The organism is Solirubrum puertoriconensis, assembly GCF_001483135.1.
Taxonomy (GTDB): Bacteria; Bacteroidota; Bacteroidia; order Cytophagales; family Hymenobacteraceae; genus Solirubrum; species Solirubrum puertoriconensis.
On sequence record NZ_LNAL01000008.1, the window covers coordinates 342,613 to 573,298 of the forward strand.

205 protein-coding genes and 1 tRNA gene (2 of these 206 running past the window's edge) are annotated in these 230,686 nt (G+C 59.0%); 109 read left to right on the forward strand and 97 right to left on the reverse strand.

All coding sequences use genetic code 11. The features are described from left to right. Positions 1–739, forward strand: the 3' end of a protein-coding gene (locus tag ASU33_RS15645; RefSeq protein WP_059071778.1) for an OmpP1/FadL family transporter. 827 nt of this gene lie to the left of the window's left edge; the window shows 739 of its 1,566 coding nt (coding positions 828–1,566); its start codon lies beyond the left edge, outside the window; it ends in the stop codon at positions 737–739. A gap of 78 nt (positions 740–817) precedes the next feature. On the opposite strand, the gene ASU33_RS15650 is transcribed toward ASU33_RS15645, so the two are convergent. Beyond that, positions 818–1,720: a hypothetical protein gene (locus ASU33_RS15650; protein WP_160328213.1), complete on the reverse strand. Its 903-nt coding sequence runs from the start codon at positions 1,718–1,720 to the stop codon at positions 818–820. Between the two features lie 163 nt (positions 1,721–1,883). Between ASU33_RS15650 and ASU33_RS15655 the strand changes: the two genes are divergently transcribed. From ASU33_RS15655 to ASU33_RS15665, 3 genes are all read left to right on the forward strand, one after another. Next, positions 1,884–4,106, forward strand: coding sequence for a S9 family peptidase (locus ASU33_RS15655; protein WP_059071780.1), 2,223 nt, complete (start codon positions 1,884–1,886; stop codon positions 4,104–4,106). A 169-nt stretch (positions 4,107–4,275) separates the two neighbouring features. Further along, the gene (locus ASU33_RS15660) at positions 4,276–5,748 is read left to right on the forward strand and encodes an energy transducer TonB (RefSeq protein ID WP_149867257.1); all 1,473 of its coding nucleotides are present in this window, start codon (positions 4,276–4,278) and stop codon (positions 5,746–5,748) included. Between the two features lie 321 nt (positions 5,749–6,069). Next, positions 6,070–7,140, forward strand: coding sequence for a hypothetical protein (locus tag ASU33_RS15665; RefSeq protein ID WP_149867258.1), 1,071 nt, complete (start codon positions 6,070–6,072; stop codon positions 7,138–7,140). A gap of 8 nt (positions 7,141–7,148) precedes the next feature. Here the strand turns inward: ASU33_RS15665 and ASU33_RS15670 are convergent, their stop codons facing one another. The 6 genes from ASU33_RS15670 to ASU33_RS15695 all read right to left on the reverse strand — a co-directional run bounded on the left by ASU33_RS15670 (position 7,149) and on the right by ASU33_RS15695 (position 14,703). Next, positions 7,149–8,591 (reverse strand): aldehyde dehydrogenase, encoded by a 1,443-nt coding sequence (locus ASU33_RS15670; RefSeq protein WP_059071783.1) that lies wholly within the window; start codon positions 8,589–8,591, stop codon positions 7,149–7,151. A gap of 154 nt (positions 8,592–8,745) precedes the next feature. Then, entirely contained in the window at positions 8,746–9,711 is a 966-nt protein-coding gene (locus ASU33_RS15675; RefSeq protein ID WP_059071784.1) for a glycosyltransferase family 2 protein, read from the reverse strand. Positions 9,712–9,761: 50 nt separating this feature from the next. Further along, on the reverse strand, positions 9,762–10,532 hold the full coding sequence (locus ASU33_RS15680) for a class I SAM-dependent methyltransferase (RefSeq protein WP_059071785.1): 771 nt from the start codon (positions 10,530–10,532) through the stop codon (positions 9,762–9,764). Between the two features lie 125 nt (positions 10,533–10,657). Next, entirely contained in the window at positions 10,658–12,985 is a 2,328-nt protein-coding gene (locus ASU33_RS15685; RefSeq protein WP_149867259.1) for a DUF6311 domain-containing protein, read from the reverse strand. A 172-nt stretch (positions 12,986–13,157) separates the two neighbouring features. Further along, the gene (locus ASU33_RS15690; RefSeq protein WP_286130598.1) at positions 13,158–13,904 is read right to left on the reverse strand and encodes a glycosyltransferase family 2 protein; all 747 of its coding nucleotides are present in this window, start codon (positions 13,902–13,904) and stop codon (positions 13,158–13,160) included. A 7-nt stretch (positions 13,905–13,911) separates the two neighbouring features. Beyond that, the gene (locus tag ASU33_RS15695; RefSeq protein ID WP_059071788.1) at positions 13,912–14,703 is read right to left on the reverse strand and encodes an SDR family oxidoreductase; all 792 of its coding nucleotides are present in this window, start codon (positions 14,701–14,703) and stop codon (positions 13,912–13,914) included. Positions 14,704–14,899: 196 nt separating this feature from the next. On the opposite strand from ASU33_RS15695, the gene ASU33_RS15700 reads away from it, so the two are divergent. The 5 genes from ASU33_RS15700 (at position 14,900) to ASU33_RS15720 (ending at position 19,421) form a co-directional block, all read left to right on the forward strand. Then, complete coding sequence (locus ASU33_RS15700) at positions 14,900–15,427, forward strand: 3-hydroxyanthranilate 3,4-dioxygenase (RefSeq protein WP_059071789.1); 528 nt, start codon at positions 14,900–14,902, stop codon at positions 15,425–15,427. 41 nt (positions 15,428–15,468) lie between these two features. After that, positions 15,469–16,566 carry an amidohydrolase family protein gene (locus ASU33_RS15705; RefSeq protein ID WP_216818572.1) on the forward strand — a complete coding sequence of 366 codons (1,098 nt, stop codon included), beginning with the start codon at positions 15,469–15,471 and terminating at the stop codon, positions 16,564–16,566. A gap of 181 nt (positions 16,567–16,747) precedes the next feature. After that, entirely contained in the window at positions 16,748–18,034 is a 1,287-nt protein-coding gene (kynU, locus tag ASU33_RS15710; RefSeq protein ID WP_059071790.1) for a kynureninase, read from the forward strand. A 116-nt stretch (positions 18,035–18,150) separates the two neighbouring features. Further along, a complete protein-coding gene (locus ASU33_RS15715) occupies positions 18,151–18,810 on the forward strand; it encodes a hypothetical protein (protein ID WP_059071791.1) in 660 nt (219 codons plus the stop codon). A gap of 14 nt (positions 18,811–18,824) precedes the next feature. Then, complete coding sequence (locus tag ASU33_RS15720; RefSeq protein WP_059071792.1) at positions 18,825–19,421, forward strand: alpha-ketoglutarate-dependent dioxygenase AlkB family protein; 597 nt, start codon at positions 18,825–18,827, stop codon at positions 19,419–19,421. Between the two features lie 83 nt (positions 19,422–19,504). Here ASU33_RS15720 and ASU33_RS15725 read toward each other — a convergent pair whose 3' ends face one another. Both ASU33_RS15725 and ASU33_RS15730 read right to left on the reverse strand, forming a co-directional pair. Continuing rightward, positions 19,505–22,276: a TonB-dependent receptor gene (locus ASU33_RS15725; RefSeq protein WP_078063182.1), complete on the reverse strand. Its 2,772-nt coding sequence runs from the start codon at positions 22,274–22,276 to the stop codon at positions 19,505–19,507. 254 nt (positions 22,277–22,530) lie between these two features. Then, positions 22,531–25,209 carry a TonB-dependent receptor gene (locus tag ASU33_RS15730; RefSeq protein ID WP_078063183.1) on the reverse strand — a complete coding sequence of 893 codons (2,679 nt, stop codon included), beginning with the start codon at positions 25,207–25,209 and terminating at the stop codon, positions 22,531–22,533. 632 nt (positions 25,210–25,841) lie between these two features. Between ASU33_RS15730 and ASU33_RS15735 the strand changes: the two genes are divergently transcribed. After that, positions 25,842–27,239: an FAD-dependent oxidoreductase gene (locus ASU33_RS15735; RefSeq protein WP_059071795.1), complete on the forward strand. Its 1,398-nt coding sequence runs from the start codon at positions 25,842–25,844 to the stop codon at positions 27,237–27,239. A 12-nt stretch (positions 27,240–27,251) separates the two neighbouring features. Here the strand turns inward: ASU33_RS15735 and ASU33_RS15740 are convergent, their stop codons facing one another. Together ASU33_RS15740 and rpoN are read right to left on the reverse strand one after the other, a co-directional pair. After that, on the reverse strand, positions 27,252–27,878 hold the full coding sequence (locus tag ASU33_RS15740; RefSeq protein WP_149867260.1) for a hypothetical protein: 627 nt from the start codon (positions 27,876–27,878) through the stop codon (positions 27,252–27,254). Between the two features lie 94 nt (positions 27,879–27,972). Continuing rightward, positions 27,973–29,550: an RNA polymerase factor sigma-54 gene (gene rpoN / locus ASU33_RS15745; RefSeq protein ID WP_059071797.1), complete on the reverse strand. Its 1,578-nt coding sequence runs from the start codon at positions 29,548–29,550 to the stop codon at positions 27,973–27,975. 320 nt (positions 29,551–29,870) lie between these two features. Here rpoN and asnS point away from each other — a divergent pair, with 320 nt between their 5' ends. Next, positions 29,871–31,265 carry an asparagine--tRNA ligase gene (asnS, locus tag ASU33_RS15750; protein WP_059071798.1) on the forward strand — a complete coding sequence of 465 codons (1,395 nt, stop codon included), beginning with the start codon at positions 29,871–29,873 and terminating at the stop codon, positions 31,263–31,265. Between the two features lie 54 nt (positions 31,266–31,319). On the opposite strand, the gene ASU33_RS15755 is transcribed toward asnS, so the two are convergent. Then, positions 31,320–31,757 carry a hypothetical protein gene (locus ASU33_RS15755; RefSeq protein ID WP_059071799.1) on the reverse strand — a complete coding sequence of 146 codons (438 nt, stop codon included), beginning with the start codon at positions 31,755–31,757 and terminating at the stop codon, positions 31,320–31,322. Positions 31,758–31,822: 65 nt separating this feature from the next. Further along, a complete protein-coding gene (locus tag ASU33_RS15760) occupies positions 31,823–32,071 on the reverse strand; it encodes a hypothetical protein (protein ID WP_059071800.1) in 249 nt (82 codons plus the stop codon). A gap of 101 nt (positions 32,072–32,172) precedes the next feature. On the opposite strand from ASU33_RS15760, the gene ASU33_RS15765 reads away from it, so the two are divergent. Next, the gene (locus ASU33_RS15765) at positions 32,173–33,834 is read left to right on the forward strand and encodes an FAD-dependent oxidoreductase (protein ID WP_059071801.1); all 1,662 of its coding nucleotides are present in this window, start codon (positions 32,173–32,175) and stop codon (positions 33,832–33,834) included. A 63-nt stretch (positions 33,835–33,897) separates the two neighbouring features. Here ASU33_RS15765 and ASU33_RS15770 read toward each other — a convergent pair whose 3' ends face one another. Beyond that, positions 33,898–34,398, reverse strand: coding sequence for a hypothetical protein (locus ASU33_RS15770; RefSeq protein ID WP_059071802.1), 501 nt, complete (start codon positions 34,396–34,398; stop codon positions 33,898–33,900). A gap of 257 nt (positions 34,399–34,655) precedes the next feature. On the opposite strand from ASU33_RS15770, the gene uvrA reads away from it, so the two are divergent. Further along, the gene (uvrA, locus tag ASU33_RS15775) at positions 34,656–37,661 is read left to right on the forward strand and encodes an excinuclease ABC subunit UvrA (protein WP_078063184.1); all 3,006 of its coding nucleotides are present in this window, start codon (positions 34,656–34,658) and stop codon (positions 37,659–37,661) included. 148 nt (positions 37,662–37,809) lie between these two features. Further along, positions 37,810–38,244, forward strand: coding sequence for a hypothetical protein (locus tag ASU33_RS15780; RefSeq protein ID WP_149867261.1), 435 nt, complete (start codon positions 37,810–37,812; stop codon positions 38,242–38,244). A 7-nt stretch (positions 38,245–38,251) separates the two neighbouring features. On the opposite strand, the gene ASU33_RS15785 is transcribed toward ASU33_RS15780, so the two are convergent. The 4 genes from ASU33_RS15785 to ASU33_RS15800 form a co-directional block, all read right to left on the reverse strand. After that, entirely contained in the window at positions 38,252–38,701 is a 450-nt protein-coding gene (locus tag ASU33_RS15785; protein WP_059071804.1) for a RidA family protein, read from the reverse strand. A 179-nt stretch (positions 38,702–38,880) separates the two neighbouring features. Next, a complete protein-coding gene (locus ASU33_RS15790; protein ID WP_059071805.1) occupies positions 38,881–39,576 on the reverse strand; it encodes a DUF4142 domain-containing protein in 696 nt (231 codons plus the stop codon). Between the two features lie 38 nt (positions 39,577–39,614). Next, positions 39,615–39,878 (reverse strand): hypothetical protein, encoded by a 264-nt coding sequence (locus tag ASU33_RS15795; protein ID WP_059071806.1) that lies wholly within the window; start codon positions 39,876–39,878, stop codon positions 39,615–39,617. Positions 39,879–39,918: 40 nt separating this feature from the next. Continuing rightward, positions 39,919–40,491: a DUF4142 domain-containing protein gene (locus ASU33_RS15800; protein WP_059071807.1), complete on the reverse strand. Its 573-nt coding sequence runs from the start codon at positions 40,489–40,491 to the stop codon at positions 39,919–39,921. Between the two features lie 198 nt (positions 40,492–40,689). On the opposite strand from ASU33_RS15800, the gene ASU33_RS15805 reads away from it, so the two are divergent. Beyond that, positions 40,690–41,535: a hypothetical protein gene (locus tag ASU33_RS15805; protein WP_059071808.1), complete on the forward strand. Its 846-nt coding sequence runs from the start codon at positions 40,690–40,692 to the stop codon at positions 41,533–41,535. A 74-nt stretch (positions 41,536–41,609) separates the two neighbouring features. Here the strand turns inward: ASU33_RS15805 and ASU33_RS15810 are convergent, their stop codons facing one another. From ASU33_RS15810 to ASU33_RS15825, 4 genes are all read right to left on the reverse strand, one after another. Then, complete coding sequence (locus ASU33_RS15810) at positions 41,610–42,200, reverse strand: hypothetical protein (protein WP_149867262.1); 591 nt, start codon at positions 42,198–42,200, stop codon at positions 41,610–41,612. A gap of 169 nt (positions 42,201–42,369) precedes the next feature. Next, positions 42,370–43,071: a TapB family protein gene (locus ASU33_RS15815; RefSeq protein ID WP_059071810.1), complete on the reverse strand. Its 702-nt coding sequence runs from the start codon at positions 43,069–43,071 to the stop codon at positions 42,370–42,372. A 165-nt stretch (positions 43,072–43,236) separates the two neighbouring features. After that, a complete protein-coding gene (locus tag ASU33_RS15820; RefSeq protein WP_059071811.1) occupies positions 43,237–44,382 on the reverse strand; it encodes a S1 family peptidase in 1,146 nt (381 codons plus the stop codon). Between the two features lie 55 nt (positions 44,383–44,437). Further along, complete coding sequence (locus ASU33_RS15825) at positions 44,438–45,025, reverse strand: RNA polymerase sigma factor (RefSeq protein WP_059071812.1); 588 nt, start codon at positions 45,023–45,025, stop codon at positions 44,438–44,440. A 139-nt stretch (positions 45,026–45,164) separates the two neighbouring features. Here ASU33_RS15825 and ASU33_RS15830 point away from each other — a divergent pair, with 139 nt between their 5' ends. After that, on the forward strand, positions 45,165–45,431 hold the full coding sequence (locus tag ASU33_RS15830; protein WP_059071813.1) for a hypothetical protein: 267 nt from the start codon (positions 45,165–45,167) through the stop codon (positions 45,429–45,431). A gap of 242 nt (positions 45,432–45,673) precedes the next feature. Beyond that, positions 45,674–45,805, forward strand: a complete 132-nt coding sequence (locus ASU33_RS21845; RefSeq protein WP_286130601.1) for a hypothetical protein — start codon at positions 45,674–45,676, stop codon at positions 45,803–45,805. A 16-nt stretch (positions 45,806–45,821) separates the two neighbouring features. On the opposite strand, the gene ASU33_RS15835 is transcribed toward ASU33_RS21845, so the two are convergent. The 6 genes from ASU33_RS15835 to ASU33_RS15860 form a co-directional block, all read right to left on the reverse strand. Beyond that, positions 45,822–47,600: a hypothetical protein gene (locus ASU33_RS15835; RefSeq protein ID WP_149867263.1), complete on the reverse strand. Its 1,779-nt coding sequence runs from the start codon at positions 47,598–47,600 to the stop codon at positions 45,822–45,824. Positions 47,601–47,617: 17 nt separating this feature from the next. Then, positions 47,618–49,828: a hypothetical protein gene (locus ASU33_RS15840; RefSeq protein WP_059071815.1), complete on the reverse strand. Its 2,211-nt coding sequence runs from the start codon at positions 49,826–49,828 to the stop codon at positions 47,618–47,620. Beyond that, a complete protein-coding gene (locus ASU33_RS15845) occupies positions 49,825–51,372 on the reverse strand; it encodes a BatA domain-containing protein (RefSeq protein WP_160328214.1) in 1,548 nt (515 codons plus the stop codon). Before ASU33_RS15845 ends, ASU33_RS15840 begins: the two co-directional genes overlap by 4 nt. Before the next feature lie 61 nt (positions 51,373–51,433). Then, on the reverse strand, positions 51,434–52,315 hold the full coding sequence (locus ASU33_RS15850) for a DUF58 domain-containing protein (protein WP_059071817.1): 882 nt from the start codon (positions 52,313–52,315) through the stop codon (positions 51,434–51,436). Between the two features lie 11 nt (positions 52,316–52,326). Continuing rightward, positions 52,327–53,313, reverse strand: a complete 987-nt coding sequence (locus ASU33_RS15855) for an AAA family ATPase (protein WP_059071818.1) — start codon at positions 53,311–53,313, stop codon at positions 52,327–52,329. Between the two features lie 82 nt (positions 53,314–53,395). Continuing rightward, the gene (locus tag ASU33_RS15860; protein ID WP_059071819.1) at positions 53,396–54,019 is read right to left on the reverse strand and encodes a DUF4159 domain-containing protein; all 624 of its coding nucleotides are present in this window, start codon (positions 54,017–54,019) and stop codon (positions 53,396–53,398) included. Positions 54,020–54,157: 138 nt separating this feature from the next. On the opposite strand from ASU33_RS15860, the gene ASU33_RS15865 reads away from it, so the two are divergent. The 3 genes from ASU33_RS15865 (at position 54,158) to ASU33_RS15875 (ending at position 56,361) form a co-directional block, all read left to right on the forward strand. Next, complete coding sequence (locus tag ASU33_RS15865) at positions 54,158–54,832, forward strand: porin family protein (protein ID WP_059071820.1); 675 nt, start codon at positions 54,158–54,160, stop codon at positions 54,830–54,832. Positions 54,833–54,984: 152 nt separating this feature from the next. Then, positions 54,985–55,608, forward strand: coding sequence for a porin family protein (locus ASU33_RS15870; RefSeq protein ID WP_059071821.1), 624 nt, complete (start codon positions 54,985–54,987; stop codon positions 55,606–55,608). Between the two features lie 120 nt (positions 55,609–55,728). Continuing rightward, positions 55,729–56,361 (forward strand): porin family protein, encoded by a 633-nt coding sequence (locus ASU33_RS15875; RefSeq protein ID WP_059071822.1) that lies wholly within the window; start codon positions 55,729–55,731, stop codon positions 56,359–56,361. 57 nt (positions 56,362–56,418) lie between these two features. On the opposite strand, the gene ASU33_RS15880 is transcribed toward ASU33_RS15875, so the two are convergent. The 9 genes from ASU33_RS15880 to ASU33_RS15920 form a co-directional block, all read right to left on the reverse strand. Beyond that, on the reverse strand, positions 56,419–57,087 hold the full coding sequence (locus tag ASU33_RS15880) for a hypothetical protein (protein WP_059071823.1): 669 nt from the start codon (positions 57,085–57,087) through the stop codon (positions 56,419–56,421). A gap of 63 nt (positions 57,088–57,150) precedes the next feature. Continuing rightward, positions 57,151–58,476, reverse strand: coding sequence for a TldD/PmbA family protein (locus tag ASU33_RS15885; RefSeq protein WP_059071824.1), 1,326 nt, complete (start codon positions 58,474–58,476; stop codon positions 57,151–57,153). A 74-nt stretch (positions 58,477–58,550) separates the two neighbouring features. Further along, positions 58,551–60,200 (reverse strand): TldD/PmbA family protein, encoded by a 1,650-nt coding sequence (locus ASU33_RS15890; protein WP_059071825.1) that lies wholly within the window; start codon positions 60,198–60,200, stop codon positions 58,551–58,553. A 142-nt stretch (positions 60,201–60,342) separates the two neighbouring features. Next, the gene (locus ASU33_RS15895; RefSeq protein ID WP_059071826.1) at positions 60,343–61,674 is read right to left on the reverse strand and encodes a TldD/PmbA family protein; all 1,332 of its coding nucleotides are present in this window, start codon (positions 61,672–61,674) and stop codon (positions 60,343–60,345) included. Positions 61,675–61,746: 72 nt separating this feature from the next. Continuing rightward, the gene (locus ASU33_RS15900) at positions 61,747–63,393 is read right to left on the reverse strand and encodes a TldD/PmbA family protein (protein ID WP_059071827.1); all 1,647 of its coding nucleotides are present in this window, start codon (positions 63,391–63,393) and stop codon (positions 61,747–61,749) included. 175 nt (positions 63,394–63,568) lie between these two features. Beyond that, entirely contained in the window at positions 63,569–64,600 is a 1,032-nt protein-coding gene (locus ASU33_RS15905) for a 5-methylcytosine restriction system specificity protein McrC (RefSeq protein ID WP_059071828.1), read from the reverse strand. Beyond that, positions 64,597–65,934, reverse strand: a complete 1,338-nt coding sequence (locus ASU33_RS15910; protein ID WP_059071829.1) for an AAA family ATPase — start codon at positions 65,932–65,934, stop codon at positions 64,597–64,599. Before ASU33_RS15910 ends, ASU33_RS15905 begins: the two co-directional genes overlap by 4 nt. A gap of 130 nt (positions 65,935–66,064) precedes the next feature. Then, positions 66,065–66,250 (reverse strand): hypothetical protein, encoded by a 186-nt coding sequence (locus ASU33_RS15915; protein WP_059071830.1) that lies wholly within the window; start codon positions 66,248–66,250, stop codon positions 66,065–66,067. Positions 66,251–66,355: 105 nt separating this feature from the next. Further along, complete coding sequence (locus ASU33_RS15920) at positions 66,356–68,449, reverse strand: sigma 54-interacting transcriptional regulator (RefSeq protein ID WP_059071831.1); 2,094 nt, start codon at positions 68,447–68,449, stop codon at positions 66,356–66,358. A 212-nt stretch (positions 68,450–68,661) separates the two neighbouring features. On the opposite strand from ASU33_RS15920, the gene ASU33_RS15925 reads away from it, so the two are divergent. From ASU33_RS15925 to ASU33_RS15940, 4 genes are all read left to right on the forward strand, one after another. Next, the gene (locus ASU33_RS15925) at positions 68,662–69,987 is read left to right on the forward strand and encodes a TolC family protein (RefSeq protein ID WP_078063186.1); all 1,326 of its coding nucleotides are present in this window, start codon (positions 68,662–68,664) and stop codon (positions 69,985–69,987) included. 7 nt (positions 69,988–69,994) lie between these two features. Further along, the gene (locus ASU33_RS15930) at positions 69,995–70,429 is read left to right on the forward strand and encodes a universal stress protein (RefSeq protein WP_160328215.1); all 435 of its coding nucleotides are present in this window, start codon (positions 69,995–69,997) and stop codon (positions 70,427–70,429) included. Between the two features lie 46 nt (positions 70,430–70,475). After that, positions 70,476–71,594 carry an HlyD family secretion protein gene (locus ASU33_RS15935; protein ID WP_059071834.1) on the forward strand — a complete coding sequence of 373 codons (1,119 nt, stop codon included), beginning with the start codon at positions 70,476–70,478 and terminating at the stop codon, positions 71,592–71,594. A 124-nt stretch (positions 71,595–71,718) separates the two neighbouring features. Further along, positions 71,719–73,290, forward strand: coding sequence for a DHA2 family efflux MFS transporter permease subunit (locus tag ASU33_RS15940; protein WP_059071835.1), 1,572 nt, complete (start codon positions 71,719–71,721; stop codon positions 73,288–73,290). A gap of 132 nt (positions 73,291–73,422) precedes the next feature. Here the strand turns inward: ASU33_RS15940 and ASU33_RS15945 are convergent, their stop codons facing one another. The 4 genes from ASU33_RS15945 to ASU33_RS15960 form a co-directional block, all read right to left on the reverse strand. Next, positions 73,423–74,109, reverse strand: a complete 687-nt coding sequence (locus ASU33_RS15945) for a DUF3575 domain-containing protein (RefSeq protein ID WP_160328216.1) — start codon at positions 74,107–74,109, stop codon at positions 73,423–73,425. A gap of 169 nt (positions 74,110–74,278) precedes the next feature. Beyond that, on the reverse strand, positions 74,279–75,319 hold the full coding sequence (locus ASU33_RS15950; RefSeq protein WP_149867265.1) for a hypothetical protein: 1,041 nt from the start codon (positions 75,317–75,319) through the stop codon (positions 74,279–74,281). Positions 75,320–75,466: 147 nt separating this feature from the next. Next, entirely contained in the window at positions 75,467–76,792 is a 1,326-nt protein-coding gene (locus ASU33_RS15955) for a TonB family protein (RefSeq protein WP_160328217.1), read from the reverse strand. After that, a complete protein-coding gene (locus ASU33_RS15960) occupies positions 76,773–77,180 on the reverse strand; it encodes a BlaI/MecI/CopY family transcriptional regulator (protein WP_059072751.1) in 408 nt (135 codons plus the stop codon). The genes ASU33_RS15955 and ASU33_RS15960 overlap by 20 nt, the downstream gene beginning before the upstream one ends. Before the next feature lie 203 nt (positions 77,181–77,383). Between ASU33_RS15960 and ASU33_RS15965 the strand changes: the two genes are divergently transcribed. Then, positions 77,384–78,613 carry an alpha/beta hydrolase family protein gene (locus tag ASU33_RS15965; RefSeq protein ID WP_059071838.1) on the forward strand — a complete coding sequence of 410 codons (1,230 nt, stop codon included), beginning with the start codon at positions 77,384–77,386 and terminating at the stop codon, positions 78,611–78,613. A gap of 112 nt (positions 78,614–78,725) precedes the next feature. Here ASU33_RS15965 and ASU33_RS15970 read toward each other — a convergent pair whose 3' ends face one another. The 4 genes from ASU33_RS15970 to ASU33_RS15985 form a co-directional block, all read right to left on the reverse strand. Next, on the reverse strand, positions 78,726–79,091 hold the full coding sequence (locus ASU33_RS15970; protein WP_059071839.1) for a hypothetical protein: 366 nt from the start codon (positions 79,089–79,091) through the stop codon (positions 78,726–78,728). Between the two features lie 19 nt (positions 79,092–79,110). Next, entirely contained in the window at positions 79,111–81,552 is a 2,442-nt protein-coding gene (locus tag ASU33_RS15975; RefSeq protein WP_059071840.1) for a penicillin acylase family protein, read from the reverse strand. Positions 81,553–81,771: 219 nt separating this feature from the next. Further along, complete coding sequence (locus ASU33_RS15980; RefSeq protein ID WP_149867266.1) at positions 81,772–82,263, reverse strand: hypothetical protein; 492 nt, start codon at positions 82,261–82,263, stop codon at positions 81,772–81,774. Positions 82,264–82,432: 169 nt separating this feature from the next. After that, positions 82,433–83,185: a septal ring lytic transglycosylase RlpA family protein gene (locus tag ASU33_RS15985; protein ID WP_149867267.1), complete on the reverse strand. Its 753-nt coding sequence runs from the start codon at positions 83,183–83,185 to the stop codon at positions 82,433–82,435. 347 nt (positions 83,186–83,532) lie between these two features. Here ASU33_RS15985 and ASU33_RS15990 point away from each other — a divergent pair, with 347 nt between their 5' ends. Further along, a complete protein-coding gene (locus ASU33_RS15990) occupies positions 83,533–84,444 on the forward strand; it encodes a DUF72 domain-containing protein (RefSeq protein WP_059071843.1) in 912 nt (303 codons plus the stop codon). A 48-nt stretch (positions 84,445–84,492) separates the two neighbouring features. On the opposite strand, the gene ASU33_RS15995 is transcribed toward ASU33_RS15990, so the two are convergent. Then, positions 84,493–85,125 (reverse strand): hypothetical protein, encoded by a 633-nt coding sequence (locus ASU33_RS15995; protein WP_149867268.1) that lies wholly within the window; start codon positions 85,123–85,125, stop codon positions 84,493–84,495. Positions 85,126–85,261: 136 nt separating this feature from the next. Between ASU33_RS15995 and ASU33_RS16000 the strand changes: the two genes are divergently transcribed. The 3 genes from ASU33_RS16000 (at position 85,262) to ASU33_RS16010 (ending at position 88,641) form a co-directional block, all read left to right on the forward strand. Next, positions 85,262–87,388, forward strand: a complete 2,127-nt coding sequence (locus ASU33_RS16000; RefSeq protein ID WP_078063189.1) for an IPT/TIG domain-containing protein — start codon at positions 85,262–85,264, stop codon at positions 87,386–87,388. Positions 87,389–87,457: 69 nt separating this feature from the next. After that, positions 87,458–87,907 carry a hypothetical protein gene (locus tag ASU33_RS16005; RefSeq protein WP_059071846.1) on the forward strand — a complete coding sequence of 150 codons (450 nt, stop codon included), beginning with the start codon at positions 87,458–87,460 and terminating at the stop codon, positions 87,905–87,907. A 152-nt stretch (positions 87,908–88,059) separates the two neighbouring features. Continuing rightward, the gene (locus tag ASU33_RS16010) at positions 88,060–88,641 is read left to right on the forward strand and encodes a hypothetical protein (RefSeq protein ID WP_149867269.1); all 582 of its coding nucleotides are present in this window, start codon (positions 88,060–88,062) and stop codon (positions 88,639–88,641) included. 12 nt (positions 88,642–88,653) lie between these two features. On the opposite strand, the gene ASU33_RS16015 is transcribed toward ASU33_RS16010, so the two are convergent. The 3 genes from ASU33_RS16015 to ASU33_RS16025 form a co-directional block, all read right to left on the reverse strand. Beyond that, a complete protein-coding gene (locus tag ASU33_RS16015; protein ID WP_059071848.1) occupies positions 88,654–89,676 on the reverse strand; it encodes a DUF3667 domain-containing protein in 1,023 nt (340 codons plus the stop codon). 206 nt (positions 89,677–89,882) lie between these two features. After that, on the reverse strand, positions 89,883–90,626 hold the full coding sequence (locus ASU33_RS16020) for a head GIN domain-containing protein (protein WP_059071849.1): 744 nt from the start codon (positions 90,624–90,626) through the stop codon (positions 89,883–89,885). 127 nt (positions 90,627–90,753) lie between these two features. Continuing rightward, positions 90,754–91,143 (reverse strand): winged helix-turn-helix transcriptional regulator, encoded by a 390-nt coding sequence (locus tag ASU33_RS16025; protein WP_078063190.1) that lies wholly within the window; start codon positions 91,141–91,143, stop codon positions 90,754–90,756. A gap of 165 nt (positions 91,144–91,308) precedes the next feature. Here ASU33_RS16025 and ASU33_RS16030 point away from each other — a divergent pair, with 165 nt between their 5' ends. The 4 genes from ASU33_RS16030 to ASU33_RS16045 all read left to right on the forward strand — a co-directional run bounded on the left by ASU33_RS16030 (position 91,309) and on the right by ASU33_RS16045 (position 93,978). Then, positions 91,309–92,235 (forward strand): SDR family NAD(P)-dependent oxidoreductase, encoded by a 927-nt coding sequence (locus ASU33_RS16030; protein WP_059071850.1) that lies wholly within the window; start codon positions 91,309–91,311, stop codon positions 92,233–92,235. Positions 92,236–92,336: 101 nt separating this feature from the next. After that, on the forward strand, positions 92,337–92,786 hold the full coding sequence (locus ASU33_RS16035; RefSeq protein ID WP_059071851.1) for a hypothetical protein: 450 nt from the start codon (positions 92,337–92,339) through the stop codon (positions 92,784–92,786). A 24-nt stretch (positions 92,787–92,810) separates the two neighbouring features. After that, the gene (arfB, locus tag ASU33_RS16040; RefSeq protein WP_059071852.1) at positions 92,811–93,215 is read left to right on the forward strand and encodes an alternative ribosome rescue aminoacyl-tRNA hydrolase ArfB; all 405 of its coding nucleotides are present in this window, start codon (positions 92,811–92,813) and stop codon (positions 93,213–93,215) included. 145 nt (positions 93,216–93,360) lie between these two features. Continuing rightward, positions 93,361–93,978, forward strand: coding sequence for a GNAT family N-acetyltransferase (locus ASU33_RS16045; RefSeq protein WP_059071853.1), 618 nt, complete (start codon positions 93,361–93,363; stop codon positions 93,976–93,978). 21 nt (positions 93,979–93,999) lie between these two features. Here ASU33_RS16045 and ASU33_RS16050 read toward each other — a convergent pair whose 3' ends face one another. Next, positions 94,000–94,716 carry a hypothetical protein gene (locus tag ASU33_RS16050; RefSeq protein ID WP_059071854.1) on the reverse strand — a complete coding sequence of 239 codons (717 nt, stop codon included), beginning with the start codon at positions 94,714–94,716 and terminating at the stop codon, positions 94,000–94,002. Between the two features lie 18 nt (positions 94,717–94,734). Beyond that, the gene (gene mgtE, locus ASU33_RS16055; RefSeq protein ID WP_059071855.1) at positions 94,735–96,120 is read right to left on the reverse strand and encodes a magnesium transporter; all 1,386 of its coding nucleotides are present in this window, start codon (positions 96,118–96,120) and stop codon (positions 94,735–94,737) included. 415 nt (positions 96,121–96,535) lie between these two features. On the opposite strand from mgtE, the gene ASU33_RS16060 reads away from it, so the two are divergent. The 4 genes from ASU33_RS16060 (at position 96,536) to ASU33_RS16075 (ending at position 100,999) form a co-directional block, all read left to right on the forward strand. Then, entirely contained in the window at positions 96,536–97,369 is an 834-nt protein-coding gene (locus ASU33_RS16060) for a cyanophycinase (RefSeq protein WP_059071856.1), read from the forward strand. A 172-nt stretch (positions 97,370–97,541) separates the two neighbouring features. Then, positions 97,542–98,792: an OmpP1/FadL family transporter gene (locus ASU33_RS16065; RefSeq protein WP_059071857.1), complete on the forward strand. Its 1,251-nt coding sequence runs from the start codon at positions 97,542–97,544 to the stop codon at positions 98,790–98,792. Positions 98,793–98,816: 24 nt separating this feature from the next. Beyond that, positions 98,817–100,256 carry an SGNH/GDSL hydrolase family protein gene (locus ASU33_RS16070; RefSeq protein WP_059071858.1) on the forward strand — a complete coding sequence of 480 codons (1,440 nt, stop codon included), beginning with the start codon at positions 98,817–98,819 and terminating at the stop codon, positions 100,254–100,256. Positions 100,257–100,513: 257 nt separating this feature from the next. Continuing rightward, a complete protein-coding gene (locus tag ASU33_RS16075; protein ID WP_059071859.1) occupies positions 100,514–100,999 on the forward strand; it encodes a lipocalin-like domain-containing protein in 486 nt (161 codons plus the stop codon). A gap of 85 nt (positions 101,000–101,084) precedes the next feature. Here ASU33_RS16075 and ASU33_RS16080 read toward each other — a convergent pair whose 3' ends face one another. Beyond that, a complete protein-coding gene (locus ASU33_RS16080; RefSeq protein ID WP_059071860.1) occupies positions 101,085–102,089 on the reverse strand; it encodes a YpdA family putative bacillithiol disulfide reductase in 1,005 nt (334 codons plus the stop codon). A 163-nt stretch (positions 102,090–102,252) separates the two neighbouring features. Between ASU33_RS16080 and ASU33_RS16085 the strand changes: the two genes are divergently transcribed. Together ASU33_RS16085 and ASU33_RS16090 are read left to right on the forward strand one after the other, a co-directional pair. Continuing rightward, the gene (locus ASU33_RS16085) at positions 102,253–102,726 is read left to right on the forward strand and encodes a hypothetical protein (protein WP_059071861.1); all 474 of its coding nucleotides are present in this window, start codon (positions 102,253–102,255) and stop codon (positions 102,724–102,726) included. Positions 102,727–102,911: 185 nt separating this feature from the next. Further along, positions 102,912–103,328 carry a lipocalin family protein gene (locus tag ASU33_RS16090; protein WP_149867270.1) on the forward strand — a complete coding sequence of 139 codons (417 nt, stop codon included), beginning with the start codon at positions 102,912–102,914 and terminating at the stop codon, positions 103,326–103,328. Positions 103,329–103,459: 131 nt separating this feature from the next. On the opposite strand, the gene polA is transcribed toward ASU33_RS16090, so the two are convergent. After that, positions 103,460–106,333, reverse strand: coding sequence for a DNA polymerase I (gene polA, locus ASU33_RS16095; RefSeq protein WP_059071863.1), 2,874 nt, complete (start codon positions 106,331–106,333; stop codon positions 103,460–103,462). A gap of 302 nt (positions 106,334–106,635) precedes the next feature. Here polA and ASU33_RS16100 point away from each other — a divergent pair, with 302 nt between their 5' ends. Beyond that, complete coding sequence (locus ASU33_RS16100; protein ID WP_059071864.1) at positions 106,636–107,268, forward strand: 3'-5' exonuclease family protein; 633 nt, start codon at positions 106,636–106,638, stop codon at positions 107,266–107,268. Between the two features lie 49 nt (positions 107,269–107,317). Next, a complete protein-coding gene (locus ASU33_RS16105; protein ID WP_059071865.1) occupies positions 107,318–107,959 on the forward strand; it encodes a DUF1684 domain-containing protein in 642 nt (213 codons plus the stop codon). A 99-nt stretch (positions 107,960–108,058) separates the two neighbouring features. Here ASU33_RS16105 and ASU33_RS16110 read toward each other — a convergent pair whose 3' ends face one another. From ASU33_RS16110 to ASU33_RS16120, 3 genes are all read right to left on the reverse strand, one after another. After that, positions 108,059–108,877: a TPM domain-containing protein gene (locus ASU33_RS16110; RefSeq protein WP_059071866.1), complete on the reverse strand. Its 819-nt coding sequence runs from the start codon at positions 108,875–108,877 to the stop codon at positions 108,059–108,061. Continuing rightward, the gene (locus ASU33_RS16115; protein WP_059071867.1) at positions 108,874–109,332 is read right to left on the reverse strand and encodes a TPM domain-containing protein; all 459 of its coding nucleotides are present in this window, start codon (positions 109,330–109,332) and stop codon (positions 108,874–108,876) included. The genes ASU33_RS16110 and ASU33_RS16115 overlap by 4 nt, the downstream gene beginning before the upstream one ends. A 92-nt stretch (positions 109,333–109,424) precedes the next feature. Further along, positions 109,425–110,006: a LemA family protein gene (locus ASU33_RS16120; RefSeq protein WP_059071868.1), complete on the reverse strand. Its 582-nt coding sequence runs from the start codon at positions 110,004–110,006 to the stop codon at positions 109,425–109,427. A gap of 171 nt (positions 110,007–110,177) precedes the next feature. On the opposite strand from ASU33_RS16120, the gene ASU33_RS16125 reads away from it, so the two are divergent. Further along, positions 110,178–111,191 carry a sugar phosphate nucleotidyltransferase gene (locus tag ASU33_RS16125; RefSeq protein ID WP_059071869.1) on the forward strand — a complete coding sequence of 338 codons (1,014 nt, stop codon included), beginning with the start codon at positions 110,178–110,180 and terminating at the stop codon, positions 111,189–111,191. Between the two features lie 15 nt (positions 111,192–111,206). Here the strand turns inward: ASU33_RS16125 and ASU33_RS16130 are convergent, their stop codons facing one another. After that, positions 111,207–111,698: an STAS/SEC14 domain-containing protein gene (locus ASU33_RS16130; RefSeq protein ID WP_149867271.1), complete on the reverse strand. Its 492-nt coding sequence runs from the start codon at positions 111,696–111,698 to the stop codon at positions 111,207–111,209. Positions 111,699–112,028: 330 nt separating this feature from the next. Here ASU33_RS16130 and ASU33_RS16135 point away from each other — a divergent pair, with 330 nt between their 5' ends. From ASU33_RS16135 to ASU33_RS16165, 7 genes are all read left to right on the forward strand, one after another. Continuing rightward, positions 112,029–113,303 (forward strand): hypothetical protein, encoded by a 1,275-nt coding sequence (locus ASU33_RS16135; RefSeq protein ID WP_059071871.1) that lies wholly within the window; start codon positions 112,029–112,031, stop codon positions 113,301–113,303. Between the two features lie 105 nt (positions 113,304–113,408). Next, positions 113,409–113,801, forward strand: a complete 393-nt coding sequence (locus ASU33_RS16140) for a hypothetical protein (RefSeq protein WP_059071872.1) — start codon at positions 113,409–113,411, stop codon at positions 113,799–113,801. A 176-nt stretch (positions 113,802–113,977) separates the two neighbouring features. Next, a complete protein-coding gene (locus ASU33_RS16145; RefSeq protein ID WP_059071873.1) occupies positions 113,978–115,417 on the forward strand; it encodes an FtsZ/tubulin family protein in 1,440 nt (479 codons plus the stop codon). Between the two features lie 119 nt (positions 115,418–115,536). Next, entirely contained in the window at positions 115,537–115,920 is a 384-nt protein-coding gene (locus ASU33_RS16150; RefSeq protein WP_350308183.1) for an Imm50 family immunity protein, read from the forward strand. Between the two features lie 231 nt (positions 115,921–116,151). Further along, complete coding sequence (locus tag ASU33_RS16155; protein ID WP_059071875.1) at positions 116,152–119,619, forward strand: acetate and sugar kinases/Hsc70/actin family protein; 3,468 nt, start codon at positions 116,152–116,154, stop codon at positions 119,617–119,619. A gap of 179 nt (positions 119,620–119,798) precedes the next feature. Then, the gene (locus ASU33_RS21675; RefSeq protein ID WP_149867272.1) at positions 119,799–121,334 is read left to right on the forward strand and encodes a hypothetical protein; all 1,536 of its coding nucleotides are present in this window, start codon (positions 119,799–119,801) and stop codon (positions 121,332–121,334) included. A 184-nt stretch (positions 121,335–121,518) separates the two neighbouring features. Beyond that, positions 121,519–122,976: a hypothetical protein gene (locus ASU33_RS16165; protein WP_059071877.1), complete on the forward strand. Its 1,458-nt coding sequence runs from the start codon at positions 121,519–121,521 to the stop codon at positions 122,974–122,976. On the opposite strand, the gene ASU33_RS16170 is transcribed toward ASU33_RS16165, so the two are convergent. Further along, complete coding sequence (locus ASU33_RS16170) at positions 122,977–123,279, reverse strand: DUF2695 domain-containing protein (protein WP_059071878.1); 303 nt, start codon at positions 123,277–123,279, stop codon at positions 122,977–122,979. Positions 123,280–123,333: 54 nt separating this feature from the next. On the opposite strand from ASU33_RS16170, the gene ASU33_RS16175 reads away from it, so the two are divergent. The 5 genes from ASU33_RS16175 to ASU33_RS16195 all read left to right on the forward strand — a co-directional run bounded on the left by ASU33_RS16175 (position 123,334) and on the right by ASU33_RS16195 (position 128,017). Then, positions 123,334–124,023, forward strand: a complete 690-nt coding sequence (locus ASU33_RS16175; RefSeq protein ID WP_059071879.1) for a hypothetical protein — start codon at positions 123,334–123,336, stop codon at positions 124,021–124,023. A 289-nt stretch (positions 124,024–124,312) separates the two neighbouring features. Beyond that, positions 124,313–126,532, forward strand: a complete 2,220-nt coding sequence (locus tag ASU33_RS16180; RefSeq protein WP_059071880.1) for a prolyl oligopeptidase family serine peptidase — start codon at positions 124,313–124,315, stop codon at positions 126,530–126,532. 100 nt (positions 126,533–126,632) lie between these two features. After that, positions 126,633–127,061 (forward strand): hypothetical protein, encoded by a 429-nt coding sequence (locus ASU33_RS16185; RefSeq protein WP_059071881.1) that lies wholly within the window; start codon positions 126,633–126,635, stop codon positions 127,059–127,061. 112 nt (positions 127,062–127,173) lie between these two features. Then, the gene (locus ASU33_RS16190) at positions 127,174–127,401 is read left to right on the forward strand and encodes a hypothetical protein (protein ID WP_149867273.1); all 228 of its coding nucleotides are present in this window, start codon (positions 127,174–127,176) and stop codon (positions 127,399–127,401) included. A 94-nt stretch (positions 127,402–127,495) separates the two neighbouring features. Then, positions 127,496–128,017: a GNAT family N-acetyltransferase gene (locus ASU33_RS16195; RefSeq protein ID WP_059071883.1), complete on the forward strand. Its 522-nt coding sequence runs from the start codon at positions 127,496–127,498 to the stop codon at positions 128,015–128,017. Here ASU33_RS16195 and ASU33_RS16200 read toward each other — a convergent pair. The 12 genes from ASU33_RS16200 to ASU33_RS16255 form a co-directional block, all read right to left on the reverse strand. Continuing rightward, positions 127,972–128,796: a CPBP family intramembrane glutamic endopeptidase gene (locus tag ASU33_RS16200; RefSeq protein WP_059071884.1), complete on the reverse strand. Its 825-nt coding sequence runs from the start codon at positions 128,794–128,796 to the stop codon at positions 127,972–127,974. The two genes, ASU33_RS16195 and ASU33_RS16200, sit on opposite strands and share 46 nt — an antisense overlap. 61 nt (positions 128,797–128,857) lie before the next feature. Then, positions 128,858–130,153, reverse strand: a complete 1,296-nt coding sequence (locus tag ASU33_RS16205; RefSeq protein ID WP_286130607.1) for a sterol desaturase family protein — start codon at positions 130,151–130,153, stop codon at positions 128,858–128,860. A gap of 117 nt (positions 130,154–130,270) precedes the next feature. Then, the gene (locus ASU33_RS16210) at positions 130,271–130,573 is read right to left on the reverse strand and encodes a DUF4286 family protein (RefSeq protein WP_059071886.1); all 303 of its coding nucleotides are present in this window, start codon (positions 130,571–130,573) and stop codon (positions 130,271–130,273) included. Positions 130,574–130,651: 78 nt separating this feature from the next. Beyond that, entirely contained in the window at positions 130,652–131,095 is a 444-nt protein-coding gene (locus ASU33_RS16215; RefSeq protein ID WP_059071887.1) for a DUF6526 family protein, read from the reverse strand. A 36-nt stretch (positions 131,096–131,131) separates the two neighbouring features. Continuing rightward, positions 131,132–131,413: a hypothetical protein gene (locus ASU33_RS16220; protein ID WP_059071888.1), complete on the reverse strand. Its 282-nt coding sequence runs from the start codon at positions 131,411–131,413 to the stop codon at positions 131,132–131,134. Between the two features lie 66 nt (positions 131,414–131,479). Continuing rightward, positions 131,480–132,757, reverse strand: coding sequence for an MFS transporter (locus ASU33_RS16225; RefSeq protein ID WP_059071889.1), 1,278 nt, complete (start codon positions 132,755–132,757; stop codon positions 131,480–131,482). A 76-nt stretch (positions 132,758–132,833) separates the two neighbouring features. Next, positions 132,834–133,754 carry a cation diffusion facilitator family transporter gene (locus ASU33_RS16230; RefSeq protein ID WP_059071890.1) on the reverse strand — a complete coding sequence of 307 codons (921 nt, stop codon included), beginning with the start codon at positions 133,752–133,754 and terminating at the stop codon, positions 132,834–132,836. A gap of 66 nt (positions 133,755–133,820) precedes the next feature. Continuing rightward, positions 133,821–136,295 carry a TonB-dependent receptor gene (locus ASU33_RS16235; protein ID WP_059071891.1) on the reverse strand — a complete coding sequence of 825 codons (2,475 nt, stop codon included), beginning with the start codon at positions 136,293–136,295 and terminating at the stop codon, positions 133,821–133,823. 268 nt (positions 136,296–136,563) lie between these two features. Continuing rightward, the gene (locus tag ASU33_RS16240) at positions 136,564–137,763 is read right to left on the reverse strand and encodes a hypothetical protein (protein ID WP_059071892.1); all 1,200 of its coding nucleotides are present in this window, start codon (positions 137,761–137,763) and stop codon (positions 136,564–136,566) included. Positions 137,764–137,897: 134 nt separating this feature from the next. Continuing rightward, on the reverse strand, positions 137,898–138,449 hold the full coding sequence (locus ASU33_RS16245; protein WP_059071893.1) for a hypothetical protein: 552 nt from the start codon (positions 138,447–138,449) through the stop codon (positions 137,898–137,900). 38 nt (positions 138,450–138,487) lie between these two features. Continuing rightward, complete coding sequence (locus tag ASU33_RS16250; protein WP_059071894.1) at positions 138,488–140,890, reverse strand: TonB-dependent receptor; 2,403 nt, start codon at positions 140,888–140,890, stop codon at positions 138,488–138,490. A gap of 124 nt (positions 140,891–141,014) precedes the next feature. Beyond that, positions 141,015–141,350 (reverse strand): hypothetical protein, encoded by a 336-nt coding sequence (locus ASU33_RS16255; RefSeq protein WP_059071895.1) that lies wholly within the window; start codon positions 141,348–141,350, stop codon positions 141,015–141,017. A gap of 414 nt (positions 141,351–141,764) precedes the next feature. Between ASU33_RS16255 and ASU33_RS16260 the strand changes: the two genes are divergently transcribed. The 3 genes from ASU33_RS16260 (at position 141,765) to ASU33_RS16270 (ending at position 145,449) form a co-directional block, all read left to right on the forward strand. Beyond that, entirely contained in the window at positions 141,765–142,214 is a 450-nt protein-coding gene (locus ASU33_RS16260; protein ID WP_059071896.1) for a hypothetical protein, read from the forward strand. A 218-nt stretch (positions 142,215–142,432) separates the two neighbouring features. After that, positions 142,433–144,265 (forward strand): molecular chaperone HtpG, encoded by a 1,833-nt coding sequence (gene htpG, locus ASU33_RS16265; RefSeq protein WP_059071897.1) that lies wholly within the window; start codon positions 142,433–142,435, stop codon positions 144,263–144,265. Positions 144,266–144,459: 194 nt separating this feature from the next. Beyond that, complete coding sequence (locus ASU33_RS16270; protein ID WP_059071898.1) at positions 144,460–145,449, forward strand: toxin-antitoxin system YwqK family antitoxin; 990 nt, start codon at positions 144,460–144,462, stop codon at positions 145,447–145,449. A gap of 26 nt (positions 145,450–145,475) precedes the next feature. Here ASU33_RS16270 and ASU33_RS16275 read toward each other — a convergent pair whose 3' ends face one another. Further along, on the reverse strand, positions 145,476–145,826 hold the full coding sequence (locus ASU33_RS16275) for a YraN family protein (protein WP_059071899.1): 351 nt from the start codon (positions 145,824–145,826) through the stop codon (positions 145,476–145,478). A 223-nt stretch (positions 145,827–146,049) separates the two neighbouring features. Between ASU33_RS16275 and lipB the strand changes: the two genes are divergently transcribed. From lipB to porN, 10 genes are all read left to right on the forward strand, one after another. Further along, the gene (lipB, locus tag ASU33_RS16280) at positions 146,050–146,859 is read left to right on the forward strand and encodes a lipoyl(octanoyl) transferase LipB (protein WP_078063191.1); all 810 of its coding nucleotides are present in this window, start codon (positions 146,050–146,052) and stop codon (positions 146,857–146,859) included. Beyond that, complete coding sequence (locus ASU33_RS16285) at positions 146,856–147,272, forward strand: hypothetical protein (protein WP_059071900.1); 417 nt, start codon at positions 146,856–146,858, stop codon at positions 147,270–147,272. Before lipB ends, ASU33_RS16285 begins: the two co-directional genes overlap by 4 nt. Positions 147,273–147,422: 150 nt before the next feature. Further along, positions 147,423–148,388, forward strand: a complete 966-nt coding sequence (locus ASU33_RS16290) for an MraY family glycosyltransferase (RefSeq protein WP_286130609.1) — start codon at positions 147,423–147,425, stop codon at positions 148,386–148,388. After that, positions 148,333–149,556, forward strand: a complete 1,224-nt coding sequence (locus ASU33_RS16295) for a DUF4271 domain-containing protein (RefSeq protein ID WP_078063192.1) — start codon at positions 148,333–148,335, stop codon at positions 149,554–149,556. The genes ASU33_RS16290 and ASU33_RS16295 overlap by 56 nt, the downstream gene beginning before the upstream one ends. Before the next feature lie 70 nt (positions 149,557–149,626). Further along, the gene (locus ASU33_RS16300; protein ID WP_059071903.1) at positions 149,627–150,457 is read left to right on the forward strand and encodes a uroporphyrinogen-III synthase; all 831 of its coding nucleotides are present in this window, start codon (positions 149,627–149,629) and stop codon (positions 150,455–150,457) included. Positions 150,458–150,620: 163 nt separating this feature from the next. Then, positions 150,621–151,631, forward strand: coding sequence for a PorP/SprF family type IX secretion system membrane protein (locus tag ASU33_RS16305; RefSeq protein ID WP_059071904.1), 1,011 nt, complete (start codon positions 150,621–150,623; stop codon positions 151,629–151,631). Between the two features lie 234 nt (positions 151,632–151,865). Then, positions 151,866–152,882, forward strand: a complete 1,017-nt coding sequence (gene porK / locus ASU33_RS16310; RefSeq protein WP_059072754.1) for a T9SS ring complex lipoprotein PorK/GldK — start codon at positions 151,866–151,868, stop codon at positions 152,880–152,882. Positions 152,883–152,950: 68 nt separating this feature from the next. Then, positions 152,951–153,757 (forward strand): type IX secretion system motor protein PorL/GldL, encoded by an 807-nt coding sequence (gene porL / locus ASU33_RS16315; RefSeq protein ID WP_059071905.1) that lies wholly within the window; start codon positions 152,951–152,953, stop codon positions 153,755–153,757. A 66-nt stretch (positions 153,758–153,823) separates the two neighbouring features. Next, positions 153,824–155,410 (forward strand): type IX secretion system motor protein PorM/GldM, encoded by a 1,587-nt coding sequence (gene porM / locus ASU33_RS16320; protein ID WP_059071906.1) that lies wholly within the window; start codon positions 153,824–153,826, stop codon positions 155,408–155,410. Between the two features lie 46 nt (positions 155,411–155,456). Continuing rightward, positions 155,457–156,440, forward strand: a complete 984-nt coding sequence (gene porN, locus ASU33_RS16325; protein WP_059071907.1) for a type IX secretion system ring subunit PorN/GldN — start codon at positions 155,457–155,459, stop codon at positions 156,438–156,440. Between the two features lie 108 nt (positions 156,441–156,548). On the opposite strand, the gene uvrC is transcribed toward porN, so the two are convergent. The 3 genes from uvrC to porW form a co-directional block, all read right to left on the reverse strand. Further along, on the reverse strand, positions 156,549–158,372 hold the full coding sequence (uvrC, locus tag ASU33_RS16330; protein ID WP_059071908.1) for an excinuclease ABC subunit UvrC: 1,824 nt from the start codon (positions 158,370–158,372) through the stop codon (positions 156,549–156,551). Positions 158,373–158,566: 194 nt separating this feature from the next. Further along, entirely contained in the window at positions 158,567–160,906 is a 2,340-nt protein-coding gene (locus tag ASU33_RS16335; protein ID WP_078063193.1) for a penicillin-binding protein 1A, read from the reverse strand. Between the two features lie 110 nt (positions 160,907–161,016). Further along, positions 161,017–164,031, reverse strand: a complete 3,015-nt coding sequence (gene porW / locus ASU33_RS16340) for a type IX secretion system periplasmic lipoprotein PorW/SprE (RefSeq protein WP_149867274.1) — start codon at positions 164,029–164,031, stop codon at positions 161,017–161,019. A 214-nt stretch (positions 164,032–164,245) separates the two neighbouring features. Here porW and ASU33_RS16345 point away from each other — a divergent pair, with 214 nt between their 5' ends. The 8 genes from ASU33_RS16345 (at position 164,246) to atpG (ending at position 170,288) form a co-directional block, all read left to right on the forward strand. After that, positions 164,246–164,500, forward strand: a complete 255-nt coding sequence (locus ASU33_RS16345) for an AtpZ/AtpI family protein (RefSeq protein WP_216818573.1) — start codon at positions 164,246–164,248, stop codon at positions 164,498–164,500. A 56-nt stretch (positions 164,501–164,556) separates the two neighbouring features. After that, the gene (locus ASU33_RS16350; protein ID WP_059071912.1) at positions 164,557–164,967 is read left to right on the forward strand and encodes a hypothetical protein; all 411 of its coding nucleotides are present in this window, start codon (positions 164,557–164,559) and stop codon (positions 164,965–164,967) included. Between the two features lie 29 nt (positions 164,968–164,996). Then, positions 164,997–166,073 carry a F0F1 ATP synthase subunit A gene (gene atpB / locus ASU33_RS16355; RefSeq protein WP_059071913.1) on the forward strand — a complete coding sequence of 359 codons (1,077 nt, stop codon included), beginning with the start codon at positions 164,997–164,999 and terminating at the stop codon, positions 166,071–166,073. A gap of 65 nt (positions 166,074–166,138) precedes the next feature. Next, positions 166,139–166,399 carry an ATP synthase F0 subunit C gene (atpE, locus tag ASU33_RS16360; RefSeq protein ID WP_059071914.1) on the forward strand — a complete coding sequence of 87 codons (261 nt, stop codon included), beginning with the start codon at positions 166,139–166,141 and terminating at the stop codon, positions 166,397–166,399. A 153-nt stretch (positions 166,400–166,552) separates the two neighbouring features. After that, entirely contained in the window at positions 166,553–167,047 is a 495-nt protein-coding gene (locus ASU33_RS16365) for a F0F1 ATP synthase subunit B (RefSeq protein ID WP_059071915.1), read from the forward strand. Positions 167,048–167,135: 88 nt separating this feature from the next. Next, positions 167,136–167,693 (forward strand): ATP synthase F1 subunit delta, encoded by a 558-nt coding sequence (gene atpH, locus ASU33_RS16370; protein ID WP_059071916.1) that lies wholly within the window; start codon positions 167,136–167,138, stop codon positions 167,691–167,693. Positions 167,694–167,702: 9 nt separating this feature from the next. Beyond that, entirely contained in the window at positions 167,703–169,280 is a 1,578-nt protein-coding gene (atpA, locus tag ASU33_RS16375; protein ID WP_059071917.1) for a F0F1 ATP synthase subunit alpha, read from the forward strand. Positions 169,281–169,394: 114 nt separating this feature from the next. Next, a complete protein-coding gene (atpG, locus tag ASU33_RS16380; RefSeq protein WP_059071918.1) occupies positions 169,395–170,288 on the forward strand; it encodes an ATP synthase F1 subunit gamma in 894 nt (297 codons plus the stop codon). A gap of 93 nt (positions 170,289–170,381) precedes the next feature. On the opposite strand, the gene ASU33_RS16385 is transcribed toward atpG, so the two are convergent. Further along, positions 170,382–171,110 carry an HAD family hydrolase gene (locus ASU33_RS16385; RefSeq protein WP_160328219.1) on the reverse strand — a complete coding sequence of 243 codons (729 nt, stop codon included), beginning with the start codon at positions 171,108–171,110 and terminating at the stop codon, positions 170,382–170,384. 217 nt (positions 171,111–171,327) lie between these two features. Here ASU33_RS16385 and pafA point away from each other — a divergent pair, with 217 nt between their 5' ends. From pafA to ASU33_RS16405, 4 genes are all read left to right on the forward strand, one after another. After that, a complete protein-coding gene (pafA, locus tag ASU33_RS16390) occupies positions 171,328–172,995 on the forward strand; it encodes an alkaline phosphatase PafA (protein WP_286130612.1) in 1,668 nt (555 codons plus the stop codon). 91 nt (positions 172,996–173,086) lie between these two features. Continuing rightward, on the forward strand, positions 173,087–173,674 hold the full coding sequence (locus ASU33_RS16395) for an inorganic diphosphatase (RefSeq protein WP_059071920.1): 588 nt from the start codon (positions 173,087–173,089) through the stop codon (positions 173,672–173,674). Positions 173,675–173,821: 147 nt separating this feature from the next. Then, positions 173,822–174,526, forward strand: coding sequence for a DUF6766 family protein (locus ASU33_RS16400; RefSeq protein ID WP_286130613.1), 705 nt, complete (start codon positions 173,822–173,824; stop codon positions 174,524–174,526). Between the two features lie 74 nt (positions 174,527–174,600). Beyond that, positions 174,601–175,521, forward strand: a complete 921-nt coding sequence (locus ASU33_RS16405) for a UbiA family prenyltransferase (protein WP_078063195.1) — start codon at positions 174,601–174,603, stop codon at positions 175,519–175,521. A 9-nt stretch (positions 175,522–175,530) separates the two neighbouring features. Here the strand turns inward: ASU33_RS16405 and ASU33_RS16410 are convergent, their stop codons facing one another. Next, on the reverse strand, positions 175,531–177,048 hold the full coding sequence (locus ASU33_RS16410) for a bifunctional ADP-dependent NAD(P)H-hydrate dehydratase/NAD(P)H-hydrate epimerase (protein ID WP_059072757.1): 1,518 nt from the start codon (positions 177,046–177,048) through the stop codon (positions 175,531–175,533). A gap of 156 nt (positions 177,049–177,204) precedes the next feature. Between ASU33_RS16410 and ASU33_RS16415 the strand changes: the two genes are divergently transcribed. Further along, positions 177,205–177,999 (forward strand): M949_RS01915 family surface polysaccharide biosynthesis protein, encoded by a 795-nt coding sequence (locus tag ASU33_RS16415; RefSeq protein WP_059071922.1) that lies wholly within the window; start codon positions 177,205–177,207, stop codon positions 177,997–177,999. 128 nt (positions 178,000–178,127) lie between these two features. Beyond that, positions 178,128–178,586: a peptide-methionine (R)-S-oxide reductase MsrB gene (gene msrB / locus ASU33_RS16420; protein WP_059071923.1), complete on the forward strand. Its 459-nt coding sequence runs from the start codon at positions 178,128–178,130 to the stop codon at positions 178,584–178,586. 68 nt (positions 178,587–178,654) lie between these two features. Here the strand turns inward: msrB and ASU33_RS16425 are convergent, their stop codons facing one another. Further along, positions 178,655–179,095 (reverse strand): GNAT family N-acetyltransferase, encoded by a 441-nt coding sequence (locus ASU33_RS16425; protein WP_059071924.1) that lies wholly within the window; start codon positions 179,093–179,095, stop codon positions 178,655–178,657. Positions 179,096–179,303: 208 nt separating this feature from the next. On the opposite strand from ASU33_RS16425, the gene sdaAA reads away from it, so the two are divergent. Further along, a complete protein-coding gene (gene sdaAA, locus ASU33_RS16430; RefSeq protein ID WP_059071925.1) occupies positions 179,304–180,209 on the forward strand; it encodes an L-serine ammonia-lyase, iron-sulfur-dependent, subunit alpha in 906 nt (301 codons plus the stop codon). 75 nt (positions 180,210–180,284) lie between these two features. Here sdaAA and ASU33_RS16435 read toward each other — a convergent pair whose 3' ends face one another. The 5 genes from ASU33_RS16435 to ispF all read right to left on the reverse strand — a co-directional run bounded on the left by ASU33_RS16435 (position 180,285) and on the right by ispF (position 187,149). Continuing rightward, entirely contained in the window at positions 180,285–181,283 is a 999-nt protein-coding gene (locus ASU33_RS16435; protein ID WP_149867276.1) for a hypothetical protein, read from the reverse strand. Positions 181,284–181,429: 146 nt separating this feature from the next. Further along, entirely contained in the window at positions 181,430–182,809 is a 1,380-nt protein-coding gene (locus tag ASU33_RS16440; RefSeq protein ID WP_059071927.1) for a LutB/LldF family L-lactate oxidation iron-sulfur protein, read from the reverse strand. Between the two features lie 170 nt (positions 182,810–182,979). Continuing rightward, positions 182,980–184,641, reverse strand: a complete 1,662-nt coding sequence (locus ASU33_RS16445) for a M28 family peptidase (RefSeq protein WP_078063196.1) — start codon at positions 184,639–184,641, stop codon at positions 182,980–182,982. Between the two features lie 208 nt (positions 184,642–184,849). Then, the gene (locus tag ASU33_RS16450) at positions 184,850–186,547 is read right to left on the reverse strand and encodes a M28 family peptidase (protein ID WP_059071928.1); all 1,698 of its coding nucleotides are present in this window, start codon (positions 186,545–186,547) and stop codon (positions 184,850–184,852) included. Between the two features lie 122 nt (positions 186,548–186,669). Continuing rightward, positions 186,670–187,149, reverse strand: a complete 480-nt coding sequence (ispF, locus tag ASU33_RS16455; RefSeq protein ID WP_059071929.1) for a 2-C-methyl-D-erythritol 2,4-cyclodiphosphate synthase — start codon at positions 187,147–187,149, stop codon at positions 186,670–186,672. Positions 187,150–187,375: 226 nt separating this feature from the next. Between ispF and ASU33_RS16460 the strand changes: the two genes are divergently transcribed. The 5 genes from ASU33_RS16460 to ASU33_RS16480 all read left to right on the forward strand — a co-directional run bounded on the left by ASU33_RS16460 (position 187,376) and on the right by ASU33_RS16480 (position 194,853). Next, complete coding sequence (locus ASU33_RS16460; RefSeq protein ID WP_286130614.1) at positions 187,376–188,011, forward strand: TetR/AcrR family transcriptional regulator; 636 nt, start codon at positions 187,376–187,378, stop codon at positions 188,009–188,011. A 33-nt stretch (positions 188,012–188,044) separates the two neighbouring features. Beyond that, positions 188,045–189,589 (forward strand): TolC family protein, encoded by a 1,545-nt coding sequence (locus tag ASU33_RS16465; RefSeq protein ID WP_059071931.1) that lies wholly within the window; start codon positions 188,045–188,047, stop codon positions 189,587–189,589. Between the two features lie 51 nt (positions 189,590–189,640). Continuing rightward, complete coding sequence (locus ASU33_RS16470) at positions 189,641–190,843, forward strand: efflux RND transporter periplasmic adaptor subunit (RefSeq protein ID WP_286130615.1); 1,203 nt, start codon at positions 189,641–189,643, stop codon at positions 190,841–190,843. 100 nt (positions 190,844–190,943) lie between these two features. Then, on the forward strand, positions 190,944–194,459 hold the full coding sequence (locus ASU33_RS16475) for an efflux RND transporter permease subunit (RefSeq protein WP_059071932.1): 3,516 nt from the start codon (positions 190,944–190,946) through the stop codon (positions 194,457–194,459). A 121-nt stretch (positions 194,460–194,580) separates the two neighbouring features. Then, positions 194,581–194,853, forward strand: coding sequence for an acyl carrier protein (locus ASU33_RS16480; protein ID WP_059071933.1), 273 nt, complete (start codon positions 194,581–194,583; stop codon positions 194,851–194,853). A gap of 86 nt (positions 194,854–194,939) precedes the next feature. On the opposite strand, the gene ASU33_RS16485 is transcribed toward ASU33_RS16480, so the two are convergent. Beyond that, a complete protein-coding gene (locus ASU33_RS16485; RefSeq protein WP_059071934.1) occupies positions 194,940–195,725 on the reverse strand; it encodes a YkvA family protein in 786 nt (261 codons plus the stop codon). A gap of 174 nt (positions 195,726–195,899) precedes the next feature. Continuing rightward, positions 195,900–196,499 carry a C40 family peptidase gene (locus ASU33_RS16490; RefSeq protein ID WP_059071935.1) on the reverse strand — a complete coding sequence of 200 codons (600 nt, stop codon included), beginning with the start codon at positions 196,497–196,499 and terminating at the stop codon, positions 195,900–195,902. A gap of 299 nt (positions 196,500–196,798) precedes the next feature. Here ASU33_RS16490 and ASU33_RS16495 point away from each other — a divergent pair, with 299 nt between their 5' ends. Together ASU33_RS16495 and ASU33_RS16500 are read left to right on the forward strand one after the other, a co-directional pair. After that, entirely contained in the window at positions 196,799–197,206 is a 408-nt protein-coding gene (locus tag ASU33_RS16495; protein ID WP_216818574.1) for a hypothetical protein, read from the forward strand. 192 nt (positions 197,207–197,398) lie between these two features. Next, on the forward strand, positions 197,399–197,668 hold the full coding sequence (locus ASU33_RS16500) for a hypothetical protein (protein ID WP_059071936.1): 270 nt from the start codon (positions 197,399–197,401) through the stop codon (positions 197,666–197,668). A 64-nt stretch (positions 197,669–197,732) separates the two neighbouring features. Here ASU33_RS16500 and ASU33_RS16505 read toward each other — a convergent pair. Continuing rightward, positions 197,733–197,808 (reverse strand) — tRNA-Thr (locus tag ASU33_RS16505). Positions 197,809–197,963: 155 nt separating this feature from the next. Between ASU33_RS16505 and ASU33_RS16510 the strand changes: the two genes are divergently transcribed. The 7 genes from ASU33_RS16510 to ASU33_RS16540 all read left to right on the forward strand — a co-directional run bounded on the left by ASU33_RS16510 (position 197,964) and on the right by ASU33_RS16540 (position 204,599). Next, positions 197,964–198,425, forward strand: a complete 462-nt coding sequence (locus tag ASU33_RS16510; RefSeq protein WP_059071937.1) for a hypothetical protein — start codon at positions 197,964–197,966, stop codon at positions 198,423–198,425. A gap of 72 nt (positions 198,426–198,497) precedes the next feature. Then, positions 198,498–199,268 (forward strand): FkbM family methyltransferase, encoded by a 771-nt coding sequence (locus ASU33_RS16515; protein WP_059071938.1) that lies wholly within the window; start codon positions 198,498–198,500, stop codon positions 199,266–199,268. Further along, complete coding sequence (locus ASU33_RS16520; RefSeq protein ID WP_059071939.1) at positions 199,268–199,558, forward strand: DUF4834 family protein; 291 nt, start codon at positions 199,268–199,270, stop codon at positions 199,556–199,558. The genes ASU33_RS16515 and ASU33_RS16520 overlap by 1 nt, the downstream gene beginning before the upstream one ends. A 139-nt stretch (positions 199,559–199,697) precedes the next feature. Beyond that, a complete protein-coding gene (locus ASU33_RS16525; RefSeq protein ID WP_059071940.1) occupies positions 199,698–202,268 on the forward strand; it encodes a YfhO family protein in 2,571 nt (856 codons plus the stop codon). 71 nt (positions 202,269–202,339) lie between these two features. After that, positions 202,340–203,275 (forward strand): 1-aminocyclopropane-1-carboxylate deaminase/D-cysteine desulfhydrase, encoded by a 936-nt coding sequence (locus ASU33_RS16530; RefSeq protein ID WP_059071941.1) that lies wholly within the window; start codon positions 202,340–202,342, stop codon positions 203,273–203,275. A 32-nt stretch (positions 203,276–203,307) separates the two neighbouring features. After that, on the forward strand, positions 203,308–203,937 hold the full coding sequence (locus ASU33_RS16535; RefSeq protein ID WP_059071942.1) for a DUF4230 domain-containing protein: 630 nt from the start codon (positions 203,308–203,310) through the stop codon (positions 203,935–203,937). A 131-nt stretch (positions 203,938–204,068) separates the two neighbouring features. Next, positions 204,069–204,599 carry a cupin domain-containing protein gene (locus tag ASU33_RS16540; RefSeq protein ID WP_059071943.1) on the forward strand — a complete coding sequence of 177 codons (531 nt, stop codon included), beginning with the start codon at positions 204,069–204,071 and terminating at the stop codon, positions 204,597–204,599. Between the two features lie 89 nt (positions 204,600–204,688). Here ASU33_RS16540 and ASU33_RS21505 read toward each other — a convergent pair whose 3' ends face one another. Together ASU33_RS21505 and ASU33_RS16545 are read right to left on the reverse strand one after the other, a co-directional pair. Continuing rightward, positions 204,689–204,859, reverse strand: a complete 171-nt coding sequence (locus ASU33_RS21505; RefSeq protein WP_160328220.1) for a hypothetical protein — start codon at positions 204,857–204,859, stop codon at positions 204,689–204,691. 121 nt (positions 204,860–204,980) lie between these two features. Then, positions 204,981–205,472: a regulatory protein RecX gene (locus ASU33_RS16545; protein ID WP_059071944.1), complete on the reverse strand. Its 492-nt coding sequence runs from the start codon at positions 205,470–205,472 to the stop codon at positions 204,981–204,983. Positions 205,473–205,813: 341 nt separating this feature from the next. Between ASU33_RS16545 and ASU33_RS16550 the strand changes: the two genes are divergently transcribed. Further along, entirely contained in the window at positions 205,814–206,716 is a 903-nt protein-coding gene (locus tag ASU33_RS16550; protein ID WP_286130618.1) for a DMT family transporter, read from the forward strand. A gap of 130 nt (positions 206,717–206,846) precedes the next feature. Next, positions 206,847–209,456, forward strand: coding sequence for a DUF5686 and carboxypeptidase regulatory-like domain-containing protein (locus tag ASU33_RS16555; RefSeq protein WP_059071946.1), 2,610 nt, complete (start codon positions 206,847–206,849; stop codon positions 209,454–209,456). A 14-nt stretch (positions 209,457–209,470) separates the two neighbouring features. Here the strand turns inward: ASU33_RS16555 and ASU33_RS16560 are convergent, their stop codons facing one another. Continuing rightward, positions 209,471–210,409, reverse strand: coding sequence for an EamA family transporter (locus tag ASU33_RS16560; protein WP_160328221.1), 939 nt, complete (start codon positions 210,407–210,409; stop codon positions 209,471–209,473). A 162-nt stretch (positions 210,410–210,571) separates the two neighbouring features. Here ASU33_RS16560 and ASU33_RS16565 point away from each other — a divergent pair, with 162 nt between their 5' ends. Then, the gene (locus ASU33_RS16565) at positions 210,572–213,070 is read left to right on the forward strand and encodes a bifunctional UDP-N-acetylmuramoyl-tripeptide:D-alanyl-D-alanine ligase/alanine racemase (protein WP_059071948.1); all 2,499 of its coding nucleotides are present in this window, start codon (positions 210,572–210,574) and stop codon (positions 213,068–213,070) included. A gap of 119 nt (positions 213,071–213,189) precedes the next feature. Here ASU33_RS16565 and ASU33_RS16570 read toward each other — a convergent pair whose 3' ends face one another. After that, positions 213,190–214,089, reverse strand: a complete 900-nt coding sequence (locus tag ASU33_RS16570; RefSeq protein ID WP_059071949.1) for a carboxypeptidase-like regulatory domain-containing protein — start codon at positions 214,087–214,089, stop codon at positions 213,190–213,192. A 191-nt stretch (positions 214,090–214,280) separates the two neighbouring features. Here ASU33_RS16570 and ASU33_RS16575 point away from each other — a divergent pair, with 191 nt between their 5' ends. Beyond that, a complete protein-coding gene (locus ASU33_RS16575; RefSeq protein WP_078063199.1) occupies positions 214,281–214,538 on the forward strand; it encodes a FeoA family protein in 258 nt (85 codons plus the stop codon). An 11-nt stretch (positions 214,539–214,549) separates the two neighbouring features. Beyond that, the gene (gene feoB / locus ASU33_RS16580; protein WP_078063200.1) at positions 214,550–216,730 is read left to right on the forward strand and encodes a ferrous iron transport protein B; all 2,181 of its coding nucleotides are present in this window, start codon (positions 214,550–214,552) and stop codon (positions 216,728–216,730) included. A gap of 125 nt (positions 216,731–216,855) precedes the next feature. Here the strand turns inward: feoB and ASU33_RS16585 are convergent, their stop codons facing one another. The 8 genes from ASU33_RS16585 to ASU33_RS16620 all read right to left on the reverse strand — a co-directional run bounded on the left by ASU33_RS16585 (position 216,856) and on the right by ASU33_RS16620 (position 224,305). Further along, the gene (locus ASU33_RS16585; protein WP_059071950.1) at positions 216,856–217,566 is read right to left on the reverse strand and encodes an SAM-dependent methyltransferase; all 711 of its coding nucleotides are present in this window, start codon (positions 217,564–217,566) and stop codon (positions 216,856–216,858) included. Between the two features lie 11 nt (positions 217,567–217,577). Next, positions 217,578–218,354 (reverse strand): alpha/beta fold hydrolase, encoded by a 777-nt coding sequence (locus ASU33_RS16590; RefSeq protein WP_059072762.1) that lies wholly within the window; start codon positions 218,352–218,354, stop codon positions 217,578–217,580. Positions 218,355–218,392: 38 nt separating this feature from the next. Beyond that, positions 218,393–220,228, reverse strand: a complete 1,836-nt coding sequence (locus ASU33_RS16595; RefSeq protein ID WP_160328222.1) for an ATP-binding protein — start codon at positions 220,226–220,228, stop codon at positions 218,393–218,395. Between the two features lie 162 nt (positions 220,229–220,390). After that, on the reverse strand, positions 220,391–220,975 hold the full coding sequence (locus ASU33_RS16600) for a PH domain-containing protein (RefSeq protein WP_059071952.1): 585 nt from the start codon (positions 220,973–220,975) through the stop codon (positions 220,391–220,393). After that, the gene (selD, locus tag ASU33_RS16605; RefSeq protein ID WP_059071953.1) at positions 220,975–222,054 is read right to left on the reverse strand and encodes a selenide, water dikinase SelD; all 1,080 of its coding nucleotides are present in this window, start codon (positions 222,052–222,054) and stop codon (positions 220,975–220,977) included. Before selD ends, ASU33_RS16600 begins: the two co-directional genes overlap by 1 nt. Before the next feature lie 51 nt (positions 222,055–222,105). Further along, positions 222,106–222,495 (reverse strand): VOC family protein, encoded by a 390-nt coding sequence (locus ASU33_RS16610; RefSeq protein ID WP_059071954.1) that lies wholly within the window; start codon positions 222,493–222,495, stop codon positions 222,106–222,108. Further along, positions 222,485–223,549, reverse strand: a complete 1,065-nt coding sequence (mnmH, locus tag ASU33_RS16615) for a tRNA 2-selenouridine(34) synthase MnmH (RefSeq protein WP_059071955.1) — start codon at positions 223,547–223,549, stop codon at positions 222,485–222,487. Before mnmH ends, ASU33_RS16610 begins: the two co-directional genes overlap by 11 nt. Positions 223,550–223,591: 42 nt before the next feature. Next, the gene (locus ASU33_RS16620) at positions 223,592–224,305 is read right to left on the reverse strand and encodes a pyridoxine 5'-phosphate synthase (protein ID WP_059071956.1); all 714 of its coding nucleotides are present in this window, start codon (positions 224,303–224,305) and stop codon (positions 223,592–223,594) included. Positions 224,306–224,549: 244 nt separating this feature from the next. Here ASU33_RS16620 and ASU33_RS16625 point away from each other — a divergent pair, with 244 nt between their 5' ends. The 8 genes from ASU33_RS16625 to ASU33_RS16660 all read left to right on the forward strand — a co-directional run. Further along, positions 224,550–225,011 carry a GatB/YqeY domain-containing protein gene (locus tag ASU33_RS16625; RefSeq protein WP_059071957.1) on the forward strand — a complete coding sequence of 154 codons (462 nt, stop codon included), beginning with the start codon at positions 224,550–224,552 and terminating at the stop codon, positions 225,009–225,011. Positions 225,012–225,105: 94 nt separating this feature from the next. After that, positions 225,106–225,624, forward strand: a complete 519-nt coding sequence (locus ASU33_RS16630) for a CvpA family protein (RefSeq protein ID WP_059071958.1) — start codon at positions 225,106–225,108, stop codon at positions 225,622–225,624. A gap of 22 nt (positions 225,625–225,646) precedes the next feature. Beyond that, positions 225,647–226,288, forward strand: coding sequence for an anthranilate synthase component II (locus ASU33_RS16635; protein ID WP_059071959.1), 642 nt, complete (start codon positions 225,647–225,649; stop codon positions 226,286–226,288). Further along, a complete protein-coding gene (locus ASU33_RS16640) occupies positions 226,272–227,054 on the forward strand; it encodes an alpha/beta fold hydrolase (protein ID WP_059071960.1) in 783 nt (260 codons plus the stop codon). The genes ASU33_RS16635 and ASU33_RS16640 overlap by 17 nt, the downstream gene beginning before the upstream one ends. A 156-nt stretch (positions 227,055–227,210) precedes the next feature. Continuing rightward, positions 227,211–227,891: a CBS domain-containing protein gene (locus ASU33_RS16645; RefSeq protein WP_059071961.1), complete on the forward strand. Its 681-nt coding sequence runs from the start codon at positions 227,211–227,213 to the stop codon at positions 227,889–227,891. 99 nt (positions 227,892–227,990) lie between these two features. Next, positions 227,991–229,376: a POTRA domain-containing protein gene (locus tag ASU33_RS16650; protein WP_160328223.1), complete on the forward strand. Its 1,386-nt coding sequence runs from the start codon at positions 227,991–227,993 to the stop codon at positions 229,374–229,376. Between the two features lie 27 nt (positions 229,377–229,403). Then, positions 229,404–230,294: an NAD kinase gene (locus ASU33_RS16655; RefSeq protein WP_059071963.1), complete on the forward strand. Its 891-nt coding sequence runs from the start codon at positions 229,404–229,406 to the stop codon at positions 230,292–230,294. A gap of 131 nt (positions 230,295–230,425) precedes the next feature. Next, positions 230,426–230,686 carry the 5' portion of a DUF6089 family protein gene (locus tag ASU33_RS16660; protein ID WP_059071964.1) on the forward strand. Its footprint extends 630 nt past the window's final position, so the window shows 261 of its 891 coding nt (coding positions 1–261); its start codon is at positions 230,426–230,428; its stop codon lies beyond the right edge, outside the window.

Here is a 230,686-nt window from a genome sequence, read left to right on the forward strand (position 1 = left end):
CCGCTCGTTTGGTACGCTGCTTCTGCGTGATGAGGTGGAAACCCGTGGTAGCGGCTTCAACGTGCGCTTGGGAGTGATTTACCGCCCCCTCGATTGGCTGCGCCTAGGCGCTTCGGCACAGTCGCCTACAGCTTTTCAGCTCGACGACACGTATGAAACCTCGCTCGATGTTACGTTCAAAGAGCCGCTGCGGGTTGATGGGCAAAACATCGGCTCGGCCTCAGTTAGTACCGATCCTGATATAGGCCGCTACAGCTACCGCCTTACCACACCGTGGCGCTTGAATACCGGCGCCGCAGCGGTAATTGGCAAGTACGGTTTCATTTCAGCCGATGTGGAGCTGCTCGACTACAGCAGAGCCCGCCTGCGCGGCGACTCGAACCTGGAGTTTGGCAGCAACTACAACTTCTCAGCCGAGAACGATGCCATTGGCCGCCAGTACAGAAACGCGGTAAACGTGCGTGTGGGCGGCGAAGCCCGCCTCGACGCGTTTCGGTTGCGCTTGGGCTACGCCAACTACGGCGACCCATACCGCAGCAGCGACTTCGACCGCACGCAGCAGTTCTTCACGGGCGGCGTGGGCTTGCGCCAGAAAAACCTGAGCCTCGATTTAGCCGCCGTGTACGGCCTTAACGATCGGTACTACTCGCCCTACACCCTGGCCGATGGTTCGCAGCCCGTGGTGAAGGTAGAAGGCAACCGCCTCAACACCACGCTTACCCTAGGTCTGCAGTTCTAAAGGCACCTAGGGTTGTGCTACTAAAGCAAAGGGGCAGCGCCGTAGTGGTGCTGCCCCTTTCTATTTCAGGATGCCGGCTTAGCGAATCACCTTTACATCAACCACCAAAACAATTGGACTTACCGTCCCTACTTCGCGCACAAGCAGCAAGCCGTCTTTGTTATCTGCAGTACGAAAAGCCAATACTTGGTCTTTTTGCACGCGCAAGGCGCTTACCCGGTTGCCAGCCGCCGTTACTGCCGCGCTGATAGCCACATCGGAGTTGATCTGGTTGAAGCCGGTGGGCGTAAGGGCCGTAAGCTGCAAGCCGGTGTTGCGCCGCGTGCCCCAGCCGCGCACCTTTAAGTTAGGTGCCGTTTCGGCTACGGTAGCCGTGGGCGAGGCTAGCGTAGGGCCAGCCCCGTTGGGGACATATACTAGGTCAATCAGCTCCTGAAACCCGGCGGCATCGGCGGCGTGAGCCGGCAATGCCAGCCCGCGCGAGGTTGCTAGCGCGCTTATGCTGGTGCGCCGTACCGAGGGCTCGAGCTGGGCCGAGTAGCTAAGCCACGTCAGCAGCGAGTCGGACTGGCGTACGCTAAGCACATAGCGGCGCCTAGTGGTTTGTCCATCGGCATCTTCAACGCTGTACGTCCAGGTTTCGCGACCCGAAATGTCCACCGTTTTGAGGCGGTTGGTAAACAAAAAGGAGTTGCGGCGGCCGCTCACGAGTGTATCGAGGTACAGGCGCTCGGACTCTTCCACGCGCGCCGATTGGTTATCTAGGCGCAGGGAGTACTGCACGCCAATCGTAAAGCGTCGCAGTTTGGGACTGCGTGAAGTGTCCCGGGCTTCGGCAAACACCCGGGTGCGAAACGTGTCGCCAGGCGTGGTGGCGCGGGTGTTGGTAAGCAGCGAGCCTTCCGAAAGAAAATCGAGGTAAGGCGCCGGCGACGGATCGGCCCCGCAGCTGCCAAGCAGGGCAGGGGCGAGCAGAAGCAAAAGGTAAACGAGGCGTAAACGCATAGCTGAAACCAAAGGTCGGAGAAAGGCAGCATTTTGCCCACCTAGGGAGGCAAAGCGGCAGTCGGCAAGCCCAACGGTGGCACGCTGGGGCGGCGGGCGGTGTTTGTGTACCTTTAACGCCGCTACTGAGTTTTCTTACATGACCCACCGATTTAAGACCTTCGGCCTCGCGGCTGGCCTGCTATTGAGCAGCGCGCCCGTGGCCGTGCTGGTGCCCGTAGCACCAGCGGTGGCGCAGCAGCGCCAGTCCATCACCCTCGAGGATATCTGGGCCAAAGGCACCTTTGCCCCCAAGCAGGTGCAGGGCTTTAACTGGATGCGCGACGGCCGCTACTACTCCTCGCTCGACAAAGGCGAAGTAGTGCAGCACGACGTAACCACCGGCCAGGCCACGCAAACCCTCGTATCGGCCCAGCAACTGCGCCCGGCTGGCTCGCAGCAACCCATTGCCGTGGAGGGCTACGAGTTCAACGCCGACGAGCAGAAAATGCTCTTCAGCACCGATGTGGAGCCAATCTACCGCCGCTCCAGCAAGGCCAACTACTACGTGTACGACCGCGCCGGCCAAAAGCTGGTGCCGCTAAGTGCCGGGGGCAAGCAAAGCTACGCTACCTTCTCGCCCGACGGTCGCCGCGTGGCCTTTATGCGCAACAACAACCTGTTTGTGGTTGACTTGCAGACCATGCAGGAAACCCCCATCACCACCGATGGGCAAGTGAACAAGCTCATTCACGGCGGCGGTGACTGGGTGTACGAAGAAGAATTTGAGGTGTCGAAGGCCTTCCAATGGTCGCCCGACTCCAAGCAGGTGGCCTTTATCAGCTTCGATGAAAGCCGCGTGCCCGAGTACAACATGCAGGAGTGGGGCCCGCTCTACCCGAAGGACTACCGCTACAAGTACCCCAAAGCCGGCGAGCCGAACTCGGCAGTAACCGTATCGGTGTACGACGTAGCCGCTGGCCGCACGGCCAAAATGGACATCGGCCCGGAAACCGACCAGTACATTCCGCGCATCCTCTGGACGCAGACGCCCAACCTGCTGAGCATCCAGCGGATGAACCGCCTGCAGAACAAGCTTGAGATTCTGCACGCCGATGCCACCACGGGCAAAAGCTCGGTAGCTTGGACCGACACCGACAAGGCCTATGTGGAAGTAACCGACGATTTGCGCTACCTGAAAAACGGCAAGCAGTTCGTTATCAGCTCGGAGCGCAACGGCTACCGCCACCTCTACCTCTTCGACATGAAGGGCAAACTGGTGAAGCAGCTAACCCAAGGCAGCTGGGATGTATCGGAGTTTTTGGGCGTTGACGAAGCCAAAGGCGCAGCCTACTACCTCTCGGCCGAGGCCTCGCCGTTCGAGCGTCACCTCTACCGCGTCGATCTGAAAGGCAAGGGCAAGCAGCGCCTAGGCGAAGCCGGCGGCGGCACCGACGTGGTGAACATGAGCCCCGACTTCCGCTACTACCTCAACTACCACACCGCCGCCAACGAGCCCGTAACTGTGAGCCTGCGCACCGCCCAGGACGGCAAAGCCGTAAAGGTGCTCGAAGACAACGCCGCCCTCAAGCAGCGCATGAAGGACTACGGCTTTGTGCCGCAGGAGTTTTTCTCGTTCAAGACATCGGAGGGTGTGCAGCTGAACGGCACCACCATTAAGCCCGCCAACATGGAGGCCGGCAAAAAGTACCCGGTGCTGATGTTTCTGTACGGCGGCCCCGGCTCGCAAAAGGTGCTCGATAAGTGGAACAGCGTTGACTACTACACGTGGTTCCAGATGCTGGCGCAGCAAGGCTACGTGGTGGCCATCGTGGATAACCGCGGCACCGGTGGCCGCGGCGCGGCTTTCAAGAAGGCTACCTACGGCCAGTTGGGCAAGCTCGAAACCATCGACCAGGCCGAGGCAGCCAAGTACTTGGGCGCGCAGCCTTGGGCTGACAAAGCGCGCATCGGCATTTTTGGTTGGAGCTTCGGCGGCTACCTCTCGGCTTTGGCCGTTACCAAAAACGCCGATTTGTTTAAGGTGGGCATTTCGGTAGCGCCCGTAACCACCTGGCGTTACTACGACTCCATCTACACCGAGCGTTTCCTGAAAACGCCGCAGGAAAATCCCTCGGGCTACGACGATAATTCACCCGTACAGTTCGCTAATCAGTTGAAAGGCAAGTTGCTGCTGGTGCACGGCACCGGTGACGACAACGTGCATTTCCAGAACTCGGTGGCCTTCACCGACGCTCTGGTTAAGGCCAACAAAGACTTTCAGCAGCTGTACTACCCCAACCGCAACCACGGCATTTACGGGGGCAATACACGCCTGCATCTGTTCCGGCAGATGACAAATTTCCTGCAGCAGAACCTGTAAAAGGGTAATTTTTCCAATAAAAAGTCCTTCTTTTGAGCTGAGCCCTAGGTAGCCAGTGCCTCGTGCACAGCTGCCAACCCGCTCGGCCAAGAGAAGGATTTTTTGTTTTCAATAAGAAAAGCTGCTTCGGGCCGTTCCCCTTCAGGTGAATTTTGCGTACAACCCCGCCATGCGTAAGCTTACACTGAAAACGGCACTGATAGGAGTAACCCTTGGGGTTGGGGCATTAAGCAGCTGCCAGCGCGAGCCGGCCGCCATAGTTGAGGCCACAGCAGCGCAACACGCCGATGGTGTAGCTCTCGACGATACCCTAGGTGCCGAAGCTATTGCAGAGCAACCCACGCAAGTAACTTGGCACCAACTGCGGCAAGCCACTAGCCGCAAAGCGCCACTGATCCGTTACGCCGCCGTTCGCCGCCCCGCCGCGCTCGATACGGCTGCTCCGCCACCCAGCGAAGCACGCCTATTCGACCTTACCCTAAAGCCCAGCGAGTTTTTCCGCATCGACCCCACGCAGCCTGCCGAAGTGCGCGGGCGCGAAGGCACCGTGGTGCGCATACCGGCCAACGCCTTGGTGGATGCGCGCCAGCAAACCCCCAAGGGCTCAGTGTGGGTTGAACTGAAGGAATGCTATTCGCTTACCGATTTGCTGCTCTCGAACTGCGTGAGCATGAGCGTGAGCGGCGATGCGCTGCAAGCCAGCGGCATGCTGCTGGTGCGCGCCACCACCGCCCGTGGGCAGCAATTACGCCTTGCCGAAGGCCGTGCCTTGCAGTTGATAGTACCTAGCGAGCAGCGGCACCCCGGTCTGCAGCTATACCACAGCTCGGGCCGCACGCCTAAACGCTGGGCTGCGGCACCCATTCCGGCCGATGAGGAGCAGGTGCTTAGCGAAGCCCAAACCATGCCCAGCTACGGCAGCGGCCCCGAGGCCCTGAGCCGCCTGGTGCGCTACCCGGCCACCGCCACCGAGCGCAAAACCGAAGGCTTTGTGTTTGCCTCATTTGTGGTGGATGAAGCCGGCCGCGTGCTTACCCCCAAAGTGCTGCGCGGCCTTGGTGATGGCTGCGACGAAGAAGCCTTGCGCGTGCTGCAGCAGTCGTCGGGGCATTGGTTGCCGGGCCGGCAAGGTAGCCAGGCCGTGAAGGTGAAGATGGTGGTGCCCATTCGGTTCTCGCTGAACGATGCCGCTGTAGCCTCCGCCGAAAGCACCGCCGTGGCCGCGGCCCCAACTCCCAGCGAAACCCCAGTTGCATCTGCTGCGCCAGCCGAGCCCGCACCCGAACCCGGTTCGGCCTTTCGGAGTGGGCGCCTGGGTTGGCTTACCTGCCTGCGGCCCTGGCGCACCGCTACCCAAACCACCTCCTTCACGGTAGCGGCCGATGTAGATGAACACACCACAGTGCGCTTGGTGTACCCCGATTCGCCGGTCATTCTGGAGGGCGAGCCGCAAGCCGATGGATACTCGTTTGCGCAAGTGCCGGCCCAGCAGCGGGCTGTACTGGTTGGCCTGCGCTACTTCAACGGCAGCCCCTATGTGGCCATGCGCGAAGTAGTACCCGGCAGTGGGCCCGTTGCACCGCTCGAGTTCAAGGAGAGTACCCTCGGCGACTTGGAGCAGCTGCTGGAGCGCCTGCGCTAACCTAGGATTGCAAAGAAGGAGAGTAGCCGCAATCAGATAATTTGCAGGCTATTGTTCCTTTTCATGCCCGTACCTCCCGCTTATTCTGCCGCTGCACAGCGGTGGCTGCTTATCGTTGTTTGGCTAGCCTTTGTTGCTGAGGCGCTGCTATTCACCTTTGGGCGCAACGCCCTGGGGCCTTATTGGAGCCCGGTATTGCTTAGCGTCTGTGGTTTATTGATGGCCGGAGCCGGGGCTGCAGTTGCTGCCGGCAGGCAGTTGAGTTGGCCAACATCAGGGCAACAAATGGGCTGGACAAAGGCCTTTGCCCTAGGCGCCGTTGTGCTTAGCATACTCCTGACGGGGGGCGTGGTGGCCAAGCAAATTGCTTTATATCCGGTGACGGATTTGCTGCCGCATTCTGATATCGTGCCGGCTCTGCAGGTGTACACCTCGCGTTTTCTGACCGGGCAATCAGTGTACACAGAAATTACCTTGGCCGGGTACCGCTTCCTGCCCAATTACCCGCCCTTTCAATGGCTGCCATTTGTGCCGGCTGAGCTCCTGGGTATTGATTACCGCTGGTTTGCAATGGGTGCTTGGTGGGCAGGCTTGGCGTTGTACCAATGGCAGCTAGCGCGTTTGCGCCTGCGGTGGCCCGAGTGGTTGCTTAAAGCAGTACTGCCGTTGCTGGTGCTGCACTTTATGGTGCTTACCGAGCGTCAGGTAGTCGCCTTTACCGTCGAGAGCCTCATTTTCGGGTATTATGCGCTCTTGGCAGTAGCCCTATTGCAGCGTTCGGTGGCATTGCGGGCCTCCGCGTTGGTGCTCTGCGTTTTGTCGCGCTACTCCTTGGCGTTGTGGCTGCCGCTATACGCTTTGCTGCTGTGGCACGAGAATCCGCGGCAGGCTTGGCGCACGGTGCTGCTTGCGGTAGTGTTAGCGGTAGTAATCTTTGTGCCCTTCTTGTGGCACGACCCGACGATATTTTTCCGGGCACAGCTAGAGAACTACAACATAACTCTGGACGAGTGGCAGAACCATATTGAGGACACGCTGCACGGCTGGCCCCGACACGTGTTTACGGGCGTAGGATTAGCGCCGTGGTGGTACCGAGGGGCCGAAGCTGCACCTAACAGCATCAGCCAGCTACAAATCGTGCACTTTACTGTGTGCGCTGCTGTGCCCTTGTTATTTGGCCTTTGGTGGTGGCCCCGTCGTGAGCGGCTCGACTCGCGCATTGTGGCGGTCCTCAGCCTCAAGGCCTATTTGGTGGTGTTCTACGCCTTTCTGATTGTGCCATACGTGTATCTGGCAGTGCTTAGCCTCGTATGGTCGTGGTTTGTGGTATTGGCTTTAAGTGTACCCAAAGCAAACCATGCGCGCTCCAGCATGGCTGAGTCGATTGGCTAAACTCTGAGCTACAGCTTGATGGTGATGCTTTGGGGCTCGGTAAAGAAGCGCAACGCCTCCAAACCTCCTTCGCGCCCTACGCCCGAGTTCTTCATGCCGCCGAAGGGCGTGCGTAAGTCGCGGTGCAGCCAGGTGTTCACCCACACAATGCCCGACTCCAGCGCGTGCGCCACGCGGTGCGCCCGCTGCAAGTCGCGCGTCCAGAGGGTGGCGGCCAGGCCGTACTCGGTGCCGTTGGCCCAGCGTAGGACTTCTTCCTCAGTGTCGAAGGGCGTGAGGGTTACCACAGGGCCAAATACCTCCTCTCGGTTTACGCGGCACTCCGGATCCAGGCCCTCGAACACCGTAGGCTGCAAGAAGTAGCCCTCGGCGCAGCGGCCGCCTAGGTGCACGCGCTGGCCGCCGGCCAGCAGGGTGCCGCCCTCCTGATGAGCCAGCTCGATATAACTCAGGACTTTTTGCAGGTGCGGCTCGCTCACCAAGGCGCCTTGGCGGCTGCCCTCCTCCAGCGGGTCGCCGACGTTGAGCGTGGCTACTCGCTCCAGAAATGCTGCCTTAAACCGTTCGTAGATGGAGCGCTCTACAAAAACGCGCGAGCCGCATAGGCAAATCTGACCTTGGTTGGCAAAGCTCGACTGCACGCTGGTGTTCACGGCAGCTTCAAAGTCGCAGTCCGCGAAGATGATGTTGGGGTTTTTGCCGCCCAGCTCCAACGACAGTTTTTTGAACATCGGCGCCGCCGTGCGGGCAATATGCTCGCCCGTTTTAGTGCCCCCGGTAAAGCTGATGGCTTTAATGTGCGGGTGCTCCACAATGGCCTGCCCCGCGCCGGGGCCGCTGCCGTGCACAATGTTCAGCACGCCCGCCGGCAAGTCGGCCTCCTGGCACAACTCGCTCAGGAGGTACGCCGTCATGGGCGTTACTTCCGAGGGTTTGGCCACCACGCAGTTGCCAGCAGCCAGCGCCGGTGCAATTTTCCAGGTGAAGAGGTACAGCGGCAGGTTCCAGGGCGAAATGCAGCCTACCACACCTAGGGGGTGACGCACGGTATAGTTCAACGCCACACCATCCTGCATGTGCGTTTCGGAAGCAAAGTGCTGCGCTGCTGTGCCAAAGAACGCAAAGTTGCTGGCCGCCCTAGGTATATCAACGGTGCGGGCCAGCTTCAGCGGCTTGCCGTTGTCGATGCTTTCGGCGCGGGCTAGCCGCTCCAAGTCGCGCTCTATCAACTCGCTGATGCGCACCAGCAGCTTGCCCCGCTGCTCGGCGGGCATAGCGCGCCAAGCGGGCCAAGCCGCCTGAGCTGCTTCCACGGCCAACTGAATATCCTGCGCATCCGAATCGGGCACTTGGCTGTATACTTGGCCCGTGGCGGGTTCGACGTTGGGCAAGTAGCGGCCGGCAGCCGGAGCTACCAATTGGCCGCCGATGTAGTTGCGGAGCTGAAGCATAAAGCAGGAAGTGGAACCAGCCAAAGCTACCAAAACTGCCCGGGGTTTTGGGTAGCCCTAGGTGCCCGCAGGCGTTTGCAACGCGCGCGGGCAATAACAGCAACGCCCCGCTCCAGGCAGGGGCAGGGCGTTGGGCAGTACAGCAACTAATTTCTTACGAATGCGCTGGCAAGGGCAGCGCCTGCGGATTTAGCTCTACCGGAATGTTGGTGTCGGAAATGATGTAGAGCGGGCGGCGGCGCACGTTGTTATTGAGGCGGGCCAGGTACTCGCCAATTACCCCTACGGCAATCAGCTGCACGCCACCCAGGAACAAAATGCTCACCATCAGCGAAGGCCAGCCGGGCTCGTAATTCTTGATAATGAAACGAGAATAAAGCGTGTAGAGCAACACCAGGAAGGCTATACCTGATACCGTAAAGCCCATGATGGTAGCAGCTTTCAGGGGCACATCCGAGAAGGCCGTAATGCCGTCAATAGCCAGCCGGAACATTTTCCGGTAGGTATAGCCGGTTTCGCCGCCGGCACGCTGGGCGCGGTCGTACTCGATGTACGATTGGCGGTAGCCAATCCAGGATATCTGGCCGCGCAGAAACTTATTCTGCTCGGGCATCAGCTTGAGCGCCTCTACCACCTTGCGCGAAATAATGCGGAAGTCGCCCGTATCAACCGGAATAGAAACGTTGGTGATATTGGCCAGAATGCGGTAGAACATTTTGGCCGTGAAGAGCTTCATGGCGCTTTCGCCCTCGCGCCGCCGCCGCTTGGCGTACACTACCTCATAGCCCTCGCGCATCTTCTGGTACAATTCCGGAATCAGCTCGGGCGGGTCTTGCAGGTCGGCATCGATGATAACCACTGCCTCGCCCTGCGACAAATCGAGCCCCGCCGTTACGGCAATTTGGTGGCCAAAATTGCGGCTGAAGTTGATGTAGCGCACATCGGCGTATTGCGCTGCCAACGCGTGTATCAGCTCCAGCGAACGGTCGCGCGAGCCATCGTTGATGAAGATGTATTCGCAACGCAGCCCCATCGGGTCGATAACACCGCGTAGGCGCTGGTAGAGCGTCGGAATATTGGCTTCCTCGTTGTAGATGGGAATGATGATGGAAAGATCCACAGCTGGCGGGTATGCGGGTGGTTAGGGTAGTGAAAGGTATCCGTTACGAATCAGCTGCGCTGGCTAACCGATTTGTGCGCAATAGCAAAAACGCTCATCCCGACCGGAAAATTGAGCTTGCCTAGTAGCTTGTTCTCGAACCGTAGCAGGCTGAGTAACGCTTTATTTATGGACTTGGGAAGAGCTGTCAAGTCACCGTTGGCGTCGGCAGCTTCCGCAGCAGGTGCATTGGGCTGTAGCAACCTTTGCATACCGCGCACGAGAAGAGCGGGGGCAAACAGCACCCCGTTCCAATACGAGCTTCGGCTTATTGAAAAGGCACCTTGGCGCAGAGCGGTAAGCAAGGTTTCGCGCGTGTAGCGGCGAAAGTGATGGTTAACTACATCGTGTTGGCTCCACAGCATCGAAAAAGCCGGTACAAACACAATCAGCCTTCCGCCCGGACGCAGCACCCGGTGCCACTCGCGCAAGGCTTGGGCTTCGTCTTCAATGTGTTCCAGTACATCGGATGCGATGATGATGTCAAAGCTCTCGTCGGCAAAGTCGAGCTTGGTAGCATCCATTGCAAAGCTATTGGGCAGCCCTCGGCGGTGCGCAAGCTCTATGGCGCGGGGGCTAATATCGATGCCGGTAATGTTGGAAAAACCACTCTCTCGCAGGCGCAGCAGCAACGGCCCACCCGAGCAGCCAATCTCAAGCAGCGGAGCGGTGGGTGCCAAGCCAAGCTCTTGCACCAGCGCGAACACAAAATCGCGCCTTGCCTGAAACCACCAGTGCTGCTCTTCAAGCAGGTGGTATTGTGCTTCGTATCGAATGTCCATACGTGTTGACCTTCGTAAGTGATAAAGAACTGGTCGTCGGGCGGTAGCTGGGTTAGGTGCCGAATCGGCGCAAGTTGCCAAAGACCAAGTTTTGGGCAGGAGGTGGGTTTATCGGAGCGAAATTCCTATTTGCTTGCAACGCTTTGAGGAAATTGCCCCAGCCTGTAACCATTCAGCACAAGCTGGCCATCGGCAGTGCGCCAGTACACATCCGTATCAATGGGCCTGATGAGCAAGTCGTCCACCAGCAGGTCCTTATTATCATAGATTACCTCGAGCCGAGTTGTGCCCGGGCGCACCCTGATGGGCACCGCCACGCGTACCCAAACGCCGTCGATTTCTGTGGTGCGGTGGCCGTCGGTTACCTGATGGTCGACCATGTCGTTGCCGATGTACTGCTTCACCTGCATGTTGCCGAAGCTGTGGTCCATCATGCCGTGCATCCACAGGCTTACTTCGTACTTACCGGTATCGGCTGGGGCCGGAACAGGACCGTCGTACAGCACCGAAAACTTTTCGGCCGGCTCGTAAAAAGCACCCGGAGCGAGTCGGCCCCGGCGGTCGGAGCTTTGGGCAAAGTCTTGCAGCAGCACCCCTTTACCGGTAGTAGCCCGGAGGCCGTTGGGGCGCTCGGTTAGCGTAGGCCACAGCGAGATGCCCCTTTGCAGCTCCTGCTGAGTAGTGGTGGCGCCTAGGGCTGCCAAGGGCAGCTCGTACAGGCTTACCTGAGGCGTTTGCACCAAAGGCTTGGCTAAAGCAATAATGCGCTGTTCGGCCTCGGACAAACCGTTGGGCGTAACCAGCAGCAGGATAGGTTTCTGCGACGGAAACCGCTGAAGCAAAGGCTTGGGTAGCAACGGGCTGCTCAGCAGCTGCACATGCTCGAGCACCTGACTTACCGACGGGCGAGAAACGTAGCTGGAGAGCTGCGGGAGCCCTGTGGCCAACGACAGCTTGTGTACTTCGTAAATCGACTCGTGCGAGCCTGGTAGGAAAATTTTGTCGCTACCGTTGTTGAAGTAAGGCAGCGGCAGAATCGCCTGAAACTCGGCTGTAGAGCGATTAATCTGCTCAAGCTGTTGCAACAAAGGATGCGGAGGCCTGAAGTAGGAGCGGGCTCCGCCACCGCCTTCGGCAATCTTGGCGCGGGTCGAAATATTAATCCAAGCTTCGCCACCCCACACGAGCAGCAAGAGCGGCACCCAGGGTGCGGCTAGCAGGGTAACCCGGCGCTGCCGTTGGTAGCGAAGTACCTGGTACAGGTAATAAGCTGCATACGTGGTAACCACGTAGTAAAAAGGCCAGGCAAAACGACCTAGGGCACGGAACTGCTTCAGCGGACCGAGGTAATCAATCAGCGGGGAGAACCACGAAAAGATAAAGGGAATACCCGCGGCAAACAGCACCAGCAGCCCGCCTGCCCACAAGCTTATGCGCAAGTCGTGGGGCGTGCTGCGCCGTAGGGCCAACGCCTGCTTGTGGCGCAAGCGCAAGTGGCGCAATGCGCGTAACAGAGCCGCAACCAATACTCCTGTACCCACCAAGCCTACGTAAGACATGGCCTCGTAGCTAATTTCCTTGGTCGGGAAGAAGTACGTCCAGAGGGTGCGCATCGGCTCCAGGGCAGGCGTAAACAGCCCGCGCGGATTGGTCATGTACACCAAAAAGCCGTAGGGGTTCGGCGGCCTGTCCGTGGTGGGGTCGGTAAACCATAACCATCCACGAAACAGAATCAGCGGCAGCAACGCCGTCAGGGTCATGTAGGCTAGGTCGCGCCATGGCTTCGGGCCTTTCTGCACGGCCAGTACCAGCACGTGGGCCAGCAAAAAGAACGCCCCGCACGCCAGGAAGTAAGCCATGACAAACCCCGTCAGCAGGCTGCTTACCATAAACACAACGTGCCATGGCCACCGCCGAGGCGCCTCCATGATGCGTAGGATGCAGTACCAGAGCCACGGAACCAAGCACGGGTAGCTGAGCGACATATGGTCGCCTAGGCGTTGTATTTGGGGCGAGAGAAAGCCGATCAGAACCGCCAACAAGACGGAGTAACCCACCGAAAGCCGTAGCCGACGCAGGATTAGGTAGATAACCAGTGGTGTGAGCAATATGGCCAACAGCGCAAGCAAGTTGGTGATGCCTACGGTATGGATGGCCACCGGCAACCCCCAGCGTTGTAGCATGCCTAGCACCCAGGCAATCAGCGGCTGCAGGTTGGGGTAAGTGAAGTTTTCCCCGTAGGGATAGTTCATGCCCGAGAAGTGCGTGCCCTTATCGTAAAAAGCATAATACGCCGTAGCGTAGTAGCTCTGCAGCCCATCGCCGGCGGGCTGGAAGAAGTACTCATCGGGGTGCGCTAACACAAAGGGAAACTGCACGGCCAGCACAACAGCCCCGATGACAGTTACAGCGAGCATACCGGCCCAGTGCGCGGTACGGCGAGATAAATTCATTGAATCAGAGATGCAAAGAATGCTGCCCAATGCCTTGCTTATTGCAGGTTAGGCCTCCCAAAGCTACGTGTTTGTGCGCAGAACCAACTCAGCAGCCAGTGCCCATGGCAGCGTACAAAGCAGGCTAATGGGTCCGACCGAAAAAGTCGTCCGCAGGGCCTTGGCGGGTGTATCAGCTAAACAAGCCATACCGCACAATGCACCACAAAGCCCACAGGCCATCGCGCCAGTTTATCTTCTTGCCTTCGGCGTAGGTGCGCCCGTAGTAGCTTACGCCCACCTCATAAACGCGCACCCCCGGTATACGGGCCATCTTGGCGGTTACCTCCGGCTCGAAGCCGAACCGTTTCTCGCGCAACATCAAGCCCTGCAGCAGTTCGCGCCGAAATAGCTTGGCACCCGTTTCCATGTCCGTCAAGTTCAGGTCGTTGAACGCGTTGGACAGAAACGTAAGCAGCTTGTTGCCGATGCTGTGCCAAAAGAACAGAATGCGGTGCGGCTCGCCGCCGATAAAGCGCGAGCCATACACAACATCGGCGTTGGCTTTGAGCACCGGCTGTAGCAGCTTGGCATAGTCGGTGGGGTCGTACTCCAAATCGGCATCCTGCACTACAATGTAGTCGCCCGAGGCAGCGGCTATGCCGGTGTGCAACGCGGCGCCCTTGCCTTGGTTATGAGCGTGCCGCAGCAGCCGCACACCTAGGGCGGGGTTGCTGGCAGCGTAGGCCGCCACTACATCGGCCGAGCCATCCGCCGAGCCGTCATCAACCACTACTACTTCGCGCCCAATGCCGGTCGGGAGAGGCGCTTCTTGCACTGCCTCAAGCACCCGCACGATGGTGCGCGCTTCGTTGTACAGCGGGATTACTACCGATAGCAAACGGATGCGCGAAGCCTGGGGCGAAGGACTAGTGGGCAAAGCGGAGTTATAAGCTGCTGGTGCGGCCGCCATCTACGGGCACGTTGATGCCATTGATGTAACCCGCTGCCGGCGAAGCCAGAAACGCCACTGCCGCCGCTACTTCCTCCGATTGCCCGAAACGGCCCGCTGGGATCAGGCGCAGCATGTTGGCCTCCAACTCCTCGACGGGCTGACCAGTACTGTGGCTGCGAGCCTCGAGCAAGCTGTGGTGGCGCTGGGTTAGGGTAGCGCCGGGCAGCACGTTATTCACCGTAATGCCAAACGGGCCCAGTTCGTTGGCTAGGGTTTTGGCCCAATTGGCCACCGCCCCCCGAATGGTGTTCGACACGCCTAGGTTGGGCAAAGGCTGCTTTACCGAAGTGCTGATGATGTTAATGATGCGCCCGTAACCGGCAGCTTTCATGCTTGGCGCCAAGGCTTGGGCCAGCAAATGATTGCAGATAACGTGCTGCTCAAAAGCCGCCCGCAGCGCATCAACACTTGCCTCAAGCAAAGGCCCGCCGGCGGGGCCACCCGTATTGTTCACGAGGATGTGCGTGGCGGGGTGGCGGGCTACGTGGCTGGCTATTTGGGCGGCTACCTCGATGGGCTGCGCAAAGTCGGCCACTAGCCAATCGTGCTGTTGCCCGAGGTGTACCGGCAACGCGGCAGCCGTTTCGCGCAAACGAGACTCGCTGCGGGCTACGAGCGTAATGCCGGCTCCTTGCGCAGCCAGCGCTTCGGCCACGGCGCGGCCAATACCTTGCGTGCTGCCGCATACCACAGCGCGGCGGCCCGAGAGTTGATCTGAAAGCATAAGCTCGAAAGTAGACAAACGCGGGCGCATTGGCACCAAATGAGGCCTTTTGCGTAAGTTGGGCTGAGGAAACGGGCTTGCTCCTAGGTCGTTTCTGTGCAAGCCGGTACAGCCAAAATAGGCTTGCGGCACAGTGCCTGTTTCCTAGGTGCTTGCCACCGATTGCTCATCACTCACCACCCACAACACCCCACCCATGCCCGTTACGCGCCCCTTCAACTTTCAGCAGTGGATCGATGAACATCGTCATTTGCTGAAGCCACCCGTCGGCAATCAGCAGGTTTTTAAAGGCAACGACGACTTTATTGTGATGGTGGTGGGTGGCCCTAACGCTCGCAAGGATTACCACGTCGACGACAGCGAGGAATTTTTCTTCCAGCTGGAGGGCGACATTACTTTGAAGATCATTGAGGACGGCCAGCCGGTGAACGTGCCCATTCGGGCCGGCGAAATCTTTCTGCTGCCGGCGGGCGTGCCGCACTCGCCGCAACGCCCGGCCAACACCGTAGGGCTAGTAGTGGAGCGCTACCGCAAGCCTGGCGAGTTGGATGGTTTTCAGTGGTACTGCGAAAACTGCGGTACCAAGCTGCACGAGGAGTTTGCCGAAGTAACCGACATCGTGAAGCAGCTGCCCGTTATCATGAACAACTTCTGGCAAAACGAGGAGCGTCGCACGTGCCGCAATTGCGGCACCGTGATGCAGCCTCCGGCGCCGGCGCAGTAATTTCCCACCCGCATACGTTGTCATCCCACCCACCCGCGGCAATGTCTACCACCCATTCTCCCACGTTGACCGCGCCCGCGCTTACGCCCACCCTAGGCCCCGGATTGCGCATCGACATTCATACCCACATCCTGCCCAAGCAGTGGCCCGATCTGCGCGAGCGGTACGGCTACGGCGGCTTCATTCGGCTGGAGCACCACAAGCCGTGTTGCGCCCGCATGATGCAGGACGACAAGTTCTTCCGCGAAATACAGGACAACTGCTGGGACCCCGCTGTGCGCTTGCGCGAGTGCCAGCACTTCGGGGTAGATGTGCAGGTGCTGAGCACCGTGCCCGTTATGTTCAGCTACTGGGCCAAGCCCCACGACACGCTCGACCTCAGCCGCTTGCTGAACGACCACTTGGCGGGCGTAGTGGCCGATTACCCCGACCGCTTTGCGGGCCTGGGCACCATACCCATGCAGGCCCCCGATCTGGCCATCAAGGAGTTGGAGCGCTGCGTGAAAGAGCTGGGCCTGATCGGCGTGCAAATCGGCTCGCACATCAACGACTGGAACCTCGACGCGCCCGAGCTTTTCGAGGTGTTTGCCGCGGCCGAAGAGTTGGGCGCCGCCGTTTTTGTGCACCCCTGGGACATGATGGCCCAGCAGAAAATGCCCAAGTACTGGTTGCCCTGGCTGGTGGGCATGCCGGCCGAAAGTACCTTGGCACTATGCTCACTCATTTTTGGCGGCGTATTGGAGCGTTTGCCCAAACTGCGCGTGGCCGTGGCGCATGGCGGCGGCACTTTTGCAGCCACCATCGGGCGCATTGAGCACGGTTTTCAGGTGCGCCCCGACCTCTGCGCCATCGATAACCCCGTGAACCCGCGCGAGTACCTAGGGCGCTTCTGGGTTGATTCGCTGGTGCACGACCCAATGATGCTCGACTACTTGGTGAAAACCATTGGGGCCGACAAAATCGTGCTTGGCACCGACTACCCCTTCCCGCTGGGCGAGCTGGAGCCCGGCCAACTCATTCGCTCAATGCCTTATTCCGATGAGGTGAAAACCCGTATGCTCGGGCAAAATGCGTTGGATTGGATGGGCGTGGGCATAGAGCAGTTCAGCAAGCACCTGCTTGGCCGCGCGAATGCCTAAGCAGCTGTGCTTTGGCGTAGCCTGCGCCTGAGTAACACTCGGCGTAAAAGCCACAGCTCCTTTTCGGCAGATTGACCGCAGTACCAAACCAGGGCAATAACTTGGCCCGCGAACTACAAGTAAGCCGCTGCTCATCCGGCATGTTCTGCTAACCTAGGAGCAACGGCTGCAATATTCCGCGATGACGTTTCAGAACACGCAACACTTTGCCCTCGAGCTTGATGCAGCCGATCCGCTGCGCCAGTTTCGGGAGCGGTTTCATATTCCGGCCGGCGCCAACGGGCAGCCTGCCATTTATTGCTGCGGCAACTCCCTAGGTCTGCTGCCCAAAAGTGCCCGGGCAGCCGTAGAGCAAGAGTTTCAGAGCTGGGAAGAGCACGCCGTAGAAGGCCATTTTCATGGCACTTCGCCCTGGATGCACTACCACGAAACCCTCACCGATGCCAGCGCTAGGTTGGTTGGGGCGAAGCCCGTGGAAGTAGTGGTGATGAACAACCTCACCACCAACCTGCACCTGCTGCTCATCTCGTTTTATCGGCCCAACGGCCGCCGCTACAAAGTGCTGATGGAGGGCGGGGCGTTTCCGTCGGATCAGTATGCGCTGGAAAGCCAGGTGAAGCTGCACGGCTACGCCCCCGACGATGCCATTGTGGAGCTGGTGCCGCGGTCGGGCGAACACACGTTGCGCACCGAGGACATCGAAGTTCGTATTCAGGAGTTGGGCGATGAGCTGGCGCTGGTACTCCTGGGTGGCGTAAACTATTACACGGGGCAGGCTTTCGATATGGAAGCTATTACCCGGGCCGGCCACGCCGTGGGTGCCGTAGTAGGTTTCGACCTGGCTCACGCCGCCGGCAACCTTGTGCTGAACCTCCACGACTGGGACGTGGATTTCGCTTGCTGGTGCTCCTACAAGTACCTGAACTCCGGCCCCGGCGGTACGTCGGGCGTGTTTGTGCACGAGCGGTTTGCCAACCGGCCCGATCTGCCACGCCTCGCCGGTTGGTGGGGCCACGACCCTGCGGATCGGTTCAAGATGAAGAAAGGTTTCCGGCCGATGGCCGGCGCGGCCGGCTGGCAGCTCTCCAACGCGCAAATCTTCCCGATGGCCATCCACCGGGCCGCCCTGGCTTTGGTAGACGAAGCCGGCGGCATGCCAGCGCTGCGCCGCAAAAGCGAGCAGCTTACGGGCTACCTCGAGTTTGTGCTTCGCAACGCGGGCCTGCCTGCCGATGTGTTGGAGATTATTACGCCCGGCAACCCCGCCGAGCGCGGCTGCCAGCTCTCGTTGCTGGTGCACCGCGAAGGCCGCGCGTTGTTCGACTACCTCGCCGAGCAGGGCATTGTGGCCGATTGGCGCGAGCCCAACGTTATCAGGCTGGCACCGGTACCGCTCTACAACTCGTTTGCGGATGTTTGGCATATCGGGCAAGCATTTGCCGAATGGGCCAAACGATTGACCCGCTAAGGGGTTTACCTCTGATACCTGCAGTAAACCTAACTTACCCAATGGGCTAGGTTTCTCGTACTATTACATTGACAGGCCGACTAACCAAGGTCGTGTCTTGTTTTCGCCTTTGCACTATGGAAGATTACGCCGCCAAGATGGCCGGCAAAACCGACGCCGAACTCCTGTTGTACGTGGAGCGCCGTGCCGAATACCGGGAGCAAGCCGTACTGGCCGCGCTAAGCGAATTGGAGCGTCGGGGCCGCACGATTGATAACGTCGCCACACTGCGGACCGAGCTGCAAGCTTCGTTGGTTAAGACGGAGGCCGAGGCCCGCCTCAACCCCGCACCCGAGCCCACTTGGGCAACGAAAGCCACCGAGCCCGAAGAAATAGAGGAAGTTGCCGCCGATGCGCCCGCGCTTTACTCGCCTACCACGGTGGTGGTGTTCTCGGTGTTCTCCTTTCTGATTGGCGGCGTGCTGATGCTGCTGAACCTGTTGCGGCTGCGTCGCTACGGCGGCGCCGCCTTACTGGTAGCGTTGGTAGCGCTCGGCATCAGCGGGCTAAGCTGGATGTCGGGGTTGCTCGAGATACGCCCGGAGTATGTGTTCCTCGGCATCAACGTGGTATTGGCCGCGCTGTATGTGTATGTGCTGTGGCCCTACTTCATAGGCGCTCAAGCCTACCGCCCCCGCGGCTGGCTTATGCCGTTGCTCATCATCTTTGCCCTCAACATGCTGTTTATGCTGCTGCTGCGCTACGCGGGCGTGGCGGTGCCCGGCCTTAGCCAGTAACGCCTAGCCTAGGTATGCCCTTGGTGCCGCTTGCTATACCCCAGGCCGATGTGTGGTTCGACGCCGCCTTTTTGCCGCCCGATGAAGCTGCGGCACTGCTGCACGAGCTTTCGGCTACCATCGCGTGGCGGCAAGAGCCCATTCGCATGTTTGGCCGTGAGGTATTGCAGCCGCGCCTAATTGCCTGGCACGGCGATGCAGGCGCTACCTACCGCTATTCGGGTCTGCAACTCGAGCCCGAGCCGTTTACCCCAACCTTGCACGCGTTGCGCCTGCGCCTGCAGCAAGCCACGGGCGCTGCGTACAACAGCGTGCTGCTCAACCTGTACCGCAACGGGGCCGACAGCATGGGCTGGCACGCCGACGACGAACCCGAGTTAGGGCCAACCCCCATTATTGCTTCGCTGAGCCTAGGTGCCACGCGGCGTTTTCGCCTTCGGCCCAAAGCAAAAACCAGTTTTGAGGCCAAGCCGGTTTCACTTGAGTTGACCAGCGGCAGCTTGCTCCTGATGCAGGGCGCTACGCAGCAGAATTGGCAGCATGCCTTGCCCAAAACGGCACAAGCCGTTGGCCCGCGCCTCAACCTCACATTTCGACGAATCATCACCTAGGGCTGCGCCGCCCCGTAAGCATTAGAAAAAAACGCCCACCCTGCGACAGCAGGGTGGGCGTTTTTGCATGTAAGCTCAGTGGCTTATTTCAGATCAACGAGCAAGCCTAGGTAGGCCAAGCGACCAATGCCGGGGCCGCCGTATACCTGCACGTTGTCGTTGTTGAGCAGGTTAGAAGCGCCCAACTGCACGGTGGTGCCAATCTTCGGCAGGGTATAGCCGGCAGAGGCGTCCAGGGTGCTGTAGTCGCTGATGGTGCCCGTCGTAAACGGCATTTCCTGCAGGTGGCTTTCTACCCAGCGGTAGTTCACGTTGTAGCGGAAATGCTGCCCTATTTGGCCTTCGGCGCCTACGTTGTACTTGTGCTTGGGCGTGTTGAAGAACGTAACAAAGCCTTGGGACAGGTTGTCGCGGTCGAGCACGTTAAGCGAGTAGTTGGCCGAAAGGTGCAGGGCCGGCGCAGCGTAGTAGGTAAGGCCTACAGCGCCGCCGCGCGTGTGCACCTCCTGCTCGTTGTTGTTGTACACAAACAGGTAGCGCGTGGGTTGGCCCGGGCCGAAGTTGGCGCGCTGGGCCGTTTGCAGCTGCTGTTGCGAGGGGCGCGTGCCATCGGTGTTGCCGATGAAGTAGGTAGCCCCAATGAAGTTGTTGTAGCGGCTGGTGTAGAAGTTTACGTCGGCGTACAGCTTCGGCAGGATTACGCCTTTGTAGCCCACCTCAAAGGTGTTCACGCGCTCCAGACCTAGGGGCTTCACGTTCAGCTCGAAAGTGCTGAGCGGTGCCGTGCCAAACGTTTGGCCCTGGCTGTTCACGAGGCTGTAGCCCTGGTAGCCGTTGCCGATGTTGCCCTGGTACACGCGGCCAATAATGTCAACCTGCGTGAATTGCTCCAGCTGGGCCGGGCTGCGGAAAGCCGAGCCAAAGCTGCTGCGGAAGCTGTGCTGCTTTTCGGCGCCGAACGAGTACACGGCCGAGGCGCGCGGCGACACTGCCGCTTTAAAGTTCTTGAACTCGTCAACGCGCGCTGCGGCGGCTAGCTTCAGGCGGTCGTCGAGCAGGGTTTGGCTGATTTGAGCGTACGCGCCGTACTCGTGGTTGCGGATGCGGCGGCTAGGCGTGTCGGCAAAAATGCGGCCGCCCGAACCTAGGCGGTAGGCGCGGTAAGCAGCGCCTACGGTGAGCTGCGTTGCCTCGGCCAGCTTAAACTGGCGCTGGCCGCTCACGTCGTGCAGGTACGAGTCGAGGTTCATCTTGGCACCGCGCAGCGGGTCGTCTTGCGCAGCCAATTGGGCGCGCAGCGTGGGAAAGCGCGGGTCGGTAGCTTTCAGCATGGTGCCGTTGGCGGCAGCTTGCGCCATAGCCAAGGCCTGATCGACGGTGCGATTGGCATTGCGGGCTTGCTTGTACACGGCATTGTAGGTGCTGATGTACTGGTCGCCGTAGGTGTAGCTGGCTCCCTCTGCTGCAGGCGACACCGTCAGGAACGAACCCAACAGGTTCAGCTCATACGAGTCGCCGCTGAAATCTTTGGTGGTATAGGCCCGCAAAAAGCCCTTCGAGCTCTTCAGCTCCAAGCGGTATTGGTTGATGCCTAGGTCCTTGATGCGGAAACGACTCAGGTTTTGGTACGTAGCCGTGCCAGCCGCGCGGCGCGCGCTCAGCGTCATCTTCAGGTCGTCGCGCAGCAGGTAGGCCAAGGTGCCTTCCACCCGGTACGAGCGGGTTTTGTTGTCGCCGTCAATCAGCTCCTGCTCGGTAAAACCGGGCGCGTAAATGCGGCGGCCGTACAACTCCGAGCTGGTGCCGCCGGGCAGTTGCTGCTGAGGCGTGAAGACGTAGCTGAGGTCGCCGTAGCGGTTCACAGCGTCGTAACCCAGGGGCGAACCTTGCGGGTTGTCGGAGGTAGCGCTGGCGGCATAGTTGCGGGCTATCCAGTCGTTGGCTGTGAGGTAGCTGCCGGTTACTTTAAATGCCAGCTTATCGGTCAGGCGACGCGCGTAGCGCAACTGCCCGTCCAGATAATTCCGTTCGCCGCCGCGCAGCCGCACCGTCAGGCCATCGTACACAAACGGATCTTTAGAGTTGAACAGCACCACGCCGTTGAAGGCGTTGGCACCGTACAGCGCCGAGGCCGGGCCGTGCACAATCTCCACGCTCTCCATATCCACCTCCGGAATGCCCACCAGGTTACCGGGGCTCAGGTTAAGCGAGGGCAGCTGCGAATCGGCGTAATCGTAGAGCTGTATCACGCGCTCTGATTTGGCCGTGTTGAAGCCGCGCGTACTAATGGAGGTGAACAGCATCGAAGCCGAGTTCACGTCGATGCCCTTAAACTGCCCTAGGCCACCCAGGATTTCAGGTGTGGAAATGTGCTCGATCTGCCGGCCGGTAATTTTTTCTACCGTGACCGGGGCGCGCATAATCTGCTCTTCCACGCGCGAGGCCGATACTACCGTTTCGTTGAGCTGCGTAGGGCTAGGCGAAAGACCTACGCTCAGCTGGTTGTCGGGCAGGCGCAGCTCAATCTCCTGGGTTTGGTAGCCCACGTACGAAATCACCAGTACCACAGGCAGGTTGCTAAACGGCGCCTCTAGCCGGAACTTACCAAACTGATCGGTGCTGGTGCCGATGAACGTGCCCTTGACGAACACCGTAGCCCCCGGTAGCGGGTCGCCCTCGTCGGTCCGGATTACGCCCCCAACTGCTTGCAAAGCATTGTCGGGAGCGGAGGCACTACGCGGCAGCTGTTCCGACGGGCCTTTGCCGCCGGGTTGTTTGCTCGCCTGCGCCATAACGGTTGGCGTAGCCTGGGTAAGTAAAAGCCCCGACAACATCAGGGGGTAGCAGTACTTCATGGCAATAGGTGTGGGGATCTTAGAAACAGGCTTCAAACCTGGCCAAAGCCCAGTCCTTTATGCTCAGAACTTGCTGTACACTGGCTTTTACTGGCCCAATACTGTCGAGCTTTAGCTAAATCAGTTTGGCAACATAGGCTGTCAGACTGCGCTAGCGAGCTAACAGGCCCCAACGCAACACCGCCCGGCGCCGCTGCCTAGGTGGGCAGGGTACCGGGCGGTGTTGCGTTGCTAAGCGCCGTTAGCGCAAAGGCTTACTTGATATCGACGAGCAGGCCTACGTAAGCTAGGCGGCCAATTTGCGGACCACCGTAGATCTGCACGTTGTTGCTGTCCAGAATATTCGAGGCACCTACTTGCAGCGTGCTTGCGAGCTTAGGCAAGGCATAGCCTACGTAAGCATCGAGGGCGCTGTAGTCGCTCAGCTCGCCAATGGCAAACGGCGTTTCGTAGAGATGACCTTGGGCCCAGCGGTAGTTCAGTGAGTAGCTAAACTGGCCCGTGGTACCGTTAGCACCTACGTTGTACTTGTGCTTCGGCGTGTTGAAGTACGTCTGAAACTCGGGGTCTGCGATGTTCGAGCGGTCGAGCACGTTCAGGGAGTAGTTGGCCGTCAGGCTCAGGGGCTTGGCTACGTTGTAGCTCAGGCCCACTGCGGCACCTTGGGTGCGTACTTCCTGGTCGGCGTTCGTCCAAACCTGCAGCACGCGGGTGGGCAGCGCCTTGTTCTGGAACTGGGGCGCAGCGGCCTGCAGCTCTTGCGGCGTGGGGCGCGTGCCGTTGGTGTTGCCGATAAAGCGGCGGCCACCAATGAAGTCGTTGTACGAGCTGCGGAAGTAGTTAACGTCTACGCTCAGCTTGTTGGCAAATACGCCGCGGTAGCCACCCTCGTAAGTGCTCAGGCGCTCCAGCTTCAGCGGTGCCAGGTTAACCTCGCCGCCCACGCCTTGCGCGTTCAGCGCATAGCCCTGGAAGCCGTTGCCCACGTTGCCGAGCAGCAGTACCTGACCCACATCGAGGCGCACGTACTGGTCGAGCTGGGTAGGCGAGCGGAAGGCTTTGCCGTAGCTGGCGCGGAAGCTGTGCTGCTTGTTGGCGCCGGCCGAGTACACCACCGAAGCGCGGGGCGAAACCGCCGGGTCAAAGTTCTTGAAGTCGTCGACGCGTACGGCTAGGGCCAGCTTCAGGCGGTCATCCAGCATCTGGTGAGCCAGTTGGGTGTAACCCCCCAACTCGTGGTTCTGGATGCGCTGATTGTCGTCGGAGAAAAACTGTCCGTTCGAACCTAGGCGGAATTTCCGGTACGAGGCACCCACAATCAGGTTGGTGTGCTGGCCGAAGCGGAAGTCGTACTGCGCGTTGCCTTCGTTCAGCAGCGAGCTGGGCTTGAGGCGGGCACCTACGCCGGGTGTCGGGTCGCTGATAATCTTGGAGCGCAGCTGGCTGAACCGCTCGCTGTTCGGATCGAGCTGTTGCTTGTTGGCCTCGCGCTGGGCCGCCAACAGGGCTTGCTCAGGCGTTAGGCCGGCTGCGCGAGCCTGCTTGTAAGCGAAGTTATAAGTACCGAAGTACTGCTGCGCATACGAGGTGCTAGAGCCTTCGGCGTTGGGCGAGGTCTGAAGAAATGCACCCAGGAAGCCTAGGTCGTAGCTGTTGTTGCCGAAGTCCTGGGTAGAGGAACCACGCAAAAACCACCGGTCGCCTTTCAGTTCGCCGCGGTATTGGTTGGTGCCAAAGTCGCGCAGGCGGTAGCGGCTGGCGCTCTGGTAGCTGGCGGTACCGCGGGCAAAGCTGGCGCTAACGGTAGCCTTCAGCTTATCAGTCAGCAGGTACGACATAGTGGGCACCACCTTGAATGATTGCGCCTTGTCGTCGTTGCCGATCAGCGTTTGCTCAGTAAAGCCGGGCATGAACACCGTTTTGCCAACCAGCTCGGGGCTAACACCTGTCGGGAACGGCTGGCCGGCCCGGAAGGTGTTCGACACATCGCCGTAGCGGTTTACGGCATCGTAACCCAGGGGCGAGTTGGCGTCGTTGTTGGTCGGTACCAGGCGCTTGTTGGTCGGGTCGAAGTTGCTGGCCTGCCAATCCTGGGCCGTGAGGTAGCTGCCCACCAGCTTAAAGGCAAGCTTGTTGCCGATTTTCTTGGCGTAACGCAGCTGTCCATCGATGTACGACCGTTCGCCGCCGCGTACGCGGGCGCTCAGGCCTTCCGTCACAAACGGGTCTTTCGAGTTCAGCAGCACCACGCCGTTGAAGGCGTTGGCACCATACAGCGCCGAAGCCGGGCCGTGAATTACCTCGATGCTGGCAATATCCAGCTCCGGAATACCGGTAAGGTTGCCCGAGTTTACGTTAAGCGAAGGCGACTGGGTGTCGAAGTAGTCGACCAGCTGAATCACGCGCTCCGACTTAGGCGAGTTGAAGCCCCGGGTGCTGAGGCTGCTCATCACCATGCTGCTCGAGTTCACGTCGATGCCCTTGTAGTTGTTCAGGCTGGCCAGCACGTCGGGCGGAGGTACGCGCATAATCTGCTGCGCACCTACTTTCTCGATGGTTACGGGAGCTTGCTGCAGCGATTCTTCTACGCGCGAAGCGGCCACAACCACTTCGTTTAGCGTAACTGCTTCGTTCAGCGTCACCACCACGTCGGGGGTGGGTTTGCTCAGCTCTAGCTCGCGGCTTTCGTAGCCCACAAACGAGATGGAAATAGTAACCGGACCACGGCTGAAATCGGCCGGCAGCGAGAACTGCCCCATGTGGTTGGTTCCGGTGCCGATGAGGGTTCCTTTCAGAAAAACAGTGGCGCCAGGGATGGGCTGGCCTGCATCGTTGCGAACGACGCCGCTAACGCCAGCTTCGGATTGGGCAAACGCTGGCGTCGCTAACAGCGCGCCACCCAAAGCGAGTAGGCAGGGGTATAGTTGCCGCATAATAGGGTGTGAAAAAAGAGGAGGAGGAAACTCGGGACGGCGTTGCCGAAAGGCATTCGGCAAACGTGCAAAGATCAGGAACTTTGTAGAATTCTAGCGTCCCTGAAAAACACAGAAAGAAAGATACAGATAAGCCGTAAAAATGCAATTCATGATTTTTATCATGTTTGCCGATTTACATCTTTTGTCACAGCCCTGCGCCTCGGGTACTGCTGATGAGCAAACGTCGTATGGGCAAGTCGGGGCATGCTATGGGCAAGCGCAATAAGCCGCTAACTCCTAGGTGGCTTGTTGCCCGTGCGAAGCAAGCCGTTGTAGGGATTGCCAGCGTGGCTTAGGGCCGGAATAGCCTAAGTGAGGCCCGCGCGACGGGAAAGCTGTACCAATCGTGGTAGGCTCGTATAACCCTACAAAAGTACAAGTGGGCATAGAAGAAGCTAAGGTAAGCGGAGGTAAATAGTTATTGCGGCGTAACTATTTGGTTAATAGCGACCGAAAGTTAAGGACGAGCCAGCCCACTACCAAAAATCTCGCCCAACGAATACTAATTCTGTGCAGAAGGCGAAACCCCCTTGCGCAAACCACCATACAGAACCTGTAATTTGGCACCATTGCCTTGCTTACCCGTTCCTATGACCACCAGCGCCACCCAGACCGCCGCATCCCGCAACCAAACAGATAAAGAGCAGCTTACCGTAATGGGCGCCGGCCTGGTAGGCTCGCTACTGAGCTTATACTTAGCACGGCATGGGCACCGAATACAGGTGTTCGAGCGCCGCCCCGATCCTCGCCAAGCCGGCGCTGCCGCTGGCCGCTCCATCAACTTGGCCTTGTCGGATAGGGGATGGCGGGCACTGGAGGGAATTGGTATTGCCGAAGCCGTGCGCGAAGTAGCCATTCCGATGTATGGCCGCGTGATGCACGATGCGCAAGGCAACCTCAGCTACCAGCCTTACGGGCAGCCGGGCCAGGGTATTTACTCCGTATCGCGGGGTGGGCTGAACCGCCGCCTGCTCGATTTGGCCGAGGCCGAGCCCAACATTCAGCTCAACTTTGGGCAGCAGTGCCTCGAAGTTGATTTGCGCGAGCAGCAACTGCACCTGCGCGACAGCGCCACGGGCGAGGAAAAGCACCTAGGGTATCAGCGGCTCTTTGGCACCGATGGTGCTTTTTCGGCCGTGCGCAGCTCCATGCAGCGCACCGATCGGTTCGACTATTCGCAATCGTACCTTGAATACGGCTACAAGGAGCTAACCATTGCCTCGGCTGCCGATGGCACCTGGCAGCTCGAAAAGCACGCCTTGCACATTTGGCCGCGCGGGCGCTACATGATGATTGCGCTGCCCAACCTCGACGGCACCTTTACCTGCACGCTGTTCTTCCCCTTCGAGGGCGATGAATCGTTTGCGGCGTTGCGTACGCCCGGGCAGGTCCAGGCGTTCTTCGAGCGGGTATTCCCCGATGCCGTGCCGCTGATGCCCGAACTCATCGACGATTTCTTCGGCAACCCTACCTCGTCGCTCGTCACGGTAAAGTGCTTCCCGTGGGTGCACGAGGACGATGTGGTGCTGCTCGGCGACGCGGCCCACGCTATTGTGCCCTTCTACGGCCAAGGCATGAACGCCGGCTTTGAGGATTGCACCGTGCTCGATGAGCTGCTGAATGCGCACGCCGGCGACTGGGGCAAGGTGTTCCAGGAATTCCAGCGCCTACGCAAGCCCAACGCCGACGCCGTGGCCGATTTAGCGGTGTATAACTTCGTGGAAATGCGCGACAAGGTAGCCGACCCGCGCTTTTTGCTGCAGAAGAAAATCGAAAGCAAAATTGCCGCGCAGTACCCCGATCAGTGGCTGCCGCTATACTCGCAGGTTACCTTTTCGCACCGGCCTTATGCCGAAGCCTGGGCCAACGGCCAGCGGCAAGATGCCATCATGAGCCGCCTAATGGCCCGCATCCAAAGCGAGGAAGACTACGACCGCCCCGAGGTGCAGCAATTGGTGCAGCAGGAAATGGCGCAGGTACCTGCCTAGGTGCTCCGGTGCTTAGCTGAGCCAGCCAGCACCTAGGGCAACCGCTGCCCCGAGCCCCAGGCCGGCCAGCACTTGCGCGGGCGTGTGCGCCCGCAAAGCCAGTCGAGCCCAGCTTACGGCAGCTGCCACCGCGCCCACAGCCAGCAGCCACCTAGGGCCAGCGGGGCCAACCGGATAGGAACCCAACAGCAGGAACACCAGCAGCCCCAACGCGCCACCCATTCCTATGCCGTGCGCTGAAACCTTCCACCAAAAGGTAATAAGCAGCGTGCACACCACGGCCAGGGTAATGCTACCGAGCATCAGCAACAGCAGCGGTGCGCGGTAAGCTGCCGTACTGCTCAATAGCGCGGTGGCTGCCCCGAAACCTAGGGCCGTGAGCAGAAGTGGCAAAGGTCGTTGGCGGCGTTCGTACAGCTCAACGGAGCTAATGCGCCCGGCGCGGTACAGCAGCCAAGTAGCCAAGCCGGGCAGCCAAAACGTAAGCAGCCATACCCACAGCGTTACTTGCCACCGGGCGCCGGTTGCTAGGGACAGCAATGTTGTTGGCATGCCGTAAGCCAACATTACTACTAGGTAAGTTGGCACCAGTAGCGGATGAAAGACGGCTGACAGAAAGGTGGCTGCAGAACGCTTCACTGAGCAAAGGCAAAACCTAAAGATAGCGGGCCTGCCGATGCTATACCGGCAGGCCCGCTGATGTATATGGTGCCGAGCACCTAGGGCAATAAACTTACAGCTCCTTGCGTAGGCGCGCTACCGGAATGTTCAGCTGCTCGCGGTACTTGGCCACGGTGCGGCGGGCAATGTTGTAGCCACGGGTGTTCAGCATCTTCTCCAGCTTATCGTCGGAGAGCGGCCGGCGCTTGTCTTCGGCGTCGATGATTTCCTTGAGGATGTGCTTCACCTCACGGCTCGAGGCATCTTCGCCCGAGTCGGTAGCAATGCCTTCGGAGAAGAAGTATTTGAGCGGGTAGATGCCGAACTCCGTTTGCACGGCCTTGGAGTTGGCCACGCGCGACACGGTGCTGATGTCCATGCCGATTTCCTGGGCAATGTCCTTCAGAATCATCGGGCGCAGCTTGCTCTCGTCGCCTTCCAAGAAGAAATCCTTCTGGTAGCGCACAATGGCATCCATGGTGCGCAACAGGGTTTGCTGGCGCTGCTTAATGGCGTCGATAAACCACTTGGCCGCGTCGAGCTTTTGCTTCACGAAGGTTACGGCCTCTTTCAGCTTCTTGTCCTTCTTGGCGCCCTTGTCGTAGGCCTGGAACATCTCCTGGTAGTCGCGGCTTACGCGGAGGTCGGGCGCGTTGCGCGAGTTCAGCGTCAGGTGCAGCTCGCCGTTGTCGTTGGTCAGGATGAAGTCGGGGATGATGTACTGCACCCGTCCGCCGCCCGTGGGGTCGGAGCCGCCGGGTTTGGGATTGAGCCTCAGAATCAGGCCAATAGCTTCCTTGATTTCCTCGTCGGTGAGGTCAAGCCGCTGCTGAATTTTGGGGTAGTGCTTCTTCGTGAACTCGTCGAAGGTTTCTTCCAGGATGCGCTGCGCGTGCTCCACCACGTCGTCATGGGGGCGGCGGTCGAGTTGCAGCAGCAGACACTCGCGCAGGTCGCGGGCACCAATGCCGGGCGGGTCGAAGGTTTGAATCAGGCGCAAGGCTTGCTCAATTTCGGCCTCGGTGGCTTCGATGTTCTGCGAGAAGGCCAGATCGTTGGCAATGGCGCCTAGGTCGCGTCGGATGTAGCCGTCGGCATCGATAGAGCCAATCAGCTGCCGGCCAATGGCCTCGTGCTTTTCGTCGAGGTCCATGAAGCGCAGCTGCTCAAACAACGAGTCCGTGAGCGTGCTGCTGGTGTCGGCCAGGGGCATGTCGCGCTCTTCCTCGTCGCCGCCCATATCGCCCTGCATTTTGTAGCCGGCAATTTCGTCGTCGTTGAGGTAGTCTTCGAGGTCTAGGTCGTCCGAGTCCTTGGTTTCGCTGGTGTCTTCGTCGCGGGGTAGCTCTAGCTCCGGTTCCGGCGTTTCGTCGAAGTCTTCGTCGAGGATGTTTTCGTCGTTGTCGTACTCTTCGCCTTCGGTTGGTTCGTCGGCGGTGTCGTCCTGGTCGTCGCCAAACTCATCGTCGGCGTCGTCATCGGCCATGTCAGCCTCTTCCGCGTCGCCTTCTTCAAGCGCCGGGTTGGCCTCCAGCTCTTCTTTGATGCGCATTTCAAGCTCCGCCGTGGGGATTTGGAGGAGCTTGATAAACTGTATTTGTTGGGGCGACAGCTTCTGCGAGAGAAGCTGTTTCATGTCTAGTCGTTGCATAACTCGGTACGCGTGCTTCCGCTGCCGTAGGAGGGTGCGGCTTCTGCCAAAGATAGCCTTTTGTGTACTTGAGTAGCACGCCAAAGGTTGGTGCGAAATGCGGCTTACGAACCGTCGAAATGTAGCGCCGACGCTGCAGTCCACGTCCGCTAAGGGTAACCTTAGCCATCTGCGCCCAGGAAGCACGAGTAGGAGGAAAGGCTATCCGGAGACGCGGCCTGCAGCGTCGGCGCTACCGCTCGCGACAACAATTGTGCAGGCAAACGCGGACTGAAGTGCGCGCTCCTGTATTTTTGCCGGCTCATCTCATTGCCAACACAATGTCCGTCAGAAGATCAAGCGTAGAGGCACTGCTGGCTAGCCAAGAGCTAGACCGCGAAGTGCTCGTGAAAGGCTGGGTACGCACCCGCCGCGGCAACAAATACGTGCAGTTTATTGCCGTGAACGACGGCTCCACGATTAATAACCTGCAGGTTGTAGCCGACGCTGAGAAGTTTCCGGAGGAAACGCTGAAGGACGTGGCCACCGGCGCCTGCGTAGCCGTGCGCGGCACCTTGGTAGCCTCGCAGGGCAAGGGCCAGTCGGTTGAAATTCAGGCTTCGGAAATTGAAGTGCTGGGCAAAGCCGACCCCGAAACCTACCCGCTCCAGAAGAAAGGCCACTCGCTCGAGTTCCTGCGCGAAATTGCGCACCTGCGCCCCCGCACCAACACCTTCGGGGCGGTGCTGCGCCTGCGCCACGCGCTGGCTTTTGCGGTGCACCAGTACTTTAACGACCGTGGCTTTTTCTACGTGCACACGCCCATCATCACCGGCTCCGATGCCGAGGGTGCCGGCCAGATGTTCCGCGTAACCACGCTCCCCGACCAAAATCCGCCGCTCAACGAGCAGGGCCAGGTAGATTATAAGGAAGACTTCTTCGGCAAGGCCACCAACCTCACGGTTTCGGGCCAGCTCGAGGGCGAGGTGGCCGCCATGGCCCTGGGTAAGGTGTACACCTTCGGCCCCACGTTCCGCGCCGAGAACAGCAACACGGCCCGCCACCTAGCCGAGTTCTGGATGATTGAGCCGGAAATGGCCTTCTACGAGCTCGAAGACAACATGGGCCTGGCCGAGGACTTCCTGAAGTACCTCGTGCGCTACGCCCTCGAGAAGTGCCCCGCCGACCTGCAGTTCCTCAACGACCAGTACGACAAGGAGCTCCTAGGTCGGTTGCAGTTCATCATCGACAACGACTTCCAGCGCCTGACCTACACCGAGGCCGTGGAAATCCTGAAGTCGGCCAAGCAAAAGTTCGAATTCCCGGTGGATTGGGGCACCGACCTGCAGTCGGAACACGAGCGCTACCTGGTGGAGAAGCACTTCGAGAAGCCCGTAATCCTGACGAACTACCCGAAGGACATCAAGGCCTTCTACATGAAGCTCGACGAGGACGGCCGCACCGTGCGGGCCATGGATGTGCTGTTTCCCGGCATCGGCGAAATCATCGGTGGCTCGCAGCGCGAGGAAAACCTGGAGAAGCTGCAGCAGCGAATGCAGGAAATGCACGTGCCCGAAGAGGAGCTGTGGTGGTACCTCGATCTGCGCCGCTTCGGCTCAGCCCCGCACTCGGGCTTCGGCCTGGGCTTCGAGCGCCTGGTGCTGTTCGTAACGGGTATGGCCAACATCCGCGACGTGATTCCCTTCCCGCGCTTCCCGAAGAACGCGGAGTTTTAAGTGGGTCCAAACTTTACATGAAAAAGCCAGCACTGCAGGGTGCTGGCTTTTCGTTTACAGGAAGGTCAAAACGGCCTTTTCATAGAGGTTCGCGAATCTGTCGGGCTTGTTGCGGGAACAGAGACTGGTGTACAGGTATGGGCTGACTTTCGGACCTGAATCGAAGATGCTTTTAGGCTTGGCATCGCGAAACCAACTGTAAATTAGGTATGAGCTATTTAGGGCGAAGTTGCTGCCGCAGTCTTCACCACGCCCGCTGCTGAATACGGAAACGGTGTCGGCCCGGAGGGTGCCTTTGTACAGGTGATTTACTCTGAACGTGTACCGCGTAAGCCGCTCCGCTTGAGCTTTGCCGATAAGCGTGCCGGCGAAGATTATGTCGGACTGCTTATAGCCTTTGCGGATGCTAACATCAACACAGGAGCAGGCCCGGCCAACAAACGGGGTAGTCGCCAGCACAACTAGCAGCAGTAGGGTAAATACCTTATGCATAACTCACTGAGGGATATCGGCCGCTAATATAGACTGTCGGCTATAAGCAGTATGCGCTCATTGGCTCAGCAATAATTCCGCAGCTCCTTATCGTCAACGGCTACTAGGTTATCCAGCCGCACCTCAAAACCATCATCCAAGCGCAGGTACTCCACTTTGTCGCGGATGAACAGATCCTTGATGATGCCCTCGTAGGTGCTGGGCGGCGTGTCGGGCTCGGTGCGGTAGGTGAGGGTGCAGCGTTGGCCGGAGGTGGCGCGGGCTTCGAGCTCGTCGTAAAACGAGCAGCTGATGGGTTGGTATTTGGTTGACATGGTGAAAACAGGCTAGTAGGAAGCATTATACGAAAACCGCTTAACCCCGACCTAGGTGGCTGCGTTGGAAATGCAGTTGCCCACCTTAGCCGCTTACTACCGTGCCCAATTCGCAGGAGTTTGACCTTGCCGCAGCCGATGCCCTGCACGACGAGGAGCTAAAAGCCTTTCCGGCTGCCGATACCGAAGTGCTGCTGATGCGCCGCCACGGCCAGTACTACGCGTTTGCCGCCCACTGCCCGCACTACGGCGCGCCGCTCGCGAAAGGCAAGCTGGTAGGGGAGAAGCTGATTTGCCCTTGGCACCATGCCTGCTTTCGGGTGCCCGGCGGCCAGCTTTGCGAACCACCCGCCCTCGATAACTTGCCCAGCTACCCCGTGCGCGTGGCCGATGGCCGGGTGTATGTAACGCTGCCCGTGGCCACGCCCAAGGTGCCCGATTCACCCGAGAAAACACCTACGGCCGTTACCGGTGGCCAAGTGCCGCTGCCCACGGCCGAGGCCGAGCTAGACACCCGCACCTTCGTGATTGTAGGTGCCGGCCCGGCCGGTCAAATGGCCGCGCAAACCTTGCGTATAGAAGGCTTCACCGGCCGCGTGGTGCTCCTAGGTGCCGATGCACAGCCACCTTACGACCGGACCAAGCTCAGCAAAGGCTACCTGGCCGGCAAGGCCACCGACGATACGCTGCCACTGCGCCCCGCCAATTTTTACGAGCGCTACGGCATCGAGCTGCAGCCCAACTGCCGCGTAACCAGCCTCGACCTAGGGAAGCGACAGGTAGTGCTCGATGGCGACCAAGCCCCCTTGCACTACGACGCCCTGCTGCTCTGCCCCGGCAGCACACCCAGGTCGTTGCCCGCCAGCGTGCCCGGCCACGACCTAGGCGGCCTGTACCTGCTCCGCACCCACGCCGATGCGCACCGCCTGCTAGAAGCCGCTGCCGATGCCAAAGAGGTGGTAGTGGTAGGCGGCAGCTTCATCGGCATGGAAGCCGCCGCGAGCTTGGCCGGCAAAGAAGGCCGCCAGATTACGGTAATAGCCCAGGAGCAAGAACCGTTCGAAAAAGTCCTAGGTCTGGAAATCGGCCGCATGTTCCGGGGGCTGCACGAACAGAAGGGTGTGCGGGTGCGCACCGGTCAGCAAGTAGCTGCAATTGAAGGCGACGCTGGCCAGGTAGTGGGCGTACAGCTGGCTTCGGGCGAGCAGCTGCCGGCCGATTTGGTGGTGCTCGGCATTGGCGTGCGGCCCGCCAGCGATTTTCTGCGCGAGGTGCTGCCACTCGAAAAAGATGGCGGCCTGCACACCAACGAATTTCTGCAGGTAACCGACCAGGTGTGGGCCGCCGGCGACGTAGCCTACCTAGGACTGCACCCCACCGGCGAGCTGGCTCGCATAGAACACTGGCGCGTGGCGCAGCAACAAGGGCGCACCGCGGCACTCAACATGCTGGGCCGAAAGCAGCCCTTTCAAAACGTGCCTTTCTTCTGGACGCAGCAGTACGGCAAGAGCTTGCGCTACGTTGGCCGCGCCGCCAAGCCCGACGAAATCATCTTCCACGGCAACGTGGCCGAGCAAAATTTTGTGGCCTTGTACGTGGCCGATGGCCAGATCAAAGCCGCGGCCGCCATGAATCGCGACCCCGACATAATCTGCCTCGAAGCCCTGATGGAGCTAAACGCCATGCCTGCGCCCGATGCCGTACGCGACAGTGCAAATTGGGACGCAGTGCTGCGGCAGGCCCTAGGGGCTCAGCAGCAATAGAGAGGCAATAAAAAGCCCCGCACCAGATAGGAGCGGGGCTTCAATACTAAGAGGCAACTAAACTTAGTGCTTGCCTTTGCCGTGACCCTTGCCGGGGTGGCCGCCGCCGTGCTTGCCATTGCCGTTGCCGGGGCCGCCGTAGCCGCCACCGCCGGGCACATTCACAATCACGCCGGGCTGCGAGGAGTAGCCGCGCATTTTCTTGGCTTGGCCCGGAGGCATGCCGTGCGGGTGGCCGTACTTGGCGCGGTGCTCAGTAACCTGTACCCACGGCGTAGCGCCCACGTAGTTAATCACTACCGGGTGGAAATTGGCCGGGTTGTACCCATTCAGCGAGCGGAGGCGCGTCCATTTGCCGCTGCGCTGCACAATGTAGTTCTGCTCGCGTACGTCGTAGTAGCCGCCGTACTCGGGTACGTAGTAGTATTGCTTACCGGCCGGTACGGCGGGGCCCCAACTCGGCGGGTTGATGTTGATGGTAACCTGCGCGTTGGCTTCGGTGAAAGCGCTGGCCGAGCCCAATAGGAGCAAGGCAGCAAACAAGGTCTTGGTGAGGCGTTGCATAACGCGATAATCTTATGATGGGGAGAAGTAGCAGCACCTAGGCAAGAACAAGGCCAAACCAGGGCGGCACTTGTGCGTAGGCTTACCTACGAAGATACCACCGCGCACCTAATAGGCCCGAACGAAAAGCCTGGGTAGGCGGTTTAATACTATTGCATTCGCTTGCTGTGGCTAAAGCCGCTGGCAAATAAGCTATTCGGAGTAGCCAGCAGGCGGGCATTTCACGTATTTTTGCGGGCTTATCTGCTACGCACTGCATGGCTAAGAAAAAATCGGCGGCTGCGTCCGCTGCGGTTGCTCCGGCTTCGGCCCCCACGTCAGCGGCTACGGCGGCTGCGGATGTTTCTGTTGCGACGCTCGATGCCGCCTTGCCGGTAGGCGCCAACGGCTCGGCTTACCACTCGTCGGCAGCTACCATCGAGGCGCCCTTTATTGAGGTGTACGGCGCGCGCGAGCACAACCTCAAGAACGTGTCGGTGCAGATACCGCGCGGCAAGCTGGTGGTGTTCACGGGCATTTCGGGCTCGGGCAAGTCGTCGTTGGCGTTCGATACCATTTACGCCGAGGGCCAGCGCCGCTACATGGAGACGTTCTCGGCCTATGCCCGCTCCTTTATGGGCGGCCTGGAGCGCCCCGATGTCGATAAGATCGAAGGCCTGTCGCCGGTTATCAGCATCGAGCAAAAGACGACCTCGCGCAACCCCCGCTCCACGGTGGGCACCATCACCGAGATTTACGACTTTCTGCGCCTGTTCTACGCCCGCACGGCCGAGGCCTTCAGCTACGTAACGGGTAAGAAGATGATCCGGCAGTCGGACGACCAGATCATCAACTACATCCTCAAGCACTTCGACGGGCGCAAGCTGGTGGTGCTGGCGCCCATCGTGAAAGGCCGCAAGGGCCACTACCGCGAGCTGTTTCAGCAAGTGGCCAAGCTGGGCTTTACCAAAGTGCGCGTCGATGGCGAGCTGCTCGACATCACGCCCAAAATGCAGCTCGACCGCTACAAGATTCACGACATCGAAATCGTGATTGACCGGCTGGTGGTGAAGGAAGACGACCGGTTCCGCTTGTCAGGCTCCATGCAGTCGGCCCTGACGCACGGCAAGGGCACCGCCCTGGTGCTCGATACCGAGGCCAACAAAACGCAGTTCTTCTCGCGCTTTCTGATGGACCCGGCCACCGGCATTGCCTACGACGACCCGGCGCCCAATACCTTCTCCTTCAACTCGCCCTATGGTGCTTGCCCCACGTGCAACGGCCTAGGTGAGATTCAGCGCATTACCGAGGAAACCGTAATGCCCGACCCCAAGCTGAGCATCAGCCGCGGCGGCATTGCGCCCCTGGGCGAGTACCGCGACATTTGGATCTTCCAGCAGCTCAACCTCATTCTCAAAAAGAATAAGGCCTCGCTCACCACGCCCATTGAGAAGCTGCCGCGCGAGCTGGTGGAGCGCCTGCTGCACGGCATGCCCGAGGTGGAGGACGAAGACGACAAAAAGAAAGGCACCTACACCGAGCCGTTCGAGGGCATTATCCCATTTCTGCAGCGGCAGATGGATTCCGACTCGGAGAACATCCGGGAGTGGATTCAGCAGTACACCCAGGCTGTGGAGTGCCCCGAGTGCCAGGGCTACCGCCTCAAGAAAGAGTCGCTGCACTTCAAAATCGACCAAAAGCACATCGGCGAGCTATCTGTCATGGACATTGGCGAGCTGAGCCGCTGGTTTGAAGGCCTCGAGGAACGCCTTTCCGAGCGCCAGAACATGATTGCGCGCGAGCTGCTGAAGGAAATTCGCAAGCGCATCGGCTTTTTGCTCGAGGTAGGCTTGGAGTACCTGAACCTGCACCGTTCGGTGCGCACGCTGTCGGGCGGCGAGTCGCAGCGCATTCGTTTGGCTACCCAAATTGGTACCCAGCTGGTGGGTGTGCTCTACATCATGGATGAGCCCAGCATTGGCCTGCACCAGCGCGACAACGAACGCCTTATCAATGCCCTTAAGCACCTGCGCGACCTAGGCAACTCGGTGATTGTAGTGGAGCACGACAAGGACATGATCATTCATGCCGACCACGTGCTCGATATTGGTCCCGGCGCGGGCATCCACGGCGGGCACGTTGTGGCCGAAGGCGAGCCCGACGCTTTCTTGCGCAGCGGCTCGCTCACGGCGCAATACCTCAGCGGCGAAAAGCACATTGAGCTCCGCAAAAAAAAGCGCGAAGGCGAAGGCAAAGAGCTGGTGCTGAAAGGTGCCAAGGGCCACAACCTGAAGAACGTAACCCTGAAAGTGCCCCTAGGTAAGCTGGTAGCCGTTACGGGCGTGTCGGGTTCGGGCAAGTCGTCGCTCATCCACGATACCTTGTACCCCATCCTCAACCGCCACTTCTTCAACGCCAAGCGCGAGCCGCTGCCTTTCAGCAGCATCGAGGGTCTGGAGCACATCGATAAAGTGATTGAGGTAGACCAGTCGCCGATTGGCCGCACGCCGCGCTCCAACCCGGCTACGTACACCGGCGTGTTCACCGAAATTCGCCAGCTGTTCTCGTCGCTGCCCGAGGCCAAGATTCGGGGCTACGGGCCGGGCCGTTTTTCCTTCAATGTGAAGGGCGGCCGCTGCGAAACCTGCGAGGGCGCGGGCTTGCGCACCATCGAGATGAACTTCTTGCCCGATGTGCACGTGCAGTGCGAAACCTGCAAGGGCCGCCGCTACAACCGCGAAACGCTTGAGGTGCGCTTCAAGGGCAAAAGCATTACCGATGTGCTCGACATGACCATTGAGAAGGCCGTGGAGTACTTCGAGAATCAGCCTCGCATCTTGCGCAAGATCAAGACGTTGGCCGATGTAGGCCTGGGCTACATCACCCTAGGTCAGCAGGCTACCACGCTGAGCGGGGGCGAGGCTCAGCGCGTGAAGCTGGCTACCGAGCTTAGCAAGAAGGACACCGGCAAGACGTTCTACATTCTCGACGAGCCCACCACCGGCCTGCACTTCGAGGACATCCGCCACCTGTCGGATGTGCTGCAGAAGCTGGCCGACAAAGGCAACTCGGTACTCATCATCGAGCACAACCTCGACCTGATTAAGGTAGCCGACCACATCATCGACCTAGGGCCCGAGGGCGGCGCTGGCGGCGGTACCATTGTGGCCCAAGGCACGCCCGAGCAGGTGGCCAAAGCCAAAAAGAGCCACACGGCGCGCTTTTTGGCCGAGGAACTGCGCGTAAGCAAATACGCCGAAGAGAAGCCCGACGCAGCCGCTTAGCCGGTAAAGGCACCTAGGTGCGCCACCGCCCCATAAACTGCCGCCTCGCCCAATGTTAAATTTTGGGCGGGGCGGCTTTTTGGGTTGCCTAAATATTACGCGCCGCTTATTTTGGGTGCTTCCATTCCTACCCACCCGCTAACCTATTGTGAAACATCTACTCTTCCCCGTCCTGTTGGCCGTTGCCATCATGAATGCTCCCGCCAAAGAAGCGCCCTCTAATGGTACGAAATGGGAGGGCACCATCAGCAATGGCATGAAGGGCGACAAAATCAGCTTTGTGGTGTCGCCCGACGGCAAAAAGCTTTCCGACCTTACCTTTTCGGGCTATTGGCGCTGCAGCGGCAAGCTCGAGCAAACCACCGTGGGGCCCGATTCGGCCTTCAACATTGTGGGCGGCAAAGTAACCGGCGTAGCTGTCGATCCGCCCAACGGCGGCAGCACCGCGTGGCGCTTCGAAGTACAGGGCGAATTCAGCGGCAAAGCTGCGGCCAAAGGCACCTTCCGCATGAACATCAACAACCTAGGCTGCGACACCTACAAGCTGCAGTGGGCAGCCGCTCCTGTTGGCGTAGCTAAGTAAGCAACACCTAGGGCGTAGGCTTCATGGCTATCAGCTCTATCTCCACCAGCGCCGAGGGCATCAGCAAGCGTTTTACTTCCACCCAGGTAGCGGTGGGGTACACGCCGTTGTAGTACTTCTTGCGCAGCTCGTTTTCCTGTGGAAAGGCGTTTAAGTCGACGGTATACACGTTTTCCTTCACCACGTGCTGGAAGCCAAGGCCGTGGTGCGCCAGCGTTTTCTCCAAGGTTCGGTAGATGCCTGCTACCTGCTCGGCCATGGTTTTGCCTGGGTGCACCGTGCCCGATATGTACAGGGTGTTGCCAACCAGCACGGCTTGCGCGTAGCCGTATTGGTTTTCGCCGGCCGCATGCAGGTTAAACGTTTGGCGATTAAGTGATTTGGCCGGCGCTGCGGTTTGCGCCGAGGCAAGTTGCGCACCGCCAAGCAGCGCGGCTGCCAAGAGCAAGCGTTTCATAATTGATGAGGTACTGAAGGTTAGGTCTGCCCAACGTCGATCGGCACCGGCTACCGTTGCACCTCACCAAGCCCACTCACATCAATATGTGAGCGGGCCTAGTGCTGCCCTAACAGCAAAGCGCCGCCTGCTGGTTAGCAGGCGGCGCTTTGTTATCAGCCTCCGAAGGGCCAGTCAGCCTACATTTTCATGTTGCTGTGCTGCTTCGAGGTATCCAGGTGTTTCTGAATCACCGGAGTGGTTTTGGTGATGAAGCCCTTCAGGTCGGCGTCCTGCGTCATCTGCAGGTGAGCCTGCATGGTGTTCAGGGTTTTTTGGTGGTCGGTTACCATTTGCTGCATAAAGCGTTGGGCCAGTTGCTCGCCGCCCAGCTTGCGCATTTCGTCGGCAATGGCTTTGTGCTCGGCGTCCATGTCGGTGGGCAAGGTCACGCCCTTCTTTTGGGCAATGGCTTTCAGCTCCGTCGTCGACTTGGTGTGGTCGGTAATCATCATATTGGCGTGGTCTTTAGCCATGCCCGTCACACCTTTTTCCAGCACCAAGCGGCTCAACTGAATTTCGTTCTGGTCGCTGTGGGCGGCCGACTTCATGAATTCCGGATCATCCTTGTGCGGCGCGGTTTCGCCCGAGTTGTTGGCGTTCATGCCCATCGGCGAGGTGCGGCTATCGGCCGACATGCCCGCGGCTTGTCCTGTGGTGTCGCCGTCGTTCGAGGCGTTGGCGGCACCGTTGGTGCCGTTGCCCATGTAGTTGTCGTCGGCGTTGTTGTTGGCCGTAGCGGTTTCGTCGGTTTGGCCGCCTTTGTTGTCGGTACAGGCTACGTTGCCGGCCATCAGCGCCACGCTAAGCAGCGCCGGAAGAAATAGCTTTTTCATGGATGGGTTGTGGTGTTATGGTTGGGAGAGAACTGTGGCTATTGGTTGTTGGCAGCGCCCGAGGTGTCGCCGGCAGCACCGGCCTGGGCCGCACTGTCAGCATCGGCTGCCACGGTAGGGCCAGCATTGTTATCGATAACCACCGCGTCGGATTGCACGCCACCATCGTCGGCAGCTTTGTCCATATCCGAAACGGCTTCGCCGGCGGTGCCATCGGTGCGTTGGTCGTTGTTGCCGGAGCAGGCAGTACCTAGGGTAAGCGAGCCGGCCAACAAGGCCAGCCATAAGGTCGAGCGTTTCATGAGGTGCTAAGTGAAAGTGAGATAAAGCAAAGGGGGCCATCTAGGGCTTCAGCAGGTCTTCTACCTCTTCGGCCTGCTTCCGATGCTCTTCGAACACCGGAGCATACTTGGCGGCAAACGCGCGGATGTCGCCATCGTACGCTTCGTCGGCCATATCTTCGAAGGCGTCTTCGGCTTTGTTGTGCGCATCTGCAACTTCCTCTACGTAGCGGCGGTCAAATTCGGCGCCCGTTAGGGCTGCCAACTCGGTATACGTATCCTGTTGGTCGCCGCCCAGGCTTTCGGGTAGCACAATACTTTTCTGGCCAGCGAGGGTGCGCAACGAGGTATTAATTGTTGAGTGCCCGCGCAATAGCTGTTGTGCCAGGTTGCGCACCTCGGCGCGGGTGGCTTTCGACTGAGCCAGTTTGCTTAGCTCTACTTCGAGCAGGCCGTTGGTAGCAGCTTCCACCAAAAACTCAGCGTCTTGCTCTTGGCGCTCGGTCACATCTTCGTTGCCGATGCGTTGCTCGTTCTGAAACTTAGCGTCGGCTACAGGGTCGCGGTTGCCCGAGTTGCAAGCTAGCAAACTGCCTAGCAGGCACAGCGGCAGATATCGGTTAAGCAAGTGCATAACAGGTGCGTTGAAGCCGGCCCACGACCGGCATCTGAACTATACGCACCCGTGTGCAAGCGGTTAGAATAAATTAGTTCCGAGCTGGGCAAATATTTTTTGAGGATACTTTAAACTTCGGTATTGTAGCTCCTTCTAAGCCATTGCAAACCGCCTCAGCGGCTGGTACTTCACACCTTTTCTTTAACAACTCTACCCATGAAGCGTAACGCATACCGTACCGGATTCGCCATGCTGGTTAGCACTGGCCTGATGGCTGGCTTCAGCAGCTGCTCCAAAGACAACCTAGGCGTAGCCACCACTACCTCGGCCGAAGACCAAGCCGATGCCGAAGGCTCCGATGCCGCTACCTTAGAGTACATCGATGCCAACGCTCCGGCCGATGTAAACCAAGCCGGGGCTGGTACCTGGGCCTCCGCCGACGACCAACGCTCGGTGTGCGGCACCTGCGTTACGCGCACCTACAACGCCGCTACCCGTACCCTTACGCTCACCTTCGATGCGGCAGGTTGCGTGGGGCGCGATGGGCGCGTGCGCCGCGGGCAAATTGTGGCCGTATTTAGTGGTCAGCACCGCCAGCCGGGTTCTTCGGTGGTGGTTACGCTCGTGAATTACTCCGTTAACGGCAATCCGCACCAGGGCACCCGTACTCTTACCTACACCGGCAACAGTGTGTACACCCTTAAGGTACAGGATGCCAGCATTACCACCCCCACCGGCACGGCCAGCTGGAGCTCCGAGCGTACCTACACTCAAACCGCCGGCCAAAGCACCCGCACCCTGCTCGACGACGAGTTCAGCGTGACTGGCAGCGTGAGCGGCACCAACCGCAAAGGCGTATCGTTTACGGCTACCATCCAGCAGCCGCTCAAAAAGGTATTTCAGCGCGGATGCGCGCGGTTCTTCACTGCGGGCACGGTAGAAATCAAGACGTCGAAAGAGCAAACGCTGCTGCTCAACTACGACCCCGCCGGCACGGCCGCCTGCGATAACATTGCTTCGGTAACCATTAACGGCCGCACGCGCACGATTCAGTTGCGCTAACGGCAGCTATTAGAAACAAAAAAGCCCCGGTATCTACCGGGGCTTTTTTGTTGGGATTGCAAGACCACAACCTATTACTGATCGCCGCTAGGCAATGTGCCCGAACCCGGGGCTTCGCAGCTTGGGCCCTGAACCTGACCCTGCTGGCAATTGTTGCCAAACTTCACCCACGACGAAGCATTGCCCACTTGGTAAGTGCCGTTCAGGGTGAAGGTGAAAGTGTGAGCTGCACCGTCGGATACACTCGAGGGCAGGTTGTCGAATTTCAGAATGTTAGCACCTACTGCGTTGGTGCAGCCGGCGCCGCGGCCTTCGCTACCAGCTAGGCTGTTGTAGGCTTTGCCATCGAGGGTAGCAGCAACTACACTCTTGAACGTAACGGCTTGGGTGCAACCGTTCGGTAGAGCTACAATCCAGTGGCTCAGACCGTTGGCTTTGGCCGGGCCAGTACGACGGATGGAGTACGTGTAGGTAGTAGTGTTGTTACCATAGCTAACGCCTTGAAAAGCAACGTCGTAAGCGCCGATGGTAACGTTTTGTACCGTGTTTACGCTGGCGATTACCGCTTCAGCAGCCGGACGTACCGATTCGTCCTTGCTGCATGCAGCAGATAGTATCATGCCAAGCAGCAAGCTGCCTTGGCCAAACAAAGTAGAGAACGTCATCTGGTGGAGATATAAGTGGTGAAGGATGTCGGCGCGTAAATATATATGACAAAAATTATTCGTGGTAAGTGGTTGTTAATTAATGTTGTGTAAAATTTAGTGTAGGTAAAATTCTACTGGTATTTGGCACTGATATTGCTACTGTCGAGGTTTTATCGAGTGGCTGTACCTAGGGTTTAGCCGTCAGCACGGTATAGCCCATCAGCTTGTCTTTGCGGTAGGTTTCGGAGCGTACCGAGCCCACACCGGGGGCGTACCACTCCACCGAGCGCATCGTTACCGGGATGCTCATGCCGCCAATACCGGTTTCCATGCGCAAGTCTTGCGACACTTTTACGCAGCGAAACGAGCCGGCCGGGGTAGTTACCGGCGCATCAGTTGCTTCTACTTTGCGGTTGCTTACCAGCATGCGCATGTTCCCCAAGCGCGTGCCGCTCTTCTTGTCGCTCATTTGCAGGTTAAGGGTACCATCGGGCAAAGTGCTGCCCGCTTTGGGTGTGGCAGGTAGCTCCAGAAAATCGCCGGTAGCAGTTAGCTCCATGTCCTTGTAGCCTTTCATCTGCTCCGGGTTTAGCATCGAGCGCATATCAATGCGCACTAAGCCGGCTTGGCACTCAACGCCGAACTCACTTTCGCTTACCGGCTGATTCTGCTTGTCGAGCACTTGCTGGTGCACCGATGCTTGGGTGCGCCCGCCACTAGCTTTCACGTTCCGCACCTCTTGGCGCACCCGCCCGGTGGGCTGCTGCTTGGCGTCGTACGTGGTCAGCTCGTAAGTGCCGGTTTTGCGCAAATCGCGGTACAGGCCGCAGTCCTGGGCTGCGGCGGATAAGCTGGCAATCAGGCCAAGCGCAAGTAGGATTGTTTTCATGGCAACGCGGCTGATAATGAACGATGTATTAAGATAACCTTGCTATCCGCCGAATGCTAGTGCGGGTGGATGCATCGGCTGTACCTAACAAAAGCCAGCCACAAAAAAGCGGCACTGCCCTAGGTGAGCAGTGCCGCTGAAAGTAGCTACCGAAGCGCGAAGAGCTTATTCAAACACCTTCACTACGAATACAAAGTCCTGGAGCTTGCGCAATTGCTGCGGACGCGATTGGCCAGCCAACTGGTTTTGGCGCGGCACGTTGTAGCCCGGGGTAGTACCTGCTGCCGAGAGCGAGTCGACCAAGCGCATGAGGTACGACGACTTGGTGGCAAAAGCGGCGCTTTGCACATCCATCTGCCGCCCGCTGATTACACCAATAAGGTTGCCGCGGTCATCGAGCACGGGGCCGCCCGAGTTGCCAGGGTTCACCGGAATGCTGATTTGGTAGAATCCTGAGTCGCCCTCGAAGCCGCTGCGGGCGCTCAGCGAGCCTTCGCCGTACACCACGTCTTCGCGCGGGTAGCCTAGTGTGTATACCCGCTCGCCTAGGTCGGCTTGCCGGCGTTTGAAGGCGTAGGGCAGGCGGCCGAAGCCCGAGAAGCGCGGATCGTTGATGCGCAGGATGGCTAGGTCGTGCGCCACGTCGGTGAACACGGGCTGAGCACGGTAGCGCTGCCGGTCGCGGCTTTCGATCAGCAGCGAATCGGCGCCCTGAATTACATGGTAGCTCGTCACCAAGTAGCCATCCGACGTTAAGGCAAATCCGGTACCGCTAAACTTACCCAGGTTGGGCTGCTCCGAGCCGGAGCGGGCGCCAATTTGGGTAATGGCCTGGTTCATGGTGCGCTGATTTTTCTTGATGCGGTCTACCTCGCGGCGCAAGGTAGCGTAGCCGTATACCGAGGGCTGCTGGCGAGCTTTCCACCACTCCATACCCAAGAGCGTGGTAAATACGGCCAGCACCGCTACGGCCGCCGCTACCGCCATCGTAGCGCGGTGGCCGCGCCAAAAATCGCGTAGCCACTGCTCGGTGCGCGAGATGTGCAGCACGGGCATTTCGGGGCGGCCCGTTTCCACGGTGGTTTCCTGCTCGGCATCGATTTCAGCCTGCAGTGCCCGCAGCCGTTCGCTTAGGTGCAGGCGCTGCCCGTAGGCGTGCAGCGTGCCCGTAAGCTGCCGGAACTCGGCCAAGCGGCTCGCCAGCACCGGATCGGCCGCAAGGCGCTGCTCCAGTTCGGCACGCGCCGGAGCCGGCAGCTCATTGCTGAGGTAGCTCTCGAACAGTGCGTAATAATCTGCTTCAGTCTTCATAACGGTAGGGCGGGTGTTGCTCCCGCCAGAAGGAGAGAAAGAACAAGTGCGTTTGCTAGGGAAGCGGTTCTTCTTTGTATTGCTGGAAAAACAACTTTTTCAAACGCACGAGGCATTTGTACTTCTGATTCTTGGCGTTGTCGGCGTTGGTGTAGCCGTGTTCCGCCGTGAGTTCCTGCATGGACTTGTCGAGGAGGTAAAAGCCCTCCAACAACGAGCGGCACGGCTCACCTAGGCGCAGCAGCGCTTCGCTCATCACAGCGAATTGCTGATCGCGCTGTTCGGCTTCAACCAAATCGGCCTCGGCCCCCGTTTCGAGGTACGGTTCGTGGTCGTCGAGGCGGCCGCCGTAACGACCTTTCTCGGCCAACCGCTTCAGCCACAATCGGCGGCACACGGCGTAGAGGTAAGTCTTGATCTGGCAGCTCAGCTCGAGCGTGCCTTCGCGTACTTTCTCGTAAAACACCATCACGCCCTCCTGATAAATGTCCTTGGCCTCGTCCTCGGTTCCGCTGTTCTGCATCACCAAGTGAATGACCATCGGCAGGTAGAGGCGGTACAGGTGTGCCAGTGCCCGATCGTCGCCGCGGCGGATACCCGCCACCAGTTCCTCGTCGGTAAATGAAGGCTGTGCCTTGCCCATGCGCAGTTACTCGTTCTTAATACTTTGCCTCCGCTGCGGTAACCCAACAAATAAATTTTTTCTACTGACGGGTTACCTCTCTCGATCTGCGGTATGAAGGGCGTTTTTCAGACCCAACATTTTCAAACTTACCACACAGATGAAAAATCTGCTCAAAGTTGCCGCTCTGTTCGCTGTAGTAAGCCTCGCTTCGTGCGGTGGCGAGAAGGCTGCTGAGACCACCGAAGCTACCACCACCGAAACCACCACCGCTGAGACCACGGCTCCGGCTGCTGACGCTACGGCTGCTCCGGCTGATTCGGCTGCTGCTACCACCACTGAGGCTGGCGCTGCTACCACCGAAGCTGGTGCTGCTGGTGCTACCACCACTACCACCGAAGCTACTACCACCACTACCCAGCAGTAGTGAGGCAGGCCAGCCCAGCGCTGGCCCGTCGGCTTTCGGACGGCCCGAGTTTCTCTGCGGAGAGGCTCGGGCCGTTTTTTATCGAAGGTGCTCAGTGTCAATGGTCGAGCTTAGCATATATCAAGTTGTTGTGTATCTTGCCGGCCAACGCACCGCATTGTTTATTTATGTCTGATCTTGTTGCAGTACCAAGGGAGCAAGATAATGCTCTGGCTAACCCGCACCATACTTGTTGCCCCATCTTGGCAGATAATCCCGAGCATACTGAGGAGCCGCAGGTACTGCCCACCGCCAATGTACTGCAAATAGGAAGCTACTTAGTGGGCGAGGCCCACGACCCTAAACTGGGCGGGCATCCGTACATCCGCTACTAATACCGCCGCGGCGGACCTAGCGTTTCTCGTCGAGCCACAGAAAACCTGCGGCTACCAGAAACAAAGCAAAAAACCAGCCCGCAGGCCAAGGCTCGCGACGCTGCTGGGGGAGGGAAGAAGGGGCTCTGCTGCCGCCCCATTGTTGCGCCGCCGCTTGGCACTCGGTGGCTTGCGGAGCAAGCCAATCGTGCGAGCTGTACACGAAAAATGCGCTGCTGGCTTGCCCAGGAGCCTCTACCGTATGCCAACCCGTGCTACTGGGCCAGTAGCTGCCCATCCACACGTTGGGCCGACTGGGGTGCTGACCTAGGGCCAACTGCACTGCTTTGCCTTGCGCATCGAGCACGCGGGCCCGCGAGGGGCGAGTGGCAGAGTAGGAGGTAAGCCGCAACTCAACGGGTTGGTGCGGTTGCGGCCAGGCTGCCGCTTTCCATTCGGCTACGGGGTCGGTGGGGCGAGCGGCGGCTGTAAGCAGCCGGCTCCAGTAGCCATCGTAAGTAGCTGCGGTGCCGGCTAGCTGCCAACGGTAGGTGTTGGTGGCGGTGCTTACCACCACCGTGCCCCAACCCACGCGTTGGGCTGCCGCTACTATTTCGGTGGGGCGGGCAGCCGTAACCAATGGCTGCAGCCGAGCCGAAGTGCGCAACAAAGCGGGCAACAAGGTTTGGCCGCTGCCCATGGGCCAATGGAGCTGTTGGGGCCGATCGGCAACTGCAGCGGGACGGTTCTGCAAAGCAAACTGTGCCCGGCCCGGTAGGCTGCGCGGCAAATCGGCGGGGGCTAGCAATACCACGCCCAGGCCATTGCTGGCTGCAGCACCCAGGGCGCGCGCCTCGGTACCCGAAAGCGTATTGAGTGCATCGGCATCGGTTACCAGCACATCGTGCGAAGCCAGTAGGAGGCTGCTTAGCTGCCCTAAGTTTACCTGCGCATGGTTGATAAAATCAGTTTGTTGCAGCCCACGGCCCACGCTCACGCGCAATGCTACTTGATGACCTTGCTCGCCCAAGCGGGTTTTCAGCAGATTGAACTCAAAAGAAGGCGAGCCGGCGAGTAGCAGCACGCGCAGCGGGCGGGCAGTTTCTACCTGTGTCGGTACTGGCTCGGCTGCTAGCGTTTTGCTGCCCTGCCGAGCCGAAAGCCGGGCGAGCAGCCTACCGGTGCGGCGCGGCGTGTAGCTCAACACAAAAGCGCCGGAGCCCGACTTTAGCTGCACCGAGTCGCGCACGGCGCCGGCGGCCTCTAAGCTCACCCACACGGGTCCGTTGCCTAGGTGCCCAAAACTGCCTTCAACGCGCAACGGGGTGCCCAGCACGAGCTTGGTCGGCCAATTTCCTGCCTTGAAACCAGTAGCTGTGTAGGCATGCGGCACCAACTTTACTGATGCTGGCAAAGTCGCCAAATCGGCCGAGGGCAACCCCAGGCCTAGTACGTGTAGCTGCCGCACCCGCGGATAAGCATCGGGCAATGCCGCCAACGACGATAAGCTGGCGGTATCGGTAGCGGGGCTGCCGGTACGGTAGCGCAATACAGGCACCGGACCTAGGGCACGCAGCAGCTTTTGCAGACTATCGGGCTGGTAGTGCGCGGTAAGTACAATGGCCGCATCGGGTGCAGCTACGGTTACGGTGCGTTGCGGCGGAAATGCGCTAAACCACAGTGCTGCCGCAGCAACCAAACCTGCAGCCACTCGGGCTATGCGGCGCCACCCCGGGTAGCGCAATGCCTGCCACACCAGCAAGCCCGCCAGCAACAGGCAGAGAAAAAGGTGCGCGTACGAAAGGGGTGTCGACATCATGCTAGTATGGCTGGCTAGCGGCTAAGCTCTTGAAAGTAACGGCGCGACATAGAGCCCGCCGCCGGCCGCACCGGCGGCGCAGTTGGCGCAGGCAACAGGTTGGTAAGGGCCCGATCGACTGCAGCCAAATCAGCAGCGCGGGGTTGCTGGGCAGTTCGCACTGCTTGTAGTACCTGGCGCCAAGCGCGCAAAGCGGCCAACGAAGCGCCCGGTTGGTTAAGCGCCGCTTGGCCCAGCAGGGCGCTGGCGGGTTGCAAGTGCCCTAGGTCGGCGGTGCTGGGGCGTTGGCCGGCGCGGTACGCGGCTATTTGCGCCAGCGCGGCGCGCACGGCCGGTTGCGTAGCCGGCGGCGTGCGTTGGGCTTGGCGCATGGGCACCTGCACCGCGCCTACATCGCCCGAAAGGCGTTTTTCAGCTTCGGGCAGCGGCGGCAGATCGACGCCGGATTTGCGCACGTACACGCGGGTTTGTTGCTGTACTTCTTTCAGCAGGCGCAGCGCGCGGTATTCAAAAGGTATTGCTTCGTTCAGCTTCGCTAAGCGCAGGCGTAGCTCGGCCTCCCACATTTGGTTGAGCACAGCGCGCAGCTTGGTTTTTACCTGCGGCTCCAGAAAGTCAGCGGTTTCTTCGTCCTCGTGCAAGTGCATGTAGGGCTGCGTCAGGGCCTCGGTGCTGGGGGCGCCTTCGCTGGCAATGGGCAGGTGGTCGTGGCCGTCGTCGGCGCTGTGCTGCTCTTCCTCGGCCTCTTCGCCTTCTTCGGCAATGGGCGGGCGGGTGGAGGTTTCGGTAATACCTTTCTCCGACTCCTCGCCCAAGAACTTGCCGTAGCGCAGGCGCAGCATCTTCTGGTCGTCGCCTAGGTTATTGGCACGGCTCTGCAGCTCGGCGGCGGGCAGCTTGCGGCGCAGGGCAATCAGTTTTTCGGTATCGATGATGATCTGGCGCTGACTGCGGAAGTACGCAGGCATTTGATTAACGCCCAGTGAAATAGCGGCCGGGCCGCTGGTGGCGCTTGTGTCTTCCCACTGCACCAAGGCGGCATCGGTACGGGCGCGGTGGCCGGCATTGTCCCACGCCTCGGCGTACACGTACAGCTCATCGCCGTAGGTGAGGCCCAAGGCAGGCAAACGCAGCGTAACGTTGCCCGTGTGCTGCCGGGGCTTGCTACCTAGGGCCGCGCTCAGGTCGCGGATGTGCTCCGTAAACTTCACGGCCTCGCCCGAGCCTTGCGCAGTGGTTACTACCAAACGGGCCCGAGCCAGCCCGTAATCATCCTGCAGGGCAACGCGCACCGCTACTTCGGGCCGGCGGCCATACTCCACCAAGGTGTAGGGCTTCGGCGAAACCATTTTGAGCGTCGGAGCGCGGTCGGGCACCACCTCAATGGCGTAGTCCTCCGAGTCCTGCCCCGCAAAACGCACGCGGTAAATCGTTGATTTGCTGACGCGGTACTCAGCTACGTACCGATTGGGTTGATTAGCTACCGCCCGAAACGCCAGCGGCCGCTGCCCGGCAATCAGCAGCTCCGAAGCCTTGACGGGCTTATCGGTGCGCAGCGTCCAGCGGATGGTAGAGCCCTCGGGGCAGCGGAACGAAAGCGCTTCGGGGGCAAAAGCTGGTTGGCGCGTGTAAGCCGGCGGCAGCACCTGCACCGTGGTGGCGAGCAGGCGCGACGCGGCCGGTGCAGGTGCTGCCTGCGCCGTGGTTGTCGGAAACTGCAGCTGCAGCCGCGGGGCCGTCGGTTGTGCTTGCGCCGCAGGCCACAGCCAGAGCGCAACACCTAGGGTTGTTAAGGCCACAGCCACGCCGGCCCTAGGTGCCCACGGCACCCGCAGCGCATCGGGCAGCGGCAAATGCAGCAGGCGCTCGGCAATGCGCTCTTGTTGCAGCTTGGGCAAAAAGCCGTTGGGTTTGCTTAGTAACAGGCCGGTGCTGTCTTCCAGCTCAGGAAAGTACCGATCGAGGCGTTGGGCGAGGTGATGGGTGCCAAAGCCTCGCAAACGCCACAGCGCTACCACCAGCAGGCCCAGTGCCGCCACACCCACGCCGAGCCACAGGGCCCGGCTTTGCGGCCAATGGTACGCCGCGCCCAGCAAAGCCAGTAAGGCGCCCGCGGCAACTACGCTAATTGAGAGGGCCACAAGCCCTAGGTGCTGGCGCCGCACGCGGGCCAGTTGGGCTTGTGCCTCCGCTACTTGCGAAGAGTACTCCTGAACGCGGCTCATGCGGCTGTGGCGGTTGAAGTTCGACGACGAGTCACGACTCGCTCCAGGGCAAACAGCAGCCCGGCAGCTAGGGCTACCCACGGCTGCAAATCGGCGTAGCGGGTGGCAGGCCGCAGGCTTTTCTCGGGTGTGTCGGCCGGGGCGTAGGCCAGCACCTGCGCAGCATCGAGCTGGCGGTAATCGGCAGCAGCGCCTAGGTCCGTATCGGGTGTCAGGAAGTTTAGCAGCACTTCGGGCAATTGGCCATCGGTGGGCAGACTGCTCCACTGCGGGTGCACGCGCGTGAGCAAGCTGTACTTGACTCCTCGGCCTATTGGCTGACGCACGAGCAACGGCTGGCCCGCGGCATCCTGCCACAGCACTTGGCTTTGGCTACCTAGTGGGGCAGCCGCCGAGCGGCGGAAAAGCTGCGCCGCTGAAGCGTAAGCACCTGGGCTGAAGCCGGTGGTTACCGCTTGCGCCTGTGCGCCGGCCGTTTGCAGCAGGTGCAGACCATATTTCACCCGCTCGCGCACCGCAGCTGGAGCCGGCGAGTTGCTCAACCATATCAGCCAATCGAGCGAATCGGTTGGAGGTGTAGAGCTTACCCGCAACTGCAAGCCCGCCGGGAAAGCCGAGGCGGCCGCCCGCAACGCCGCGCGTACGTAGCGGGCATCCTCGGCGTGGGTTTTAGCATCGAAGTAAACGGCCACCCGAAGCGGCTGCTGCACTACAATAGGTTGCGAGCTTGGCTGAGCTGAATCGGGCTGCTGCGGTTGAATAACCAACTGCTGGCCGTGCTGTACCAGCTGCAGCGGCGGCAGATTGGGCAGCGTAAGCGCATGCGGCAGTTGCGTGGGCCAAGCTTGGCGGTAGTTGCGGTAGGTGGTGCGCGCGCCGTTGCCGTAGCCAATTACCAGCCGGAGCGAATCGGGCGTGGGGCGTACGGCCGCTTGCAGCCACGCGCCGCTGTCGGCAGCCGCCGGCACGGTTTGCCAGCGCACCCGCGTGGGCAGCAGCGGGCGCGTACCCCGGAAGTGCCGAGCTTCGGCCGTGGTGTAGATGCGTAGCGGGCGGTTCGGAAAGCTGTCGGCCGCCTGGGCAGCGCGTGCCCAGTACCACTTGGTCGAAGCTTGCGGATCGGTGACAGCAGTAGCGGCTTGGAGCAACGAATCGGGCAGGAGCCGGAACCCCGCGCCTAGGTAGCGCAGCTCGGCACCGCTGCGGCGGAGCGAGTCGAGCGTAGGCAGCAGCACGGGCCACGCCGGCGAGGCCAACACGCTCGGGCTTAGCAGTACTTGCGGGCGGAGCGGCGGGGCGGGTTTGCTCCACCTAGGGCCGGCAATGGCCAACGCCAGCAGCCCAAGCAAGGCTAGGCGTAGCAGCAGCAAGGGCCACTGCGTAAGGTGCAGCTGCCGCATGCGGCGGTTGGCGCCCGGTGTTAGCCAGCGCAACGCGCCAACCGGCACCACCCGGCCGGGGCGCCGGTTCCAGAGGTGGATGGCCAGCGGCACCAGCAACCCGGCAAGGGCAAGCAAGGCAGCAGGATTGGCGAACGTGAGCAAAGCAGGCGGAATAAGCAGGAAACAGACGGAGGAGCCCTAGGTAAGGATGCTTGCCGCGAGGTCAGACGGGGGCACCCTGGCGGCGGCGCAGCACCTGGCGCAAGGCTTGGGCTGGCGGCTCGTCGGTGAGTAGGCGGTAGTAATCGAGGCCGTGGCCGCGCACCGATTGCTCGGTGCGGCGCAGCCAATCCTCGAGCTGCCGCTGGTACTCGGGGCGCTGCGCCGGGTCGAGCTGCAGGCGTTGGCCGGTTTCGAGGTCTTCGAGGGTGGCGGTGTTGGGGTAGTCCAGGGTTAGCTCGTTGGGCGCGAGCAGGTGCAGCACCATCACCTCGCCGCCGGCGGCGCGTAGGTGCGTGAGTACTTGCTCGAGCTGCGAGCCTTCTTCCAGGTCGTACAAATCGCTCAGCACCACGGTTACCGTAGAGCCTTGCCGCCCAAACAGCGGCGCAAGGGTGGGCGCCCCTGGCAACGAGCCCGCGGCCTGCACGGCACCTAGGGCGTGGTACAGGCGCTGCAGCTGGCCGGCATCGGAGCGCGGCGGTACGGTTTGCAAACCAGTGGCCTGCACTGCGTAAAAGCCCACAGCGTCGCCTTGCTGCTGCGCCACGTAGGCCAAGCCCGCCAGCAGCAGGCGCGCGTAGTCAAGCTTGCTCACGCCGGCACTGTCGGGGTGGTTCATGGAGGCGCTGGCATCAAGCACCAGCCGCACGGTCAGGCGCGTATCCACATCCGACTCGCGAATGTAGTAGCGGTCGGAGCGGGCGGCCAGGCGCCAGTCGAGGCGGCGCAAGTCGTCGCCGGGTTGGTAGGGGCGGTACTGGCTGAACTCCATACCCGCGCCGCGCCGGCGGCTGGGGTGCAGGCCAGCCTGCCCGCCCTCGGCAATTAGGCGGGCCACTAGGGGCAAGTTGCGCAGAGCGAGCAGGGCGGCGGCGTCGAGCACGGCAGCAGGGGTTAAGCGTTGCCGATGGGCAGCTCTTTCAGCATCGCGGCTACCGCATCGTCGGGCGTGAGGCGGTCGGCTTCGGCCTGAAAGTTCAGCAGCAAGCGGTGACGCAGCACCGGTGCGGCCAGTTGGCGAATATCCTCGGCGGTAGCTGCAAAGCGACCGTGGAGCAAAGCGCGGGCTTTGGCGCAGAGCACCAAGGCCTGGCCCGCGCGAGGCCCGGCGCCCCAGCGACCGTAATCCTGAATAAACTTCACCGGTGAGCCATCGGGCCGCGTGGCTCGCACCAGGCGCGTTACGTACAGCAGCAGCTCGGGGCTAATGCTTACCTCGCGCACCAGCTGCCGCAGCTGCCGCAGCTCTACGGCGCCAATTACCGGCTCGGGGTGGCCCACCGAGGTGCCCGTGGTGCCCTGCAGAATGGCCAGCTCCTCTTGCTCCGAGGGGTAGCCAATGCGGATGTACAGCAAAAAACGGTCGAGCTGGGCTTCGGGCAGCGGGTAGGTACCGGCCTGCTCGATGGGATTTTGCGTGGCCAGCAGAAAGAAGGGGTCGGGTAGCGGGTGCGTTTGGCCGGCATACGTCACCTCAAACTCCTGCATCACCTCGAGCAGTGCCGCCTGGGTTTTGGGCGGCGTGCGGTTGATTTCGTCGGCCAGCACCAGGTTGGCAAACACCGGCCCGCGCATAAACTGAAACGAGCGGTGCCCAGTGGCGTGGTCTTCCTCCAAAATTTCAGTGCCCAAGATGTCGGTGGGCATCAGGTCGGGCGTGAACTGAATGCGGCGGAACGACAAATCGGTAGCGGCGGCTAAGGTGCGCACCAGCAAGGTTTTGGCCAAGCCCGGTACGCCCTCGAGCAATGCGTGGCCGCCAGCAAGCAGGGCTACCAGCACCTCGTCGAGCACCTCGTGCTGGCCCACGATTACTTTGCCTATTTCCTGGCGCAGGCGGGGCAGTTTATCGAGCAGGCGGTGGAGTTCTTGTTCCGTCATGCGAGCAGGCGGGGTAAGCGGGGCGGTTTGGGTTGTAGAAGCTGACACTGATGAGGGCAGGTTGATGGGCTAGCTGTGCGAGCTACGCCGTGAGGGCATACAGCAGAATGTTGACGCCGAACTTGGTGTTGTCTTCGGCCAGAAAGCGTTTGTTGCGAAAGTCGTAGTCCCACTCGCAGCCGTAATCCTTGTTGGAGTACAGCACCCCGATGCGGCCCTTGATTTCTACGGCCTTGAGGTAGTCGTGAATCAGGTCGTCGCCCCAGCCGTTTAGCTCGAACGTGGTAGCCGGAGGGCCATCCTTAAACTTGAAAAACTGCGAGTAGATGGGGTGCGTGTTGGGCAGCTTTTTAAGAGCATTGCTGCCGAAGCACTGGCGCATTTGCTCCTCAAACGAGCGCGCAAACAGCCCGTCGATGTCGTGGTTGCAGTCGTCGACGAACACGAAGCCGCCGTTGCGCACGTACTGGGTAAAGTTCTTTTTTTCGGCCGCCGTAAACTGCACCAGCCGGTGGCCCGAGAGGTAGCAGAACGGGTAGTTGAATAGCTCCGGCGAATCGAGCGCCACCACCTTCTCCTTGAGGTTCACCTTCACGGTGGTGTACTCGATCAGCGAGTGCAACAGGTTGGCAGGCATGCGTTCGTCTACGGCATCCCAGTCGCCGGAACGGTAGCTGAGACGCACGAAGGTGAAAGGAGTGGGCACGGTAAGAAGTAACTCGGCGGATATTGCCAACAGAGACACAAGCTGACCTAGGCAGGACGTACGGTTGGGCTTAACATTTTTTCAGAATTTGAGCGTAACCTCAAACCAAGCAAACCTTCAGTCATCAGCCCCTAAGCTATGAAACAAAACACCGTAGCCCTAGCCGCCCTGTTGCTCCTCGGGACCTTGCCGGCAGCGGCTCAAACACCGGCCGTGCGTTGGGGGGTGAAAGGGGGCGTCAACATAGCCCGTTTGGCCGAGGGCTTCGACGAAACCTCTGACAACTACACCTTCGATAAGGCCGGGCCGCACCTAGGGGCGATGCTCGAGTACAGTTTGGGGCAGCGCTGGGCGCTGCAGCCCGAGGTGTTGGTGTCGTGGCAGGGTAGCGGTTACAACCAACTCACGTTCAGCCTAGGGCCGGCACCCATTCAGGAAGAAGCCGTGCGCAAGGTGCGCCTGACTTACCTCAACGTGCCGGTGCTGGCCAAGCTGCGCCTAGGGCAGGTGTTTAGCGTGCAGGCTGGGCCGCAAGCGGGCGTGTTGTTGAGTGGCCGCTTGAAAGGGCGCCTGAGCAGCAGCGAGGAAGTAGACCGCTCCGTAACGGATGCTTACAAGCGCTTGGATGTGGGCCTGACCGGCGGCATTGCTGCTTCGTTCCAGCCGGGCTTGCAACTGAGTGCCCGCTATTACTACGGCCTGCTCGATGTGGCCCGTAGCAACCCCGATCCGGCCGACTTCGCCTACGGCGGCTACCAGCGCGTGGTGCAGCTTTCGGTGGGGTACTTGCTTCCAGCCAAAGCCGCAAAGTAAACCTAGGGATGGGCTGTAGCAGCTAAGTAGATACTCGGGCTACTCCGCAGCGACGCAGTGCAACCAGCTACGTTTGGTGCTACTGTTCAGCCGCTTGCCGCAGCGTTGCGTAAGTACACGGACTTTTCTCCGCTCTGCTTACCCCTAACGCTATGAAACCAACTGCTTTGTTACTCCTGGGCGGCCTACTCGTTGCCGGCTCAGCCCACGCCCAACTCGGCGTAAAAGCGGGCCTGAATGCCGCCTTGCTCGACGGCGACAACATTTCGGCCCGGTCCGAATTCAAAACCACGCACCACGTAGGCGTTTTCTACGAGGCCAAAGTTCTGGGCCCGATTTCCATTCAGCCCGAGCTGCAGTACTCGTTGCAGGGCGGCACCTTCAAATCGGCCGTTACCAACTTCGACACCAAGCTGCACTACCTCTACGCGCCGCTGGTGGCCAAAGTGCGCATTGCCCGTGCCTACGTAGAGGCCGGGCCGCAATTCGGCTTTTTGCTGAAAGCTCGCGAAGAAGGCCAGGTAATGGTGGGCGAAGACGAAAACGGCGCCGCCGTAGTGGCGTCGCGCGCCCGCGACGCTTGGAGCCGCTACGAGAAAACCGACATGAGCCTGTGCGTAGGTGCGGGCTTTAAGCTCATCGGCGGCTTATCGGTAGGCGCCAGGTTTGTGGCCGGCCTCAGCGACGTGAACGACGCCAAGAGCATCACCGGCCTCAACGACGAGCGGCTGCGCAACCGCGTCGTCCAAGGTTTTGTGGCCTTTCAGCTGCCCTAGGCGCTGTGCTTGAACAGGCGCACCTAGGCACTTGCCCAATACCACCCAAACATGCTATTGTAAAGGCGGCAGCAGCGCCGGAACTTGCGCAGCTTTTCTTACTCTCGCGTAGTTTTTGCCATGAAAAAATTCCTGCTGTTGTTGCTGCTGAGCGTGTTTACGGGTGCCGCCGCCCAAGCTCAGTATTTCGGCGTGAAGGGCGGCGCCAATGCCGCCGTGCTCGACGGCGAACGGATATCGGCCAAGTCGGATTACAAAATCACCTACCACGCCGGCATCTTCTACAACTACAACATCATTGGTCCGCTCTCCATCCGGCCCGAGCTGCTGTACTCGCTGCAAGGCGGCGAGTTTAAGGGTGGGCAAGAGGACTACGAAACCAAGCTGCACTACCTCAACCTGCCCCTGCTGCTCGACGTGAAGATTGGCCCCGTGCACCTGCAGGGCGGCCCGCAGTTTGGTGTATTGCTCACGGCCAAAGAAACCGGCGTGCTCCTGACGGGCTACTCGCCCACGGGTCAAGCACAGTACAGCAACGTAAGCGGCCAAGTAACCGACCAGTACAAGAAGCAGGACTATAGCCTGTGTGCCGGCCTCGAGTTGGAAGTGACCAAGAACCTGTCCCTAGGTGGCCGCTTCAACTCGGGCCTGAGCAACGTGGAGGACTTCGACGACATCCGCAGCGCCAACGACCCGCGCCTGAAAAACCGCGTGTTCCAGGGCTACCTCGCCATCCGGATGAGCAACAAGTAGTTGCTGCCAACCCACCAAAAAAGCCCGTCCACCTAGGCCGGGCTTTTTTGTGCTAGTTTATTTTGCTGCCTGCTCCTGCAGGTGTTGGTTGTAGAGACTGACGATGTTAGGCATATCGCCATAGCGAAACCCTTTCGCGCCTTGCAGAATCTGTTCCTTCACAGCCAAGCAGTCCTGCGTGTAGGTGCTCATTTGCGCCTGAAAGTCGTTGCGTCGCACGCGTTCCAATTTGTTGTTGTGCCGTACGTACCACGTGCAATCCGGTATGCCGCTCAGGGCCCCCGTGAGTGCCGCAACACCTACGCCCATAAGCGGTACTGGAAACACCTTGGCATCAACGTACGCAAATAGTTCCACAGGGCCATCGACTACTCGGCGGGCCATAATCTGCGGGTGCGCTTCGTCGGGCAAGCGCATGGTTTCAAAGTAGTTGCCGCGCACCGTCATGGAATGCAGCTTTTCTACTTTGGCAAAGGCCGGCTCCGGAAACGGGCGTACCTCAGGGCTGGAGTTGCGGTAGGGTACCGTGCCTTCGTACCCTAGCTCTCTCCAGGGTAAAAAAGCCCGAATGGTACGTCCGTCGGCAGCAACAACCATGGTGCCCAGGCCAAAACTTGCGGTGGGTTTGGTATCCTGCCACCTGAGCGAATCGGGCGGCAAGTTGCGTTGCGCAAGGGCCGGCGTCACCGCCAGCAAAGCAAGTAAGAGAATAGAGATACGCAGCATAGGCAAGCAAAAAGCCGCCTCAACCACGAGGCGGCTTGTAAGTTAAGCGGTTGCGGGCAAGAGTTACACCGCGTCGGAAAGCGAGGTGAAGGTGAAGTCGCGGATCTTGAGCGGGGGCACCAGGTTACCACCTAGGCGCTGCGCCCGGCCCACGGCCTCAATGTTGTTCAGCATAATCACCGGCGACTCGTTGAAGCGCATGTTCTTGATTGGGTGTTTGATCTTGCCCTTCTCGATATAGAACGTACCGTCGCGCGTAAGGCCGGTAACCAGCAGTGTTTGCGGGTCCACGTCGCGGATGTACCACAGGCGCGTTACCAGGATGCCTTTCTGGGTGCTCTTGATTAAGTCGGCCGTGGAGGCGGTGCCGCCTTCCATTACAAAGTTGCCGGTAAAGCCCGTAGGCGCCACCTTGTTTTTCTCGGCCCAAAAGCGTGAGTAGTACAGGTTTTTCACCACGCCCTTCTCGATGATAGGCAGCTTCTTCACCGGCAGGCCTTCGTTGTCGAACACGCCGCTCGGGGCCAGCGGGTTGGTGGGGTCGACGCTGATGCTCACGCGCGAATCGAACAGCTTTTCGCCTTTGCGCGTACCGCCGCCTTTCTTGCTCAGGAACGAGCGGCCCTCGTCGGCCTCGCGGGCATCGAAGGCATATACCAATCGGTTGATCAAGCCTTCGTCGGATACCAGCGCGGCGGGCTCCAGAATTACCGTGTACTTGCCCGGCTCAATGGCTTTGGCGCTGACGGAAGCTGAGGCCTTGTCGGCTGCCACCTTAGTCAAGGCTTTGGCGTCGAACTTGGCGGCGTCGGTAAAGTCGGCCACGGCGTAGCCCGAGCCGAGGCCGTCGGGCGTGCGCACCGTCACCGAAAAATCGACGTTGGTGAACTGCTGGTAAGCCTCCAGGCCCTTGCTGTTGCGGATGGCCGCAAAGCTGGCGCCGTCCTCCAGGTAGCCCGCGGCGGTAAGCTTGCGCGCTTCGCACAGGGCAATGCTGTCGCCGGCGGCTTGAGCCCGAAAATCGGGCGTGATGCCGGCCGTGCTTTGCGCAAATGAGTTGGCCGCCAGGTACTGCTGCGGACTGAGGCGCGGCATGTAGTCGGGGTCTTCGGGCGCGAGGCGGGCAATTTCCTCGGCACGCTGCACGCAGCGGCGCAGCGTTTCTTCGTCGAACTGGTTGCAGGTGGCCACGCCCGAGCGGCGCCCAAACCAGCACTGCACCACCAACGATACGTTATCGGCCGCGCCGGCCGTGGTTACGGTGTTGCGGGCGTAGCGCACGTTGCCGGAAGTGCGGCCGTTTAGGTTCGCCTCGCACTCGTCGGCTTTCGTGAAGCTCATGACCTTTTTCAGAATGGCCTGAGCATCATCTTTTGATAGGATAGGCATTGGTTGCTGTTGAGAGAGGAGAGAAGAACGAAAAGCTCCCCTCCTCAGATGGGGAGGGGAGCTTTTTCGCTGCGCTAGATTTTGCGAGCCGTGTTAATGACGTTGACGCCGTTGAAGCGCGTGGTGGCCGAGCCGTGGCTTACGGCCGAGCTCTGCGAAGGCTGGCCCTTGCCGTCGTTGAAGAAGCCCACGAGGCGGTAGTCCGACTGGTCGCAGGTAGCGGCGCAGGAGTTCCAGAACTCCAGCGTGTTGGCTTGATAAGCCACGTCCTCCAGCATACCCGTGATTTTGCCGTTCTCGATGGCGTAGAACACCTGCCCGCCGAACTGGAAGTTGTAGCGCTGCTGGTCGATGGAGAAGGAGCCGTTGCCAGCGATGTAGATACCTTTCTCCACGTTCTTCACCATGTCATCGACGCTCAGCTTTTGCGCGCCGGGGCGCAGGCTTACGTTGGGCATGCGCTGGAACTGCACATCCTGCCACGACTGCGCGTAGCAGCAGCCGTCCGATTCGTTCTGGCCCACGATGTGCGCCTGGTCGCGGATTTTCTGGTAATCCACCAGCTTGCCGTCCTTAATCAGGTCCCACTCCTTGGTTTGCACCCCTTCGTCGTCGTAGCCCACGGCACCTAGGGAGCCGGGCTGGCGCTTGTCGGCCACGATGTTGACGAGCTTCGAGCCGTAGGGCTTGCCTTGTTTTTTCCAGTCCAGCGTAGCAAACGAGGTGCCCGCAAAGTTGGCCTCGTAGCCCAGCACGCGGTCGAGCTCCAGCGGGTGGCCCACCGATTCGTGAATGGTCAGACCTAGGTGATGCGGATCGAGCACGAGGTCGTACTTGCCCGGCGTTACCGATTTGGCCGTGAGCTTTTGCTTGGTTTGCTTGGCGGCCAGAGCAGCGTCCTCCAGAATGTCGTACGAGTTCTTGTAGCCGATAACATCCGAGCCGGCCGGCCCGGCAATCTTGTCCTGGGCTTTGGGCGTGAGGTATTCGTAGCCTAGGCCCATGGAAGCACTCAGGGCTTGCCGCGTCCGGAACTTGCCCGTGCTGCGGTCAACTACCGTAATGCCGAACGTGGGCCAAATGCGGTGAATGTCCTGGTCGATATACGAGCCGTCGGTCGAGGCAAAGTACTTCTGCTCGTTCACCTGAAACAAGGCCGAGTTCACGAACGAAGCGCCGTTTTCCATGGCCTTGGCGTTGGCGGCCAGCAGCAAGTCAACCTTCTGGGCAATCGGCACCTCAAACGCATTTTGCTGAATCGGGGCTTTCCACGACACCTCGCCGTAGCCCTTTTGCGGGGCCAGCTTCACGGGCTCCTTCTGGGCTTTGGCGTTGGCCTTGGCAATTTGCACCGCCAGCTGCGCGGCCTTGGCCAGGCCAGCTTCCGATACGTTGTTGGTAGCCGCAAAGCCCCAGGTGCCGTTGGCAATTACGCGCACCCCGGCGCCGTAGCTCTCGGTGTTGGCAATGTTTTGCACCTGCTTTTCGCGGGTAAACAGCGCCTGATTCAGGTAGCGCCCAATGCGCACATCGGCGTACGAAGCACCGGCCGATTTGGCCGCATTCAGGGCTGCATCGGCCAGGCGTTTATTAATAGCGGCGTCCATCACCGGATCGAACAGGCGAGCCAGCTCTACCGGCTCGCCGGCCAGGCTCGGGAACGAAGGCAGGAACAGGGCACCGGCAGCCAGGCTGGTAAGGCCCACAAAGTCGCGACGTTTCAAGGTATTAAGGGTAAGGCAGTGAGAGGAGGGGAGAAGTAGCTGGCTGGCGCATGGGTGCCAAGTAGGCACCTAGGGCTCAGTGCAAAAAGACCCCGCCCGGCTGGGCCGAACGGGGTCCGCAGCATGCGGCAGCGCTGTTGGCTTAAACAGCGTCCGAAAGAGAGGTGAAGGTGAAGTCGCGAATCTTCAGAGGGGGCACGAAGTTGCCACCCAGGCGCACCGGGCGGCCAATGGCCTCCAGGTTGTTGAGCATGATAATGGGCGACTCGTTGAAGCGGAAATTCTTCACCGGGTGCTTGATTTTGCCGTTCTCGATGTAGAACGTTCCGTCGCGGGTGAGGCCCGTGTACAGCAGCGTTTGCGGATCGACGGGGCGGATATACCACAGGCGCGTTACCAGGATACCCTTCTGGGTGCTCTTGATGAGGTCGGCGGTAGAAGCGGTGCCGCCGGCCATGATGAAGCCGCTAGGGCCTGGAATGTCCGGAATACCAGCTTTTTGAGCCCAAAAGCGCGACGAGTACAGGTTCTTTACCACGCCCTTTTCAATCCAGGTAGTCTTCTGGCGCGGGCGGCCGTCGCCGGCAAACACCAGGCCCGGAATATCGGCCGAGGTAGGATCGGAGTAAATGGTAACGCGCTCGTCGAAAAGCTTTTCGCCTTTCTTGTTGCCGCCACCTTTCTTGCTCAGGAACGAGCGGCCTTCGTCGGCGTTGCGGGCGTCGAAGGCATTCATCAGCGCACCCAACAGCGAGGCATCGGTGTTCGATACCAAGGCAGCAGGCTCCAGAATTACGGTGTACTTACCCGGCTCGATGGCCTTGGCGCCTACCGAAGCCGCGGCTTTGTCGGCTGCAATCTGCGTCATGCGGCCCGCATCAAACTTGCTGATGTCGGTGAAGTCGCCGGCGGCGTAGCCCGAGCCGAGACCGTCGGGCGTGCGCACGGTTACCGAAAAGTCGAGGTTGGTGAACTGCTGGTAAGCCTCCAGGCCTTTGTTGTTGCGCTTAGCGATAAAGCCCGATTCGTCTTCCAGGAAGCTAGCCGAACTGAGCTTCTTCTGGTCGCACAGCTTGATGCCGGCCAGTGCTTGCGAGGCGCGGTAATCGGGCGTGATGCCGGCCGTGCTTTGGGCAAACGATGGGGCTGTGAGGTACTGCTGCGCACCCAGCAGCGGTACGTACTCAGGGCTTTCGGGCGCCAGGCGGGCTACCTCTTCGGCGCGCTGCACACAGCGGCGCAGGGTAGCGTCGTCGAACTGGTTGCAGGTGGCCACGCCGGAGCGCTTGCCAAACCGGGCCTCTACGGCCAGCGAAATATTGTCGACGGCACCGGCGGTGCTCACCGTGTTGCGGGCGGTACGGATGTTGCCGCCGTTGGTGCCGTTGAGCGTGGCTTCGCACTCGTCGGCGGTGGTGAAGCTCAGCACCTTTTTCAGGATGCTCTGGGCTTCGTCACGGGAAAGAATAGCCATTGTAAAGGAAAGATCTTGAGGAGGAGAGAGGAGTAAAGCTCCCCTCCTCATCTGAGGAGGGGAGTTTAGGGCTTAAACCTTGCGGGCCGTGTTAATGACGTTGACGCCGTTGAAGCGCGTGGTGGCCGAGCCGTGGCTTACGGCCGATACCTGTGAGGGCTGACCTTTGCCGTCGAAGAACGAGCCAAACAAGCGGTAGTCCGACTGGTCGCAGATAGCGGCGCAGGAGTTCCAGAACTCCAGCGTGTTGGCCTGGTAGGCCACGTCTTCAATCTGACCGGTGATTTTGCCTTTTTCAATAGCGTAGAACACCGTGCCGCCGAACTGGAAATTGTAGCGCTGCTGGTCGATGGAGTACGAACCGCGGCCGGCAATGTAAATGCCCTTGTCCACGTTCTTCACCATGTCGTCGACGCTCAGCTTTTGCGCGCCGGGGCGCAGGCTCACGTTGGGCATGCGCTGGAACTGCACCGAGTCCCAGGAGTCGGCGTAGCAGCAGCCGTCCGATTCGTTCTGGCCCACGATGTGCGCCTGGTCGCGGATCTTCTGGTAATCCACCAGCTTGCCGTCCTTGATGAGGTCCCACTCCTTGGTTTTCACGCCCTCGTCGTCGTAGCCCACGGCACCCAGCGAACCGGGCTGCAACTTGTCGGCCACGATGTTGACGAGCTTCGAACCGTAGGGCTTGCCTTGCTTGCGCCAATCGAGGGTAGCGAACGAAGTACCGGCGTAGTTGGCTTCGTAGCCGAGCACGCGGTCGAGTTCCAGCGGGTGGCCCACCGATTCGTGAATGGTCAGGCCTAGGTGGTTCGGGTCGAGCACGAGGTCGTACTTGCCCGGCGTTACTGAGGTAGCCGTCAGTTTGCCTTTCGCCTGCTTGGCGGCCAGGGCGGCGTCCTCCAGAATGTCGTACGAGTTCTTGTAACCAATCAGGCCAGTATCGGCGGGGCCGGCAATCTTGTCCTGGGCTTTCGGTACCATGTACTCGTAGCCCAGGCCCATGGGCGCGCTCAGGGCTTCGCGCGTTTTAAACTTGCCCGAGGCGCGGTCAACGGCCGTTACGCTGAACGTCGGCCAGATGCGGTGCACATCTTGGTTGATGTACGAGCCGTCGGTGGTGGCGAAATACTTTTGCTCGTTTACCTGGAACAGGGCCGAGTTCACGAAGTTGGCACCGTTGTCGAGTGCTTTGGCGTTGGCAGCCAGCAGCAGCTCTACTTTTTGCGCCACGGGTACCTCGAAAGCGTTTTGCTGAATCGGAGTTTTCCACGAAACCTCGCCGAAGCCTTTCTGCGGGGCCAGTTTTACCGGCTCCTTTTGCACCTTGGAGTTGGCCTTGGCAATCTGCACGGCCAGCTGCGCCGCTTTGGCGAGGCCTTGCTCGTTGAGCTGGTTGGTGGCGGCAAAGCCCCACGTACCGTTGGCCAGTACCCGCACGCCGGCACCTAGGCTTTCGCCGTTAGCAATGTTTTGCACCTGCTTTTCGCGGGTGAAAACGCTTTGGTTGAGGTAGCGGCCAATGCGCACATCGGCGTACGAAGCGCCCGCCGATTTCGCCGCATTCAGCGCTGCATCGGCCAGGCGTTTGTTCATTGCCGCATCAAAGGGCTCGAGCAGGCGCGCCGCATCAACGGGCGTGCCGCCGAAGCCTGGAAAGCTCGGCAAGAACAGGGCGCCGACCCCTAGGCCGGTGAGCCCGACAAAATCACGTCGTTTCAAGTGGGTACTGGTTAGTGAATACGGTGAGGGAAGTTTAGTGGGAAAAGCCCGGAGTTGCAAAAAGAAGGACGAAATGACTTTGCCAAGGCTGCATGATTTTAGAACGAAGCCCGCAGAAAACAAAGAGCCCCTCCGCGACGGCAGAGGGGCTGTGGGCTGCAGCAGGCGTAAAGTGCTAAGCTACCAAGCCGAGCAAATCGGCGGCAATGCCGGGCCACGGCTGGTTCAGATCGATGGTAACCACGCGCACCGGAAAACCTCCTAGGGTGTAGCGCAAATCGGCTTCTTGCGCGGCCGCCGGGTACAGCAGTACGCCCTCGAGCTGCTGCCCAGCCCTAGGTGCCTGGTTTTGCAGGTAGGCAAAGAGCTGGTAGAGGTGCGGTGCAATCAGGCGTTGCCGGTCGTAGTGCGGCTTAAGGGCAGCGGCGTAGTACTTGGTATCGAGGATAATTTTGCGCTCGGCTGACTCCAGACTGGTATCGGTTATCATGCTGGGCAGCAGCCCTAAGTCCTCGGAGCGCTCGGCCTCGGCCTGCCAGCTGATGGTTTCGGACAGCACGCGGTAGCGGCGCTGCTCCAAGCGGTAGAAGTTGCGCACAAACCGCTCGAAGATGCCGGCCATGAGCGTTTCGTCGCGGCGGAAATCGTGAAAGCGGGTGCGGCCTTCGGTGTCGATATCGGGTAGGGCGGTGCGGTAAATCAGGTCGCAGATGTTGAGCAAAAAGCCTTCTTGCCCCGGTAGGCGCAGGCGGCGTACCGCGCGCAGCTCGTGCCGGGTGAAAGGTGCGGCTACCAACTCCTCCGGAAAGCGGGCCCGCAGGCGGCGTACCTCTTGGCGCAGCGCGGCCGGCAGGTGCCGGGTGCGGCCCAGCACCTCCAAGGTACCGGCCAGCAAGCGGTTAAACGGCGTGTTGGGTCCTAGGTCATCGTAAGCGCAAACGGCCCGGCCCTGCCGCAGCAAGTCGCGCGACAGGGTAGGAGCCAGCAGCACGCGGCCGCGCAGCTCGGTTAGTTCTTCCTCGTGCTCGGCATAACCCAGGGGCAAGCCCTGCTGCAACAGCCGCCGCGTGCCGGCCAGCAGCATGTGCGTAAGCAGCTCCAGCGGCCTATGGAAAGTGCTAGCCTCGAGGTGCTGCCACTCGCCTTGGCTAGGCAAGCGGTTCCAAGCGTAGCAGAACAGGTAGTACAGGTTCTGGATGGGTATCACTGCAGTAGGCGCTGCTTGTGCGCGGCGGCCTGCGCCGGCTGATCGAACCAGTAATCATCGAGCAGAGGCGCTATTTCCTGCTCCAGCACCAGCGCGAGCCAACCGGCAGCAGCGGCAGCATCGGTGGGCGGTTGGCAAAAGTAGCTGTGGCCGAGCTGGAAGTCGGTGCCCAGTTCGGGGTCGTCGGCTATGGCTTGGTTGAGCTCGTTGAGGCGGGCCAGCAGGCGCTCCGTTACGGTGGTGGGTACGCCGCGTGCCTTCAACAATTGGCGCAACGGCTCGCCAAACTCGGGCTGCATCGGCACGAAGGCAAAGCGGCGGCGCAGAGCGTAATCGAGCGGAGCCAACGAGCGGTCGGCCGTGTTCATGGTGCCGATGACATACAGGTTATCGGGCACGAAAAATCTAGGGGCGTCGGCCGGCGAGTAGGGCAGGCGCACGGCATGGCGCGGCCCGCGCTTATCGGCCTCGAGCAGCACCAGCAACTCGCCGAAAATGCGGTTCAAATGCCCGCGGTTGATTTCGTCGATGAGCAGCACAAAGGGGCGGTGCGGCTCCTGCGCGGCACGGCGGCACACATCGGGCAGCACGCCATCGGCCAGCCGAAAGCCACCCTGCCCATCGGGCCGGAAACCCTGCACAAAGTCCTCGTAGCTATAGCTCGGGTGGAACTGCACCAACTCGATGCGCGCCTCGTCGGTGGCGCCCAGTAGCAGCCACGCCAGGCGGCGGGCCAAAAAGGTTTTGCCCGTGCCGGGTGGCCCCTGCAAAATCAGGTTCTTTTTCCGACCTAGGCCCGCCAGCGCATCGTCAAGCTTTTCAGCCGACACAAAAAGCTCCCGCAACGCCACGGCGCGGTCGTAGGGCTCGGCCGGAGCGGCGCCGTAAGCCGTGGGTGGTTCCTGGGCTTGCGGACTGGTAGCGGGCAGGGTTGCTGGTGCGGCGGCTTTCTTGTGGGTGGGCAGCGGCACTTCGTCGGCGGCCAGGCCGGTGTAAAGCTGCTGCAAGGCATCCTGCGCGGCCACGTCGCCATCGAGCGACGAGTTAGCCAGCGTTGGGCGTTTGGTAGTTACAGTGAAGCTCAGGCCTTCGAGCACTTGGTTGGTGGGCGCGCCGGCGGGCAGCGGCCACTCGGCATCGGTTTGGCCCGTGGCCAGGCGGTAGGCCAGTTGCGCCACCGGGCGCGGCGGGTAGCGCCGGCCCCGAAACACTAAGTCGTACACGGTGCTGGGCGTCAGCTCCGTGCCTTCGCGGTCGATCTGCCGCAGGGCACGCAGCACATGCTCGCGGGTAAGCAACGACAGTTCGGAAGGGGCGGTAGGAGTAGCGGCCATGCAAACGGGAAGGTACAGGCAAAACGCCAACTGGGCGGTAGTAGTTCGGAAACCTAGGTGCCCGCAAAAGCCGCGCCCCACACCAGCCACTGGGACCAAGTGCGGGGCGCGCTGGGTTGTGCCGTAAGGCCTAGCGTTTGTTGCGCTGGTTGCTTTTCAGGCCCGGGTCGGCGTTGCGCTCGGGGTCGTGCGCCTTGTCCGGAGTGGGGTGGCGGTTGCTGGTCTTCATTGTGTCGGGCCGCTGATCCTCCTGCTTTTTGCGGTTGGGGTCGTCGTGGGGCGGCGTGGCAGGCACGTTGGTTCGGTTTTTAGTCATGGTAGTGGGTGGTTTTGGGTGAAACCATGCCTAGGTGTACGCGCCGCAAAGGCGGGTGTTTAACTGCGCAACAAATTGATCATCAGTACGGATGAGCTTGCTGCACTAATCGGCGCGGTGTTCGCGCCTGATGCCCAGCTTTTTCATGCGTGCCTCTAAGGTTTTGGCATTGATGTCGAGCAGTACGGCTGCGCCTTGTGGCCCACTTACCCGCCCGCCGGTGCGCTGCAGGGCCGCCATAATATGGTCGCGCTCTTGTTCGCGCAGCGTCTTGAGGCGGCCGCTGTTGCCCGAGGGTGCTTTTTCGGGTGCTGGCGAGGCCGAGAAGCCCGCAAACTCGAGGTAGGGGCCCGTGGAGGCAATAACGGCACGCTCAATTACGTGCTCCAGTTCCCGGATATTGCCTGGCCAGTTGTACCGCTGCAGGGCTTTCAGGTCGCGGGGGCGCAGGCCGCGCACAGGTTTGCCCAGCTTTTTGGTAAAACGCTCTAGAAAGTGGCGCACCAGCGGCTCCACGTCCTCGGGCCGCTCGCGCAGGGGCGGCAGGTGAATCGGAAATACATCGAGGCGGTAGTACAAGTCGGCCCGGAACCGGCCGGCCGCTACTTCTTCTTCCAGCACGCGGTTGGTGGCAGCAATTACGCGCACATCGGTGCGGATTACGCGCCGGCCGCCAATGCGCTCGAACTCTTTTTCTTGCAGCACCCGCAACAGCTTGGCCTGCAAGTCGAGGGGCAACTCGCCTATTTCATCAAGGAAGATGGTGCCGCCATCGGCCAACTCGAATTTGCCAATGCGCCGGTCGTGCGCTCCCGTAAAGGCGCCTTTCTCGTGGCCAAACAGCTCGCTCTCGATGAGCTGAGCGGGCAGGGCTGCGCAGTTGATCTTGATTAGGGCCCGCTCCTTACGCGGCGAGTGGTTGTGTAGGGCCCTCGCTACCAACTCTTTGCCGGTGCCAGTTTCGCCGGTTATCAACACGGTGGTATCGGTAGGGGCTACTTGCTCTACACGCGTAAACACCTGCTGCATCACGGCGCTGCTGCCCACAAACTCGCCAAACCGCGCCGCGGCTGTGTCGTTTATTTCGTCGATCAGGTAGGTTCGTTCGCGCTCGAGCTGGGTGCGCAAGGCCTCAATTTGCTCGAAGGCAAACACGTTTTGGATGGCCAGCCGGATTTGCGGTACTAAGCTCTGAATCAGTTCCAGCGAATCCTCCAAAAAGGCATCGGGCTGCCGGCTGGCCATAATGAGCGAGGCCACCGGCTCGCCCTCGAGATGGAGCGGCGCGCATAGAATGGACCGAGTGCCACGTTGCTCGCGGATGTAGCGCAACAGCACAAACTGCTCGGCCAGCGCATCGAAAGCCTCGCCCACGTACACGCCAGGGCGCGAAAACAGCTCCACCACGGCCTCGCGTGCGGCTTCAGCCTCCGGAAACACGCCGTCGCGGTCTTCATCGAGGGCTACAAAGTTGCCGTCGGGCTCTTTGCCAAACTCGGCAAATGCCCGCGTGGGTGTGCTGGGTACCCGAATGCGCACCCCAAAGTAGTCGCAGGGCACCACGCGGTTGATTTCGGTGGCAATGGTATGGAATAGCTCGCCTCGCTCCTTGATGCGCAATAACGCGTTGTTGAGGGTGAGCTGCATGGTTTTCTGCTGCTCGCGCTTGGCAATGTCTTCGAAGGCCAAGGTGTTCGAAACCGCTACGGCTACTAGGCTGCCAATCTTTTCGAGCAAGTCGGTATCGGCGGGCGCAAACTCGGGCTGGCGTCGGGCAACCAACGACATCATGCCGATTAGCTGCCCGCCCGTGCGCAAGGGCACCACTGTGAGGTAGCGCATGCCGCTGGCCAGTAAAGCCATAAAAGGCTGAAAGCTGGAATACTCCTGTTGCAACTCTTGCAAATCGTACTGGTGCAAACCTGGCTGCCGCACCATATGCTCAATGGGGGTAGCCTCGATGGGCGAGCGGGCATTCCGCTGCACTATACTGTCGGGGAGCAGCAACTCGCCTAGGTAGTCGCGCATAAATACGCGGCGGTACTGGTGCTCGGCGTCGAAAGTGATGATGGTAACGGCGTCGAACGGGAAGATGAGCCGCAGCTTTTCGGTAACGGTGCGGAAGAGCGACTCCTTATTGCGGGTAGTAGCAATGGCGTCGTTAAGGTAAAGCAGCAGCGAGTCGTCCTGGTCGGGCATGTATGCATTCCTGAAATATCAGGAGCTAAGATGTAGGATTTCCTTAAATATGAGGATAAGCAAACAGGCGTAAAGTATGTTAGTTGCAGCTATTATTAAAAAAATAATGCGTTTAGAGTTAGTAGATGCATTTTTTTCACAAATTTTTAATGCGTGCCACTACTTGGCACAGGGTTGGGTAACAGCGGGACGACCTTCAACAGTCATCCGCTATGAATTCTCGATATAAACTTGCTGCTCCCTTGCTGGCCCTAGGTCTGTTGGTTGGAGGAGCAGCACATGCCCAAAGCCCGATTGCAGCGCCCGATTCGCTGACGCTGGGTGCCACGGTGCAGGCCGTACTCGATGCCAACCCCGCTATTACGGCGCTGGAAGAGCAAGTGAACGTGGCCCAGGCCCGCGTAGCTCAGAGCCGAGCCGGCTTAAACCCGGTGATTACAGGCGTGGCTACTTATACCCGCATCGACCCGGTAGTGAAATTGCAGCTGGCGGCCGACGGGCCGGCCTTTCAGCTTGCTCCCAACAACAACTACGACGCCCACATTGCGGCGCAGTACGCCCTTACCGACTTCGGCAAAACCCGCGCGACCATCGACTTGGCTGAGGGCCAGCGCCAGACAGCCATCGACAACATTGTGGTTACCCGACGCGACCTGGCTTACAACGCGGCGCAGCTCTACTACAACATCCTGTTCCTGCGCGAAAGCATTCGGGTGCAGGAGGCGCAGATTGCGTCCCTAGGTCAGCACCAGCGCGAAATGGAAAAGCGCGTGCAGGGCGGTGTTAGCACCAATTTCGACGTGACAACCACGAAGGTGCGCATTGCGCAGGCTGAAAACGGACGCATCGATTTGCAGAACCAGCTCCGGAACCAGCAAACGCAGCTGGCTCGCCTGCTGCACAAGCCCGAGTACGTGGAGGTGCCCGTAAGCGGCCGCCTGAGCTACCAGCCCGGCAACGTGGATGTAAACGCCGCCATCAGCCAAGCACTGGAGCGCCGCCCCGAGATTAAGCTGGCCCGCGACGCCGAGAACACGGCCAATCTGCAGCTGCGCGTAGCCGAGCACAGCGACAAACCCGTGCTAGGTATTGGCGCGCAGGCCGGTGCCAAAAACGGCTACCAGCCCGAGCTAAACCGCATTCGGCCGAACACGGTGGGCGTGGTGCAGCTTTCGGTACCGATCTACGACGGCGGCCGCAACAAGCAGCAGCGCGTAGAGGCCAATGCGGGCATTCGGGCTGCCCAAGCCCGCACCCTCGATGTGCAGGAGCAGGTGCGCGCCGATGTACGCCAGGCTGTGAACAACATGCAAGCCAGCGCTGCCCGCTTCAACAACGCCGAGGTGCAGGTAACGCAGGCATCCGACGCGCTTAACCGCGCCAAATCGCGCTACCGCTACGACGTGGGCACCAACCTCGATGTGCTCGATGCCGAAACGCAGCTGGCCCAAGCCCGCCTCTCGCGTTTGCAGGCCATCTATAACTACACCCTAGGTCAGTACCAACTCAAGCGCGCCGTGGGCGAGCAAATCTGGTAACATGCACTTGTCCAAGGTTCTTTGTCCGCTTGACTTTTCGGCTGCCACGCTGCCGCTGCTCGCCTACGCGGCAGCACTGGCCCGCGCCACCGGTGCCGAGCTGTGCCTGCTGCACGTGCAGGAGCCGCAACCCGTGCTCAGCGGAGCTGATGAGCAGGCTGGCCTCGATGTAACTGCCGAGCTGGCCCAGGCCGCACAAGTGGCCCGGCAAGCCGGTGCGGCCCGCGTAAGCACGCACCTGCGCCACGGCGATGCTGCCCGCGAGATAGTACGCGCGGCCGAAGAAAGCGGCGCCGACCTGATGGTTATCGGCTCGCACGGCCAAACCGGGCTTACCCGCTTTCTGATGGGCAATACTGCCGAGTACGTGGTGCGCACCGCGCCGTGCGCCACCCTGCTTGTAAAACCCCAAGGCACCGACGCCTACCGGCGCTCCGCCTAAATCAAACTCTTCTTTCGATATCTCACTTCAACGCTTCCGATAAGTAATGGCAACGCAAGAACCGGTTGTAGACCGCCACACTCCGCAAACTGGCGGCCCGGCCCAGCCCGCCGTTGACACCGCCTACGACGAGCAGCCCGAGGGCAGCAAGCGCCGTCCGATTCTATACATCATCCTGGCCCTGGTCCTGCTCGTGGGCGGCTACTTTGGCTACCAGCGCTACCAGTTTGGCCAAACCCACGAAGAAACCGACGACGCCCAAGTAGAAGGCGACATTTACCCCGTGCTGCCCCGCGTAGGCGGCCCCGTGCTCGAGGTAAAGGTTGACGACAACCAGCAGGTAAAGCAGGGCGACGTGCTCGTTACCCTCGACCCGGCCGACTACCAGCAGCGCGTAAATGCCGCGCAGGCTGCCCTGGCCGCCGCACAAGCCAACGTAGTAGCTGCCCGCGCCGCCGTGGGTACGGCACAAGCCAACGTAGGCCAGGCCCAATCGGCCATTGGCGTAAGCGAAGCCAACCGCACCCGCTTGGAGCGCGACCTAAAGCGCAGCCAGTTCTTGCGTAAGGAAGACATCATTCCGCAGAGCGAACTGGATGCCGTGCAGGCAAACCTGAAAGCTACCACCGCCCAGCGCGCTACGGCCGCCGAGCAGGTGCAAGTAGCGCGCCAGCAAGTAGCGGCGGCCCAGCAGCAGGTAGCCGTGGCCGAAGCCGTGGTAAAGCAGCGCCAGGCCGACCTCGACAACGCGCAGTTGCAGCTGAGCTACACCACCATTAAGGCGCCGGCCAACGGTACGGTAGCCAAGAAGGGCGTGCAGCCCGGCCAAGTAGTACAACCCGGCCAGCAGCTGATGGGCCTGGTAGCCAGCAACCGCACCTGGATCATCGCCAACTTCAAGGAAACCCAGCTCGAGAACATGCGCGTGGGCCAGCCCGTGGAGGTTGAGGTAGATGCTTACCCCAACGAGGAGTTCCGCGGCCATATCGAGTCGCTCTCGCCGGCTACGGGCGCCCGTTTTGCCCTGCTACCCCCCGACAACGCCTCGGGCAACTTCGTGAAGGTGACGCAGCGCGTGCCGGTGAAGATTATGCTGGATAAAGTAGACCCCGAGCACCCGCTGCGCGCCGGTATGAGCGTGACGGCTACTGTGCAGGTGAAATAACTCATGCACCGCCCTGGGCAGAGCAAGGCGCTTTGCAACAGAAGAGAGGAGGTTGGGCGGTTGCCGCTGCCCGGCGCGCAAAGTGCCTTCGCTCTGCCCAGGATAGTGCCTTAACCCCAAGGCATTGGAAACCGGATTTACCAAGTGGATCATCGTCGTCACGGTGGTGATGTGCTGCCTGCTGGAGCTCATCGATACCAGCATCGTGAACGTGGCCCTTACCCAAATGATGGGTAACCTATCGGCCACGCAGCAAGAGGTAAGCTGGGTAGTGGCTTCCTACGCCATTGCCAACGTCATCGTCATTCCGATGACGGGCTTCTTGGCCGAGCAGTTCGGCCGCAAAAACTACTACCTGTTCTCGGTTATCCTGTTCACGCTGGCCTCCATGGCTTGCGGGCAGAGCACCAACATTTGGGAGCTGGTAGCCTTCCGCTTTATTCAGGGCATTGGCGGCGGGGCGCTTATGGCTACCTCGCAGGCTATCCTGATCGATACCTTCCCGCCCCAGCAGCTGGCCCTAGGCCAGGCGCTGTTTGGCATGGGCGTCATCATCGGGCCTACCATCGGCCCAACCCTAGGTGGCTACATCGTGGATAACTACGACTGGCCCTGGATCTTCTACGTGAACGTGCCGGTGGGCGTCTTGGCCGCCATCTTCACGGTGTTGTTCATCCGCGACCCGGAGCGCATCAAGAACGCCATCCGGCGGCCCATTGGTGAAATTGACTGGCTGGGTATCTTCCTGCTGGTGCTGGGTGTGGGCTCGTTGCAGCTGGTGCTGGAGCAGGGCGAGTCGGAAGACTGGTTTGAAAGCGCCTTCATCTTGGCTTTCACGCTACTTACCATCATTGGCATGGCGGGCTTTGTATGGCGCGAGCTTACGGCCAAGCAACCGGTGGTCGATCTGCGTGTGCTGGGCAAAAGCCGCAACCTGTCGGTAGGCGCGTTCTTGTCGTTTATCCTGGGCTTCGGCTTGTTTGCCTCGGTATTTGTGTTCCCGATTTTTTGCCAGCGCATCCTGGGCTTTACGGCGGCGCAAACCGGCGAAATCCTGCTGCCGGGTGCTTTGCTCTCGGGCTTCATGATGCCGATTGTGGGCAAGTCCATCCAAAAGGGCATTTCGCAGAAGTTCATCCTGCCCTTGGGCTTCATCATCTTCTTCGTGTTCTCGTACTGGATGAGCACGCAGATTTCGCCTACCGCCGGCGAAAGCGACTTTTTCTGGCCGCTGCTGCTCCGCGGGTTTGGGCTAAGCTTGCTCTTCCTGCCCATTACTACCATGTCGTTGGCGGGGCTGAGCGGCAAGGACGCCGGCCAGGCGGCAGGCCTCACCGGTATGATTCGCCAGTTGGGCGGCTCCTTTGGCGTGGCGCTGGTGGGTACCTACCTCGAGCGCACCACCATGCAAAACCGCGTGGGGCTGCTGCCGAACATCTCGCTCTACGACCCCGAAACGCAGCAGCGCATGCAGGGGCTGATAGCCAATTTCATGTCGAAAGGCGCCGACTTTATGCAGGCCCAGCGCCAAGCCTACGCGGCCCTCGAGGGCATGCTGATGAAGCAAACCGCCCTGATTACCTATAGCCAGATCTTCCTGATGATCGGTACCTTTTTCCTGCTCTGCATTCCGCTGATTCTGCTCATCAAACGGGTCCGCCCCGGCGAGAAAGTGGACCTGAACGCAGCGCACTAACCCCAAGCAGGAGAGAGGAGAGTAGCTTGGAGTTAGCAGCGGGAAAAAGCAACAGCCCCGGCCGGTTTCGGTCGGGGCTGTTCTGTTTTGGGGCAAGCCCTAGGTGGTGCCCCGGCGCGCCGAAGCAAAGAGCTAAAAGGCCCAGCCCACGTTCAGGCCCGACGACACTTTCAATGGCGTTTCCCGTTCGCGCGTGCCGGTGTAGTTGTCGTTCTGGTCGTAGGTTTTCTCGGTTTTGTCGCGGTAGCCGAGGCCGGTAAACAGCTCTACCGCCAAGTGGCGGCCCAGCACGGCCTGGTAGCCAAACAGCACGTTGTAGTTGCGGTTGACGGTGCGGCTGCCCACTTTGTAGGCAAAATCGGGCGCCTCAAAGGTGTAGTGGGCTTTGGTGTAGGAGAAGTGCGGCGACACGTAGAAGCCCTCCGGCGCTTGCCGCCGCTGCCCTAGGTAGTACTTGTACTGCAGCTGGTAGCGGTGGCCCGTTGTGCGGGTTTTCACATCCGTCCACACAACGCGTGCGTGCCCAGCGGCGGCAAATGCCGTCATGATGGTGGCGCTCAGGGCTGCCTCGCCGATGAACGTGAACGGGTAGTTGGTGCCTAGGTAAGAGTAGCTGCCCATTAGGCTGCCGTGCTGGCTTATCACCCGCTCGTAGCCCAAGCGGGTTTCCACCGAAAACGGCTCCTGCCCGTGTATCCAACCCAGCGGAGCAATTTTGATAATGTTGCGCGGCGCGTCTTGCGCGTGCAGGGCTGCCGTGGGCATCAGTAAGCTAACGATACTTAAACCGGCCGTAGCCGCAAGAGTAGAAAGGCGCATAAGCATAATTAAGGCGTTGGCCTAAAGATAGCTCGACGGTAAGGCAATTCGCTACCACATAAACATGTAGCCCGAAGCCGCCTAGGTGCCAAGGAGCCGCGCTCCACCTAGGCAAGCAAAAAGGGCCGCTGCACGTGCAGCGGCCCTTTTGTTGATGAGGCTTGTAAACCTATTGATACTGAATGTACAAGGGCTTGGGGTCCAGCTCGGCCAGTACCTCCTTGGGCGTCATCATGTGGTGGGGCGCCGGGCGTGGGTCGTACTCGTAGAACAGCTTAAAGCCGGTGTACTGCACGGGCTCCTTCACGATGTAGTCGCGGTACGAGTCCTTCTTCAGGACGGGGTTGCCCCAGCCGTCCATGTGCATTACCACCTGCACGCGCGGATCGAGCTTGATGTTTTTGTAGTTGGTAATCATGCCCTGCGTAAACCGGTGCACGGTAAGCACCTTCGGGGGCAGCTTGTTTTCCGAAACGATGCGCGCCAGGAAGTTAATGGCAAAGTTTACGTCCTTGGCGTCGTAAGTACCGATTTTGCGGTTGGGCTTAACCTTCTTGGTTTTGAGAGCAAACTCCGGGTCGATGCCCAGGTGAATGTCCGGCGACTTCAGGTACTGCTCCAGCTTCGGCAACTCGGTTTCCAAGTCGCTCCAGCCCACCTGCACGTCCAGGAACAGAATGCAGTTGTTTTCGCGCGCCCACTTGATAACCTCCTCGATGGTGGCCTTGGAGTTCATGAGGCGGTACTTGCCATCGGCGCCGGGGCTGCCCTGGGCCGTGATGGTTACGTTGTGCAAGGCCGGCTGAACCGGTATCGAAGGGTCAGCTTCCTGCCACTCCTTCTGCACGCGGCGGAACTTGGCCAGCATCTGCTCTTTGGGTTCGCGGCCCAAAATGCCCATGCCCTTCGCCCGGATGTTGCCGTAGAACGCAATAATGCGCTTACCTGGCAAAATAGCGCCCGGCAACTGCCCACTGGCTTTCACGATGGAATCGGCCTTGAGCGAATCGCGGCGCATGGCCTCGAGCTTCAGCTTCACCGTGTCGACAACTGCCGGTTTGGCTGCAGCAGCCTCGGTGGCCTCCGTGGTAGCGGCATTGCCCTCGGCATCGGTGCGGGTGCCGCAGCCGGGAAGCAGGGTGGTGAGAAACAGGCCAAGTGCCGGAAGCACAACGGCCTTTAAGCGGGAAGCGTAAGCGAAATCAGTCACTAGTAAGCGGTTGATGGGCAGAAGACTGTCTCAAAGTTAGGGCCTTTTTCAGGAACCCTTCTTCAGAATGCACCGCGGCGCAATTAAATCGTCATTAAAAAAACAGTCTGCCACGATTACGGGGCAGACCGGTTTAACTCGCATAGCTTATAGTGCAAACGAAATAGGAATGGTGTAAGCAACCCGCACCGGCTTGCCATTAAGTAAGCCCGGCTCCCAGCGGCCAGGCAACTGCTGCACCGCGCGCAACGCGGCCTGGTTCATGGCGTCGGCTAGGGGTTGCTGGGCCTTGTTGGCTGCTTCGATGCCTTTCTGCACCTCGGCACCGCTTATCTGCCCATCGGGCTCCACCACAAAGTTCACGAACACCTTGCCCGTAAGCTTTGCCGCGGCCGCTTCGGCGGGGTACTTCACAGTAGTGCCTAGGTCATTCATCAGGTGCGACATGCCGCCTTGGTATTCCGGCATCTTGTCGACTAGGCTGTGTACCTCACCGGAGCCCCTGTACATCGGCGGAACGGGTGGCGCTGGCGGGGCTGCTGGTGCCTCGGGAGCGGGCGGTGGCGGAGGTGGGGGCGGCGGTGTGCCGAGCGAGTGCATCTTCTCGCAGGCCACTAGCATGAGCAAGGTGGCTGCCACCGGCAGTACGGCCCATTTGCGCCAAGCCGCGGTACGTGGGAGGTGGTGTAGCATACGAATGCGGTTTAGGGTGTTGGAAGTGGCGAAGGTGTGGGCAAGTGCAGGGGCCGATTGCCAGGCAGCGGTAGCCTGTTGGGCCAGCAAACGGGCGTAGCTGCTTGGTCCTTTAGCGCCTAGCTTACCTAGGGCAGCGGCATCGGCGAGGTATTCGTGGGTAAGCTCCAGGGCGCGCGGGTAGAGGTACATAAGTGGGTTGAACCACAAGGCCGCGCGGCAGAGCTCAAGCCACAGGCGGTCGGCGCTATGGCCCTGGCGCACGTGGGCTAGTTCGTGCATCAGCACCTGCTCGGCCTCGGCGGCCGAAAGCGGGGCGGTGTCATCCCAATACACGGTGCGGCCAAAGGAGCTTACTGGTAGGTGGCCACCCGTGAGGCGCAGCGTGTAGCCGTGCTGGGCCACGGCGGGTAGGCGGCGCGTAAGAAGCCAAAGCTTACCCAGGCGCAAGCCAACTAGTAGCAGGCTTAGTGCCACGCCGCTTGCATAAAGCCGCAACAGCCAATTGGTTGTGCTGGAGGCGGTTTCGGGAGAGGCTCCTACGTGCAGCACCGGTAGTACTACCGTAGGCATACCTACCTGGCGCACGGCCATGGTTACGGGCCACCATTGCTCCCAGGGCAACAGCGGGGCTACAGCAGCGAGCAAGGGCGTAAGCAGCAGGTAAGCGCGGTTGTAGCCGAAGCACGACTCGCGCCGAAGCACCGCCCAGTACAGCAACCAGCAAGCACCTAGGCACAGGGTGCTTTGCCACATCCAGTTAAACAGGCTTGGCATCATCGTCGAGATGGGGGGGGGGGTTGAGGTCTTGTTGAGCGTGGCGCAGCAGCTCATCAAGTTGCTGCGCGGTCAGGTTTTCTTCCTTGGCGAAAAAAGAAACCAAGCGGCCGAAGGAATTGCCGAAGTACCCGCCCAGCAGCTTGCGCAGCGAGTGGCGGCGGTAGTCGTCTTGCGCTACCAAGGCGTGGTAGCGGTAGGTGCGGCCGAAAGCTTCGTGGCCTACATAGCCTTTCTGCTCCAGAATGCGGATGATGGTGGACACCGTGTTGTAAGCAGGTTGTGGAGCGGGCATTTCAGCCAGCACTTCTTTCACAAAGGCCGGCCCTAGGCGCCAGAGCACCTGCATCACCTGCTCTTCGGCACGGGTTAGTTCGGGTAGTTTTTCCATGAGCGACATCAATAGGCTAAACGTATAACTAATTATTTAGTTATGCAACTAACGGTTTAGTTAAAATCGACTGATGCGCGTTACGAAAAGCTTGGGCAACAACCAAGCTCGTGTGCCCACCCACATTGTAGGCTTTTTGGCACCTCATGAAATCTTTTGTCTGCTGAGGTGTTGAGGAAAGACCAATCAGAAGCTACTCCTCTGTGATACACAACAAGCTTTTTCACCGGTTCGCGCGCTACACATGGCTGCTTTCCACGGCTTTGCTGCTTGCGCCTACTCCGGGCTGTCAGAAAGAATCGGCCGCGAAACCAGCGCCGCCCGCCACCCCGCAAGCGCCGGAGCCCACCGGCGGCCGGCTCATCAGCAGCACGCTCATTGGCGAGTACGACCAACGCACGCTGGCCGGGCGCGTGGCCTCGGTGCCGCTGGTAGGTGCCCTGGCCCAACACCCTATTAAGGTGTACAAACTCACTTACAGCACCCGCAACACCGATGGGCAGGACATTACCGCCTCGGGTGCGCTGTTGGTGCCGGTTACTACCAAGGCTATGCCGTTGCTGAGCTATCAGCACGGCACCATCTCGCCTTCATCCGAAGGCATGGCGCCTTCCTACTACAGCTCCAGCAGCGAGGTATGGTCGGCGGTGTCGGTGCTGGCTTCTACGGGCTACATCGTATCGGCTCCCGATTACATCGGCTACGGCGCCTCCAAGGCCCTGCCACACCCCTACGAGCACGCGCCGTCGTTGGCTTCGGCTTCGCTGGATATGCTGCGGGCCGCGCGCGAGTTCTGCCAAAAGCAGCAGGTGCAGCTTAATAAGAAGAATTTTCTGCTGGGTTACTCCGAAGGCGGCTTTGCTACCATGGCCCTGCACAAAATGATTGAAGAGCAGGCCAGCAACGAGTTTACCGTTACGGCCAGTGCGCCGGGCGCCGGAGCCTACCACAAAACGGCCTTTGCCAAGTATATCCTCAACTCGCAGGAGCCGCTTAATTTCCTGAACTCGTACGTGTGGGTGCTGAATACCTACAACCGCGTGTACGACATTAAGCGGCCGCTCACGCATTACTATAACCAGCCCTACGCCACGCAGCTGCAGGGCAACCCTTTCAGCTCGGTGCCGAAGCAGGTGCAAGAGCTCTTTACGGAGTCGTTCCGCACGAGCGTGCTTGCCAACAACGACGCGCCGATGAGCACCGCCTTCCGCAACAACGACGTGTACGACTGGAAGCCCAAAGCGCCGCTGGCCCTGTTCCACGGCACCGCCGACGACTACGTGCCCTTCTTCAACTCGCAGGATGCCTACAACGCCATGCGCGCCAAGGGAGCCACGCAGGTGCAGCTGCGTCCCATTCAGGGCGGCAACCACTTTAGCGCGGCCGGGGTTTACACGCTCGAGGCTTTCGGCTTCATCTCGCAGTATTACTAAGAGTAGCCGCTGAGGCATTACTTGTTGTCATTCCGAGCGAAAGCGAGGAATCTGGGTTGCTCCGTACGCGGCGCAAAACTCCAGATTCCTCGCTTTCGCTCGGAATGACAGTTTAGGCCGAAACGGTATCGGCAGAAGTTGGACTAATAGCCTCCCGCAGCCAGCAGCCCGTCAGCGCGGCCAAGGCGCCCACCAACCCCGCAATTACCGCCGCTACCAGCACCACCGCCCAACCTTGCCCACCCAGGGGCAACAGTTCGGCTACGCGGTTGGCCAGGTGGCCGCCGTTGCGCACGTACAAATAGCTGGCCGGCAGCAGCCAACCTAATGCCGCGCCGCCGAAGCCAGCCAGGAAGGCCTGCCCACCGCGGCGGGCGAGCAAGGTACCTAGGAGCAGGGCCACTGCGGCCAGCGCCCACCAAGGCAAGAGTAGTTGGGGTACGGCCGCCAGCACCAGTATTGCTAAAAAGAGTTTCATACTAGAAAAGGCTAGGTGGTTAGCGGCTTTGCAGCGTCCAGGCAGCTTGCACGCGCGGGTGCTTTTGCGTGGGCGAGGTCAGGTAAATCAGCTCGTTGAGCTGGCCCGTGCGCCAGGTTTCGATCAGGTTGTCGTAGTAGCGGGAGCCGGGGTTGCCGCTTTGCCCACCGGGGAATACGCCATAAGCTTTCGGCTCGGGACCTAGGGCCACTACCATGCGCCACGAAGGGCCGTTGCGCTCGGTGGTGGCATTCACGATGGCCGCACCGCCGCCGCAGTCCAAATCCATGCGGCCGAAGCCGGGCAGGCGGGCCAGGTGCAAAATGTCGGTGCTCTTGTGGTTGGCCCAGCGCCACTTAGGCCCTAGGTCGCCGTATTTGCGGGTAAGCGAATCGGTAGCAAACCGAAACGACTGCAGGGCCAGCTGCGGCAGGGTTTCGCGCTGTGGCGTGCGGCGGTCGTCGATCCAGCGCGAGGTGTCTTCGCGCAAGATGAGGTTGGCCGTCCGGTCGCGGGGTGGGTAGCGCATTTCCAGGCCGGTAGCCTCCGGACCGAAGTCGTCTTCCCAGATGTTATCTACCAGCTCGGCGTACCACATATCGAAGATGCTTGGGGCAATGGCTTGGGCATCGTGCATGTAATTCCAGCGGCGCAGCTCGTCGTAGGCGCGGCGCTGGGCGGGCGTAAGCTGCTCGGGCTGCACCAAAGCCAGCATACGCGGCAGCATCAGCTGGGCGTGCAGGTTCAGGTTATCGTTCTGTAGCACGCGCAGCGAGTCGGGCGTGGCTTTGCTCATGCGCGCCAGCCGCTCGTTGATGCGGTGGCCGCGCTCGTAGCTGGCAAAGCTCCAGCCTAGGTAGTAGGGGTAATCGGGACCGGCCGGAAACTGGTTGGCCGACGACACAAAGCCGCGCGCCGGGTTTTTTACGTGCGGATTCTGCTGCTGCGGAATCCAGCCCTGCCAGTCGTGCTGCGGGTTGGAGCCATCGAGCACAAACTTGCCCTGGTTTTTCCACTTCAGCGGAAACTTGCCGTTGGGCCAAATGGCCACGTCGTTTTGCTTGCTGGCGAAGATGAAGTTTTGGGCCGGTGAGGCGTAGGTACCCAGGGCCGCGGCGTAATCCTGATAGTTGCGGGCGCGGTTGAGGTTGTAGAAGGTGAGCACCTCGTTGCCGCCTTCGTGGGCCGTCCAGCGCAGGGCGTGCCGAATGGGTGTTTGCTCGTTGAATACTTTCTCGGCGCGGTCGTAGGTGATGGGGCCGTGGTGGGTGTAAAGCACCGTATCGAGGCGCTCGGGCAGGCCGCGCACTTTAATGCGCTCCACCACCTGCCGGATGGGCTTCCACTGCCCGTCGTGCCAGTACTCGCGCTTGGTGTTGTCTCGGAACTTCAGCTGATACCAATCGAGCACGTCGGCGCCTACGTTCGTCACGCCCCAGGCCACCTCCTGGTTAAAGCCGATGATGATAGTAGGCGCGCCCGGAATGGTAACGCCGTACACGTTTACGCCCGGCGCCACGAGCTGCACCTGGTACCAAATGCTGGGCAGGTTGAGCTGCAGGTGCGGGTCGTTGGCCAGAATGGGCAAGCCCGAGGCCGAGCGCGCGCCGCTCACGGCAAAGTTGTTCGAGCCTAGGTCGGCGTCGGGCTCCCGGGCGGGCACCTTATCCGAGGCCGAGGCGGCAAATACCTCGGGTACCGGCGGCGTTTTCACGGGCGTGTAGTCGAGCGGGGTGCCAACGGGCACAATCGGGTCTTCGCGCGTGGGGTAGTCGGGGAACAAGTCGCGCACCACCTCGGGGCCGTACTTGTGCAGGGCGTTCGAGAGGCGCAAATCGTCGGAGCGGCCGCTCAGGTCCCAGGCCATCAGCTTCAGCAGCAGGGCGCACTTGAGCGGCGTCCAGGCTTCGGGGGCGTAGTTCAGCAGCTTGTACTCGAGCGGATAATCGCGCGGCGAGAGGCTGCCGATGTAGGCATTCACGCCGGCCGTGTACGACTCCAGCACCGTGCGGGTAGTGGGGTTGGCCATCATCACCTGCAGCGACTTTTCGGCTCCGTACGGCAAGCCCATGCGGCGCTGAAACCGGTCGTACTCCAGGGCCCTAGGTCCGACGACCTCCGAGATGCGCCCGGCAGCCACGTGCGTCTGAAACTCCATTTGCCAGAGCCGGTCGCGGGCCGTAAAGTAGCCCTGCGCGAAGTACAGGTCGTGGTCGTTCTGGGCAAAAATGTGCGGCACCCGCTGGTCGTCGAAGCGCACCGTTACGGGCTGCTGCAGGCCGGGCAACTTCAGGGTTTGCTCGGCGGCAAAGTCGCTGGGGCCTTCGGCGTTGCGCCAAAAACCCTCGTACGGGCTCAGAAACTTGCCAAAAGCCGGCACCTCGCCGTGGTTGGTGTTCAGGGCCCACACCAGGGTACCCGTAGTCAGAAGAGCCAAACCGGCCCGGATGTAACGCAGCATAGGAGCAACAGCTAGCAATAGCTGCCCTCAACATCCGATAAAAAAACGCGCCGCGCAAACCTAGGCGGTTGGCGCGGCGCGCGAGCAAGCCAATGAGTTACTCGGCAGCGGCTGCAGATTTGCGCCCAGGTAGGAATACGCTAAAACCTACCTGTACCCCAAGGTTACCCCCATCACGCCCGAAGTCGTTGCGCCGGTAATTGTATCCGGCCGATACTTCTAGCGCGGCGTTGGGGGTAATGAAGTAGTTGTAGCCCAACGCAGCACCGTAGCTAAACAGGCTGCCACCTTGCTTGTCGGTGTTTTTTCGCCGGCCGAAGATTCGGTTACTCTGCGGGCGCTGATGTGAGATGCGGAGGCCGTAAGCTGCCCAAACAACTTGTGGCGCTCCGAGCCTAAGAAGTAGTACCGCGCAAATGGCGCTAACCCGTACTGCAACGTGCGGTCGGAAAACGAGGCGTTGGACGCCTGACCGAACTGATAGCGCGAATAAGCTAAGTCGAGCCCCGCACCTAGGGCTAGGTTATCCAACACAAATACGCCTGCCGAAGGCATAAATCGCGCCGACAGCGTGCTGTATCCATTGTTGGGGCGCTCGTAGTTAAGGTCGCCAACCGAAAGGCCGATGAGCTTGGAGCCCTTTTCGGTTTGGGCAACGGAGGGAAGTTGCCAGCACAGTAGGCCAGCCACAACACAACAAACTTTCTTCATAAGATATGATGGATAGATATGCCGGGGCCAAACGGTGGTGTAGGCCCTTGCAACCAAGAGCCGCAACAAGCATCAGTAGGTTGCACAATAAGCAAGCGGCCCCGGCTGCGCAGTGCAACCAGGGCCGCTTGTGAAGCTTGCTGATGAAAGAAGGGGGAGAGTAAGCGTGCTACAGATTTTCGGCCTGACGTACCAACCCACTAATGCCGCGGTTCTGCAGGCGCTGCCACAACTCGTCGGCTTGCGGGCGGGGCAGCCGCTCGCCCACGATCACGCGGTTCAGGGCGCGGCCGTTTACGTTGTCGGTGCGCACAGCTACGGGCAACTGCGCGTCGAGGGCTTTGATTTGGGCCGCTAGAGCTTCGGCATTACGCAACTCGCCAAACGTGCCGGCCTGCACCACGTAGGTTTCGGCGGGCTCGGGCGAGGTTTCCGTAACGACGATGTCGGTTTCCTGTTCGGCAGGCACGCTAGCTACGCCGGCTACCGGCCCTAGGGGGGTGTCGGCGGGTACTATCTCGGCAACTACCCCGGCCGAGCCCAGCTGCACAATGCCCAGCGGGCGGGCTGCTACTTCCGATAAATCGAGGATGCGCTGGTGGCGGTAGGGGCCGCGGTCGGTTACGCGCACTACCACGGCTTTGCCGTTGAGGGGGTTGGTTACGCGCAGGCGGGTGCCGAAGGGCAGGGTTTTGTGTGCGCAGGTGTATTGGTTGCGGTCGAAACGCTCGCCGTTGCTCGTGCGTTTGCCTTGGTGCTCGCGTCCGTACCACGAAGCCCGGCCGCGTAGCACGGCATTCTTCGAGGCAGTTGCGGTGGGCGTATCGTCGGCCAGGGTGGGGAATGAGCCAGCCAGTAGCAGCAGGGCTACCAGCCACATCATCAGCAAGCCCGAGAGGTTCTGTCGTTGGTTAGACTTCATTGATTCTCTGCTTTGGTGAACAGGCCAAAACTATTGGCCTCGCCGGAATACAATCCAAATACCCAAGCGGTGTAACCTAAGCAGAATTGTTGAAAATTGTGCTATGGCCAGAAAATTTGCATTTAAGGTTATTAATGATCGAAGGAAAAATAGCCGATTGTGTTCCGCTTAGGGCGATTTAGGATTCTATATGGATAATTGGCTAACTCAGCAAGAAATAAGATTATCTGCCGCTGAAAAAAGTTACTGTCGAGCCTCGGGGTTTTGTTCAAAACCCGGTTGGTAATTACCAAAATTTTGTGTAAGGGAGTAACAGCCTCCCAGCTTGGCATTGCGTAGGTTTGAACATGGATTTTGGCCGCTTACCCGATGTGCGTGGGCTTGACTTTACCCTGCCGCCCGACCACCCCGATACCGCTCCTGTGCTGGCCCGCGCCACCTCACTTGCCGAGCCGGCGGGGATCTGGGTGGGCTGCCCCACCTGGACCAACCGTTCGTGGCTAGGCCAGTGGTACCCCCTGGGTTTGCGCGAGGCCGACCAACTGACGTGGTACGCCAAGCAGTTCAACAGCCTCGAGGTGAACGTAACGCATTACCGCATTCCCGATGCCGACATGGTGCGGCGCTGGCGCCAAGTTGTGCCTGAGCACTTTCGCTTTTGCCCCAAAGTGCCGCAAAGTATCAGCCACGATCGGGAGCTGTTTCGGGCCGAAGACCTCACCAACTCGTTTTGTCGGGCCCTCGAGGGATTGGGCGAGCAGTTGGGCATGGCCTTTTTGCAGTTGCCGCCCCACTTTGCGCCGCAGCAGCTACCTAGGCTCGAGCGGTATTTGCTCGACTGGCCCCAACACTTGCCCTTGGCCGTAGAGCTGCGCCACCCCGCCTGGTACCACGACAAAGGCCTGCTTGCCGAAACCGCAGCCCTGCTCGAGGCCCTAGGTAAAACCTGGGTAATCAGCGACGTGGCCGGGCGCCGTGATGTGCTGCACCAGCGCCTGACCACGCCCGTGGCCTTTGTCCGCTTTAATGGCCACGCCCTGCACCGCTCCGATTACCTCCGCGCCGATGCCTGGGCCGAGCGCCTGGCCGCTTGGCTGCAAAGCGGCTTGCAGCAGGTGTATTTCTTTATTCACCAGCGCGAGGTAAACGATGCCCCGGTGTGGGCGCAGTACTTTTTGCAGCGCCTGGGCAAGCTTACGGGCCGCGAGCTGCCCGCACCTAAGTTGGTGGTGCAGCCTGTGCAGGGCAAGCTGTTTTAGTTAGCGGCACCTAGGCGCAGCAACGCTGCGCCTAGGTGCCGCTGATGGTTAGAACGCTAAGCCAGCACGCACGCGTAGGCCTATTTCGGGCTGCCAGCGGTAGCGTGGCTCCGGTGAGTTGCGGTAGCTCCAGTTGGGCAGCAGGCGCAGGCCGGCGGCGGCATCAACAAAGCCGTAGCGCCCGAAGCGCCGCTGCCAGCCCCAAAACAGCTCGGCGCTGGGTTGGTGGCTAAAGTAGGCGGGCCCCTCTGTTGGGTAGGTCCAGAGTCCCGTGCGGTTAAAAGTATTGGTAAACTGCGCCTGCAAGTACGTGCCGCCTAGGCGTTGGGTAGGTTTGCCTAGCCGCTGCCGGCGCGCTTGGTTGTAGTAGTAGCGCACGCCCAACGAGCCACTGAGTTCGGCTAATTGGGGCTTGCGCCGAAAACCGATAGATGAGGTTACATCGACCGTGGCCGAAAAGTGGCGGCCCAGTGGCCGCTCGGCGCCTAGGTATAGCGGTACGGCAAAACCATACCAGCTACCCGTAACCTCGGCAACATCGAGCCCGAGCTTGAACATGGTTTGAGGCGCTGCGGTAGCGGTTCGGGCCGAATCAGGGGCGGGCGACTGACCTAGGGCGACGGTGGTGGATAACGGCAGACTCAGCAGCAAGCCTGCAGCGGGTAACAACAGTTTATGCACAAATAATGCGTTTGGTGGTTGTAGGTAAGCACACGAGGCCGAAATCAAGCGACAAGTTGCATAGCGGGTAAGCAAGCCACCCAGGCCTATTTGTTCGTATGTTGTTGTCTTACTACTGAACCCGATATTTCCGGCTATGCATACATTTTTTACCCTGCGGCGTGGTGCTTGGGCAATGGCCCTGGCAGCGGTCCTCGCCAGCCCCGCTGCGGCGCAGCAACCGCTGGTTGCTGCGGCGTCGGCTACTTCGTGCCTGCTGCTGCCGCTCGATCCTGCCGAACGAGCCCAACGTGCTACGCTGGTAGTAGAGGCTGAAGTAGTTGCCCAACGCAGTTTCTGGGACCGTGAGCACCGCCACATCTTCACCGCCAACACCTTGCGCGTATATAAGCTGCTGAAAGGCCAATGGGTAGCAGGGCAGCCGCTGACGGTGATAACCGAAGGCGGTACAGTGGAGCTTGAGCGCGAATCCATAACCAATACGCTGGCCCTGAAAGTGGGCCAGCAGGGCCTGCTGTTTCTGCAGCCTGCTGCTTTCCGAGGCGTTGCCGAGCCAAACGCCTTCACGCCCTACGGCAGCCTGCAAGGGTTTATTCGCTACGATGTAGCGGCCGCAACGGCCACCGAGCCCTTTCGGCAGTACCCGCTACTCGACGAGAGCTTTTACCGGCAGCAGCTGGCCTTTACGGGGCAGGCCTTGCGTTTGCTGGAGGCCAATAGCGCGCTTACGACGGCCGTGGCCCAGCGCCTGCGCCCCACCACCGCGCAGCGCGTAACGGCCCCCGTAATTACTACCCTTGCGCCGCTTACCGTAACGGCGGGCACCGGCACGGTGCTTACCATCAACGGCACTGGTTTTGGGGCCACAACGGGCAGTGTCGATTTCCGCAATGCCGACGATGGTGGCTCATCGTTTACACGGGCGCCAAACTCCGAAATCGTGTCGTGGTCGGATACGCGCATTCAGGTACGCGTGCCCTCGTTTACCGACCAAGGCAAGCCAGCCGGCACAGGCAACATCCGCGTGAACACGGCCGACAACCAAAGCACCAGCAGCGCGCTCAGTATTACAGTGCTGTACGCCATATCCAACGTGCAGGAAAGCAACAGCCTGGCGTTGTTTCCGACGGAGCACTTCGATCAAAACCGGCGCGGTGGCTACTCTTTTCAGCCCGATCCGGGGTTTGCCCAAAACGCGGCGGCCATGCAGGCATTCAGCCGGGCTTTGGCCAGTTGGCGCTGCCAAACGGCCATTAACTGGGAAATGGGCAGTACCCGCACCAGCCGCGGCATTGCCTCCGACGACGTGAACGCGCTGGAATTCGACCAAGGCAGCGAACTGCCTGCGCAGGTGCTGGGCCGCACCACCAGCTACTTCTTGGGGTGCCGCGACGCCAACGGGCAGATTCGGTTTTGGGTGAAGGAGATTGACATGCTCTACGACGATGGCACGGCCTGGCAGTTTGGGCCCGCGGTGCCCACCTCGTTGCAAATCGACTTCGAGTCGGTGGCGGTACACGAGCTGGGTCATGGCCATCAGCTTTCACACATTATCGCCCCGGCGGCTGCCGGCCGGCCGGCAGCCGTAATGCACTACGCCATCGGGCGTGGGCAGGTAAACCGCACCCTCGATTTCGACCGCGACATACAGGGCGGCTATACGGTGTTGCAGCGCAGCTTTGCGCCCGATAACTGTGGCGCGGCGCCCATGATACCCGCCCCGCTTACGGGCACGCTTTCGGCCCAAACCGCGGGGCCCCGCGTACTGCTTACCTGGAGCGTGCGCGAAGAGTGCAACGTGCGCAACTACGTGGTGGAGCGCAGCACCGACAACCAGCAAAACTGGACGCGCGCCGGCCAGGTGTCGCCTACGGGTGCTGGGTCGTACACCTTCACCGACAACAACCCGGGGGCCGAGCTGGTGTATTACCGCGTGCTGGTGCAACTCAGCAACGGGCTTATCCTCACGGTAGCACCCATTACCGTCCGGACGGTGCCCGGCCCCGAGTTTGCGCTGTACCCCAACCCCCGGCGTGGCTCCGAGGCTTACGTGGCTCTCAACGCAGCTGGTACCGATAACCTCATCATTCGCCTCTACGATGCCGTAGGGCGTTACTACGGGGGAGCGGCCTACACGGTACCGCAGGCTGGTTTCAATCCTCAAATACTCATTTCGTTGCCGCAGTTGCGCGCCGGTTGGTACCTGATTCGCTGGGAAGCCGGTAGCCAAAAGGGCACGGTGCCGTTTATTCAGGTAGAATAGCTTGCTGGTGCCAACGCTCCCAAGGGCCAGCGCCGCCTAGCGACGCCGCAAATCCTGTATTTTTGGCCGGTGAAGAAACAACTGCTCATCTCGCTACTACTTGTATTCGCCGCTTTCGGGCTGAAAGCGCAATCGGTGGCCGATCTGGACGCCAAAAACGGCTTTGGCAACGATGTGTTCGGTAAGAGCATCAGTGCTTATCCAGGAATGGTGTGCATTAGCAAGCAAAAGTCGGAATACCAACTGTATACCCGCCCCACCGACGACCTTTCGTATGGGGGTGGTAAGCTGAAAGGCATCGTGTACGGCTTCTACAACGGCCAACTCAGGGAGGTGATTCTGACCATCGACGGCGCCAATAATGCCGCCCCGGTGCTGAAAGCCCTGACTGCTGCATACGGGCCCGGCACACCGGGCCACAAGCCCAACTCCACGTTGTGGCAGGGACAAAAAGTGAAAATGGAGTGTGTTACCGACAGCCCGTTCGGCTCGTTCGTGTTCGTCGGCCAAACTAAGTAGCACGTAGGGGCCCACTGGTGGCGGTGCTCTGTGCCTCAATACCAAAGCCGAGCGCCGGAACGGGCTCGGCTTTTTGCCGCAAAGCTGCAGCGAGGCCTGTACTTTTGCCGGCCGCTCTACGTTTAAGAGCCTCCGCTTAGCCCCCGTTGTACATGCGTTTTGCTTTTCTGCGTTCTGTTCTGCCTTTTGCCCTAGGAGTTGTTGCGCTGCCAGCGGCAGCCCAGAAATACCGCACCGCAGCCGGCGTGCGCATTGGAGCCGGCAATTACGGCCTCACGGTGCAGCAGCGCATCTTCGAAAAAACCACCCTCGAAGGCCTGGGCCTACTGAACTCGCGCGAAGTAACCGGTACCATTCTGGCCGAGCAGCACTTTCCGTTGCTGGGCCGCAGCCTTAACTACTACCTAGGCGCGGGCGCCCACCTAGGCCGCCACAAAGACAACGGCACCGTGGGCGGCCTCGATGGTATTGTGGGCGTGGAGTGGAAGCTGCCCATCACCTCGCTGCTGGTGTCGTTCGACTTCAAGCCGACTTACGAAATCAACAACGACGATTGGTTTCGCTTTCCCACGGCCGTATCGGTGCGCTACGTGCTGGTGAAAGAGAAAGAGAAGCCCTTTATGGGCGGCCTGTTTGGCGGCGGCGACGGCGACGACAAGGACCGTAAGCGCAAGTCGAAAACCAAACGCAAAAACGATTCGGGCGGCTTCTTCGACGGGTTGTTTGGTAATTAAGCCCTAGGTGAACTACAGCAGCGCTAAGCTGAGCAGCAGCACCGACGTCATCACAAAGCCGATAATCAGCAGGTAAGCCACCGATACCACCAATGCTTTGGCAAAGGTTTTCGGCCATCCTTGCTCGTACACGTGGCGCAAGGCTAGCACCAGGTACACCGGCGGAGCCAGTGTAAGTACCCAATCAAACCAATCGTTCTTCACGAACTCCGTCCAGAGCATGCCTGCGAGTACCAGCACAAACAAAAAGCAGTGCAGGTGCAGCGAAAACACCAGGTGGTTGATGTAGAGCCGCTTGCGCCGCACGTACACGCCCTTGAGCAGCAAGGCAAACAGCGGCATTAGCACGAACATCGAGATGGACGCGTTTTTGGTGAGGCGCTGCCGTACTTGGTCCACCGTCGATTCGCGCACGCGTGCCCACTGGCGCAGGGCTAGGCGGTTCAGGAACGTTGGCTCCACGCCCTTGCTGCGAATCAGCGAATCGGTGCGCTCGGGGCTGGGGTTGCGGGCATAGCGCTCCAGCTCGGCGGTGCCAAAGCGTACGCGCCCCACTTCTATCGAGTCGATGTTGTTGGGAACCCGGGCCAGGATGTTGGGATCGAGGCCGGGGCGGGCCTGAATTACGGCAGCCCGGGTGCTATCGAGCGCCGCGTTTGCTGCCTGCGAGGCCTGTGTGGTCGTATCCACCAGGCGCCGCTCGTCGTGGCCCATCAGCAGGCCCACCAGCAAAAAGAAAATAAAGCTGGTGAACACGTACAACCGGATAGGCGGTACATAGGCCACGCGGTGCCCTAGGTTGAACAGGCGCGTGAGGCGCCCGGGGCGAAATAGCAGCAACCCCAGCGTGCGAAAGAACTTGCTATCGAAGTGAAACAAGCCCTCGAGGGTTTCCTCGACCAAGTGCCCAAACGAGAGGTTTAGGTCGTGGTTTTCCTGCCCGCAGTTGGGACAAAAGCTGTTGGGGCCGCCCGCAGCCACAAAATCGTAGCCGCAATTGGCACAAGCGGGCGACCGGTGCGGAGTGTGCGCCATAAAAGCTTGAAGTCAGCGGCTAATTGGCCGTGGGCGCAAGTAAGCATTTCCGCCGCTACAGCCGTGCTTTTTGCGCGTTGCGCTACGGCCAAATATGCCGCTTTCTGGCGGCACAGCGCACCACTACGGGGCGCAGCTAATAGCACCTAGGGCTGCGGCCGGCACGTGCCAACCGCAGCCCTAGGTAAGCCAATGCGCTCGGCAAGCTACACCTTGGTAACGCGGCCGCTGCCCGAAATGCGCGAGGTAATGCGCGGCGAGCCCGTGTAGTAAACGCTGCCCGAGCCGCTAATGCGAGCGTCGAGGGTTTGCGCAACCCCAATGCGGCAGTTGCCCGAGCCGCTGATGTGGGCCGTGCAGCTATTGGTTTTCAGCTCCGATGCGTCGATGCGGCCCGAACCGCTGATGTGCACATCGGCGGCGGGGCTGTTGCCGCTGAGCCGCATGCTGCCCGAGCCCGATACGTGGGCTTGCAGGCGCTCGGCGGTTACGGGCACGCGCAACGCCCCCGAGCCACTCACCGATAAATCGAGCGCGGCGGCGCGTAACGGCTGCTCGGCCCGTATGCTGCCCGAGCCGCTCACGCCCAAAGCTTCGATCTGCGGCATGGTTACGTACACCTTTACGGGCGACTTAAAGCCGCCCCAGTTTTTCCAGCGGCCTTCGGGCAGGCCAATGCGCAAGCGGCCGTCCTTCACGGCGGTTTCAATCTCGCGCAAGTCGTCGGGGTTGCCTACCAGCTCTACCTTCTGCGTGGCGCCTTGCACCAAAATCAGCTCGGCCGATGTAGCCAGCGACAACCGCGTGAAGGCCGGTACCTGGCGCACGTCGCGGGTTTGCTCGGGCGCGGCAACAACAACGGGAGCAACCGCTGCAACGGGTTGGTAAACCGGCAGGGTAGCCAACATGGCCAGTGGCAAAGTGAGCAAGGGTAGGAGTAGGGTTTTCATGGCCGAGGCTGTTAGCGGTTAGAGTATTCAAGATAGCAGATGTAGCTAACCTTGATACAGTTGCCTGGGCTTGCCGAAAACAAAACGCCGGTGTGCTAAGCCGTGGCCTTGCATGCCCGCCGGAGGCCTAGGTGGTAAGCACCTGCTCGCGCTGCAAGTAGCCCTGCCCCCAGCCAATGAGGGCTTCGAAAAGGGGCTGAACGCGCCGGCCGTGCTCGGTGAGGTGGTACTCTACCTTGGGCGGCACCTGCTGGTACACGGTGCGCTGCACAATGGCATCGAGCTCCAACTCGCGCAGTTCCTGAATCAGCATCTTCTCCGTGATTTCGGGCACCAGGCGCTTCAGCTCGCCGTAGCGGCGCGGGCCTTCAAGCAAGTAGGAGAGGATGAGCAATTTCCATTTGCCACCCAGCACGTTGAGGGTAGTACGCACCGGGCAAAAGGCGTTGAGGGGCGGCGCCTCGCGGCAGGTTTTCCACTCGGCCTCGGCTATCTGTTGCTTGGTTTGCTTCTCCATAGCAAAATAATGTGCTTGATTATCAGCATAACTAACCCAAAGGTAGGTAGCCTACTTTTTAGTTGGTACTTGCTTAAAGCGAAGGTAAGCAGCGTCCTTTGAACTGCCAACGCGGCCTAGGTGCCTGGTTTGGCTTTTCGCATTCAACCAACACGTACCCTTGTTATGACTAAGCACATTGTAGTTACGGGCGCCACCGGTAACATTGGCGGCCACCTTGCCCACGAACTATTGCGCCGCGGCCACCGCGTAACGGCCGTTGCCCGCTCGGCCGAGCACCTCGAGGCCCTGCGCCAAGCCGGAGCCGAGGTACGCCCCGGGCAGCTCAGCGACGTAGCGTTCCTGACCGACGTTTTGCGCGGAGCCGATGCCGCTTTCCTGCTGCTGCCTCCCAACGTAACGGCCCCCGATAACCTGGCTTATCAGGACGCCCTAGGGCAAGCCATTGCCGAGGCCGTGCGCGCCTCGGGGCTGCAGCAAGCCGTAAACCTAAGCAGCATTGCGGCCGATTTGCCCGAGGGCACCGGCCCCATTGTAGGCGTACACCGGCAGGAGCAACGCCTCAACGCCATCGAGGGCCTGAATGTCGTGCACTTGCGCCCAGCCTACTTCATGGAAAACTTCCTGCCCAACATCGGGCTGATTCTCGGCATGGGCATCAACGGTTCGGCCACGCGCCCCGAGGTGTCTTTCCCGATGATTGCCACCCAGGATATTGCTGCCTACGCCGCCGCACTGCTTGCCGGGCCGGCCTTGCCCGGGGGCCAGCATGCGCACCTGCTACTCGGGCCGCGCAACTACTCCATGCAGGAGGTTACCGCCATTTTGGCCGCTGCGATTGGCCGCCCCGAGCTGCCCTACGTGCAGTTCCCCTACGACCAAGCCAAGCAGGGCATGATGGGCGCTGGTTTGTCGGAGTCGATGGCCGGTTTGTACATCGAAATGACGCAAACGCTGAACGCCGAAAAAGCAATGGTGCACGAGGTGCGCACGCCCGAAAACACCACGACTACCACGCTCGAGCAGTTTGCCCAGCAGGTGTTTGCGCCCGCGTACCAGGCCGCTGCTGGCGCCGCGCAGCCGGTGGTCTAAGGCTTGGAGTAGGCAACAATGCCACCCAGCCCCCGCCGGCAATCCGCCGGCGGGGGCTTTTTGTTATGGCTTGCGTATGTATTCCCGATACTGATTAAATCATGCCCGATAAGCTGTTGTTGCTCCTCAACTTTGCCCTTGCGGCCTACCTCACCGGCGTAATCTGGACGGTGCAGCTCGTGCACTACCCGGGGTTTGCTTTGGTACCGTCCGAGGGCTTTCGGGCCTACCACCAAGCGCACTTGGGCCGAATGGGATGGGTAGTAATGGCGCCCATGGTGGCCGAGCTGGCCGCAGCCGCGTGGTGGGCGTGGGTAGCGCGTTCGGCCGCTGGCTGGTGGAGCCTGGGGCTGGTGGTGTTTGTGTGGGCGGTTACGTTCTTTGTATCGGTGCCGCTGCACAACCGCTTGGCCGCCGACGGCGGTAGCCACGTTGCCGTATACGGCTTGGTGCGCACCAACTGGCTGCGCACCGTAGCCTGGAGCGCCCGCCTAGGTGTGCTGGGCTGGGCGTTGGCCCAGCAGCTGTTGGGTAGCGCTGCCGCCCGCTAATCGTACCTGTTCTGCCTTGTTGCTATGCTTCCTCCGCCCGATGCCTTTTTGCCTGAGCTTCAATTTCAAACGGCCCGCAGCAGCGGCCCGGGTGGCCAAAACGTGAACAAGGTAGAAACCAAAGTAGAGCTGCGCTTTCAGCCCCAGGCCTCGGCCTTGCTCTCCGATGAGCAAAAGCAGCGGGTGCTCGAGAAGCTGGCTTCGCGCCTAACGGCCGATGGCGTACTCATCATTACGGCGCAGGAGTCGCGCAGCCAACAGCGCAACAAAGAGCTGGCTGTAGAGAAATTTTACGAGCTGCTGCAGCGCAGCCTCCACCGGCCCAAGGCCCGCAAGGCTACTAAGCCCAGCGCCGGAGCCGTGCGCCAGCGCCTCGAAGGCAAGCGGCGGCAGTCGGAGAAAAAAGCCAACCGCCGCGGCGACTACTAGGGCAGTTGCCTGTTTGTGGCCCAAGGCAGCCAAATTGCCACTGCGTTGTGGGGCGCGTAGCCTCAGCCTAAACAGCAGCGCTGACACGCGCGGTTAGGCGGCGCTTTGGCCTAGCTTTATCCTGATTAACTCTGCCTCGCTGCCCATGGATGCCGCCGCACCCCGCACCCCGCTGTTCGACTCGTACACCGTAGCCGAAGTAAGCCCCGATGAATGGAGCGCCTTTGCCGGCCAGCACTTCGAGCGTGTATTTCCGCACGAAATTAATTTGCCGCTTGACGGTGCCCTCGGCACGGCCGAGCAGGATAAGCTAGCTGCGCTGCGCCGCAACATGGCCGGCTGCCTGCACCTACACTTTCTTCTGTACGACGGCGAAACGCCCATTGGGTGGCACTTCGGCCTGCAGCGCAACGAGCTGGAGTACCACATGGCCAATACCGCCGTATTGCCCGAATACCAGGGGCGGGGCGTGTACTCGGCTTTTCTGCAGTTTGCCAAGGCGCGGATTTTTGCCGAGGGCTTCCAGTACATCACCAGTCTGCATCGGGCCGATAACAACGCCGTGCTGGTGCCCAAGCTCAAAGCCGGGTTTCAGATTCAGGCTTTCGGCTACCTCATTCAGCCTATGCTGTTTGAGGTGAACTACGGCCCAATGATTCAGTTGATTTGTCCGGCCAAGGAACTGTACCGCAAGCTGTTCGATGCACAAGCCGGCACCCGCGCGTTGGCCGAGGAGCTAGGGCCGCAACTCGGAGCGCAATAGCCACCGCGTAACTGCCCGACCTTAATTCAGATCCAACCCAAACAGCACACCCACCCAAGGCTTGTGCTGGTAAATCCAATGGCGCCCATCGGGGCCAAACAGGTGGTCGGCACCTAGGGCCAGGCCAATGTTGAACACGCGCGCATCGTAGATGAAGGCTGCACCCGCGTGGGCTACCATGCCTTCGTACTCTGCCACACGCGTTTGCTGGTTGGTTACGTCGGGGTTGATAACGGCCGCGCCCAGGCCCACAAACGCCCCGTAGCCCAACCCGGTGTCGCGCACGATTGGGGGGCGCTTTTTGCGTTGCCGAGGCGAGTGCAGGTGGTACAAATCGAGCCGGCGCCCTAGGTATAAGGCCGCATTGAAGCTGGTATTGAGCTGCACCGGCATTATGCTGCGCGCCGGCCGTATTTTAAAGGGCAGCGTGAATACATCCACATCCAGCCGGCTCGAAAGCAACGTGCTGTGTTGGCCGGCGGGCAGCACCACGGCTTGCGTAGTGGGCGTAGTGTCGCTAAGGGCCAGCAGCAAAGTGTCGGAAGCTTGGCGTATGTACAGCGGTTGTTGCTCGGCGCTTAAGGCGGGTACCTTGCTGCGCAGCACCCGGTAGCGGCCATCGGGCAGCTCATCTACGCGGCCTACTACGGCACAGCCGCTCAGCAGGGCAATAAGCAAAGCAAAGCAGCAGGCGCGCAGCCCGTGTTGCCGAATGCGCGCCTGCTGCGTAGGTGTCATGCCGTTATTTGCTTGCTGTTAGAGCAGCGTGCCGCTCAGGATAGCCGATGCCAACGAGAAGTAAATGATTAGCCCCGTAACATCGACTAAGGTGGCCACAAACGGCGCAGACGAGGTGGCTGGGTCGAGCCCTAGGCGCTTGAGTAGCAGCGGCAGCATGGAGCCGGCCAGGGTGCCCCACAACACAATGCCCATCAGCGAGAAAGCCACCGTGGTGCCCACCAGCTTCCAGTAAGGCCCGTATTCGTTGAACATGGTAGCCCACACCGCAATGCGCAGAAAGCCTACCAACCCCAGAATAGCGCCCAGAATCAAGCCCGAAAGCACTTCGCGGCGCATAATCAACCACCAGTCGGAGAGGCTAATCTCGCCCAACGACAAGGCCCGGATTACCAACGTAACGGCCTGCGAGCCGGAGTTGCCGCCCGAGCTGATAATCAGCGGCACAAACGACGCCAGTACTACGGCGCGCTGAATTTCATCTTCGAAGTGGTGCATGGCCGAGGCCGTGAGCATTTCGCCCAGGAGCAGCAGCACCAGCCAGCCGGCACGCTTCTTCACCATTTGGCCCACCGACGTAGCCAGATACGGCTCATCGAGGGCTTCCGAACCACCCAGCTTCTGAATGTCCTCGGTGTCCTCTTCTTCCCGGATGGCCAGGATGTCGTCGATGGTTACGATGCCGAACAACACGCCGTCTTCGTTTACCACGGGCAGGGCGGTGCGGTCGTTTTTGCGGAACACCTCAATGGCCTCTTCCTGGTCTTGCATGGCCTGTAGGCGCACAAAGCGGCGGTCCATTAGCTCGCTTACGCGCTGGGCGGGTTGTGCAAACAGAAACTCCCGGATGCGAATGTCGTCGATGAGCACGCCGCGCTCATCTACCACAAACACCACGCTTACGGTTTCGGAGCCGCGGCCGTGCTCCCGAATGTACTCGAACACGTGGTCCACCGTCCAGTCCTCACGCACGGCAATGTAATCGGGCGTCATCAGGCGCCCCACGGAGTACTCGGGGTAGCCCAGCAGCTCCAGGGTTACGCGGCGCTCTTTCTCCGACAGCGTCTGAATCAGCTCGCGTACCAGGTCGTCGGGCAGAAACTCGAGCAGCGCCGTGCGGTCGTCGGGCGACATCTCGTTCAGGATGTCGGCAATTTTCTCCTGCGAAAGGCTTTCGAGGAAGTGACGCTGCACTTCCAAGTCCAGAAACTCGAATACTTCGGTGGCGTGCTTCAGCGGCAGCAGCCGAAAAATGATGAGTTGTTCCCGTTCCTCTTGTGCCTCGATAAGGTCTACCAGCTCCGGGGTGTCAAGACTTCGGAGCAACTTCTTAAGCCGTAGAAATTCCCGCTGTTCGAGCAGGTCCGGAATTTGTTCAAGGGCCAGTTGCTGTTCGGTAGTCATGACGCGGCGGCAAAAGAGGTGTTTCGCTAGGCAAAACGGGGTTAGGTGAAAGGGCGCGCAAAAGTACCCGAAGGGGCGCAAAAATCCTTCCCCAAAACGGTTCTGCTTGCAATAAAATTTCTGGGTGTTTGGCCCACTACGGTTAAGCAGGTGTGGCAGGATGGGCGGCCTTCGCTGAAGATTTATTTTCAGGAAGTTGCAAGCTGTAGCTGATGCCCGCTAGTTGCTGGTATTGCTTTGGCCTGAGGCGCCGCAAAACTTCGCCCGGTGGGCTGCGCTACACGCCCAAGGCACAAGCCCACTTTACGCGGCATAATGGCCGAGGTTATCAAGCCGATTCGTAGCTTTTTCGGCGGCGCTACGTAGGCAGAGGCCTAGCGTCCTTATCCTTCCGTGCACTTTTTGCTCATCCGGTATGCCCAACCCTACGATTCCGCGCGGTACGCTTATCGCCCTAGGTGGTGGCAACGATGACCCGCTCCTAGACCTCATCAGCCAGTTGGTGCCCACACCCGATACGCCCGTGGAGGTAATAACCTCGGCCGTGCCGCGCTACCCCATAAAAACGGGCAAGGCTTACGTGCAGGCGCTCAACGAAATGGGCTGCACCAACGTGCGCCACCTGCGCATCGATGCCAAGCACTCAGCCTCTAGCCCGGCTACGCTGCGCCGGCTTGCGCAGGCCGGGGCCGTGTTCTTTACAGGCGGCGACCAGGAGAACATTACCGACTACTGGCTCGATACCCCGGCTGTGGACCTGCTCTGCGAACGGTACCACACCGACCCCAACTTCATTGTATCGGGCACTAGCGCCGGGGCTTCCGTAATGCCGGCGTACATGATTGTATCGGGCTACGGCTACCGTTCGCTCACCAAGGGCGGCATTGAAATGGCGCGCGGATTGGGACTGATTTCCTACGTCTACATCGATCAGCACTTTGTGGAGCGCGGGCGCTTCAACCGCCTTTCGCATGCCGTTCTCAAGCACCCCAACACCCTAGGCATCGGCCTAGCCGAGCAAACGGGCATCATCATCCGCCACGGCCGCGAAATGGAGGTGTTCGGCGACGGCGTGGTTACCATTATCGATGGCAACGAAGTGCGCAACGATAACCTGGGGCGAGTGGGCCGGGGCGAGTCGGTAGGGGGGCAAAACTTGCGTGTACACCTGATGGTGGCCGGGCAGCGCTTCGACCTGCGCACGCGGCGAATACTGCAGTTAGCCACTGCCGAAGGGCAGGTATCCTGAACGCGACGCGCTGAATAACAGGGGCGCCATAGCACAGGTCTATTCCTTAGTTGAATAATCCTTCTAATATTGGCTTTATAAGGTGCCTCAAATAGTCGGCATGCCGCATTGTCGGATGCTTACAACCCCATACATTTAGCTCCCACAACCCTTTTTCCCTTTTCCTTTGGGTATGAACCTAAAACATCTACTATTCGCCGGCGGAGCCTTGCTGGGCACCACGGCCGCGCAGGCGGGCGGGTTCCAGCTGACGCTGGCCGGGCAGAAAAACAACGGCATGGGTGGCGTAGGTACGGGCCTCGCGCTCGATCAGGCCGCTATGTTCTACAACCCCGGCGCGCTGGCTATGGTGCGCGAGCGGGGCGTGCAAATCGGCGTAAATGCTACGCTGGCACGGCAGGCATTTCGGGCGCAGTACGGTGGTGCCGAGCGGCAGCTCGATAACACCGTGAGTACCCCTTTCAACTTCTACGCTGGTTTTGGACCGGCCGAAGGCAAATGGAAAGCAGGCATTGGCGTGTACACGCCCTTTGGCTCGCGCCTCGATTACGCCGATAACTGGGAAGGCCGCACCGCCCTCACCAGCATCGATCTGAAATCGATTTTTGTGCAGCCCACCGTTAGCTACGCCGTTACCGATCAGCTGAGCATCGGGGCTGGCCTGGTGGTATTTGCTTCGGGCTCGGTAAACCTGCAGCGCGACATTCAGGACCCCGCCCAAGGGAGCATTGAGCTCGATGGAAGCTCCGATACCAAACTGGGCTGGAACGCGGGCGTGTTCTTCAAACCTTCCGACAAGTTTAGCCTCGGCATCAGCCACCGCTCCAAAATGGACGCCGTAGTTACTGGCGGCGATGTAATAATTAACGGCGTGGTATCGTCGCTGGCCGACCGCTTTGCAGCCCGCAAGTTCGATGTAACGCTGCCGCTGCCCGCTACTACCACCATCGGCTTTGGCGTAATGCCCACCGAAAAGCTGACCCTAGGCTTCGACGTGAATTACGCTACCTGGAGCCGTTATCAAGAGCTGGTGTTCAACTTCGACGCGCCCATTAACGGCCAAACGGTTTCTCGCTCGCGCCGTGAATACCAAGATGCGCTTACGTTCCGCCTAGGTGGGCAATACCAAGTTACTGACGGCCTGACGGTACGCCTCGGTGGTGCCTACGACCAAACGCCCGTGAAGGACGGTTTTGTAACGCCCGAGACCCCGGATAACGACCGCCTGACGGCTACCGCCGGCGTGAGCTACAAATTCGGCGAGCGTTTCGGCATTGATGTATCGGCGCAGTACGTGAACATTGCCAAGCGCAGCCAAACCCAGGAAGACCTGCTGAACAACGGCGTGGCTAACGACCGGGTAGCTGGTACCTACAAAACCATTGCTGTGGTACCGGGCTTTGGGCTGAACTACAACTTCTAATCACTTGCATTGCCACTCCTCACCATGTATACGTTTCTGAAAAAAGGAGCTCCGGCGCTGGCTTTGCTCGGCTTGGCGCTCGGCAGCTGCCAGCCTGAGCTCGACGAGCCCAAGGCAAGTGCCGGTTCGGCCGATTTCTCCCGCTACATCGCCGTTGGTAACTCGCTCACGGCCGGTTTCCAGGACAACGGACTGTACCGCGAAGGGCAACTCAACTCGTACCCTGCCCTGCTGGCCCAGCAGTTTAGGCGCGTAGGCGGCGGCGAATTCACGCAGCCGCTGTTTACCGAGGCTCAGGCCAATGGTTCGGGTTACCTGCGCCTAGCTGGCTTCACGGCACAAGGCGCGCCCATCACGGCGCAAGTAGCGGGCAACGCGGGCCGCAATGCAAGTGCACCTGCCTCGCCGCCATATACCAAGTACCTTGAGCCCATTAACAACCTAGGGGTACCGGGTATCCGCATGTCGGATATCACCACGGCAGGTTACGGCAGCACGCAGGGCAACCCGTTCTTCGAACGTATTACGCCGGACAATACGCCTACCCAAACCTACTTGCAACGCATCAGCGCGTCCAACCCCACGTTCTTCACATTCTGGTTGGGTAACAACGACGTGCTGGGCTACGCTACTGCTGGTGGTGCGGCTAACTCCATTACGGCGCGCACTACCTTCACTAACAATGCTAACAGTGCTATTGATGCCCTCACAGCCAATGGTGCTAAGGGTGTTGTAGCTCTGATCCCGGACGTAGCAAACATTCCGTTCTTCACTACGGTTGGTCCTACGTTCCGTACTACGCTGGCCCAGGCCAACGTGCCTACGGCTGCTCCGTTTGTGTACACCACAGGAATTTTGGCTCCCGGCCAGCCTAATACGCGTGTAACCAACAATACCATCGCTAACATTCGCGATGCTTCGGGCAATGGCAACCTGTTGCTCACGCTTACGGCATCGCCTTACCTAAGCTTGTACGGCCGCCCCAGCGGTAAGTACTGGCGCGATTTCTACCAGCAGGCTCGGCCGTCGTTGCCGCCTACCGTTCCAAACCTGACGGTGTTCCTGCTGGCATTGCAAGTTGATACCACGAAGGCGTTCGGTCAGTCCACGGAAAACCCCTTCCCGAGCACGCTGGTGCTCGATGGTACAGAGCAAACGAACGTGCGCACCGCTACCACTAACTTCAACGCTGACCTAACGACCAAAGCCAACCAGAAGGACTTGGCCATCTTCGACGCCAACAGCTTCTTCAACGGTGTGGCAACGGGTGGTTTCGCAACCAACGGCCAGGTAAACTCGGCTAGCTTTATTTCGGGCAACCTATTCTCGCTCGATGGCGTGCACCCCACGCCCCGTGGCTACGCAGTAGTTGCCAACGAAATGATTCGAGTAATCAACCAGAAGTACGGTTCGTCTATTCCTTTCGTGGATGCAAGCGCCTACCGTGGCGTGCGTATCCCCTAGGTAGCTGGGCTACGTAAAGCAAAACGGCTTCTCCCAGCTTTAGGAGGAGCCGTTTTTTTGTGCACCGGGTTAGGGTAAGGCAGCAGTAAAACTTGGCTGGGGGTACATGACTATGTGATGCGCCGGCTTCTAATTTTTTTAATAGCCAGCGCCCAATGCATCAAGTATAGCACAATCGTGTCTGGTTAAAATTCTGTTTGTAGCGGTCTTAGGGGGTAGAATTGCATCATAATTCACGACCACTCAATACAACCGCTATGAAAACCCTGCGCTTCCCCCTGTACCTGGCCCTAGGTGCCGCCTCCCTGCTTTCCGCCTGCAAAAAGGACAAGGACAAAGACGAGGCAAAGCCCAAAACCAAAACTGAGCTGCTAACCGACAAGAGCTGGATGATGACGGCCCAAACCGTAAACCCCGCCATGCGCACCAACAGCGGGCGCGTTATCACGGATTTGTACGCCGAAATGGACCCCTGCGACCAGGATGACTTGCTGCAGTTTGCCAAGCCCGACTCGTACACGCTGAACGAGAGCAACATCAAGTGTAACCCCAACGGCCCCCAATCATTCCCCGGCACGTGGTCGTTCGGCAACAACGAAAGCACCCTCACGCTGAAGCTGGGCAACCAGGCGCCGAACACTTATAACATTGAGGAAATCAGCGACAACACCATGCGCCTAACCGAAACGGGTACATCCGGCGGTGCATCGTACACCATCACGTACACGTTTAGCAAACGCTAACCGACTGACAAGCGCCCCTTCAGCACGCACGGCCCCTGTTCTTATGCGGAACAGGGGCCGTGCGTGCTGAAGGGAGTATAAGTACCTAGGGCAGGAAGGCAACAGGCTGTACTTGCGCAGCCATGTGGCGGGCAATTATTTGCGCATGGTAGCGGCCATTTTCGATAAACCATCGGCTGGTATTAAGCCCACCGCATACGGTACCAGCCAAGTACACCCCGGCGCGGTTCGTTTCGAAAGTTTCTTCGTTGTGGGTGGGAGTGCAGGCAGCGTCGCCTTGGGTGCTTACACCTAGCGCCTCGAGCAGGGCATAATCCGGGCGGTAGCCAGTAAGGGCGTACACAAAGTCGGCGGCGAGGGTTTGGGAGCCTTCGGGCGTAAGCACATCCACCTCGCCGGGCCTGATGGCCAGCACCGTGGTATTGTAGTAGCAGCCAATTCGTCCTTCGGCAATGCGGTTAAGCAAATCGGGGCGCAGCCAGTACTTCACCGACGGCGAGATTTCGCTGCCGCGCACCACCATAGTTGCCTTTGCCCCGGAGCGGGTAAGCGCCAACGCTGCTTTGGCGGCCGAGTTTTTAGCTCCAATCACCACCACCCGCTGGCCTGCGTGGGCGTAAGGCTCTTTGTAGTAATAGCTCACGTGCGGCAAATCGGCTCCTGGCACGCTGAGCCGATTAGGAACGTCGAAGAAGCCAGTGGCAACTATCACCCGGCTGGCTTGCAAGTGCCCGCGTTCGGTGTGCAGCGTAAAGTTTCCAGCCTCGCCCTCGAGGCGCAGCACACGCTCGTAGAGGCGCAGCGTCAGGCGCTCGGTTTCGGCCACCCGACGGTAGTAATCAAGGGCTTCTTCGCGCAAGGGCTTATAGTTGCCCGTTACAAAGGGGTGGCCGCCAATTTCAAGTAACTCAGGCGTCGAAAAGAACTCCATGTTGGTGGGGTAGCCCACCACCGAGTTTACGAGCGCGCCTTTATCCACTACGCAAGTGCGTAGGCCTAGGCGTTGGGTTTCGATAGCGCATGCCAAGCCCACGGGGCCAGCGCCCACCACTACTACATCAAAGCTGCTATCAGCAACGGTATGGTTCATAAGCGAATCAGATACAGCGGCACCGGCAAAGATGTTCGTTGGTAGAGTGGTTTTTCGTGTTACAAAACCTGCTTAAGTGCTGCAATAGTTGAGCTTGTCGAGCATTAACAGGCCTTAACTACGCTTATACTTGTATGCGCTTAATTGGCCTTACCCGTTGCACATGAAAAAAGCTCGACTTCTTTACTACTCTACTTTACTGGTTGCTGGTTGCACCTTTACGGCTTGCGAAGATGACGCGGAGCTACCCAACAAAACCGACCTCTTAACGGGCAAGGATTGGAAGATGACGGCTGCCTCGGTAACGCCCGGCATTCCGGATGGCAACGGCGGCACCATTCGCGACGTGTACGCGCAATATCCCTCGTGCCGCAAAGACGACCTGCTGCGTTTCGAAACACCTAGCGTGCTGAAGGAATTGAGCGGCCCCTCTATGTGCACGGGCGATGTAGCCAGCAAAACCGGTACATGGTCGTTTAGCAGCGACCAAAAACAGCTGTATTTGGTACGTCAGGGCAAATCAACAACCGACGATTACTCGGTAGAGGAGCTAACCAACTCGTTAATGCAGTTGAAAACTACCCAACGCAACAACGGTGTGGATTACACATTTACTTACACCTACGCCAAGCAGTAGGCTTCCTCTGTACTGCGAAACCCGAGCCACCTAGGTGGCTCGGGTTTTATTTTGGTGACTAAGCAAATACAAGAGCTAACACTGAGTGTCAGCTGATAAATGACATTAATGTTGAGCTTGACCTAAGCAAATTGTAAGAACTAAAACACTAATTCTTGATGAAGATTCTACCCATTTTCTGTGTCTTGGCACTTGCCTTAGTGGCTTGCAAAAAAGAAGATGAAAAGCCGATGTCTAAAACAGAGTTGCTAACCGCGAAAAACTGGCGACTCACGGCTGACAAGCGTACGAGTAATGGGCAGACAACCACTGTGGATGTTTATCCTTCCTTGCCTGATTGCGCCAAAGACGATTACTACAAGTACTCCACCAATAACAAGGCGGAGCTGAATGCCGGTGCTTTTAAGTGTTCGTCAAGCCAAGCACAGAGCTATGTTATCAATTGGAACTTCAGTTCCGACGAAACCAAGCTGGTAACCTCCGACCCAAGTGCTGGCTGGAGCGTCAACTCCGAAATTCTGGAACTTACTGCCTCTACACTGAGGCTGAAGAATAACCAAAGCGGTGGTGGCACCCAAGAGCTTACGTTTACGGCTTTCTAACCGCATACTGCTTCTGTAACCGTCTATTTCGTCGAAGCGGAATACACAGATTCGTAGGCCACTTACCAATGCGAACGGCCCGCTACCTGCGCAAGCAAGCGGCGGGCCGTTTTCATGATTACACCTAGGGTTTAGTGCGCCTGCAACCAGTTGGTGCCGGTGCCAACTTCTACCTCCAAGGGCACTTGCATGGGCAAGGCATCAACCATCAGGCGCTTGATATGCGGCTGAATGAATTCCACTTCCTCTTTGGGCGCGTCGAACACCAATTCGTCATGTACCTGCAGGATCATGCGCGTGCCGAGCTTCTCCTGCTGAATCCAGTCGTTGATGTGGATCATAGCCACCTTAATGATGTCGGCCGCTGTGCCTTGGATGGGCGCGTTGATGGCGTTGCGCTCGGTGTAGCCGCGCAGCGTGGCGTTGCGCGAGTTGATGTCGCGCAGGTAGCGGCGTCGACCTAGGAGGGTTTCGGCGTACTCCAGGTCGCGGGCCTTTTGAATGCTGGCGTCCATGTACTGCTTCACGGCCGGAAATTCCTGAAAGTACGCCTCAATCAGGTCCTGGGCTTCCTTGCGCGGAATGCTCAGGCGCTGCGCCAGGCCAAAGGCCGAAATGCCGTAGATAATGCCAAAGTTGGCCGTTTTGGCCTTGCGGCGCATGTCAGAGTCAACCTGATCGAGCGGTACTTTGAAGATTTTGCTCGCCGTGCTGGTATGAATGTCCAGGCCCTTGCGGAATGATTCGATCATGGTGGGGTCTTGCGAGAAGGAGGCCATGATGCGCAGCTCAATCTGCGAGTAGTCGGCGGCAACGAGTACGTGGTCCTGGTCGCGCGGTACAAAGGCCCGGCGGATTTCGCGGCCCTTCTCTGTCCGGATCGGAATGTTCTGCAAGTTGGGATTGGTGCTCGAGAGGCGCCCTGTGGCCGTTACGGCCTGGTTGAACGAGGTATGAATGCGGCCATCCATTTCGCAAACGAGCTGCGGCAGCGCATCTACGTAGGTGCTCTTGAGCTTGGTAAGCTGGCGGTGCTCCAAAATAAGCGCTGCAATGGGGTGGTCGGCCGCCAGCACGCTTAGTACTTCCTCGCCGGTGGCGTACTGGCCGGTTTTGGTTTTCTTGGGTTTGCCGCCAATCTGCAGCTTATCAAACAGCACCTCGCCCAGCTGCTTGGGCGAACCAATGTTGAACGGCTCGCCGGCTACCTTAAAGATTTGTTCTTCAACCTCCTTGATGTAGCCCTGCAGCTGGCCCGAGTAGTCGGCCAGGGCCGAGGCATCGATGCGCACGCCTTCGTACTCCACATTGGCCAGCACGCGCACCAGCGGGTTCTCCACATCGGTAAGCAGGGGCAGCAGGCCTTGCTCGCGCAGCTTGGGCTCAAACACGTGCTTGAGCTGCAGCGTCACGTCGGCGTCTTCGCAGGCGTAGTCTTTCACTTCGGCCGGCGGCACCTGCGCCATGGTCTTCTGATTCTTCCCCTTAGGGCCGATAAGCTCCAGAATGCTGATGGGCGTGTAGTGCAGGTACGTTTCGGCCAGCACATCCATGCCGTGGCGCATGTCGGGCTCAAGCAGGTAGTGCGCCAGCATCGTATCGAACAGCGGTCCTTTTACCTCCGCATTGTAGTGCTTCAGGATCAGCAAGTCGTACTTGATATTCTGGCCGATCTTGGTGATGGTTTCGGCCTCGAAGAAGGGGCGGAACTCATCTAAAACCTGCTGAGCAGCATCGTGGTCGTCGGAGGGCACGGGCACGTAGTAGGCCTCGCCCACGCGCCAGCAGAAGGAGAGGCCCACCAGCCGAGCCGTCATGGTATCGAGGCCAGTGGTTTCGGTATCGAAGCTGACTTCTTTTTGCTTCAGCAAGAACTGCAGCAAGCTACGGCGCGCGCCGGGTGTATCCACTAAGTGGTAGGAGTGGTCGACGTCGTCGATGGTGCGGCGGGCACCTAGGTGCGCGGGCGCCTCAAGGTCAATTTCGTCGATGTCGGCACCTTCGGCTACGCGCTTCAGCAGCTCCGCATCAGGGGCATCGAACAGGCCGGGCGCCGCGGCGGCAACTTTGGGCCGCCGCGCGCCGCGTGTACCGCCGGTGGTTACGCCGCCGCCCGCGCCGGCATTGCTGAGGATGCGCGCGGCCAATTGCCGGAACTCCAGCTCATCGAACAACGACGACAAGGCTTGCTCGTCGGGGCGCTCCACCACCAGCTCTTCGGCATTGAACTCAATGGGTACGGAGGTATGAATGGTAGCCAGCTCCTTCGACATCAGCCCTTGCTGCGCGTAGGTTTCTACGTTTTCGCGCTGCTTGCCTTTCAGCTTATCCGTGTTGGCAATCAGGTTTTCAACCGAGCCGAACTGCTGAATCAGCGCTTTAGCGGTTTTCTCGCCAATGCCCGGAATGCCCGGGATGTTGTCGACGGCGTCGCCCTGCAGACCCAGGATGTCGATAACCTGCTCCACGCGCTCCACGCCGAATTTCTCCTTTACGCGCTCCACATCGAGCACCTCGGCGGCATTGCCCATAAAGGCCGGGCGGTACTGCTTGATGTGCTCCGTTACAAGCTGGCAGTAGTCCTTGTCAGGCGTCATCATGAACACCTCGAAACCTTCTTTCTCGGCTTTGCAGGCCAGCGTACCAATCACGTCGTCGGCCTCGTAGCCATCCATAATGAGGATGGGAATGCGAAAGGCCTGAATGATTTGCTTTATATAAGGAATGGCCACGCCAATGTCTTCGGGCATGGCTTGGCGGTGGGCTTTGTAGTCGGCAAACGACTCGTGGCGGAAGGTTTTCTTGGCCGCATCGAAGGCTACGCCGATGTGGGTGGGCTTTTCCTTCTGGAGCACCTCCACCAGTGTGTTGGTGAAACCTAGGATAGCGCCGGTATTCAGGCCTTTGGAGTTGATGCGCGGACTCTTGCTGAACGCAAAGTGCGAGCGGTAGATAAGCGCAAAGGCGTCGAGCAGGAAGAGTTTCTTGGGAGCGGCGTCGGTCATGGTGCGAAACTAAGCAAGAAGCAAGCGGCAGCCCAGGCAAAGCAACGACTACTTTGGCGTAGCTTTCGGCCCTGGTTGGGCTCGGATGATAGGCAATAGAACAAGTGTACGTGCTTTGTAGCCCTAGGTGTGTGGTAAGCAAGCCGCGCAGGGTGAGAATAGGAAGAGCGTCAGGCAGCCAGATTGTGTTGTAAACAACTTTACTAATTAGCTGGCTGCTTTACTTGGTAAGTAAGTTTACTGATAGCTGTCAGCCGTTAAACACCAACGTGCACCTAGGTAGCCACGTAAGCTAAAGCCTTATGCGCTACGTCTCTCTCGACCTCGAAACCACCGGCGGCGACCCGCAGCGGCACCAGATTCTGGAGTTGGCTGCTGTAGTGGAGGACACCAAGCGTGTGCGGCCGCTGCCGGAGCTGCCCACCTTTAGGCGAGTGGTGCGCCACCCCGAGTATGTTGGCACGGCTGGTGCGTTGGCACTTAATGCTAGGTTGCTAGAAGAGCTGGCGCGCAAAGGGCCGAACGCCGAGCTGTGCACGCCCGATGAGCTGGTGTCGCAGCTACAAAGCTTTCTGCTGGAGCAGGGCTTTAAGGCCGAAGAAAACGGCCGCGTAGTGGTTACGCTGGCCGGCAAAAACATTGCCTCCTTCGATTTGCCATTTCTGAAGCAACTGCCGGGTTGGGGCAAGCTGGTGCGCGCCGAGCCCGCGACGCTCGACCCGGCCGCGTTTTACCTGAACTGGCGCAAAGACACGCGCCTGCCCACCATGAGCATTTGCAAGGCCCGCGCTAAGTTCGACGACAACACCGTGGCCCACGAGGCCGTGGCCGATGCCTTGGACGTGATTCAGCTGCTGCGGCCTTTTTACGAGCTGCCGGTATACAAGCAAGTGGGCGAGGAGCCAGCCGAAGCACCCAACACGGCCGAAGAGTAGCCCCTAGGTAGCCTCGCTGCCGTGCCTAGCTCAGGAGCTAACTTGCGGCATGAATACTCGCGTTTTTCGTTTGGCCGTGGTTGGGGCCGCCCTAGGTGCTTTGCCCGGCTTAGCCCAGCAGCACCCAGCAGTTAGTGGCAAGCTTACTGCCGCAGCGCATGTGCAGACCGTTGCGGCGCATCAGCAGGAGCTCAATGCCGAGTACCGCGATTCTACCCGCTCGCCACTGCCGGCGGCTCAGCGGCGCACCTTTTCGGGGCTGCCTTTTTACCCCGTCGACTACAACTACTACGTGGAGGCCCGGTTGGTGCGCGACTCTACCTCGGCGCCGTTTGCCATGCCCACCAGCACCATGCGGCGGCCCATGTACCGCAAGTTTGGCGAGTTGCACTTTGCGCTGCAGGGAAAAGCCATGCGCCTAAACGTGTACCAAAGCCTCGACCTGCTGAAGCAGCCCGGCTACGAGGATTACTTGTTCGTGCCCTTTACCGACCTCACTAACGGGCACGGCTCGTACGGCGGTGGCCGCTACCTCGATTTGCGCATACCTAAGGGCAACACCGTGTGGCTCGATTTCAACCGGGCCTACAACCCGTTCTGCGCCTACAGCCCCGATTACTCGTGCCCCATTCCGCCACGCGAAAACCACTTGCCTGTCGCCATAAAAGCCGGCGTGCAGAGCGACCATTAGGTGTTCCTAGGTATTAGCGTAGCCTCCAAACGCGAAGGAGCCGGCAGCATGGTGCTACCGGCTCCTTCGCGTTTTCAGAATACAAGAGTATTAGCAGTTCTACCACTCGCCGGAGGCACCGCCGCCGCCCGAGGAGCCGCCGCCAAAGCCGCCGAAACCGCCGCCTCCGCCGCCACCAAAACCACCGCCACCGAAGCCGCCGCCAAACCCGCCTCCGCCGCCAATGATGACGGGCGGAAAAAAGCCACCGCCCCAACCGCGGCTGCGTCGGTAACCGCCACCTCCGCCACCGCCACCGCCTCGGCTGCGCATCAGGAAGATGAGTATCAGTACGCCGATAACCACCCAAAACAGCCAGCCGCTGCCGCTGTCATCGGAGTAGTCGGCAGTGGGGCGGGGCTCAGCTTGGTACTCGCCGGCGGCCAGGGCAATCAGGCGGTCTACGGCGCCGTCGAGGCCATCGTAGTAGCGCTCGGCTTTAAAAGCGGGCACAATTACGTTGCTGATGATGCGCTTGGCCAAGGCATCGGGCACGGCGCCCTCGAGGCCGTAACCCGTACGAATGGTGACTTTGCGCTCCTGCTGCGCCACCAAAATCAGTAGGCCATTGTTTTTCTGCTCCTGCCCAATGCCCCAGCTTTCAAACAGCTTCTGGCCGTAGTCGGCTATTTCGGCGCCCTCGAGGCTAGGTACCGTTACAATGGCAAACTGCGAGGAGGTGGTGTCGTTGTAGTTGAGCAGCTTCTGCTCCAGCGCCTGTTCTTCGGCGGGTGAGAGCAGGCCGGCTAAATCGTTAACAAGCCTGGGCGGAGTGGGCCGCTGTGGTATGCTTTGCCCTAGGGCCGCGGTAGCTAGCAGTAAGCACAGCAGCAGCCCATAAGTACGCAGCCAAACCTTGGAAAGCACATGGGTGGTCATGAGCGCGGTGGTTTCGGAGGGCTACCAAACGAAATGGAGTTATCCAGCTCGTTTTGATCGGTAGCCGCATTGTGCGGAAAGTAGTGGCGCAACTGCTCGCCGGCGAGCTGAATGCCTTGCTCCAGGCCTTGCACGTACTGTTGCCGGCGGAAATAGCTCAGCACCACCTCCTTGGTACGCTCCCAAAAATCGTCGGGCACGGCCGCATTGATGCCCGCATCGCCGATAACGGCAAACTGCCGCGAGGCCCACGCCACGTAAAACAGCACGCCGTTGCGCTGGGCCGTGCGGTGCATACCCAACTGCCCAAATACCTGCGCGGCGCGGTCCATGGGCTCGGGCGTGGGGCATTCTTCTTCGAGGTGCACCCGAATTTCGCCCGACGTAGCCAGTTCGGCCTTTCGGATGGCCTCGACGAGCGCAGCCTCTTGTTGTGGCGTGATGGGGGAATACATAAGTAGAAAGTAGGTCGGGTAGGAGTAGGCGGGTAGCGGGACCAAGCCAAAAAGTAGCAATGGCACCCAATACCGTCAACTAACAACCAGCATTACTCAAAATTGACCGTCGGGGCTTTCTGCGCAGCGGCGTCGGCCTCGAAGTAGGGTTTCTGCTGGAAGCCAAATACGCCCGCAAACAGGTTGTTGGGGAAGGAGCGGATGTACGTGTTGTACTGGTTGGTGGCGTCGTTAAACTTCTGCCGCTCCACGTTGATGCGGTTTTCGGTGCCCTCAATCTGGGCCTGCAACTCCTGGAAGTTGGCGTTGGCTTTCAGATCGGGGTAGTTTTCGGCTACGGCCAGCAGCCTACCTAGGCCGGCGCTGAGTTGGCCTTGGGCCTCCTGGAACTGCTTTAGGTTTTCGGGCGTGAGCTGATCGGCGCGCAGCTGCACGCTAGTGGCTTTGGCGCGGGCTTCCACTACCTGCGTAAGGGTTTGCTGCTCAAACTTAGCGGCGCCTTTTACGGTGTTCACCAGGTTCGGAATCAGGTCGGCGCGGCGTTGGTAGCTGTTTTGCACGTTGGCCCACTGGGCCTGTACTTTCTGATCGAGCTCTACCATGGAGTTGTAGCCGCACGACGACTGCGAAAGCAGTACTACCAAGCCTGCGAAATAAAGAAGTAGGCGTTTCATGTGAGTGTGAAGGAGAGAGTGAGGAGATATTTCAGTCGAACGAACTCGCGCAGCCGCGGTTGTATAGCCGAGCTGGCGTTGCAAAGTACGGATTCATAGCAGAGCGGTTATATAGTGCCCGCAACGACTGCGAATCCGTATTTTGCACCCCCTCACAATCTGTTGTAACCTATGAAGGCCATCATCCCCGTTGCGGGCATTGGGTCGCGCCTGCGGCCGCACACCCACACCCAGCCCAAGTCGTTGGTGCCGGTAGCGGGTACGCCCATCCTGGGGCACATCATCGATCGGCTGGTGGCCGTGGGCATCCAGGACTTTGTGTTTGTGGTAGGCTACCTAGGCGAAAAGGTGGAGCGCTACGTGCGCCGCTGCTACCCGCACCTGCGCGCCGAATTTGTGGTGCAGGAGCCGCGCGAGGGCATTGGGCACGCGCTGTGGCTGGCCCGCGAATCCTTCCGGCACGAGCAAGAGCCCATCCTGATTCAGCTAGGCGACACCATCGTCGACGTTGATCTGCAGAAGATCATCGACGGACCCGGTACGGTGCTGGCCGTGAAGGAAGTGAAAACGCCTTCGTCGTTTGGGGTGGTCGAAATCGGCGTCAACGGCCGCGTAACCAAGGCCGTGGAAAAGCCGCGCATTCCCAAATCCAACTTTGCGCTGGTAGGCCTGTACCGCATCGAAAACCCGGCTTGGCTGGCTTCGGCTCTGGAGCGCATCATCGAGGAAGACCGCCGCACCCACAACGAGTTTTACCTTACCGATGCGCTGATGCTCATGATTGAGCAAGGCGCCGAGATGACTACCTGGAGTGTGGAAAGCTGGTTTGACTGCGGCCGCAAGGATACGCTGCTCGAGGCCAATGCCCGGTTACTAAACAGGCCTGCATTTCTGCAGGCCTCGGAGGAGCACTCATTCCCGAATACGGTAATCATTCCGCCCGTGAGCATTGCCCGCGACTGCCACATCAGCAACAGCATCATCGGACCCAATGTGGCCATTGGCGAACGGACGATTATTGAGGATACCATCCTGCGCAACAGCATCATTGGGGCGTACAGCGAGCTGCGTACGGCCGTAATGCACAACTGCATTGTAGGCTCCGATGCGTCGTTCCGGGGGTTGAACCACAGCCTGAACATCGGCGACAACACCGAAATTGACTACACGGCCACGGGCGATTAAGCCCGAACTAGCTGCCTAGGTAAGGCTGGGGTTGGTTTGCAAGGCATCGTCCCACTCTTGCTGCAAGTTGGTAGCGGCATCGGCCGAGCCGGTAAGCCACTCCAATGCGGTGGGGGCATCGGCAAAGAACTGCACCGAGCGCCCCACTAGGCGTTTGCTAATGGGCAGCAGCTCCTCTACCACCATCAGGTTGTAGGCGTCGTCGGCTACAATGGCAATGCGGCGCACTTTGGTATCGGCCAAAGCGGGCAGCCAGGTGCCCTCGAGCCACATTTGGTCCTCCACGTTGAGCGGGGCGGCGCTCAGCTCAATCAGCCACGATGAAGCCTCGTGGTTGATGGCCAGATCAAGCAGTGATTCGTGTACGCTTTGAAAAAGGCTCAGACCGGCAAAGCGCTCCACACCGTTCCAGCGGTGGCGCAACAGGCCAATGGACCAATCGTGTTGCACGCACACAAAATCACTAACGGTGTACATCATATTGGTGGAGGGGCGGGTATTCGGCATAAGCAACTAGGAGGTGTTGTACGCAGGCGGCTGCCCCGGGGTATTGTTTAATAGAAGGTGTTTTTATAACAATTCTAAGCAAAGGCAATTACCCTAGGTGCTCAAAACTGCTTTTAAAAGGCTCAATGGCAGCCTAAGCGTCGCAGCCGATAAAATTTTATCCGGCTACGAACGTTCGCCTGCACAACCTCCGAAGCCTTGTAGCAGTACGTGGCTTTGCACTACCACTCGGAGGTGCGTATGTTCGGGCCGATGCGTATCCCTTTTTTTGTTCGACACACCCTGCCCGTAGTTGGGCTCTTGTTGGCCGGCTGCTATTCGCGTTCAGACATGAACACCGAGAACGGCCAACCTACTGCCGCAGCCGATACAGCTACCACGCGCCCCAAGGCGCCAGCAGCCCAACCAGCTAAGCCCAGCGCCGCGGCGGCTGCCACTTCGCCTTTGGAGCGGGTAAACGTATTTCTGGAGGTTTCGGGTTCCATGCAAGGCTTTATGCCTGCCACCGGCGCCGATGCCCGCACCACTCAGTTTCAGCAGCAGGTATCGGAGTGGCTTTCGGCCCTCGAGCGCGATACGCGTTTGAGCCAGCGCAGTTACTACCGCATTGCCGACCGCCCCGTGGCCGACTCGTACCGCGCGCTAAGCGAAACCGTGCGCCGCGGCATTCGGGAACCCGCCAAAAGCACCAGCATTCCGGCCATTCTCGATACCGTAGCCAACCGCTACATAGCCGATAATGCCGTGAGCGTCATCATCTCCGACTTCATTTACTCGCCCGAGCGCGCCGGCGACGTGCCCTACATCAGCACCGATATTGCCGATGCGCTGGCCCGCAGCCGCCCCGATTTAGCCGTGTCGGTATACGGTTTCACGTCCGATTTCCGCGGCACGTACTACCCGGCCATTAAAGGCAAGGTGGGCAAAGTGCCCAATTGCTGCCCCGAGCCGGTGCCCTACTACATGTGGGTGCTGGGCCCAAGCAAGCTGGTGGCCGAGTTTGATGCCTCGCTGATGAAGAACCTAGGAGCCGAGCAAGCGCATTTTGGGCTGCCCGCCGCCGAGGTGCCCAGCGCTGTGCTGAGCCGCTACGGCCGCAAGGGCGTGTGGTTTGTGGCCGATGCTGGCAAGCAGGCCGGCGCTTCGGGCCGCGTGGTTGCTATTGAAGAAGCCACAGCGCAAGAGCCGGCCGAGTTTGTAGTAGGCATCAACTTAAACCAACTGCCCGAACTGTTCCAGACCCCCGCATACCTGCAGAAGAACCTGGTGATGCGCGGCAACATGCCCGAGGCCAAGGTGGTGAAGGTAGAAGGCGCCACCGAGGCCACCCGCCGCAGCGGCGGCCCCGAGGCCGACTACACCCATTTTGTAACGGTGCGCGTAACGACCAAGCCCCGCGTGAAGCAGGATTTGGTGTTGGCCTTGCCGGCTACGCGCCCTGCGTGGGTAGAAAAATGGACCACCACGGATGATTCGCGCCCTGGACCTCAGACGTTTGCGCTCAGCCGCCAGCTCGATGGCCTGCAGCGCCTGCTATCGGGCCGCAATACTGGCACGAATGCTGCCGAGGTTATGCGCGTGCCGCTAGCCGTGCAGCCCGACTAAGGCGTCGCCGACCTAGGGCTTGCCTTGGGTTGGCGCAACAATCGTAATACCTTCTCCCAACGGCTTCGGCACGCCGAGCCTTTAGCTCTAATTCTAGCCCTTCACATGAAAGGTTTTTTCCGCGCCCTCTACGAAGTAATCGGCTTGCCCCAACCGCCTTCGGAAACTCCGGTTTACCGCGACGTTATTTTCCCCAACATCGGCCTGCTCAACCTCGGCATCACGCTGGCGCTGCTGGTGCTGTTCTACCTGGTTATCAACCGCTGGATGCGCGTGGCCACCTTTAGTCGGCCCAGCCACTGGTCGATTTTGCTGGTGCTGAATGCGGTAATTGCCTTCATCATCGTTATAGCCCAGGTAAACGGCCAGAACGTGGTAGAGCACTCCTATATGTATTGGTTGGCGCTGCTGAACGCCATTTACGCGGGGCTGTTCTTCTTCCTGTTCTCGCTCGTTTTCCGCAAGCTGTCGGTAAACGCCAGCACGACGCCGTTCTAAGACCGAAACTAGTTCCCCTCCTCGGATGAAGAGGGGCTAGGGGTGGTTGAACAGCTAAAGCAAGTAAGCTAGTTATAGCTACTCGTCCAACGATTATCAACCACCCCGCCCTTCGGGCGCCCCTCCTCAGCTGAGGAGGGGAGTTTCGTCCAAACCACCGCTCCTCACCTCCCAACATGGCTAAACTCTTTCTTTTCGGCATTGGCGGCACCGGCTCGCGCGTGGTCCGCTCGCTTACCATGCTGCTGGCCTCGGGTATCGAGCTGCCCAACTGCCAGCAGGTAGTACCCATCATCATCGACCCGGATGCGCAGAATGCTGACATGAACCGCACGGTGCAGATGCTGCAAACCTACCAGCAGATCTACAAGCGTCTAGGTCCGCGCGACGAAGGATTCTTCAAGACCGACATCAGCACCTTGTCGTCGATCAGCCAGGATGTGAACGGCTCGGTGAAGGACACGTTCGTGTTCGACTTCGGCGGCATCAACCGCTCGTTCCGCGACTACCTAGGGTACAACGCCTTGCCCGTCGAGTCGAAGGCGCTGGTGGAGGCCTTGTTCACGCAGGATAACCTCGAAAGCCCGCTCACCATTGGCTTCCGCGGCTCGCCCAACGTAGGCTCGGTGGTGCTCAACCGCATTGTGGAGTCGCCGGAGCTGCGCTTTTTCGCCGACAACTTCCAGCAAGACGACCGGGTGTTCTTCATCTCGTCGATCTTCGGCGGTACTGGTGCCTCGGGCTTCCCGCTGCTGCTCAAAAACCTGAAAGACCCCAACACGCGCCTGAGCAACGCCCGCTACCTGCGCGATGCCCTTACCGGCGCCGTAACAGTGATGCCCTACTTCGCGCTGCAGAGCGAGGACAACCAGGTAATCGACTCGAACAACTTCCTGACGAAAACCAAGGCGGCCCTAGGTTACTACGAGAACCACCTGCAGGGCCTCGACGCGCTGTACTACCTGGCCGATACGCCCGACACGCCCTACGACAACCAGCCCGGCGGCCAGGGCCAGCGCAACAAAGCGCATATCATCGAGCTGCTGGCGGCGCTGAGCATCGTCGATTTCATGCACTACACGCCCGACGAGCTGCGCTCGAACGGCCCGCTGCACCACGAGTACGGCCTAGGTGCCGACACGGCCGAAGTGCAGTTTCAGCATCTGCCCGACGAAACCAAGGAGCAGGTAGCCCAGCACCTTACACAGCTGCTGTACTTCACCAAGTACCACCGCCAGCACATGGGCTCCGACGAGGCGCCCTACGCGAAGAACCTCAACCTGCAGTACGCGCAGAAAAACGAGCCGATCTTCCGTCAACTCGACGCCTTCCTACACAGTTCCGACTTTGGCGTTGATGCCTGGCTGACTGAGCTAAGCCAAAACCGCCGCGCGTTCCGCCCCTTCAACCTGAATACCGACGACTTCAACCTGATGATCAACGGTAAGCCGGTGGAAACGGGCTTCTTCAGCAAGGGCATCAGCCGCAACTACCTGCTCGATGCGCTGAACAGCCGCGAGAAGAAGGTGCAGGACGCTGATAACTTCCGCAAGCTCATCACGCTGATGTACGACGTGACGGAAGAAGCCTTCAAGGATAAGGTGAAAGTGGTGTAAGCCTCAAACCTGCGCATCAAGGCCGTCATGCTGAGCTTGTCGAAGCATCTCTACCGCTTCGTTAGTTTTTTGCAACCACCATACTAGAAATTGCTGCCCCGATGTGGATTGAGCACGTTATGAATTCCAAAACCATAACGAGTATATACTCGGCGGAACCCCCATCGTTAGAGCAAGTGCAATTGTATGGGGTGTCAATTATCTGTGGCGGTGACTTGCAATGCAGGCTCAACTTTGACTTGAAAGATTTTCCTACTGATGCCCCAATTAAATGGGTGCAGCGAAAATGCAATACGGTTCAATTGAGCCTGAATCTGATTCAAACCGAGCTAATCCAATGCGTTATTCCTAGTGGAAGCGGCATTGGAGATTTAGACATCATTCACGACGGGGGGCGCTTTCAAATAACGTTCACCACTCAACCGCAAGGAGTTGTTTTTCAAGCGACGGCTACTTGGATACATGTCGATAACATATCGGGCTACCAAAAAGAACACGGCTAGTTGACCCCAACGAAGCGGTAGAGATGCTTCGACAAGCTCAGCATGACGGCCTCCGGTCCTGACGACCTCTGTTCCTAATGGCCTCCGATTCTGACGGCCTTCGGGCCTGACGACCTCCGATAATCGTTCCGAACCGCACCGTTCAACCATTATCAACCACCCCGCCCTTCGGGCACCCCTCCTCAGCTGAGGAGGGGAGTTCGTTCTCCCTCCAAACCGACCTCCCCAAGCATGGCCAAAGTCCTTCGCCTGCATAACAGCGGCTCGCAGCAAATCCAGGGCTGGCAACAGACCGGTCCGCTCACGAGCACCGAAATCAATACTATTACCGACCCCACGGGCGGCCGCACGCGCAACCTGGCGGTGTCCATCCCGACGCCATTCGCGCGGATGCACCTCTTCGAAACCGCATTCGACTTTGTAGCACGTGAGGGCAGCCGCAACCCCAACTCGGTGTACCACGAGCTGGTGTCGCACTACTGGGATTTGCTGGAGCTGCTCTACAACTACCACCTCTACTCGCAGGCCGGTCGGCGCATTACGCTGCGCCGCTGGAACGCCGAGACGGAGTTGAACCGCATGCAGGCCGACCCGAACACGCGCCTGCTGGGTGAAACCCTGCGTTTGTTCTGGCAGGACGAGCGGTTCCGCGAAACGCCCGACCTGTACCTGATTTTCTACGAGTCGCCGGGCTTGGCGGGCGGGCCGCGCCTGCTGGGCGGTACTTCGCCGCTGACCTTGCTCTTTACCGCGCCTGCCGTGCCGGTGCTCGATGTGGAAAGACCTAGGGCCGGTGGCCGCTACTTCGACCACCAGTACGTAGGCCTGGAGCAGCGCGACCCCGCGTTCCAGGACTTCGTGTACGAGCTGTTCCTGACGTTCCCGCGCCTGCAGGACCGCAACTTTGCCAACCGCGTGTTTGCCACCCTCGACCGCAACCGCATCAGCCAGATGCAGCTGCAGGGCGACCGGAACGGCCAGCAATTTGCCTCGCGCTACCCCAGCCTCACCGACGTGCAGGGCAACCCGGCCTACGTGCGCAACATTCCGCTGCCCGGCCGCGCCGACCAAACGGCTGTGATGTCGTCGGACCTGTTCATTCAGCCCACCCGCGACCTAGGCCCCGGCCAGGTACGCCCGCTGGTGCTGCGCCCCAACCTAGCCATGGGCGGGGTAAACTACCTGAATGGCCAGCCCTGGGACGACCGCACGCCCGTGCCCTACGCCGACGAGCAGCCCATGAGCAGCCGCGTGTTGCCCGGCAAAGGCTTCAAGTATCCCTACCTCACAGTGGGCGACTTTCTGGCCGACTCCTTGGTGGAGCTGCCTTACGAGCTGAACGCCGAGCGCTACCATACGGGCCGCGTTACCTTCCAGTACGGTGCCGATGCCCAGGGCCGCTCGCGCTTCCCGTACCTGCTGCCGCTGCAGCCGGCTTTCTTCGAGTACTTCACCGAGCACGACCTGGCCGAGCTGCTGCACTTCACCATCGACCTGAACCACGTGCGCGTGTCGCTGCGGGTGCCGGTGCAGCAAGGGCGCTTTATCACACTGGAGCGCAGCTACTACACCAATCCGCAAAACCCCAAAGACGAAATGGGGCGCGAGATTCCGGAGAAGGGTCGCATCGTGCGGGCCAACGTGGGCCTAGGTGTGTTTCCGTTCTACAAGTTCCGGCAGCAGCCCGAGTACAACGACTTGTACAAGGTGATGCTGGTAGACGCTGACAACGGCCCCGCCCAGCTGCAAAAGCAGTACAACGTAGAGTTTTACGTGGATGGCGAACGGCTAACCGACCAAGGTGCTGCCCGCCGCGCTACCCGCTACGAACGCACCCGCAAGAGCATCAACACCGCGGGCAGCAGCTATTACGAGGTAACGGGCACCCACTTCGACGTGGCCGAGCTGGTGTGCCCCGCTGGCCCCGGCTTGCCCCCCGCGCGTGGCCTGATGGTGCCGCGCTGGAAGGAGCTTGACCGCGGCACGCGCCGCTTCACCTTCGCCGTCGACTTTGGCACCACCAACACGCACATTGCTTACTCCGACGGCCCCAGCAGCCACCCGCGCCCGCTCACCATCGGCGAGATAGACCAGCAGGTTACCTGGCTGCACGCGCCGCTGCCCGACCTAGGGCTGTCGGGTGCGCAGCGCTTCCGGCAGGGGGCGCAGCAACTGCAGGCTGATATTGCCGCCCTGCAAAACCGCGAGTTTATTCCGTCGTTTATCGGCGAGGGCGGGGCCTCTTACGCCTTCCCGGTACGTACGGCCGTGTGCGAAACCAGCACCTTCCCGAACGAGCCGGCCCGTGTGCTCGGCAACATCAACATCGGCTTCAGCATCAACACCGAAACTTCGGCCGAACTGCCCCAAAACCGCTTTGTTACGAACCTGAAGTGGTCGGCCGAGCTCGACCCCAGCGGCGTAACGCGCATCGAGGCGTTCTTCCGCGAGGTAATGCTGCTGCTCAAGCACAAAGCCGCTCTCAACGGCGGCATTATGGAAGACACCCGCGTGGTGTGGTTTGCGCCGCTGAGCTTCGATGCCTTCCTGCGCAACCAGTTCAAGGACAAGTGGGACCAGGCCTTCCAGCAGGTGTTCCGCACCCGCCGCGATACGCTCACGCTCACCGAATCGGTGGCGCCGTACTACTACCTCACGGCTACTAACCAGGTAGTGCCCTCGCGCGACGAGAACGTGGTGAACATCGACATCGGCGGCGGCACTACCGACTTGCTGCTGTTTGCCAACTCGCGCCCGGCCTACAGTTCTTCGTTCCGCTTTGCCGGCAACGATTTGTGGGGCGACGGCTACGCCCGCGTGCAGGGTGCGCCCAAGCAAAACGGCCTGCTGCGCCTAGGTGTAGGCCACGTGGAGAGCCTGCCCGACTCGGAGCAAAACCAGGAGTACAAAGGCTACTTGCGCGCTGCCCTCAGCAACAACGACTTCGGCTCGGCCGACGTGACTTCGCTGCTGTTCCTCTACGACGATGCCCTGCGCTTCTCGCAGAGCCTTGCCCTAGGTAAAGGCCGCCAGCTGCGCGTGCTGTTCTACCTGCACTACACCAGCATCATCTACCACGTTGGCCAGCTCACGCAGCACCTAGGCCTCAAGCTGCCGCGCTACCTGTGCTTCTCGGGCAAAGGCAGCTTGTACCTGCGCCTGCTCGCGGGTGGCACCAGCATGGGCGCCATCGAGCGTATCTCGAAGGCCGTGCTGAAAGCCGCCTCGGGGCAGGAGCCCCCGCACAACTTCCGCGTAATTCTGGCCGACAACCCCAAGGAAGCCACCACCAACGGCGGTGTGCTGTTCGAGGAAAGCCAGTCGGCGCCGGATGTGGACAGCATCCAGAACATTCGCTTGGTAGGCGCGCAGGATGGCCCCGAAATCGGCAGCCTGCGCCTGAAAGCCCGCGGCGTGGATGCTGATATGCGCCAGGCTGTGCTCGATAACACGCGCCGCTTCTTGGAGCTGGTACTCACCAACGACGACGTGGCCCCGCTGATGCGCGAAGTAGGTGTCGACATCGACCGTGGCCGCGTGCTCGACTTTATGTTGCGCGAAGTGGAGGACAGCCTGAACCTAGGCCTGCACCAGATGGAGCGCAACCTAGGCTCGGAAGAAACCCTGCCCGAAACGCTGTTCTTCCTGCCGCTGAAGCAGTCGTTGTTCAACCTCGGCCGCGATTTGCTGCAAGGGTAAGAACGATGTAGCGCGGTGTAGCGCGGACTTTGTAGTCCGCGTCCCTGGATAGTAATCCAATCTTCTGGACCCTAGGTCAAGACATTGCTATCTGCGGACGCGGACTACAAAGTCCGCGCTACAGCCGTGCAGCAACCTGCGCCTATCTATATTCCGCTTAAGTCTTTCGCCTCCTCCGAATGCATATCCGGATTACCTCCTTGCTTACCGGCTTGCTGCTGACGGCTTCGACTGCCGTGCAGGCCCAAACCGCTCCCGGCCAGCCCACGCTCGAGGAAAAAAAAGTACAGATCTGGTGCGCCACGGCTCGGTTCGTGTTCAACGATACCGGCCGGCCGAACCTGAAAAGCAACCTGCGTTGCGACGCCACGCTGCGCGAGTTCGAGAACAGCATCAAGGCCGACAGCCAGCGCGTGTACTCGCGCCTGTACCAGCCGCTCGAGGGCAAAGGCGTGATGTACAAAGGCCTAGGTTCGGATGGCTCAAGGCTGCAAAAGCTCACCAACGAGATTGTGCGGCAGCTGGGCTCGTCGCCGGCCCGGCGCAACACGCCCGAGCGCCTGGCGCAAGTGCAGCGGCTCGAAGGCGCCTTCAACGCCTACCTCACGCAGGGTACGCCCATTCCCGATGACATCGGCCTGCTGAATGCCACTGCTTCGGAAGCCACCTTCGACAGCACCGCTACCATGGCTGCCAACGGCATGGCTGAGCAGTCCTACTTAGAGCAAACCGAGGCAGATACCACGGACGTGGCTTCGGCCCGTGCCGCATCGGCGGAAAGCCCCATGACGCGCCTGTTTGGCCCGATTGCGCTGATTCTGTCGTTGCTGAGCCTGGTGCTATGGTTTTTGGAGCGGCGGGTACTGCGCAACCACATCAGCGAGCTGCGCGACCGGGCTTCGCGCCACCGCAACGAGCTCGACTCCATCCGTACCACCTCCGGCCTAGGTAGCCGAAACGCCGCTGCCAGCGAAGCACCGGCCGAGCTGACGTTCAGCCAGCGCAAACAAATCGAAGAACTGGTGGAGCGCATGGTGCAGCAGCGCCTAGCCGATTTGCAGCCGCACGGCCGCCCCACGGCAGCGCCTGAGCCGGCTATGCCTACCGTAGCCGCAGCACCAGTGCAGAACGCGCCCCGCAACAAGCCAGCCGCTGCGCCAGCGCCCGAGCGCGTACAGCAAGCGCCACCGGCTCCGGCAGCACCTGCGCGCCCGGTGGCAGTAGCCCCGCCACCTAGGGAGGAAATACCGGCCCCCGTAGCACCCATTCCGGCTGGCTCGCCGGCCGTAGCACCGCGCGACGAGTTCGATAGCCTGGTGCCGCCCGTGCAACTGCCCAGCCCCACGCCCTCGGCACCGATTGCTCCGCCACCGGCGCCCACGCCCGATCCGGCTCCGGTTGGCCACTTCTATGTGAAAGTGCCCGTAAACGGCGGCTTCTCCGATTACGACCTGCACACGGTAGCCCAGCACGACAGCATTTACGAAATCACGCCCGATCCGCAGCGGCCCGATGCGGCTACGTTCCGCATCAACCCCAACTCGCAGGTGCACGCCTACGCTATCCAAAACGCGCAATACTCCTTGCGCGAGGCATGCCGCTACCAGCCGCCCGCCGGTCCGGTATCGCGCATCATCACCGACGAGCCCGGTTACCTGCGGAAAGTAGGCGCCACCTGGCAAATCGAGCAAAAGGCAGCTATTCACTTCGAATAGCCGACCTAGGGCTGGAAGCTAGTTCCCCTCCTCAGATGAGGAGGGGTTAGGGGTGGTTGAAGAACTAGAGCTAGATCTAGTAACTGTTCAAACGTCAAGTCAACCACCCCTGGCCCCTCCTCATCTGAGGAGGGGAACTAGCATTTTAGACCTAGGCTTAATTTGTAGTAGTTAGCTTCGCCCCATGCTTGAAATCATACTTGAACTGGTTGTAATAGCCGTTATCGTGGCGTTGCAGGTGCGGGCGTTTATCCGAACGCGCACGCAGGCTCAGCGGCTGGCAGCCCTGTACCCGCCCCGCACCGATTTGCGCGTGGAACGTCGGCTCGTGACGCCCGATGGCCGCGACATGGCCGAGTATGCCGCCGATGCACCCGCCGACGCCTACGCCGTTGATATTCTGCGAGCCGACAACGTTTCGGTTGATTTCAAAGAGATTTTGCAGGACACCAACGAGTACCTGCGCCACAACAAGGGCGCCGCGGCCGACTTTGGTATTCTGAAGGACATTGCCATTCGGCAGGCGCAGGCGCCCGAGTCGAGTGCCCAGGCCAACGTGGCCACGCCGCTCTACCTAGGCCTGCTCGGCACTTTTCTAGGTGTAATTCTGGGTTTGGTAAGCATTGCCCGCCAGGGCATCACCGACGACGACGCCCTCACGCCCTTCCTCACCGGCGTGCTCATCGCCATGACGGGCTCTTTTATGGGCCTGATGCTGACGTTGTTCGGCAATAGCGTGCTGCGCCATGCCCGTGCCGAGCGCGACCAGCGCCAGAACCAGTACTTCACCTTCCTGCAGGCGCGGTTGCTGCCCATCCTACACAACGATATGTCGGCCAGCCTTTCGACCCTGAAGGGCGTGCTCGACGCGTTCAACCAGGATTTCGTGGGCCGAGTGTCGCTGTTCGAGCCCATTCTGAACACCATCACCGAGAACATCCGGGTGCAGCGCGACTTCCTGGTAAAGCTGGAGGAAATTGGCTTCGACCGGATGGCGCAAGCCAACCTGGCGGTATTCGAGAAAGTGCGCGAGTCGGCGGAACTGTTTGGGCAGTTTACGGCCTACCAGGAGCGCCTCAACCAGATGCTCGATAAAGGCACCGAAACCGGCATCATGGTCACGAGCATCCTCGACCGCCTCACCGGCTTCGAGCGCGGCATCAACAACCTAGGGCAGTACATCGGCCAGCACGACAACCTCGTGCAGCGCCAGCTCGACTTCTTCCAGCGCCACCAAACCGAGATGGGCAACCTCGCGGCTCGCACCGAGCAGTACTTCGACGAAGCCTCGCTGCACCTCACCGAGCTGATGCGCCGCCGCCTCGAACATCATGAGCGCGACGCCCAACTGGCCTACGAGAAATGGGGCGAGTACTTCCAGCGTATCAACCAGGATAATGCTTTCGAGCGCATCATGCGCCAGCTCGATCCGTTGCGCGATGTAAAAGCCAACCAAGAGGCCCTAACGCGCGACGTTTCGGCCACGCAACGCGAGCTGCTGCGGAAGGTGGAGTTGGATGCGCAGGTTGATGCCAAGCTGCTAGCCGAGCTGACGGTGATGAACGAAATTCTGCGGAAAGCCACCGCTAAAAATCGTCTTCAGCGCGGTATGGATAAGCTGTTTGGCGGGGTGAAGGAGTAACTACAAAATGTCTTCTACCTTCTCTTCTACATTGGCTAAAACCTCGCAGTCGCAATAACCACCGTTGTTTGTCAGCCATTGTTTAAGAGCTGCGAAGTCAATGCTTCTGCTTTCCGCAAACAGCTTGGTGAGCCGCAGCGTATCGTCGCAGCCTTCACCGCCGAGTTCCTCGTCTAGGTAATCGAACAGCGCCTTTAGGTTTTCGGCCGAAGTAGGCAGCTTAGCGAGCTTATCAGCCCGTTGGTTTTGCTTGAGGTTTGCCAGCAACTCCTTGCGCCGCTTTTGCTCTTCTTTCGATGCCATTGGAAAGGATGTAATAACACTGAGCCTCGGCAGCGAGGTAATTCTAAAGTAAACATGCCCAGCGCCGACCCACAACGCTCCGACTTTTTCTGGCCCAGCTACGTGGACCTGATGACCTCTTTGTTCATCGTGATGCTGGTGCTGTTTGTGTACAGCTTCAAGCTATTCCGCGACCGGGAGCAGGAGCAGCGCCGCCTGTTAGGCGAGCTGAAGGTGAAGGCCAAAGAGCTGGAGCAAATCCAGCGCATCCGCGAATCGTTGCGGCGGCTTGAGGGCAACTACTTCCGCTACGACCCCAGCAACGAGCGGTACGAGCTGCGTGTGGACGTGCAGTTCAAGGCCGGCCGCGACGAGATTCAGGAGCAGTACAAGCCCGCGTTGCTGAAAGCCGGTGGGCTGCTGCGCCAGCGCCTACGCGCCATCCGCACGGAGCTGCCGGTGCGCTACCTCGTAATTGTGGAGGGCATGGCCGCCCGCTACCCGCAGGGCGACCCCCGCAACCGCCAGGAAGAGCAATCCACTTACCAGCTCAGCTACCGCCGCGCCCTCAACCTGCTGAATTTCTGGCGGCAGAACGGCGTGAACTTCACGCAGGACCGATCCGTCGAGCTCATCATTGGGGGCAGCGGTTTCTACGGTACGGGGCGCTACACCGGCCGTCGCGAAGGCGACAACAAGCGCTTCCTTATTCAGGTGATACCCAAAGTTGGGCGCATTGAAGGTGCCACGATTAAGGCCAAGTAGCGCGCCGTAGTGCGGACTTTGCAGTCCGCGTCCACGGATAGTAATTTCTGACCTAGGGATGCAGCGCAGTGTAGCGCGGGCTTGAGCCCGCGTTTGTCAGCACGAAATCGTCCGCGTGTTTTCGCCCGTTGCCAATCGTTCACGCCAACGCGGACTGAAGTCCGCGCTACACCAGGTGCACTAGGTCCGAAAACAGAAGTTACTATCCCTGGACGCGGACTACAAAGTCCGCGCTACGGCCGTGCCGAAACCGCTATTTTGCGTACCTCCTCCGTTATTATCCGTTCCTATGAAAGCATCCCGACCCATACTGAGCGCCACGCTGGCGGTGCTGGCGGCCTGCGGGCCTGCCAAGCAGCTGAATCAGCCCACTGCCACGGCGCCGCTTACCGAAAAACCCGTGACCGAAAACGCAGCTCCGGCCAAATCAGTGGCCAAACTTGATTACCCGAAAGCCCGGAAAGTCGACCACAAAGACGACTACCACGGCACCTCCGTAGCCGACCCGTACCGCTGGCTCGAAGACCCCGACTCGCCCGAAACCAAGCAGTGGGTGGAGGCCGAAAACAAGGTGACCTTCGGCTACCTGGCCCAGATTCCGTACCGCGACCGGATTCGGGAGCGGCTAACGCAAATGTGGAATTACGAGCGGTACGGCGTGCCGCAGGAGGAGGGCGACTACCTCTACTACCAGAAAAACGACGGCCTGCAAAACCAGGCTGTGCTGTACGTGCAGCGCAAAGGCCAAACCGGCGAGGGCGAGGTACTGCTCGATCCGAATAAGTTTTCGGCCGACGGCACCACGGCCCTGAGCGGCACCTACTTCTCCAACGACCACCGCTACATGGCCTACACCACCTCGGGTGGCGGCTCCGACTGGCAAACTATTCATGTGCTCGACCTGAAAACGCGCCAGCCGTTGAAGGACGAGCTGAACTGGGTGAAGGTATCGGGCGTAGCTTGGGTGAAAGACGGCTTCTACTACAGCGGCTACGATGCGCCCAAGGCCGGCGAAAACAAGCTGGCCGGTAAAAACGAGTACCACAAAGTGTACTTCCACAAAATCGGCACGCCGCAATCGGCCGATAAATTGGTGTACGAAAACAAGCAGATGCCCCTAGGTTTCCGCATTGCCTCCGTTACCGAGGACGAGCGTTTCCTGGTGGTGTACCTCACCGACGGCAAATCGGACGGCAACAAGCTGGCCGTGCGCGACCTCACCGATGCCAAGCAGGCCGGCAAGTGGATTACCCTAGGTTCGGATTACGAGTCGGACATTAACCTGGCCGGCAACGTAGGCGGCAAGCTGCTGCTCTACACCAACCACAAAGCCCCGCGCTACCGCGTGGTGAGCGTCGACCCGAAGCAGCCCCAAGAAGCCAGCTGGAAAAACGTGCTGCCCGAAACCGAGAACAAGCTCGAGGGCATCGACCAAGTGGGCGGCAAGCTGGTGGCTACCTACCTGAAGGATGCCTCGTCGCTGATTAAGGTGTACGACGAGCAGGGCAAGTTTCTGCACGATGTGCAGCTGCCGGCCCTAGGTACGGCCTCGGGCTTCGGCGGCCGTAAGGAGTCGAAAACGGTGTACTACGCCTTCACGTCGTTCACCTACCCAACCACCATTTACAAGTACGACCTAGGCACCAACCAGAGCACCGTGTTCCGGGCGCCGAAGGTGGATGTGAACCCGCAGGACTACGTGACCACGCAGGTATTCTACCAGAGCAAGGATGGTACGAAGGTGCCCATGTTCATCACCCACAAAAAAGGGGTGAAGCTGAACGGCCAGAACCCCACGTACCTGTACGCCTACGGCGGCTTCAACGTGTCGCTCACGCCGGGCTTCTCGGTGGCGCGCATGCTGTGGCTCGAGAACGGCGGCATTCTGGCCATCCCCAATCTGCGCGGCGGTGGCGAGTACGGCGAGGCCTGGCACAAAGCTGGCATGACGCCGAACAAGCAAAACGTGTTCGACGACTTTATTGCCGCCGCCGAGTATTTGAAAGTGCAGGGCTACACCTCGGCCGAGAAGCTGTCCATTGCCGGCGGCTCGAACGGTGGCTTGCTCGTGGGTGCTACCATGACGCAAAAGCCCGACCTGTGCCGCGTAGCCTTCCCGGCTGTGGGCGTAATGGACATGCTGCGCTACCAGAAGTTTACCATCGGCTGGAACTGGGCCCCCGAGTACGGCACCTCCGACAACTACGAGCAGTTCCAGAACCTCTACAAGTTCTCGCCGCTGCACAACCTGAAGCCCGGCACCAGCTACCCCGCCACCATGATTACCACCGCCGACCACGACGACCGCGTGGTGCCGGCGCACTCGTTTAAGTTTGCTGCTACCTTGCAAGAGGCCAACAACGGCCCCTGGCCGCAGCTCATCCGCATCGACGTGAATGCGGGCCACGGCGCCGGCAAAAGCACCAAGCTGCAAATCGACGAGTGGGCCGATGTGTGGTCGTTTGCCTACTACAACATGGGCCTGAATCCGTATCAGAACCTGAGGTAGACCCTAGGTGCTGATCTGATTTATAAACAAGCGCGTTCGGCAATGCCGGATGCGCTTGTTTATAAATCAGACCTAGTATGGCTAATAATATTTACCTGTTATGCCCGTAGTTCTAAGGGTATTCGTTTCGATTATTATCAGTGTGTTTTTTGCTGCGTTGTTCAGGCAATTAATGCCTGTAAAACCTGCCATAGCTTTTGCCACGCCAAGCGGAAGCATGGGTTTCATGCGGGCATGGCTGCTGAATTTTATAATGGAGCTGGTGTACTTTCTGCTACTGTATGTGCTGGGAGGTTCTTTGTTCGCGTTGATGGTTAGTGGTAAAAAAACCGACTTACACAAACCCGCGATATTGTATTTGGCAGGCGGATTAACGGCAGCTGTTATTTACGCAACGGTAACGTTTGGTAGCAATTCTACATTCAACCCAACTGAATTCTACGGCTCGGTTGTGGTCTACTTCCTGACCGGGGTTGTTTATGCCGTGGTTTACCACTGGCTACTACCCAAACAGGCGACACGCACGTAAGATGTTGTCTTCGCCTGTCACCCAAACATCCAAAGTGGCGTAGGCTACCTGCCGTAGGCTGTGTATCTTGCGCCGCGAAAACCGCCAAGCCTTGATTTTTTCCGCTCCGAATATGAAAAAACTGCTGATGCTCGGCCTCGTGGCCGGCGCTATGCTGTCGGTATCAGCCTGCAGCAACCCCGATTACGAAACCAACGACATCACCGCTGCTGAACTGCCCGCGTTGCCCCCGGCTGCTACTGGCAAAGACTCGGCTACTGTAGCCGCTGAGCTAGCTAAGCAGGAAATTTCGGCGCAGAACGCTACCGAAGCCATCAAGAAGCAGCAGCCCGTGATGTAAGCTTCGGCCCCGGCGGCCAACGAATTTACCTAGGCGCCCGCTTTCCCGAAAGGAGAGCGGGCGTTTCCTTTGTAGCCTTACTTAGCCCATTGCCATGCCTGCCCCCATCAACCTGCGCATCCGCCGCGGTACCGAAGCCGATTTGCCCCGCGTGCACGAGCTCATTGTGGAGCTGGCCGTGTACGAGCGCGCCCCCGACGAAGTAACCAACACCCTGGCCGACATGCGCCGCGACGGGTTCGGGCTCAATCCCATTTTCGGCTTTTTTGTGGCCGAAACCGACGAGCAGGGCATCCTGGGCATTGCGCTGTTCTACACCGGCTACTCTACCTGGAAAGGCCGCATGCTGTACCTCGAAGACCTGATTGTAACCGAGCAGGCGCGCGGCACGGGCATTGGCCGCAAGCTGTTCGATGCGGTGGTGGCCGAAGCGCGCCGCACCAGCGCCAACCGCCTGCGTTGGCAGGTGCTCGAATGGAACGAACCAGCCATTGGCTTCTACAAGAAGATCGGTGCCAACCTCGACCCCGAGTGGCACAACGGCACCCTTACCGTGGAGGAGCTGCGCGCCTACCGTTGCGACCCAGCCGTGGAAGCGGCCGTAACGCTGGGTTGATTTGGCTCGGCGTCTTTCCAGCGTAGGGTGGAGTCGGCGTCGGTAGCAGCCAAGCGGCGGCACAGCCTTAGGTGCACTGGTATGCTTAGCGCGATAAAACCCGTAAGCACCCACGTAGCGTTGGGGTGGCCGGGGACGGCCTCGGTTTGCACCACGTTGTTGGTGAGCTGGTACACGATGTTCATGCCCCAATGCATGCCCACAGTATACCACAACGAGCGCGTAAGCACCACCGGCAACGCCAGGCTTACGCCCACTACCAGCAGGAAAACCCATGTGGTGGGCCCATTGGCCAAGCGGTAGACGTGATTGAGCACGTAGAGCACCGAGGTGAAGACAATGAACTGCGCGCCCGTAAGCAAATGCCCGGCGTGGCGCTGCACGTAGCCACGGGTAAGCACGTCTTCAGCCATGGATGGCGCCAGCGTGCCTAGCGTGAACAACGCGGCCCCCGTCAACAAAGCCGGTAGCGGTGGCACGGCTACTATGCGCGTGATGCCCAGCGCCACGCACGCCCAAAAAGCCAAGGCAGGCAGCAGCAAGCCAGGTACAAGGCCAAGCAGCAGGTTACGGCCAAAGCCGTGGTGCCAGCGCAGCCCGAACGCACCTAGGCCCGAGTAGCCCTGCCACTTTGCTACCATGTGGGCGCCCAGCAGCATCAGCAGCATCAGCCCCAGAAACAGGTAATCGTTGCGGAGCCAGTGCTGCGAGCCTTCGGGCAGTTGGTAGAGCGCAAAGAGCACCAAAAAGCCGATGGCAATTTTCAGAGGCGAGTTCATAGCTGAAGAGGGTAGGAGCGGCGACAAATATAGTTGTGACTATATGCTTTGCTGCCAGCCTTTACGCCTGCGCATAGGCCGCTTCGGCCACCTTGTTTGCGGGGGCAAACACCCTTCGGAACGAGTAGAGCCACAGCAGCGAACCGCCCAGGTACACCCCGCCGGCTGCCAGCGCAGCACTTAGCCAGGGCTGGTGTTGCAACGTTAGCAAGAGCAAGCCCACCGAAGCCGCCAGCCGCAACGGCTCGAGCCAGTAGCCCCAACGCTTGGCCTCGAACAAGGCGCCGCAGGCCAGCGCTGCCCACGTGCACCAGCCGGCCACTAACCAGCGCAGGGCGGGCGTCATGTCCTTTTGGGTGAACAGGAAAGCCGCCGCCACGCCCAGCAGCACCACGTATTGGCCAAACACATACCAGTTGACGGTGGCCGGCGCGGTGGTGCAGTACTTCTGGTACGTGGCTACCTCCACCTCGGGCACTTGGTAAGGCCCACCTAGGGCGGCCGGTCGCCAGCCGGGCCGGCCGAACACTACCCGCAGCTTGTTGCCCAGGCCCGGCGTTTGGCGCAGCTGCTCGGCCATCTGAAAGTAGTGCCCAAAGTTTACCCACACGGGGTTCCAGGAGCGCACGGGCGTGGTAATGCCGTACACAGGCGTTTCCTCTTCCTCCTGAAAAGTGCCGAACAGCCGGTCCCAGATAATGAAGGTGCCCGCGTAGTTTTTGTCGATGTACTTGGGGTTGCGGCCGTGGTGCACGCGATGGTGCGAGGGCGTGTTCAGCACCCACTCCAGCGGGCCCAGCTTGCCGATGAGCTCGGTATGAATCCAGAATTGATAAAGCGTAACCAAGGCCGAGACGTACACGAAAAAGCTCGTCTCAAACCCAATAACAGCCAGCGGCAGGTAGAACATGAACGTGAACATGCCCTGCAACGAGCTCTGCCGCAACGCTACCGAGAGATTGTAGTCCTCGCTTTGGTGGTGCACCACGTGGCCGCCCCAGAAGAAGTTAATCTCGTGCGAGTAGCGGTGGGCAAAGTAGTAGCACAAGTCGGCCAGCACGAACAGCAGCAAGCCCGTAGCCCAAGTGCGCGGAATGTCGAACAGCCGAAAGTGCTCGTAAAGCAGCTCGTACACGCCTACCACTACCACCTTCAAAAACACGCCCGATATCTGCGACGTCATGCCGCAGCTGATGTTGGTGATGGCGTCGTGAAAGCGGTATTTCTCCTGGTGCTGCAGCCGCTCTACCAATAGCTCCGCGCCGATCAGGGCGAAGTAAATGGGAATGGACAGCACAATGGGGTTTAGGTTCATGGCGCGGACGGGGTGGGTGGTGTAGGGGTGAGGAATGTACACAGAAAGACAACGCTATGGTACCCTGCGCCAAACGCATACAAAAAGGCCGCCGCACCCAGCAGTAGCTAGGTGCGGCGCCCTTGTGTAGTAAGTGTAGGCTTGTGCCCGCAGCAGGGCTTAGTCGATTACCTCGAGTACGGTGCGAAACGATACGTACTGGCCCGGAAAGCGTGTTTCCAGGTCGGCGCGCAGGCCGGGGGCCGACACGCGCTGGTACTCATCGAGCTGCTCCATGTTGGTGCAGTAGTACTGCGCGGCGTACGTAAAGCCATCTTCTTCTTCGTTGAGCAAGCGCAGGAGCTGGCTTTTTACGAAGAAACCCGTGGCCATGACATCAGGCATGTGCACATCGCGCATAAAGGTTACCCACTCTTCGGCAACCTCCGGATCGACGCTGCTGGTTACGTTGTACAGGATCATAAGCAAGAAAATAAACGAGCAGGGTGGGAGGTTCCCGAAAAGGGCAGTACCTAGGTTAGCCAGCCGCTCGGGGCAAAGTTACACCCGCATGTGGTCGGGCCGGAACTGCTGTATCTGCTCGCGAATGGCACTGGGTGCGAGCTTCTGCCGGGCAGCAGCATCGGCCAGGGCAGGCAACTCGGCATCGGAAGCAAAGCGCAACGACAAAATCTGCCCTAGGCTGAGCTGTTGCTCCAGCGGGCCGAAGCTTTGCTGGGTGAGTTCGAAGTAACGTTGGCGCACTTCGAGGCGGGCAATGCGGTCTTGCAACTTTAGGGCGTAGTGCTGGCGCAGCATCACCAATGTCAGCAGCAAGAGAATGGCTATAGCCGCTATACTAAACCACAGCCGCGACTCCTGCGAGTCGGAGCCAGCTACGTCGGCGTAGCGCCGGCCGGTGTAAAACGCCATTACCAAGGCGGCGGGCAGCAGCACAAAGTGGTGCAGCCAGTAGTAGCGACGAGTAAAGCGGACTTCGGCCATGCGGTGCGGTGGAGTTAGGTTGCGGGTGGAAGAAGGTTACGGATTGGTACGACGCTGGGCTTTTTCTTCGTCACGAGCGGCACGCTCCCGTTCGCGCTCAAGGTTTTCCTTAGCCTTGTCGCGCTCCTTGCTGCCGGGCTTAGCCGTGGGCGAGTTGATTTGCGGCACCGCCGGCGGTGTAGCCGTGGCTACGGGTGGTGCGGTAGCGGTGGGCGTAGCGGCAGGGCGAGTATCGGAGGTTGGCGGTACCACTTGGGCCGAAGCGGCAAATGCCAGCAACAAGCCACCTAGGGTAAGAGCACCGGTGATGATTTTCATGGCAGTAGGGGAGGTAAGTATGCCATCAGTACGATTGTGGAGCCCTGGCAGTTCCGCCTAGGTCGGCTAGCTCACCTCCAGGTAATCGAGGTCTTTGCCGTAGCTCTCGGGCAAGGTGCTCACGGCCCAAAACGCCACCAGCAGCGAAAGCACGCCCACCACGGCGCCGCTACCGATGAGGTTGGGCGCCCCGTTGGGGCCAGCCAATGCCGCCGCAATACCATTGAACAATGGCACCAGCCCTACTACCGAGCCGCGCGCAAAGTTGGGAGCCGTTGTAGCTACCGTGGCGCGCAGGTTGGTACCAAACTGCTCGGCCGCTACCGTTACAAACAGCGCCCAGAAGCCCACCGAAATGCCAAGTACAAAGCAGCAAGCATAAAATACCGTAGGCGAAGCACCCCGGATACCGAACAGGTACACCGCAATCAGCACGCCACACAAAACGAGAAACAGCTGCAGCGCCCGGTTGCGGCTGCGCAGCAGCTGGCTGATGGTGCCGCTGGCAAAGTCGCCGAACACCAGCCCGAAATAGCACCAGAATACCGCCAGGCCGGCCGTTACCTCGCCCTGAATACCTAGGGCACGGCCAAACTCGGGCGCCAGCGTAATGAGGATACCGACTACAAACCACAGCGGTACGCCAATCAGCAAGCACTTGATGTACTTGAGCAGGCGCGGACCGTTGGTGAACAGGCTGAAGAAGTCGCCGCGGGCAACCTCTTGCTGCTTGGCCTGTTCGAACATGCCCGACTCGAACACGCTTACGCGCAGCACCAGCAAGGCCAAGCCCAAGCCGCCGCCCACAAAGTATGTATTGCGCCAGCCCAGCACCTCGCCCACCCAATAAGCCAGCATAGCGCCCGATACGCCCACGGTAGCCACAATCATGGTGCCGTAGCCGCGCTTTTCTTTGGGCAAGGTTTCGGCTACCAGGGTAATGCCTGCGCCCAATTCGCCGGCCAAGCCAATGCCGGCAATCAGGCGCAGCCAGGCGTATTGGTCGATGGTCTGCACGAAGCCGTTGGCAATGTTGGCCAGCGAGTACAGCAAAATAGAGCCGAACAACACCGACAGGCGGCCGCGCTTATCGCCCAGCACGCCCCACAAAATGCCCCCGAGCAGCATACCGCCCATCTGCATCGAAATGAGGTGGGTGCCTAGGTTGGTTACATCGGCAGGGGCCGTAATGCCAAGGTCTTTTAGGCTGGGCACGCGCACGATGCTGAACAGGATCAGATCGTAGATGTCGACGAAGTAGCCGAGAGCGGCCACCACCACGGCGGCGCTAAGTAAGCCGGTTGTTTTGGGAGCAGAAGTTGGTGGGGTAGAGATGCGAGCCATACGTAAACTGAGTGGAACTGCAGATTACGAAGAATTGGCTGGGCCGCAATGCGCTCGAGGTGCTACTCTGCCCGGGCTAGGCGTCGCAGCTGGCGTGCGTGCACGCACCCGGCTCAATCTGCACTGTAATGTGGCCGATGTTGAACTCGTCTTGCAGCTGGTGCTGCAGGTGGTGCAGAAACTGGCTGTCGGTGCCGCTGGGGCGCACCAAGTGGGCGGTAAGGGCGGTGTCGCTGGTGCTGAGGGGCCAAATGTGCAGGTCGTGCACATCGGTTACGCCGGGCTGGGCCAGTAAAAACTGCCGCACCGCCACCGGGTCGATGCCGTGCGGTACGGCCTGCAGGCTCAGCTGCACGGTTTCGCGCAGCAAGCCCCACGAGCCCACGGCCACTACCCCCAGTATGATGAAACTGATAGCCGGATCAAGCCACAGCCAGCCCGTGAAGTACACCAGCGCACCGCCCACCACCACGCCCAACGACACCAAGGCATCAGTGAGCATGTGCAGGTAAGCGCCCCGAATGTTGGCATCGCCTTGGTGCCCGCGGCTAAATAGCCACGCCGTGAAGCCGTTGATGATAATTCCTAAGCCGGCCAGCAGCATCACCACGGGCGCATTCACGGGCTCGGGGTGGCGCAGGTGGTTGATGGTATCCCACAGAATAGCACCTAGGGCCACGTACAGCAACGCCGCATTCAGCAAGGCCGCTTGTATGGAGGCACTCTTCAGGCCGTAGGTGTAGCGCTCGGTGGTGGGCTGCTTACCTAGGCGGGTGGCACCCCAGGCCAAGGCCAGGCTGAGCACGTCGGAAAGGTTGTGGCCAGCGTCGGAAAGCAGCGCCGAGGAGTTGGCCCACCAGCCGCCGGCAGCCTCGGCGGCCACAAACAGCAAATTCAGCCCAATACCCCAGCCAAACGCCTTGCCGAAGTGGGCCGGCGCGTGGTGATGGTGGTGCCCGTGATGGTCGTGGCTGTGCGAATGGTGGTGGTGTGCCATGGCGGTAAAAGTACGGCCGGCACTACCCAGCCGGCCGTACGAAATTTCAACCGCAACCGTGCAGAATTAGTTGAATTGCAGCGGTACTACTAGCCTAAAGCTTACGTTGCGGCCCATGTTGAACACGCCCGTACGGCCCGTGGCGTTGTTTACGGCCGTGTACTTCAGGCGGCTGAGGTGGTGCTGATAGGCCACATCGAACAGGTTGTTCACGCCGATCATCAGCGTAGCCAAGGTGCGACCTTTGCTGTTCGTTACATCTGTGCCGGCCCCTAGGTTTACCAGGGTGTAGCTGGGCGTAGCGGTTTCGGTTTCGAAAGCCGAGAAGATGCGGTTTTGGGCAAAGTTGTGCTCCACGCCGGCGCGAGCGTACACATTGGCCACGCGGCTAATGGCGCCTACTTTGCGGAAGTTCACGCGCAGCTCCGACTGCAGGCGGTCGGCGGGCGTAAAGGGCAGCCACCGCTCGCCCTCGGCTTGGCCCAGGCGGCGGGCCCGCACCATCGAGAAGGTGTTCTCGAAGTGCAGCCAATCGAGTGGGTGCGGGTGCAAATCGATGCTGATTTCGCCGCCATAGAGGTTGGCTTTGCCCTGCCCGTACACAAACACCCGGAACTCCTCGCCATCCTGCGTTAGCACCGAATCCTGCCCGGCCGCGTTGCCGATGCGGCGCGGGAAGATGAAGTTGCGGATGCGGTTGTCGAACGCATCGACGCTAAACGTCACGTGGTCGGTGTTCAGGCTGAAGCCTAAGTCGAGCTGGCGGCTGGTTTCGGCTTTCAGGTTCGAGTCGCCGATTTCGTAACGCGTGGTGCCCTCGTGCACGCCGTTGGAGGCTAGTTCGGCAATATTGGGCGCCCGAAAGCCGCGCGAAAGGTTGGCTTTCAGCACCAATTGCTCGGAAGCGCTAAACGCCCCGCCCAGGCTGCCCGACCAATTGCGGTAAGTATTGTCGAAGGCCAAGAACTTCGCTTCGGCGTTGGGCGAGTCGGGCGTGGTGGGCTGTTCGTCGGCGTCGAGCCAAAGCGCATCACCCGTAATGTGGCGCTCATCGTAGCGCAGGCCGCCGCTCAGGTCGAGCTTGCCTAGGGTGCGCTTGGTTACGCCAAACACGCCGCCATCGAACAGGCGGTAAGCCGGTATCAGAAACTCCTCGCCCAGGTTCTGGTTTTCTTGGCGCATGCCGCTCAGGCCCACAGTGGTAGTCCAGCCGGCAAGTTCGGGCAAGAAATAGCGCGCAGCATAATCGAGGGTGCGCAGCTGAAAGTACAGTGAAGGTTCGTTGGGCGCTTGCACCTCGCCAAACTCGCGCCGTAGGTTTTGCTGCCAGCCCACGTTCAGCGTCAGCCGCGACTGACCTAGGATGAAGTTGTTGTCGGTACCGATGCGCAGGTGGTTTACGCGCTGGCCCGGCACGTACACGTTGTAGCCGCGCAGGTCGCGGGCCGTTACGGGCACTTCATCAATACCCGAAGAGGAAAGTGTACTGGGCACCAGCTTCAGGAATTCGCCCGTTTCCTCGTCCCGCTCGCCCTCAATCAATCCCAGCACCTGGTTAAAAGAGGTAAACGTAAGGTGCGAGTAGCCCCAGCTTTTGTTCAGGCCCACGTAGCCGCTGCCGTCGAGTTCGCGGAAGGCCGAGTTGTACACCGGGCCATCGTAGCGGTTGCGGTAGGGGGCGGCGCGCTTGCTGGTGCCGCGTACCATCCAATTCAGGCCCTGGCGGTTGCCGGCCGTCATCAGCGAGTAGCCCTGCTGGCGGTTGTTGGTTTGGTAGTTGGCCATAACCGAACCCGTGATTTTGCCTTCCTCCACCGGGTCGGGGGCCACAAAGTTTACCACGCCGGCCATGCCATCAGAGCCGTAGAGCAACGAGCCCGGGCCTTTGATGATTTCGGCCCGGTCGACAGAGTACTCGTCCAATTCGATGCCGTGTTCATCGCCCCACTGCTGGCCCTCTTGCTTGGCGCCGTTGTTGAGCGTGATAACACGGTTGGCGCTCAGGCCCCGGATTACAGGCTTGCTGATGGCCGCCCCCGTGGTTATTTGGTTGACGCCGGGCGTGCGGGCAATGGCATCGACGATGTTGGTGCTGGCGTGCTGATCGAGTTCGGAGCGGTCGAGCACGGTGGTGGGCACCGGCGAGCGGCGCAGCTCGGTAGAGGCCGATACACCGGTAATTACCACTTGGCCAATTTCGGTTACGGTGGGGCTGAGGGCCAACTCCAGCGCTTGGCCATTGCCAGTATCCACAGTGCGCACCAAGGTGCCATAACCTAGGGAGCGTACTTGCACCAGAAAGCGCCCGCGTGGCAAGTTGCCAAAGCTGAAGCGTCCGTCGGCATCGGCCACGGTGCTTTGCTTCAGATCAGGAAACAACACAATGGCGCCGGGCAACGGCTGTTGGGTGGTGGCATCGAGCACGCGGCCCACCACGGCTGCCGTGGCCGGAGCTGCCGTGCGGGCTCGGCGTGGCGAAGGGGTTTGGGCCTGCGCCGTGGCCGCGAGCAGCAGGGCCGCGGCCAACAGTAAACGAGACATAAGCGGAGCTAAACGAGCGGGGAGGTGGCGAATGAACGAAGAAACAACGCTTAGGATGCATTCCGCAAAAAGAAAACACCGGCCATGAGCCGGTGTTTTCCCCCTATTTCTCCATAACCAAACCAAATGGAGAGAAATATGCGGGTCCTGAAAACCCGCAAGAGCCAATGCTCCTATGGTAAGAGTAGCAACTAGACTTTATAGTTGCCAGAAGTCATTTTTTTCTTCGGACATGGCAATAAAGCAATGCTCGGCTGATAACCAAGCTCTAGTGGCCACCTTCGTCTTCCACATCGGCGCCAACCAAGGCAATCCGGAGCGGAGCGCCGCTTACCGCGAAAGAGGTTTTTTCGGCCAGGTCGTTTTTGCTAAGCATGTGCACCTTGCCTTGCGGAGCATTGGTTACATACACGTAGTGGCGGCTGGCTACTATATAAGGAGTAGCGGCGGCCACATCGAGCAGGCTGCTAAGCGAGCGGCTGGCGCGGGGCGTGCCCGTGGCGGCATCGTACACCGAAAGCACGCCATCTTCGCCGAGGATTAGTATGGTTTCGCCTTCTTCATCGAGCGTGGCCCGCACAAACTTGCTGGTGGTGCCTACTTGCGTAATGCTGTTGGCGGCGGGGTCGATGCGGAATACGCCGTAGTTGTTGCGCGAACCCAGGAAGGTGCGCGCCTTTTTGGCGTAGTAAATGGTAGAAAGCCAGTTGCTGCCGGCATTGGCCGGGTAGGGTATGAGGCGCTGTTCGCCAGTTTGCTTTACTACCAGCACCCCGCTGGCCGAGCCGAACAGGGCCTGTTGCCCGTCGCCGGCGTCGCCGTGGATGCCTTGGGTAGCTACGCTCGGCCCGCTTACTACGGTGCCTTGCGTGTTCACAATCTTCACCTGCTCGGGCAAGGAGCCGCTCACGGTGTTGTTCTTGTGCGTAACGGCGTAGTTGCCGTTGTCGAACAGAATCATGGCGCCGTGGTGGGCGTCGCCGGTTACAAAGTTGCTAGGTGCTGCGAGGCTGTGCAGCTGGCCTTCGGCTACGTGGCTGATGGAAGCATTACCATCGTGAAAGATGCTAACCTTGTTATGCGAGGCATACACGTGCGAGGGTTTGGGGCCGGTAGCCTTGGTAAGCCCCCATTTGGGCGTACCTACCACGTGCACGTGGTCGTCGTGCCGATCAATACCTGTGTCGAAAAACTCCACCAAGTTATTGTTGGTATTGGCCACGGCTGCCCAGCGGCCGGTACCTACGGCATACAAGGTGCCACCCCCGTGCGTGGCTTGAAACGCGGCTTGTTCGTTTTTGGCGGGGTTGAGCAGGGTAATGGCATTGCTGGTTTTATCAGCTATTAACAGCCGCACATAGTTGCTCTCGGCTTCGGGCTTGGCTGCTTCGCCTTTGTCCTTGTCGCAGGAGGTAAACGAGAGGGCTAGCAGAGCAGCTACAAACGGAGCGATAAACGTCTTTTTCACGGTACAGAAAGAGGCAGAATTGTCGGAATATGAGAAAAGCGGGTCCCTAGCCGAGACCAAATCATGGCCTCGGAAAGCGTAAGTGGCAGTAAATCAGGAGTGGCCTCAGCGCACTGGAGCTTGGCCTAGGTGGGCTATTGCACGGTTACCGGAAAGGTTACTTCGGCATCGGTCGAGCCTTGATCGGCTTGCCCGTTTTTGGTGCCCGGCTGGTGGCGCAGCACAATCCGAAGCGTGCCCGTGGCAGCGGCAGTGGTTTGCACGCGCGTAGCCAGGCCCACTTCCAGGTTGTTCTTATCGCGGTCGGTGCGGGTTACGGTAAGCAAGTTGGCCGGCGTGGCGGTGTACACCACTAGGTGTTCGTCGTTTTCGGCCTGTACTTCGGTGGTAATGTTGCTGGCCGGATTCTTCGATTCGTCGAGGAAGGTTACAGCGCCTGTGTAGGTGGTGTTGGGGGCCAAGCGCAGCGAGCCGATAGTGGGCGCGTTGCCCCCGGCACCGTCTAGGTCTTTCCACTCTACCGTAACGGCTTGGCCACCGCTGCTGGGCGTAAGGGTGTAGCGTACGGTGGTAATCAGCTCGTTTTCGTCGTCGGGCTCGGGGTCATCGTCGTTGCCACAACCGGCAAGTAGCGGAGCGGCCAACAGAACAGCGGCGAGGTAGGGGCGGAAGAGTGTGGTCTTCATGGCGGTGAAAATGGAAAGAGTTAGAAAGTCTGAGAAGGCTAGTTGGCCGAAGCGCGCCGGCTGAAGTTCAGGGGCGCTTGCAGGCGCAGCGTAATGTTGCGGCCCATGTCGTCGGCGAAGTAGCGGAAGCGGTTCAGGTATTCGCGGTACCGTTCGTTCAGCAGGTTGGTGCCGGTTAGGCTCAGTTGCACCGGCAGGCCGCCTAGGTGCACGGTGGCACCCACCTCGGCGCCAAGCAGGCCGTAGCCATCGGGGGCGGGCAGCGGGTCGTAGAGGGCGCTGGGTACGCGGGTTTGGCGGCGGGTAGCACCTAGGCTTAGTTGAGCAAATCGTTGGGTAAGGCGGCCATCGGGGCGGCCCGCCCACTCGCGGCGCACAGCCAGCTCGAAGCGGTCGGCCGGCACGTACACCAAGTAGTCATCGAGCAGCAGATTGCGGGCCCGCACCAGCGCTGCTTTGCCGCTCAGCAGCCAGCCCGCAGCCGGGGTATAGCCTAGGGTGGCATCGAGGCCCCGGAACACGGCATCGGTTTGCTGATAGCGCCACGGCCGGAATACCCCCTGAATGGTGGTAATCGGCTGCCCGATTACTTGGTAGATGTAGCCATCGATGTAGTTCTGGTACACGGTCAACTCGCCATTCAGGCGTGGGTTGGCGTGCAGCGTAGCCGTCAGATTCAGGTTACGAGCCGTTTCAGGCTGCAACTGCGGCGCCCCGGCTGGGCGCGTTACGTCGTAGCCTTCCTCGTACAGGCCGTTGCGTACACCTTGCGCATAACGCTCGTTGGGCGCAGGTGCTCGGCGTACCAGTGCGGCATCGGCCCGCAGCGTGAGGTGTGGCGACACCTCGTACACCGCGCCCACCGAGGCCGAGGGCGTCCAGAGCTGAAAGCGTTTGCGCTCCACTCCGTAGAACAGGCTAGAATCGGCCTCGAAGCCACGCGTGAGACGTTTGGTAGCCAAGTCGCGGCGGTCGAGGCGCAAGCCTGCTTCCAGGGTCAGCTGCCCGTGCTGCCATCGCTCAATGGCTAAAGCCCCGCCCACCCAGTTGTTGTAAAACGGAATGAACTGCCGGCTGCCCGGCGCATAGCGGTTGTGCTGGTACGTGCCGCTCAGCCCCACGCTTCCGCTGAAGTTGCCTAGGTGCGGATGCTCCCAGGCTACATCGGCAGTGGTGGTGTAGTTGAGGTAGCTGAGCTGCGGCAGGTTTTTGCGGCCGGCACTGCTGCTGCCGCGCACCACGTCGTACTCGTCGCGGTAGTCCTGCTGATGCGCCACCGTAGCCGTTAAGCGGCCGCCGTGGCCGGTTTTCACAAAGCCCGTCAGCTTGGCTAAGTCGTGGCGCACCTGTTGGTACGGCCGCGCTATGTCGTAGCTGAACGAGCCCAGCCCCACGGGCCGGCCGCGCTGGGTAGCGGTTTCCAAATCGGCGAGGTTGCCCACAGTGGCTGCCTGCAAAATGCCTATGCGCGAGTTGAACTGGCTGTAGAACGCCTCTATGCCGTAGTCATCCTTGCGCCAACCTAGGGCAGCGGCAAAGTTTCGCTCGCGGTAGGCAGTATTCTCGAGCCAGTAGTCGGGCGTGCGGGTGTTGCCGGCTTGCTTTAGCGTACCCTGCACGCGCCAACTTAGGGCAGGCAAGCGGCGCGAGTTGCCATCGACGGTGGCGGCTACGGTACCTAAGCCGTTGTTGCTGGCGCCAACCAGGTTTAGCTCGGCGCCCACACCGGCCGAGTCGCGTAGGGGTTTAGGCTGCACTAGCACCACGCCACCCACGGCATCGGAGCCGTAGCGCACGCCGGCGGCACCTTTTACCACGGTTAGCTCGGAGGCCACAAACGGGTCGATTTCGGGCCCGTGTTCCTGCCCCCATTGCTGGCCCTCTTGCCGCACGCCGTTGTTCATAATGGCAACGCGATTGGAGTGCAAGCCGTGGATGATAGGCTTGAACACGCTCGGGCCCGTTTGGATGGCCGATACCCCGGCAATCTTTTGCAGCGCCTCACCTAGGGCTTGGCCGCGGGTAGCCTGCAAGGCTTGCCCCGAGAGCGTTCCGGACGCTTGGGTTTGCGGCTCGGCTACCCGCTCGCCGCGCACCACAGCGCTACGCAGCCGAATAGCACTCGGGTGCAGGGCAAAGTTGCGCACCGTAGCCGCACCCACGCGCAGCTCGGCTTCCTCGGTTTCGTAACCCACGAAGCGAACCTGCACGCGGTAGATACCGGCGCACACATGAAAATGAAAGTGGCCTTCCGAATCGGCTTGGGTGGCCTCTTGCGTCGGCAGCAATACTACCGTAGCGCCAGCCAGCCCTTCGTTCGATTCATGGTCCGTTACGCGGCCGGCCAAAGGCAAGGTGCACGTGCTTTGGGCAGCAGCCCCACGGGCTACGCCCCAGCACAGCCCCGCCCAAAGCAGGACCGCCGCAAGGCGGAAAAGCATGAAATTGAGGAAAGATGCCCGAATACTAAACCGGGGTGCCGTGCCGCATTGGCGCTGCCGTAACAGTAGCCCAGGTGCACAACATGCCCATACCCAACTGCTCGGCAGCTTGGGTGTTCGTAGGTTAGGCGCGGGCCGGCGGGCCTCGGAGGTACGCCGCAGCAGGCGTAGTGCTTTCCCACACCGATTGGTGCAGCTCGGCTTTCAGCGGAGCATAGCGGTGCAATACCGGTTGCAGCACCAGCTCCGGCGTGGGCTGGAACGGCACGTCGTACAAGTGGTCGACGGGGCAGTGCTGGTGCTTGGCCGTGAGCAGGGCTTTATAGCCTCGGCCGGTGTGGGCTGCTTCTTTCTCGGTGTGCTGGTGGCGGTGCAACGCCAGTATAGCCGACTCCGGCAGCAGCACCCGCACAAAGCAGAGCAGCAGCAGAATGGCCAACTGTGAACGAAATGCACGCATAGCGGAGACGAAGCAGGTGCTTGAGCGGCTAAAGTAACGATAAACTCGAAACTACAACCACTAAGCCTTCCAAAGACAAGCTTGGCGAAGCGGGGTTGCAGCACAACGCAGTACTGATCTCGTGCGTAAATAGTTATACAATCCGTTCATCGTACCCCTACGCATCCCCACCCATGAAACAGCTTGTACACCGCTCTCTGCAATTGCTGGCCCGTTACCTGCGCGGCCACGCAACAGCCAACACCGTTGGCACCCCCGATCCATTGTTTGTGTAGCGCCAAAGCGTTGCCTGGACAGGCTTTCAGCCCGCCACAACCCTCATTCGCATAGGTTGCGGCAACATCCGGCAAGTAGCACCTGCAGGCGTTTGGCACGGCATTTTCTTTTGCCTTGTCAAACGCCTGATTTACTGTGATGGATGCTCTGTACTTCGATAGCTTAACGCTATTCCACGACCCCGCCCTGCGCTTGCTCTATCACCGGTGGCGCGGTACTTACAACAGCCATTTATTTCAGCCAGCTGTGCAGCACGTGAAAGGCTTGCTCGAGCAACTCAGCATTGAGTACTGGATTATCGATCTGAATGGGCTGCCTAACCTAGGGCTCGAAGACCAGTTCTGGATCAGCGAGGAGGTGCTGCCCCGGGTAGCTTGCCTGCCGCGGCTGCGCCAACTAGCGCTTGTGCTCAGCCCCAATGTGTACAATCAGCTGGCGGTAGAGAGCATCTTGCACCTAGGCGACGAGCACCTGCGTTTCGATGTACAGTATTTCTCCGACGCCGATTCGGCTTTCGATTGGCTGATTAATCCTACCAACTCACCGGCTACGGCCGCGCAGCCAATAGTGTCGGGGTTGGTAGCTTAGCTTGCCAGCTACCACGGTAGCTGCCAGTGGCGTAAGCGGGCTAAACAAGCTTTCTGACGCACCAAGCACAGCTTAGCAGGAGCAAATCTGCCAAGCTGGCAGCTTTAGGGCGGCCTGCGCTAAGTGGAATGAGGTTTGATTTCGGGGCCAACTGCGGCAGCCGTTTGTTGGCTGCCTTTGTACCCCCGTCAAACACATCTACCTATTACCTAACCGCCATGCAGGAAACCGGTAGCATCTCGATTCACACCGAGAATATCTTTCCCATCATCAAGAAGTTCCTGTACTCCGACCACGAGATTTTCTTGCGGGAGCTTGTTTCGAACGCCGTTGATGCCACCCAAAAACTGAAGAGCCTGGCGCAGCTGGGCGAGTACCAAGGCGAAGCCGGTGAGCTGAAGGTAACGGTGAGCGTGGACAAGGAGAAGCGCACTATCACCGTGTCGGACCGCGGCATCGGCATGACGGCCGACGAGATTAAGAAGTACATCAACCAGATTGCCTTCTCGGGCGCTACCGAGTTTGTAGAGAAGTACAAGGACAAAGACGCCTCGGCTAAAGACCAGATCATCGGTCAGTTTGGTCTAGGTTTCTACTCGGCTTTCATGGTAGCCAAGGAGGTAGAAATCTTCTCGAGGAGCTACAAAGAAGGCTCCGAAGCCGCCCGCTGGGTGTGCGACGGCAGCACCGAGTTTACCCTCGAAACTGCCGAGAAGGCCGAGCGTGGCACCGATGTGGTGCTGCACGTAGCCGAAGACTCCGACGAGTTCTTGGAGGCCACGCGCCTGCGCGGCATTCTGGAGAAGTACTGCCGCTTCCTGCCCATCGAGATTGAGTTCGAAGGCACGGTTATCAACCAAACGCAGCCGCTCTGGACCAAGCAGCCCTCCGAGCTGACCGACGAGGATTACACCAAGTTCTACCAGGAGCTGTACCCCTTCTCGGAAAAGCCGCTGTTCTGGATTCACCTCAACGTCGATTACCCCTTCAACCTCACGGGCATTCTGTACTTCCCGAAGGTAAAAGACGAGCTGCAGCTGCAGCGCAACAAAATTCAGCTGTACTCGCGCCAGGTGTTCATCACCGACGAGGTGAAGGACGTGGTACCCGAGTTCCTAATGCTGCTGCACGGCGTGCTCGACTCGCCCGATATCCCGCTGAACGTGTCGCGCAGCTTCCTGCAGGCCGATGCGAACGTGCGCAAAATCAATCAGTACATCACCAAGAAGGTAGCCGATAAGCTGGCCGAAATTTTCCGCAAGGAGCGCAGCTCGTTCGAGGAGAAGTGGTCGGATATCAACCTGTTCGTGAAGTATGGCATGCTGTCCGACGACAAGTTCTACGACCGCGCCAAGGACTTCGCGCTGCTGCAAAGCGTAGCCGGTAAGTTCTACACCTTCGGCGAGTACACGGAGCTGGTGCAGGCCAACCAAGTGGATCAGAACGGCCAAACCGTGCTGCTCTACACCACCGACGAAGAAGCCCAGCACGCCTACGTGGTAGCAGCCCAGGAGCGCGGCTACGATGTGCTCAACTTCAACGGCCCGCTCGATCCGCACTTCATCGGCTTGCTCGAGCAGAAGCTGGAAAAAACCACCTTTAAGCGTGTGGATGCCGATACCATCGGCAAGCTCATTGAGAAGGAAGAAACCGCTGAAAGCGTACTCTCCGACGACGAGAAGACCAAGCTGCAGGAGCTCTTTGCCAAAGCCATCAACAACGAGCACATGCACGTGCAGGTAGAAGCCCTGGCCCCGCAAGACGCCCCGGTTATCATCACCCTGCCCGAGTTTATGCGCCGCATGAAGGATATGCAGCGCGTGGGCGGCGGTGGCGGCATGGCCATGTTCGGCTCGTTGCCCGATAGCTATACCGTGAGCGTAAACGCCAACAACCCTGTAGCCCAGCGCGTGTTAAAGGCCGATGACGAAGCTGCTACCAAGCTGGCCAAGCAAGCTTTCGACCTGGCATTGCTAGCCCAAGGTTTGCTCAAAGGCGAAGCGCTGACCCAGTTTGTGAAGCGTAGCGCCGAGCTGCTGGCAGCCGAGTAATCAATTTCAGTTCCGGAGCGAAGCCGGTCTTGCAACTGCTGCGGTTGCGGGGCCGGCTTCTTTTTTGCGAAGTTGCCGTAAGCAGCGGCCCAGCAGCCTTCCTGCCGAGCTTGCCGTAGAAGCCACAACAGACCTAGGGCACTATCAAACCCTATCTTTACGTTTCGCTACCCAAACACCTTCCTGCTTACTTCATGCGTCTGTTTCGTCTGCCGACTACGCTGTTGCTGCTGCCGCTGATGCTGCTTGGGGCCTGCGCCAAGAAAACGGTATCCTTCAACAGCAAGCCCGATGCGGGTGCCGTGGCCCTATATGTGCCCGATAGCCTAGGTGGCATCCGCACCGATACGCTCGCCGCAACCCGCGACACAGTAAAGGCGCCGTCGCTCAGCACGGCCAAGAAGCTGAGCAAGGAAGAACAGCGCAAAGCCGAGGAAAAGCAGAAAGCCGCCCAGCGCAAGGCCTCGGCTAAGCGCAAGAAGAACGTGTTCCTAGGTGAGCCAATCAAGAAAGGCTTTACCAAATCGGGGCCGAAAGGGCGCAACCAGGTTATTGAGGTGTTCTACTACATGAAGGTGCCCAAGCAGCCCAATGCCTACGCACCTAGCAAGTGGTACTTTAACGTAGCCAAGCGCCGCCTCGAGAAAACGGCTTCGGCGGCCGAGGCCGACCCTGCCAAATACAAGGTGCTGCACGGCCCCTACAAAAAAATGCAGGGCGGTAAGGTGGTCGAAACCGGCTTTTATTTCGTAGGCACCCGACACTTACGCTGGGAGCGTTACAACAAGGATAACGTATTGCTCTCGAAGGTGCATTACGAGCAGGGCTTCCCGCGCGACGCCAACATCAGTTACTACGACGGCGGCAACACCATGGTGAAGGAAGTCATTCCGTATGTTGATGGCAAGCTTGAGGGCGAGTACGTAAGCTTCAAGCCCAACGGCCAGCTTGACTGGTCGGGCGAGTTCGAGAACGGCCGCAAAGTGGGTATCTGGACAAAGTACTGGGGCTTCCGCAACCGCCGACACTACGAGTACCAGTACGGCGACTCGGGCTACGACCCCGAACAGGAGCCCGTGCTTGTGAAAGAGTACAATCGCAACGGGGTGCTTATCTACGAGAAGGACAAGCTTGACAAGCGGGCCGAAGACTCCCGCAACTCCTTGGCGCCCCGGCGCAACTAAGCACCTATGCGGGTAGGCGGGCGTGCTCAGAATGCGTCCTCAAAAGCCTCAACCCGGAACCCGGCCGAGTTTGGTGTCAGCGCCACAATATCAAATCGGATATCAGCGTGCCAGTTGTGGCTGATGATGTACTGCTCGGCCGCCCGTCGGATGCGTTGCTGCTGCGCTGGCGTTACAAACTCTTCGGGGTAGCCGTAGCGCAAATCGGTGCGCACCTTCACCTCCACAAACACCAGCCTGCGCGCGCCTTCCTGCATAATGAGGTCTACCTCGCTGCGGCGGTAGCGGTAGTTGCGTGCTACTAGGGTATAGCCCTTGGCGAGGTAGTATTCGGCAGCGGCTTGTTCGCCGGCAGCACCTAGGGTAGGGGAGGACATGCTCAGAGTGGTTAGGCGCGCCAACACACGGGCGTTTTCTAGCCAAGCACTACCTGCGCCGCGCCAAAAATGTTCTGCCAACCTCGGCAGTAACCCAACGCAAACCAGAGTAACCTGGCAAGCTGCGGTCGTCAACCGCCAATTAGGCCTTACTTTTGTAGGAGATGGCGCCCTTCGCCTGCGTGTCCATGCAAACGAAGGGTATCCGCTAACTACCTGCGCTATGGAATCTGAACTGTTTTCGGCTTGCGTGCAGCCAATTGCTCCAGTAGCTCCGCAGCTTGCGCCGGCCCGGCCCGCAGTAGGCGCTAACACCCGCGTTGAGCTGCAGCGCCTAGGGCGTGTGGAGTATGCTCCTACATGGCAATACCAGGAGGAGTTGCTGGCGGCTACTTTGGCCGTGAAAACGCGCAACCGCCAAGCCGAAGACACCGGTGCTGCACCCGAGAGCACGCCTAATTACTTGCTATTCTGTGAGCATCCGCCGGTGTATACTCTGGGTAAAAGTGGCAAGCCCGAGCACTTGCTACTTGATGAGGCCGGTTTAGTTGCCCATGGTGCCACTTATCACCATATCAACCGTGGCGGCGATATTACCTACCACGGACCTGGTCAGCTCGTAGGCTATCCGATACTCGACCTCGAGAATTTCAAGCCGGATATTCACCATTACCTCCGCACTTTAGAGGAAGCGGTAATCCGTTTACTGGCTGAATATGGGTTAACGGCAGGGCGTATTGCTGGGCTTACCGGTGTGTGGCTCGATTTCGAAGAAGGAGCCCCCAACCCGCGCAAAATCTGTGCTATGGGCGTGAAATGTAGCCGCTGGGTCACCATGCACGGCTTCGCGCTCAATGTAAATACGGACCTCTCGTACTTCGGCTACATCGTGCCGTGTGGCATCACCGATAAGGCGGTTACGTCTTTGCAGCAGGAACTGGGTCGAGAAGTGCCTCTGCGCGAAATAGAAGACCGGTTGCTGCCCCATTTGGCCGAACTAATGGGAGCCGAAATCGTTGAAAACGCCGCATGAAAGAAGACATCAAGTTTGATCCGGTAGAGGGCGTCTCGGTAGCCGTAGTGCCCGACGATGCTGCTTCTGTTGAAGTAGGCAAACCTGGGTGGCTGGTGTACCTGCTCAACCACAACCGTTTTCCGCTCCAAAACGTCATCGTCAGCTCCAATGGCTACGGCGTCGATACCGAGGGCCATAACGTGCGTACGTCAACACTCCGCCACCACTTTTCTGAAATTGAAGAGTATTCGGCGGTGCCCATCGAGCCCATCGATCCGGCACTGTTTCATCTGAACAACCAATACTGGGTCAGTTACTACATCGGCAACCAGATCTTCGACAAGAAATTCATCTTCGTGCCCGATTCGATTGTAGCTGAAAACCTCATCCCAATTTCCTTGCTCGGACGCGAAGGCGTACTGCACAGCTAGCAACCTTCGGCTGCTGTTGCGTAACTTTACTCGTCTCACTCCCGACATATGACTCCAAACGGCGTAACGCTAGGGCTAGCCTTCTTGTGGGCCTTTTTGGTGGCGTTATTCGCCGTGCCTTCGGTGATTTATATTGCCCATCTGAAGAACATGCTCGACCTGCCCAACAAGCGGACGGTGCATGCTTTACTTACTCCGCGCCTAGGTGGCGTGGCCATCTTTGCCGGTTTCATGTCGGCCCTCACCATTTTCGCCGACCTAGGCAATGGTATTCAGCAACTGCTCGCAGGTTGCATTGTGCTGTTTTTCGTGGGCCTGAAGGACGACTTGGTATCTATTTCTCCCGCGAAAAAGCTGGTTGGTCAGCTGCTCGCTACGGGTATTGTCATGTTCATGGCCGATATCCGCATTACCAGCTTCCAAGGTATTTTCGGCATTCACGAATTACCCGACGGCATTAGTTATGCCTTTACCTTCCTGGCAATTGCAGGTATCACCAATGCCATAAATTTGATTGACGGGCTCGATGGTTTAGCGGGTTCCATCGTCATTATTATCGTAAGTACTTTTGGATACTATTTCTATCAGTACGGTGGTGCTGCTTTCGGTAATTACGTATTTGTATCAATCTGCGTAATTGGCGGAATGCTGGGTTTCCTGCGCTATAACTTCCACAAAGCCACCATATTTATGGGCGATACTGGCTCATTGCTTTGTGGATTTATTGTATCGGTACTAACAATTCAATTCATCCAAATGGGGCTGCATACGGATCAGCCATTTGGTTCTGCCAATCCATCGGTAGCGGCTGGTATTTTGTTTGTGCCTTTGTTCGATACGCTTCGCGTATTCGCCGTACGTGTACTCAACGGTACCTCGCCCTTCACCCCCGACAAAAACCATATTCACCACCGGATTTTAGCTATGGGTTTTCAGCAAATCAGCACAGTGCTGCTGCTGGCTTTGCTCAACTTGGTGGTCATTTTGTTCGTCATCAACTTTAGTGACCTAGGCAACACTCTGCTGATTGCTGGTCTGGTTGCTTTCTCGTTGTTGTTGAGTGTCTTTCTCGGAACATACCGTAGCCGCAGCGCGCAACAACGAGTTGCTTCGTAAGCTCTTTCTGAGTCCTTGGCGAACGTGGTTGCTGGTGCTGCTTCTGAGCATCAGCTCCCGGCTGTCCTATGCCGTTGAATATCGGCCCTTGCCACCCACTGCACCCGTTGGTTTAAGCAACGATTGGCTGATTTACGACAACGCCAGCAACAAACTGGTGCTGTACCTGCCCGGCTACCACGCACCTGCCCGGGCTTACTACCAATGGATAGTGCTACGGCCTAACCAGCCGTTCCGCATTACGTTTGCGGCACGTCAAGACCTAACGTTATTTATCGATAATCAGCTTGTATTCACTGCCAAAACATCAGGCAATTACACGCTCGATGTCGCAGACATATTGCCTAAGCCCATTAATTATGGGCAACACCTGTTATGCATTTGGCATCCATTAGCTGCTCCCGATTATACTTCTTTCTCCAACAGCTTCACGCCCGAAACAAAGTCGGCTTCGTTTGTTAAATCTAATTGGTGGCAACCTCAGCTCCGGGTGGCAGTGCACCAAGGCGAAAACGTTTTTCTCTGTTTTCTACTCCTGATTGGCTTGCTGTATGGGGCAATACGCACAATTTATCGGCCTGGCTTTGCCCGTATATATGAGCTGTGGAGCAACGTACCGGGTGAGCAAAACTTTCTCACCCGGCCCACTATTACATGGCTGAACGTTTTATTAGTGCTTATTTTCTCCTTATCGTTTGGCTTACTAATTGTTGCCATTCACACCAACGTTCAAAACATTGTTATATTAAAACAACTATTTTCTGTCTCTGAATCAGGCTTAGTAGGCCGTGTGTTGCTTTATGCTGTACTTATTTCTGTATTCGTTTTTGCAAAAGCTGTATATCTATCGTTAATGGGTTATATATTTGATTTGTCATCTTTAGTCTTGGTTCAGTATAGAGAATTTGTACGCAGCCTTCTATTCATGGGATTGTTTCTGCCCATCGTGATGTTGCTATACTTGGTGCTGAATCAATCTTGGCCCGAAGGAGTGCTTTGGGTATCTAATGGGGTGGTTTCTATGATGTTGCTTGCAACAGTAATTAGAGTTGCCCGCACGCTGAACCGCCGGATGTCGCTGCTAAATCTGCATTTGTTTTCGTACCTTTGCGCCACCGAAATCATACCCTTGACTGTGTTGCTCAAGTTGTTGGTTATCACTTATTAGGTTAACAACGGCTTGTCCTTTCGTCCACAGCTTCATTTCGTATTGCTTAGCTTTACTTTCCTTACCTCACATGGCTGAGAGCACAGACAAGCCGGGTACCGGTCGGCACGCCAAGCGCATTCGCAGCATCTTGGTTACGCAACCCAAGCCAGCCAACGACGTGTCGCCGTACTTTGCTATTGCCGAGAAGTACGGCATCAAAGTAGATTTTCGCGAGTTCATCCAAGTTGATCCGGTATCCTACAAGGACTTTCGGAAAGAGAAGATAAACATCGCCGATCATACGGCCATCATCTTCACCAGCCGCAACGCCGTTGATCATTTCTTCCGGATTTGCCAAGAGGCTAAGCTTGAGATGCCGGCAGAGATGAAGTACTTCTGCATTTCTGAGCAAACTGCCAATTATCTGCAGAAATATATTGTGCTGCGTAAGCGCAAGCTGTTCGTTGGGCAGCGTACTGCGGCTGACCTGTTTGATGTGATCAAGAAGCACAAGAACGAGAAGTTCTTGTATCCCTGTTCTGACATCCGTAAGGATGACATTCCGGAGTTCATGCGTGCCAACGGCTTTAAGTTCTCCGAAGCTGTTATCTATCGCACTGTAGCGAGCGACTTGTCTGATTTGTCGGATGTGAAGTACGACTGCATCGCTTTCTTCAGTCCTTCTGGTATCAGTTCGCTGTTCGTCAACTTTCCGGACTTCGTTCAGGATGGTACGCGTATCGCTGCTTTTGGGCCTACTACGGCTAAAGCAGTGCGCGACGCCGGCTTAGAGCTTGACATTGAGGCACCTCTGCCTAACGCACCATCAATGACTGGTGCTATCGAAGCATACATTCGGTACCATCATGGAGCTGAAATAGCTAAGGAACAAGCACGCAATAACAAACAGAAAGCGTAGCGCGTTTAACGGTTCAGAGCGAGCGGGGAGCATAACATAATAAGTGTGCTCCCCGCTCGTTTTTTCAAGGCATTTGTGCCAGGTTGTATTTTCAATACATTTGAAAGTGCGTACCTTAAATTAGCTCATCTGCCGTAGCCACGCATATTTACCGCAGCATTTTATGAAGGGAAACTTACTTGCTACGCTCTTGTTTTCGGCAGTGGTTGGTTCGGCTGTGGCACAGCAGCAACCCCAGTTTAGCCACTACCCATTTAATGGGATGTACCTAAATCCTGCATATGCAGGTATCAAAGGTCAAGGTGAGTTCGTGTCCATATATCGTTACCAGTACTTTAATTACAATCCCACCTTTTATCAGGGTGGTTCGCCCAAGACGTTCATGCTATCGGGTTCACTACCTATCAGGGCCCTAGGTGGTGGAATTGGCTTTAATGCCTACCGCGATGAAATTGCCCAGTCCGATATAACTTCCTTTTCGCTATCGTATTCCAAACACTTCAAGATTGGAGATGAAGCGCTTCTCGGTGTGGGAGTTCAAGGTATCTACAACAACTGGCGCCGAGGCAAGTACGTTGCGGTAGATGAGTTTGACCCGAGCATACCGGACAATAGCTCTGATAACAAGTTTGATGCTGGTGCCGGGGTGTGGTATGAGTCGCCACGGTGGTACGCTGGCCTCAGTGTTAACAATTTGCTCCGCTCTCAGTACCGATTCCAAAGTGTACCCGATAGTCTAGGTAACAATCAAGGCAAGCAGGCTAGAGCTACTGCCGAGAACCACGCCTATTTAAGCATTGGATACAACTTTGAGCTAACCGATGAAATTACTCTGACCCCTTCTGCCATTGGCAAACTCGTTCTGCCAGGGCGGTTCGGTGATAACAAGAAGTTTACGGTTGATAATAACTCCTTCGAAGCAAACGTACGGGCTACCTACAATGATAAGTATTGGGGAGGCGTTGGCTATCGATACGATGAATCCTTAATAGGTATGGTGGGAGCTTCCGTAATGAAGGACAATGCGCTGCGGATTGGTTATGCGTTCGACTTTATTGCATTTAACCAGGATGCTCGTGCATTCAGCTCGCACGAAATAATGATATCTTATCGTTTGCCTAAGCCAGGGTTAGCCATACGTCCGGCCATTCGTACGCCGCGGTACAGCTTCTAATCAGTACCAACCTGACGGAACTATTGGTTAGTTAAGTACCTTTGCAGAGGTATTTTGACCTTAGTGTAATAAGACAAAGCACTTGCTCGTTTAACCAACTGCCTAAACGGTTCTAAAACAAACCGATGGCCTTTGGTTAAACGCTTGTTTGCGAAAAGCTTTGTCGCTAAATTTGCCAAGCGCAAAATTGTAATCTTTGGGTATCGCCGCCTGAACAGTCACTTTCACCCTCACATGAACAAGTTTCTTGGTTTGCCCCTCATTGCCTGCGTGGCCTTGATGCTGGGGGCTTGCAGCTTCGGCAAAGGCCCCACCGGCGACCTGGTGGGCGCTGAAGACCGTCCGGAATTTAACCCGCAGGAAGTGCCGTTTGGCATGGTGCCCTGCCCCGGCGGTACTTTCCACATGGGCCAGACCGACGAGGATATCTCCGCCTCGATGGTGAACATGAACAAGCAGGTAACGATTGCCGGCTTCTACATGGATGAGACGGAAATCACCAACAACGAGTACCGTCAGTTCATGAATGCTGTAATGCAGGACTCAATCGATGTGTTGGGCGAGCAGTACATCATGACTGAGCTCTATCCTGACACTACCGTGTGGGTACGCGACTTTACCTATCACATGGGTGACCCTTTGATGGAGTACTATTACAGCCACCCTGCCTTCGATGATTATCCTGTTGTAGGCGTTGACTGGTTTGCTGCTAAGTATTTCTGTAACTGGCGCACTAAGCACAAGAATGCCGCGGCTGCTGAAGAAGGCTTAGCTGGTGTTCCTGGTTTCCGTCTGCCTTCCGAGGCAGAGTGGGAATATGCCGCTCGTGGTGGCCGTGAACTGGCTACTTTCCCTTGGGGTGGTCCTTACCTGCGTAATTCGAAAGGCTGCATGCTGGCGAACTTTAAGCCCGGTCGTGGTGATTATGCTTCCGACGGTTTCGCTTACACTTCGCCTGTAGGTGCTTACTTCCCGAACGACTTTGGCCTGTATGATATGGCTGGCAACGTGTCTGAGTGGTGCGACGATGCCTACATGGAAGCTTCCATGCCGGTAGTATGGGATATGAACCCTACCAACCCCGACGATAACGAACCTCGCAAAGTAGTGCGCGGTGGATCTTGGAAAGACATTGCTTACTTCCTCGAAACCGGTACTCGCAGCTTCGAATATCAGGATTCGGCTCGTTCGTACATTGGTTTCCGTTGCGCACTGATTCAAATTGGTATGGGCACTAACAACAGCCTGTAACCCTGCCATTTTCCTCTAGTTACTAAAAACCTCCATACCTACTTCCTCTTTTCAACTTTCAAAGTAAAATGGCACAAAAAGGGAATTTTCTTTACGACAAAGTGATGCCCATGGTATACGGCCTGGGTGCAGCAGTCGTAATCGTTGGTGCTCTGTTCAAAATTCGCCACTTGCCGGGTGCTGATGTGATGTTGACTGTGGGTCTGTTGACCGAAGCGCTTATTTTCGCTTTGAGTGCTTTCCAGCCCCAGCACAAAGACCCCGATTGGTCGCTGGTGTACCCGCAATTGGCCGAAGGCTACGACCCCTCTACCGGTGAGGCCTCGTTTGCTCCTGCTGCCAATTCGGGCACGGGCCTAACCCGCAAGCTCGACGATATGCTGAAGGACGCTAACGTAACTCCGGATGCTATCAAGTCGCTGGGTGAAGGTCTGAACCGCCTAAGCACCACCACGTCGCAACTGTCGACCCTGGGTGACGCTACCAACGCTACCGACGAGTACACCCAGCGCGTACGTGCTGCGGCTCAGTCGCTGGACAACATCAACGTAGCTTACAAGCAAACTGCCGAAGCTATGTCGGCAATGTCGAGCGCTACCGCTGACGCTAAGGAATATCACCTGCAAGTTCAGAACGTAACCAAGAACCTAGGTGCACTGAACGCTGTGTACGAAATGGAACTGCAGGATGCTAATACGCACCTGAAGTCGATGAACAAGTTCTATGGTACGCTGAGCCAAGCCATGGAAAACTTGGTTAGCGCTGGCAAAGACACTGAACAGTTCAAAGATGAAGTTGCCAAATTGACGGTAAACCTGAGCTCGCTCAACCGTGTGTACGGCAATATGTTGAACGCCATGCGTGCTACCAGCTAATTGCTGGATCAAAGCTAACGCAGGGTCTCAATACACCAACGACTTCTTTATTAGGATTCAATAACAATGGCGGGAGGTAAAGAAACACCGCGGCAAAAGATGATTGGCATGATGTACTTGGTACTGACTGCCCTTCTCGCGCTGCAAGTAAACTCCGCAATTCTGCTCAAGTTTAAGTTCCTCGACGACAGCCTTTCGAACATCAACGAAAAGGTGTCGAAGTCAAACGACTTTGCCGTAAAAGGTATTCAGGCTCAAGTTGAGAAGAACCGCAACCAAGCAAAAGACTTGGTGGTGTTGAAGCAAAGCCAGGAAATCCGTGAGCGTACCAAGCAGATGATTGGTTATCTGCGCGACGTTCGCGACAAACTGGTTGCTGCTACGGAAAACACCAAAGGCAAGACGGAGTACAAGAATATGAGTGCCGAAGACAAAGTAGCTGAAACCATGCTTGGTGGCAGCCGCAATGGTCTGGCATACCCAATGAAGGATGAGCTAAACAAGTACTCTAGCTACATTAAGCAATTCGTACCGGGTGCAAACTCACTTGCACTTGACGCGAAAGAGGATCCGGGTGTTACCGATCCTGAGCAGAAGAGCAAGAACTTCGCTGAGCTCAACTTTGAAAACACTCCGCTGGTAGCTGCTTTGGCAGTTCTTTCTCAAAAGGAAGCTGAAGTATTGAAGTACGAGTCGGACGCACTTAGCGAACTGGCTAAGCGAGTAGGTGCTGAGACGATTGTGTTCGATAAAATTGGTGCTTTCGCTAGCGCTGAGTCTAACACTGTAGCCGCAGGTACTAAGTACAAAGCTGAGCTATTCCTCACGGCTTCTGCTTCGGGCATGCGCCCGTCGATGACCTTGAACGGTTCGCCGCTGCAAGTTGGTCCTGACGGCAAAGGCAAAATTGAGTTTACTGCTACTCCAGGTGCGTTTGATGCTTCGGGGAATGCGAAGAAAAACTGGACTGGTACGATTCGTATCCGCAATAACGGCCGCGATACTACGTTCAAAGTGACGGTACCTTATACCGTTACCAAGCCAGTAATGCAGATTCAGTCGGCTTCGGTACAGGCGCTGTACTTCAAGTGCGGAAACAAGCTTAGCGTGCAAGTGCCGGCCCTAGGTCCGCAGTATAAGCCTGGCTTCTCTGCTTCGGGTGCTCAGGTTATCCAAGGCGACAAAGTAGGTGACGTTACGCTAGTACCGAACTCGGCTGAGGTTACCCTTAACGTAAGCAGCGGTGGCAACGCTATTGGTTCGCAAACCTTCAAGGTTCGCCCGATTCCTAAGCCCGACATCAAATGCGTAGTAGGTGGCCGCGAGGCTAACGAAAAGCAGGGTACCCCGATTACGGCTGTGCGTAACATGAGCCTGCGTGCTATTCCGGATCAAGGTTTTGCCTCGTTCCTGCCCGAAGACGCTCGCTACCGCGTAACGCGCTACACCGTGACCTTGGTACGCGGCAAGCGCCCGGCTATGCCTACCATCCCTGTCAATGGCCCTGATGTTGACCTTAGCAGCGTAGTAAACTCGGCACGCGAAGGCGACCGTTTGTACATCGAAGTGCAAGAAGTACGTCGTATGAACTTCCGCGGTGAGCAGGAGGAAGTACCGATGCGCGGCAAAGCCTTTAACATCCCGCTGATCTAGTAATCACAGGTTGAACCAACTGCTGGGCTTTTTGCCTTTCCCTCACATGAATAAGTTCTTATCCTTCGCCGCACTGGCGGCCAGCCTGTCGCTGTCGGTTTCGGCGTCGGCGCAAGAGCAAGCCACTACGGCCAGCAGCAACGGCTCGTACCGGCCTATTCCCAACTCGGACATCATGTTCCGCAAAACCGTGTGGCGTGCTATCGACCTGCGGGAAAAGCAGAACAAGCCGATGTTCTCCGAGGGCAAAGAAATCAGCCGCGTGATTTTGGAAGCAGTGAAGCGCGGTGAGCTACAAGCTTACCGTAACGATTCGCTGACTTCGACCTTCACGCCGACCGAGGTGACTACCAACTTTTCTTACGCAGAAGCTACCAACGAGCTGAGCGCTGAAGAAAAAGCAGCTGGCTTTACGCAGGAAGACACTGGTTTTGGCAGTAGCGACGATGCTTGGGGCGCACCTCCTAAAAAGTCGTCGGCTGCTACCAAAACGCAACCTAAGCGCGACAAAAATGGCAAGATCATGAAAGACAAAAACGGTAAGACCATCATGGAGAAGGTCCCCGTTGCGTCTGCAGCTCCTGCTAAGCCCGCTGGGCCACCTAGCTACGAGTACCGCTTCAAAGACATCTACCAGATGGAATTGAAGGAGGACATGATCTTCGACAAGAAGCGGTCGAGAATGTACCACGACATCAAGTCTATTACGCTGTTGGTACCGGCTACGCTGAGCTCTAACACGTCGGGTATTGAACGGCCGATTGGTACCTTCAAGTACGCAGATCTGGTTCGTGTCTTCCGTGCCAACCCCGACAAAGCCATTTGGTTCAACCCGCAGAACGATGCGCAGCACAAGAACTTGGCTGACGCTTTCGAGCTCTGGCTGTTTAACTCCTACATTGTAAAGGTTTCGAACCCGAGCGACTCGCGCCTCGACGAAATCTACGGCGGTCAGCAACAAGGCATTCTGGCTGCTTCGCAAGCCGCTGCCGATCTAATCGAGTATGAATACAGCCTGTGGAGCTTCTAAGCTCACCTAGGCGACAAACAAAAAAGCCCCTGCTTGCTGCAGGGGCTTTTTTGTTTGTCGCCTAGGTCCGGATGACTGAGGTTGGTAAGGAGTTAGTAGTGGCCGCCGTTACTCGGCCGAAGGTGCGGGTTGATCTTGCTGAGCGAAATAGTCGAGGAGAACTTTGGTTTTGGCTTTGCCGATTTCACTTATCAACTCGGATTCGCTAAGTTCTTTGATTTTCTTAACCGATTTAAACTTGTTTAGGAGCTTATCAGCCGTTACTGGACCTAGACCCTTTACGTCGGTTAATTCGGTCTTCAACGTGGCTGCATCACGCCGAGAACGGTGAAACGTGATGCCAAAGCGGTGCGCCTCGTCGCGCATGCGTTGGATAAGGCGCAGCGTCTCGCTTTTCTTGTCGATGTACAGCGGCAACGGGTCGTTAGGAACGTAGATTTCTTCTAAGCGCTTGGCAATGCCTATAATAGGAATTTGTCCCCACAGCCCTAGGTCCTTGAGGGCTTTTACGCCCATGCCCAGCTGGCCTTTGCCGCCGTCGACTACGATGAGCTGGGGCAAGCTGGCCCCTTCATCTAGCAAACGACGGTAGCGCCGCGTCACGATTTCGTACATGGAGTCGAAGTCATTGGGGCCCACCACGGTTTTGATGTGAAAGTGGCGGTAGTCCTTTTTGCTGGGTTTAGCATTCCGAAAGCATACCATAGCTGCCACCGGGTTGTCGCCCTGAAAGTTAGAGTTGTCAAAGCATTCGATGTGACGCGGAAGGTCTTTTAGGCGCAGGTCTTTTTTGGCCTGTTCCATAACGCGTACCTCGTTTACATCCTTTGACTTCTCATTCATGGACTCTTTCTCTTTGCGGAGATAGAGAACGTTCTTAATCGAAAGATTCAGCAGCTTACGCTTGTCACCGATTTCGGGAACAGCAATTTTAACACTGGGCAGAGGCAACGACGGTAGTTCTACATTAACTAAAATCTCTTTCGATTCACTTTCAAACTCCTGCCGCAGTTGCATAACCATAGGAGCCAAGATCTCAGCGTCGCTCTCATCAAGCTTCTTCTGTACCTCAAGACTTTGAGTCTGAATAATTGAGCCGTTCATCACCTTCAGATAATTGATGAAAGCGGACTTCTCGTTGGAAGCAATGCTGAACACGTCGATGTTAGACAAAGAAGGATTCACAACCATCGACTTAGTCTGGAAGTCATCGAGCTTATCCAGCTTCAGCTTGAACTGATGAGCCAATTCGTACTGCTGATCAATAGCAGCTTCCATCATACGCTCCTTGAAGTAGCCTTTAGCTACCGAAAGGTTGCCCGATAGAATGTTGCGGATTTGCTGGATGTGTTGATTATAAGTGTCCTCGTCAATGAGGTCTTGGCAAGGACCTTTGCAATTGCCTAGGTGATACTCCAAACACACTTTGTACTTGCCGGCAGCCACGTTTTCGGGCGAGAGGTTGTAGGTGCAGGTACGTAGCGGATAGAGCGCCCGGATAAGCTCTAAGATCAAGTTCATGCCTGTTACGCTTGCGTAAGGGCCGTAGTAGCGCGAACCGTCGTTGATCTTGTTTCGGGTAGGCAGCACGCGCGGGAACCGCTCGTTGGTGATGCACAAATACGGGTACGTTTTGCCGTCCTTTAACAGGATGTTGTATTTGGGCTGATGCTGCTTGATAAGGTTGTTCTCCAGCAGAAACGCGTCGGATTCCGAATCAACAATGGTGAACTCAATGCGCTCAATGTTCTTGACGAGCTGTTGAGTTTTCTTGTTGTGGTCTTGCTTCGTGAAATAGCTGCTTACCCGCTTACGAAGGTCAACGGCCTTGCCAACATAGATGATACGCCCTTCGGCATCGAAGTATTTGTAAACACCCGGCCGGTGGGGTAGATGTCGGATTTGCTCTTGCAAGTGGGCTTGGGCAGCCATAGAGAAGTAGTAGCGGAGGTAAGCAGAGTTTTAAACTACCAAAACAACAAGGAGGTTGACAGAATTCATCCGAAATGCACAGTTCGGGTACAATCCTGAAAGACTCTGTCTGGTGAATACCTAGGGACCGTGCAGCAACAAAACAGCCCCGCTTGCTTTGCAAGCGGGGCTGTTTTGTTGCTGCAGCTATGATGTTAAATATCCTGATCTTCTAAGTCTTGAATATCCACCTGGTTAAGCTTCTGCTCGTACGGGATAGTGTCACGCTGGGCGCCGTAGTAGCGCGAGCAGTCGATTTCGATGTCCAAGGGTTTCTGTGGCTTCGGAAACTCGCCGGTACTGATGCCGATTTCCTTGTTGTTCTTATACACTTGCTTCATGAACAGGCCATAGATGGGCAGCGCTAAGCGCGAACCTTGGCCGTAAGCACCGGTGCGGAAGTGGATACTACGGTCTTCGCCGCCAACCCACGTGCCGCATACCAGATCGGGCGTCATGCCCATAAACCAAGCATCGGAGTAGTTGGAGGTGGTACCGGTTTTGCCGGCCATTTGATGGGGAAATTTGAAGCCGTTGCGCAAGATGATGGAGGTGCCGCCTTGCTCTTCTACTGCGCCGCGCATCATGTACGTCATCAGGTAGGCGGTTTCCTCGTTGAGGGCTTCCTTGGTTTGCGCCACAAACTCGCGCAGTACGTTGCCGTTCTTATCCTCGATGCGCGTTACCATCATGGGCGCCGTCCAAACACCTTTGTTGACGAAGGTGCTGTATGCGCCCGACAGCTCGTAGATGCTGACATCGGAGGACCCAAAGCCCACCGCTGGTACGGCCTCAATAGGCGACGTAATACCTAGGCGCTTGGCGTATGCCACAATGGTTTCGGGACCTAACTTTTGCACCAGCCAGGCCGTAATGGAGTTCATCGAGCGAGCCAGGGCTTGCCGAAGGGTAAAGGTGCGGCCCGAAAAGCCGCCCTCGAAGTTTTTGGGCGTGTAGGCCGCACGGCCAGCTACGGCCGGGAAGGTAGTAGCTACGTCGGGCCGTTGGTAGCACGGGGAGTAGCCTTGGTCGATGGCAGCTACGTATACGAACGGCTTGAAGGTGGAGCCAGGTTGGCGTTTGCCCTGTTTTACGTGATCGTACTTGATGTACTTAAAGTTGATGCCCCCCACCCACGCTTTGATGTGGCCGTTCAGTGGGTTCATGGCCATAAACCCGGCGTGCAGCAGGCGTTTATAATACGCCAGCGAATCCATGGGTGACATCGTCACCTCTTTCTCCCCACCATTCCACGTGAATACCTTCATGCGGTATTTCTTGTTCAAATGGTACTTGATGGAGTCCTTGTTGCCGTCGAAGCGAGTATACAGCGATTTGTACCGCTCCGTACGCTGAATGGAGGTGCTAAGGAAATTCGGGATAAGGCGTCCATTCTCATCGCGCCACGGCTGTTGGCCTTTCCAGTGCGTATCAAACCACCGTTGCTGCAGTTTCATGTGGTCAGCTACCGCAGTTTCGGCATACTTCTGCATGCGCGAGTCGATGGTTGTGTAAATTTTCAGACCATCAGCGTACAGATCGTAGCCCGTTTCCTTGGCCCAGTTACGCAGCATTTTGCTCACCTCAACCCGGAAGTACGGCGCAATGCCCTCGTTCTGGTTTTCAACTTTGTAATCGAGCTTGATGGGCTTAGCTACCGCGGCAGCGTAGGTGCCCTCGTCGAGGTAATTGTACTTCTTCATTTGGCCCAGTACCCAGTCGCGGCGCTTTTTGCTGCGCTCGGGGTTACGGACCGGGTTAAATACCGTAGGGCCGTTTACAAGGCCCACCAGCAAAGCCGATTGCTCCAGGGTCAGGTTCTTTGGCTTCTTGTTGAAGAAGGTTTTGGCCGCCGTGTAAATGCCGTAAGCGTTGGACCCGTACTCGGCCTGGTTAAGGTACATGCGCAGAATCTCGCGCTTGGTATAGTTGCGCTCGAGCCGCACCGCCAAAATCCATTCCTTGGTTTTGGTGATGAGCATGCGCAAACCCGGTACATCGTTCAGTTTGCCGTCGTTGAGATCTTCGCGCGTGCGAAACAGCATCTTGGCCAGCTGCTGGCTGAGCGTAGAGCCGCCGCCGCTCTTGCCGCCGAGCACCAGCCCCGAGGCCACGCGCATCATGGCTTTGGCATCAATACCCGAGTGCTCCTCGAAGCGTGCATCCTCGGTTGCTACCAAAGCATCAACGGTATGTTGGCTTAGGTCTTCGTACTCCACAGGGGTACGGTTCTCGCGGAAGTACTTGCCCATTAGTACCCCATCGGCCGAATACACCTCTGACGCTAGTTCACTTTTGGGGTTTTCAAGTGTGCGCAGGTTGGGCATGCTCCCAAACAAGTTCAGGAAGTTGATGCTTACTGCCAGCACAAACAGGATGGCTGCCAGCACACCTGCGCCAAACAACATCCAGAGCGTGCGGGTAACTGCGCCAAACCGCTCGGGGCGGTTGGGCTTGGGGCGATGAGCAGGTTTAGGCCGTGAAACGGTAGGCATTGGGAGAGTGGTACCTCAAAAACAAGTGCATGGGTGCCGGTTGGTTAGTTGCTTGGCAACCAACCCTTGCAAACCACCTAGGGTGCAGCCAACCGGCTCGTGCCGCAAAGTTACTTCGAATAAACAGGCTGGGCGAAGCGCAAATACTCCTCTAGGTTGCCGCGCGACAAAAGCACCGGCAGATTATCAATACCAATGAGAAAGGATTGGTAACCCGCGTTGCGGAACTTCATCAGCGGCCCTTGCGGCCCACGCAGCTTTAGGGCGTAGTTGAGGGCTACCTTGGAGTTAGGCATGGCCTGCACAACCAGCAACTGCTGGTCGGTACCTAGGGGCTGTGCCTGCACCTGTAAGTTGTTAGCCTTGAAGAAACGGTTGTTGTAAGCCGTGAGCTGGTTTTGTAGCTCGGCAAAAGCAGCCGCGTCTTTGGGATAAGCTATTACCACGGCGTGCGGAGCATTTACATCGGCGCGGTACGGTGAAGGTTCGGCAGGTGGTGTAGCCGGCGCAGGAGTGTTGGTACCATTGGCCGGACTGCCGGCAGGAGCGGGCTGCGAGGGAACTGGGGCGTTGTTGGCAGGGGTAGGCGTAGCAGGCGCGTTGCCGGTTGTGGGCTCAGCTTTCGCAGTGGTTGCCGCGGGGGCAGCTTGGGGAGGAGGGGTATTAGCTACTTCCTTCGGAGTAGCCGGGGGCGTAATTGCTTGCGCAGCGGCCGCTTTGGGTACCGGTTTGGCCTCAGGCTTTAGTGCCACGGCAGGCGTTTCGTTTTCCTTGTACAAAATGCGCACGCGGTTATCAACCTCGCCGGGGCGGAAGAACGATACCGAAGGCTTCTCGGTAGAGGCCAGTGCGCCGGCTAACTGGCCGCTCTCGTAGCGGCCGTAGGTGCCAAGCAGCTCTTGCGCCCTAGGTACTAGTGCACTCTCGGGATACTTCTTCACAAAAGCTTCGACTTCGGCCTTATGCTTAGCGGGCGGTTGGGTGCGCAGTGTTAGCAGCAACTGCATGTACTCGGCGCGGTCGTTCAGGTCGGTTTCGGGGTATTGCTTGCGGGCCCGGGCTAAGGCAGCGTTGGCTTTTTTAAACTCCTGCTTTTTGTACAAGGCAAAAGCCGAATCGAGCCGAACGGCCATGTGCTCATTGGCTACCGAGGTGCGGCGCAGGTACTCGGGGTCGGCTACGAGGCGGGCGTACGAGGAGTTAGCAAACTCTTGCCGCAGCCGTTGGGCATAGGTCTCTGCCTTGGCGTCGCCTAGGTCTTTGTACAGCAAGTACAAGCTGTAATACACTTCGGCCGTGTGCGGACTGTTCGGGAAGCGCTGCAGCAGTTGCTCGTAGGTTTGCACCGCCTTCGCGGGCTCTTTGAGTTGCTGGTTGTAAATGGCACCTAGGGCAAACATTGCCTCCAATACTTTGCTCTCGGCTTGCTTTTGCTGCTCAGGCGTAGCCGGTATGCTTTGCTGATACTGAGCTAGCAAAGCAGCGCGCTCGTCGGTGGGGGTAGCTTGTTGAGCCGAAGCAGCACCAGCAGGATTCACCACGCTTCCATCGGCGCCCCGTACCGCGACCGGGGTATTGGCACCCGGCACCGGTGCACCAGTAGTAGCCAAGCTGCTCAGGCGCCAATTGTCGGTAAGCGGGCGGTTACCCCAGAGCCGCTCGAAATCGGCACGCGCTGTGCCCAAGGCTGTTGGGTTATCAAAATACCACAGGCGGCCCGTTGAAGCACTAGCAAAAGCCAACGGATCGACATCGGGGTTACCGGCGCGGGTTGGATCTTGGCCTAAGGCCGTTTGATTCACGCCGCGGGCAGCCAAAGCAGCCTGGCGTTCGGCCGCCTGTTTGCGGCGTAACAGCTCGGCATCGGCATAAGCAACCATGCGGGTGCGTAGGGTAGCTGTATCCAAACGAGCTAGCGTGAGCAAACTGTCTTGTGTTTCAACCGTGGTTAGTTGTTGAGCAAACTCGCGCAATACATCACGTCGCTCAACAATGGCTGCAAATTCTGGCGTCTCCCTAGGTAAGCTTTGCGTGGTGCTGTCATAATACGCTGCCGCTGGGCGGTACTTCTGCAGATTTTCGTAATAAATACGTCCCGCCAGTAGGTAAGCATAGCCGCGTTGCGCTCGGTTCGTGCTGTTCAGGCGCACCGATTGATTAAGCAGCTTCAACGCTTCATCATAACGCTGCTGACGATATTCCAGGCGCGCCATTTCGTAGTACACCTTATCGCGGTACCCGCGGTTATTAGGGTCCTTCAGCAGCTTGGTGAAATACTTGTTCAGCCGCGTACGGTCCTGCTGGTTCAGGTCCGATACCTGCCCCAGCATCAGCTTGGCAAAAAAATCAAGCTCGTAGGGCGGATTACGCCGCAGTATACTATTAAGCTGCGCGTACGCTTCTTTGTCCTGCCCGGTATTCTGGTACAGTTGCGCTAGCACGTAGCGTGTGCGCGAGCGTTCGTCCTTCTTATCTATATAAGGAATGGCCTTGCTAAGGTTCTCGATAGCCAGCCGTTCGTCGGCTTGCCTGATATAGTATTGGGCGCGCGTCAGGAAAAGCTCACGAGCATTCTCGAAAGTGCCCGCCTCCTTATCTAATAAATCGGATACGGCCGTAGCATTTTCCCATTCGTTGGTGGCCATGTAAGTACGCATCAACCAGATCAACGCCTCGTGCCGAGCATTGGCATCCTTGCTGGTGGTATTCACATACTTAAACGTCTTGAGTGCCTCCTCAAACTCGCGTTTGTAGAAGCGGGCCTTACCAATCAGGATATAGGCGTCGTCGGTGTAGTCGCTAGTACCGTGGCGCTGAATAGGCAACGATGCTTTCTTCACGACATCATCCATGTCACCCGTTAGCTGCAAAGCCTTTACCGAATCAACTACTGGCAGTAGCGGCAGCGTACGGTTGTAATCGTTGGGGCGCTCCTTGTTCAAAGCGGCCTCCACGCTCCGCATCTTCTCACGCGCCAGGAAGTAGCCGTTGTCGCGAGCTGTGATGTTCTGGTAGGTGCGGGCGACTACGTTGTGGCGTTCAGCCGAGCAGCCAGCCAACAAGGCGGCGCCAGCAAAAGCTAAACCAGCAACGGGTACCCAAGTAATGCGCAAAGAATTCGACACGAGCAGCAGAAAGCAGGCGGGTGAAAGGCAGTGTGAGCAAAACGCTGACCGACCATCATTTTGTTCGGAAGCGTCGTAATCCTCCTAGAACGCTACAATGCAAGTAAAAGTACGGGAAAATTGTGCCAGCCTCTGGCTAGCCCAGCCAGCCTACGTACATAGGCTAAACTGATAGCCAAGCATTAACTCGGCGCACCGTACCTTTGTCGTCCGCTTGCTACCAACCCTCATGGCTGCGCCCAACACACAACCTCCTTTTGAACCCGAATCCGATGCAGAACGCCGCCGTCAAATCGGCAAGTTCTCCGGAGTAGGTATGCAGATGTTGGTCGTGATAGGGCTTAGCGCTTGGGGAGGCGTCACGCTCGATAAGAAGATGGGCTGGGAGCCTTGGGGCACTATTGTGCTCACCTTGCTCGGCGTATTCATTGCCATGTACCAGGTCATTCGGGCTGTTTCCGAAAAGTAAGTAGCCCGTAAAACCAAGCTCATATCTGCCTCGGCAGGTTTGTATTACCTCCCAACGTGAATCGCTTTTTCCGCAACCTGCTGTTGTTTTCGGTGCCGTTAGCTGCTTTGCTGTACTTCTTGCGGCAGCGGTATGGCACGACTGTGGTGCATCCCCACGCCGATTACCTGCTTTTGTTTTACGTAGTGCTTACTGCTTTCACCTTTTGGCTCACGTACCGGGCCGTGCAGCGTAAGCCCGATAGTTTAATGACAGCTTGGTTTAGCACCACCGCTCTGCGGTTGGTACTCGCCATGGTAATAGTTGTAGGCTATTTAGTAACAGGGGGCGCTAAGGACGGCAACAACACTTGGACTTTTCTGGGCCTGTTCTTCCTGCTGTATTTTCTCTACACCGGGTTTGAAGTCTGGAACGTCGTGACTAACTTGCGCCCGTTTTCAAAACCGGGCTCCGACAATGCGCAATAATGCGCTAAGTAGGCCTTAAATCTCACTGAATGAAGCGGTTTCTGCTCCTTTTCTTCTGGATTCTGACGTTGCCGGTTTTTGCGCAGGAGCATCACGGCGATGTGCCATCCACCTCTGCCACGCAGGTGGAAGCCACCGAAGAAGGCGAGTTCAAGCCGGGTGAAATGATCCTGCATCACATTGCTGATGCGCACGAATGGCACTTCGCCACGATTGGCCACACGCATATCACCCTGCCACTGCCAGTTATTGCTTATCAGCCGAGCAAAGGCCTGTCGGTATTCTCTTCGAGCAAGCTGACCCACGGCGAAACCTACAACGGCCTAAAGCTTGAGCACGAGCACTTGGTTGCCGAAGATGGCAGCAAGGTGTACGATTTCTCAATCACCAAGAACGTAGCCTCGCTTTTGCTGAGCGCTGTGCTTCTGATTGTTGTTTTCTTCTCGGTAGCAGGAGGTTACAAGAAGAACCACGGTCGTGCTCCTCGTGGTATCCAGTCGTTTTTCGAGCCCATCATTGCGTTCATTCGCGACGACGTAGCCAAAACCAATATTGGTCCGAAATACGAGCGTTACCTCCCGTATCTGCTCACGCTGTTTTTCTTCATCTGGTTCAACAACCTAATGGGCCTGATGCCTGGTGCCGCTAACCTTACCGGCAATATCAGCATCACCTTCCTGCTGGCTCTGCTGACATTGCTCATCACCGTGTTCAGCGGGAACAAGAACTACTGGGGCCACATTTTTGCAACGCCGGGTGTGCCTACGTGGCTGCTACCTATCATGATTCCGGTAGAACTGATTGGTATTATCACCAAGCCGTTCTCGCTGATGGTGCGTCTGTTTGCCAACATCACGGCAGGTCACATCATCGTGCTGAGCTTCATCTCGCTCATCTTCATTTTTAAGAGCGTGGCTGTTTCGCCCCTAGGTGTAGGTTTCGCATTGTTCATCAACGTGCTTGAAATGCTGGTAGCCATTCTGCAGGCCTACCTCTTCACCTTGCTGTCCGCCATGTACATCGGCGGTGCGGTAGAGGAGCACCACCACGATGCTGATATACAGATCGGCGGCGAAGACATGAGCAAACCGGCTGCGCATCACTAAGTCTGACGACATTCCCCTTTTTTGTTTTTCCTGACTTTTTTCTCACTCTCCTAACTCCCTCTGTTATGCTGCTCACTCTGTTGCTGCAGGTCGTTAATGCTGTTGGTCTGGCCGTTATGGGTGCCGGCCTGGGTGCTGGTCTGGCTATCCTCGGTGCTGGTCTCGGCATTGGTCGCATCGGCGGCAGCGCCATGGAAGCCATCGGCCGTCAGCCGGAAGCTTCGGGCCGTATCCAAACGGCGATGATCATCGCGGCCGCTCTTATTGAAGGCGCCACCCTGTTCGCCGTCGTAGTCTGCCTGCTGGTAGCTCTGCGTCTGCAATAACAGTCACCCATAGGCGGCCGCCTGTAGCCTTGCTTTGGCAGGGCAGCAGGCGGCCGTATTGGTGTAACTGAAACAAAGAGGCGGCTCTCGGATTTAGCGAGCTTTCTTTGCTATCCACCGTCGCTCATTTCCCACACGCATTGCCCCAACGCCATGAATCTGATTACCCCCGATTTTGGCCTGCTGTTCTGGCAGTTTGTCGTTTTCCTGCTGCTGGTATTTCTGCTGGCTAAGTTTGCGTGGAAGCCCATTCTGGCTGGTCTGCGCGAGCGGGAAGAATCCATCGAAAACGCTCTGCGCCAAGCCGATCAGGCTAAGCTGGAAATGCAGCAGCTGAAAGCTGGCAATGAAAAGTTGCTGGCCGAGGCTCGTCAGGAGCGCGACCGTATTCTGAAAGAGGCTGCTACCATCAGCGAACAACTGATTGAGCAGGCAAAGCAGAAGGCGACCGACGAAGGAGCCCGCATGATCATGCAGGCCCGCGAAGCCATCCAGAACGAAAAGCAAGCTGCTTTGGCCGAAGTTAAGAACACGGCCGCTCAGCTTTCGATCGATATTGCCGAGCGCATTCTGCGTCGCGAGTTGACGGATGCCACTGCTCAAAAGCAACTGGTAACCGATTACCTGCAAGAGGTAAAACTGAACTAGTCGAAGGTCTTAGGTTATAGGGCTTAGGTGTTAGCACCTGCTCCTAGGTCAGCCAAGCCCTAAAGCCTAAACCCCAAGCCCCAATACAATGTCTGAACTACGAGTCGCCGCCCGCTACGCCAAGTCTTTGTTGGATTTGGCGCAAGAGCAGGGTACGCTGGATACGGTAAAGCAGGACATCGAACTGTTCTCCAATACGCTGGAGGGTAGCCGCGACCTGCGCCTGCTGCTGCGCAACCCTATTGTGCAGCACGACAAGAAGCTGGCCATCCTGCGGCGGCTGTTTGACGGCAAGGTGTCGGACCTTACCATGCGGTTCTTCACCATCATTACGCAGAAAAACCGCGAAAACGCACTTGAGTTTATTGGTCCGGAGTTCCTGAACCAGTACAATGCGCTTCGTGGTGTCCAAACGGCTACGGTTACAACGGCTACGCCGCTCACGCCTGAACTCCGCGCACAAGTGGAGCGTTTGGTGGTCGGTCAGACGGGTGGCCAAGTGTTGTTGCAGGAACAAGTAGATCCCGCCCTCATTGGTGGCTTCATCCTGCGCATCGGCGACCGTCAGATCGACGATTCGGTACGTACGCGCCTCAATCGCTTACGCACTACCTTCAAAGAGAACCCCTACCAAGCCCAACTATAAGTCAGCATCATGGCAGAAGTACGTCCGGATGAAGTATCCGCCATTCTGCGGGAGCAGTTGTCCAATTTCAAGTCCGAAGCCGAACTCGAAGAAGTCGGTACGGTGCTGCAGGTTGGCGACGGGGTAGCCCGCATTTATGGCCTTTCGAAAGCACAATCGGGTGAACTGGTTGAGTTTGAGAACGGCCTGCAGGCACTGGTTCTGAACCTCGAAGAAGACAACGTAGGTGCCGTAATGCTCGGCGACTACAGCGAAGTTCGCGAGGGTGCTACCGTGCGCCGCACCAACAAAATTGCTTCGATTAAAGTAGGCGAAGGCATTGTGGGCCGCGTGGTTAACACGCTGGGCCAACCCATCGATGGCCGTGGTCCCATTGCTGGCGAGCTGTACGACATGCCGCTGGAGCGTAAGGCTCCGGGCGTAATCTTCCGTCAGCCGGTAAACGAGCCCCTGCAGACGGGTATCAAGGCTATCGACGCCATGATTCCGATTGGCCGTGGTCAGCGCGAGCTAATCATCGGCGACCGTCAGACGGGTAAGTCGACGGTTGCGCTTGATGCCATCCTAAACCAGCGCGAGTTCTTCGAGCGCGGCGAGCCTGTTTTCTGTATCTACGTTGCCATTGGCCAGAAGGCCTCGACGGTAGCCCAGATCGTAAACTCGCTGCAGCGCGGAGGTGCTATGGACTACACGGTGGTAGTTTCGGCTTCGGCTGCTGACCCTGCTCCGATGCAGTTCTTTGCTCCGTTCACGGGTGCCGCTATCGGCGAATTCTTCCGCGACACGGGCCGTCCGGCTCTGGTTGTGTACGACGACTTGTCGAAGCAAGCTGTTGCTTACCGCGAGGTGTCGCTGCTGCTGCGTCGTCCTCCCGGACGCGAAGCTTACCCTGGCGACGTATTCTACCTGCACAGCCGCCTGCTCGAGCGTGCCGCCAAGATCAACGCTTCGGACGACATCGCGCGCAACATGAACGACCTGCCCGACAGCCTGCGTGGTCTGGTGAAAGGCGGTGGTTCGCTGACGGCTCTGCCCATCATCGAGACGCAAGCTGGTGACGTATCGGCTTACATCCCGACGAACGTAATTTCGATTACCGACGGCCAGATCTTCCTAGAGACTAACCTGTTCAACTCGGGTATCCGTCCGGCCATTAACGTAGGTATCTCGGTATCGCGCGTAGGTGGTTCGGCTCAGATCAAGTCGATGAAGAAAGTGGCTGGTACGCTGAAGCTGGACCAAGCCCAGTTCCGCGAACTGGAGGCTTTTGCCAAGTTCGGTTCGGACCTCGACGCATCGACCAAGCTTACCATCGAGCGCGGCCGTCGTAACCTCGAAATCCTGAAGCAGCCGCAGTTCTCGCCGGTAAAAGTTGAAGACCAAGTAGCCATCATCTACGCTGCTACCAACGGTCTGCTCGACGCTATTCCGGTAAACCGCGTGCGTGAGTTCGAGAAAGAATTCACCCAGGTGATGAACACCCGTCATGCCGACGTGCTGGCTGGCCTGAAGGCTGGTAAGCTCGACGACAACATTACGGGCACCATCCGTCAGGTTATCAAAGACCTGTCGGCTTCTTACAAGTAAGGTTTAGTAGTTGTCAGTTGTCGGTTGTCAGTTGTTAGGGTGTAAGGGGCCTAGATCCTGCAAGCCCGGACTAACAACTGACAACTTGCAACTGACAACTCATTTATAGCAAGCATGGCAAGCTTAAAAGAAGTCCGCGGCCGCATTCAGTCGGTAAGCTCGACGCAGCAAATTACCAAAGCCATGAAAATGGTGGCGGCCGCGAAGTTGCGCCGCGCGCAGGATAACATCATGCGCATGCGCCCTTACGCGCAACGGCTTAACAGCATCCTCGCTAATTTGTCGCAGGGCAATGCCGAGGACAATGTTACTGGCGAATACGGCGTAGTGCGCGACGTGCGCCGCGTGTTGATCATTGCTGTTACCTCGGATCGTGGCTTGGCTGGTGCTTTCAATAGCAACATCTTCAAGGCTACGAACGCTCTAATTCAGGAGCGTTATGCCGACTTGGCTGCTGCTGGCAACGTGCGTGTTATGGCAATTGGCCGTAAAGCACACGACTACTTTGGCCGCCGCGGTCTGCTGGTGGGTAACCACACCAACGTGTTCACGAACCTCTCGTTCGACACGGTGCGCGTGGCTGCTGAAGAAGCTATGGACGCTTTCCGCGCCGGGCAGTACGACCAGGTAGTAGTGGTGTACAACGAGTTTAAGAACGTGGCTACGCAGATTATCCGTACGGAGCAACTGCTGCCCATTCTGCCGCCCGCTGAGCCCACGACCACCACGACTACTTCCAACATCGACTACATTTTCGAGCCGAGCAAGGAGGAAATCGTGCTAAACCTGATTCCGACTTCGCTGAAGATCCAGCTGTACAAGGCCGTACTGGAAAGCAATGCTTCTGAGCACGGCGCCCGCATGACGGCCATGGACAAGGCTACTGAAAACGCTGGCGAATTGCTGAAGTCGCTTAAGTTGACTTACAACCGGGGCCGTCAGGCCGCCATCACAAACGAGATTCTCGAAATCGTGGGTGGTGCCGAAGCTCTGGCCGCAAGCCGCTAAGCTTACTACTTCACTTTAGAAAAAGCCTGCTCCAGCCGGAGCAGGCTTTTTTAGTGTTCATCAAGCAAGGGACCGGTACAGCGAGGCAGGCAGTTAAAGCTTCGCATAGTCCCGCTCGGAAATGTGCTTACCGGGCTTAGGGGTGTATGGGTTTTGCTCTAGCAACTCTAGTACGCGCGCTGGAGTTAGCTGCGTGAAATCTTTCATGACGTGCATTGGAGTCTGAAACTTACTGCTACTGATACTGGTGCTTAGGCATATACAGCGCATCTTGGCTTTGTAGGCCGCTTGTTCGCCTAACACTGCATCTTCAAACACCACGCAGCGGTCCGGCGGAATGCCTAGCTGTTTGGCTGCTTCGCTGAAGGTATCGGCGTGGGGTTTGCCTCGGTCTACATCGGCCTTGCCAACTACCACATCAAAAAAGCGACGCAGATTAAGGTGGTCGATGATATACCCAATGGTTTCGGGTGCCGAGCCGGTACCTAGGGCTATTTTGAAGCCTGCGGCCCGTGCGGCTTGCAGAAAGTTGCTGAGGCCGGCTACTTCCTGGCGTTTATTCCAATACAGCACCCGGTACAAAAACTCGCGGCGGTCGGCGTAGGTTTTGAGCTCCTTTTCGGGCACCGGGTTGCGGTACACGGTTTTAAGAATGTTAGTGGCTGGCATGCCGTTCAGGCGCTTCAGCAAATTAAGGGCGTTGGTCTGCAGGCCCAATTCGCGAAACAACAGTTGGAAGGCCTTGGCTTGGTAGCGCGTATTATCAATGAGTACGCCATCCATATCGAAGATAAGGGCGTGATCAGAGGCATGGAGGGGCATAATAGTAAGTCGCAGTAGAGGTGAGGTAACCAAAGCGCGGCCGCGTGCGTGTACGGGAAGTAGCCCGCTAAGGCTGCCATAGCCGGGCTTGCGCATTTGCCTGCTACCTTTGCGGCCGCAAACTTGGCCGGAGCTATGCAAGGCTGCCGGCCGGCGTTTTTTTATGCGAAATACCTTCTTGACCGGATTACTGGCGACGGCTGCCCTACTAGGCAGTGTGGCGCCAGCCATAGCGCAGAAAACCAAAGCCTTGCCCAGGCCCAAACTGGTGGTAGGCATTGTGGTAGATCAGATGCGCTATGATTACCTGTACCGCTACTGGAGCAAGTACAGCAACGATGGCTTCAAACGCCTGCTTGGCGAAGGCTTCAGCTACGAGAATACTCACTACAACTACGTGCCTACCTACACCGGGCCGGGGCACGCCAGCATCTACACCGGTACCACCCCGTCGGTACACGGTATTGTAGGCAACAACTGGCACGTGCGCGAAGCTGGCAAAGGCACGTACGTAACCGAGGATAAGAGCGTGCAGCCGGTAGGCGGCTCGCCTGCTGCGGGGCAACAATCGCCGCGCAATATGCTCACGTCTACCATTACCGACGAGCTACGCCTGGCGAGCAACTTTCAGAGTAAAACCATTGGGGTGTGCATTAAGGACCGCGGCTCGGTACTGCCTGCCGGGCACGCTGCCAGCGCCGCTTATTGGTTCGATAACAGCAACGGTGCTTTCATCACGAGCACTTTTTACGCGCAGCAGCTTCCTGAATGGGTGCAGCAGTTTAACCAGCGAAAGCTAGCCGAGCAGTACCTGAGCAAGCCCTGGGAGACGCTGTTGCCTATTAGCGAGTACACCGAAAGCACAGCCGACGATGTGCCATGGGAGAACACCTTCCGCGGCGAAGAGAAGCCGGTGTTTCCGCACAATTTGCCAACCCTGAGTGGGGTGGCTCCCGCCGATGTGCGCAAAACCATGTTGGCAGCCGGCGAGAAAGTACCCAGCACGAACCTCGATCTTATCCGGACGACGCCGTTTGGCAATACGCTTACGTTGGACTTTGCCTTGGAGGCCATCCGGGCGGAGCAGCTGGGGCAGCGTGGCCAAACCGACTTTCTGGCGCTTAGCTTCTCGTCGACGGATTACGTGGGGCACCACTTTGGGGTAAACGCTATCGAAACCGAGGACACTTACCTGCGCCTCGACCGCGACATTGCCCGTTTGCTTAATTACCTCGACAAGAACGTTGGCAAAGGCCAGTCGTTGGTGTTCCTATCCGCCGACCACGGTGCGGCGCACGCTACCGAGTTTTTGCGCAGCCAACGCTTGCCGGGCAACGGTGTGGGCGTAACGCTGATGCGCGACTCGCTGCAGCGCCAATTGGTACGCCGCTTCGGGCCAGGCCAGTGGGTGCTGAGCTACGAAAACCAGCAGGTATACCTGAACCGCCCCCTACTGGCCCAGAAGAAACTAGACCTGTACCAAATGCAGCAGGAGGTAGCCGGCATCATGACGCAGTTTGCGGGTGTGACGCGCGCCATTACCGCTACCGACCTCGAAAAATCGCATTGGGAAAGCGGTATGCTGATGTACCTCGAGAATGGGTACTTTCCGAAGCGTAGCGGCGACGTGATGGTGGTGCTGGCTCCCGGTTGGCTCGAGGCCTATGGTTACCCCGTCATGAAAGGCACCACGCACGGCTCGTCGGGCGCATACGATACGCACGTACCTTTGCTGTTCTGGGGCTGGCGCGTACCGCACGGCGAATCGGCTCGCCCGGCGCGCATTACCGATATTGCGCCCACCGTAGCGCGCTTCCTGCACATTCAGGAACCTAGCGGCTGCACAGGGCAACCGTTGCAAGAGGTGCTCAGCAAGAAGAAATAAGCCCAGCCTTTCGGCTTCTACTCTCGTACAAACTCATCCTTTACCCGGCGGAGGCTGCACTTACTAGCCCGCCCAACTCTCATCATCTGCAATGCCTCACTCTCACTCAACTACGCATTTCAACCCCTGGCACGACGTTAATTACGGTTCCAAGGCCCCGCAAACGGTAAACGCCATCATCGAAATTCCGAAGGGTTCGAAGGGTAAGTACGAGCTCGATAAAGATAGCGGCTTGCTGAAACTCGACCGCGTGCTGTTCTCGGCGGTGCACTACCCGGCTGCTTACGGCTTTATTCCGCAAACCTACTGCGACGACAAAGACCCCCTCGACGTGCTGGTGCTGTGCTCGGTTGACGTGGTGCCGATGTGCCTAATCGAGGCTAAAGTAATTGGCGTGATGCAGATGATCGACAACAACGAGGAGGACGACAAGATCATTGCCGTGGCCGCCAACGACGTGTCGATGAACCACTACAACGACATTTCGGAGCTGCCCCCGCACACCCTGCTCGAAATGCAGCGCTTCTTCGAGGACTACAAAAAGCTCGAAAACAAGCACGTGGTAGTAGAGAAGTTTATGGGCCGCGAGGAGGCATACAAGATTGTGCAGGACAGCCTGCGCCTCTACGACGAAACCTTCCGTCATAAGAACCACCAAGCCCAGCTCTCGATGCTGTAAGCCCTAGGTGCTTTTGGTACACAAGCGCTTAGCCAGCAAGCCTCTGCCCAAATTGGGCGGAGGCTTTTTGCTTATTACCAAGTATCCTGTAACACATTTATAGCAGCTGGGGCGTACAAATGGCTACATCCTTCCTATTGCACCTGCATGACGCCCCAAATAGCCACCTCGCCACCAGCAGCGCCAGCTTCGTCGCTGAAGCGGTTCCTGTACGAGAACAGTCTTTCTCTTACCGTCACGACTCTTATTGTGCTTACGCTCGTCGGCCAAACGCTGACTGGCTGGCACGAGTACAACGAAGAGCTCAAGGATTTGCGCCTGAACGCGCTTACGCTAGGGCAATACATTACATCGGGGCACTGGCTTGAAGCCACATTCGAAAACTGGGAAAGCGAGTTTCTGCAGATGGCCCTCTACGTGGTGCTGACCGTGAAACTGCGCCAGAAAGGCTCCGCCGAATCGAAGAAGATTGACGAGGAAGAAGACGTAGACCGGGAGCCCGACCCGAACAAACCTGATGCTCCCGCGCCCGTAAAGCGCGGCGGTTGGGTGCTGGCGCTGTACCGCAGGTCGCTCAGCATTGCGTTTTTTTCGCTGTTTTTGACCTCGATGTTTTTGCACGCCCTAGGTGGCGCCGAAGTATACAACATCGAGCAGCAGGCCCACGGCAAGCAAACCGTGGATGTGTGGGGCTACATGGCAACAGGGCGGTTCTGGTTCGAGTCGATGCAAAACTGGCAAAGCGAGTTTATGAGCATTGTGGCCATTGTAGTGCTGTCGATATGGCTGCGCCAGCACGGCTCGCCCGAGTCGAAGCCCGTTGATGCGTCGCACAGCGAAACGGGTAAGTAGCGCCTAGGTGGCGGGCAGCGCTGGTAAGCGTATTTTGCACGGTCAAGGCTCAACTGCCCGCGCCACCCGCCCCAATGCCCGAACCTGTTGCATCATCGTCATCAACCCCATGGTACTGGCGGCCCTTGTTTTGGGCGGTGGCCGATGCTGTGCTGTATGGCAACGGGTTGCTAGCGGCGGCGGCGGCGGCCTTGGTAGCGGCCTCGGCGCGGTACTGGCAGCAGCCGTTGCCGCTTTCGGTGCCGGGGCTGGTGTTTGTGGCCACGCTGTTGGTGTACAACCTCAATGGGGCTCGGCGCCACAACCTGCGCCTACCGCCCAACGTGCCTGCCCGGCGGCGCTGGATTGTGCAACACCGCCCGTTGCTGCTCGTGGTGGTGCTTGGCTCGGCAGCGGCTGTGCTGGCGCTTTACTTCACCAGCCCGTTTATCGAGCGGCTGACGTGGTTTTTGGCACATCTGGCTTTGTTGTCGTTGGCTTACTCGTGGCCGGTGCTGCCAGGGCGCAACGGCGGCCGCCGCCGGGGGCTGCGCGACATACCGGGGCTAAAGACATTGCTGATTGGTTATGTGTGGAGCGCGGTTACGGTGTGGTTGCCGGCACTTTGCCTTGAGCAGTCGCTTGTGTCTGCCCCCGTGGGGCTGCTGTTTGCGCGCCGCTTCTTTTTCATCCTGGCTATAGCGCTGGTGTTTGATCTGCGCGATATCAGCCGCGACCGGCGTGCTGGCACCGCCACGTTGCCCGTTTTGCTAGGCTACGAACGGGGCCGCTACGTTGCCCTAGGTTGTGTGGTGGCCTCGGCGAGCTTGGTACTGCCTGGATTGCCACTTACCACCGGGCAATGGGTGCTGGCCGTGCCTACGCTGCTTACGGCCTTGGTGGTGTGGTTTGCCGAAGAAGCCCGCTCCGACTACTACTTTGCTTTGTTAGCCGATGGACTATTGCTAGTGCAGGCGGTAGCGTTGTATGTGGCTGCCACAATGTTGGGTACCTAGGGCGGCAGCCTAAAGGCTATCGGGTGTGGTAAGCTCTTGCAACGCTTGGCCAATGTAACGCGGCAAATCGCCAGCAACGAGGCCTGCTTGGCCGGTGTCGGCAACGGCTATATCGGCAGCGCGGCCGTGAGCGTACAGGCCTATTAGAACTGCGTCCAAAGCACTCAGGCGCTTATCGGCGCGCAGGGCGGTAAGCAAGCCCGTAAGTACGTCGCCGCTACCGCCGGTGGCCATGCTTGGGTTGCCCGTGGTGTTGAAATACAGCTGGCCATCGGGCGTAGCCAGGCAGGAGTAAGCCCCTTTGAGCACCACGTAGCAGCGGTAGTGTCGGGCAAAGCCACGCAGCAGCTCCAGGCGGTGGTAGTCGTGCTGGGCGGGTTCGGTGAGGCGCTCAAACTCCTTGGGGTGCGGAGTAAGGATGGTGCTAGGCGGCAGCAGATCGAGCAGGCTACGGTTGGCCCCTAGTAGGTTTAACGCGTCGGCATCGAGCACCAACGGCGCCTTGGCAGTGCATAGGAGCTCCTCCAGCACGGCGCGGGTATCATCTGCCTGGTCGATACCGGGGCCCATGCCCACAGCGGCGTAGGGTCTTAGCTCGGGCAAGTTGGTGAGGTGGGTTTTGCAGTCGTCGGGCAGGCACATGGCCTCGGGTACGGTGCTTTGCAATACGGCGTATCCCACAGCCGGTACGCTCACCGTTAGCAGTCCTACGCCGCCGCGCAGGCAGGCTTGGGCGGCCAGCACTGCCGCGCCCACTTTGCCACGGCTGCCCGCCAGCAGCAGCGCATGCCCGAAGGTGCCTTTGTGAGCGAAGGTGGCGCGAGCGGGCAAACGGCCAGCTAGCAACGCAGCATCTGCCAGGTACATGCTAGCTGGCACATCGGCCAGGTACCTAGGGCTAAGGCCAATGGGCACCACGTGCCACCGGCCAACAAACTCCGCGTTCTGCGGCAGCAGCAATGCCAGCTTCGGCAGCTCGAAACCAACCGTGTAACGTGCCTTCACTACGGCGCTGCCAACCGGCTGCGGAGCATCGGCAAACAGCCCCGAAGGCACATCTATGCTTACAACCCGCGCCTGCGCAGCATTTAGGTGTTGCACCAAAGCGGCGGCCGTACCCTCGAGCGGGCGGCTGAGGCCAGTGCCAAACAGCGCATCAACTACAACGGTGTTAGGGCTGATGGCCGGAAAGTGTTCGGGTTGCCATTCGGCTACGGGTAGCTCCGCGGGCAACCGCGCACGGTTTACTTCCCAATCGGCCGAGTGCCGGTCGGCAGGCAGCAGGCCTACTTGCACAAGGTAGCCTTGTTGGTGCAGCAAGCGCGCCGCCGCTAATCCATCGCCGCCGTTGTTGCCGGGGCCGCACAGCACCAGCACTTGGGTATCGGCGGCAGGGGAGAGGCGAACCTGCAGCCAGGTTACGAAGGCGAAGGCGGCGCGCTCCATCAACTCGGCCGAGCTAATGCCTTCTTCTCGGATGGTGGCCGCATCGGCTTCGCGGGTTTGGGCAGCGGTGAGTAGCTTCATAAAACACGGATTGAGCACGGTACTCTGCGGGTACGCGAATTTTGTCTGAATGTAGCGCGGGCCGGTTACTCGTGCAGGTGTTAGTTGAAAGCTCATGCCAGCTATGCAGGCAAAGCCGCTCTGTCGCACAAACGCAAATACACTAGGTTTGCCCGTATGCAACGAGGATTTCGCCTGGTGCTGCCGCTGCTGACAGCGGTGGCCGCTTGCCAATCGGGCCCCACTGACGAAAAGCCAACGTCAGCTGCACCGGCAAAGGGCGCGGTGCCAGCCGCGGCGGGCTGGGCGGGTAAGGTTGATTCGTTGACGGCCGCGCAACTGCCGCGCTTGGAGAAGCTGCCGGGCAAACTGCTCCAAGCCCGCCGCTGGACCGACGCCGCCGGTGAAAACTTGCTGGTGCTGTACCGCACGCACCCGGCAGCCGAGCGCACAACCAAGTACACCGACGAGGAAAGCCACGTGGAGCTATACGCTCGGCAGTACGTGCGCTTGCCTTCCGGGGAATTTCAGGAGATGTGGCGCCTGCAGGATGCGGTGCGCAACTGCCCCTTCGACATGTGGCTGGGCCCGCTGCCGGGCTCGACGCGCATTACCGACCTAGACCACGACGGCACCACCGAAACCACGCTCGTTTATAAGCTAACCTGCCGCAGCGACGTCAGCCCCTCCGACATGAAGCTCATCATGCACGAAGGCAAGGCCAAGTACGCCTTGCGCGGCCAAATGGTAGTGCAGTACGATTCGGTGCCGCTGCTGCGGCGCGTACCCGCCAACTCCTGCTGTACCGATACCCTTAGCAAGGAGCAGCTGGATGCTCCGGAGGGCTACGAATTGCTGGCCGGTCGCTACCAGAACGAAAACGACTTTAGGGCGGCACCGCCCGCTTTTCTGCACTTTGCCCGTGCCCAGTGGCGTCGTTGGATAACCCACGATGAGTTTGAACAATTTTAGCCGTGCTGGGCAATCAGCGGTAAGGTACGCCCCGCGGGGAGTGGCCTGCTTGCGTGCCGCCAAACCAGCCGGGCCCCAAAACCGTTGCTTATAACTCTGTCATCAACCTGCACTCAACCCGTACTCATATGCAAACTTGGGCCGATGTAATTCGCTTTGCCAATAACGGGGTACCCGCCCCCGACCGCCGCGTGGAAAAAAACGATGCTGAGTGGCGCGAGCAGCTCACGCCCGAGCAATACCGCATTACCCGCCAGCACGGCACCGAGCGCGCCTTTACGGGCGAGTACTGCGAGGCCCACGACCCCGGCCTGTACGCCTGTGTGTGCTGCGGCACGCCCTGCTACGATTCGCGCACCAAGTTCGAATCGGGCACAGGCTGGCCGAGCTTTACCGAACCGGTGCGCGACAACGTGGTGAAATACAAGAAGGACACCAGCTACGGCATGGTGCGCGTGGAGGTGCTCTGCAACGTGTGCGATGCCCACCAAGGCCACGTGTTCCCCGATGGCCCGGCGCCCACGGGCTTGCGCTACTGCATCAACTCGGCCGCCGTGAAGCTGGTAGAGCAGGAAGCCAACGCGTAGTTTTCAGTGCCTATGCAACGCCTAGGTGCCCGGCGTGCTGAGCGTGCGGGGTGCCTAGGCGTTATCGTTTATGACTGAGCCCGGTACGGATCGAGCTTGGCGTTTTCCATGAAGCGCTGCGGGCTGGCGAGGGGCGTGAAGCCGAACTGTTCGTACAGCGAGTGGGCGTCGCGGGTGCCGAGCATCCAGCGGCGCAGGCCTTGCAGCTCGGGGTGCGCCGAAATGTGCGTCATCAGTAGCTTGCTGAGGCCCTGACCGCGGTACTCCTCCAGCACAAACACGTCGCAGAGGTAGGCAAAAGTGGCGCGGTCGGAGATGATGCGGGCAAAGCCTACCTGCTGGCCTTGGGCCGTGTACACGCCAAAGCACAGCGAGTTGCTAATGGAGCGCTCCACCAGCTCGCGGCTGATGCCAGGCGCCCAGTACGAGCGGTTGCTCAGAAAATCGTGAATAAAGCCGACATCGAGGCGGCTGCTATCGGTGGAAACCGTGAAAACTGTTGACGACATGCGCAGAGAAGAGCAAAGGGCCGCGTAGGCCTATTTTGGGCGGAAAGTAAGCGGTATCTTTGGAAGCTGTGCTGCTAGGTAGAAACAGCTGCCTGTGCGCATCGGCTGCTAAAATGTGCTTTTGCCGGCACCCCTAGGTGCGCAAGCGCGTTTAGCAACTATTGCCCCCCATCCGCTTACTTACTGACCCGCTTTTCCCCGCATTCCCATGTCGTTGCTTTTTAATGATTTTGCCAGCTGGCAAGCGCATTGTGCCAAAACCGGCGAGGCGCTGTGGCAGCCGGTGCTGGCCTATGAAGTGGAGCAGAAAGGCCGCTCCGAAGAAGAAATCTGGGACGGCCTGCAGCGCGCCTACGATGTGATGCGCGACGCCGTGCGCACCGGCCTGAGCGAGGACATGACCTCGCGCTCGGGCATGATTAAGAACGGCGCCAAAAAAGTGGCCGCTTCGCCCGTCACGGTGCTCTCGCCCGAGTTCAAGATGCTCGTAACCCGTGCCCTAGGTGCCAAGGAGGTAAACTCGTGCATGGGCCGGGTGGTGGCTGCGCCTACCGCTGGGGCCTCGGGCATTTTGCCCGGTATCCTTACTACCACCCAGGAGCTGCACAAGCTCGACGACCGCTGCATCTTGGAGGGCTTGTTGGTGGCTGCCGGTGTGGCGCTCATCATCGAGCAGAACGCGTCGTTGGCGGGTGCTGTAGGCGGTTGCCAGGCCGAAACCGGCAGCGCCGCAGCTATGGGCGCCGGCGCAATTGTGTACTGCCTTGGCGGCTCGGTGGAGCAGGCCTTTGCAGCCGTGGCCATAACCATTCAGTGCATGCTAGGCTTGGTGTGCGACCCGGTGGCGGGCCTCGTAGAGGTGCCCTGCGTGGTGCGCAACGCTTCGGCCTCGGCCATTGCCTTTTCGTCGGCGCAAATTGCCATTGCGGGTGTCGATCCGGTTATCCCCGTCGATCAATGCGTGCAGGCGCTGGGCGAAGTAGGCGAAAGCATGGAAACGCGCTACAAGGAAACGGCCCTGGGTGGTTTGGCCAACACGCCGCGGGCCCGCCAAATAGAGCAGAAAGTGCTGGTGCAAGACATCCAGATTTTGCCCGATCAGCCCGAAGCGTAAGCGGCCCAGTCATGGATAGAAATTAAGCCCCGCCGGCATGCTGCTGGCGGGGCTTTGCTTTTGCGGCACCTAGGGCTACACGGTTTTCACCTCGGGCGCCGTTACAATTTTAGCCAGGAACGTAACGGCCTCGTTGTAGCGGCCGCGCAGGGCGTGGTAGCGCCGCCACGCAACTTCCCGATCGGGATTAAGCTTGACGTTGTGCTCTTGCAGGCATTTGTAGGCGTTAAAGAACTCTTGGCGGCTGGGCTCCTCGAGCGAGTTGGTAGGCTCGAGCAACTCGGATGGTTTGCTGTGGGCCCGCTCCTCGAAAAAGCGGTACACCCGATTTACGGCCAAACACCCAGCCTTGAAGCTCAACTCGATTTGGTTGCTACGGGGCTGATCGACGGCGCTGATGATGAGGGCCGCGGCATCGAGCAGAATGCCGGCGGCGGCAATCCAGGAGCGGCCCGGCTGCGGCGAGCGGAAAAAAGACAGTACCGGCAGCGAGGTGTGCGTCTCGTCGATCTGCACAAACCACTCTTCCCAAATGCGCCACTGGGTGTCGTCGTTGAGCAAGGTACCGCCGCGGTTTAGCCACACTATTAAGTTAGTGGCCGAGCTAGGGGCACCGGCACGTAGCTCGAGCTGCGCCACAATCAGCTCGCGGCGCGAAAAAGCCTGGTAAATAGTGGGCAGGTAGGAGATGAGCAGCGTCATCAGCAGCAAGCCCCAAGTGGCCTCGGAGTACGACAAAAACGCGCCTACTAAGCTGTTGGCTTCCATAGAGCCCAACGTAAGCAGGCTGTTGCTGCTGAGCTTGTAGCAAAACGCCCACGAGCCTTCGCCCACGGCCCAGTACATACCCATGTAGCCCAACGCGATAAGAGCCAACCAGGCAACAGGCAATGCCACCAGCGCCACGGGGGCGTAGAGGGCCAGCACCCAGTCGCGGCGGGCGTACGTGCGGCCAGTGGCGGCTACCAAGTGAAATACAAACCGAATGCCGCGGAACACGAGGTTGCTAAGCAGTACTGATTCGTTGCGCGGCATTACAAAAGCCCGTATGGCCGCTGCCAGTGTATAAATCACCAGCGCGATGCCAGCTAGTAGCACGGCGACTCGTATTGCCCAATCAGTCAGCATATATCACCGCTATAAACATCCGACGAGGTTGTACGCGCAGAATGCCGGGCGGTTAAGTGCCAGTCTGATAGCACCCAGGTAACCGAGGTGGGCTACTTCTGCCGCTCCTTCCAGAGTTGGCGGAACGATTTGGGCGCCAGCTGTACGGCCTCGCGGCGCTTGTTCCAGCCGGTTTGGCCCAGCAGGCGGTTCAGTACCCAACGCTTGGCCGAAATGGGCGCCATGCCCCACAGCCAGCGGTGCTTCATGCCGTAGAGCCACAGCTTAATGCCGCGCTCCTCGTCGGCATCGTTGTAGTGCTCGCGCACGCTTTGCTGGCGGTTGAGCAGCAAAATGTTGTGGATGGGAATGCGCACCGGGCACACCGACGAGCACGCCCCGCACAACGACGACGCGTAGCTGAGGTGCTTGTTGTCGGAGAAGCCGGCTAGGTGCGGCGTAATCACCGAGCCAATGGGGCCGGAGTAGGTAGCCTCGTAGGTGTGGCCGCCGATGTTTTTGTACACGGGGCACACGTTCAGGCAGGCTCCGCACCGAATGCATTGCAGCGCCTCGCGCTTGTCGGGCTGGGCCAGTAGGTTGGTGCGGCCGTTGTCGAGCAGCACCACGTACATTTCCTCGGGGCCATCCTTCTCGAGCGGTTGGCGCGGCCCTAGGTACACGGTGTTGTATACAGTGAGTTGCTGGCCGGTGCCGCTGGTGCTAAGCAGCGGCCAGAACAGGTCGAGGTCTTGCAGCGTGGGAATGAGCTTTTCAATGCCCACAATGGCAATGTGCGTGCGCGGAAATGCGGCCGAGAGGCGGGCGTTGCCCTCGTTTTCGGTTACGGCCACGCCGCCCACATCGGCCACCAGAAAGTTGCCGCCCGTAATGCCGATTTCGGCCGAGGTGTACTTGTTGCGCAGCAGCTTGCGTGCCGTGTACACCAGCTGCTGGGCGTCGTCGGTGGGCGCAATCTTCAGGTGCTTCACGAAGATGTCGGCAATGTCCTTTTTGCTCAGGTGCATGGCCGGCGTTACGATGTGGTAGGGCCGCTCGCCATTCAGCTGCACGATGTACTCGCCTAGGTCGGTTTCCACCGATTCGACGCCGTTCTTCTCGAGGTATTCGTTCAGGTGAATTTCCTCCGTGGTCATGCTCTTAGCCTTTACCACGGTGCGGGCCCGGCGGCGCTGCACAATCTTGCCGATTTCAACGAGGGCTTCCTTGGCATCCTGCGCCCAGATAACCTTGCCGCCGCGCTTCGTAAAGTTCTCCTCCCACTGCAGCAGGTACTGATCGAGGTTGTTTACGATTTGCGCTTTGCGGTACGCGGCGCGCGAGCGGGCCAGTTCATGGTCGCGGTACCACTCGAGGCCTTGCTGCACGGCCGTGTTGTACTTGCCAATGTTGAACCGAATTTTACGGCGGTGCTCCAGGTCGAAAGCTTTCGAATCGGAGTCGACCAGGAATTGGGACGCTTTAGTAGTCATGGCAGCACAAATCGAGGCAATCGGCGGCAATTGCGACTATAAAAATGCGGAAGTCTGCCGAGAGTTCAGTTCTCGGCAGACTTCCAGTTGTTAGCTAACTACAATTGGGTGCCTCGTAATGAGCAAGTGGCCAAGGATTTTGCTGCCAGCTGCTCAAGGGCCAGCCCCACCTAGGGCTTGTTCGAATCAACCACCGGGCGGTTGTCGCGGTTTGCCAGCTCCCAGGCGGTATGGAACACCAAACGGCCGCGCTTTTCCATCAGCGGAAATTCAATTTTCTCCACGTCGTCGGTTAGCTGGTGGTAATCGGCGTGGTCGCCGGTGGTGTAGAAGATTACGGGGACTTTGTGCCGCGCGAAGTTGTAGTGGTCGGAGCGGTAGTACACGCGCTCGGGGTCTTTGGGGTCGTTGTAGCGGTAGTCAAGCTCCAGCTGCGTGTACTTCTTGTTCATGTCCTCGCTGATGGCGTGCAGCTCCGACGAGAGCTTATCCGAACCGACCAAGCACACGTATTGGTCGCCGGGTTTGTGGTTGTCGTCGGTGCGGCCTACCATGTCCAGGTTCAGGTCGGCAATGGTTTGCGCCAGCGGAAACACCGGGTTGTCGGTGTAGAACTCCGAACCAAACAGGCCCTTTTCCTCGCCCGTTACGGCCAAGAACAAGATGCTGCGGCGCGGGCCATGCCCTTCGGCCTTGGCCTTGCCGAACGCCTCGGCCAGCTCCAGCACCGATACCGTGCCCGAGCCGTCGTCGTCGGCGCCGTTGTACACTTTGCCGTCCCGCACGCCTAGGTGGTCGTAGTGGGCCGAAAGCACCAGCACCTCGTCTTTCTTGTCGGTGCCCTCGAGGTAGCCCATCACGTTTTCGGTGGCGAAGGTTTCGGTTTTGCGCGGCGAGCGTACCACCACTTTTGCGGGCTTAAACGAAGCTTTTACCGGCTTGCCAGCCTCAGCCACAGCCGCTTGGTACTTGGCCACGCCCTCGGCGTTGCTGCTCAGCAACTCGTAACCGACCGCCGTCGAGATGAAGTACGTGGCGGCCCTAGGTGACTGCGCCTGCGCTTTGCCCGGAAAATCCATGCGCGGCTGGTTCAGGTAGGGCATAAAGCGCGCGAGGTTCTGGGCAAACTTGTCGGCATCGGGGTTGATAAAGAACACCGACCGGACGCCTTTTTGCGTAGCCAGCGCCGACTTAGCCCGCGTATCGAGGCCCCACTTGCTGGGCTTGCCGTCGGTGCTCAGCAGAGGCTTGCCATCCTTGGTTGGTTCGCCGGCTAGCACAATCAGGTCTTTGCCCTTTACATCCAGGCCAGCGTAATCGTTGTAGGCGTCTTGCTCGATGCCGTAGCCCACAAAAATGGGCTGCAGAGTGGTTTCCTGCGAAAACGGCGAGTCGCTGCTGATAAAGTAGTCTTGCAGCAGTTGGTACTGCTGCTTGCCAATTTGCAGCTTCATCTGCTCGGCGGCCCAGTGGTTGCGCTCCAGCGTGAAGTGCTGCAGGTACGGGCTGTCGGAGTTCTGCACCGGGCCGGTTAGCCCCAAGGCGGCAAACTGTTTGGCGAGGTAGTCGGCGGCCATTCTCTGGCCTTTTTCGCCGGTTTCGCGGCCTTCGTAGGCATCGGAGGCCAGCACCGTCAGGTGCTTGCGCAAATCGTCCTGCGTGATGGTGTTGGCGTAGTTTACGGCCCAGTCAGTAGGAGCGGGGGCAACGGCTTTTTCCGTTCTAGTTTTCGTTTTGACTTTGGTCTTGCCCTGGGCCAAGGCCTGCGGCGCGCCACCTAGGGCCGCCCAGCCCAAAGCTGCTGCCAAGGCGTAGAGTTGAGGTTTGTGCATAAGGCAATAATAGTAGCTGGTGGAAATATTGTTGGGCCCGAGCAGGAGGGAAGTTCCTGCTAAGTGCAACGGCCCGGCCGGTAGTATACCAGCCGGGCCGTTAAGAGTAAGTAGCCGATAACCAGCTTGGGCTAAGGTGCTCGGTAGACAGTGGCTTACTACCAAAGCCCGCCTTGCCCGGTGCTTGCTATCGACTACTCGAAGTCACCTAGGGCTTGTTCGAGTCGACCGCGATGCGGTTGTCGCGGTTTACCAAATCCCAAGCCGCATGGAACACCACGCGGGCGCGCTTCTCCATCTTCGGAAATTCGATTTTGTCGACTTCGTCTTTGGCGCCGTGGTAATCATCGTGCACGCCGTTGAAGAAGAACGCCACCGGAATGCCGTGCTTCGCGAAGTTGTAGTGGTCGGAGCGGTAGTAGAAGCGGTTTGGATCGTTCGGGTCGTTGTAGCGGAAGTCCAGATCCATGGCGCCGTTCTTCTCGTTGGCGGCCAGCACAATCTTATGCAGCTCCGAGGAGAGCTTGTCCGAGCCAATCACGTATACGTAGTCGCCTTTGCCTTCGTGCTCCTTATCGGTGCGGCCCACCATGTCAATGTTCAGGTCGGCTACGGTTTGGGCCAGCGGGAACACGGGGTGGTCGGAGTAGTACTCCGAGCCCAGCAGGCCCTTTTCTTCGCCCGTTACCGTCAGGAACAGGATGCTGCGGCGCGGGCCGTGGCCCTCGGCTTTGGCCTTTACAAAAGCCTCGGCCATTTCAAGCACCGATACCGTACCCGAGCCGTCGTCGTCGGCGCCGTTGTGCACTTCGCCGTTAATAATGCCGATGTGGTCGTAGTGAGCTGATACCACAATCAGCTCGTCCTTCTTATCGGTGCCTTCGAGGTAGCCCAGCACGTTCTCCGTGGTGAAGTTTTCGCGCTTCTTGGGAGCTTTGATGGCAAACTTGGCAGGCTTAAAAGTGGCTTTAGCGGGCTTGCCGGCCGCGCCTACGCTCGCCTCGTACTTGCGCACGTTGGCATCGGCAGAGCCCAGCAGCTTAGCACCTAGGGCCGGCGATACAAAGAACGTAGCAGCGCGCGGCTCCTTCTTGGCGTCCACGAAGTTGATGCTCGGGCGGCTCAGGTAAGGAGCCATGCGAGCCGCCGTTTTGCCGAAGTTGTCGTTGGGGTTGAAGCTCACGAAGAACACCGATCGGGCGCCCTTTTGCGTAGCCATAGCCGCCTTGGCGCGGTAGTCGTTGCCCCACTTGCTGGCAGCACCGTCTTTGCCCAGCAGGGGTTTGCCGTCTTTGGTAGGCTCGCCCATCAGGATGATCAGGTCTTTGCCTTTCACATCGAGGCCCGTGTAGTCGGAGTAGCCGTCTTGCTCGATGCCGTAGCCCGCAAATACCGGCTGAACGGTGGTTTCTTGCTCGAAAGGCGAGCCGCCGTAAGCGTAGAAATCCTCCATCCACTTAAAGGTCTGGCCGCCCACTTTCAGGGTAGCGCCGCCCGCCCACGTGCTGCGCTCCATCGTGAAGTGCTGCATATAGGGGTTGTCCGAGTCTTTCACGGGGCCCACCAGGCCAAGCTCCTGAAAGCGTTTGGCGATGTAATCAGCGGCCATTTTCTGGCCCTTCTCGCCGGTTTCGCGGCCTTCGTAGGCATCGGAGGCCAGCACCGTCAAGTGCTTGCGCAAATCGTCCTGCGTGATGGTGCCGGCGTAGGTGGTAGCTAGGTCGGCGGTGGGTGCGGCCGCGGCGGCCGGTGCTGCAGCCGCTGCCGGGGCAGCCGTAGCCGCCGGTGCTTCCGACTTGTGCTTTACCTTCACCTTGCGTTTGCCGCTAGGTGCATCTTGCGCCGCCGCTGGTCCGGCTACTACCGAGGCAGCCAGCAGAAACGCGTAAAAAGACTTGTGTGACATAGGCAGACAGCGCGCTGCGCTGCTTGTGGGGGAATGGTGAGTGAATAAGAAGTAGCGCGGGAGGTTGCCAAGCAAGGACACTCGACATACGGCAAGGTTGCCGCCCAACCTCAGGTGCTTTGTTAAGCTTGCAAAATCAGTACTGTGGCGTAAGCCGCCACGCCCTCTTGCCGGCCCACAAAGCCCAGCTTTTCGGTGGTGGTAGCCTTAATGGAGATGTCGTCCTCTGGAATGCCCATCACCTCGGCCAGCACGCGCTTCATCTCGGAAATGTGGGGGTTCACCTTCGGCCGCTCCAGGCAAATTGTCGAGTCGATGTTGCCAATTTGGTAGCCTCGCTCGCGCAGCAGGCGCATTACCTCAGCCAGTAGGCGCTTCGAGTCGATGCCTTTGTACTGCGGGTCGGTGTCGGGGAAGTGAAACCCGATGTCGCGCAGGTTAGCTGCGCCCAGCAGCGCGTCGCAGATAACGTGGATGAGCACATCGGCATCGGAATGACCTAGGGCGCCGTGGGTGTGTTCGATTTGGATGCCGCCGAGCCAGAAGGGCAGGCCCTCGCGGAGCTGGTGCACATCGTAGCCGAAGCCGGTGCGAATTCTCATGTGAGCAGGCGATATGGTAAAAAAGCGACTCCAAGGTACGGAGCCGAGAGCGTACGGCCGAGACAGAGCTCTAGGTGCAGCTCGGCGCAAAAAAAGGGGCGCGTTGGTAAGGTAAAAGCAAGGGAAGTGCGTCGGCCAAAACTAGGCGCCTGAGCAATCCAGAATAATAGCGAAAAAATAATGGAAACTTTGGGTTCACTAAAAGTTTCCATTGTACCTTTGTGCTGTGAGTACGGAAATAAAGGATCGGATTCTGCAGGTGGCGGTTGAGCTGTTCATGCGCAACGGCATCCGCAGTGTTTCAATGGATGACATTGCCGCGCAACTAGGCATGTCGAAGAAGACGCTCTACAAGTGGTTCGATAACAAAGACCAGATCGTGCTGGCTACCATGCAGCAGCACCTGGTGCGCGAGGAGTCGGACTGCGAGTTGGTATTTGCCACCGGCAGCAACGCACTCGAGGAGATGTTTAACCTAATGCAGTGGCACAAGCAGATGCTGTCGACGGTGCATCCGAGCATTTTCCATGAGCTGCAGAAGTATTACCCCGAAGCTTGGGCGCTGTTCGAGCAGCACAAAAACACCTTCATTCTAACCAAGATTGCCGACAACCTACGGCGCGGTATCGAAGAGGGCCTGTTTCGGGCCGATCTCGACGTTGAAATAATAGCTCGCTTACGCTTGGCCGAAATAGAGCTGATGTTCGACGGCCGCGTGTTTCCGCCCCGCCAGTTTGAGCTGCAGCGCCTGCACCTGGCCACCGTCGAGCACTACCTCTACGGCATCTGTACCGTCAAGGGGCACCGTCTCATCAACCAGTACCGGCAGGTAACGGAAGAAGTCGAAGAAGAAATTAAGTAAGTCTCCCGCTCTCAACTCCTATACTATCCAGCAATGAAAAAAGCGTTTCGCCTGCTGCTGCTTGTGGCTGCACCGGGCTTTCTGGGGCTGCACACGCTTTCGGCGCAAACCCCCTCTACGGGGCAGCCGGTGGCTACCAGCACCCCCATGGCTTTAAGCTTGCAGCAGGCCATCAACTATGCGTTGCAGAACAAGTCTACGCTCCAGGCTACTCGCATCAACGAGAAGGTGGCGCAGGCGCGTGTAGGTGAAATCCGAGCAACGGGTTTGCCGCAAGTCAACGCCTCGGCCACGGTTACCGATAACTACAAGCTGCAACGCTCGCTCGTCGATTTTGGCGCGTTTGGTGGCCCGCAGCTCGAGGGAGCTACCCTTACCCAGGCCGATATCAACGCAGCCCAGTCGGGCCAGCAGGTAACGCTGCAGCCGGCCTACCGCGAGGCTGTGCCCATGCCGCCGCAGCCGCTGGCTTTTGGTTTGCAATGGCAAGGTAACGGTTCGGTACAAGCTTCGCAGATGCTCTTCAACGGTTCGTACCTCCTAGGTCTTAAGGCTGCTAAGGTGTACGAGGCCCTGTCGGTGAAGCAAACCCAGCAGAGCGAAATCGAAGTGATGGAGCAGGTATCGAAAGCCTACTACAGCACCTTGGTTGCCCGCGAGCGGCTGCAGCTGTTGGCCCGCAACGTGCAGCGCCTCGATACGCTACTGTACCAAACCAAGCAAACCTTCGAGGAGGGTTTCGTGGAAAAGCTCGACGTTGACCGCCTGCAGGTGCAGGTAAACAACCTAAAGATTGAGCAGCAGAATGCCCAGCGCCTCGTTGACCTGAGCGTGGCCCTGCTGAAGTTTCAGATGGGTCTCGATCAGCGCCAGCCCGTGGAGCTGACCGATAACCTCGACGGTGCCGTGGTGGATGCCGAAACCGAGCGCCAGCGCCTCAACGCGGGCCTCAGCACCGACTTCAACTACAGCAACCGCATCGAGTATTCGGTGCTCGAAACCCAGCGCGATTTGGCCGTGCTAGATGTGCGCAACCGCCGCTCGGGTTACCTGCCTACGCTCAACGCCGTGGCCTCGTACGGTTTCATTGGTTCCGACCGCACCCTAGGTGGCCTGATGGAGTTCCGCGGGCCGAACTCGCGCGCCGAATCTGGTTTCCTGAATCAAAACTGGTTTGGCTTCGGCAACATCGGCCTGCAGCTGCAAATCCCCATCTTCGACGGCTTCCGCAAAAAGTACAGCATCGAGCAGGGCAAGCTGGCCCTGGAGCAGGTAAACAAAGGGTTTACCACGCTGCAGCAAAGCATCGATCTGCAACGCGCCCAAACGCAAACCACGCTGCAGAACACGCTCGACGTGCTGGCCAACCAAAAGGCCAACCTCGACTTAGCCACCAATGTGGCCCGCGTTGCCAAAATCAAATTCCAGGAAGGCGTGGGCTCGAACCTGGAGGTGATTACGGCCGAAACCGATTTGCGCCAGGCGCAAACCAACTACTACGCAGCGCTATACGATGTGCTGGTAGCCAAAGTCGATTACAACAAAGCGTCGGGTTCGCTCTCGACGCCGGGCAAATAGGCGGTTAGCGCCTGATACCTCATGCAAACGCTCCTCGCGAACACTTCAACCATGAAACGTTCTTTCCAGCAGGCTTTCGCTAACCGCACGCTGTTCTTTGCTACTCGTACTATGAAATCCACTACTTCGGCCGCTGTATTAGCATTAGCTTTCTTGGCTGCCTGCGGCGGCGAGAAAGACCCGCAAGCCGAGCTGGCCAAGCTTAAGCAAGAGCAGGCCGCTACCGAGGCCAAAATTGCCGAGCTTGAAACCAAAGCTGGTAAAGGTGCCGCCGACGCAGGTGCGTCCGTAGCAGCTACGCCGGTGTCGGTCATCAACGTGCAGCCCGAAAGCTTCACCAGCTACCTCGAGGTGCAAGGCCGCGCCGATTTCGACGAAAACGCCAACGTATCGCCGCGTGTGCCCGGTGTTATCACCAGCATCCGCGTGCAGCGCGGCGACCGGGTAAGCCGCGGCCAAGTAATTGCCACGCAGGATGCCGCCGTGCTCGAGTCGGGCATTGCCGAGCTGCGCACCCGCCTCGACCTGGCCCGCACCGTGTATGAAAAGCAAAGCCGCCTCTGGAAACAGCAAATCGGCACCGAGATTCAGTACCTGCAAGCCAAGAACAACTACGAGGCGCTGCAGCGCAGCTTGGCTACCCAGCAGCAGCAGCGCGCCATGTACAACGTGATTGCGCCCTTTAGCGGTACCGTGGATGAGGTGCCGGCCAAGATAGGCGAAATGGGCAACCCCGGCATGCCGGTGGTGCGCCTCATCAGCGGCGCCGGCAACAAAATCGTGGCCGACGTTTCGGAAAACTACGCCGCCAACATCAAGGCCGGCGACAAGGCCCTGGTGAGCATCCCCGACCTAGGCGCCGAGAACATTCCGTCGACGGTACGCACCGTAAGCCGCACCATCAACCCGGCTAGCCGCACCTTCGCCGTAGAGCTCCGCCTCAACGGCTCGCAAGCGCAGCAGCTGCGCCCCAACATGGTAGCTACTGTGCGCATTCAGAACTACAACAAGCCCCAGACCACGGTACTGCCGGTTGATTTGGTGCAGAAAGACGAAGAGAACAGCTACGTGTTTGTTGTTGAAGACAAAGGCGGTAAAAAGGTTGCTGCCAAGCGTGTGGTGCAAACCGGCGCTACCTACAACGGCAGAACGGAAATCACCAGCGGCTTGAAGGCCAACGACCAGGTGATTTCGGCTGGTTACCAGAACCTCAACGAGGGCCAGACTGTGGCTCTTGCCGGCACAGCCGGGTAAGCTGGCGGACTGGCACGACCCGCTCAGTACCTAGGGCTACCTAGGAAAGCTGCCGGGCCGCGCTGCCCGAGATATATCACATCCTAGCTTCCGACTTCTCATGCAGGATATAGAAAAAGAGTTTGGACCCACCAGTTGGTCCATCAATAACAAGACGAGTATTTACATCATCACGCTGCTGCTCTGCATAGCGGGTGTGTTTGCCTACATCAAGCTGGGCAAGGAGAAGTTTCCGGATATCGTGATTCCGCGCATTATCGTGGCCACGGTCTACCCGGGTACTTCGCCAACCGATATCGAGAACTTGGTAACACGCCAGCTCGAAAAGGAAATTAAGTCGGTGAACGGGGTGAAGAAGATCAACTCCACCTCGAACCAAGACTACTGCATCGTGGACGTGGAGTTTAACTCCGGCGTCGACGTGCAGTACGCCAAGCAGCTCATCAAGGACGCCGTCGACAAGGCCGGTAACGAGCTACCCAACGACTTGCCCACCCCCCCCACGGTACAGGAGGTAAACCTTTCGGAGCTGCCCATTATGCAGATCAACCTGGCCGGCAACTTGCCCGCCAGCCAGTTGAAGAAGCTCGCCGACGATTTCCAGGACCGCATTGAGGCGCTGCCCGAAATTACCCGGGTCGATATTATTGGTGCGCTCGAGCAGCAGGTAAACGTTGACGTAGACCTGTACAAGCTTCGCGCTGCCCGCCTGAGCTTTGCCGACATTCAGGGCGCTATTGCCCGCGAAAACATCACCATTTCGGGTGGTTCGATCGACGTAGGCGCCCAGAAGCGCGCCGTACGCGTGGCCGGCCAGTACGTGAATGCCGCCGACATCGCCGACATTCAGGTGAAGAACATGAACGGCTCGGCTGTGCGCCTCGGCGACATTGCCACCGTGCAGGATGCCTTCAAAGACCGGGAGTCCTATGCCCGCCTCGACGGCAAGCCTTCTATTACCCTGAACGTGATCAAGCGCCAGGGGGAAAACCTGATTGATGCTTCCGACAAGATTAAGCAGATTGTGGAAGAGGCCGAGCAAACGCTGCCCGGCGACTTGCGCGTAACCATCACGGGCGACACCTCCAACGACACTCGCGTAACGCTGCACGACCTGATCAACACGATCATCATCGGCTTCATCCTGGTAACGGTGATTCTGATGTTCTTCATGGGTACCACCAACGCCATGTTCGTAGGCCTATCGGTACCCATTTCGATGTTCTTGGCCTTCCTGGTGCTGCCGATGTTCGGCTTCGCCTTGAACATGATTGTGCTCTTCGCCTTCTTGTTGGCGCTGGGTATTGTGGTCGACGATGCCATTGTGGTTATCGAAAACACCCACCGTCTGTTGCACGAGCACCCGCACCTGACCACGGCGCAAGCAGCCAAGTTTGCCGCCGGCGAGGTATTCGTACCGGTGTTAGCTGGCACGCTCACCACGGTGGCGCCGTTCGTGCCGTTGATGTTCTGGCCGGGTATTGTAGGTAGTTTCATGTTCTACCTCCCCGTGACGCTGATCCTGACGCTGATGTCGTCGTTGATTGTGGCCTTCATCATGAACCCGGTGTTTGCCGTGTCGTTCATGGAGCGCGAAGACCACCACGCCGAGCACAGCAAGCCCAAAGTGACGCGTAACTTACTGATCTGGACGGCTGCACTGGTGGGCCTAGGTGTGCTGTTCAACCTGGTGGGTATCGGTGGCCACACCGAAGCTAGTGCTGAAGGCGCTGCGGCAGTAGCTAAGGGGGCTGAGTCGCCTGGCTTCTTCAAAGAGCACGGTCACTTCATGGGCAACCTGTCGCTGTTTATTGCAGCCTTCATCTGGCTGAACATGTTCGTGTTCAATAAGGGCATTGCTTGGTTCCAGACACGGGCGTTGCCGCGCTTCCAGAACGGCTATGCTAACCTGGTGCGGTGGGCCATTAACCACCCAGCCCTGGTAATGATTGGCGTGGTGCTTCTGTTCATCGGCTCGTTTGTGGCCGTGGGCATCCGCAGCCCCAAAGTTGACTTCTTCCCGAAAGGTGACCCCAAATTCGTGTACACCTATCTGAAAATGCCGGTGGGTACCCGCGTAGAGGTTACCGACTCGGTCGCTCGCATTCTGGAGAAGCGTATTTACGGCGTAATTGGGCAGAGCAACCCCGACGTAGAATCGGTAATTACCAACGTTGCCATTGGTGCCGGCGACCCCGGCGAAGCCACGGCTTCGGGTGTGTCGCAGTCGCACTTGGCCAAGGTGGCTGTAGCCTTTAAGGAGTTGAGTGAGCGTACGGGCCCAAGCACCCGCACCTACATGGACAAAATTCGCGAGGTGGTTAAAGGTATTCCCGGTACCGAGATTTCGGTTGACCAAGAATCGAGCGGCCCGCCCACGGGTAAGGAAATTGCCATTGAGGTAGCCGGCGACGACTACCCGAAACTGGCGGCGCTGTCGAAGGATGTTATTCGCTACATCAACTCGAAAAACATCGGCGGCATCGAGCAGCTGCGCTCGAACCTAGAAGACCGTAACCCCGAAATTGCCGTGAACATCGACCGCGTGCGTGCCAACCGCGAAGGCATCAGCACGGCGCAAATCGGTGTGGAAGTGCGTACGGCCATTTACGGTTCGGAGGCCAGTAAATTCAAAACCCCCGACGACGAGTATCCCATTCAGGTACGCTACGCCAAGCCCTACCGCGAAGACGTTAACGCCGTCCTGAATTCGCCGCTAACGTTCCGCGACGCCACCGGCCAGATGCGTCAAGTGCCGATTTCGTCGGTTGCTGACGTGAAATACGGCACCACCTACGGCGGCATCAAGCGCAAAGACGTGAAGCGTGTTATCACCATCTCCTCGAACGTGCTGAGCGGCTTCACTGGTCCCGATGTAGTGCGCAACATCGAGCAGGCCCTAAAGGCCTACCCGACGCCTGCCGGCTACACCATTAAAATGGGTGGTGCCCAAGAAGACCAGAAGGAAACCTCCGACTTCTTGCCCATCGCCGGCCTAGGTGCTCTGGCCTTGATCTTCCTGATCCTGGTAATGCAGTTTAACTCGTTCAGCAAGCCGGTTATCATCCTATCCGAAGTGCTGTTCTCCATTGCCGGCGTATTCTGGGGCTTGGCCATCACGGGCATGAACATCAGCATCGTGATGACGGGCGTAGGCATCATCGCGCTGGCAGGTATCGTGGTGAAAAACGGCATTCTGCTAGTGGAGTTCACCGACATCTTGCGCAGCCAAGGCATGCCGATGCGCGAAGCCATTGTACTGGCCGGCCGCACGCGTTTGAACCCGGTAATCCTGACGGCCACGGCTGCTACGCTGGGCCTGATTCCGCTGGCTATCGGCCTGAACGTGGACTTCTACGAGATGTTCGCTGCCTTCGACCCCATGTTCTACATCGGTGGTGAATCGGTGGTGTTCTGGGGGCCGCTGGCCTGGACGATCATCTTCGGTCTGGTTTTCGCTACGGTAATTACGCTGGTAGTAGTACCGGTTATGTACCTGCTTAGCGAAACGCTGAAGGGCAAAGTGACGGGCAAAGACCCCGATGCTAACGTGCCGCAGGAAGTAGACGAAGAAGAGATTTCGGCTGCCCGCCCGCCGATTTTGGCCGAGTACTAAGCTCCAGCATTGCAACCTTTTGTGCTCAATCCGGCTCCGACCTATGGCTCCTCGGCCTGAGGTCGGGGCCAAAGCGGGCAATCTTCCTTACCTCTTTCCGTTCTAATTGTCGTTTCACGCCATGTTAACCCGAACGACTACCGCCGCCCCTGCCAGCATCGAACAACAAGTGCTGCGCATCATTAGCAAGCGGAAGGCTATCAAGCCTAGCCGCCTGCGTGTATCAAGCAACCTCAGCCGCGAACTAGGCTTCGATACGGTTGATGTGGTTGATATCATTCTCGAGCTCGAACGCCGCTTCCACATCACCATCCCCGACGAGGTGCCGCTGAACACCGTGCGCGATTTTGTGCGCTACGTGGCCGCACACCTAGGGGGCTCTAAGGCTCAGTAGTCGGTGTAAGCACCTAGGGCTTTACGCAAAAGGCCCGCATACCTCAGGCTGAGGTATGCGGGCCTTTTTTATTTATAACAGCTATGCTAGCGTACGTTGCCGCCGGTATCGCCGCCGCGCATGCCGCCGCTTTTGGGGTCGCGGCTGCCGGCCGTGCTGGCGCCCTCCACGTTAGGGTTGGGTTTGATGTCCAGGTCGGGTTGGTGGGTGTCGGCTACGCTACCTTCAGGGTGGGCGTCGCTTACTTGGTTGGCCGGGTCGGGCTGCGAGCCGCCGGGCAAATCGGCACGGCCGGCACGCTTCGCCGATTCGGAGTTTTCGACAAACGGGCCGCTGGTTACGCTATGCTCGGCTTTCTCGAGGTTTTGAGCGGCAGCCGCCGTGCCCGACAAGGGCTGGTTGGTGGCACCCTTTTCGGCGCCTAGGTTGCTAGTGCCAGCAGCTAAGGGCTGGGCGCGCGTACGCTCCCAATCTTCAAACTTGTCCATTTCGTTTTTCAGAGTGCTAGTAAACCACGCCAACAAGGCTACATCATCAAGCAAACCGACAACAGGAATGAAGTCGGGCACGAGGTCAATGGGGCTCATAAAGTAGATCAGCACCGCAATTGCGCCAAGTACGGTAGGCGTAGGCACCCCGCGGTACTCGCCCGAAGCAGCCGAGCGAACCAACCGGAAAAGCGTTTGCAGGCTGTCCCAAGCTTCTTGGGCGAGGTGGCCCAGTTCTTTTTTCTCGCTGGCTTTGTGGTAAGCATCGGCGAGCAACTGTTTAATGCGCAGGGGCTGCCGGAGGTAACTTTCGGCTTTGCTTAAGAAACCTTTGAAAATTGGCGACGAGGCAACTTGCTCGCCGTTGGGTTGATTGGTAGCCATACAGCTAGGCAGGTGAAGAGAGAATATTGGCTCAGCAACACTAGTAGTACGAGTGCTGGTTGCCGTTCTAATACTATTACGGGGCAAAATAGTTATTAGGTGGCACTAGTGGCCGCAAACAAAAAGCCCCTGCCTGTAGGGCAAGGGCTCTGACGATGGTAGGGCAGTGCCTCGTTAGTTTACGTTGACGCGGCCGGCAGCGTAGAAGTTGCGCTGGTAGTAAGGCTGTTGCAGTGAGCTTACCATTACGCCGCCGTTGGTAGCCGAATGAGCAAACTTGCCGTCTTTCAAGTAAATGCCAACGTGGTAGATAGGTTGGCCCGGGCCGCGGCGGAAGAACACCAAGTCGCCGGTTTGCATTTCGTCTTTGCCTACGCGCTTCACGTTGTTGAACATGGAACGCGAGCTGTGTACCAAGTTAATGCCGTATACTTCCTTGAACACGCGGGTTACAAATCCTGAGCAGTCAGTACCCTTCTTGCTGTTGCTGCCGAAGCGGTAGGGAGTACCCAACCACTCAGTAATCGTGCGGAGCAGGCTGGCGTTGTCGTCGAAATCGGCTTTGATGCCGAGGGCCTGCGAGTAATAGCCAACGTTCAGCGAATCGCGGAAGGAAGCGGGGTTGTCGCCGTCGGGGAAGGTAAAGAGGGAGGCTTCGGCAATGGGGCCGGTAGCACCAACCGCCGTAGCGGCTTTCCCATCAGGAGCGTAATCGAAGAAAAAAGAAAGAGCCAGTGAAACAGCGGCGAGGCAACACAAAAGGGTATTCTTCATTGTCCGACGTGTGGGGTTTGGTTCCGCTCCCGAGCGGCGGCCCTAACGGGCCGGGTGGCGTACTTTTCTTCTCTAAGACAGCTGTTTGAGAAGGTGATAAAAACAGTTCGTTGAACTTCGGTTTGGATAAGTTATATCTCCCCCGATATCGTAAAACTAAGCCCCAACCAGAAGACGTCCAAGCTTTTGAGCTAAAAATGGCGTATTTTCCTCGTAATGTTCTATTCATTGAATGTTCAAAGCTCGACTTAGCTTCCTAACCTTTAGGCAATTAGCTCGTATAAACGCCTGCTTTCCTCATGAGCACTTTGGAACTGCCCCGCATAGTCGAAAACTCGCCCTTGGCCCGCATCGCCCGCTGGAAGCTAAGGCAGCCGAACGTGGCCATGGTACTTGGGCATACTATTCATTTAAGCGGCGTAACGCGCACTGATTTTTTGCGCGATGCCTCTTGGGTAGCGCACGAGCTATGCCACATCCGGCAGGTGCAGGAGCATGGCCTACTAAGTTTCCTGTGGAAGTACTTGGTAGAGTCGGCGCGAGTAGGCTACTATGCCAACCGCTTCGAGGTTGAAGCCCGCGAAGCCGGCCGTCGCGACGCGCCACAGGTGGCCGTGTGGCTTGGGCTTACTCCGCCGCAAGGCCCTGGACGAGGCGGTTCGGAGCGTGCCTCGGCAACGGATGCCCGGCCCGATGTGGTGGTGTGATGCGTTGGGCCACGACTGAAAGAAGAGCTTGCTAGTAACAATCATCTAGCTGTTTATACCAGCCCGCACACTAGAATTGAGTAAGGTAGCTGCCAATTGTTTGAAACCTCGCTGGCTTGTTTTACGAATAGTTGCGTGTAACTGAGGCTGGTAACTCCGGTCTATGTTTAAATCACACAAACCTTCGCAACCATGGCTACGCAAAACACCTCCAATAACACCGACTTCCTAGGTACCGCCAACAGCTCGTCGCGCCCGGGCCAACAAGAGAACAGCGCCAATCCGGCGGCATCGCAGAAAGGCAACATGATGGGCGGCCTGAACAACACCCTGAAAAACTTTGGCGACTCGGCTGCTGGCCAGCTGAACAAGCTAAGCACCACCCAGAAAGTGGTGGGTGGCTTGGCCCTGGCTGCTGGCATCAGCTGGCTGAGCAAAGCCATGAACAAGCGCAACGCCTAGGTGTAGCAACCTGGTTAAAAGCAAAATGGCCCGCCTCTTTCGCAGAGGCGGGCCATTTTGCTTGTGGAGCCCACAACAGGACTCGAACCTGCGACCTGCTCATTACGAATGAGCTGCTCTACCAACTGAGCTATGTAGGCATTTTCCGCGGCGGAGAGTACTCCTAACGGGACTGCAAATATAAACGGTTGTGATAAATGGACGCAAACGGCTGCTGAAAAATTCAGCTTTCACACCCAACCCCAGATTTGCCGGCCGCGTTGGGTAAGCTGACACTTCACCTAAAGGTTATTCCATGGCCACTTCCGATCAGTCCGACGATTTGCTGCAAGCGCTAGTAAGCGGTATTGTAGGTTCTATCACGCTCACGCTGGTGCACCAGACCGCCCGCGAGCTGACGCCTGATGCTCCGCGTATGGATGTGCTCGGTATGCGCGGCCTGCGCAAGATGTTGGCGGCAGCCAACGTGCCCCAGCCTGATCATAAGACTTTATACAATACCACCATGGCCGGCGACTTGCTCGTGAACGGCCTGTACTATAGCTTGGTGGGCAGCGGCTCCGATGCCTGGATACGCGGCGCCGCCCTAGGTGTGGCTGCCGGGGTAGGGGGCGTGTTGCTGCCGGGCCCTATGGGTTTGGGCGACGGGCCTAGCAACCGCACTCCGCAAACCCAGCTCATGACGGTAGCGTGGTATACCCTAGGTGGTTTGGCCGCGGCAGGTATGTCGCGGCTGTGGAGCCGGTTGGGTAAGTAGTAGCTGGTTGCCCAGAGTCCTTGGTTTGCTCAAGCGCCTAGTTGCTGGGCCTAAGCTTACCTTTGCCCCGCAATGAAAGCACTGCGCAAACTATTGGTTGGCACGCTGGGCTTCGAGCGCTACATCCGCCTGGCCAGCCACGTGTATTTGCGGCTGGTGGCACTGGGGTGGGGGCGCGCGAAGTACCCCGAGCTGTTTTTTCTGGAAAAGCTGGTAAAGCCCGGCAACGTGTGCCTCGATATCGGCGCCAACCTCGGTTACTACTCCGTGGCGTTGTCGCGGTTGGTGGGGCCGCAGGGCAAGGTGTTGGCCGTGGAGCCGGTGCCGCTGTTTCAGCACATTTGGCAAGACAACGTACGGCTGAGCGGCTACGACAACCTGCTGCTGTTGCCCTACGCCCTAGGTGGCCAAAACGCTACGGTGAAGATGGGCACGCCCGCCCGTAACGGACTGCTGCACCACGGCATGACCAAAGTAACCGACAGCAGCCCCACCGAGCAGTACGGGCAATACTACGACGTGGAAATGCGCGTACCCGACGAGCTGCTGGCCGATTTCGAACGGCTCGACTTTATTAAGTGCGACGTAGAAGGTTTCGAGTACGAAGTATTTCGGCACATGCAGGACACGCTGCGGCGGCACCGGCCCGTTATCCAAACCGAGCTGAACGGTCTGGAGAACCGCCAACGCGTGGCTGGCTTGCTGGCCGACTTAGGGTACCGCCCGTACGTGCTGGAAACCAAGGATGCTGCGTCTCGGTTAGTACCTTGTCCGGCCGAGGTCCTTACTGCACCCGCCGACCGCGACTTTTACTTTCAACCCTACTACCCCGCTGATCGATAATGTTCATCAACTTCCTGCTCATCACTTTCCTCATTGCCATGGTACTGCGGCTGGTGCTGCCTGCGCTGCTGCGCTGGGCGCTCAGTGCGTTTGTAAAGCGGCAGATGCGCAAAGGCGGCGTGGTGTTCGGGCCTAATGGCAACCCGTTTGCCGCGCCGTCAACCTCGAGCGGGCCTAGCCGCGCTGCCGATGGCGAAGTACGCGTTGATTACGTGCCCCCAACGGCCAAGCGCCAGCCCGATACGAATTTCCGCGGCGGCGATTACGTCGATTTCGAGGAAGTGAAATAATCGGACTACCTTCGGGCTTCAAGCCCGGCTGGCGCCTGCCGGCCGGGCTTTTTTACGTTTGTAGGGGTGGTATGCCACGCGCCCTAGGTGCCGCCGCTTGCCATCCGCCTCACCGCCTACTTACTACCAGCTACCGTACATGCCCGCTGTCGAATCGCCAACGCCAACAGCACCCTCGTTGGGCCGCCGTTTGCTGCCGCACCTGCTAGCCGTAGCCTTCCTGCTCGTGCTGGCCGTTCTGTATTTCTCGCCCATTGTATTTGGGGGCAAAACCCTGGCCCAGCACGATATCGTGCAGTTCAATGGCAGTGCCCGCGAGGCGCTTACCTACCGCCAGCAAACCGGCGAAGAAGCCCTCTGGACGAACTCCATGTTCTCGGGCATGCCCACGTACCTGATCAGCACCCGCTTTCCCGGCGACTTATCGGTGTACCTGAACTACGTGTTCACGGTGGGGTTGCCGGCGGTGGCGGCTAACCTGTTTGCCGCCCTGTTTTGCGGCTACCTGCTATTTGCCTTTTTGGGCATGCGGCCGTTGGTAGCCCTGGTGGGCGCCATTGCGTTGGGTTTCACGAGCTACAACCTTATCATCCTCGCCGCGGGGCACAACTCTAAGTCATATGCCTTGGCATACGCGCCGCTGGTGCTGGCCGGCTTGCTGGTTACCTTCCGTAGGCAGCGGCTGCTTGGCGCGGCTTTATTTGCCCTAGGTCTGACGATGAACATCCGGGCCAACCACTTGCAGATTACCTATTACCTGCTGCTGCTGGTGCTGGTGTTTGGCGTCGTGGAACTAATTTTTGCGGCGCGCGAAAAGCGCTTGCCCGATTTCTTCCAACGTACGGCTCTGCTGGCGGTGGGTGCGCTGCTGGCCGTGGGCGTAAGCTTCGGCCGCCTCTACACCACGGCTACTTACACCAAGTACAGCATCCGGGGTAAATCGGAGCTGACCACGCCCGCGCCTGCTGCACCCGGCGAGCAAGCCGCTGCACCGGCTGCCGATGGCGAAGGCGGCGGCCTCGACCGCGACTATGCCTTCAACTGGAGCTACGGTGTAGGCGAAACGATTACGCTGCTCATTCCCAACTACTACGGCGGTGCCTCACAAGGCAAACTCGACGACGACTCGAACACGGGCAAAGCGCTCAGCGACCTAGGTGTGCCGCCCGTGCAGCTCGAGCAGTACCTCTCGGGCATGCCCACGTATTGGGGCGACCAACCCATTACCAGCGGCCCGGTGTACATGGGCGCGGTGGTGTGCTTGCTGTTTGTGCTGGGCTTGTTTGTGGCCGACCGCCGCACGCGCGTTTGGCTGCTGGTGGGCACCATCCTGTCGATTATGCTGGCGTGGGGTAAAAACTTTGCCACCTTCAACGACCTGATGTTCGACTTCTTTCCGGGCTACAACAAGTTCCGGTCGGTGTCGATGGCGTTGGTTATTGCCCAGCTGGCCATGCCGTTGCTGGCTGTGCTGGCCTTGGCCCGCGTATTGCGCAACCGCCCCGCAGCGGCAGTGCCTGCCGTGCACCCCAAGCTGCCCACAACCCCGGCGGATAGCCCCGAAACCGCCGAGCTGCGCCGCAAGCTATTGCTGGCTACCGGCATTACGGCGGGTATTTGCGTGCTGGCGTTCATTTTCGGCCTAGGTGCCGATTTCGCGTCGCCCGTCGACAGCCAATTGCAGCAACAAGGCTTCCCCATCGATGCTCTGCGCCAAGACCGTGCGGCCCTTATGCGCGCCGATGTGCTCCGCTCGCTGTTCTTCATCGTGGCCACGGCCGGGGTGTTGTGGTTCTACCTCAACCGCAAGCTCACCGTATCGGTAGCAGCTGGCATAGTAGCCCTGCTCACGCTCGTCGACCTGTGGGCCGTGGATAAGCGCTACCTAGGCGAAAGCAGCTTCCAGAACGAAACCGTGGCGCAGCAGTTTGTGCCCTCGCGTGCCGACTCGCAAATCCTTGCCGACCCCACGCTGCACTACCGCGTGCTCAACCTCAGCAACCCCTTCAACGAGGCCCAAACCTCGTACTTCCACAAAAGCATTGGGGGTTACCACGGTGCCAAGCTGCGCCGGTACCAGGACCTGATCGAGCGGCAAATTTCGCAAAACAACCCGCGCATCCTGAGCATGCTCAACGCACGCTACGTCATTACACAAGATCAGCAGGGGCAGCCCGTGGCCCAGCGCAACCCCGGTGCCCTCGGCAACGCGTGGTTTGTAAGCACCATTCAGCCGGTGCAGAACGCCGACCAGGAAATGGCCGCGCTCAGCAATTTCGATCCGGTGAACACGGCCATTGTGGATGTAAGCAAGTTCCCACAGAACAAAACCAGCTACAACGCCGCCGGCTCGAGCATCACGCTCACGAACTACTCGCCCAACGCGCTGAAATACACCGTGAATGCGGCGCAAGAAGGATTTGCGGTGTTCTCCGAAATCTACTACCCCGAAGGCTGGAACGCCTACCTCGATGGCAAGCCTGTGCCGCACGTGCGCGCCAACTACGTGCTGCGCGCCATGCCCGTGCCGGCTGGCCAGCACGCCATCGAGTTTAAGTTCGAGCCCAAGGAGTACGCCGTTGGCAATACGGTGTCGTTGGTGTCGTCGCTGCTGCTGTTTGGAGTGCTGATTGGGGCCGTAGTGTACGCCGTGCGCCGCAAGCCAGTGCCCGAGCCCGAAGCCGAACGCGATGAGTTGATGGCCGCCTAGGTAACGCCAGCACATACAGCACACTGCCACACCGGCCTAGGTCGGCGGCTTGTGTTTCCTTTGCAGCAGCTATGCTTCAACCAGCGCCGCCGCCTATTCTGCTCGATTTGCCCGAGCCCGTTGCTGAGCGGCGCGGCGTGCGGCTGCGCTTGCTGCGCGACGATTTGCTGCACCCCGACATACCAGGTAACAAATGGCGCAAGCTGAAGTACAACCTGCTGGAGGCGCAGCACCTAGGGCACCGCACGCTGCTTACGTTTGGGGGTGCCTATTCCAACCACTTAGCCGCGGTGGCAGCAGCAGGCCGGCTGCAGGGCTTCGGCACCATTGGCGTGGTACGCGGCGAGGCTGCTCCTCAACTTAGCCCCACCTTGCAGCAATGCCAGGGCGACGGCATGCAGCTGCACTTTGTTAGCCGCGAGGCATACCAGCAGCGCCACGATGCCGCTTGGGTTGCTGAGCTGCTGGCGCACCTAGGGCCTGCCTACGTGGTACCCGAAGGCGGCACCAATACCTTGGCTTTGCGGGGTTGCGCCGAACTAATAACGGAGCTCGACGCCGCCGGCGAAGCCTTCGATGCCGTGGCCGTAGCTTGCGGTACCGGGGGCACGCTGGCCGGCCTGCTTATGGGCCTAGGTGGGCAGCGGCACGCCGTTGGGGTGGCTGCCCTGAAAGGCGCTGACTTCCTCCGCCGCGATGTAAACAACCTAACCACTGCTGCGGTGGGGCTGGTGTTCAGCAACTGGCACCTGCACACCAGCGCGCACTTTGGCGGCTACGCCAAGTACTCCGAGCCGTTGCTGGCGTTTATCTACCGCTTTTACCAACAGCACCAAGTGGCGCTCGACCCCGTGTACACGGGCAAGCTGCTCTACGGCGTGCTGCAGCTGATTGAAGAAGGCCACTTTGCGGTGGGCAGTACCGTGGTGGCCGTGCACACCGGCGGCCTGCAAGGGTGGGCCGGGTTTCGGCAGCGCTTCGGCGTGGCGGCGCCGGGTTTCGTATAGCTTAGTATTGTCGACCTTGTTCCTCAACGCTCATGATGCTTCTGCTGCGGCGCTTGGTGCCCTTGTTGTTTCTGATTGCGCTGGGGTGGTTTCTGTGGCGGAAAGTAGCCCCGAGCCTGCGCGACTTAAACTCCTTGGTGGAGCCCGAACCGCGTGTAACCGTAACGCACAACACCGTGCTCGAGAAGATTGAGGGCATGGGCAAGCTAGAACTAGTGCGCTACCGCTTCAAGGATGTGGTCGAGTACCGCAAAAGCACCTACCGCTTTCTGCCCGATGCCAAAGTGGCCCTGATTGTGGCCGGCGAGGCCATCGGCTGCGTCGATTTGCGCAAGGTGGGCGCGTTGGATGTGGTGTTCGAGGGCGACTCGGTAGTGCGTGTGGCCCTGCCCGCGCCCGAGCTATGCACCTGGCGCATTGATCATTCGCAAAGCCGCGTGTACGATACTGAAAACGCCCTGCTGCAGGATGCCGCGCTGGTTGACGAGGGTTACAAGTACGCCGAGCAGAACGTGCGCCGTGCCGCTTTGCAGTCGGGCATTTTGGCCCAAACCCAGCAAAATGCCGAGCAAATTCTGCGTCCCATGCTCGAAACTCTCACCGGTCGGCGCGTGGTACTAACCCAACAAATCGCGCCGCCGCAACGTGGGCGGCTTCAGTAGTTCAACCGCTTAATGGCTTGCGTTTGATGAGATAACTGCTTGTATCACATTATTATGCGAGCCTGAAAAGTGGCGTTGTGCAAACGGGGGCTGTAGCTTTAGGTAGTCACCTGCCTAACCTCTTTTCAGCTATGGAAACCAAAGAACCCACCGTTGCACAACTGCTCTCAACCGATACCGACTGGCAAACGCCGCTGATGCCTACCGGTGTGCCTTTTGTAAGCCGCTCCGCCACAACCGAAACCTGGGAGTTTGCCGGTACCAGCGTAAAGCCACTGGCCACTTCGCGCGAAACCCACGGCGAGTTTGCGCTGCTCGATGTAACCATGCAACGCTGCCTGGATTTGCCCCCGCACCTGCATCACAACGAGTCGGAAACGTTTTACCTGCTCGAAGGCGCCATGCGCTTCGAGGTAGGCAATGAGGTTATTGAGGCTGGCCCTGGCGATGCCGTGCACCTGCCGCGCGGCCTGCGCCACGCTTGCCACGTAGTGTCGGGCCAGGCTCGGGCGCTGCTGCTGATTACGCCCGGTGGCGGCGAGCAGTACTACCGCGAGCTATCCAAGCCCGAGCGCGGTATGATTGCACCCGGTCTTCGGGCCACTCCCGACCGCGCCACGCTGCAAGCCGTGGCCAGCAAGTTTGGGGTGCAACAGTTTTAGCCAGCGCATATCGGCCTACACCAGCAAGCCGCTCCGGGACACTAGTGCATGCCCCTGAGCGGCTTGCTAATGCCAACCACCTAGGGCAGCTAAGCAGCGGCTACTTTTTTGCGTTTTTTCCTCTTGCTAGCGAGTTCCGTAAACAGGTTCGAGAGCACGCCGGTAACAACACCAACAATCACCTCGGGGCCTTCTTTACGGAGCAGGCGACGCACTTCTTTGCGCAGCACTTTCAGCGCTTTCTTGCGGAGCTTAGCCATAGGAGCAGTAGTGTAGAGGTACAGCAAACCGCTGCCGTAACCTAGAAAAGCTGGTTAGCAGCGGCTTTACTGAAGTATACGGCCGGGCTGGCCCTTTGGCTAATGCGCCGCACTGATGCCGCTAGTCCTCGGCTAGCACTTCACCTAGGGCGTCCTGAATGAGGTCGGCCTCGTAGCCTTTTTGCGTGGCGTAGGCGCTTAGCTTCTGCCGCCGCTTTAGCGGGTTGCTTTCTTTCTCGAGGGCGTTCTTCTTCTCGAGCAACTCGCGCAGGTTTTGGTAGTACTCGTCGCCGTCGATTTCGCTCATGCCGGCTTTGATGCAGAACTCCGAAATATGACGCTGCTTCAGCTCCATTCGGATGCGGCGGCGGCCCCATTTCTTGAGCCGGTACTTGCCGCGAACAAACGAGCGGGCAAAGCGCTCCTCATCGAGCAGCTTTTCGCGTACCAACCGAATAATGATTTCGCCGGCTTCGTCTTCGTCGAGGCCGTAGCTGCGCAGCTTGTCTTCTACCTCGCGGTGGCTGCGTTCCTGGTAGGCGCAGTAAGCGGCTATTTTCTGTAGGGCCTCGCCGGGCGTATAAGTTTTGCGTTTGCGCGAAGCGTCTTCCATTACTCAAGCAAAATAAGCAGGCCGGTGCAGCCCCTAGGTACGCTTACGTACAATGCCCGGCCCGGGCTGCAGCCCTAGGTGCGGAGTCGCCTTTCGGCCTAACTGGGTAAAAAAACAGCCGCCGCCCAGAAGGCGGCGGCTGTTCGCTCACATAAACAAGTTGAATCCAAAAACGGTAACCAATACTTACGGCAAAGGTTCTTCGATTCAGCTGGGGCAAGATAGCACGTTTTGCCCACATTTCGCACAATATTAAGCAATTAAAATACCCGCATAGTGCTGATTTCCGACTTCGCCGATTTGCACAGACCTTTGCGCCCTTGCTCTTTTTTCTTGGCGCTATGCTATTAAGTCGCGGAGCCCGCTACATGCTTATTTCCACGTTCTGCTTCGCGCTGATGAACGTGTGCGTGAAGCTGCTCAAGCACCTGCCGGCTATGGAAATTATCCTGTTCCGGTCGGCTATGTCGGTGTTGCTGAGCTACCTAACGCTGCGGGCCATGCGCATCCGGCCGTGGGGCTCCAACCACTTTTTCCTGATAGCCCGCGGCACCACCGGCGCCATGGCCCTAATGCTGTACTTTTTTACGTTGCAGCGCATGCCTTTGGCCACCGCCGTAACGGTGCAATACCTCGCGCCAATCTTTACGGCCATCATCGGAGTCTTTGTCGTGAAGGAGCGGGTGCTGCCTTGGCAGTGGGCGTTTTTCTTGCTGTCGTTTGCGGGCGTTATCTGTGCCGAAGGCGTGGATACCCGCGTGGAGCCCATGTGGTTGGGGCTGGGCGTGCTGTCGGCGGTGTTCTCGGGGTTCAGCTACAACTCCATCCGTAGGCTCAAGGGCAAAGAGCACCCGCTGGTGGTGGTGTTTTACTTCCCGATGGTGGCCCTGCCCATCTCGGCCGCGTACTGCCTGTTCAACTGGCAAACCCCGCAAGGGCTCGATTGGCTGTGGCTGATCCTGACCGGCGTGCTTACTCAGGGCGCGCAGGTGTACATGACGAAAGCTTACCAGGCCGAGCGCCTTTCGAGCGTGGCCAACCTCAACTACATCGGCATTCTGTACGCCCTAGGTCTGGGCTACGTGTTCTTCGGCGAGGCCTTTCCGCCGGGGGCCTACGTGGGCATGGCGTTGGTGCTGGCCGGTGTGCTGCTGAACTCGTGGTATTTGGCCCGTCATGCACGCCGCACGCAGGCCCCCACCCCCGAGCCCGATGCGGTAGAAGGCGAGGCCGTACGCAGTTAACGTAAAAACTTACCGGCTAAGGCAACGCTGCTGCAATGGCCGCACTCTTAGCAGTATCTTCCCCGCCGAGTGCGTTATGTTGCCTGCTATGCGTTGTCAGTACCTGGTTTCTTGCTTTTGCTTGTGGTGTGTGCTGCTTGCTCCGTTGGGGCTTCGGGCCGGAGTCATCCGCGGGCGCATCACCGATCCCAAAGGTGAGGCGCTGGCCTTTGCCAACGTGGCCGTAAAAGGCACCAGCACCAGCACCGCTTCCAACGAACAAGGCAACTACCAGCTGCCGTTGGCCGCCGGGCGCTACGAGTTGGTGTTTCAGTACGTGGGCTTCAAACCCCACACCGAGACGGTACGCGTAGCGGGCGGCGACACCGCAACCACGCTGAACGTTACCCTCACCCCCGAAAACTACCAGCTGCGCGAAGTGGTGGTGCGGGCCAAAGACAAAGACCCCGCCTACGCCATTGTGCAGCACGCCATCGACTGGCGCAGTTACCACCGGCGCGAGGTGGCCGCTTTTACGGCGCGCACCTACATCAAAGCCCTGGCCCGCCTCAACGAAGCGCCCAGCCGCATCCTAGGTCTGTTCAAAACCGGGCCCGACTTGAAGCCGGGTACTATCTACCTGTCGGAGTCGGTTTCGGAGGTAGCCTTTCAGCAGCCCAACGTGGTGCGCGAGCGAATGATATCATCCAAGGTGAGCGGCGACGCCAAAGCCTTCAGCCTGAACCGCGCTGGCGCGGGCCGCGGCCTAAGCTTTTACAACCCCGTGCTGAAGCTGTTTTCGGAGCGCGGGTTTGTGTCGCCTATCGCGCCCAACGCGTTTTTATTCTACCAATACACCCTCGAGGGCACCACGCAGCAAAACGGCCAAATGGTGCACAAAATTAGGGTAACGCCGCGCCGCCGCACCGATCCGGTGTTTGCCGGCCACATCTACGTTATCGAGGGCACGTGGCGCCTGCACTCCGTGTCGCTTACGCTGAACAAGGATGCGCAACTGGATTACGTCGACGACGTGCGCATCGACCAGATTTTTGCGCCCGCGCCCAACGCGCCCCACGTGTGGCTACTTCAAACCCAAAAGCTCACGGCCAACTACTCGGCGTTCGGGTTCAAAGGCAATGCCTACCTCACGGCGGTGTTCTCGAACTATCGCGTAACGCCCACCTACGCCAGCCGCCCCGTGCCCACCCAGGCGCTGGCACCCGCTACCAACGAGCCCGCCCACGCCGAAACCGTGGCCGAGGCCAAGCAGCAGCGCTCCACGGTGCGGGCGCTTACGCGGCAGGTAAAGCGCCAGAGCAAGCGCACCGGAGCAGCCGCCGTCGATTCGCTGGCGCGGCAAGTGGGCGCGCTTGAAGTGGAGAAGATGGGCAAGCACGAAGTGCTGCGGGTAGAAAAGGGCGTGAACGAACGCGACAGCGCCTACTGGTCCCAAATCCGGCCCGTGCCGCTTACCGACGAGGAGAAGCGCGACTACCGCGTGAAGGACAGCACCGAAGTGGTGCGCAACTCCAAGCCCTACCAGGATTCGCTCGACCGCATCCGCAACAAGTTCGATGCGAAAAGCTTTATGCTGACGGGCTACACTTATAACCAGACGCACCGCAAGGAGCAGTTCTACGTAGCGCCGCTGTTCAATATTCTGCAGTACAGCACCGTAGAGGGCACCATCGTGAACCCGCAGTTCACCTACACCCGCTACACCGACGACCGCCGCCGTTTTTGGCTGACGCCCTCGCTGCGCTACGGCACCGAGGCACGGCTCTTCAGCCCCTCGATGGAGCTGAACTGGCAGCACAACCCCGAGCGCGTCGCCCGCCTGCAGGTAGTAGCGGGCCGCACGGTGGAGAACTTCGACCCGAACTCGCAGCTTACGCCGGCCATCAACACCTCGTACACGTTGTTGCGCAACCGCAACTTTGCCAAGTACTACCAGCGCCGTGGCGCCGAGGTGGGCTACCTGCGCGAGGTGCTAAATGGCCTTACCGTGCGCGGCGCCATTAGCTACTTCGACCGCCGCGAGTTGCAAAACGCCACCATCGATTTGCTCAACGACATTCCGGGGCGGGCTTTCACGCCCAATCAACCCGTCGCGGCCGAGCTGCCCCAAGGCACCGGCTTTGGTCGGAGCCGCGCCCTAGGTTCGGAGCTGTGGCTGAGCTACCGGCCGGGGCAGCGCTACATCAGCCGCCCCGATGGCCGCGTAAACCTCGGTTCTAGGTACCCAACTTTCCGCTTTACCTGGCGGCAGGGGTGGGGCATCGATGACTTCAGCGACGTGCGCTACACCATGCTGGAAGCGGGCGTGCGGCAAAGCCTGAACCTAGGCCTGCTGGGTACCAGCACCTACTACGCCAACGTGGGTGGCTTTTTAGGCGCACCCAAGCTGGCCTTTATGGATTACCGCCATTTCTCGGGCAACCTTACCCGCTTTGCCGCCGATTTCTCGCGCTTTCAGCTTCTCGACTATTACCGTTACAGCACGCGCCGCACGTTTGTAGAGGCCCACTATGACCATCACTTCAACGGCTTCTTCCTCAACAAGGTACCCGTGCTCAAGCGCCTGAAGTGGCAGGAGGTTGGCACGGTGAATTACCTGCACACCGCTGCTGCCGGCCACTACGTGGAGCTAGGCGTGGGCATCGAGCACATCTTTAAGTTTCTGCGCGTCGATTATTTCACGGCGCTGCAATCGGGGCGCAAGCTCGAGCAGAGTGTGCGCATTGGGGTTGGCTTCTAATGCCCCAGCATCGCCTAGGCAACTCGTGTAGCCTGCTCGGCCTCAGTTAGTGCCTCAGTAGTTACCAGTTGGCGCTTGGCGGGCCAGTTGTACAGCAACACCGAAATCACAATCAGCCCATAGGCAATTACCTGGTTAGCCGCCGCCGACTCGCCGAAGTACAGGAACGCCAGCAGAAAGCTTACCAGCGGGTTGAGGTACATCAGGATGCCCACCGTACCCGACGACAAACCACCTAGGGCAAACAAGTTGAGGAACAGCGGCAGCACCGTGAAGCCAGCGCTTAGCAGGCCCACAATCAGCAGCAGGCGCGTATCAGCGAAGCCCGCAACGGGGTCGGCACCCAGGGGGCCGGCCAGCGGCACGAGTACTGCCGTAGCCAGCAGCAGTTGCAGGCCCAGCAGCACCAGCTTATCGTAGTGGCGGAGTACGCGTTGGGTAATCAGGTAACTGGCATAGCTGAGGGCCACGAGCAAGCTCATGCCTACGGTTTGCAGGTTGCCCGTAGCCAGCAGGCCGCAGCTTACCAGGCTAATGGCAATGGCCGCACCCTGCACCGGCCTCAGCCGCTCGCCCAGCAAGGCCCAGCCCAGCACTGCCGTAAGAATGGGGCAAAGCAAGTAGGCAAACGAACCCGCCTGCACGCTCACGTGATTGACCACGTAAATGAATAGCAGCCAGTTGATGGTGAGCAGCATGCCACCTAGGGCCGTGAGGCCCAGCATGCGCCGCCGCTCGGTCGGCACCGCCGTGCGGTACTGCTGCCAGGTTTGTTGCAAGGCGCCGCGCCGACCTAGGAGCAGAATGGCAGCCAGCAAGAGCAAGGCCAGTACCACCCGGAAGTACAAAATCTGACCGCTGGCGTAGCCCGTGAGCAGGCGCAACGGAATAGGGAAGAAGCCCCAGATTAAGTAAGCGGCTAGCGCAGCGGTATGGAAGCGAGAAGGTTTCACTGGGTAAGCATATGCGCCCAGGAGCAGGCGCGCCGAAAAAGACCGCAAAGATAACCGGTTGCGGAGGCAATATTCTGAATGCGTATAAACTAAACCAGGCAACGCGCCCGTACGCTGGCTTAGGTGCAATCGGCACGCGTGGGGCTCTACCTTTGCGCTGCTATGCTCACCTTCTCTCATTTGCCGGCTCTCACGGGTGGTACGCTGCTGCAGGCTCCGGCCGATGCGGCCGCCTCGGTGCTTCACTTGCTGCTCGATAGCCGCCGCATGGCCCAGGCTGCCGGTACCTTGTTTGTGGCCCTGCGCGGCCCCCACCACGATGGGCACCAATACCTGCCCGAGCTGTACCAACGCGGGGTGCGCCTATTCCTGGTCGACAAAGCAGAGTTGGTGCCCGGAGCGCTGGCCGACTACCCCGAAGCAGGCTTTGTGCTGGTGCCCGACAGCCTGGCCGCCTTGCAGCGTATTGCTGCGGAGCACCGCGCACAGTTCGGCATTCCCGTAGTGGGCATCACGGGCTCGAACGGCAAAACCATAGTAAAGGAGTGGCTGGCGCAATTGCTCAGCCCCGACGAGCTTATTTGCCGCTCGCCGCGCAGCTACAACTCCCAAGTGGGCGTGCCGGTAAGCGTGTGGGAGCTGCGGCCAGCGCACACCCTGGGCATTTTTGAAGCGGGCATTTCGGAACGCGGCGAAATGGCGCGCCTGGCGCAGGTTATTCAACCGACCCTAGGTGTGTTCACCAACCTAGGCTCAGCGCACGATGCTGGATTTAGCTCGCACGCCGAAAAAGCGGTCGAAAAAATGCAGCTCTTTGCGGGCGTCGATACCCTGTTTTACTGCCGCGACCACGCCGAGGTGCACACCGCGGCGGTTCAGCTGCCGGCACGCGTGCAACGCTTTAGCTGGTCGCGCTGCGGAGTCGCCGATGCCCAGGTTCAAGTGAAACTCGAGCCCGGTGCCGACCCCCAGCAGCCGTTGGCGCAGGTAGATTACCTAGGGCAAACGCACACGTTCTCGCTGCCCTTCGCCGACGAGCCTTCGGTAGAAAACGCCCTGCATTGTGTGGCCTTGCTGCTGTGGCGCGGCTTGCCAGCCGCCGAGCTGCAGCGCCGCCTGCTGCGCCTGCAGCCCGTAGCCATGCGCCTCGAAATGAAGCAGGCCATCCACGACTGCTACGTTCTCGACGATACCTATAACAACGACCTAGCCGGCCTCGACCTAGCCTTGGATGCGCTGCGCCGGCAACCGCGCCGCGGGCGCCGCACACTTATTCTGTCCGATCTGCTCGAATCGGGCTTGCCCGCCGCGGAGCTCTACCAGCAGGTAGCGCAGCTTGCCAGCCAGCACAATGTGCAGCGGCTGTTGGCTGTAGGCCCCGAAATCGGCCAGCACCAAGCCTTGTTGCAAGCAGCAGTGCCCGACGCGCAGTTCTTCCCCGACACCAACGCGCTGCTCGGCTGGTTTCACCCCGACCACTTCCGCCACGAAACCATTTTGGTGAAGGGTGCCCGCCGTTTCGGTTTCGAGCGGGTGGTGGCAGCTTTTCAGCGTAAGATTCACGGCACCGTGCTCGAGGTAAATCTCGATGCACTGGTGCACAACCTCAACTACTACCGCGCCCGGCTGCAGCCCAGTACCCGCCTGATGGTGATGGTAAAAGCTTTTGCCTACGGTAGCGGCTCGTACGAAGTAGCCAACCTGCTGGAGTTTCACCGCGTCGATTACCTGGCCGTGGCGTATACCGACGAGGGCGTGCAGTTGCGCGAGCACGGCATATCGTTGCCGGTTATGGTGATGAATCCTTCGCCGGACTCGTTCGCCCTGCTGCGGCAGTACCATCTCGAGCCCGAAATCTACTCGTTTGCCCGCCTGCGCGAATACTTGCTGGCCGCGCAAGATGGCCCGTTGCCGCCGGTGCACCTTAAGCTCGATACCGGCATGCGGCGCCTAGGCTTCGATGAAACCGACCTCGATGAACTGCTGCCTTTGCTGCAGCAGCACGCCGGCACCCTGCGCGTGGCCAGCGCCCTTACCCACCTAGCCGGCGCCGACGAAGAGCAGCACAATAGTTTCTCGCACCGGCAGCTGGCAGCCTTTCAGCGCATGGCAGCGCGCCTCGAGGGCAACCTAGGGTACGCCGTAATCAAACATGCCCTTAACTCGCCGGGCATCATACGCTTCCCAGAGGCGCAACTCGATATGGTGCGCTTAGGCATTGGTTTGTACGGTGTAGAGGCTGCTGGCCTCAACCCAACGGCGCTCCGCCCGGTAAGCACCCTCCGCACTACGGTTTCGCAGCTAAAAACCTTGCGCGCAGGCGAAACCGTAGGCTACGGGCGCCGCGGCGAAGCTGCCAACCACGACCGCCGCATCGCCACCTTAGCTATTGGCTACGCCGATGGGTACGACCGCCGCTTCTCGCGCGCAACCGGGGCAGTGGTTATCCGCGGGCAACGCGCCCCAATCATCGGCAACGTGTGCATGGATATGTGCATGGCCGATGTAACTGCTATTCCGGATGTGCAGGAGGGCGACACGGCCGTTGTGTTTGGCGAGGAGTTGCCGTTAACCGAACTAGCCGCCCGCATTGGCACCATTCCGTACGAGCTACTCACTAACGTGAGCGAGCGAGTGAAACGGGTATTTGTTTCGGAGTAAGCCTTGGGTGCCACTAGAGACTCGCAGACAGTAACCACACCTAGGTAAAAAAGCAAACGGCCGCTACCCAAAAGAGCAGCGGCCGTTTGCGTGGGGTAGAGTAGCCTACCGAGCAGCTATTACTTGTAAACGTCTACTTCCGCTTTGATCATGGCGTTGTAGCGCAGACCCGTGCTGTTCGACATAGTAATCAAGCTCCAGCCTTTGCCCATGGAATACGTCCAGGTACGGCTTTCCTTGAACTCGAAAGTCGGCTTCATGATCTGGCCGTAAGGCGTGTAGTTATCCATGAAGTTGGTGGTGTAGAACTTGTCGCCCGACACAATCCACTCCATAGCCACGAAGAATCCTTCGTCCGGCGCCATAATGTTGTAAGGCGTCATGTCGATGGTAAACCACGAACCGCCACCCGGAGCCGATACTACTACGTTCTCCGTGAGCAGGTCGGTATTGGGGGCGTTGTAGTCGCCGTCGTTCTTGTAGATCCGCACACGGAAGGGTTCTTTCGGGAAGCCGTGTTCACCGATGTAGAACGATACCGTGCGGATCATGCCGAGCTTTTTGCCCTTCTCGTTCTTCACGAAGAAGGCATACTGGCTGCCGGGCATACCCTGAATCATGCCCTCGCCGGGCGTGTTGTTGCGGGCGCCCATGTCGGCGTTTTTCACCTTGCCGGCTTCCACTTTCACCTCGGCCAGCACAATGTTACGCTTGGTAACCTCTACAATGAGGTCTTCAAGCTTGGCACCGCGCTTCACGGCTACGGCCTTGCGGATGTAGCCCAGGGCTTGGATGATTAGAGAGTCTTGAGCGGCTTTCTCCGGCTGTGCCATCTGAAAGAAACCGTATTCGTTTGTCAACGCACCGGTTTGTTCTTCTTTCAGGCCAATAGAGGCAAAGGGGATGGGCTCTTTGGTTTTGGCGTCAACCACGCGGCCTGTAATGCGATTATCCTGCGCACTAACCAACTGCGGGAGCAACCAACCTAGCGCAACGAAAAAGAGTAGGCGTTTGAGCATAAGCGGTGGATTATAAAACCAAAAATACAAGCAGTTTAGACGGCAACTGCAATCTTCCTTCGAATATTTATAAAAGTGCAATTTGTGCCCAGGTAAGTGCTACGGCGCTCTGTCTCCGAAGCTTTGCTTTTGGCGGAAACCTTTGCAGGGCGTACCTTTGTTTATAGCTTGTCTAAATAAACTTACCGCCTGTGCCCACCCTGTCTGTTGCCTCCGCTACCACGTCCCGCAGCGTTAAAGATCTGCGCTTGGGCGAGACGGGTACCATTTGCTGCCTTAAAGATCCGGAAATGGCGCTTAAGCTCCTAGAAATGGGGTGCATACCGGGCACGCAGGTAACACTTAGCGGCCGGGCGCCACTGGGTTGCCCCATTACCTTGCACGTCGACGGCGAATATACGCTGTCGTTGCGGGTAAGCGAGGCGGCTACAATCATGCTTAAAGATTAACGCTTCGGCGGATGGCGAGTGCGGTAGTATTAACTCCTGACCCGAAGCAGGGCCAGTCAGATGCAGCATCGGCTGCTATCCGATCAGTAACAGAGCGCCACACGCGCATTGCCCTGATTGGCAACCCCAACTCGGGTAAATCTTCGCTGTTCAACCAGCTCACCGGTCTCAACCAAAAGGTGGGCAACTTTCCGGGAGTTACCGTCGACCGGAAAACGGGTGTGGCGCAACTTACGCTGCACCACCGGGCCGACATCATCGACTTGCCCGGTACGTATTCGCTCTACCCCAAAAGCCTCGATGAAAAGGTCATCACCGACCTGCTCTACGAGCGTGATTCGAGCGAGTACCCCGACTTTGTAGTAGTAACCGCCGACGCTTCGAACCTGAAGCGTAACCTGTTGCTGTTTACGCAGCTCGCCGATTTGCAGCTGCCTATGGTGCTGGCCCTGAACATGATGGACACGGCCGAGCAGCACGGCATTCAGATTGATGTGGCCGAGTTGCAGCAGCAGCTAGGGGTGCCCGTTATTCCAATGAACGCTCGCAAAGGCGTAGGCGTAACGGCCCTGAAGATTGTAATGGCACAGGAGCTCGGGCCGCCTAGCCAAACGTTTTACGAAACGTCCGACGAGCTGCTGCCGATGATTCGGCAGATCCGTTACTACTTCAACCTGCACAACGATTACCTGGCGCTGCACTACGCGCACCAGTACGAGCGACTGAAGTTTTTGTCGGCCGATGACAAGGCGTACATCCACGAGCTGCGTCAGAAGTACGGCTTTGACTCCGTGGCTTTGCAAGCGCAGGAAACCATCGACCGATACGCCCGCATTTCGGAGCTGCTGCTCGACGTGGTGCGCGTGACGCGAGCCGAAAAGAACGAGTCGTACAGCAATAAGATCGACCGGGTGCTCACGCATAAAGTGTGGGGCTACCTGATTTTCCTGAGCATTCTGTTCCTGCTCTTCCAGGCCATCTTCGCGTGGGCTGAGCTACCCATGGACCTTATCGACCAAGGCGTGGCGTGGCTAGGCGGGCAGGTGAAGAGCCTGGGCGAAGGCCCGCTCATCGATCTGCTTTCCGATGGCATCATTGCCGGCCTAGGTGGGGTACTGATGTTCATTCCGCAGATTGCCCTGTTGTTCGCCTTCATTGCCGTGCTCGAAGAATCGGGCTACATGGCGCGCGTGACGTTCATGATGGACAAAATCATGCGCAAGTTTGGGCTGAACGGTAAGAGCGTGGTGCCGCTGATTTCGGGTATGGCCTGCGCCGTGCCGGCCATTATGAGCGCGCGCACCATCGAAAACTGGAAGGACCGCATCATCACCATTTTCGTGGTGCCGCTGATGTCGTGCTCGGCGCGCATCCCGGTGTACACGGTGCTGGTGGCCTTTGTGGTGCCCGAGCGTACCGTCCTAGGTGTGTTCAACCTGCAGGGGGTAGCCCTGATGGGGCTGTACCTCTTGGGCTTCGTATCGGCAGTGCTTTCGGCGTGGGCGCTGAAGACGTTGCTGCGGGCTAAGGAGCGTAGCTTCTTTATCATGGAGTTTCCGGTGTACCGCTGGCCGCGCTGGAAAAACGTGGGGCTTACCATCGTAGAAAAGGTGAAGGCTTTTGTTTTCCAGGCCGGTAAAATCATCGTAGCCATTTCGGTGTTGCTGTGGGTGCTGGCTTCGTACGGCCCCGGCGATTCGCTCGTGAAAGCCGAGCAGCAGGCGCGTTCCGAAGCGGCTCAGAAACAGCTTACTCCCGAGCAAACCGATAACCTGATTGCCGCTCACAAGCTCGAAAATTCGTACGCGGGTGTCTTTGGCCGTACCATCGAGCCGGCCGTGCGCCCGCTGGGTTTCGACTGGAAAGTGAGCATTGCCCTGCTCACGTCGTTTGCTGCGCGCGAGGTATTTGTGGGCACCATCTCTACCATTTACAGCGTGGGGCAGGATGCCGACATGAGCACCGTGCAGGAGAAGCTGCGCGCCGAAAAGGACGAATTCGGTCAGCCATTCTTCACGCCGGCCCGTGCGGCTTCGCTGCTGGTGTTTTATGTGTTTGCGATGCAATGCGTGAGCACCCTGGCCACAACCTACCGCGAAACCAAGGGCTGGACCTGGCCGCTGCTGCAACTCGGGTACATGTCGGGTTTGGCTTACGTGATGTCGTTGCTGGTGTATCAGCTGTTGAAATAGGCCGCGCACATTTCTCAGCAGCCTTTGCCACCTAGGGCAAGCTAAAAATCACAAGGCCCGAACCGTTCTGCGGTTCGGGCCTTGTGGCTTAATTAACAGCCTGTTATTGTACCCAACATTGTGGCCTAGGTACCGATGAGGAACACAGCGGGTTGCTTGTGGAGGTCGGGCAATGGTGTCTTCTTCCAGCCGGCTACGGTGTCGGTGCGCAGGTACTCGTTGGGGGCCGTTAGGTTGGCTGCCACGCACAAGCGGGTGCTAGGCTGCAGCTGTGCCAGTAAATCTTCCAGCAGCTGCGTGTTGCGATACGGCGTTTCAATAAAAAGCTGGGTTTGGTGCTGAGCCAAGGCTTGGCGCTCCAGTTGCTTGATGGCTGCAGAACGCTTCGGCCGCTCGATGGGCAGGTAGCCATGAAAAGTAAAGCTCTGCCCGTTAAATCCCGAACCCATCAGCGCCAACAGAAGCGAGGATGGCCCTACCAGCGGCACCACCCGAACACCCAGGCGGTGCGCCTCGCGAGCCAGGGCCGCACCCGGGTCGGCAATGCCAGGGCAGCCTGCTTCGCTGATTACACCAGCACTGATACCCTGCTTCAGCAGAGGCTCCAACGCGGCGCGCACCTGTGCATCGGTCGAGTCTTTGTCGATGACCGTGATGCGTAGCTCTTCAATTACCTGCGCCGGCGCTACTTGCTTAATGAAGCGGCGGGCCGTACGGGCATTCTCGACCAGAAAATACCCTAGGTCGGCCACGCGCTCAGCAATCTGAGCGGGCAGTACTTGGGCAGTCGTGTCGTCGGCTAGTACCGTGGGAATGAGGTAGAGCGTTCCTTTCAAGGCTGCGATGATTAGCTGGCGGCAAACGCTGTTACCAGCTCGTATACTTTGTCGGGAGCTTCGGCGTGCACCCAATGGCCGGCATCCACCACGGTTTCGACAACGGAGTTGGGGAACAGCTGCGGAATGTGGTAGAGTTTATCCTCGGTGCTGATGTAGTCGGACTTGCCACCGCGGATAAACAGAGCAGGTTTCAAAAAGGGTGTTTCGGCCGTAATTTCTGCGCCAATTGCCTCCATCTCGGCGGTAAGCGCTGCCAGGTTAGGGCGCCAGGCAAAGGAGTTGTCGTCGCGGCGGTATAAGTTCTTGAGCAAGAACTGCCGCACGTCGGGCCATTTAATATGCTGGGCCAAGGCCTCGTCGGCCTGTTGGCGGTTTTCGAGCTTGCCTAGGTCCACGGCGTGCAAGCCAGCCAGGATTTCATCTTGGTGGCGCATGTCGCTGAAGCGCGGGGCAATATCGAGCACCACCAGCTTGGCCAGCCGATCGGGGTGGCTGAGAGCGAGGCGCATGGCTACTTTGCCGCCCATGCTGTGGCCTAGCAAAACGAGTTGGCTGCTGTCGAGCTCGAGTGTGTCAAAAAGCTCCAGCACATCCTGCGCCATCAGCTCGTAGCTGTGCTCATCGGAGTGAGGAGAGCGGCCGTGGTTGCGCAAATCGACGGCGATGACGCGGAATTGCTCGGCCCAGCGACGCGCCAGGCTTTGCCAGTTATCGAGGGTGCCAAACAGCCCGTGCAGAATAACCAACGGGCGGCCCTGGCCTTGTTCGCGGTAGTGAAGTTGCATAGCGGGCATAAAGGTCGGAAGCCCGACGCACATACCGGCTAAACCTGGGTGCGGGGCAGCGTGAACTGTACGGTGGTTCCTTGGCCCGGGGTGCTGTTGATAGTCAACTCGCCGCCTTGCCGCCGCACAAATGCTAGGCAAAGCGGCAAACCCAAGCCTGTGCCCGAACGCGCCCGGCCTACAGTGTGGCGTGGGGCTGCCGCCCGGTTAGGATCGAGCAGGGCCTGAACTTGCTCTTCGGGCATGCCGAAGCCGGTGTCTGAGACACTTACCGTTACCATGCGGTCGTCGGGGGTGAGCACGGCACCTAGGCGAATGATGCCACCTTGCGGAGTGCATTTTAGGGCATTACTCACAAGGTTGCGCAAAATGGTGCGCGTCATGTTGGCATCGGCCCACGCCGAAAGTCCTTCGGCTGCGGCAACGCTCAGGCAAACCTGGCGGGCTTGGGCTGCGGTGCAGTGCAGGGCCTCAACATCGCGCAGCAACTCACCCAGCGGCAATTGCTGGGGCTGAAAGGCTAGCTCGCCGGTTTGCGTAACGGCCCAGTTCAGCAGATTGTCGAGCAAGCTGTTCAAGTGCTGGGCCGATTGGCGCACTTGTTCGGGCAAACGGCGCAAGCCTTGCTCGTCGCCGGTGCGCAAGTAAAAATCGATGAGCTCCGTTACGCCCACAAAAGAGGTGACGGGGCCCCGCAAATCGTGCGCTACAATGGAGTAGAGGCGGTCTTTGCTAGAGGCAAGCTGCTGGGTTTGTGCATTGGCACGCTCTAACGCTGCGTGGTTGGCCGCCAGTGCGCGCTTGCTGCGCCGCAATTGCCACGACAGCCCCCCCACACCTACCAGCCCGATTACCAAAGCCCCTACCGCAATACGTAGCTCGCGGTTGCGCAACTGCTGCAGCTCGGTGCGCTGGGTAAGCAGCCGTATCTGGTTTTCTTTTTCGGCGGTTTCGTAGCGCGACTGCAGCGCCGACAGGGTACCCAGGCGGGCCCGGCTGTTAAGGGTATCGTTGAGGGCTTCGTAGCGCTGCCGCCACTCGTAGGCCTGGCGGTACTGCTGGCGCGCGGCCTGAATGTTAGCCATCAGGTCGTAGCCATCGAGCACGCGTTCCAAGAACCCAATGCGGCGGCCTTGGGCCAATGCTTTTTGGGTGAGTTCTTCGGCTTCGTCGAGTTTTTCGGTAAGCAGCAATACGGTGGCCAATAGCTCCTGTTGGCTGGTTACAAAGCGCGGGTTGTTGGCCGCTTCGCTGAGCTCCAGTGCTTTCCGCAACAGGCCTTCGGCAATACCGTAGTTGCCTATTTGCAGGTAGTGGGTGCCCAGGTGCCCTAGGTACATGGCCTCGCCTGCACGGTCGCCGGAGCGGCGGGCAAGCTGCGTAGCCTGGCGCGTGTACTGCATGCCCTTTGGGTGCTGGCCCTCGTAAAAAAAGAGGCCCCCCAGGTTGCCGTACAGCATCAGTTGCGTACGCACACTAACTCCAGGGTTGCGCACGCGCATCAGGGCCTGGCGGTAGTTGGCCCACGCGTTTATAGTATCGCCACGTTCGTGGTGGATGCTGCCCATGGCGGTGTAGCCCCGCACGATGCCATCGGTGTTCTGCAGCTCCTGTGCCAGCAGCAAGGCCTCTTGCTGAAGCTTAAGGGCATGAGGACCATCGGAAAGGTTGGCGTAGCAGCTGCCTAGGTGCAGCAAGGCCCGCATAAGGCCGGGCTTATCCTCAATGCCGCGAGCTAGGCGCACAGCTTCTTCGCCGTAGCGCACGGCCTGGGTAGGCGTATGGTCGTGCAGGGCGTAGCACAATTGGCTTAGCACCCGTACCCGACCGGTGTCGGCGGGTAAGGCTGGCAGGCTCTGTCGCAGCTGAGCCACTTGGAGCGAATCTTGGGCTTGAGCAGCTAGCGTAGCCCACAACCAAATGCATATAAGCCCAGGCAGAAACCGCCCCATGCTGACGACGAATTTACGCGGAGGTGGTAGGGAGGATTTCCTGGCTAATATAACAACACTTATATACAGTTTTGCAATAGGTAGTTAGAGCCAGCAAAACCAACATTGGCGGCGCTGCAAATGGGTATGGCGCAGGAACTCTGCCAAGGGCGCTAGTTTGGTAAGCAACGATGTAAGCGTAATGATGCGGCCGTCGTGCAGGTGCAGGCGCACGTACTCGTACTTGCTCCAGAACACGCGCCGCGTGCGGCATACGACGTACTCCACTTGGGCAATATCGCGCCGCTCGAAGGGCAATTGGTAAGGGCCTTCGTACACTTCCAGCACGTTGCGCTTGGGCTCAAACAGCAGGGTGGTGCGGCGGTTGTGGCGGTAGTACTGCCAGTGCAGCGCAAAGCTCGGCAACGCAAACCCCAGCACAGCCCCTGCCAATACGGTTATTAGCACAATTTCCCAAATGCCAACTGGCCTACCCAGGGCATTGATAACGGGTGGCAAACCCACAGACAGCGTAGCTATGGGCCAAGTAAGCAGGTACACCCCGCGCCAATAGTTTGCCTGAAACACGGTGCGTTTGCGCCCAAACAGGCCCAGCACCCACTGCAGCGCCAGCGCAATCAGCCCAATGCTTACCGCCAGCTCCAGCAGCGGGCCTAGTACTCTCCGCATCAGCGCACCACGATGTACGGTTCGCCAGCCTGGCGGGTGCGTAGCTGGCCAAACGGCTCGGCCGGTACGCCTGCTTCGCGTAGCAACTGCTCCACAGCGGTGCGGCCCTCGGGCGCTACGCACACCAACAGGCCCCCCGAGGTTTGCGGGTCGCAGAGCCAGTGGCGTTGCTCTTCGCTGATGTCGCCGCCAAATCCCGACACCTTGTGGCCGTACGAATCCCAGTTGCGGTGCGTGCCGCCGGGTATGGCTTTCTGTTGGCGGTAGGCCTCGGCGGCGGCAATGCGCGGCACCTGTGCAAAGTCGATTTCGGCCGTGAGTTGGCTGCCCTCGGCTACTTCGGCCAGGTGGCCCAGCAAGCCAAAACCGGTTACATCGGTCATGGCCTTCACCTGGGGCAACTTACCTAGGGGTTCGCCCAGCTTGTTGAGCTGCATCATCTGGCGCGGGGCCAGCTGCGCGTCGGCTTCCGTGAGCAAACCTTTCTTCTGCGCCGTGGTGAGCATGCCCACGCCCAAGGGTTTGGTGAGGTATAGCAGGCAGCCCTCCGTGGCGGTGTCGTTGCGCTTCAGGTTGGCTATATCAACCAAGCCATTCACGGCCAAACCGAAGATGGGCTCCGGCGAATCGATGCTGTGCCCGCCAGCCAGCGCAATGCCGGCTTCGGCGCAAATGCTGCGGCTGCCTTCAATCACGCGCCGGGCCACTTCGGGCGCCAGTTTATCGATGGGCCAACCCAGCACGGCAATAGCCAGCACTGGGCGGCCGCCCATGGCGTACACATCCGAAATGGCATTGGCTGAGGCAATGCGCCCGAAATCATATGCATCATCAACGATGGGCATAAAGAAATCGGTGGTGCTGATAAGCGCCTGGCCCGTGCCTAGGTCGTACACGGCCGCGTCGTCGCGCGAGGAGTTGCCCACAAGTAGGCGTTCATCGTGGGGTTGCGGCACGGTGGTGTGCAAAATCTGATCGAGCACTTTCGGCGCGATTTTGCAGCCGCAGCCAGCGCCGTGGCTGTATTGCGTCAGGCGAACGGCTTCGGGTGCGGTAGGAGCGAGCGAATCGGGGTTCATATCAGTATCAGGTCGAAAATACGGGCGTTGCAGCTACAACCCGCGGCCGCGTTATACTTCCCAGGCGGCGTGCTGCAGCACCACGCGGTAGCCGTCGGGGTCTTCGAAAGTAAGGCCGCGCGCATCCCAATACGGGTTGTGCGAGGGTACGGGCGCAAAACCAGCGCCTCGCATGCGGGCCACGGCCTGTTGCCAGGCAGCAGCGTCGGGCATGTAAAACACAAGCAAGTGCTCGGCCGAAGGCGCGCCGCCGGCTGGGCAGCCACGCTCGTGCGTAAACTCGAGGTGGTACGGCGCCTGTGGGTGGCCCAGCATCAGGCCATCGAAGCCGGCGTGGTCTTCGAATGAGCCGAGCACCTCAAAGCCTAGCCCCTCGCGGTAAAAAGGCAGCAGCGCCGCCAGGTTGTTGGTAGGCCGGGCCACGCGTAGCTTAGGGACCATGCGGAGCAGGCGCGGCCGAAGCCGCCGAAAGTTGGTTGGCTGCGGCCAATACGAGCTCGGCATTTACCGTAGGGTCGCAGGTATCCGACGGTACCCGCACCATGGGCACTTTGCCTGCACGGTCGTCGAGGCCGTGGCTGTAGGTTTTGTCGTAGTAGCCGAGGGCAATGCCCACCATCTTCTCCATGTCGCCGGCATCAATAGCCGCCAACGCCTCCTTGGCCATCAGCCCGCCAAGTTTTTTCTGAATTCGCTCGATGGCTTGGCGCAACAGTTCGGGCTCGTGGCGGCCGTACTCTTCGGCCAGCTTGCGCGTACGCACCGGCCTAGGTATATCGAGCACTATCAGCGGGGCTTGGCGCAGCCGCTCGTACAAAGTGCCGGGCAGGGCTACCGAGCCAATCGTGCGGCTTTCGTCCTCTACCCACAGCCTAGGTGCCTGCGCTGCTTGGCTGAGCTGCCAGGCCAAATCGTTTTCGAACTGCTCGGTGGTGGGTTGCGGCGGCAATCCAATGGCCCCAAACGAGGAGCCCTTGTGATGGGCCAAGCCTTCGAGGTCAATTGTGTCCTCGTGGTGGCGGGCGGCTAACACCTGCAGCACATCGGTCTTGCCCGAGCCGGTAAGGCCACCTAGGGCTACTAGCGGCCGGGGGCGGGCAAACTCGGCCAAGGCCCAGCGGCGGTAATCCTTGTAGCCTTTATCGAGCAGGTGCACCCGAAACCCGGCCAGCTCAAGCAGCCACTGCATAGCCCCCGAGCGCATACCCCCGCGCCAGCAGTGCAGGCGTACTTCCTTACCTGGGGCGAGCTTTTGGGCCTCGCGCACCATCTGGCTCATCTTCGGCCCGAAGAAATCCAGACCTAGGAGCACAGCTTTGTCTTGGCTTACGCGCTTGTACGTGGTGCCAATGCGGGCCCGCTCCTCGTCGGAAAAAATCGGAAAGCTTACCGCACCTGGTATGTGCCCTTGCTGGTACTCCAACGGCGCCCGCGCATCAAAAATGGGTGCATCGGCGGGGCCCGATAAGAACTCTTGAAGCGGCAGGCGAGGCATAGCAGGTACCGGGTGGGCTGAAAAGAGGGGAAGATGAGCCGCTTACTGCAGCTGGCGGCGGTACTGCTGAACGGTGTTTTCGAGCCCTAGGTACAGCGCGTCGCAAATAAGCGCATGGCCGATGCTGACCTCTAGCAAGCCCGGCAGCTCCTGCTTAAGGAAAGCCAGGTTATCGAGGTCGAGGTCGTGGCCGGCGTTTACTCCTAGGCCGAGTTGCTGCGCCAGCTCAGCGGCGGCGCGGTAAGGCGCCACGGCGGCTTCGCGGTCGTGGTGGTACTGCGTGGCGTAGGCCTCGGTATACAGCTCGATGCGGTCGGTGCCGGTGCCTACGGCGGCTTTCACCATTTCCAAGTCGGGGTCGAGGAAAATGCTCACACGGCAGCCCAGCAACTTCAGCTCGGCCACAATGCCCTGCAGGTACTCTTGGTGGCGAATGGTGTCCCAGCCGGCGTTGGAGGTAATGGCATCGGGCGCATCGGGCACCAGCGTTACTTGCTCGGGGCGAACTTCGCGCACCAAGTCGAGGAAATCGGGCGTGGGGTTGCCTTCTACGTTCAGTTCGGTGGTTACCACGCGCTTGAGGTCGCGCACATCCTGATAGCGAATATGGCGCTCATCGGGGCGGGGGTGCACCGTGATACCCTCGGCGCCAAATCGCTCACAGTCGCGGGCGGCTTGCAACACATCGGGGCGATTGTGGCCGCGGGCGTTCCGCAGGGTGGCTATTTTATTTATGTTTACGCTAAGCTTTGTCATATCCATTACGTGCCCGAAGCAATACGCCCGGCGGCTGCCAAAGATATAGTTCTAGCCCCGGTGGCGTACAATTTCTGTTCTTGCCTAAGGCAGGCTACACTACCGATCCGGCTTGCTGCCAAGTTTCAGAATCACCTGGGTTGGGTAATGGTTAGCCCGCCGGTATCGTACGTAGTAGCACCGGGCATGCCCATTGTGTTGCCAAAAGGACTAATCTTGCACCTCATTTTCTGCCGCTTCTGTTATGACGCTGAAAGAACGCATCGACGCCGATATCAAGAAGGCCATGCTGGCCAAAGACAAAGTTCGCCTTACCGCGCTGCGCAGCATTAAGTCGCAGATCATGCTGGCCGAAACCGCCGAGGGTTTTCAAGGAAGCCTCACGTCGGATGCCGAGCTGAAGCTGCTGAACAAAGCCGCCAAGCAGCGCCGCGAAGCCGCCGAGATGTACCAGAAGCAGTTTCGCTCCGACCTCGAAGAAGTAGAGCTGGCCGAGCTGGCCATCATCGAGGAGTACCTCCCCGCGCAGCTTTCCGATGCCGACCTCACCGAGCGCCTCGTTGAAATCATTTCGCGCGTAGGTGCCACGGGTCCTTCCGACCTAGGCAAAGTAATGGGCGTAGCCGCGCGTGAGCTGGCTGGCCAGGCCGATGGCCGCGCCATTTCGCAAGAGGTAAACCGCTTGCTGAACAATACCAATTTCTAATTGATGAGTCAGGGCTTAGTTAGATACGATCTAGGGAGGTTCTCTTTTTTCGGCTTAGCTAAGCTCGGATTTATTAATACCCAAAGCCTACCGAATGTCTGGCTTCGATCTTCTGTTGCTTGTGCCCTTGGCCGTGGGTGCAGTTAAAGGCTTTCGGCGCGGTATTGTGCTGGAGGTAGCCTCGCTGGTGGCTTTTGTGCTCGGCGTGCTCGGTGGCCTGAAGCTGCTGGGCGCGGCCATTCCGCTGGTGCGGCACTACGTAGGCGAAGCGTTTGGCATGCTGCCGCTCGTCTCGTTCCTGCTAGTATTTGCCATCATTGCCTGGGGAGTGCACATGGCCGGTGGTCTGCTGAAAAGCGTGGTACACCTTACGCCCCTAGGTGTGCTCGACAACCTGGTAGGCGGGGCAGCCGGTGCACTCAAGTGGATACTCGGGCTTAGCCTGCTGCTTTACGGCACCGGCTTGGCTGGCTTGCCCATTGCCCAACCTCTCACGCAGGATTCGGTGTTGCTGCCCGTAGTGGCCGAGGCTACCCCGCTGGCCCTGCAGGTAGTAGGCGTGGTGCTGCCGTTTGCCACCGAGCTGCTCAGCACGTTGCGGAACGTGTTTTAGTACCTAGGGCGTTTGCTGTCCGATGCGCCTGCTGCTGCTCGATAACTTCGACTCCTTTACCTATAACCTGCTCGATTACTTCTGCCAACTAGGCACCGAGGTAATCGTGCGCCGCAACGATGTCCCCTTGCCCGAGCTGCTTGCGCTGCCTTTCGATGCAGTTGTGTTGTCGCCAGGTCCAGGCACGCCCCGCCATGCGGGCAGCACCATGGCGTTGCTCGAGCAGGTGTACCAGCGCGTGCCGGTATTAGGTGTCTGCTTAGGCCATCAGGCTCTGGGCGAGTTCTTCGGCGCCGAGTTGGTGCGCGCGTCGCGGCCTATGCACGGCAAGATTTCGGAGATGGATGCAACGGTAGGAGAGGAGCTATTTGCGGGCTTGCCCCAGCGCATTCCTATTACCCGCTACCACTCGTTGGTGCTCCGTAACTTGCCAGCCGAGTTGGTGCCGCTGGCCTACACCGCCGATGCCGACCACGAACTGATGGCATTGCGCCACCGCGAGCTGCCGCTCTACGGGGTGCAGTTTCACCCGGAGGCATTGCTAACCATCCACGGACTGGCCATTCTGCGTAATTGGGCGCGGATTGCGTATCATTGCACAGGTGTGGCCACGCGGTTGACCACGCCCAAGACGCTTATTGAGAACGATGGAATTGCAGATTAAGCAGCACAGCGGATTCAAATATGTGGATGAGGGTAGCGGCGAGGTATTGCTGCTGCTGCACGGCTTGTTCGGGGCTCTTAGCAACTGGCAAGGCGTTATCGACGAGTTTGCACGCGATTATCGCGTTATCATACCCATGCTTCCCGTGTACGACATGCCCCTGACGCGGGCCGGCATTACGGGCTTGGTAGAGTTCGTAGAAGGCTTCGTGAAGACCATGGGCCTGAACGAGCCCGCTACCGTACTTGGCAACTCCCTAGGTGGGCACGTGGCGCTGGTGTATACCCTGCGCAACTCCGCGCGGGTGCAGCGCTTGGTGCTCACGGGTAGCAGCGGTTTGTTCGAAGACTCAATGGGCGGCTCTTTCCCGCGTCGTGGCGATTATGCCTACGTGCAGGAGCGCGTAGCCTACACGTTCTACGACCCCAAGGTGGCCACTAAAGAGTTGGTTGATGAGGTGTTTGACGTTACCAACTCCAATGCCAAGTGCTTGCGCATCATTACCATTGCGCGGTCGGCGCAGCGGCACAATCTCACCAAGGACCTAGGACGTATTCAGGTGCCGGTGCTCCTCATTTGGGGCCTGAACGACACCATCACGCCGCCCTTGGTAGCGCACGAGTTCCACCGGTTGCTGCCCAGCTCCGAGCTGCACTTCCTCGACCATTGCGGCCACGCCCCCATGATGGAGCGCCCGCAGGCGTTCAACCGCTTGCTGCATCAATTTTTGCAACAGCAGGTACCCCAGCCCACCATTAGCGCCTAGGTTGGCATTAGCTACGTAGCAAAATTGCTGCCCGACTCGTAGTTTGGGGCTAGTCAGGTGTTGCCGTGCTGCTTCGTGTGCCGCACGTGCAACCTACTGCACCCGTTGTCGCTTATATAGCTGCGACTAGTTTTCCACCGCTTACCCCGGGCTACCATGCACTCGATGCTCGCCGAAGACTTGCTGAACCAAATGATTCCGCCGCTGAAGGTTTCCGATTCGGCTGGCAAGGCAGCGCGTTGGCTGGAAGAATTCCACGTCGATCAGCTGCCGGTGGTGCAAAACCGCCAGTACCGGGGCATGATTACGGAGGCTGACTTAATCGACGTGGCTACCAACCCCGAGCAGTTGCTTGGCAGCGTACCGTTTGGCTTCGCCGAAGTACACGTGCAGCGCGACCAGCACTTTTACTCCGTAATGGAAATGGCCATCCGGAACAAGGTACAGCTGGTGCCCGTGCTCGACGACCAGCGCGAGTACCTAGGGGTTGTAACCGTTGGCGACACCTTGGCGGCGTTTGGGCAAATTCCGGGCAACGCCGGCGAAAGCGGCATTTTGGTGCTGTCGATGGAAGAGCGCGACTATTCGCTGAGCCAAATCAGCCGCTACATTGAGGAGAACAACGCCAAGGTACTTAGCTCGCACGTGGCCGAAGACGAATCGGACACGCGCCGTATTCGACTCACGCTCAAGCTGAATACCAGCAACATGGGGCGCATTGTAGCTACCTTGGAGCGCTTCGGGTACATCATTACGGCGCAGTTTAGCGGAGCCGGCGAAATCACCGAAGCCGACCAAGAGCGTCTCGATTCGCTGATGCGCTACCTGAGTTTGTAATCGGTGCGAATTGCAGTAGTTGCCGCTTTCCTGTGGATTGCGCTTTGGAGTACAGTCTCTGCTATCGGCGCAGAAAGGGTTCCCGTGTCCGTCACGGCCATGGCTTCGCCCGATTCGGTGCGTCGCTTTGCGGTAGATAGTTTGTTGGCTGCGCAGTGCCCTGGCTACTCCTTCGTTCGTGTGGGCCAGGTACTGTTCATCGGCAACGAGGTAACAAAAGAGCACATTCTGCGCGCGGAACTGGATTTTCGCGAAGGCGACACCATACAAGTAGCCGAGTTGGCCGCCCGCCTCGAGCGTAACCGAGCGCGGCTCTACAACCTGCAATTGTTCAACCAAGTGGCAGCCCAGGCAACCTGCCGCAACGGCGAGTTGATTGTGCTGTTCGGCTTGCAGGAGCGTTGGTACACCTTCCCCGTACCTATCTTCTCCTTCGCCGACCGAAATATTCGCTCCTGGCTCGATCGGCCCGACCGCTGGCGTCGTTTCGATTACGGCCTGCACCTTACACGCTACAACTTCAGGGGCCGCAACGAGCAACTGCTGGGTAACTTGCAGTTTGGCTTCAACCGCAAGTACGAGCTGTTTTACATTACGCCTTCCTTGGGTCGGTTTAGGCGCATGGGCATCTCCGTAGGCGCATCGCTGTTGCAGAGCCGCGCCCTCGATTACGACACGCGCAACGACCAATTACTGGCGCTGCGCACCGATAACACCTTTCCGGTACAGCGCTGGTACGTAACCGGAGGCCTGCGCTGGCGCCGTACCGTGCAACGCCTTACCACGCTCGAAGGCTACTACTATCACGAGCGAATATCCGACTCGGTACAACAGCGCAACCCAAACTACTTCCTGGGTACTCGGCAGCGCGCCTTTGTTGATGTAGTGCTGGCCCGCACACTCAACCAGCGCAATTCGTTTGCCTATCCGCTCAGCGGTTCTTTTCTGCAGGTCAGCCTTACGCAACGCTTTTTTGTTACCTCGGCTAGCCCACCCATTACCACGGTGGCCGGCCGGTATGCCCGCTATTTCGACCTAGGTAAAGGCTTTTACTACAGTGCCAGCGGCGAGGTGCGCCTCCGAATGGCGCAACGCTTGGCGTATGCCGATAGCCGCGCCCTAGGTTACCGGCAGGCATTGGTGCGCGGCTACGATGCCTTCGTGGTTGATGGGCGGCACTTTGGCGTAGTGCGGCAAGGTTTCTCGTACCGCGTTTTTGATGCGGGCCGGCTCAACCTGCCCATGCTCAGCGACCCGCGGCTTAATCGAGTGCCGCTCGTGCTCTATTTAAATACATTTGCCGATGCCGGGTACGTAGCCGAGCGCTCAGTACCGGTTACCAACCGCCTGCCCAATCAGTTGCTCGCCAGCTTAGGGCTGGGTTTGCACCTGGTTACCTACTACGATCGGGTTTTCACGTTGGAGTATGCCCGAACACTCGAAGGTTTTGGCGGCTTCTTTTTTCGTACCGAATTTCCCATTTAAGCAGCTCTTCAATCCAGGGCTTCACTTATGCGCATAGCCATTCAGGGAAAACCGTTCGAGGCCGATATGGCACCGCACCTGCAACAGCTCTTCGACGACCTAGCGGCTCGTAATGCTGGTATAGCTGTTGCCGAATCTTTTCGCGAGTACCTGCAGCACCTGCGCCTACCCGAAGTTATTACCACCTTTAAGCGGGGTGATTCGCTAAAGGGCACCGATTTCGTCCTCAGCATCGGCGGCGACGGTACCCTACTCGACACCGTTACCTACGTTGGTAAACACGAAATTCCTATCCTCGGTATCAACACCGGGCGGCTTGGTTTTTTATCAACGGTACCACCCGATCGTATTCCGCAGGCCATTGATGCCTTGTTCCGGGGGCACTTCACGCTCGATCGTCGGAGCCTGATTCACGCCGATACCGACCCCGACGTGTTCGGTGGACTCGATTTCGGCTTGAATGAGTTTTCCATTCTCAAGCGCGATTCGTCGTCGATGATTGTTGTGCACACTTACATCGATGGCGAGTATCTTAATTCGTATTGGGCCGATGGGCTAGTGGTTTCAACCCCAACGGGTTCGACGGGCTACTCGCTGAGTTGTGGCGGACCGGTTATGCTGCCCCAAACCAACAATTTCATCATTGCTCCCGTATGCCCCCACAACTTGAACGTAAGACCGCTCATTGTGCCCGATCATAGTGTTATCTCGTTCGAAATCGAGGGCCGAAGCAACAACTTCCTGTTGTCGCTCGATTCTCGCTCCGTAACGGTAGATGCTGGGGTGCAAATAGCCGTCCGACGCGAAAAATTCGACGCAACATTGGTGAAGCTTAATCATGTCAACTTCCTCAGTACATTGCGCAGCAAGCTTAATTGGGGACTCGACCGGCGGAACCCAGCTGGACTTACCCTGTAAAGCATCGGATTTTTTCTATGGATTGTTTTTAAAACCCAGAGTGCCTAGTACTTTTGCTGTTGACTGCAACCGTGCCCGCACGGATACCCCGCTCTCATAAACTCGATATTCTTAACCTCGCTCCACGTAGTATGAAGAAACTCTTGACTCTCACCTTGACGCTGGTACTGGCGCTGGTGCTGGTAGCCAACCAGGCGAGTGCCCAGCAGTTCAGTAAGCGGAAGCAGTATAACTCGGTGGGCGTGAGCCTGAACGCGATGAACTATTTCGGTGACATCGTGCCCAAGCCCAGCATTACCAGCTTGCGTTTTGCTGCTACCCGCCCCAACCTCGGCCTGAGCTTTACCCGTCGTTTCGCTCCGCGTATTTCGGCTCGTGGTACCTTGGCCTAC

Coding starts and splice junctions, on each gene's coding strand:
- ASU33_RS15655 (WP_059071780.1), top strand. CDS start 1,884: ATGACCCACCGATTTAAGACCTTCGGCCTCGCGGCTGGCCTGCTATTG.
- ASU33_RS15660 (WP_149867257.1), top strand. CDS start 4,276: ATGCGTAAGCTTACACTGAAAACGGCACTGATAGGAGTAACCCTTGGG.
- ASU33_RS15670 (WP_059071783.1), bottom strand. CDS start 8,591: ATGCTTCAGCTCCGCAACTACATCGGCGGCCAATTGGTAGCTCCGGCT.
- ASU33_RS15680 (WP_059071785.1), bottom strand. CDS start 10,532: ATGGACATTCGATACGAAGCACAATACCACCTGCTTGAAGAGCAGCAC.
- ASU33_RS15685 (WP_149867259.1), bottom strand. CDS start 12,985: ATGAATTTATCTCGCCGTACCGCGCACTGGGCCGGTATGCTCGCTGTA.
- ASU33_RS15695 (WP_059071788.1), bottom strand. CDS start 14,703: ATGCTTTCAGATCAACTCTCGGGCCGCCGCGCTGTGGTATGCGGCAGC.
- ASU33_RS15700 (WP_059071789.1), top strand. CDS start 14,900: ATGCCCGTTACGCGCCCCTTCAACTTTCAGCAGTGGATCGATGAACAT.
- ASU33_RS15705 (WP_216818572.1), top strand. CDS start 15,469: ATGTCTACCACCCATTCTCCCACGTTGACCGCGCCCGCGCTTACGCCC.
- kynU (WP_059071790.1), top strand. CDS start 16,748: ATGACGTTTCAGAACACGCAACACTTTGCCCTCGAGCTTGATGCAGCC.
- ASU33_RS15715 (WP_059071791.1), top strand. CDS start 18,151: ATGGAAGATTACGCCGCCAAGATGGCCGGCAAAACCGACGCCGAACTC.
- ASU33_RS15720 (WP_059071792.1), top strand. CDS start 18,825: ATGCCCTTGGTGCCGCTTGCTATACCCCAGGCCGATGTGTGGTTCGAC.
- ASU33_RS15725 (WP_078063182.1), bottom strand. CDS start 22,276: ATGAAGTACTGCTACCCCCTGATGTTGTCGGGGCTTTTACTTACCCAG.
- ASU33_RS15730 (WP_078063183.1), bottom strand. CDS start 25,209: ATGCGGCAACTATACCCCTGCCTACTCGCTTTGGGTGGCGCGCTGTTA.
- ASU33_RS15735 (WP_059071795.1), top strand. CDS start 25,842: ATGACCACCAGCGCCACCCAGACCGCCGCATCCCGCAACCAAACAGAT.
- rpoN (WP_059071797.1), bottom strand. CDS start 29,550: ATGCAACGACTAGACATGAAACAGCTTCTCTCGCAGAAGCTGTCGCCC.
- asnS (WP_059071798.1), top strand. CDS start 29,871: ATGTCCGTCAGAAGATCAAGCGTAGAGGCACTGCTGGCTAGCCAAGAG.
- ASU33_RS15755 (WP_059071799.1), bottom strand. CDS start 31,757: ATGCATAAGGTATTTACCCTACTGCTGCTAGTTGTGCTGGCGACTACC.
- ASU33_RS15760 (WP_059071800.1), bottom strand. CDS start 32,071: ATGTCAACCAAATACCAACCCATCAGCTGCTCGTTTTACGACGAGCTC.
- ASU33_RS15770 (WP_059071802.1), bottom strand. CDS start 34,398: ATGCAACGCCTCACCAAGACCTTGTTTGCTGCCTTGCTCCTATTGGGC.
- uvrA (WP_078063184.1), top strand. CDS start 34,656: ATGGCTAAGAAAAAATCGGCGGCTGCGTCCGCTGCGGTTGCTCCGGCT.
- ASU33_RS15785 (WP_059071804.1), bottom strand. CDS start 38,701: ATGAAACGCTTGCTCTTGGCAGCCGCGCTGCTTGGCGGTGCGCAACTT.
- ASU33_RS15790 (WP_059071805.1), bottom strand. CDS start 39,576: ATGAAAAAGCTATTTCTTCCGGCGCTGCTTAGCGTGGCGCTGATGGCC.
- ASU33_RS15795 (WP_059071806.1), bottom strand. CDS start 39,878: ATGAAACGCTCGACCTTATGGCTGGCCTTGTTGGCCGGCTCGCTTACC.
- ASU33_RS15800 (WP_059071807.1), bottom strand. CDS start 40,491: ATGCACTTGCTTAACCGATATCTGCCGCTGTGCCTGCTAGGCAGTTTG.
- ASU33_RS15805 (WP_059071808.1), top strand. CDS start 40,690: ATGAAGCGTAACGCATACCGTACCGGATTCGCCATGCTGGTTAGCACT.
- ASU33_RS15810 (WP_149867262.1), bottom strand. CDS start 42,200: ATGACGTTCTCTACTTTGTTTGGCCAAGGCAGCTTGCTGCTTGGCATG.
- ASU33_RS15815 (WP_059071810.1), bottom strand. CDS start 43,071: ATGAAAACAATCCTACTTGCGCTTGGCCTGATTGCCAGCTTATCCGCC.
- ASU33_RS15820 (WP_059071811.1), bottom strand. CDS start 44,382: ATGAAGACTGAAGCAGATTATTACGCACTGTTCGAGAGCTACCTCAGC.
- ASU33_RS15825 (WP_059071812.1), bottom strand. CDS start 45,025: ATGGGCAAGGCACAGCCTTCATTTACCGACGAGGAACTGGTGGCGGGT.
- ASU33_RS15830 (WP_059071813.1), top strand. CDS start 45,165: ATGAAAAATCTGCTCAAAGTTGCCGCTCTGTTCGCTGTAGTAAGCCTC.
- ASU33_RS15835 (WP_149867263.1), bottom strand. CDS start 47,600: ATGTCGACACCCCTTTCGTACGCGCACCTTTTTCTCTGCCTGTTGCTG.
- ASU33_RS15840 (WP_059071815.1), bottom strand. CDS start 49,828: ATGAGCCGCGTTCAGGAGTACTCTTCGCAAGTAGCGGAGGCACAAGCC.
- ASU33_RS15855 (WP_059071818.1), bottom strand. CDS start 53,313: ATGACGGAACAAGAACTCCACCGCCTGCTCGATAAACTGCCCCGCCTG.
- ASU33_RS15865 (WP_059071820.1), top strand. CDS start 54,158: ATGAAACAAAACACCGTAGCCCTAGCCGCCCTGTTGCTCCTCGGGACC.
- ASU33_RS15870 (WP_059071821.1), top strand. CDS start 54,985: ATGAAACCAACTGCTTTGTTACTCCTGGGCGGCCTACTCGTTGCCGGC.
- ASU33_RS15875 (WP_059071822.1), top strand. CDS start 55,729: ATGAAAAAATTCCTGCTGTTGTTGCTGCTGAGCGTGTTTACGGGTGCC.
- ASU33_RS15880 (WP_059071823.1), bottom strand. CDS start 57,087: ATGCTGCGTATCTCTATTCTCTTACTTGCTTTGCTGGCGGTGACGCCG.
- ASU33_RS15885 (WP_059071824.1), bottom strand. CDS start 58,476: ATGCCTATCCTATCAAAAGATGATGCTCAGGCCATTCTGAAAAAGGTC.
- ASU33_RS15895 (WP_059071826.1), bottom strand. CDS start 61,674: ATGGCTATTCTTTCCCGTGACGAAGCCCAGAGCATCCTGAAAAAGGTG.
- ASU33_RS15910 (WP_059071829.1), bottom strand. CDS start 65,934: ATGGCCGCTACTCCTACCGCCCCTTCCGAACTGTCGTTGCTTACCCGC.
- ASU33_RS15915 (WP_059071830.1), bottom strand. CDS start 66,250: ATGACTAAAAACCGAACCAACGTGCCTGCCACGCCGCCCCACGACGAC.
- ASU33_RS15920 (WP_059071831.1), bottom strand. CDS start 68,449: ATGCCCGACCAGGACGACTCGCTGCTGCTTTACCTTAACGACGCCATT.
- ASU33_RS15925 (WP_078063186.1), top strand. CDS start 68,662: ATGAATTCTCGATATAAACTTGCTGCTCCCTTGCTGGCCCTAGGTCTG.
- ASU33_RS15935 (WP_059071834.1), top strand. CDS start 70,476: ATGGCAACGCAAGAACCGGTTGTAGACCGCCACACTCCGCAAACTGGC.
- ASU33_RS15945 (WP_160328216.1), bottom strand. CDS start 74,109: ATGCGCCTTTCTACTCTTGCGGCTACGGCCGGTTTAAGTATCGTTAGC.
- ASU33_RS15955 (WP_160328217.1), bottom strand. CDS start 76,792: ATGATGCCAAGCCTGTTTAACTGGATGTGGCAAAGCACCCTGTGCCTA.
- ASU33_RS15960 (WP_059072751.1), bottom strand. CDS start 77,180: ATGGAAAAACTACCCGAACTAACCCGTGCCGAAGAGCAGGTGATGCAG.
- ASU33_RS15970 (WP_059071839.1), bottom strand. CDS start 79,091: ATGAAACTCTTTTTAGCAATACTGGTGCTGGCGGCCGTACCCCAACTA.
- ASU33_RS15975 (WP_059071840.1), bottom strand. CDS start 81,552: ATGCTGCGTTACATCCGGGCCGGTTTGGCTCTTCTGACTACGGGTACC.
- ASU33_RS15980 (WP_149867266.1), bottom strand. CDS start 82,263: ATGAAGAAAGTTTGTTGTGTTGTGGCTGGCCTACTGTGCTGGCAACTT.
- ASU33_RS15985 (WP_149867267.1), bottom strand. CDS start 83,185: ATGAAGTCTAACCAACGACAGAACCTCTCGGGCTTGCTGATGATGTGG.
- ASU33_RS15990 (WP_059071843.1), top strand. CDS start 83,533: ATGGATTTTGGCCGCTTACCCGATGTGCGTGGGCTTGACTTTACCCTG.
- ASU33_RS16000 (WP_078063189.1), top strand. CDS start 85,262: ATGCATACATTTTTTACCCTGCGGCGTGGTGCTTGGGCAATGGCCCTG.
- ASU33_RS16010 (WP_149867269.1), top strand. CDS start 88,060: ATGCGTTTTGCTTTTCTGCGTTCTGTTCTGCCTTTTGCCCTAGGAGTT.
- ASU33_RS16015 (WP_059071848.1), bottom strand. CDS start 89,676: ATGGCGCACACTCCGCACCGGTCGCCCGCTTGTGCCAATTGCGGCTAC.
- ASU33_RS16020 (WP_059071849.1), bottom strand. CDS start 90,626: ATGAAAACCCTACTCCTACCCTTGCTCACTTTGCCACTGGCCATGTTG.
- ASU33_RS16025 (WP_078063190.1), bottom strand. CDS start 91,143: ATGGAGAAGCAAACCAAGCAACAGATAGCCGAGGCCGAGTGGAAAACC.
- ASU33_RS16030 (WP_059071850.1), top strand. CDS start 91,309: ATGACTAAGCACATTGTAGTTACGGGCGCCACCGGTAACATTGGCGGC.
- ASU33_RS16035 (WP_059071851.1), top strand. CDS start 92,337: ATGCCCGATAAGCTGTTGTTGCTCCTCAACTTTGCCCTTGCGGCCTAC.
- arfB (WP_059071852.1), top strand. CDS start 92,811: ATGCTTCCTCCGCCCGATGCCTTTTTGCCTGAGCTTCAATTTCAAACG.
- ASU33_RS16045 (WP_059071853.1), top strand. CDS start 93,361: ATGGATGCCGCCGCACCCCGCACCCCGCTGTTCGACTCGTACACCGTA.
- ASU33_RS16050 (WP_059071854.1), bottom strand. CDS start 94,716: ATGACACCTACGCAGCAGGCGCGCATTCGGCAACACGGGCTGCGCGCC.
- mgtE (WP_059071855.1), bottom strand. CDS start 96,120: ATGACTACCGAACAGCAACTGGCCCTTGAACAAATTCCGGACCTGCTC.
- ASU33_RS16060 (WP_059071856.1), top strand. CDS start 96,536: ATGCCCAACCCTACGATTCCGCGCGGTACGCTTATCGCCCTAGGTGGT.
- ASU33_RS16065 (WP_059071857.1), top strand. CDS start 97,542: ATGAACCTAAAACATCTACTATTCGCCGGCGGAGCCTTGCTGGGCACC.
- ASU33_RS16070 (WP_059071858.1), top strand. CDS start 98,817: ATGTATACGTTTCTGAAAAAAGGAGCTCCGGCGCTGGCTTTGCTCGGC.
- ASU33_RS16075 (WP_059071859.1), top strand. CDS start 100,514: ATGAAAACCCTGCGCTTCCCCCTGTACCTGGCCCTAGGTGCCGCCTCC.
- ASU33_RS16080 (WP_059071860.1), bottom strand. CDS start 102,089: ATGAACCATACCGTTGCTGATAGCAGCTTTGATGTAGTAGTGGTGGGC.
- ASU33_RS16085 (WP_059071861.1), top strand. CDS start 102,253: ATGAAAAAAGCTCGACTTCTTTACTACTCTACTTTACTGGTTGCTGGT.
- polA (WP_059071863.1), bottom strand. CDS start 106,333: ATGACCGACGCCGCTCCCAAGAAACTCTTCCTGCTCGACGCCTTTGCG.
- ASU33_RS16100 (WP_059071864.1), top strand. CDS start 106,636: ATGCGCTACGTCTCTCTCGACCTCGAAACCACCGGCGGCGACCCGCAG.
- ASU33_RS16105 (WP_059071865.1), top strand. CDS start 107,318: ATGAATACTCGCGTTTTTCGTTTGGCCGTGGTTGGGGCCGCCCTAGGT.
- ASU33_RS16110 (WP_059071866.1), bottom strand. CDS start 108,877: ATGACCACCCATGTGCTTTCCAAGGTTTGGCTGCGTACTTATGGGCTG.
- ASU33_RS16115 (WP_059071867.1), bottom strand. CDS start 109,332: ATGTATTCCCCCATCACGCCACAACAAGAGGCTGCGCTCGTCGAGGCC.
- ASU33_RS16120 (WP_059071868.1), bottom strand. CDS start 110,006: ATGAAACGCCTACTTCTTTATTTCGCAGGCTTGGTAGTACTGCTTTCG.
- ASU33_RS16125 (WP_059071869.1), top strand. CDS start 110,178: ATGAAGGCCATCATCCCCGTTGCGGGCATTGGGTCGCGCCTGCGGCCG.
- ASU33_RS16130 (WP_149867271.1), bottom strand. CDS start 111,698: ATGCCGAATACCCGCCCCTCCACCAATATGATGTACACCGTTAGTGAT.
- ASU33_RS16135 (WP_059071871.1), top strand. CDS start 112,029: ATGAACACCGAGAACGGCCAACCTACTGCCGCAGCCGATACAGCTACC.
- ASU33_RS16140 (WP_059071872.1), top strand. CDS start 113,409: ATGAAAGGTTTTTTCCGCGCCCTCTACGAAGTAATCGGCTTGCCCCAA.
- ASU33_RS16145 (WP_059071873.1), top strand. CDS start 113,978: ATGGCTAAACTCTTTCTTTTCGGCATTGGCGGCACCGGCTCGCGCGTG.
- ASU33_RS16150 (WP_350308183.1), top strand. CDS start 115,537: ATGAATTCCAAAACCATAACGAGTATATACTCGGCGGAACCCCCATCG.
- ASU33_RS16155 (WP_059071875.1), top strand. CDS start 116,152: ATGGCCAAAGTCCTTCGCCTGCATAACAGCGGCTCGCAGCAAATCCAG.
- ASU33_RS21675 (WP_149867272.1), top strand. CDS start 119,799: ATGCATATCCGGATTACCTCCTTGCTTACCGGCTTGCTGCTGACGGCT.
- ASU33_RS16165 (WP_059071877.1), top strand. CDS start 121,519: ATGCTTGAAATCATACTTGAACTGGTTGTAATAGCCGTTATCGTGGCG.
- ASU33_RS16170 (WP_059071878.1), bottom strand. CDS start 123,279: ATGGCATCGAAAGAAGAGCAAAAGCGGCGCAAGGAGTTGCTGGCAAAC.
- ASU33_RS16175 (WP_059071879.1), top strand. CDS start 123,334: ATGCCCAGCGCCGACCCACAACGCTCCGACTTTTTCTGGCCCAGCTAC.
- ASU33_RS16180 (WP_059071880.1), top strand. CDS start 124,313: ATGAAAGCATCCCGACCCATACTGAGCGCCACGCTGGCGGTGCTGGCG.
- ASU33_RS16185 (WP_059071881.1), top strand. CDS start 126,633: ATGCCCGTAGTTCTAAGGGTATTCGTTTCGATTATTATCAGTGTGTTT.
- ASU33_RS16190 (WP_149867273.1), top strand. CDS start 127,174: ATGAAAAAACTGCTGATGCTCGGCCTCGTGGCCGGCGCTATGCTGTCG.
- ASU33_RS16195 (WP_059071883.1), top strand. CDS start 127,496: ATGCCTGCCCCCATCAACCTGCGCATCCGCCGCGGTACCGAAGCCGAT.
- ASU33_RS16200 (WP_059071884.1), bottom strand. CDS start 128,796: ATGAACTCGCCTCTGAAAATTGCCATCGGCTTTTTGGTGCTCTTTGCG.
- ASU33_RS16210 (WP_059071886.1), bottom strand. CDS start 130,573: ATGATCCTGTACAACGTAACCAGCAGCGTCGATCCGGAGGTTGCCGAA.
- ASU33_RS16215 (WP_059071887.1), bottom strand. CDS start 131,095: ATGGCCGAAGTCCGCTTTACTCGTCGCTACTACTGGCTGCACCACTTT.
- ASU33_RS16220 (WP_059071888.1), bottom strand. CDS start 131,413: ATGAAAATCATCACCGGTGCTCTTACCCTAGGTGGCTTGTTGCTGGCA.
- ASU33_RS16225 (WP_059071889.1), bottom strand. CDS start 132,757: ATGGCTCGCATCTCTACCCCACCAACTTCTGCTCCCAAAACAACCGGC.
- ASU33_RS16230 (WP_059071890.1), bottom strand. CDS start 133,754: ATGGCACACCACCACCATTCGCACAGCCACGACCATCACGGGCACCAC.
- ASU33_RS16235 (WP_059071891.1), bottom strand. CDS start 136,295: ATGTCTCGTTTACTGTTGGCCGCGGCCCTGCTGCTCGCGGCCACGGCG.
- ASU33_RS16245 (WP_059071893.1), bottom strand. CDS start 138,449: ATGAAGACCACACTCTTCCGCCCCTACCTCGCCGCTGTTCTGTTGGCC.
- ASU33_RS16250 (WP_059071894.1), bottom strand. CDS start 140,890: ATGCTTTTCCGCCTTGCGGCGGTCCTGCTTTGGGCGGGGCTGTGCTGG.
- ASU33_RS16255 (WP_059071895.1), bottom strand. CDS start 141,350: ATGCGTGCATTTCGTTCACAGTTGGCCATTCTGCTGCTGCTCTGCTTT.
- ASU33_RS16260 (WP_059071896.1), top strand. CDS start 141,765: ATGGATGCTCTGTACTTCGATAGCTTAACGCTATTCCACGACCCCGCC.
- htpG (WP_059071897.1), top strand. CDS start 142,433: ATGCAGGAAACCGGTAGCATCTCGATTCACACCGAGAATATCTTTCCC.
- ASU33_RS16270 (WP_059071898.1), top strand. CDS start 144,460: ATGCGTCTGTTTCGTCTGCCGACTACGCTGTTGCTGCTGCCGCTGATG.
- ASU33_RS16275 (WP_059071899.1), bottom strand. CDS start 145,826: ATGTCCTCCCCTACCCTAGGTGCTGCCGGCGAACAAGCCGCTGCCGAA.
- lipB (WP_078063191.1), top strand. CDS start 146,050: ATGGAATCTGAACTGTTTTCGGCTTGCGTGCAGCCAATTGCTCCAGTA.
- ASU33_RS16285 (WP_059071900.1), top strand. CDS start 146,856: ATGAAAGAAGACATCAAGTTTGATCCGGTAGAGGGCGTCTCGGTAGCC.
- ASU33_RS16290 (WP_286130609.1), top strand. CDS start 147,423: ATGCTCGACCTGCCCAACAAGCGGACGGTGCATGCTTTACTTACTCCG.
- ASU33_RS16300 (WP_059071903.1), top strand. CDS start 149,627: ATGGCTGAGAGCACAGACAAGCCGGGTACCGGTCGGCACGCCAAGCGC.
- ASU33_RS16305 (WP_059071904.1), top strand. CDS start 150,621: ATGAAGGGAAACTTACTTGCTACGCTCTTGTTTTCGGCAGTGGTTGGT.
- porK (WP_059072754.1), top strand. CDS start 151,866: ATGAACAAGTTTCTTGGTTTGCCCCTCATTGCCTGCGTGGCCTTGATG.
- porL (WP_059071905.1), top strand. CDS start 152,951: ATGGCACAAAAAGGGAATTTTCTTTACGACAAAGTGATGCCCATGGTA.
- porM (WP_059071906.1), top strand. CDS start 153,824: ATGGCGGGAGGTAAAGAAACACCGCGGCAAAAGATGATTGGCATGATG.
- porN (WP_059071907.1), top strand. CDS start 155,457: ATGAATAAGTTCTTATCCTTCGCCGCACTGGCGGCCAGCCTGTCGCTG.
- uvrC (WP_059071908.1), bottom strand. CDS start 158,372: ATGGCTGCCCAAGCCCACTTGCAAGAGCAAATCCGACATCTACCCCAC.
- ASU33_RS16335 (WP_078063193.1), bottom strand. CDS start 160,906: ATGCCTACCGTTTCACGGCCTAAACCTGCTCATCGCCCCAAGCCCAAC.
- atpB (WP_059071913.1), top strand. CDS start 164,997: ATGAAGCGGTTTCTGCTCCTTTTCTTCTGGATTCTGACGTTGCCGGTT.
- atpE (WP_059071914.1), top strand. CDS start 166,139: ATGCTGCTCACTCTGTTGCTGCAGGTCGTTAATGCTGTTGGTCTGGCC.
- ASU33_RS16365 (WP_059071915.1), top strand. CDS start 166,553: ATGAATCTGATTACCCCCGATTTTGGCCTGCTGTTCTGGCAGTTTGTC.
- atpH (WP_059071916.1), top strand. CDS start 167,136: ATGTCTGAACTACGAGTCGCCGCCCGCTACGCCAAGTCTTTGTTGGAT.
- atpA (WP_059071917.1), top strand. CDS start 167,703: ATGGCAGAAGTACGTCCGGATGAAGTATCCGCCATTCTGCGGGAGCAG.
- atpG (WP_059071918.1), top strand. CDS start 169,395: ATGGCAAGCTTAAAAGAAGTCCGCGGCCGCATTCAGTCGGTAAGCTCG.
- ASU33_RS16385 (WP_160328219.1), bottom strand. CDS start 171,110: ATGCCCCTCCATGCCTCTGATCACGCCCTTATCTTCGATATGGATGGC.
- ASU33_RS16395 (WP_059071920.1), top strand. CDS start 173,087: ATGCCTCACTCTCACTCAACTACGCATTTCAACCCCTGGCACGACGTT.
- ASU33_RS16400 (WP_286130613.1), top strand. CDS start 173,822: ATGACGCCCCAAATAGCCACCTCGCCACCAGCAGCGCCAGCTTCGTCG.
- ASU33_RS16405 (WP_078063195.1), top strand. CDS start 174,601: ATGCCCGAACCTGTTGCATCATCGTCATCAACCCCATGGTACTGGCGG.
- ASU33_RS16410 (WP_059072757.1), bottom strand. CDS start 177,048: ATGAAGCTACTCACCGCTGCCCAAACCCGCGAAGCCGATGCGGCCACC.
- ASU33_RS16415 (WP_059071922.1), top strand. CDS start 177,205: ATGCAACGAGGATTTCGCCTGGTGCTGCCGCTGCTGACAGCGGTGGCC.
- msrB (WP_059071923.1), top strand. CDS start 178,128: ATGCAAACTTGGGCCGATGTAATTCGCTTTGCCAATAACGGGGTACCC.
- ASU33_RS16425 (WP_059071924.1), bottom strand. CDS start 179,095: ATGTCGTCAACAGTTTTCACGGTTTCCACCGATAGCAGCCGCCTCGAT.
- sdaAA (WP_059071925.1), top strand. CDS start 179,304: ATGTCGTTGCTTTTTAATGATTTTGCCAGCTGGCAAGCGCATTGTGCC.
- ASU33_RS16440 (WP_059071927.1), bottom strand. CDS start 182,809: ATGACTACTAAAGCGTCCCAATTCCTGGTCGACTCCGATTCGAAAGCT.
- ASU33_RS16445 (WP_078063196.1), bottom strand. CDS start 184,641: ATGCACAAACCTCAACTCTACGCCTTGGCAGCAGCTTTGGGCTGGGCG.
- ASU33_RS16450 (WP_059071928.1), bottom strand. CDS start 186,547: ATGTCACACAAGTCTTTTTACGCGTTTCTGCTGGCTGCCTCGGTAGTA.
- ispF (WP_059071929.1), bottom strand. CDS start 187,149: ATGAGAATTCGCACCGGCTTCGGCTACGATGTGCACCAGCTCCGCGAG.
- ASU33_RS16465 (WP_059071931.1), top strand. CDS start 188,045: ATGAAAAAAGCGTTTCGCCTGCTGCTGCTTGTGGCTGCACCGGGCTTT.
- ASU33_RS16470 (WP_286130615.1), top strand. CDS start 189,641: ATGAAACGTTCTTTCCAGCAGGCTTTCGCTAACCGCACGCTGTTCTTT.
- ASU33_RS16475 (WP_059071932.1), top strand. CDS start 190,944: ATGCAGGATATAGAAAAAGAGTTTGGACCCACCAGTTGGTCCATCAAT.
- ASU33_RS16480 (WP_059071933.1), top strand. CDS start 194,581: ATGTTAACCCGAACGACTACCGCCGCCCCTGCCAGCATCGAACAACAA.
- ASU33_RS16485 (WP_059071934.1), bottom strand. CDS start 195,725: ATGGCTACCAATCAACCCAACGGCGAGCAAGTTGCCTCGTCGCCAATT.
- ASU33_RS16490 (WP_059071935.1), bottom strand. CDS start 196,499: ATGAAGAATACCCTTTTGTGTTGCCTCGCCGCTGTTTCACTGGCTCTT.
- ASU33_RS16495 (WP_216818574.1), top strand. CDS start 196,799: ATGAGCACTTTGGAACTGCCCCGCATAGTCGAAAACTCGCCCTTGGCC.
- ASU33_RS16500 (WP_059071936.1), top strand. CDS start 197,399: ATGGCTACGCAAAACACCTCCAATAACACCGACTTCCTAGGTACCGCC.
- ASU33_RS16510 (WP_059071937.1), top strand. CDS start 197,964: ATGGCCACTTCCGATCAGTCCGACGATTTGCTGCAAGCGCTAGTAAGC.
- ASU33_RS16515 (WP_059071938.1), top strand. CDS start 198,498: ATGAAAGCACTGCGCAAACTATTGGTTGGCACGCTGGGCTTCGAGCGC.
- ASU33_RS16520 (WP_059071939.1), top strand. CDS start 199,268: ATGTTCATCAACTTCCTGCTCATCACTTTCCTCATTGCCATGGTACTG.
- ASU33_RS16525 (WP_059071940.1), top strand. CDS start 199,698: ATGCCCGCTGTCGAATCGCCAACGCCAACAGCACCCTCGTTGGGCCGC.
- ASU33_RS16530 (WP_059071941.1), top strand. CDS start 202,340: ATGCTTCAACCAGCGCCGCCGCCTATTCTGCTCGATTTGCCCGAGCCC.
- ASU33_RS16535 (WP_059071942.1), top strand. CDS start 203,308: ATGATGCTTCTGCTGCGGCGCTTGGTGCCCTTGTTGTTTCTGATTGCG.
- ASU33_RS16540 (WP_059071943.1), top strand. CDS start 204,069: ATGGAAACCAAAGAACCCACCGTTGCACAACTGCTCTCAACCGATACC.
- ASU33_RS21505 (WP_160328220.1), bottom strand. CDS start 204,859: ATGGCTAAGCTCCGCAAGAAAGCGCTGAAAGTGCTGCGCAAAGAAGTG.
- ASU33_RS16545 (WP_059071944.1), bottom strand. CDS start 205,472: ATGGAAGACGCTTCGCGCAAACGCAAAACTTATACGCCCGGCGAGGCC.
- ASU33_RS16550 (WP_286130618.1), top strand. CDS start 205,814: ATGCTATTAAGTCGCGGAGCCCGCTACATGCTTATTTCCACGTTCTGC.
- ASU33_RS16565 (WP_059071948.1), top strand. CDS start 210,572: ATGCTCACCTTCTCTCATTTGCCGGCTCTCACGGGTGGTACGCTGCTG.
- ASU33_RS16570 (WP_059071949.1), bottom strand. CDS start 214,089: ATGCTCAAACGCCTACTCTTTTTCGTTGCGCTAGGTTGGTTGCTCCCG.
- feoB (WP_078063200.1), top strand. CDS start 214,550: ATGGCGAGTGCGGTAGTATTAACTCCTGACCCGAAGCAGGGCCAGTCA.
- ASU33_RS16590 (WP_059072762.1), bottom strand. CDS start 218,354: ATGCAACTTCACTACCGCGAACAAGGCCAGGGCCGCCCGTTGGTTATT.
- ASU33_RS16600 (WP_059071952.1), bottom strand. CDS start 220,975: ATGCGGAGAGTACTAGGCCCGCTGCTGGAGCTGGCGGTAAGCATTGGG.
- selD (WP_059071953.1), bottom strand. CDS start 222,054: ATGAACCCCGATTCGCTCGCTCCTACCGCACCCGAAGCCGTTCGCCTG.
- ASU33_RS16610 (WP_059071954.1), bottom strand. CDS start 222,495: ATGGTCCCTAAGCTACGCGTGGCCCGGCCTACCAACAACCTGGCGGCG.
- mnmH (WP_059071955.1), bottom strand. CDS start 223,549: ATGCCTCGCCTGCCGCTTCAAGAGTTCTTATCGGGCCCCGCCGATGCA.
- ASU33_RS16620 (WP_059071956.1), bottom strand. CDS start 224,305: ATGACAAAGCTTAGCGTAAACATAAATAAAATAGCCACCCTGCGGAAC.
- ASU33_RS16625 (WP_059071957.1), top strand. CDS start 224,550: ATGACGCTGAAAGAACGCATCGACGCCGATATCAAGAAGGCCATGCTG.
- ASU33_RS16630 (WP_059071958.1), top strand. CDS start 225,106: ATGTCTGGCTTCGATCTTCTGTTGCTTGTGCCCTTGGCCGTGGGTGCA.
- ASU33_RS16635 (WP_059071959.1), top strand. CDS start 225,647: ATGCGCCTGCTGCTGCTCGATAACTTCGACTCCTTTACCTATAACCTG.
- ASU33_RS16640 (WP_059071960.1), top strand. CDS start 226,272: ATGGAATTGCAGATTAAGCAGCACAGCGGATTCAAATATGTGGATGAG.
- ASU33_RS16645 (WP_059071961.1), top strand. CDS start 227,211: ATGCACTCGATGCTCGCCGAAGACTTGCTGAACCAAATGATTCCGCCG.
- ASU33_RS16650 (WP_160328223.1), top strand. CDS start 227,991: ATGGCTTCGCCCGATTCGGTGCGTCGCTTTGCGGTAGATAGTTTGTTG.
- ASU33_RS16655 (WP_059071963.1), top strand. CDS start 229,404: ATGCGCATAGCCATTCAGGGAAAACCGTTCGAGGCCGATATGGCACCG.